General features: G+C 56.3%; 210 protein-coding genes, 1 tRNA gene, 1 pseudogene and 2 riboswitches (1 of these 214 only partly in view). Of the genes and pseudogenes, 106 read left to right on the top strand and 106 right to left on the bottom strand.

From position 1 onward, the window contains the following. Positions 1 to 194: 194 nt before the first annotated feature. From QLQ17_RS17175 to QLQ17_RS13735, 10 genes are all read left to right on the top strand, one after another. Positions 195 to 614, top strand: coding sequence for a GFA family protein (locus QLQ17_RS17175; RefSeq protein ID WP_502867388.1), 420 nt, complete (start codon positions 195 to 197; stop codon positions 612 to 614). Positions 615 to 692: 78 nt separating this feature from the next. Continuing rightward, entirely contained in the window at positions 693 to 1,043 is a 351-nt protein-coding gene (locus QLQ17_RS13695) for a hypothetical protein (RefSeq protein WP_283210172.1), read from the top strand. A 311-nt stretch (positions 1,044 to 1,354) separates the two neighbouring features. Then, positions 1,355 to 2,005, top strand: a complete 651-nt coding sequence (locus tag QLQ17_RS13700) for a Vat family streptogramin A O-acetyltransferase (RefSeq protein WP_283210173.1) — start codon at positions 1,355 to 1,357, stop codon at positions 2,003 to 2,005. Between the two features lie 88 nt (positions 2,006 to 2,093). Continuing rightward, positions 2,094 to 2,804, top strand: coding sequence for an NAD(P)-dependent oxidoreductase (locus QLQ17_RS13705; protein ID WP_283210174.1), 711 nt, complete (start codon positions 2,094 to 2,096; stop codon positions 2,802 to 2,804). 295 nt (positions 2,805 to 3,099) lie between these two features. Continuing rightward, positions 3,100 to 4,923, top strand: a complete 1,824-nt coding sequence (locus tag QLQ17_RS13710; RefSeq protein ID WP_283210175.1) for an acyl-CoA dehydrogenase family protein — start codon at positions 3,100 to 3,102, stop codon at positions 4,921 to 4,923. 16 nt (positions 4,924 to 4,939) lie between these two features. Continuing rightward, positions 4,940 to 5,722: a hypothetical protein gene (locus QLQ17_RS13715; protein ID WP_283210176.1), complete on the top strand. Its 783-nt coding sequence runs from the start codon at positions 4,940 to 4,942 to the stop codon at positions 5,720 to 5,722. Between the two features lie 24 nt (positions 5,723 to 5,746). Next, positions 5,747 to 6,208 carry a methyltransferase family protein gene (locus tag QLQ17_RS13720; RefSeq protein WP_283210177.1) on the top strand — a complete coding sequence of 154 codons (462 nt, stop codon included), beginning with the start codon at positions 5,747 to 5,749 and terminating at the stop codon, positions 6,206 to 6,208. Positions 6,209 to 6,306: 98 nt separating this feature from the next. After that, on the top strand, positions 6,307 to 6,801 hold the full coding sequence (locus tag QLQ17_RS13725) for a gamma-glutamylcyclotransferase family protein (RefSeq protein WP_283210178.1): 495 nt from the start codon (positions 6,307 to 6,309) through the stop codon (positions 6,799 to 6,801). A 60-nt stretch (positions 6,802 to 6,861) separates the two neighbouring features. Further along, positions 6,862 to 7,005 (top strand): DUF3291 domain-containing protein, encoded by a 144-nt coding sequence (locus QLQ17_RS13730; protein ID WP_283210179.1) that lies wholly within the window; start codon positions 6,862 to 6,864, stop codon positions 7,003 to 7,005. A 138-nt stretch (positions 7,006 to 7,143) separates the two neighbouring features. Beyond that, the gene (locus tag QLQ17_RS13735; protein ID WP_283210180.1) at positions 7,144 to 8,505 is read left to right on the top strand and encodes an MBL fold metallo-hydrolase RNA specificity domain-containing protein; all 1,362 of its coding nucleotides are present in this window, start codon (positions 7,144 to 7,146) and stop codon (positions 8,503 to 8,505) included. A gap of 8 nt (positions 8,506 to 8,513) precedes the next feature. On the opposite strand, the gene QLQ17_RS13740 is transcribed toward QLQ17_RS13735, so the two are convergent. Beyond that, on the bottom strand, positions 8,514 to 10,616 hold the full coding sequence (locus QLQ17_RS13740; RefSeq protein ID WP_283210181.1) for a molybdopterin-dependent oxidoreductase: 2,103 nt from the start codon (positions 10,614 to 10,616) through the stop codon (positions 8,514 to 8,516). 215 nt (positions 10,617 to 10,831) lie between these two features. Here QLQ17_RS13740 and QLQ17_RS13745 point away from each other — a divergent pair, with 215 nt between their 5' ends. From QLQ17_RS13745 to QLQ17_RS13765, 5 genes are all read left to right on the top strand, one after another. Then, positions 10,832 to 13,069 carry a methyl-accepting chemotaxis protein gene (locus tag QLQ17_RS13745; RefSeq protein WP_283210182.1) on the top strand — a complete coding sequence of 746 codons (2,238 nt, stop codon included), beginning with the start codon at positions 10,832 to 10,834 and terminating at the stop codon, positions 13,067 to 13,069. A gap of 81 nt (positions 13,070 to 13,150) precedes the next feature. Further along, positions 13,151 to 13,690 carry a manganese efflux pump MntP gene (locus QLQ17_RS13750; RefSeq protein ID WP_283210183.1) on the top strand — a complete coding sequence of 180 codons (540 nt, stop codon included), beginning with the start codon at positions 13,151 to 13,153 and terminating at the stop codon, positions 13,688 to 13,690. Between the two features lie 7 nt (positions 13,691 to 13,697). Continuing rightward, positions 13,698 to 14,375: a DNA-3-methyladenine glycosylase I gene (locus tag QLQ17_RS13755; protein ID WP_283210184.1), complete on the top strand. Its 678-nt coding sequence runs from the start codon at positions 13,698 to 13,700 to the stop codon at positions 14,373 to 14,375. Between the two features lie 167 nt (positions 14,376 to 14,542). Further along, positions 14,543 to 15,409 (top strand): MBL fold metallo-hydrolase, encoded by an 867-nt coding sequence (locus tag QLQ17_RS13760; protein ID WP_283210185.1) that lies wholly within the window; start codon positions 14,543 to 14,545, stop codon positions 15,407 to 15,409. Between the two features lie 22 nt (positions 15,410 to 15,431). Next, positions 15,432 to 17,105: a SulP family inorganic anion transporter gene (locus QLQ17_RS13765; RefSeq protein WP_283210186.1), complete on the top strand. Its 1,674-nt coding sequence runs from the start codon at positions 15,432 to 15,434 to the stop codon at positions 17,103 to 17,105. Here the strand turns inward: QLQ17_RS13765 and QLQ17_RS13770 are convergent. After that, complete coding sequence (locus QLQ17_RS13770; RefSeq protein WP_283210187.1) at positions 17,089 to 18,147, bottom strand: GGDEF domain-containing protein; 1,059 nt, start codon at positions 18,145 to 18,147, stop codon at positions 17,089 to 17,091. The genes QLQ17_RS13765 and QLQ17_RS13770 overlap by 17 nt on opposite strands. A gap of 147 nt (positions 18,148 to 18,294) precedes the next feature. On the opposite strand from QLQ17_RS13770, the gene QLQ17_RS13775 reads away from it, so the two are divergent. Genes QLQ17_RS13775 through QLQ17_RS17140 form a run of 4 tightly spaced genes read left to right on the top strand, consistent with a single transcriptional unit; the run spans position 18,295 to position 26,701 of the window. Further along, a complete protein-coding gene (locus tag QLQ17_RS13775; RefSeq protein WP_283210188.1) occupies positions 18,295 to 19,566 on the top strand; it encodes an efflux RND transporter periplasmic adaptor subunit in 1,272 nt (423 codons plus the stop codon). After that, positions 19,563 to 22,727: an efflux RND transporter permease subunit gene (locus QLQ17_RS13780; protein WP_283210189.1), complete on the top strand. Its 3,165-nt coding sequence runs from the start codon at positions 19,563 to 19,565 to the stop codon at positions 22,725 to 22,727. The genes QLQ17_RS13775 and QLQ17_RS13780 overlap by 4 nt, the downstream gene beginning before the upstream one ends. A 7-nt stretch (positions 22,728 to 22,734) precedes the next feature. Further along, positions 22,735 to 23,412 (top strand): ABC transporter ATP-binding protein, encoded by a 678-nt coding sequence (locus QLQ17_RS13785; protein ID WP_283210190.1) that lies wholly within the window; start codon positions 22,735 to 22,737, stop codon positions 23,410 to 23,412. Positions 23,413 to 23,416: 4 nt separating this feature from the next. Continuing rightward, positions 23,417 to 26,701 (top strand): lipocalin-like domain-containing protein, encoded by a 3,285-nt coding sequence (locus QLQ17_RS17140; RefSeq protein ID WP_349306802.1) that lies wholly within the window; start codon positions 23,417 to 23,419, stop codon positions 26,699 to 26,701. Positions 26,702 to 26,708: 7 nt separating this feature from the next. On the opposite strand, the gene QLQ17_RS13800 is transcribed toward QLQ17_RS17140, so the two are convergent. From QLQ17_RS13800 to QLQ17_RS13835, 8 genes are all read right to left on the bottom strand, one after another. Then, complete coding sequence (locus tag QLQ17_RS13800; RefSeq protein ID WP_283210191.1) at positions 26,709 to 27,434, bottom strand: proteasome-type protease; 726 nt, start codon at positions 27,432 to 27,434, stop codon at positions 26,709 to 26,711. An 86-nt stretch (positions 27,435 to 27,520) separates the two neighbouring features. Beyond that, positions 27,521 to 28,306 (bottom strand): transglutaminase family protein, encoded by a 786-nt coding sequence (locus QLQ17_RS13805; RefSeq protein ID WP_283210192.1) that lies wholly within the window; start codon positions 28,304 to 28,306, stop codon positions 27,521 to 27,523. Next, the gene (locus QLQ17_RS13810) at positions 28,303 to 29,241 is read right to left on the bottom strand and encodes an alpha-E domain-containing protein (protein ID WP_283210193.1); all 939 of its coding nucleotides are present in this window, start codon (positions 29,239 to 29,241) and stop codon (positions 28,303 to 28,305) included. Before QLQ17_RS13810 ends, QLQ17_RS13805 begins: the two co-directional genes overlap by 4 nt. Further along, positions 29,235 to 30,668: a circularly permuted type 2 ATP-grasp protein gene (locus QLQ17_RS13815; protein WP_283210483.1), complete on the bottom strand. Its 1,434-nt coding sequence runs from the start codon at positions 30,666 to 30,668 to the stop codon at positions 29,235 to 29,237. Before QLQ17_RS13815 ends, QLQ17_RS13810 begins: the two co-directional genes overlap by 7 nt. A gap of 197 nt (positions 30,669 to 30,865) precedes the next feature. Further along, positions 30,866 to 32,074 (bottom strand): ammonium transporter, encoded by a 1,209-nt coding sequence (locus QLQ17_RS13820; protein ID WP_283210194.1) that lies wholly within the window; start codon positions 32,072 to 32,074, stop codon positions 30,866 to 30,868. Positions 32,075 to 32,283: 209 nt separating this feature from the next. After that, positions 32,284 to 33,201, bottom strand: a complete 918-nt coding sequence (locus tag QLQ17_RS13825) for a MotB family protein (RefSeq protein WP_283210195.1) — start codon at positions 33,199 to 33,201, stop codon at positions 32,284 to 32,286. Between the two features lie 5 nt (positions 33,202 to 33,206). After that, the gene (locus QLQ17_RS13830; RefSeq protein ID WP_283210196.1) at positions 33,207 to 33,983 is read right to left on the bottom strand and encodes a MotA/TolQ/ExbB proton channel family protein; all 777 of its coding nucleotides are present in this window, start codon (positions 33,981 to 33,983) and stop codon (positions 33,207 to 33,209) included. Then, a complete protein-coding gene (locus QLQ17_RS13835; protein WP_283210197.1) occupies positions 33,965 to 34,387 on the bottom strand; it encodes a YkvA family protein in 423 nt (140 codons plus the stop codon). The genes QLQ17_RS13830 and QLQ17_RS13835 overlap by 19 nt, the downstream gene beginning before the upstream one ends. 59 nt (positions 34,388 to 34,446) lie before the next feature. Between QLQ17_RS13835 and QLQ17_RS13840 the strand changes: the two genes are divergently transcribed. Further along, positions 34,447 to 35,208, top strand: a complete 762-nt coding sequence (locus tag QLQ17_RS13840) for a fructosamine kinase family protein (RefSeq protein ID WP_283210198.1) — start codon at positions 34,447 to 34,449, stop codon at positions 35,206 to 35,208. Here the strand turns inward: QLQ17_RS13840 and QLQ17_RS13845 are convergent. The 5 genes from QLQ17_RS13845 to QLQ17_RS13865 all read right to left on the bottom strand — a co-directional run bounded on the left by QLQ17_RS13845 (position 35,205) and on the right by QLQ17_RS13865 (position 39,895). Further along, positions 35,205 to 35,462 (bottom strand): TIGR03643 family protein, encoded by a 258-nt coding sequence (locus tag QLQ17_RS13845; protein ID WP_283210199.1) that lies wholly within the window; start codon positions 35,460 to 35,462, stop codon positions 35,205 to 35,207. The two genes, QLQ17_RS13840 and QLQ17_RS13845, sit on opposite strands and share 4 nt — an antisense overlap. Positions 35,463 to 35,585: 123 nt before the next feature. Continuing rightward, the gene (locus tag QLQ17_RS13850) at positions 35,586 to 36,227 is read right to left on the bottom strand and encodes a PEP-CTERM sorting domain-containing protein (protein ID WP_283210200.1); all 642 of its coding nucleotides are present in this window, start codon (positions 36,225 to 36,227) and stop codon (positions 35,586 to 35,588) included. A gap of 199 nt (positions 36,228 to 36,426) precedes the next feature. Further along, positions 36,427 to 38,040 carry a phytoene desaturase family protein gene (locus QLQ17_RS13855; RefSeq protein ID WP_283210201.1) on the bottom strand — a complete coding sequence of 538 codons (1,614 nt, stop codon included), beginning with the start codon at positions 38,038 to 38,040 and terminating at the stop codon, positions 36,427 to 36,429. Positions 38,041 to 38,052: 12 nt separating this feature from the next. Beyond that, the gene (locus QLQ17_RS13860) at positions 38,053 to 38,532 is read right to left on the bottom strand and encodes a DUF6231 family protein (protein WP_283210202.1); all 480 of its coding nucleotides are present in this window, start codon (positions 38,530 to 38,532) and stop codon (positions 38,053 to 38,055) included. 40 nt (positions 38,533 to 38,572) lie between these two features. Continuing rightward, a complete protein-coding gene (locus QLQ17_RS13865) occupies positions 38,573 to 39,895 on the bottom strand; it encodes a DASH family cryptochrome (RefSeq protein WP_283210203.1) in 1,323 nt (440 codons plus the stop codon). A 107-nt stretch (positions 39,896 to 40,002) separates the two neighbouring features. Here QLQ17_RS13865 and QLQ17_RS17180 point away from each other — a divergent pair. The 4 genes and pseudogenes from QLQ17_RS17180 to QLQ17_RS13880 all read left to right on the top strand — a co-directional run. After that, positions 40,003 to 40,776, top strand: a pseudogene (locus QLQ17_RS17180) (PAS domain-containing protein); the annotation flags it as partial. Positions 40,777 to 40,866: 90 nt separating this feature from the next. Then, complete coding sequence (locus tag QLQ17_RS17185) at positions 40,867 to 41,304, top strand: methyl-accepting chemotaxis protein (RefSeq protein WP_502867391.1); 438 nt, start codon at positions 40,867 to 40,869, stop codon at positions 41,302 to 41,304. 69 nt (positions 41,305 to 41,373) lie between these two features. After that, a complete protein-coding gene (locus QLQ17_RS13875; protein ID WP_283210205.1) occupies positions 41,374 to 42,483 on the top strand; it encodes an S-(hydroxymethyl)glutathione dehydrogenase/class III alcohol dehydrogenase in 1,110 nt (369 codons plus the stop codon). A gap of 9 nt (positions 42,484 to 42,492) precedes the next feature. Next, entirely contained in the window at positions 42,493 to 42,954 is a 462-nt protein-coding gene (locus QLQ17_RS13880; protein ID WP_283210206.1) for an acyl-CoA thioesterase, read from the top strand. A gap of 1 nt (position 42,955) precedes the next feature. Here the strand turns inward: QLQ17_RS13880 and QLQ17_RS13885 are convergent, their stop codons facing one another. Then, positions 42,956 to 43,657 carry a type 1 glutamine amidotransferase domain-containing protein gene (locus QLQ17_RS13885; protein ID WP_283210207.1) on the bottom strand — a complete coding sequence of 234 codons (702 nt, stop codon included), beginning with the start codon at positions 43,655 to 43,657 and terminating at the stop codon, positions 42,956 to 42,958. Positions 43,658 to 43,769: 112 nt separating this feature from the next. Between QLQ17_RS13885 and QLQ17_RS13890 the strand changes: the two genes are divergently transcribed. Continuing rightward, positions 43,770 to 45,152: a ribonuclease J gene (locus QLQ17_RS13890; protein WP_283210208.1), complete on the top strand. Its 1,383-nt coding sequence runs from the start codon at positions 43,770 to 43,772 to the stop codon at positions 45,150 to 45,152. A gap of 111 nt (positions 45,153 to 45,263) precedes the next feature. Beyond that, a complete protein-coding gene (locus QLQ17_RS13895; RefSeq protein ID WP_283210209.1) occupies positions 45,264 to 45,692 on the top strand; it encodes a hotdog fold thioesterase in 429 nt (142 codons plus the stop codon). On the opposite strand, the gene QLQ17_RS13900 is transcribed toward QLQ17_RS13895, so the two are convergent. Both QLQ17_RS13900 and QLQ17_RS13905 read right to left on the bottom strand, forming a co-directional pair. Further along, on the bottom strand, positions 45,657 to 46,976 hold the full coding sequence (locus tag QLQ17_RS13900) for a cyclic di-GMP phosphodiesterase (RefSeq protein ID WP_283210210.1): 1,320 nt from the start codon (positions 46,974 to 46,976) through the stop codon (positions 45,657 to 45,659). The genes QLQ17_RS13895 and QLQ17_RS13900 overlap by 36 nt on opposite strands. A 242-nt stretch (positions 46,977 to 47,218) precedes the next feature. After that, positions 47,219 to 47,950, bottom strand: a complete 732-nt coding sequence (locus QLQ17_RS13905; protein ID WP_283210211.1) for a sulfite exporter TauE/SafE family protein — start codon at positions 47,948 to 47,950, stop codon at positions 47,219 to 47,221. Between the two features lie 110 nt (positions 47,951 to 48,060). Here QLQ17_RS13905 and rarD point away from each other — a divergent pair, with 110 nt between their 5' ends. Next, complete coding sequence (rarD, locus tag QLQ17_RS13910) at positions 48,061 to 48,975, top strand: EamA family transporter RarD (RefSeq protein WP_283210212.1); 915 nt, start codon at positions 48,061 to 48,063, stop codon at positions 48,973 to 48,975. A gap of 3 nt (positions 48,976 to 48,978) precedes the next feature. On the opposite strand, the gene QLQ17_RS13915 is transcribed toward rarD, so the two are convergent. Further along, positions 48,979 to 49,386: a thiol-disulfide oxidoreductase DCC family protein gene (locus QLQ17_RS13915; protein ID WP_283210213.1), complete on the bottom strand. Its 408-nt coding sequence runs from the start codon at positions 49,384 to 49,386 to the stop codon at positions 48,979 to 48,981. Positions 49,387 to 49,517: 131 nt separating this feature from the next. Between QLQ17_RS13915 and QLQ17_RS13920 the strand changes: the two genes are divergently transcribed. Together QLQ17_RS13920 and QLQ17_RS13925 are read left to right on the top strand one after the other, a co-directional pair. Then, positions 49,518 to 50,531: a TRAP transporter substrate-binding protein gene (locus QLQ17_RS13920; protein ID WP_502867392.1), complete on the top strand. Its 1,014-nt coding sequence runs from the start codon at positions 49,518 to 49,520 to the stop codon at positions 50,529 to 50,531. A 46-nt stretch (positions 50,532 to 50,577) separates the two neighbouring features. Continuing rightward, the gene (locus QLQ17_RS13925; RefSeq protein WP_283210214.1) at positions 50,578 to 52,845 is read left to right on the top strand and encodes a sensor domain-containing diguanylate cyclase; all 2,268 of its coding nucleotides are present in this window, start codon (positions 50,578 to 50,580) and stop codon (positions 52,843 to 52,845) included. 9 nt (positions 52,846 to 52,854) lie between these two features. On the opposite strand, the gene QLQ17_RS13930 is transcribed toward QLQ17_RS13925, so the two are convergent. The 4 genes from QLQ17_RS13930 to QLQ17_RS13945 all read right to left on the bottom strand — a co-directional run bounded on the left by QLQ17_RS13930 (position 52,855) and on the right by QLQ17_RS13945 (position 56,410). Further along, positions 52,855 to 53,295, bottom strand: a complete 441-nt coding sequence (locus QLQ17_RS13930; RefSeq protein ID WP_283210215.1) for a universal stress protein — start codon at positions 53,293 to 53,295, stop codon at positions 52,855 to 52,857. Positions 53,296 to 53,339: 44 nt separating this feature from the next. After that, a complete protein-coding gene (locus QLQ17_RS13935; protein WP_283210216.1) occupies positions 53,340 to 54,626 on the bottom strand; it encodes a TRAP transporter large permease in 1,287 nt (428 codons plus the stop codon). A gap of 32 nt (positions 54,627 to 54,658) precedes the next feature. Further along, positions 54,659 to 55,252, bottom strand: a complete 594-nt coding sequence (locus QLQ17_RS13940) for a TRAP transporter small permease (RefSeq protein WP_283210217.1) — start codon at positions 55,250 to 55,252, stop codon at positions 54,659 to 54,661. Between the two features lie 129 nt (positions 55,253 to 55,381). After that, on the bottom strand, positions 55,382 to 56,410 hold the full coding sequence (locus QLQ17_RS13945) for a TRAP transporter substrate-binding protein (protein ID WP_283210218.1): 1,029 nt from the start codon (positions 56,408 to 56,410) through the stop codon (positions 55,382 to 55,384). Positions 56,411 to 56,604: 194 nt separating this feature from the next. Here QLQ17_RS13945 and recC point away from each other — a divergent pair, with 194 nt between their 5' ends. From recC to recD, 3 genes are read left to right on the top strand one after another with little or no spacing between them, the layout of a single operon-like run. Next, the gene (gene recC, locus QLQ17_RS13950) at positions 56,605 to 60,150 is read left to right on the top strand and encodes an exodeoxyribonuclease V subunit gamma (RefSeq protein WP_283210219.1); all 3,546 of its coding nucleotides are present in this window, start codon (positions 56,605 to 56,607) and stop codon (positions 60,148 to 60,150) included. Beyond that, a complete protein-coding gene (gene recB, locus QLQ17_RS13955) occupies positions 60,147 to 63,884 on the top strand; it encodes an exodeoxyribonuclease V subunit beta (RefSeq protein WP_283210220.1) in 3,738 nt (1,245 codons plus the stop codon). The genes recC and recB overlap by 4 nt, the downstream gene beginning before the upstream one ends. Further along, a complete protein-coding gene (gene recD, locus QLQ17_RS13960) occupies positions 63,881 to 66,103 on the top strand; it encodes an exodeoxyribonuclease V subunit alpha (RefSeq protein WP_283210221.1) in 2,223 nt (740 codons plus the stop codon). Before recB ends, recD begins: the two co-directional genes overlap by 4 nt. On the opposite strand, the gene QLQ17_RS13965 is transcribed toward recD, so the two are convergent. Beyond that, complete coding sequence (locus tag QLQ17_RS13965) at positions 66,100 to 66,624, bottom strand: YqiA/YcfP family alpha/beta fold hydrolase (protein WP_283210222.1); 525 nt, start codon at positions 66,622 to 66,624, stop codon at positions 66,100 to 66,102. The genes recD and QLQ17_RS13965 overlap by 4 nt on opposite strands. A gap of 54 nt (positions 66,625 to 66,678) precedes the next feature. After that, positions 66,679 to 67,686, bottom strand: coding sequence for an LLM class flavin-dependent oxidoreductase (locus tag QLQ17_RS13970; RefSeq protein ID WP_283210223.1), 1,008 nt, complete (start codon positions 67,684 to 67,686; stop codon positions 66,679 to 66,681). 188 nt (positions 67,687 to 67,874) lie between these two features. Here QLQ17_RS13970 and QLQ17_RS13975 point away from each other — a divergent pair, with 188 nt between their 5' ends. After that, positions 67,875 to 68,597, top strand: coding sequence for a substrate-binding periplasmic protein (locus QLQ17_RS13975; RefSeq protein WP_283210224.1), 723 nt, complete (start codon positions 67,875 to 67,877; stop codon positions 68,595 to 68,597). 15 nt (positions 68,598 to 68,612) lie between these two features. On the opposite strand, the gene QLQ17_RS13980 is transcribed toward QLQ17_RS13975, so the two are convergent. Together QLQ17_RS13980 and QLQ17_RS13985 are read right to left on the bottom strand one after the other, a co-directional pair. Continuing rightward, on the bottom strand, positions 68,613 to 70,889 hold the full coding sequence (locus QLQ17_RS13980) for an ATP-dependent DNA helicase (protein ID WP_283210225.1): 2,277 nt from the start codon (positions 70,887 to 70,889) through the stop codon (positions 68,613 to 68,615). Further along, complete coding sequence (locus tag QLQ17_RS13985; protein WP_283210226.1) at positions 70,886 to 72,595, bottom strand: VRR-NUC domain-containing protein; 1,710 nt, start codon at positions 72,593 to 72,595, stop codon at positions 70,886 to 70,888. The genes QLQ17_RS13980 and QLQ17_RS13985 overlap by 4 nt, the downstream gene beginning before the upstream one ends. A 65-nt stretch (positions 72,596 to 72,660) precedes the next feature. On the opposite strand from QLQ17_RS13985, the gene QLQ17_RS13990 reads away from it, so the two are divergent. Beyond that, on the top strand, positions 72,661 to 73,200 hold the full coding sequence (locus QLQ17_RS13990; protein ID WP_502867389.1) for a glutathione peroxidase: 540 nt from the start codon (positions 72,661 to 72,663) through the stop codon (positions 73,198 to 73,200). Here the strand turns inward: QLQ17_RS13990 and QLQ17_RS13995 are convergent. The 3 genes from QLQ17_RS13995 to QLQ17_RS14005 all read right to left on the bottom strand — a co-directional run bounded on the left by QLQ17_RS13995 (position 73,194) and on the right by QLQ17_RS14005 (position 76,055). Next, a complete protein-coding gene (locus tag QLQ17_RS13995; protein ID WP_283210227.1) occupies positions 73,194 to 73,994 on the bottom strand; it encodes a crotonase/enoyl-CoA hydratase family protein in 801 nt (266 codons plus the stop codon). The genes QLQ17_RS13990 and QLQ17_RS13995 overlap by 7 nt on opposite strands. A 17-nt stretch (positions 73,995 to 74,011) precedes the next feature. Continuing rightward, positions 74,012 to 75,070 carry an NAD(P)-dependent alcohol dehydrogenase gene (locus QLQ17_RS14000; RefSeq protein WP_283210228.1) on the bottom strand — a complete coding sequence of 353 codons (1,059 nt, stop codon included), beginning with the start codon at positions 75,068 to 75,070 and terminating at the stop codon, positions 74,012 to 74,014. A gap of 109 nt (positions 75,071 to 75,179) precedes the next feature. Continuing rightward, the gene (locus tag QLQ17_RS14005) at positions 75,180 to 76,055 is read right to left on the bottom strand and encodes an AraC family transcriptional regulator (protein WP_283210229.1); all 876 of its coding nucleotides are present in this window, start codon (positions 76,053 to 76,055) and stop codon (positions 75,180 to 75,182) included. A 136-nt stretch (positions 76,056 to 76,191) separates the two neighbouring features. Here QLQ17_RS14005 and QLQ17_RS14010 point away from each other — a divergent pair, with 136 nt between their 5' ends. The 7 genes from QLQ17_RS14010 to ybiA all read left to right on the top strand — a co-directional run bounded on the left by QLQ17_RS14010 (position 76,192) and on the right by ybiA (position 84,320). Beyond that, positions 76,192 to 77,682, top strand: a complete 1,491-nt coding sequence (locus tag QLQ17_RS14010) for a CoA-acylating methylmalonate-semialdehyde dehydrogenase (protein WP_283210230.1) — start codon at positions 76,192 to 76,194, stop codon at positions 77,680 to 77,682. Positions 77,683 to 77,708: 26 nt separating this feature from the next. After that, complete coding sequence (locus QLQ17_RS14015; protein WP_283210231.1) at positions 77,709 to 78,875, top strand: acyl-CoA dehydrogenase family protein; 1,167 nt, start codon at positions 77,709 to 77,711, stop codon at positions 78,873 to 78,875. A 19-nt stretch (positions 78,876 to 78,894) separates the two neighbouring features. Continuing rightward, the gene (locus QLQ17_RS14020) at positions 78,895 to 79,674 is read left to right on the top strand and encodes an enoyl-CoA hydratase (RefSeq protein ID WP_283210232.1); all 780 of its coding nucleotides are present in this window, start codon (positions 78,895 to 78,897) and stop codon (positions 79,672 to 79,674) included. Between the two features lie 10 nt (positions 79,675 to 79,684). Next, positions 79,685 to 80,767, top strand: a complete 1,083-nt coding sequence (locus QLQ17_RS14025) for an enoyl-CoA hydratase/isomerase family protein (RefSeq protein ID WP_283210233.1) — start codon at positions 79,685 to 79,687, stop codon at positions 80,765 to 80,767. Positions 80,768 to 80,800: 33 nt separating this feature from the next. Beyond that, positions 80,801 to 81,703 (top strand): 3-hydroxyisobutyrate dehydrogenase, encoded by a 903-nt coding sequence (mmsB, locus tag QLQ17_RS14030; RefSeq protein ID WP_283210234.1) that lies wholly within the window; start codon positions 80,801 to 80,803, stop codon positions 81,701 to 81,703. Positions 81,704 to 81,875: 172 nt separating this feature from the next. After that, positions 81,876 to 83,771 (top strand): sensor domain-containing diguanylate cyclase, encoded by a 1,896-nt coding sequence (locus QLQ17_RS14035; protein WP_283210235.1) that lies wholly within the window; start codon positions 81,876 to 81,878, stop codon positions 83,769 to 83,771. Positions 83,772 to 83,849: 78 nt separating this feature from the next. Beyond that, positions 83,850 to 84,320, top strand: coding sequence for a riboflavin biosynthesis intermediates N-glycosidase (ybiA, locus tag QLQ17_RS14040; protein ID WP_283210236.1), 471 nt, complete (start codon positions 83,850 to 83,852; stop codon positions 84,318 to 84,320). Here the strand turns inward: ybiA and QLQ17_RS14045 are convergent. Next, complete coding sequence (locus tag QLQ17_RS14045) at positions 84,317 to 85,165, bottom strand: substrate-binding periplasmic protein (protein ID WP_283210237.1); 849 nt, start codon at positions 85,163 to 85,165, stop codon at positions 84,317 to 84,319. The genes ybiA and QLQ17_RS14045 overlap by 4 nt on opposite strands. Before the next feature lie 96 nt (positions 85,166 to 85,261). Next, positions 85,262 to 85,681: a universal stress protein gene (locus tag QLQ17_RS14050; RefSeq protein WP_283210238.1), complete on the bottom strand. Its 420-nt coding sequence runs from the start codon at positions 85,679 to 85,681 to the stop codon at positions 85,262 to 85,264. Positions 85,682 to 85,921: 240 nt separating this feature from the next. Further along, positions 85,922 to 86,115: riboswitch (cobalamin riboswitch) on the top strand. Positions 86,116 to 86,262: 147 nt separating this feature from the next. Between QLQ17_RS14050 and QLQ17_RS14055 the strand changes: the two genes are divergently transcribed. Beyond that, on the top strand, positions 86,263 to 89,064 hold the full coding sequence (locus QLQ17_RS14055; RefSeq protein WP_283210239.1) for a ribonucleoside-diphosphate reductase subunit alpha: 2,802 nt from the start codon (positions 86,263 to 86,265) through the stop codon (positions 89,062 to 89,064). Between the two features lie 27 nt (positions 89,065 to 89,091). Next, the gene (locus QLQ17_RS14060) at positions 89,092 to 90,153 is read left to right on the top strand and encodes a ribonucleotide-diphosphate reductase subunit beta (protein WP_283210240.1); all 1,062 of its coding nucleotides are present in this window, start codon (positions 89,092 to 89,094) and stop codon (positions 90,151 to 90,153) included. A 39-nt stretch (positions 90,154 to 90,192) separates the two neighbouring features. Here QLQ17_RS14060 and QLQ17_RS14065 read toward each other — a convergent pair whose 3' ends face one another. Continuing rightward, positions 90,193 to 91,719 carry a methyl-accepting chemotaxis protein gene (locus QLQ17_RS14065; protein WP_283210241.1) on the bottom strand — a complete coding sequence of 509 codons (1,527 nt, stop codon included), beginning with the start codon at positions 91,717 to 91,719 and terminating at the stop codon, positions 90,193 to 90,195. A gap of 105 nt (positions 91,720 to 91,824) precedes the next feature. Beyond that, entirely contained in the window at positions 91,825 to 92,559 is a 735-nt protein-coding gene (locus QLQ17_RS14070) for a substrate-binding periplasmic protein (protein ID WP_283210242.1), read from the bottom strand. A gap of 162 nt (positions 92,560 to 92,721) precedes the next feature. Between QLQ17_RS14070 and QLQ17_RS14075 the strand changes: the two genes are divergently transcribed. Together QLQ17_RS14075 and QLQ17_RS14080 are read left to right on the top strand one after the other, a co-directional pair. Then, on the top strand, positions 92,722 to 92,943 hold the full coding sequence (locus QLQ17_RS14075) for a GDCCVxC domain-containing (seleno)protein (protein WP_283210243.1): 222 nt from the start codon (positions 92,722 to 92,724) through the stop codon (positions 92,941 to 92,943). A gap of 440 nt (positions 92,944 to 93,383) precedes the next feature. Further along, entirely contained in the window at positions 93,384 to 94,781 is a 1,398-nt protein-coding gene (locus QLQ17_RS14080) for a fibronectin type III domain-containing protein (RefSeq protein WP_283210244.1), read from the top strand. A gap of 4 nt (positions 94,782 to 94,785) precedes the next feature. Here QLQ17_RS14080 and QLQ17_RS14085 read toward each other — a convergent pair whose 3' ends face one another. After that, complete coding sequence (locus tag QLQ17_RS14085; protein WP_283210245.1) at positions 94,786 to 95,274, bottom strand: MOSC domain-containing protein; 489 nt, start codon at positions 95,272 to 95,274, stop codon at positions 94,786 to 94,788. 138 nt (positions 95,275 to 95,412) lie between these two features. Between QLQ17_RS14085 and QLQ17_RS14090 the strand changes: the two genes are divergently transcribed. Further along, positions 95,413 to 95,967: a nucleoside 2-deoxyribosyltransferase gene (locus QLQ17_RS14090; RefSeq protein ID WP_283210246.1), complete on the top strand. Its 555-nt coding sequence runs from the start codon at positions 95,413 to 95,415 to the stop codon at positions 95,965 to 95,967. Between the two features lie 37 nt (positions 95,968 to 96,004). On the opposite strand, the gene QLQ17_RS14095 is transcribed toward QLQ17_RS14090, so the two are convergent. Continuing rightward, positions 96,005 to 96,166: a PFL_1563 family small protein gene (locus tag QLQ17_RS14095; protein ID WP_283210247.1), complete on the bottom strand. Its 162-nt coding sequence runs from the start codon at positions 96,164 to 96,166 to the stop codon at positions 96,005 to 96,007. A 265-nt stretch (positions 96,167 to 96,431) separates the two neighbouring features. Here QLQ17_RS14095 and QLQ17_RS14100 point away from each other — a divergent pair, with 265 nt between their 5' ends. The 3 genes from QLQ17_RS14100 to QLQ17_RS14110 all read left to right on the top strand — a co-directional run bounded on the left by QLQ17_RS14100 (position 96,432) and on the right by QLQ17_RS14110 (position 97,273). Then, a complete protein-coding gene (locus tag QLQ17_RS14100) occupies positions 96,432 to 96,572 on the top strand; it encodes a hypothetical protein (RefSeq protein WP_283210248.1) in 141 nt (46 codons plus the stop codon). 132 nt (positions 96,573 to 96,704) lie between these two features. Then, entirely contained in the window at positions 96,705 to 96,938 is a 234-nt protein-coding gene (locus QLQ17_RS14105; protein ID WP_283210249.1) for a hypothetical protein, read from the top strand. A 197-nt stretch (positions 96,939 to 97,135) separates the two neighbouring features. Then, a complete protein-coding gene (locus QLQ17_RS14110; RefSeq protein WP_283210250.1) occupies positions 97,136 to 97,273 on the top strand; it encodes a hypothetical protein in 138 nt (45 codons plus the stop codon). A 30-nt stretch (positions 97,274 to 97,303) separates the two neighbouring features. Here QLQ17_RS14110 and QLQ17_RS14115 read toward each other — a convergent pair whose 3' ends face one another. The 10 genes from QLQ17_RS14115 to QLQ17_RS14160 form a co-directional block, all read right to left on the bottom strand. Beyond that, on the bottom strand, positions 97,304 to 97,684 hold the full coding sequence (locus QLQ17_RS14115; protein ID WP_283210251.1) for a cupin domain-containing protein: 381 nt from the start codon (positions 97,682 to 97,684) through the stop codon (positions 97,304 to 97,306). Between the two features lie 5 nt (positions 97,685 to 97,689). Then, positions 97,690 to 98,022 carry a YnfA family protein gene (locus QLQ17_RS14120; RefSeq protein ID WP_283210252.1) on the bottom strand — a complete coding sequence of 111 codons (333 nt, stop codon included), beginning with the start codon at positions 98,020 to 98,022 and terminating at the stop codon, positions 97,690 to 97,692. A 107-nt stretch (positions 98,023 to 98,129) separates the two neighbouring features. Then, entirely contained in the window at positions 98,130 to 99,656 is a 1,527-nt protein-coding gene (locus QLQ17_RS14125; RefSeq protein ID WP_283210253.1) for a P-loop NTPase family protein, read from the bottom strand. A gap of 235 nt (positions 99,657 to 99,891) precedes the next feature. After that, positions 99,892 to 100,791: a hydroxymethylglutaryl-CoA lyase gene (locus QLQ17_RS14130; protein ID WP_283210254.1), complete on the bottom strand. Its 900-nt coding sequence runs from the start codon at positions 100,789 to 100,791 to the stop codon at positions 99,892 to 99,894. Then, positions 100,788 to 102,779, bottom strand: coding sequence for an acetyl/propionyl/methylcrotonyl-CoA carboxylase subunit alpha (locus tag QLQ17_RS14135; protein WP_283210255.1), 1,992 nt, complete (start codon positions 102,777 to 102,779; stop codon positions 100,788 to 100,790). The genes QLQ17_RS14130 and QLQ17_RS14135 overlap by 4 nt, the downstream gene beginning before the upstream one ends. After that, positions 102,779 to 103,588, bottom strand: a complete 810-nt coding sequence (locus tag QLQ17_RS14140; protein ID WP_283210256.1) for an enoyl-CoA hydratase/isomerase family protein — start codon at positions 103,586 to 103,588, stop codon at positions 102,779 to 102,781. Before QLQ17_RS14140 ends, QLQ17_RS14135 begins: the two co-directional genes overlap by 1 nt. 14 nt (positions 103,589 to 103,602) lie before the next feature. Next, positions 103,603 to 105,210 carry a carboxyl transferase domain-containing protein gene (locus QLQ17_RS14145; RefSeq protein ID WP_283210257.1) on the bottom strand — a complete coding sequence of 536 codons (1,608 nt, stop codon included), beginning with the start codon at positions 105,208 to 105,210 and terminating at the stop codon, positions 103,603 to 103,605. 318 nt (positions 105,211 to 105,528) lie between these two features. Beyond that, a complete protein-coding gene (locus QLQ17_RS14150; RefSeq protein WP_283210258.1) occupies positions 105,529 to 106,695 on the bottom strand; it encodes an isovaleryl-CoA dehydrogenase in 1,167 nt (388 codons plus the stop codon). Further along, the gene (locus tag QLQ17_RS14155; RefSeq protein WP_283210259.1) at positions 106,692 to 107,102 is read right to left on the bottom strand and encodes a MerR family transcriptional regulator; all 411 of its coding nucleotides are present in this window, start codon (positions 107,100 to 107,102) and stop codon (positions 106,692 to 106,694) included. The genes QLQ17_RS14150 and QLQ17_RS14155 overlap by 4 nt, the downstream gene beginning before the upstream one ends. 131 nt (positions 107,103 to 107,233) lie before the next feature. Further along, complete coding sequence (locus QLQ17_RS14160) at positions 107,234 to 107,647, bottom strand: DUF4864 domain-containing protein (RefSeq protein ID WP_283210260.1); 414 nt, start codon at positions 107,645 to 107,647, stop codon at positions 107,234 to 107,236. Positions 107,648 to 107,844: 197 nt separating this feature from the next. Between QLQ17_RS14160 and QLQ17_RS14165 the strand changes: the two genes are divergently transcribed. From QLQ17_RS14165 to QLQ17_RS14175, 3 genes are read left to right on the top strand one after another with little or no spacing between them, the layout of a single operon-like run. Continuing rightward, a complete protein-coding gene (locus tag QLQ17_RS14165) occupies positions 107,845 to 108,729 on the top strand; it encodes a chemotaxis protein (RefSeq protein WP_283210261.1) in 885 nt (294 codons plus the stop codon). Then, positions 108,726 to 109,583 (top strand): Nmad3 family putative nucleotide modification protein, encoded by an 858-nt coding sequence (locus QLQ17_RS14170; RefSeq protein WP_283210262.1) that lies wholly within the window; start codon positions 108,726 to 108,728, stop codon positions 109,581 to 109,583. Before QLQ17_RS14165 ends, QLQ17_RS14170 begins: the two co-directional genes overlap by 4 nt. Further along, positions 109,580 to 110,260: an NAD(P)H-binding protein gene (locus QLQ17_RS14175; RefSeq protein WP_283210263.1), complete on the top strand. Its 681-nt coding sequence runs from the start codon at positions 109,580 to 109,582 to the stop codon at positions 110,258 to 110,260. Before QLQ17_RS14170 ends, QLQ17_RS14175 begins: the two co-directional genes overlap by 4 nt. A 24-nt stretch (positions 110,261 to 110,284) precedes the next feature. Here the strand turns inward: QLQ17_RS14175 and QLQ17_RS14180 are convergent, their stop codons facing one another. From QLQ17_RS14180 to QLQ17_RS14200, 5 genes are all read right to left on the bottom strand, one after another. Further along, entirely contained in the window at positions 110,285 to 111,079 is a 795-nt protein-coding gene (locus QLQ17_RS14180) for a CLCA_X family protein (RefSeq protein WP_283210264.1), read from the bottom strand. Positions 111,080 to 111,296: 217 nt separating this feature from the next. Then, on the bottom strand, positions 111,297 to 111,713 hold the full coding sequence (locus QLQ17_RS14185; protein WP_283210265.1) for an acyl-CoA thioesterase: 417 nt from the start codon (positions 111,711 to 111,713) through the stop codon (positions 111,297 to 111,299). 38 nt (positions 111,714 to 111,751) lie between these two features. Beyond that, on the bottom strand, positions 111,752 to 112,882 hold the full coding sequence (locus tag QLQ17_RS14190; RefSeq protein WP_283210266.1) for a zinc-dependent alcohol dehydrogenase family protein: 1,131 nt from the start codon (positions 112,880 to 112,882) through the stop codon (positions 111,752 to 111,754). 116 nt (positions 112,883 to 112,998) lie between these two features. Then, complete coding sequence (eutC, locus tag QLQ17_RS14195) at positions 112,999 to 113,853, bottom strand: ethanolamine ammonia-lyase subunit EutC (protein WP_283210267.1); 855 nt, start codon at positions 113,851 to 113,853, stop codon at positions 112,999 to 113,001. Then, positions 113,846 to 115,192 carry an ethanolamine ammonia-lyase subunit EutB gene (locus tag QLQ17_RS14200; protein WP_502867393.1) on the bottom strand — a complete coding sequence of 449 codons (1,347 nt, stop codon included), beginning with the start codon at positions 115,190 to 115,192 and terminating at the stop codon, positions 113,846 to 113,848. Before QLQ17_RS14200 ends, eutC begins: the two co-directional genes overlap by 8 nt. A 179-nt stretch (positions 115,193 to 115,371) precedes the next feature. On the opposite strand from QLQ17_RS14200, the gene QLQ17_RS14205 reads away from it, so the two are divergent. Continuing rightward, positions 115,372 to 116,925: a methyl-accepting chemotaxis protein gene (locus QLQ17_RS14205; protein WP_283210269.1), complete on the top strand. Its 1,554-nt coding sequence runs from the start codon at positions 115,372 to 115,374 to the stop codon at positions 116,923 to 116,925. A gap of 39 nt (positions 116,926 to 116,964) precedes the next feature. Here the strand turns inward: QLQ17_RS14205 and QLQ17_RS14210 are convergent, their stop codons facing one another. The 3 genes from QLQ17_RS14210 to QLQ17_RS14220 form a co-directional block, all read right to left on the bottom strand. Beyond that, entirely contained in the window at positions 116,965 to 117,711 is a 747-nt protein-coding gene (locus tag QLQ17_RS14210) for an SDR family oxidoreductase (RefSeq protein WP_283210270.1), read from the bottom strand. A gap of 50 nt (positions 117,712 to 117,761) precedes the next feature. Continuing rightward, positions 117,762 to 118,157: a hypothetical protein gene (locus tag QLQ17_RS14215; RefSeq protein WP_283210271.1), complete on the bottom strand. Its 396-nt coding sequence runs from the start codon at positions 118,155 to 118,157 to the stop codon at positions 117,762 to 117,764. An 81-nt stretch (positions 118,158 to 118,238) separates the two neighbouring features. After that, positions 118,239 to 119,792: a methyl-accepting chemotaxis protein gene (locus tag QLQ17_RS14220; protein ID WP_283210272.1), complete on the bottom strand. Its 1,554-nt coding sequence runs from the start codon at positions 119,790 to 119,792 to the stop codon at positions 118,239 to 118,241. A 186-nt stretch (positions 119,793 to 119,978) separates the two neighbouring features. Between QLQ17_RS14220 and QLQ17_RS14225 the strand changes: the two genes are divergently transcribed. Continuing rightward, positions 119,979 to 120,260: a zinc finger domain-containing protein gene (locus QLQ17_RS14225; protein WP_283210273.1), complete on the top strand. Its 282-nt coding sequence runs from the start codon at positions 119,979 to 119,981 to the stop codon at positions 120,258 to 120,260. Positions 120,261 to 120,283: 23 nt separating this feature from the next. On the opposite strand, the gene QLQ17_RS14230 is transcribed toward QLQ17_RS14225, so the two are convergent. The 4 genes from QLQ17_RS14230 to QLQ17_RS14245 form a co-directional block, all read right to left on the bottom strand. Then, positions 120,284 to 122,767, bottom strand: coding sequence for a sensor domain-containing protein (locus QLQ17_RS14230; RefSeq protein WP_283210274.1), 2,484 nt, complete (start codon positions 122,765 to 122,767; stop codon positions 120,284 to 120,286). Between the two features lie 109 nt (positions 122,768 to 122,876). Then, the gene (locus tag QLQ17_RS14235) at positions 122,877 to 126,026 is read right to left on the bottom strand and encodes an efflux RND transporter permease subunit (RefSeq protein WP_283210275.1); all 3,150 of its coding nucleotides are present in this window, start codon (positions 126,024 to 126,026) and stop codon (positions 122,877 to 122,879) included. Then, on the bottom strand, positions 126,019 to 127,236 hold the full coding sequence (locus QLQ17_RS14240; RefSeq protein ID WP_283210276.1) for an efflux RND transporter periplasmic adaptor subunit: 1,218 nt from the start codon (positions 127,234 to 127,236) through the stop codon (positions 126,019 to 126,021). The genes QLQ17_RS14235 and QLQ17_RS14240 overlap by 8 nt, the downstream gene beginning before the upstream one ends. 219 nt (positions 127,237 to 127,455) lie before the next feature. Continuing rightward, entirely contained in the window at positions 127,456 to 128,367 is a 912-nt protein-coding gene (locus QLQ17_RS14245; protein WP_283210277.1) for a LysR family transcriptional regulator, read from the bottom strand. Between the two features lie 103 nt (positions 128,368 to 128,470). On the opposite strand from QLQ17_RS14245, the gene QLQ17_RS14250 reads away from it, so the two are divergent. From QLQ17_RS14250 to QLQ17_RS14260, 3 genes are all read left to right on the top strand, one after another. Further along, positions 128,471 to 130,087: an NADH-quinone oxidoreductase subunit L gene (locus tag QLQ17_RS14250; protein ID WP_283210278.1), complete on the top strand. Its 1,617-nt coding sequence runs from the start codon at positions 128,471 to 128,473 to the stop codon at positions 130,085 to 130,087. Next, the gene (locus QLQ17_RS14255) at positions 130,084 to 132,498 is read left to right on the top strand and encodes a YbcC family protein (protein WP_283210279.1); all 2,415 of its coding nucleotides are present in this window, start codon (positions 130,084 to 130,086) and stop codon (positions 132,496 to 132,498) included. The genes QLQ17_RS14250 and QLQ17_RS14255 overlap by 4 nt, the downstream gene beginning before the upstream one ends. Positions 132,499 to 132,620: 122 nt before the next feature. Continuing rightward, positions 132,621 to 132,719, top strand: a riboswitch (glycine riboswitch). 161 nt (positions 132,720 to 132,880) lie between these two features. Beyond that, on the top strand, positions 132,881 to 134,098 hold the full coding sequence (locus QLQ17_RS14260) for a D-amino acid dehydrogenase (protein ID WP_283210280.1): 1,218 nt from the start codon (positions 132,881 to 132,883) through the stop codon (positions 134,096 to 134,098). A 58-nt stretch (positions 134,099 to 134,156) separates the two neighbouring features. Here QLQ17_RS14260 and QLQ17_RS14265 read toward each other — a convergent pair whose 3' ends face one another. From QLQ17_RS14265 to QLQ17_RS14310, 10 genes are all read right to left on the bottom strand, one after another. After that, complete coding sequence (locus QLQ17_RS14265) at positions 134,157 to 134,588, bottom strand: potassium channel family protein (protein WP_283210486.1); 432 nt, start codon at positions 134,586 to 134,588, stop codon at positions 134,157 to 134,159. A 130-nt stretch (positions 134,589 to 134,718) separates the two neighbouring features. Continuing rightward, complete coding sequence (locus QLQ17_RS14270) at positions 134,719 to 134,988, bottom strand: sulfurtransferase TusA family protein (protein ID WP_283210281.1); 270 nt, start codon at positions 134,986 to 134,988, stop codon at positions 134,719 to 134,721. Beyond that, positions 134,981 to 135,109, bottom strand: coding sequence for a hypothetical protein (locus QLQ17_RS14275; protein ID WP_283210282.1), 129 nt, complete (start codon positions 135,107 to 135,109; stop codon positions 134,981 to 134,983). Before QLQ17_RS14275 ends, QLQ17_RS14270 begins: the two co-directional genes overlap by 8 nt. After that, on the bottom strand, positions 135,106 to 136,287 hold the full coding sequence (locus QLQ17_RS14280; protein ID WP_283210283.1) for a formate dehydrogenase subunit gamma: 1,182 nt from the start codon (positions 136,285 to 136,287) through the stop codon (positions 135,106 to 135,108). Before QLQ17_RS14280 ends, QLQ17_RS14275 begins: the two co-directional genes overlap by 4 nt. An 87-nt stretch (positions 136,288 to 136,374) precedes the next feature. Next, a complete protein-coding gene (gene fdh3B / locus QLQ17_RS14285; RefSeq protein WP_283210284.1) occupies positions 136,375 to 136,983 on the bottom strand; it encodes a formate dehydrogenase FDH3 subunit beta in 609 nt (202 codons plus the stop codon). A 15-nt stretch (positions 136,984 to 136,998) separates the two neighbouring features. Then, positions 136,999 to 139,884 carry a formate dehydrogenase subunit alpha gene (locus QLQ17_RS14290; protein WP_283210285.1) on the bottom strand — a complete coding sequence of 962 codons (2,886 nt, stop codon included), beginning with the start codon at positions 139,882 to 139,884 and terminating at the stop codon, positions 136,999 to 137,001. Between the two features lie 89 nt (positions 139,885 to 139,973). Continuing rightward, complete coding sequence (locus tag QLQ17_RS14295; protein ID WP_283210286.1) at positions 139,974 to 140,162, bottom strand: hypothetical protein; 189 nt, start codon at positions 140,160 to 140,162, stop codon at positions 139,974 to 139,976. Positions 140,163 to 140,202: 40 nt separating this feature from the next. Next, the gene (locus QLQ17_RS14300; protein ID WP_283210287.1) at positions 140,203 to 140,814 is read right to left on the bottom strand and encodes a TorD/DmsD family molecular chaperone; all 612 of its coding nucleotides are present in this window, start codon (positions 140,812 to 140,814) and stop codon (positions 140,203 to 140,205) included. Positions 140,815 to 140,903: 89 nt separating this feature from the next. After that, positions 140,904 to 141,584 (bottom strand): DUF3306 domain-containing protein, encoded by a 681-nt coding sequence (locus QLQ17_RS14305; protein WP_283210288.1) that lies wholly within the window; start codon positions 141,582 to 141,584, stop codon positions 140,904 to 140,906. Then, on the bottom strand, positions 141,584 to 142,159 hold the full coding sequence (locus tag QLQ17_RS14310) for a DUF3305 domain-containing protein (protein WP_283210289.1): 576 nt from the start codon (positions 142,157 to 142,159) through the stop codon (positions 141,584 to 141,586). The genes QLQ17_RS14305 and QLQ17_RS14310 overlap by 1 nt, the downstream gene beginning before the upstream one ends. Positions 142,160 to 142,310: 151 nt before the next feature. Here QLQ17_RS14310 and QLQ17_RS14315 point away from each other — a divergent pair, with 151 nt between their 5' ends. The 4 genes from QLQ17_RS14315 to QLQ17_RS14330 are packed head-to-tail and all read left to right on the top strand — an operon-like array spanning position 142,311 to position 146,327. Next, positions 142,311 to 144,290, top strand: a complete 1,980-nt coding sequence (locus tag QLQ17_RS14315; RefSeq protein WP_283210290.1) for a 4Fe-4S binding protein — start codon at positions 142,311 to 142,313, stop codon at positions 144,288 to 144,290. A 17-nt stretch (positions 144,291 to 144,307) separates the two neighbouring features. Continuing rightward, on the top strand, positions 144,308 to 145,153 hold the full coding sequence (locus tag QLQ17_RS14320; protein ID WP_283210291.1) for an Mrp/NBP35 family ATP-binding protein: 846 nt from the start codon (positions 144,308 to 144,310) through the stop codon (positions 145,151 to 145,153). Beyond that, a complete protein-coding gene (locus tag QLQ17_RS14325; protein ID WP_283210292.1) occupies positions 145,150 to 145,854 on the top strand; it encodes a biotin/lipoate--protein ligase family protein in 705 nt (234 codons plus the stop codon). The genes QLQ17_RS14320 and QLQ17_RS14325 overlap by 4 nt, the downstream gene beginning before the upstream one ends. Beyond that, the gene (locus QLQ17_RS14330) at positions 145,851 to 146,327 is read left to right on the top strand and encodes a DUF6505 family protein (protein ID WP_283210293.1); all 477 of its coding nucleotides are present in this window, start codon (positions 145,851 to 145,853) and stop codon (positions 146,325 to 146,327) included. Before QLQ17_RS14325 ends, QLQ17_RS14330 begins: the two co-directional genes overlap by 4 nt. On the opposite strand, the gene QLQ17_RS14335 is transcribed toward QLQ17_RS14330, so the two are convergent. The 5 genes from QLQ17_RS14335 to QLQ17_RS14355 form a co-directional block, all read right to left on the bottom strand. Continuing rightward, on the bottom strand, positions 146,328 to 147,575 hold the full coding sequence (locus tag QLQ17_RS14335; RefSeq protein WP_283210294.1) for a molybdopterin-binding protein: 1,248 nt from the start codon (positions 147,573 to 147,575) through the stop codon (positions 146,328 to 146,330). Beyond that, entirely contained in the window at positions 147,572 to 148,099 is a 528-nt protein-coding gene (mobB, locus tag QLQ17_RS14340; RefSeq protein WP_283210295.1) for a molybdopterin-guanine dinucleotide biosynthesis protein B, read from the bottom strand. Before mobB ends, QLQ17_RS14335 begins: the two co-directional genes overlap by 4 nt. After that, positions 148,075 to 148,695 (bottom strand): molybdenum cofactor guanylyltransferase MobA, encoded by a 621-nt coding sequence (gene mobA / locus QLQ17_RS14345; protein WP_283210296.1) that lies wholly within the window; start codon positions 148,693 to 148,695, stop codon positions 148,075 to 148,077. The genes mobB and mobA overlap by 25 nt, the downstream gene beginning before the upstream one ends. Continuing rightward, entirely contained in the window at positions 148,655 to 149,524 is an 870-nt protein-coding gene (locus tag QLQ17_RS14350) for a formate dehydrogenase accessory sulfurtransferase FdhD (RefSeq protein ID WP_283210297.1), read from the bottom strand. The genes mobA and QLQ17_RS14350 overlap by 41 nt, the downstream gene beginning before the upstream one ends. A 144-nt stretch (positions 149,525 to 149,668) precedes the next feature. Further along, positions 149,669 to 150,577: a LysR family transcriptional regulator gene (locus QLQ17_RS14355; RefSeq protein WP_283210298.1), complete on the bottom strand. Its 909-nt coding sequence runs from the start codon at positions 150,575 to 150,577 to the stop codon at positions 149,669 to 149,671. 161 nt (positions 150,578 to 150,738) lie between these two features. On the opposite strand from QLQ17_RS14355, the gene QLQ17_RS14360 reads away from it, so the two are divergent. The 6 genes from QLQ17_RS14360 to QLQ17_RS14385 all read left to right on the top strand — a co-directional run bounded on the left by QLQ17_RS14360 (position 150,739) and on the right by QLQ17_RS14385 (position 155,378). Then, positions 150,739 to 151,182 (top strand): DoxX family protein, encoded by a 444-nt coding sequence (locus tag QLQ17_RS14360; RefSeq protein ID WP_283210299.1) that lies wholly within the window; start codon positions 150,739 to 150,741, stop codon positions 151,180 to 151,182. An 8-nt stretch (positions 151,183 to 151,190) separates the two neighbouring features. Continuing rightward, positions 151,191 to 152,027: a DODA-type extradiol aromatic ring-opening family dioxygenase gene (locus QLQ17_RS14365; protein WP_283210300.1), complete on the top strand. Its 837-nt coding sequence runs from the start codon at positions 151,191 to 151,193 to the stop codon at positions 152,025 to 152,027. A 181-nt stretch (positions 152,028 to 152,208) separates the two neighbouring features. Beyond that, positions 152,209 to 153,111 (top strand): sensor domain-containing diguanylate cyclase, encoded by a 903-nt coding sequence (locus QLQ17_RS14370; RefSeq protein WP_283210301.1) that lies wholly within the window; start codon positions 152,209 to 152,211, stop codon positions 153,109 to 153,111. A gap of 102 nt (positions 153,112 to 153,213) precedes the next feature. Then, entirely contained in the window at positions 153,214 to 154,152 is a 939-nt protein-coding gene (locus QLQ17_RS14375; protein ID WP_283210302.1) for a fatty acid desaturase family protein, read from the top strand. After that, positions 154,149 to 154,463, top strand: coding sequence for a non-heme iron oxygenase ferredoxin subunit (locus QLQ17_RS14380; RefSeq protein ID WP_283210303.1), 315 nt, complete (start codon positions 154,149 to 154,151; stop codon positions 154,461 to 154,463). Before QLQ17_RS14375 ends, QLQ17_RS14380 begins: the two co-directional genes overlap by 4 nt. Positions 154,464 to 154,637: 174 nt before the next feature. After that, entirely contained in the window at positions 154,638 to 155,378 is a 741-nt protein-coding gene (locus QLQ17_RS14385; protein ID WP_283210304.1) for a substrate-binding periplasmic protein, read from the top strand. Here the strand turns inward: QLQ17_RS14385 and arsN2 are convergent. Both arsN2 and QLQ17_RS14395 read right to left on the bottom strand, forming a co-directional pair. Further along, positions 155,375 to 155,827: an arsenic resistance N-acetyltransferase ArsN2 gene (gene arsN2, locus QLQ17_RS14390; protein ID WP_283210305.1), complete on the bottom strand. Its 453-nt coding sequence runs from the start codon at positions 155,825 to 155,827 to the stop codon at positions 155,375 to 155,377. The two genes, QLQ17_RS14385 and arsN2, sit on opposite strands and share 4 nt — an antisense overlap. 313 nt (positions 155,828 to 156,140) lie before the next feature. Beyond that, entirely contained in the window at positions 156,141 to 156,353 is a 213-nt protein-coding gene (locus QLQ17_RS14395) for a DUF1127 domain-containing protein (protein ID WP_283210306.1), read from the bottom strand. Positions 156,354 to 156,465: 112 nt separating this feature from the next. On the opposite strand from QLQ17_RS14395, the gene QLQ17_RS14400 reads away from it, so the two are divergent. Beyond that, complete coding sequence (locus QLQ17_RS14400; RefSeq protein WP_283210307.1) at positions 156,466 to 157,347, top strand: LysR substrate-binding domain-containing protein; 882 nt, start codon at positions 156,466 to 156,468, stop codon at positions 157,345 to 157,347. 35 nt (positions 157,348 to 157,382) lie between these two features. Here the strand turns inward: QLQ17_RS14400 and QLQ17_RS14405 are convergent, their stop codons facing one another. The 4 genes from QLQ17_RS14405 to QLQ17_RS14420 form a co-directional block, all read right to left on the bottom strand. Further along, positions 157,383 to 157,784 carry a GFA family protein gene (locus QLQ17_RS14405; protein WP_283210308.1) on the bottom strand — a complete coding sequence of 134 codons (402 nt, stop codon included), beginning with the start codon at positions 157,782 to 157,784 and terminating at the stop codon, positions 157,383 to 157,385. A 246-nt stretch (positions 157,785 to 158,030) separates the two neighbouring features. Then, a complete protein-coding gene (locus QLQ17_RS14410) occupies positions 158,031 to 158,780 on the bottom strand; it encodes an NAD(P)H-dependent oxidoreductase (RefSeq protein WP_283210309.1) in 750 nt (249 codons plus the stop codon). Between the two features lie 116 nt (positions 158,781 to 158,896). Beyond that, a complete protein-coding gene (locus tag QLQ17_RS14415; protein ID WP_283210310.1) occupies positions 158,897 to 159,538 on the bottom strand; it encodes an NAD(P)-dependent oxidoreductase in 642 nt (213 codons plus the stop codon). After that, positions 159,535 to 160,473, bottom strand: coding sequence for a DMT family transporter (locus QLQ17_RS14420; RefSeq protein WP_283210311.1), 939 nt, complete (start codon positions 160,471 to 160,473; stop codon positions 159,535 to 159,537). Before QLQ17_RS14420 ends, QLQ17_RS14415 begins: the two co-directional genes overlap by 4 nt. An 86-nt stretch (positions 160,474 to 160,559) precedes the next feature. Here QLQ17_RS14420 and QLQ17_RS14425 point away from each other — a divergent pair, with 86 nt between their 5' ends. Next, entirely contained in the window at positions 160,560 to 161,048 is a 489-nt protein-coding gene (locus tag QLQ17_RS14425) for a MarR family winged helix-turn-helix transcriptional regulator (RefSeq protein WP_283210312.1), read from the top strand. Here the strand turns inward: QLQ17_RS14425 and QLQ17_RS14430 are convergent. Further along, positions 161,045 to 161,935, bottom strand: coding sequence for a LysR family transcriptional regulator (locus QLQ17_RS14430; RefSeq protein WP_283210313.1), 891 nt, complete (start codon positions 161,933 to 161,935; stop codon positions 161,045 to 161,047). The two genes, QLQ17_RS14425 and QLQ17_RS14430, sit on opposite strands and share 4 nt — an antisense overlap. Before the next feature lie 174 nt (positions 161,936 to 162,109). On the opposite strand from QLQ17_RS14430, the gene QLQ17_RS14435 reads away from it, so the two are divergent. The 9 genes from QLQ17_RS14435 (at position 162,110) to QLQ17_RS14475 (ending at position 168,510) form a co-directional block, all read left to right on the top strand. Further along, positions 162,110 to 162,556, top strand: a complete 447-nt coding sequence (locus QLQ17_RS14435; RefSeq protein ID WP_283210314.1) for a DUF4124 domain-containing protein — start codon at positions 162,110 to 162,112, stop codon at positions 162,554 to 162,556. Positions 162,557 to 162,601: 45 nt separating this feature from the next. After that, positions 162,602 to 162,952 (top strand): GFA family protein, encoded by a 351-nt coding sequence (locus QLQ17_RS14440; protein ID WP_283210315.1) that lies wholly within the window; start codon positions 162,602 to 162,604, stop codon positions 162,950 to 162,952. 127 nt (positions 162,953 to 163,079) lie between these two features. Further along, on the top strand, positions 163,080 to 164,183 hold the full coding sequence (locus QLQ17_RS14445) for an agmatine deiminase family protein (RefSeq protein ID WP_283210316.1): 1,104 nt from the start codon (positions 163,080 to 163,082) through the stop codon (positions 164,181 to 164,183). 77 nt (positions 164,184 to 164,260) lie between these two features. Then, a complete protein-coding gene (locus tag QLQ17_RS14450; RefSeq protein WP_283210317.1) occupies positions 164,261 to 164,797 on the top strand; it encodes a ClbS/DfsB family four-helix bundle protein in 537 nt (178 codons plus the stop codon). A gap of 119 nt (positions 164,798 to 164,916) precedes the next feature. Continuing rightward, positions 164,917 to 165,339: a hypothetical protein gene (locus tag QLQ17_RS14455; RefSeq protein WP_283210318.1), complete on the top strand. Its 423-nt coding sequence runs from the start codon at positions 164,917 to 164,919 to the stop codon at positions 165,337 to 165,339. A gap of 82 nt (positions 165,340 to 165,421) precedes the next feature. Then, complete coding sequence (locus QLQ17_RS14460; protein ID WP_283210319.1) at positions 165,422 to 166,189, top strand: HEAT repeat domain-containing protein; 768 nt, start codon at positions 165,422 to 165,424, stop codon at positions 166,187 to 166,189. Between the two features lie 70 nt (positions 166,190 to 166,259). After that, entirely contained in the window at positions 166,260 to 167,066 is an 807-nt protein-coding gene (locus tag QLQ17_RS14465; protein WP_283210320.1) for a helix-turn-helix domain-containing protein, read from the top strand. A 43-nt stretch (positions 167,067 to 167,109) separates the two neighbouring features. Continuing rightward, positions 167,110 to 167,508 (top strand): VOC family protein, encoded by a 399-nt coding sequence (locus QLQ17_RS14470; protein WP_283210321.1) that lies wholly within the window; start codon positions 167,110 to 167,112, stop codon positions 167,506 to 167,508. A gap of 180 nt (positions 167,509 to 167,688) precedes the next feature. Continuing rightward, complete coding sequence (locus QLQ17_RS14475) at positions 167,689 to 168,510, top strand: hypothetical protein (protein WP_283210322.1); 822 nt, start codon at positions 167,689 to 167,691, stop codon at positions 168,508 to 168,510. 911 nt (positions 168,511 to 169,421) lie between these two features. Here QLQ17_RS14475 and QLQ17_RS14480 read toward each other — a convergent pair. From QLQ17_RS14480 to betA, 6 genes are all read right to left on the bottom strand, one after another. Beyond that, positions 169,422 to 169,498, bottom strand: a tRNA-Arg gene (locus tag QLQ17_RS14480). 103 nt (positions 169,499 to 169,601) lie between these two features. Continuing rightward, positions 169,602 to 170,789, bottom strand: a complete 1,188-nt coding sequence (gene choV, locus QLQ17_RS14485; RefSeq protein WP_283210323.1) for a choline ABC transporter ATP-binding protein — start codon at positions 170,787 to 170,789, stop codon at positions 169,602 to 169,604. Position 170,790: 1 nt separating this feature from the next. After that, complete coding sequence (choW, locus tag QLQ17_RS14490) at positions 170,791 to 171,633, bottom strand: choline ABC transporter permease subunit (RefSeq protein WP_283210324.1); 843 nt, start codon at positions 171,631 to 171,633, stop codon at positions 170,791 to 170,793. 133 nt (positions 171,634 to 171,766) lie between these two features. After that, complete coding sequence (locus tag QLQ17_RS14495) at positions 171,767 to 172,699, bottom strand: choline ABC transporter substrate-binding protein (protein WP_283210325.1); 933 nt, start codon at positions 172,697 to 172,699, stop codon at positions 171,767 to 171,769. Positions 172,700 to 172,788: 89 nt separating this feature from the next. Further along, positions 172,789 to 173,388 (bottom strand): transcriptional regulator BetI, encoded by a 600-nt coding sequence (betI, locus tag QLQ17_RS14500; RefSeq protein ID WP_283210326.1) that lies wholly within the window; start codon positions 173,386 to 173,388, stop codon positions 172,789 to 172,791. A 76-nt stretch (positions 173,389 to 173,464) separates the two neighbouring features. After that, positions 173,465 to 175,162, bottom strand: coding sequence for a choline dehydrogenase (betA, locus tag QLQ17_RS14505; protein ID WP_283210327.1), 1,698 nt, complete (start codon positions 175,160 to 175,162; stop codon positions 173,465 to 173,467). Between the two features lie 187 nt (positions 175,163 to 175,349). Here betA and QLQ17_RS14510 point away from each other — a divergent pair, with 187 nt between their 5' ends. Next, positions 175,350 to 175,706, top strand: coding sequence for a CidA/LrgA family protein (locus QLQ17_RS14510; protein ID WP_283210328.1), 357 nt, complete (start codon positions 175,350 to 175,352; stop codon positions 175,704 to 175,706). Beyond that, on the top strand, positions 175,703 to 176,413 hold the full coding sequence (locus QLQ17_RS14515) for an LrgB family protein (protein WP_283210329.1): 711 nt from the start codon (positions 175,703 to 175,705) through the stop codon (positions 176,411 to 176,413). The genes QLQ17_RS14510 and QLQ17_RS14515 overlap by 4 nt, the downstream gene beginning before the upstream one ends. Here QLQ17_RS14515 and QLQ17_RS14520 read toward each other — a convergent pair. Next, entirely contained in the window at positions 176,387 to 176,944 is a 558-nt protein-coding gene (locus QLQ17_RS14520; RefSeq protein WP_283210330.1) for a YaeQ family protein, read from the bottom strand. The two genes, QLQ17_RS14515 and QLQ17_RS14520, sit on opposite strands and share 27 nt — an antisense overlap. Positions 176,945 to 177,242: 298 nt before the next feature. Between QLQ17_RS14520 and QLQ17_RS14525 the strand changes: the two genes are divergently transcribed. The 10 genes from QLQ17_RS14525 to QLQ17_RS14570 all read left to right on the top strand — a co-directional run bounded on the left by QLQ17_RS14525 (position 177,243) and on the right by QLQ17_RS14570 (position 187,484). Continuing rightward, positions 177,243 to 178,805 carry an ABC transporter substrate-binding protein gene (locus QLQ17_RS14525; RefSeq protein WP_283210331.1) on the top strand — a complete coding sequence of 521 codons (1,563 nt, stop codon included), beginning with the start codon at positions 177,243 to 177,245 and terminating at the stop codon, positions 178,803 to 178,805. 81 nt (positions 178,806 to 178,886) lie between these two features. Next, the gene (locus tag QLQ17_RS14530) at positions 178,887 to 179,936 is read left to right on the top strand and encodes an ABC transporter permease (RefSeq protein WP_283210332.1); all 1,050 of its coding nucleotides are present in this window, start codon (positions 178,887 to 178,889) and stop codon (positions 179,934 to 179,936) included. Next, positions 179,933 to 180,865 carry an ABC transporter permease gene (locus QLQ17_RS14535; protein WP_283210333.1) on the top strand — a complete coding sequence of 311 codons (933 nt, stop codon included), beginning with the start codon at positions 179,933 to 179,935 and terminating at the stop codon, positions 180,863 to 180,865. The genes QLQ17_RS14530 and QLQ17_RS14535 overlap by 4 nt, the downstream gene beginning before the upstream one ends. A 4-nt stretch (positions 180,866 to 180,869) precedes the next feature. After that, on the top strand, positions 180,870 to 181,868 hold the full coding sequence (locus tag QLQ17_RS14540; RefSeq protein WP_283210334.1) for an ABC transporter ATP-binding protein: 999 nt from the start codon (positions 180,870 to 180,872) through the stop codon (positions 181,866 to 181,868). Beyond that, on the top strand, positions 181,865 to 182,875 hold the full coding sequence (locus QLQ17_RS14545; protein WP_283210335.1) for an ABC transporter ATP-binding protein: 1,011 nt from the start codon (positions 181,865 to 181,867) through the stop codon (positions 182,873 to 182,875). Before QLQ17_RS14540 ends, QLQ17_RS14545 begins: the two co-directional genes overlap by 4 nt. Positions 182,876 to 182,983: 108 nt before the next feature. Continuing rightward, positions 182,984 to 183,898, top strand: coding sequence for a LysR family transcriptional regulator (locus tag QLQ17_RS14550; RefSeq protein WP_283210336.1), 915 nt, complete (start codon positions 182,984 to 182,986; stop codon positions 183,896 to 183,898). Then, on the top strand, positions 183,891 to 185,174 hold the full coding sequence (pepQ, locus tag QLQ17_RS14555; protein ID WP_283210337.1) for a Xaa-Pro dipeptidase: 1,284 nt from the start codon (positions 183,891 to 183,893) through the stop codon (positions 185,172 to 185,174). Before QLQ17_RS14550 ends, pepQ begins: the two co-directional genes overlap by 8 nt. An 84-nt stretch (positions 185,175 to 185,258) precedes the next feature. After that, complete coding sequence (locus QLQ17_RS14560) at positions 185,259 to 185,465, top strand: bacterioferritin-associated ferredoxin (protein WP_283210338.1); 207 nt, start codon at positions 185,259 to 185,261, stop codon at positions 185,463 to 185,465. Positions 185,466 to 185,642: 177 nt separating this feature from the next. After that, a complete protein-coding gene (gene bfr, locus QLQ17_RS14565) occupies positions 185,643 to 186,119 on the top strand; it encodes a bacterioferritin (RefSeq protein WP_283210339.1) in 477 nt (158 codons plus the stop codon). 12 nt (positions 186,120 to 186,131) lie between these two features. Continuing rightward, a complete protein-coding gene (locus tag QLQ17_RS14570; protein ID WP_283210487.1) occupies positions 186,132 to 187,484 on the top strand; it encodes a phosphohexomutase domain-containing protein in 1,353 nt (450 codons plus the stop codon). Here the strand turns inward: QLQ17_RS14570 and QLQ17_RS14575 are convergent. Both QLQ17_RS14575 and QLQ17_RS14580 read right to left on the bottom strand, forming a co-directional pair. After that, positions 187,479 to 188,582 carry a phospholipase A gene (locus QLQ17_RS14575; RefSeq protein ID WP_283210340.1) on the bottom strand — a complete coding sequence of 368 codons (1,104 nt, stop codon included), beginning with the start codon at positions 188,580 to 188,582 and terminating at the stop codon, positions 187,479 to 187,481. The two genes, QLQ17_RS14570 and QLQ17_RS14575, sit on opposite strands and share 6 nt — an antisense overlap. Before the next feature lie 13 nt (positions 188,583 to 188,595). Continuing rightward, positions 188,596 to 188,928 carry a hypothetical protein gene (locus QLQ17_RS14580; protein ID WP_283210341.1) on the bottom strand — a complete coding sequence of 111 codons (333 nt, stop codon included), beginning with the start codon at positions 188,926 to 188,928 and terminating at the stop codon, positions 188,596 to 188,598. 165 nt (positions 188,929 to 189,093) lie between these two features. Between QLQ17_RS14580 and QLQ17_RS14585 the strand changes: the two genes are divergently transcribed. Next, the gene (locus QLQ17_RS14585; RefSeq protein ID WP_283210342.1) at positions 189,094 to 189,522 is read left to right on the top strand and encodes a c-type cytochrome; all 429 of its coding nucleotides are present in this window, start codon (positions 189,094 to 189,096) and stop codon (positions 189,520 to 189,522) included. 118 nt (positions 189,523 to 189,640) lie between these two features. On the opposite strand, the gene rep is transcribed toward QLQ17_RS14585, so the two are convergent. Continuing rightward, positions 189,641 to 191,662 (bottom strand): DNA helicase Rep, encoded by a 2,022-nt coding sequence (gene rep, locus QLQ17_RS14590; RefSeq protein WP_283210343.1) that lies wholly within the window; start codon positions 191,660 to 191,662, stop codon positions 189,641 to 189,643. Between the two features lie 138 nt (positions 191,663 to 191,800). Between rep and QLQ17_RS14595 the strand changes: the two genes are divergently transcribed. The 4 genes from QLQ17_RS14595 (at position 191,801) to rmf (ending at position 197,891) form a co-directional block, all read left to right on the top strand. Continuing rightward, positions 191,801 to 193,531 (top strand): GGDEF/EAL domain-containing response regulator, encoded by a 1,731-nt coding sequence (locus QLQ17_RS14595; protein ID WP_283210344.1) that lies wholly within the window; start codon positions 191,801 to 191,803, stop codon positions 193,529 to 193,531. Between the two features lie 63 nt (positions 193,532 to 193,594). Then, positions 193,595 to 195,934 (top strand): Tex family protein, encoded by a 2,340-nt coding sequence (locus QLQ17_RS14600; RefSeq protein ID WP_283210345.1) that lies wholly within the window; start codon positions 193,595 to 193,597, stop codon positions 195,932 to 195,934. A 66-nt stretch (positions 195,935 to 196,000) separates the two neighbouring features. Continuing rightward, the gene (gshA, locus tag QLQ17_RS14605) at positions 196,001 to 197,554 is read left to right on the top strand and encodes a glutamate--cysteine ligase (RefSeq protein ID WP_283210346.1); all 1,554 of its coding nucleotides are present in this window, start codon (positions 196,001 to 196,003) and stop codon (positions 197,552 to 197,554) included. A 124-nt stretch (positions 197,555 to 197,678) separates the two neighbouring features. Continuing rightward, complete coding sequence (rmf, locus tag QLQ17_RS14610; protein ID WP_283210347.1) at positions 197,679 to 197,891, top strand: ribosome modulation factor; 213 nt, start codon at positions 197,679 to 197,681, stop codon at positions 197,889 to 197,891. Positions 197,892 to 197,895: 4 nt separating this feature from the next. Here the strand turns inward: rmf and QLQ17_RS14615 are convergent, their stop codons facing one another. Then, positions 197,896 to 198,366, bottom strand: coding sequence for a flagellar basal body-associated FliL family protein (locus QLQ17_RS14615; RefSeq protein WP_283210348.1), 471 nt, complete (start codon positions 198,364 to 198,366; stop codon positions 197,896 to 197,898). A 121-nt stretch (positions 198,367 to 198,487) separates the two neighbouring features. Here QLQ17_RS14615 and QLQ17_RS14620 point away from each other — a divergent pair, with 121 nt between their 5' ends. Together QLQ17_RS14620 and rsd are read left to right on the top strand one after the other, a co-directional pair. Further along, positions 198,488 to 199,003, top strand: a complete 516-nt coding sequence (locus QLQ17_RS14620; RefSeq protein WP_283210349.1) for a disulfide bond formation protein B — start codon at positions 198,488 to 198,490, stop codon at positions 199,001 to 199,003. Between the two features lie 91 nt (positions 199,004 to 199,094). Beyond that, positions 199,095 to 199,577 carry a sigma D regulator gene (gene rsd, locus QLQ17_RS14625; RefSeq protein ID WP_283210350.1) on the top strand — a complete coding sequence of 161 codons (483 nt, stop codon included), beginning with the start codon at positions 199,095 to 199,097 and terminating at the stop codon, positions 199,575 to 199,577. 86 nt (positions 199,578 to 199,663) lie between these two features. Here rsd and bamJ read toward each other — a convergent pair whose 3' ends face one another. The 3 genes from bamJ to QLQ17_RS14640 form a co-directional block, all read right to left on the bottom strand. Continuing rightward, on the bottom strand, positions 199,664 to 200,374 hold the full coding sequence (bamJ, locus tag QLQ17_RS14630) for a BamJ family beta-barrel-assembly machinery protein (RefSeq protein WP_283210351.1): 711 nt from the start codon (positions 200,372 to 200,374) through the stop codon (positions 199,664 to 199,666). 120 nt (positions 200,375 to 200,494) lie between these two features. Continuing rightward, positions 200,495 to 200,881, bottom strand: coding sequence for a DUF4124 domain-containing protein (locus QLQ17_RS14635; RefSeq protein ID WP_283210352.1), 387 nt, complete (start codon positions 200,879 to 200,881; stop codon positions 200,495 to 200,497). Beyond that, the gene (locus QLQ17_RS14640; protein ID WP_283210353.1) at positions 200,875 to 201,417 is read right to left on the bottom strand and encodes a TIGR02444 family protein; all 543 of its coding nucleotides are present in this window, start codon (positions 201,415 to 201,417) and stop codon (positions 200,875 to 200,877) included. Before QLQ17_RS14640 ends, QLQ17_RS14635 begins: the two co-directional genes overlap by 7 nt. A gap of 95 nt (positions 201,418 to 201,512) precedes the next feature. Between QLQ17_RS14640 and QLQ17_RS14645 the strand changes: the two genes are divergently transcribed. Further along, positions 201,513 to 203,477 (top strand): ATP-binding cassette domain-containing protein, encoded by a 1,965-nt coding sequence (locus tag QLQ17_RS14645; RefSeq protein WP_283210354.1) that lies wholly within the window; start codon positions 201,513 to 201,515, stop codon positions 203,475 to 203,477. Positions 203,478 to 203,497: 20 nt separating this feature from the next. On the opposite strand, the gene ppx is transcribed toward QLQ17_RS14645, so the two are convergent. Continuing rightward, a complete protein-coding gene (gene ppx, locus QLQ17_RS14650; RefSeq protein ID WP_283210355.1) occupies positions 203,498 to 205,033 on the bottom strand; it encodes an exopolyphosphatase in 1,536 nt (511 codons plus the stop codon). Positions 205,034 to 205,330: 297 nt separating this feature from the next. Here ppx and trxA point away from each other — a divergent pair, with 297 nt between their 5' ends. Further along, complete coding sequence (gene trxA / locus QLQ17_RS14655; protein ID WP_007153552.1) at positions 205,331 to 205,657, top strand: thioredoxin TrxA; 327 nt, start codon at positions 205,331 to 205,333, stop codon at positions 205,655 to 205,657. Between the two features lie 67 nt (positions 205,658 to 205,724). On the opposite strand, the gene QLQ17_RS14660 is transcribed toward trxA, so the two are convergent. Genes QLQ17_RS14660 through moaB form a run of 4 tightly spaced genes read right to left on the bottom strand, consistent with a single transcriptional unit; the run spans position 205,725 to position 208,215 of the window. Beyond that, positions 205,725 to 206,177: a molybdenum cofactor biosynthesis protein MoaE gene (locus QLQ17_RS14660; RefSeq protein ID WP_283210356.1), complete on the bottom strand. Its 453-nt coding sequence runs from the start codon at positions 206,175 to 206,177 to the stop codon at positions 205,725 to 205,727. Position 206,178: 1 nt separating this feature from the next. Further along, positions 206,179 to 206,448, bottom strand: a complete 270-nt coding sequence (moaD, locus tag QLQ17_RS14665; protein WP_283210357.1) for a molybdopterin converting factor subunit 1 — start codon at positions 206,446 to 206,448, stop codon at positions 206,179 to 206,181. Between the two features lie 2 nt (positions 206,449 to 206,450). Then, positions 206,451 to 207,665 (bottom strand): molybdopterin molybdotransferase MoeA, encoded by a 1,215-nt coding sequence (locus QLQ17_RS14670; RefSeq protein ID WP_283210358.1) that lies wholly within the window; start codon positions 207,663 to 207,665, stop codon positions 206,451 to 206,453. Beyond that, entirely contained in the window at positions 207,658 to 208,215 is a 558-nt protein-coding gene (gene moaB, locus QLQ17_RS14675) for a molybdenum cofactor biosynthesis protein B (protein WP_283210359.1), read from the bottom strand. Before moaB ends, QLQ17_RS14670 begins: the two co-directional genes overlap by 8 nt. 343 nt (positions 208,216 to 208,558) lie before the next feature. Between moaB and rho the strand changes: the two genes are divergently transcribed. The 3 genes from rho (at position 208,559) to QLQ17_RS14690 (ending at position 212,660) form a co-directional block, all read left to right on the top strand. Continuing rightward, complete coding sequence (rho, locus tag QLQ17_RS14680; protein WP_283210360.1) at positions 208,559 to 209,821, top strand: transcription termination factor Rho; 1,263 nt, start codon at positions 208,559 to 208,561, stop codon at positions 209,819 to 209,821. Between the two features lie 345 nt (positions 209,822 to 210,166). After that, the gene (ubiD, locus tag QLQ17_RS14685; protein WP_283210361.1) at positions 210,167 to 211,654 is read left to right on the top strand and encodes a 4-hydroxy-3-polyprenylbenzoate decarboxylase; all 1,488 of its coding nucleotides are present in this window, start codon (positions 210,167 to 210,169) and stop codon (positions 211,652 to 211,654) included. Position 211,655: 1 nt separating this feature from the next. Next, positions 211,656 to 212,660: a 2Fe-2S iron-sulfur cluster-binding protein gene (locus QLQ17_RS14690; protein WP_283210362.1), complete on the top strand. Its 1,005-nt coding sequence runs from the start codon at positions 211,656 to 211,658 to the stop codon at positions 212,658 to 212,660. Between the two features lie 158 nt (positions 212,661 to 212,818). Here QLQ17_RS14690 and QLQ17_RS14695 read toward each other — a convergent pair whose 3' ends face one another. The 6 genes from QLQ17_RS14695 to QLQ17_RS14720 all read right to left on the bottom strand — a co-directional run bounded on the left by QLQ17_RS14695 (position 212,819) and on the right by QLQ17_RS14720 (position 218,825). Further along, entirely contained in the window at positions 212,819 to 214,057 is a 1,239-nt protein-coding gene (locus tag QLQ17_RS14695) for a heme biosynthesis HemY N-terminal domain-containing protein (protein WP_283210363.1), read from the bottom strand. After that, the gene (locus tag QLQ17_RS14700; protein WP_283210364.1) at positions 214,054 to 215,208 is read right to left on the bottom strand and encodes a uroporphyrinogen-III C-methyltransferase; all 1,155 of its coding nucleotides are present in this window, start codon (positions 215,206 to 215,208) and stop codon (positions 214,054 to 214,056) included. The genes QLQ17_RS14695 and QLQ17_RS14700 overlap by 4 nt, the downstream gene beginning before the upstream one ends. Positions 215,209 to 215,210: 2 nt before the next feature. Next, positions 215,211 to 216,041, bottom strand: a complete 831-nt coding sequence (locus QLQ17_RS14705; protein ID WP_283210365.1) for a uroporphyrinogen-III synthase — start codon at positions 216,039 to 216,041, stop codon at positions 215,211 to 215,213. Then, positions 216,022 to 216,963, bottom strand: a complete 942-nt coding sequence (gene hemC, locus QLQ17_RS14710; protein WP_283210366.1) for a hydroxymethylbilane synthase — start codon at positions 216,961 to 216,963, stop codon at positions 216,022 to 216,024. Before hemC ends, QLQ17_RS14705 begins: the two co-directional genes overlap by 20 nt. 108 nt (positions 216,964 to 217,071) lie before the next feature. After that, a complete protein-coding gene (locus QLQ17_RS14715) occupies positions 217,072 to 217,824 on the bottom strand; it encodes a LytR/AlgR family response regulator transcription factor (protein ID WP_283210367.1) in 753 nt (250 codons plus the stop codon). Between the two features lie 8 nt (positions 217,825 to 217,832). After that, positions 217,833 to 218,825: a sensor histidine kinase gene (locus QLQ17_RS14720; RefSeq protein ID WP_283210488.1), complete on the bottom strand. Its 993-nt coding sequence runs from the start codon at positions 218,823 to 218,825 to the stop codon at positions 217,833 to 217,835. A 167-nt stretch (positions 218,826 to 218,992) separates the two neighbouring features. Here QLQ17_RS14720 and argH point away from each other — a divergent pair, with 167 nt between their 5' ends. After that, positions 218,993 to 220,399, top strand: coding sequence for an argininosuccinate lyase (gene argH / locus QLQ17_RS14725; protein WP_283210368.1), 1,407 nt, complete (start codon positions 218,993 to 218,995; stop codon positions 220,397 to 220,399). A 10-nt stretch (positions 220,400 to 220,409) separates the two neighbouring features. Here argH and QLQ17_RS14730 read toward each other — a convergent pair whose 3' ends face one another. Beyond that, on the bottom strand, positions 220,410 to 222,854 hold the full coding sequence (locus QLQ17_RS14730; RefSeq protein ID WP_283210369.1) for an EAL domain-containing protein: 2,445 nt from the start codon (positions 222,852 to 222,854) through the stop codon (positions 220,410 to 220,412). A gap of 101 nt (positions 222,855 to 222,955) precedes the next feature. Between QLQ17_RS14730 and QLQ17_RS14735 the strand changes: the two genes are divergently transcribed. From QLQ17_RS14735 to lysA, 3 genes are all read left to right on the top strand, one after another. Further along, on the top strand, positions 222,956 to 225,817 hold the full coding sequence (locus QLQ17_RS14735) for a class I adenylate cyclase (protein ID WP_283210370.1): 2,862 nt from the start codon (positions 222,956 to 222,958) through the stop codon (positions 225,815 to 225,817). A 74-nt stretch (positions 225,818 to 225,891) separates the two neighbouring features. Next, positions 225,892 to 226,044 (top strand): LptM family lipoprotein, encoded by a 153-nt coding sequence (locus tag QLQ17_RS14740; protein WP_283210371.1) that lies wholly within the window; start codon positions 225,892 to 225,894, stop codon positions 226,042 to 226,044. Between the two features lie 85 nt (positions 226,045 to 226,129). Continuing rightward, a protein-coding gene (lysA, locus tag QLQ17_RS14745; protein WP_283210372.1) for a diaminopimelate decarboxylase crosses the window boundary here: on the top strand, positions 226,130 to 226,947 show its 5' portion. Its footprint extends 433 nt past the window's final position; 818 of the gene's 1,251 nt are visible here — the first part of the coding sequence; it begins with the start codon at positions 226,130 to 226,132; the stop codon falls past the right edge of the window.

Below are 226,947 nucleotides of genomic sequence, written 5' to 3' on the forward strand. Positions count from 1 at the left end.
TTCAGGCAGGCTCTGAGCTAAACGTAACCATAAGGGGCAAAGTCTGCTTGGTTGGTGATGGAACGCTGCGACTTCCTAACCAATAGTTCCAGTGCGTTCCGGGCCTGAAGGCCCTCCACCGGATAGCCTTGTCGCCGCTTCGCTATGCCAAGGCTGCCGCTGAACAACGGCGTTAAGTGTCAAAGGATTGATCGATGAAAGGTGAATGTCTCTGCGGAACAGTGGAATTCGAGATTGAAGAGGAAATTCGAAACCTCTATCAATGTCACTGTTCGTTGTGCCGCAAAGCTACCGGATCAGCAGCTAACGCCGCCACTTTTGTGCAGGGTAGCGCTTTTCGTTGGGTGTCAGGCGAAAGTGATATCAGGTCTTACAAAAAGCCCAGTGGCTTCCAGAGCGATTTCTGTTCAGTATGCGGCAGTCCGGTTCCTAACAGCCTGAGGGGCAGCGGAATGGTTTGGATTCCTGCCGGTTTACTCGATGAATTGGATGCATCGCGGATTTCTGCTCACCTTCATACAAAGTCCGCTGCCCCTTGGGAGGAAGAGTCTGCCGAGTGCGTTCGGCTGGATGGTGGACCTGACAGCCTGGAATCGCTTTACAAGTTGTTGTAGTTCGTTCCGGCCTACGGCCTCCACCGGACGCCCCTGTCGGGGCGCCGCTAAACAAAAGCGTTATACAAAGAGAACATTATGACTCGAACTATTGCTCTATTTACTGTTTTGATTTTTATCGCAGGGTGTTCAGATGGTAATGGGCCGGAATCTGACCAGCCTGCCAGCTCCAATCAGGTATCTTTGCCCGAAAGCCCAAGTGAACGAGTCAACCTAACAGGTGAAATGTCATTTTGGATGTATGAGGGTGCTGCGGGCTGTTATGGGACCCTGGTTTCACAGGGAAAAGAGATCCAAGTGTGGGTAGACGCTGATACCTGCGGTGACCGTGAGTATGAGGAAAACCAACGTGCGACTCTGGAGCTCACCTTTAATCCCGACAACCAGTATGGGCCAGGGAAAACCTACACAATCACGAGTTTCGAGTAGTGTATAACAAGGCCATTCAGTCTGTTGCGGGCCGATGGCCCTCCACCGGACGCCCTTGTCAGGGCGCCGCTGATGGCTGGCGTTATCCCCAAATCTGAATGTTCGCTTTGCGACCGGTGCATGCGGACTTGAGCTAAATAAAAGCGGACGTTGCTCGTCTACCCACTTCTTCCCGAGTTCTTGGAATTGCCGTTTTCGGCCAAAAGCCTGAACGCAACTATGTTATTCCAGCTGAGCATTTTTTAGACGCGCCAGCGTCGTTGCGGTTTAATAAGAACTTGGACTAATGAGTCGCTTGAGGTCATAGACACATGGTGGGCAGTTTGAAAGGTCCGAGCCCTGAAAACAAAGAGCCCATGAAGGGGTTTCCTCAGGTGGGATATCTGAAGAACTATATCTCCTCGGAAAATATCATCGTTGGTGACTACACCTACTACGATGACCCTGAGGGACCGTCGCGGTTTGAGAGCAACGTTCTTTATCATTTCCCGTTCATCGGCGATAAGCTGCGAATAGGCCGATTTTGCGCCATCGCAAAGGACGTAAAATTCGTAATGAATGGCGCAAACCACAAGATATCTGGCTTCTCTACATACCCCTTTCAGATATTCGGCAACGGCTGGGAAAAGGTCATGCCCAAAGAAGGTGATCTTCCCTATAAAGGTGACACCGAGATTGGAAATGATGTGTGGATTGGCTATGAAGCGACCATTATGCCAGGAGTCAGCGTTGGTAGCGGGGCCATCATAGCGAGTAAATCTGTCGTGACAGCCGATGTCCCTGCCTACAGTGTTGTTGGTGGCAATCCCGCCGAAGTCATTAAATATCGATTTGATGACAGCACCGTTAGCGAGCTTCTGCGAATAGCCTGGTGGGATTGGAGTGCGGAAAAAATTACTGAACATCTCGAGGCAATTGTTGGGTGTGATCTTGTCGCACTCCGAACCGCCAATGATTCGTAAACAAGCATTGAGACAGCAAGCTAACGAATTTGGTGCTTTGTATCATCCTTGCTGCTGAGCTCTTTTTAAATCCAGGGAAGCGTGCGACTTGAAGAAAATATGCATCGTTGGAGCTTCTGGCAAGCTAGGCATATACATGATCCAGCATGCTCTGGAACGGGGCTACGAAGTGGTGGGAGTCTGTCGCCAGAAAAGCGTAGGAAAGCTCGAAGCATTCCGCGATCAGATCACCATTTTTCCTGGCAATACCGATGACCGCGAAGTGATCAGGAAGGCGGTGAGAGGATGTGATGGGGTGCTGACGGTATTAGTGCCATGGGGTGTCAGACAATATTCGTCAGGAACTGCTCAGGCGGTGCTGGATTATGCCGAGCCCGACGCCCGTTTAATTTTTTCATGCGGCTGGCATATCACGCTGGATGGCAAAGACCGATACTCGTGGCAGCTCAAAGCGTTGGTTGCGATTTTCGGCGCGCTCGGAAAGCTTTTCAGATTGGTCGAAATCAGCGATCAGGAGGAGGCTTGCCGACGAATCTTCAACAGTCAAACACGTTGGACAGTGGTGCGAGGGAGTGACCTTGAAGAGGGCCTCAGTCAGGGTCTGCCAGTCTGGAGCCGTCATGTCGGCGACCCTGTATTGGCAAGCAATCTGACGCGCCGGATAGATTTTGCACTGTTCATGGTTGAGGCGCTCACCAATGAAGACCTGGTGCATGAGGCACCGGCCATCGTCGGTTGTCAGACGGACTCCGCTCTTGCTCACGCACCGCCCTCCCTGACATCACCGAATTCAGATTAAGAGAGCCGGTATCGGGGACGAATCAATGCTCGCTTTGCGATCGAGCCGAGCTAAACAAAAGCGGACATTCGCAAACGCCGTTTTAGATCAATAGCGTCACAGGAAAAGCGATTGTTTGCTTCCGCAAAATACCTGTGAAAAGCTCAGTTCCTAAAGTGTCCACCAAAGTGGTGCAATATCACAAGCGGTTAACCAGGCGTTAAAAGCCCAGTGTGGCGCCAGAAAATCCCGACGTTAAACGAGCTTGTAGGGGTTGATTGCCCCGAAACCAAACATTAAGAAAAGGACGATTGTAATGAAGCTGCTCAATCTGACTCAGGATTTCCGCGGGCTGGCGGGAGACATACTCCCCGATAACCTGCGCTTCGGGGAAATATTTGGAAAAGGCGCTCTCAAACAGGTGCCGCCCGACCAGGTTAAGCACATTCCTCTCAATCCCCGTACAGAAACCTACGAGGATCTGGATTCGCGTTCCCGGTCGCTGATCAAAAAGACCATTGATTTCTTCGAGGAGCGCGGCAAGCAGCAACTCAAGGAAGACGATCATAACCGCACCTGGTACCAGGACTTCCTGGATTTCCAGGCCAAGGAAAAACTCTTCGCCACCTTCCTGACCCCCTCTGAATACGGCGCCAGGGATGCGCGCTGGGATACCCATCGCAATTGCGCTCTTAATGAGGTTCTGGGCTTTTATGGCCTTGCCTACTGGTACACCTGGCAGGTGTCGATCCTGGGTCTGGGGCCGATCTGGATCAGCGACAACGAAGCAGTGAAACAGCGTGCGGCGAAGATGCTCAAGGAAGGCGGTATTTTTGCCTTCGGCCTCTCGGAAAAAGAGCATGGCGCCGATATCTACGCCACCGATATGATCCTTTCGCCCCAGGACGACGGCAGCTTCCGCGCCAATGGGGGTAAGTACTACATCGGCAACGGCAATCAGGCGGCACTGGTTTCCGTGTTCGGCCGGCGGGAAGACACCGACGAATACGTGTTCTTCGTGGTTGAGTCCCAGCACGAGAATTACGAGCTGGTGAAGAACGTGGTCAGCTCCCAGAACTACGTTGCTGAATTTCGACTCAATGATTACCCCATCCGCGAGGAGGATATTCTTGCCACGGGGCAGGACGCCTGGGACATGGCGCTCAACACAATTAACATCGGCAAGTTCAACCTCGGTTGGGCCTCCATTGGTATCTCGACCCACGCCTATTACGAGGCCATCAACCATGCGTCGCATCGCTGGTTGTTTGACCATTACGTCACGGATTTTGTGCACATCAAACGGCTCTTCACGGACGCCTATACCCGGCTTACCGCCATGAAGCTGTTTGCCCAGCGTGCGACTGATTATGTGCGGGCGGCCTCCCACGAGGACCGCCGTTACCTGCTTTTCACGCCCATGGTGAAAATGAAGGTGACGACCCAGGGCGAAGAGGTGATCAACGAGCTCTGGGACGTGATTGCCGCCAAAGGCTTTGAGAAAAACATGTACTTTGAGACCGCGGTGAAGGACATCCGTGCCCTGCCCAAGCTGGAGGGGACGGTGCATGTCAACATGGCGCTGATTCTGAAGTTCATGCCCAATTACTTCTTCAACCCGGCCGAGTTCGATGAGGTACCGCCACACACGGAACCGCGGAACGACGATTTCCTCTTTAACCAGGGGGCCACCAAGGGGTTGGGTAAAACCCGGTTCCACGACTATCAGAAGATCTACGACCAGTTTGATCTGCCCAACGTGAATCGCCTACAGAAACAGATCCGGCTGCTAAAGCTGATGCTGATGACGGCTAAGCCCAACGAAGAGCAGCAGAAGGACTTCGATTTCCTGCTTAATCTGGGGGAACTGTTTTCGCTGGTGGTCTATGGGCAGCTGATTCTGGAGAATGCGCAGATTCAGAAGCTGGACAATGCATTGGTCGATCAGATTTTTGATGTGTTCGTTCGTGATTTCTCGAAATATGCCCTGGAGCTGGCCCAGAAGCCGAGTGCGACAGCGCTTCAGCAGCGGATCACCCGCCGGATGATTCAGCGCCCGGCCGTGGACCATGATCGTCAGCAGCATGTGTGGGAAAACTACGCCTATGCGCAGCGGGATCAATACGAGATGAAGGACTGAACCGGACGAATTATATATGGACAATTCCGTCATCAAAGTGGCTGACACATTCTGGAATATTCGCGGGTCGTTCAAGCTCGGGGGGCGTATTGATATCGGAACGCAGGCCTCCCTGGTAAAGCTTGCCAGCGGCAACTTCGTGTTCCTCGACGCCTATGCGTTCGATGCTGGTCAGCAGGAGACGATCAACTCGATTATTGGTGATGCCAGGGTAGAAGCCATTCTCAATGTACATCCCTTCCACACCGTTAATGTCGAGAGAATGCACGAGCTCTACCCCCAGGCGAAACTCTACGGCACGGCCCGGCATTGTAACCGGTTCCCGCATTTACCCTGGGAATCGGAATGCACCGAGCACGATGCCCTTCATGAAAAGTACCGTGATGACCTGCAGTTTTCAGTGCCCCGTGGCGTTGATTTCATTTCCGACAACGAGAACGTGCACTTCTCATCCGTGCTGGTGTTCCATCCTGAATCGGGTGCGATCCACGTGGACGACACTTTTGGGTACACAGAGTTTCCCGGTTGGCTCCCGGGGCTGGGCGCGAAAGGCCTTGTGAGTCTGCATCCCACGCTGTCGCTTGCGCTGGAAAAACGTGCTGGAGCGGCGAGGGAATTCCGGGAATGGGCACAGACCCTGTTTTCCGACTGGGGCGCGGCCACAACGCTGTGTGCCGCGCACTCTGCATTGCTGCGGATGGACGAGGCCGGTGGGCCATCCCTTCAAACACGACTTAAACGGGCGCTGATGGTCAATGAACCCATCCTGCGAGCGCATCAAATGCGGTATGGTAAATAGGTGCCCGACACCAAAGGATTCGATTTGAAGAAGCTAGAACTAAAAATTCCACCTGTTGTTCAAATGGTCATTTTCGCAGGCTTGATGTGGTTATTGGCAGCTCTGTTGCCGACTCTGAGCATCACATTTTCTGCGTCGTCACTCGTGGCACTCATTCTGGCGTTAGCTGGTGCCGTTTTCGCTTTACTTGGCGTTATGGCGTTTCGGTCTGCCGGCACCACCGTCGATCCGAGAGTGCCAGATCAGTCCGCTAGCCTCGTCACCAGTGGCGTCTATCGAATAAGCCGAAACCCGATGTACGTGGGTTTTCTGGTTGTGCTTATCGGTTGGGGTGTTTTCCTCGGTAATATCTCAGGCTTTTTGCTGCTTCCGTTTTTCGTGATGTATATGAACCGGTTTCAAATTGCTCCGGAGGAGCGGTACATGCGAGAAAAGTTTGGGGATGAATACCGTCAGTACGAAACAATGGTTCGCCGATGGGTTTGATGTCGAACAAGTCGCTCAGTGTGTTTCTGCCCTGGCGGGCATACTCCGGAGGGCTTCAAACCGACGCGTGAGCCGAGAGTTAACCGTATGGAGGCCGCGTGAAGTATTTTGCTTACGGATCGAATATGTCACTCCCAAGATTGAAGGAGAGGGTTCCAAGTGCTGAGCGAATCGGTACGTTCACGCTGTTCGAGCATTCTCTTCGTTTTCACAAGGTGAGTGAAAATGACGAATCGGCAAAATGCGATGCGCTGTTCACCAACAACTCTGATGACTATGTCGTTGGCGCATTGTTCGAAATACCGGAAGAAGAGAAAGGAGGGCTCGACAGAGCTGAAGGATTAGGCATCGGCTACGAGGAAAAACGGGTTGTGGTGAATGATGGCCAGGGAAATGCCTTCGAAGCTGTCACATACTATGCAACGATAACAGACCCTTCCTTGCTGCCTTACTCCTGGTATTTACATCACGTCATACAAGGCGCGAAAGAAACAGGAGTGCCGGCTGGCTACCTGGATGCCCTGTCAGCGACAAAAAGCAAGGAAGATCCCAATCAAGAAAGGGACGCAAGAGAGCGTGCAATACACCGGTAGCGAACGCAGGCGCCACGACGTCTTGTCTACTGCGGCTTCACCTTAACTACAAAGCTTCGTGTGCTGCCAGCGGGGCATATTCCGCCAATTGAAGAAGCTGCTCAAACGCTGAACATTCTGCGAGAGCGTGGATCAACCGCCGATGCTTTTACGTTCAAAACGGCATTCCCAGCTCCCATATATGGCCAAGTAAGCGAGAATTAGTGCAAGAGTACTGTCAGCCACATCTGGATAATTCTGGAGTATTCGTCACGTTGAGGAATATTTTTGTTCACTTGAGGTCGAAACCGGCTCAGACCGGATTACACTGTTGTAAAGCCAAATAAAACAATGAGGTCAGGGATGAAGCTGCGTTTCCTGGGTGGCGTGGGCACGGTAACCGGGTCCAAGCATTTGTTGTCGGATGAAGACCACAGGCTGTTGGTAGACTGCGGGATGTACCAGGGCGTCAAGAACCTGAGGCGCCGTAACTGGGCTCATTTTCCAGTGGAACCCAAAACCCTCAACGCGGTCGTTTTGACCCACGCCCATATTGACCATAGCGGGTATCTGCCGGCGCTGGTCAAACAGGGCTTTCGTGGCAAGATCTTCTGCACGAAAGCGACGCACGACCTCTGCAAAGTCTTGCTGCCAGACGCGGGCTACCTCCAGGAAGAGGACGCAAAGTACGCCTTCCGCAAGGGCTTTTCCAAACACGATCATCCAGAACCCCTGTTCACTCAGAAAGACGCCCACGAGGCCCTGAAACAGTTTGAGTCGGTGCACTACCACGAGCGCTTTGAGCCGGTGAAAGGCTTTGAGGTGACTTTCACGCCGGCGGGACACATTCTGGGGTCATCCTGCGTGCACGTTCATCACAAGAGCAGTGATCGTACGGTGGTATTTTCAGGCGACGTGGGGCGTCAGAACGATGTCATCATGCGCGCGCCCGAGCCGATTCAGAAAGCCGATGTGTTGGTGTGCGAATCCACCTATGGGGATCGGCTGCACCCAGAGATCAATCCGGAAGCGGTTCTGGCGGAGGTTATCAGCCAGACGGCCAACCGCGGCGGCATTGTCCTGATGCCAGCGTTCGCAGTCGGGCGAGCTCAAATGCTGTTGTATCTGTTGCATCGTTTGATGGCTGAGGGGTGCATTCCCCGGCTTCCCGTGTTCCTCAACAGTCCCATGGCGATTCGCGCGACCGAGATCTTCCTCAGGCACCAGAAGGAGCACAAGCTGGATCAGGCACAGTGCGAAATGATTGATGCCAATACCGAGTACGTTCGCACGGTGGAAGAGTCCATCGAGCTGAACAGCAAGCGCTTCCCCTGTGTGATTGTGTCGGCCAGCGGCATGGCCAGTGGCGGCCGGGTTCTGCATCACCTCAAGACGCTGTTGCCTAACCCTCGCAACAGCATTGTGTTTGCCGGATTTCAGGCGCCGGGAACGCGGGGGGATGCGTTGGTGAATGGGGCTGAAAGGGTCAAAATCCACGGCGAATACTGGCCAGTGAAAGCCGAGGTACACAACATCAACGCGCTCTCTGCCCATGGCGACTATCAGGAAATTCTGGATTGGCTCGGTCAGGGCCAGCTCAATCCCTCACAGGTTTACATCAGTCATGGCGAACCTCTTGCCAGCGACGTGATGCGTAAGCACATCTACGAGAGGTTCGGCTGGGCCACAGAGGTGCCGGAGCTGTTCGACGAGGTAGAAATTTGAGCGGCCGTTCAGGCCGCTGACACATTCACCCGCGTTCCATTGAACGCTGCATTGCCTGTCAACTCGTCCACCCGCTGAGTGTCTGTCACATCGTTGATGCTGACGCCGGGTTGGGTGCTTGCGACTGACATCGCGGTGTCCGAACGGTTGTGGCCCCAGCCCTGGGGGATGCTCACAACGCCAGAAAACATGTCATCATTGATCTCCACCGGCAGGCAGATCTCGCCAACGGGCGACGACACCTGGGCGATCTGGCCGTCTTCCAGTCCCAGCTCTTTCGCGTCTTCGGCATTCAATTGCACGGTACAGGGGTCTTTGCCTTTGACCAGGCGGTGGGAATTCTGGGTCCAGGTGTTGTGGCTGCGAGGCAGCCGACGGCTGATCATGGCAAATGGGTACGCGCTGCGCTCGGCGCTGTCCAGCAGGCCGGAGTCGTTCAGGCGCTGCAGGTCGTCCAGGTACAGCTGCGGTGCCAGGTGGATGCGGCCATCTTCGGTCTGCAAGCGTTCTTCCAGGCAGGGTTGCAGCGGGCCCAGATCCACACCGTGGGGGTTGGCTTTCAGCGTGTCCAGGCTCATGCCCTGATCGCCGTAGGCGCCGTGCTTCAGGCCGCCGTCGAGCATCATTTCCGGAGTTACGCCGTCGTCGTCCAGCCCGGTCAGGTGCAAAGCAAGGTCCCGCAGGATTTCCCAATCGTGCTTCTGGTTGCCGGTTTTCTCGAACATGGGTTCTGAAAATTTGGCGGTGTTGCGAACGGCAAACGAGTTGAAGAATACATCGTAGTGCGGCACTTCCAGCCCGGTGGTCGAAGGCAGGATGATGTCGGCATGGCGGGTGGTCTCGTTCAGGTAGATGTCCACCGACACCATGAAATCCAGCGACTCGAAAGCATCATCCAGTTTGGCGCCGCCCGGTGCCGAAAGCACCGGGTTGCCGGCAATGGTCAACATCGCACGAATCTGACCGTCGCCGGGCGTGAGTATTTCCTCTGCAAGAGTCGCTACGGGGAATTCACTGTTAAAGAAAGGCAGTTTGCGCACGCGAGACTGGTAGCGTCCATAGGAGCTGCGTTTACCCTTGCGGCCGGCGATCAGATCGAACGCCGGCTGGGGAAACATTGCCCCGCCGCGACGATCGAAGTTGCCAGTCAGGATGTTCAGCACGTTATTCAACCACTGGCAAAGGCCACCGAAGGACTGAGTCGAGGCACCCATACGGCTGTAACAGACCGCGCTTTTGGCGTCCGCCATGTCCCGGGCCAGTTGACGAATAGTGTCGGCATCGATGCCGCAAGCCGCAGAAACGGCGTCCGGCGAATAGGGTCTGACGGCCGCTTTCAGTTGCTCCAGCTCGTCGATGATCGGTTCCAGGTGGCCCAGGTTGACCCGCTTTTCCTCAAACAGGGTGTGAGCCAGAGCCAGCATCAGCAACGCATCGGTTTCCGGCTGAATAAACAAATGCTGATTGGCTTTCTTGGCAGTTTCCGTGCGGCGCGGGTCGACCACCACCACTTTGCCGCCCCGCTCCTGAATGGCTTTCAATCGTTTTCCGACGCCGGGCGCGGTCATCAGGCTGCCGTTCGAGACGATGGGGTTAGCGCCGATGATCAGCATGAAATCGGTGTGGTCGATGTCCGGTACCGGGATTAGCATGCCGGCGCCGAGCATGTAATTGGACGCCACGTGATGCGGAAGCTGATCGGCCGAAGCGGAGCTGAATCGGCTGTTGGTTCCAAGCGCCTTGAAGAAACGGGGCAACATAATGGCGTTGCCGAAGTTATGGGCGTTGGGGTTACCCAGATACACGCCTACGGAATTCTGCCCATGGCTTTGTTGAATACCACGGAAGCGGGTGGCGATTTCTTCCAGTGCGTCATCCCAGCTGATTTCTTTCCAGCCCTCTGCCGTTCGGCGGATGGGCGTTTTAAGGCGATCCTTGTCGTTGTAGAAGTCCTGCAACGCGACCGCTTTGGGGCAGATATGCCCGCGACTGAACGGGTCATCTTTGTCGCCTTTGATCGAGAGTATCTCTTCACCCCGGTGTTTGATTTCCAGGCCACACATGGCCTCGCAGATGTTGCAGGTACGGTAGTGGGTCTTGGTCTCGTTCATAGCAGAAAGCTCGGTCGCCGGTTTTATGATTGTTGGATGATCCGAGTATGGCAGCATTGCCAGGAAATTCAGATTGTCAAAAATGACACAGTCATGGCGATAAGCGCCATCAGTCAAGCCGTGCAAGAACTGGCGCTCATGATTTTGCCTTCCTGGCCGAATTAACTAATGTCATAGATTAATAAACAGTTAGCCTAATTACAGATGAGGTGCCCGTGTCCCTTAAAAAACGTCTGCTACTCACTCTGCTATTGGTCGGTATCGTGCCGGCTCTGGTCATCACGTTTTTCAATACGGGCGTTGCCCGGGATACGCTGACTGATCAGACACTGTCGAAGCTGAGTATTGCGGCGAACAACAAGGAAAATACGGTCAGGGACTATCTGCAAACGGTTCGCAATCAGCTCATGGCCATGGCGGATCATCGAGGGACAGAGGTAGCGGCAGAGACTTTTTCACGGGTATTTAGCAATTTTGCGATGGCGGTGCGAGCGGACCCTCCTGAAATCCGAACAAAGCTGGAGTCGCATTACGAAGAACACTTCCTGCCGAAACTGAAAGCCAACGGGGGCGGCGAAGGGCGAACAGCGGCAGATTATGTCGAGCAATTGAGTGAAGATGCGCTGGCGTTGCAGTTCGAGTACATCCTGAACAACCCTAATCCGGTGGGTGAAAAAGACGAGTTCATGGCCTCGTCGGGTTTTCAGATCTACAACCGGGTGCATGGGGAATGGCACCCGTCATTCAAGGCTTTCCTGGATCGTTTTGGCTATTACGATGTGTTTCTGATCGATCCCGAAACCGGCAATGTGGTGTATTCCGTATACAAGGAAGTCGACTTCGCAACGTCTTTGAAAAATGGCCCTTACGCCGATTCGGGGCTGGCAAAGGCCTACCAGCAGGCCATGTCTGAACAGGAGGGGAGCGAGCCCACCTTTATTGATTTTTCCGAGTATGAACCCTCCTACAACAATCCCGCCGGGTTTGTTGCGACGTCTGTTTACAAAGAGGGGGAACGGATCGGCATTCTGGCCTTTCAGTTCCCCATCGATCGCATGAACGACATCATGCTGGAGCGTGCCGGTCTGGGGGATACCGGTGAAAGCTTTCTGGTTGGCGAAGACGGACTGATGAGATCAGACGCCTTCCTGGATCCTGAAAACCGAAGCGTGGTCGCGTCGTTTCAAGAGCCCGAAACCGGGTCTGTGGAATCTCCGGCCATTGATCAGGCGCTGGCGGGTGAATCTGGTGAAATGGTCGTTGATGATTATCGCGGCCAGCAGACCTTTACAGCTTACCGCCCTATCACCCTGGCCGGTTTGAACTGGGCACTGATTGCAAAGGTGGATCATGATGAAGCACTGGCGCCGGTAGACCAGCTCTGGTGGGCATCGGCCATCGGTATTGCACTGGTCATTCTGGTGGTTGCAGCCGTTGCGATATGGACGGCCTCGCGGATCATGAAGCCATTGGGTAAAGAACCGGTGGAACTTCAGGCGCTGGCGAAAGAGGTCGCCGATGGCAATCTGATGATTGACCAGGCCGATCAGGACAAGGCGACGGGGGTGTATGGCTCGATGCTGACCATGGTCGCGGGCCTGAAAGACCTGATCAATCGCATCGACGAGGCCTCGCAGAGTCAGGCAGGCGCCTCTGAGCAGTTGGCAGGAACCACGGCCCAGACCATGGAAAGAATGAACCAACAGAACGAGCAGACTGAACAGATGGCATCGGCCATTGAAGAAATGTCTGCCGCGATCAATCAGGTGTCCCAGAGCACGTCAGAATCGGCTGCCAGTGCGCGACGGGCGGATGAATCGGTCAATCAGGGGGCGGTTGAGGTTGAAAGTTCCGCCAGCGATACGCAGGAGATGGCAGCGCAGCTCAGAGAAGCCAATGAAGGCATTCAGACACTGCGGCAGGACATGGGGTCGATCACCGGTGTTCTGGATACCATCAAATCCATTGCCGACCAGACCAACCTGCTGGCGTTGAATGCGGCCATCGAGGCGGCCAGGGCGGGCGAACACGGGCGCGGGTTCTCGGTCGTGGCGGACGAGGTCCGCAGCCTGGCGCAGAATACCCAGAATGCGACGGAAGAAATCAGCCAGTCGATTGATACCCTGGTGAATTCGTCAGAGAAAGCGTCGTCTGTGGTCGACCGCTGCAGTGAGCGGGCGAGCAGCATCTCCGATCGTGCAGGCGAAACCGTAGAGCAGCTGCGCAAAGCTGTCGCCGAAGTTGCCAAAGTGACGGAAATGTCGGACCAGATTGCCACCGCCTCCGAACAGCAATCGGCAACCGCGGAAGAGGTCACCCGTAACGTAGCCGCGATCTCGGACATGTCGTCTGAAACCCGTCAGGCGATGGCCAAGATCTCAGACGCCAGTGGAGAGCTGGCGGAACTCTCCCACAAGTTGAAAGACCTGTTGGCCAGATTCACAGTCAGCTAGACCAATTAATCAGTGGTTCCCTCTTTGGCGTGAAGGGCTGGTTGCGGTATCTTCTCGGCACGTTATCAGAGGAGTCGTTGCGTGTTAGAAGTTGCTGTACTGGCGATTGCGTTGAGCATGGACGCGTTTGCTGTGTCTATCGGCCTGGGTTCCAAGAACAACCGGTCGTGTGGATCACTGGCATTGTTGTCCGGCCTGTATTTCGGGGTGTTTCAGGCATTGATGCCGTTGATCGGGTATCTGGGCGGAAAAGGCGTGATCGGCTGGGTAGAGGCCTACGCGCCCTGGATTGCCTTCATACTTCTGGTGCTCATTGGCGGAAAGATGATCTACGAGGGGATGTCTGAAGGGATTGAAGAAGACATCGCTGCCATCACCCACAAAGTGATGCTGCTGCTGGCCATCGCAACCAGTATTGACGCCATGGCCGCCGGTTTTTCACTGACCCTGCTGGACGTGAATCCCCTGTTGGCCTGTGCGCTGATTGGTGTCGTGACTTTCGTATTCAGTGTTATCGGGGTTTATGTGGGCGCACGCAGTGGCACCTGGTTGGAAAGCAAGGCAGAGGTGTTTGGTGGTATCGTGCTGATTCTGATCGGCCTGAAAATCCTGCTTGCCTGAGGACGCCATGGAACTCCCTCCCTTCTCAAAGATCTTCGATTTTGCCTGTCACCACAAAGGCGGGGAGGCCGCTGTTCGAGCTGGCTTGCCGTCTATCGCCGACGCAGGCGAGCTCGAGGCTCTGGGCGACGACCGCTATCTATCAGAGATCACTCGCTGCATTTTCAAGGCGGGTTTTGTGTGGAGGATCATTGAGCGCAAATGGCCGGGTTTCGAGGCCGCGTTCGAGGGTTTTGTGCCCCTGTACTGGCAACAGGTGCCCCCGGAGGTGCTGGAGGATCTGGCTCAGGATGAACGTATCGTTCGCAACATGCAGAAAATTCGCACTGTGCCTGAAAATGCCCGCATGATTGTCGAGGCCTCGAAGCAACATGACGGTTTCGGCCGGTTTCTCGCTCAGTGGCCACACAACGATCAGGCCGGATTGCTGGTCTGGCTCAAGAAGCACGGCGATCGCCTTGGCGGCGCCAGTGCTCAGTATTTCTTGCGCCGGGTCGGTTGGGACGGCTTTATCCTCTCGACGGACGTAGTCACCGCCCTCAAGCGTGAGGGACTGCTGGATGCGACGCCCGGCAGCAAGAAAGCTCTGACGCAGGCGCAGAATGCATTCAACGCCTGGCATCAGGAAACCAGCATGCCCTACAGCCATCTGTCCAGAATCCTGTCATTCACCGTGGGTGACTGACGCCTCACCGAGGCGCTCTCAGCGCACTTCTGCTGCCATTGTCATTCCTTCATCCAAGAAGAGGTAAGGGATTGTGCGACGTTGCCAGCTATGGTGTGTCGGTGTATATTTCTAAATCATATATCGTTATTCCAAAAAGGCTGGATTCAGCCAGCGAGGTGAGAGTGATGATAGCTCCAATCGTTCATCCGTTTTTTGACGAACCCACCAACACGTTCAGTTATGTCGTTCGCGATCCGGATAGCACGTCCTGCGCCATCATTGATTCGGTGCTTGATTTTGACTATTCGGCAGGCCGTACGGACGTGCGTTCGGCGGACGAGATTATTGATTACATCCGTTCCAACAATCTGACCGTCGAGTGGATTCTGGAAACCCACGTCCATGCCGATCATCTGTCCGCCGCACCTTATTTGCATGAAAAACTGGGCGGTAAAACCGGAATTGGCGCAAAAATCGTGGAGGTGCAGGAAATCTTCGGCAAAGCGTTTAACGCCGGCTCCGAGTTTGCCAGAGACGGCAGCCAGTTCGACGCACTGTTTGAAGAAGGTGACACGCTGCACATCGGCGGGCTGGAAGGCCGCGTTTTACATACACCAGGACATACGCCAGCCTGTCTGACCTACGTGTTCGGTGACGCAGCGTTTGTGGGGGACACCCTGTTCATGCCGGATTACGGCACCGCCCGCTGTGATTTTCCCGGCGGCGATGCTCGCACGCTTTATCAGTCGATCCAGAAAGTGCTGTCGCTGCCAGAGGATACCCGTCTGTTTTTATGCCATGACTACAAAGGGCCTGAGCGCGAAGCATTCAGTGCCGAAACCACCGTCGGGGAACAGCGCCGGTCAAACATTCACGTGCGCGACGGTATTACCGAGTCGGAATTCGTGGAGATGCGCGAGAAGCGCGACGCCACATTGGGCATGCCGAGGCTGATTCTGCCGTCAGTTCAGGTCAACATGCGGGCTGGCGAGATGCCGCCGGCTGAGAACAACGGACAGGTGTATCTCAAAGTGCCTTTGAACTTCCTGTGACTATCGGGAGAGGGCGGAACTGATGCGACTGGAGCGGATTTTTCCTGTGCTGGGCTGGCTTCCTGATTACAGGCGGGAAGACGCCGGCCGTGACCTGGTGGCGGCCGCTCTGGTTACCATCATGTTGATTCCGCAGTCCCTCGCTTACGCGCTGTTGGCGGGGCTGCCCCCCGAGGTCGGGCTCTATGCCAGTATTCTGCCGCTGGCACTTTATGCTGTATTTGGTTCCAGCAGCAGTCTGTCGGTGGGACCGGTAGCGATTGTCGCCCTGATGACCGCCGCTGTACTCACCCCGCTCTATGACGTCGGCAGTGATGCCTATGTGACCGGGGCCGTCATTCTGGCCTGCCTTTCCGGTGTGTTCCTGGTTCTGATGGGCGTTCTGCGGTTGGGCTTTCTCGCCAACTTCCTGAGCCATCCTGTGATTTCCGGATTTATCACCGCCTCTGCCGTGGTCATCGTTGCCAGTCAACTTCGGCACTTGCTGGGCATACAGGCTTCCGGGAACAACCTGTATGAAATCGTCGTCTCGCTCTGGAGCAATCTGGGCGGTTTCCGAGCGACACCGTTCGCAGTGGGCCTTGGTGTGCTGCTGTTTTTGATCGGTGCACGTCGGTACCTGCCGGCCATGCTGGGCAAAACAGCACCCATTCTGGCGGTGGCTGTCACCACCTTTCTGGCCTGGTGGCTGGGGCTGGATCAACAGGGGCTGGCGTTGGTTGGCGAGATTCCATCCGGGCTGCCGGCTCTGACCATGCCACCGCTGGCTGCCGATCAATGGCAGCCCCTGTTAGTGGGTGCCCTGCTCATCAGCGTGGTTGGCTTTGTCGAGTCGGTTTCCATTGGGCAGACCCTGGCGGCGCGACGTCGACAGCGGATTGATCCGAATCAGGAGCTGGTCGGCCTGGGTATGGCCAATCTTGGCGCCGGTGTGTCGGCAGGCATGCCAGTCACCGGTGGCTTCTCCAGATCGGTTGTTAACTTCGACGCGGGAGCACGCACGCCGGCGGCAGGATTCTATGCGGCGCTGGGGATTGCACTGGCAACCGTCACCCTCACGCCCCTGATTGCCTATCTGCCAAAGGCCACACTGGCTGCGACCATCATTGTTGCGGTCGCTGCATTGATTGATCTTCCAGCCCTTTCACGCACCTGGCGTTATTCCAGGTCCGACTTTGGCGCTATGTTGGTTACCATTCTGCTGACGCTGTTTCACAACGTCGAATCCGGCATTCTGGCCGGTGTGGGTCTGTCGATTGGGTTGTTCCTTTACCGCACCAGTCAGCCCCACAGTGCTGTCATCGGCCTAGTGCCGGGAACCGAGCATTTCAGAAACGTGCGTCGCCACAAAGTAGAGCTGTGCCCCAGGGTGACCTTTTTGCGAATTGATGAAAGCCTGTATTTCGCCAATGCACGCTTCCTGGAAGACACGGTCATGGAACTGGTGGCCAATCAGGCAGAGATGACCGATCTGGTTCTGGTGTGCCCGGCCGTGAATCAGGTCGATGCGTCAGCGATTGAAAGCCTGGAGGCGATTAACGAGAGACTGAAGAATGCGAATGTTCGGCTACATCTGTCAGATGTGAAGGGCCCTGTGATGGATCAGCTTAACGGCACCGAATTGATAACAAGACTGAATGGCAAGGTGTTTCTGAGCGCCTTTGATGCGTGGTCTGAACTCAAAGAGCCGTGCTGAGACTCGGTTCGTCGGTCTGGTGAAGAACCTGGTTTCGTCCATTGGCTTTGGCCAGATACAGCCGTTTGTCGGCTGCGCGTAGCATGGATCTCAGATTTTCCCCGTCGCTGCCAAGTTCTGCGATGCCGCCGCTGGAAGTAATGTTCAGGGTCTTTCCTTCAAATCTGATCGCCATGGATGCAATGTCGCCCCGGACCTTCTCCGCCACGTCCACAGCCTGAGCGCTTGTGGTGTTGGTCAGCAGCACACTGAACTCTTCGCCACCCATTCGCACGGGAAGGTCACTCGCGCGAAGGCTCTTTTTCAGCCGGTCTGTAATCTGTTGTAGCACCAGGTCTCCGGCCTCGTGGCCAAATTCATCGTTCACGGCTTTGAAGTGGTCGAGGTCAATCACCAGGATCGACAGGGGTGATTCTTCGCGCAGAGCCCGTTTCCGCTCCCGTTCGAACGTTTCCTGAAGCCGGGCGCGGTTGGCCAGGCCGGTCAGTGGATCGGTCTGGGCCAGTTCAAACAGGCGCAGTTCCGAGCGTTCCCGGGTGAGTTCATAAACATGAGAGAACGCCAGAACGCAGATCGCAATCAGTGATGTATTGGCGATGGGCAGTGCTTCCAGCATGGCTGGCTGATCCTGGTGCTTCACCCAGTAGAGAATGCCGACAAGAAACATGACAATGCCGGATAGGAGCAGCCCCTGATGTCGGCCGAGCAGGAGATGTGACAGTATTGGAATGATCAGAACCCATCCGAACACCGAAGTGGTCGAGGTGGGCAGCATCATCGAAAAAAACATGGTAACGCAGAAGAGGATCAGAAAAATCCAGGCCCAATATTCAATTTTGTCTGTGGTTCGAATGACAAAGAGCAGTGAACCGGCAAAAATCACCATGACGATTTCGGCAACGGCCAGCGGCCAGTGGTCTCTGGCGAGATTGAGCGTGGCGAATAACGCGCCGGCGACAATGGTAAGCACTAAAACGGCTTGTAGAACCGCTTTGCGATAGGGCCTTGCCAGGGCGCGTAAGGATTCGCTCCGGGAGTCCATGAATTGTAATCTTCCAGAGTTTTGGTGGCACCCGGCAGAGACATGTGGGTGTGTGGAGTAAATAAGCAAAATATGGTCGCAATTCTGGCGTGCTATTTCACGCTGGATCTGCACTTCCTAGACTAAAGTACGACCTGAGACCTTGTAATGGTAAGACGTTTCCTTCCGTTGATTATTCTCGCCCTTGGTGTTGGCGGCTTTCTGTTGTTAAAGCTTTCCCGGCCCGAGCCTGTCGCCGTTGAAGCCCAGGAGAGGGCTTGGCTGGTAGATACCAAGATCATTGAGCCCCAAACGCACACGCCGATATTGCCGCTTTACGGGCAGTTGGTGGCGCCGGAGCAGATTCGGCTGACCTCGCCACTGTCGGGTCGAATTGGTGAACGGCCCGTTCATGAAGGTCAGGCCGTTGGGAAAGGCGAACTTCTGATCGCCCTCGACAGCGCCGACGTGCAGCCCCAACTGGATAGGGCGCGGGCGGATGTAACGGATCTGGAAGCACAGATCGAGTCTGAAAATATTCGCTTTGCCAACGACAAGCAGGCCCTGGCTAGCGAAAAGGCGATTCTGGACAGTGCTCGTCGAAAATACGAGCGAACTCAATCCCTGGTGAATCGTAATCTGACGTCTCAGGAAAATCTGGATGCGGCGTCAGACGCCCTTTCGCGGGCACGGTTAACGGTCACGTCCCGACAGCGCGCCATCGACGAGCACCCCGCACGTCTGAAAAGCCTGAATGCCCGACTGCAACGGGCGAAGGCGGCGCTGGCAACCACTGAACTGGATGCAGAGCGTGCGGTTATCGAGGCGCCTTTCGACGGTGTGGTCACCGATATACAGGTGGCCCCTGGCGACCGGGTGAATCAGAACGCACCGTTGTTGTCGATCTATCCCAACACGGGGCTGGAATTGCGGGCGACGGTGCCTGATCGTTACCGGGCCGAATTGTTGTCTGCGCTGTCCAGTGGCCAAACCCTGGAAGCGGTGACCGAAGACGGTCGGCATCGGTTTGTACTTGATCGGTTTGCGGGTACCAGTGCGCCATCTGGCACCGAGGCCATCCTGTCTCTGCGCTCCCAGGCAGGGGGCGAAGACCACGGTCTGCGTCCGGGTGGCTTGCTGCCTGTAAGCCTGCAACGGCCCTCCGTACCCTCTTCCGTGGCTGTTCCTTACAGCGCTCTATATGGCAGCAACAGTGTCTACCTGATGTCTGAAGATCGCCGAATGCAGCGAGTCCAGGTTGAGCGGCAGGGCGAAGTGCCCGTGCAGAATGGCGAACGCCACGTGCTGGTGGCAAGCGATGACCTGGCAGCGGGGCGCGCCCTGATTACTACCCACTTGCCCAATGCCATGAGCGGATTGAAGGTTCAGGTGGCCGGTAACGGTGACAGCAAAGACAGCAGCGCCGGAGCCGAAGAATGAGGCGTCGCCGGGGCATCATCGGTTTCTTTGTTCATCATCGGGTCGCCGCCAACCTGGTCATGTTGGTGATGCTGTTGGGCGGTGCGTTGTCCCTGTCCCGCATGAACATTCAATTCTTCCCGACCTTTGCACTGGATGTGGTGAGTGTTCGGGTCGTCTGGAGTGGTGCTTCGGCGGAAGACGTGGAGCAGGGGATTACCAACCCGCTGGAGCAGCGGCTGCGAAGTATTCAGGGTATGAAGAAAATGACGTCCACGTCGGCCCAGGGCGTGTCGTCCATTACCCTGGAATTTGTGGAAGGCAGCAATCCGATTCAGGCCCTGGACGATGTGCGACAGAAGGTGGATGAATTCACCAACCTGCCCGCCGAAGCCGAGGAACCACAGGTCACGAGGGTAGAACGGTACGAACCGGTCGGCCGGCTTATGGTGTTCGGAGATCTTGACCGGTACGAGTTGCGGCAATTGGTTTATCGCTTTGAAGACGAGTTACTGTCACGAGGGATCGACCGGGTGTCCATCTCTGGTCTCCCGGAGCAACAGATCAGCATTGATGTGCCAGTGGAAACGCTGGAAACCCTGGGGCTGTCACTGGAACAGATTGCGAGCCGGGTCGGAGCAATCTCCCGGGATCTGCCGGCCGGCATGATGGCGCAGCAGGATTCCACCCGCGAACTGCGTTCTGTAGAGCAGCGTCGCAATCCGCAGGATTTCGAGAACATTCCGGTTCTTAGCGATCAGCGCACTCAGCTGGCGTTGGGGGATATCGCCAGAATTCGCCAGGAAGCCCGTGACAGTCAGGTGACCATGAGTCAGAACGGTCTCCCTGCGGTGGAGTTGCAGTTGCAGCGGGCCGAAGACGGGAATTCGCTGGAAGCTGCTGAAGTACTGGATCGTTGGTTGAAAGAGACGCGCCCCACGCTGCCGCCTGGTGTTGGTCTGGAAGTGTATGACGAAACCTGGCAGCTCATTGACGACCGTATTTCGTTGCTGATCAAGAACGGCTTCGGTGGCCTGGTGCTGGTCGTGATCCTTTTGTATCTGTTTCTGCCCGGTCGCGTCGCTTTCTGGGTGGCAGTAGGTATACCCACCGCGTTTCTGGCCGCGATGGCGGTGCTGTGGGGCATTGGCGGCTCCATCAACATGATTTCCCTGTTTGCCCTGATTATGGCTTTGGGTGTGATCGTGGATGACGCCATTGTGGTGGGGGAAGATGCAGACGCGCACGCCCGTATGGGCGAGGAGTCCATATATGCGTCGGAGGGCGCTGCCAAACGCATGGTGTGGCCGGTGTTGGCGTCCTCCCTGACCACCGTGGCTGCCTTCATGCCGCTGCTGGTGGTGGGTGGTGTGATCGGGAACATTCTCGGAGATATCCCCCTGGTGATGATCTGCGTGCTGGTGGCGTCGCTGATGGAATGTTTCATTGTGCTGCCCGCGCACCTGCGCCATGCGTTTGTCCCGCGTGGGAAGAAGCGAACGGCGGACGCCCCGGCGCCTGAACGCGGCCCGATTGATCGAATCAGGCAAGGCTTTGAACGGCGTTTTGACCGCTTCCGCGACGGCCGATTCCGAGCCATGTCACGCTACACGCTGGAGCATCGGGGCATTACGCTGGCCAGTGCCCTGGCCCTGGCATTGTTGACGGCTGGCCTGCTGGCGGGCGGCAAGCTGGGGTTCAATTTCTTCCCTACGCCGGAACCGTCGATTCTGTATGCCAATGCCAGCTTCGTGGCGGGCACTAACCAGACGGCCGTGGACGAGTTCCTGGCGGACCTGGAACAGGCATTGAACGAAACCGAAGAGGCCCTGGGCGGCGATCTGGTGCTGAACGCCATGACCAGTCACGGCAGCACTCGGGGCTCCGCTGGCTCCAGCCGCACCGGCAACGAATTGGGTTCCATGCTGGTGGAACTCACGCCATCCGATGGCCGTTCGGTCCGCAATCCGGAATTCATTCGCCAGTGGCGTGACCGGCTCGACCTGCCCGCCGGGCTGGACAATCTTAATATTACCGAGCGCCAGTCCGGCCCACCGGGTCGGGATGTGAACGTGCGTTTGACCGGTGATGACGCCATCGCGTTGAAGAAAGCCGCGGAGTCTCTGGCGCAATCCATAGCCACTCTTCCGGGTGTGCTGGATACCGAAGACGACATGCCCTGGGGGCGCGAACAGCTGATCTATCAGGTCAGTGCCCAGGGTGAGGCTCTGGGCCTGACCACCAACGAGCTGGGCCGGCAGCTGAGGGCGGCATTCGACGGCAGGATCGCCCAGATCTATCAGGACGGCCGCGATGAAGTGGAAGTCAGGGTTCAGCTACCGCAAGCCCAGCGTGAGCGCATGTCAACGCTGTCGCGGTTGTCCATCCGGGTGCCGGATGGGCGTTTTGTCCCCCTGACGCAGGTTATGAATCTGGACCACAGGCAGGGCTTTCAGGCTTTGCGTCATGCCGATGGCGAGCTGGCGGTGGAAGTGACAGCGTCGCTCAACACTCGCATCAGCACCACCGATGAGATCCTGGCCAGCCTAGAGGAAAACGTACTGCCGTCTCTGGTCAAAGAATACAACCTCAATTACAGCTTTGAGGGGCGTTCTGCAGACCAGAGGGAGACCCTGGACGACATGCGTACCGGCCTGATGATCGGGCTTGGCCTGATGTACGTAGTTTTAACCTGGGTGTTCGCATCCTGGAGCCTGCCGTTGATCGTTATGGCCATTATCCCCTTTGCGCTGGTCGGTGCGCTGATCGGCCATTGGCTGATGGGGTTGCAGCTCACCATCCTGTCACTGTTCGGTCTGTTTGGCCTGTCGGGCATCGTGGTGAACAACGCCATCATCCTGGTCGCGTTTTATAACCATCAACGCAGCAAAGGCCTGGGTATTACTGACGCGCTGAACGAGGCGGCGGTTCAGCGAGTGCGAGCGGTATTGCTGACCTCTCTTACGACAATTGGCGGCCTGTTGCCGCTGTTGTTCGAGACGTCTCTACAGGCGCAGTTCCTGATTCCCATGGCGACGTCCATTGCGTTCGGGCTTGGCCTGTCAACGCTGCTGGTACTGGCTGTTATCCCGGCATTACTGTCCTATCTGGAACAGTTCCGTGAATGGCGTGCGCGGCACGAAGGCAACCAGGAGCCACACACCGAAGCGACCCAAGGTTGATTTGACGATGTATGCGAAACATCGGGCGCAGGTATCGGTTGAAGGCCTGTCCAAGCGGTACATCAGCGGTGAGGATCGGGTTCAGGTCCTCGATAACCTGTCGTTTACGGTGCCTGCCTCGGAATCACTGGCCATCGTTGGGCGCTCTGGATCCGGAAAAAGCACGTTGCTTAACCTTCTTTGCGGTCTGGAACATGCCGATACCGGGAAAGTTATTTTGGCGGGCCAGGAGTTCGAGGCAACCCAGCCTACCGAGGTTCTGCGCCCGCGCTGGGCACAGTTGCGTCGGCAAGCCATTGGAGTGGTGTTTCAGGAAGCCAACCTGATGCCTGCCATGACGCTGGCGGAAAACGTTCAGCTTCGCGCCAGCCTGGCAGGTCAATCGTCTGGCGATGACATCCGCTGGCTGGAACTGCTGGGGGTGGGCGCCGAAGCCAACCGTTACCCGGATCAAGTGTCAGGCGGCCAGCGGCAGCGTGCTGCATTGGCCATGGTATTTGCCATGAAGCCTGCATTGATTTTGGCCGACGAACCGACGGGCAGTCTGGATTTGCACACCGCAGACGACGTCGCTGATCGGCTTTTCGAGGTGCAACGCCAGACGGGCTGTACCCTGCTGTTGGCCACCCACGATCCGTCGCTGGCTGGCCGATGCCACCACCAGCTTAATCTCGGCGGCGGCTGATCCCATGATCATCAGAGCCATGACCAGTCACTACCGGCGCCACCCGCTGCAACTGCTGGCGCTGGCATTGATGATTGTTGTGGCCACCATGCTCTGGACCGGGGTATCCGTTCTCACCGGGCAGGCCAGGGACAGTCTGCAAGTCAGTGAAGCGTCGGTGGCGCCCCAGTATTCGGTGGTTCGGGAAGATGGCCAGCCCGTGACGGTCGCCGATTTTGTCACGCTCAGGCGCGCCGGTATCTGCGTTGCACCCTGGCTGGAATCGTCGGATGGGCCTGGTAATGCCTCCGTGATCGGCATTGATGCGCTGGCGATGGCCTGTCTGAGTTCGGCACCGGGCGGCTCCAGACAGCCGATGGAAGGCGAGCCTTTTGTTGATATTGGTCAGGTTGCGGACGGTCAGGGGCGCTTGTCTTTGCTGGCCGATTCGGAAGATCAGGCCCTGCCAGCGGGATATCATTACCGGGAATTTCGTCTTGGCCCTGCCACAGGCGAACTGGCGGACAGCTTTCTGTTGAATCTGGATGCGCTCAGCTTGCTGGTTCTGTTCATTACCGGTTTGCTGGTGCGCAGTGTCTACCACCTTGGCCTTGCCCAGAGACGCAGCAGTTTTACGCTGCTGGAACGGTTTGGTGTCTCGCAAAGGCGGGTTGACCGCCTGCTGATCGTCGAATTGGTCGCCCTGACGCTGGTATGCGTGGTGCCTGGGGTATGGCTGGGCCAGGCGTTGGCGAACCGGCTGGGGCAGGGATTTGGCCAGGCCTTGGCCAGTTTGTTCGACGTGTCCCTGTATGCCGGCGTCAGCGGCCCCGTTGCCTGGCAGGCGATGATGGTCATGGTGGCGCTGGTGCTTGGCGTTTGTCTGCTTGACCGGGTGCTTCCTGTTCGGGCGCTAAAAGCGTCACCATGGCTGTTGATTGCGGTCGCTGTTGCTGGTCTGACGCTCGTTGTTTCGGCGGCCTCACTGGTCTGGGTGTTTGTGGGAACCGCCCTGGTATTTGCCGGGTTAGGCGGCTTGGCTCCGCGGTTGCTCGCCAGTCTTGCCGATCGGGTGGCGAGGCGTCTGCCGCAGAGCCCGCATTCACCTCTTTCTCGTTGGCGTTTTCGGGAGTTGGGGGTGATGTTCCGGAATCTGGCGTTGCCCGTGGTGGCCCTTCAATTTGCCATGGCCACGGTGTTGGCGGTTCAGGCGCTGGTCACCACCTTTGAAAACACCTTCGATACCTGGCTGGAGCAACGGCTGGCGGCAAAGGTCTATGTGGAAGTGCCGGATGGCGCCGAGGGTCAGTTGGGTGCGGCTGCTTTGTCGGACCTGGAGGGCATCGGTGACTGGCACTGGGTGCGCCGAACCCAGGCACAGTTGCCGGGCGCAGACGGCCCCTCATCCGGCGTGACCGCGGACGTTCTGGCCCTGTCGCCCATTACCGATCTGGTGACTGATTGGACCTTGCTGGCCTCGGTTGATCGTCCCTGGGCCGCTCTTGAATCCGGAGCGGTGATGGTTAACGAACAACTGGCACGGCGTCAGCAACTCTCGCTGGGTCAGCGGGTTCAATATGAAGTGGATGGCCGGCCGATGACCGCGAACGTCGCGGCGATTTACGCGGATTACGGCCGTCCGTCGGGGGAGCTTTTGATCCATGGGGATTTTCTGCCGAACGATCTGACTCCGTCTTTTCAGAGTTTCTCCATCAATCCCGGCCAGCCGTCGGTTGAAGGGGTTGCCAATGCCCTGAAGGCCGCCTGGCAGGCAGAGGATTTGACGGTACGAGATAACGACAGCATTCAGGCGCTGGCCAGTCAGGTGTTTCAACAGACCTTTCTGCTGACCCGTGCCATTAGCCTGCTGACGCTGGTGCTTGCCTCTCTGTCGCTGCTGGTGATGGGCTGGGTGTTTTTCGCCACTCGGGCGCGTTATTTCGATTTGCTGGGGGTCTGGGGTGTGTCTGACTCAGCGGTTCGCGGTGAGTTGCGTCGGCTTGCCCTGCTGCTTTGTGCCGGCGTAACCGTCGTTGCCCTGCCGCTGGGTGTCTGGCTGACCTGGGTGCTGGTCAGCCGGATTAATCCGCTGGCGTTTGGCTGGTCGCTGCCGATGGCCATTTACCCGATGTTCTGGGTTGAACTGATGGTGATGATGGCATTGATTGGACTGGCAATTGCCTGGCTCATCGGGCGCAAAATCAGGCCCGCTGCTTCTGTAAACCCGGTGTTGGGGCTGGTTTTCCTGACACTGATGGCGTGTACCGAAGCGCCCGAACCGCAGGGCTTTGCTGGCCTTGCTGAGTCTGTCGGCCAGGACGGCCCCCATGAGTACCTGCAACCCGCCCCGGGAGATACTCTGACGTTTCCAGGTGACCTTGGGCCGCATCCGCAGCATCGCATCGAATGGTGGTACCTGACGGCCAATCTGCGAACGGCCGACGGCCAGCCCCTGGGCGTTCAATGGACACAGTTTCGTCAGGCTCTGAAGCCGCGTCCTGCTAGCGCACCCGCGCCAGCGCCCGAGCAATGGCCTCTGGAGTCTGCATGGATGGCTCACGCCGCCGTGTCGCTCGATGGCGAACACCGTTTTTCCGAGCGCCTGGCCAGGGGGGATGTGGGGCACGCTGGCGCCGTGGCATCACCCTTCGAGGTATGGCTCGATGACTGGTGGTTGAGACAAAAGGAATCATCCGATGATTGGCATCTGACCGTGGACGCCAATGATTGGGCTTACGATCTGCGCCTGGCCAATACCGACAAGCGGGTAACCCATGGTGATGATGGGTTTAGCGCCAAATCCCATGACGGCAAGGGCTCTATGTATTTCAGCCTGACGAATCTTGAGATTACGGGCACGGTCACCCTTGATGGCACTACCTATGAAGTTCAGGGTCAGGGCTGGTTTGATCGGGAGTGGAGCAGCCAGTTTCTGAAAGCCGGTCAGCAGGGCTGGGACTGGTTTGCGCTGCACCTCGAGGGTGGCCACAAACTGATGGCGCTTCGTTTGCGGGAAGATCAAGGTGACTTTCTGTCCGGGACCTGGGTTCGGCCGGATGGTACCGCGACGTCACTCGCACCTGATCAGATCGAATTGGCGGGTCAGCGCTGGCATGAGTCGGAACAGGGGCGTGTGCCCCGAAGTTTCAATCTGACCATCCCCGCCCTGGGCGTCGATCTCAGCATCACGGCGCCCAGGGGCGATTACTGGAACGCCGGGCTTTATCCTTATTGGGAGAGCCCGGTGAGTGTGAGCGGGTCCCACTCCGGCGTGGGTTACATGGAATTGACCGGCTACGGCAGCCAGTAGCGGCGTCTCAGACGATGGATGGTGGCGTCAGGTCGTTGAACAGGCCCTGAATGCCCTGGTGCCATTGGGCGCGCAATTGGTGGAAATACTCGTTGTTCTCGTCGACCTGTTCAATGAAGCAGGGTTTGAGCTGATCATTCCTGTAGATGGCCACGTCCAGCGGCATGCCCACCGACAGGTTGCTCTTCATGGTGGAATCGAAGGAGATCAGAGCGCACTGATAAGCCCGCTCCAGGGGCGTCTCAAAGTTTAAGACCCGGTCGAGTATCGGTTTGCCATACTTGGATTCACCGATTTGGAAATACGGCGTCTCTTTCGTGGCTTCGATGAAGTTGCCCGCGGAATAGATATTAAACAGCCGCGGAGACTCGCCCCGGATTTGTCCACCCAGAATGAGCGAGCAGCTGAAGTCCACGTGCTTGACCTTGCCTTCAGGGTTGTCGCGTCGGATGACTTCCCGCATGGTCTCGCCGATCAGCTCGGCGGCGTCGAACATCGAAGGGACGCTGAGAAGATTCGGCTCCTCGGTTCCGCAGCGTTTCTCCAACAAACTGATCACACTCTGGCTGGTCGCCAGGTTGCCGGCGGTCATTATCACCAGTTCCCGTTCGCCTTCCTGCTCGAACACGTGCATCTTCCGGAAGGTGGAAATCTGGTCAAACCCGGCGTTGGTGCGGGAATCGGATACGAACACCAGGCCATCGGCCATTCGCATCGCCACACAATAAGTCATAGACAGCCATCCTCGATCAATCGAACGGTGTCAGTGTACCCACTTTTTCACAGAAAGCATGGGTATTAAGGATGAATTGTGAATCGTTATTGGCTCTCGCCTGCGCGAGTCACCCACGCCTTGGTGTGGAGACTTTCCGCGCCACCACCCGCACGCATACCCCTGACCGGTGCCGCGTCCAGGTAATCCAGGCCGGTCGCCAGCTTGATGTGGCTTTCGGCCACATTCAGCAGGTTGACCACGTCAAAGGTGTGCCAGTTGTGGCCCAGCCAAACCTCTGCCCAGGCGTGGGTGGCCAGGTGGTCCTCACTGTCCGTATGGATGTATCCGCTGACATACCGGACCGGTACCCCAATGTAACGGCAGCAGGCGATGAAGACGTGGGTGTGATCCTGACACACACCTTTTTTGTCATCAAAGGCCTCTGTCGCCGTATGCGTCACCGTGGTCGCCCCCGGAACGAACTGAATCCGCTCCAGAATCTTGTTCATCATCCGAACCAGGCTGCGTTTGTTGGCCGAGAATTGGTCGGCAAATTTCTTGATCGGCTTACTGGCTTCCGTCAGCGCGGTCGGGCGCAGGAATACCGCCGGCGGAAAGGGAGAATCATCCTTGGTCAGCGGCTTGCCGGTCAGATCGACGATGCCTTCGGCCGTCAGCGTGATTTCCGACACCGGCCGGTCCATGGTCATGACGGTGACCTGGTTGCCGAACCCGTCGGTCATCATGTTGGTGTCACCGGGCGTACGCAGGTTCCACTCCAGGATGCGCTGTTGCGGCGTGTTCCTGGGCGTCAGCCGGATGTACTGAATGCTGGTCTGAGTGGGCTCGTCGTAGGTGTAGGTTGTGTCGTGGCGAATTTTCAGTTTCATACCTGCCACCCCATGTAGTCTTTCTGAATCTGCTCGGCAATGCCCTGAATGCGTTCCAGGAAATCCGTCAGGTATTCGTGTAGCCCGCGCTCGGCAATGTAGTCCCGGTCGCCATAATGGATGTTGGCGAATAGGCTGTTGGCCAGGCGACGGGCCTTACGGGCTTCGCCATTTTCCACCTGTTCCAGCAGAGCCACAATTTCGCGCAGGCAAGCATGTAGTGATCGGGGCACGTCCAGCTCGAGTATCAGCAGTTCCGCCACGTTGATAGGCAGGATGTTGTGGCCGTAAATCTGCTGATAGGCCTCGAAGGCGGCCAGAGAGTGCAGCAGCGCGGTCCATTCAAAGAACGATCGGGTGGCGTGCTCGTCCTGGGACGCGGTCGCCATCCGGTGCCGGATATCTAACACGCGGGCGGTGGTATCGGCCCGCTCGATGAAGGTGCCCAGACGCAGAAAATGAAACGCATCGGTGCGCAGCAGTGTGCCGTAGGCAGCACCACGGAAAATGTGGGACCGCGCCCGCGTCCAGTCGAAAATGCGACTGGCGTTGGACTCGGTGACGCCGGTGGCGCGCAGGTCCTTCATCTCCATCCAAGACAGGTTGATGCTTTCCCACACGTCGGCCGACAGGTTGCCGCGCACCTGGAGTGCGTTGTCCCGGGCACTTTTGATGATGTTGTACACGCTGGCGGGATGGCGTTCATCCAGCAGCATAAAGTCAATCACGTTTTGTGGCGTAATGTCTTTATAAAGACTGGTAAAGGCTTCTTGTGTGCCGGTAACCAGCAGTGGCACGGACAGCTGCTCTTCACGGTCTTCGGGAACGTCAATCAGCGCCATGGTGAGGCTCACGTCCAGTAGACGGGCCTGGGATTCCGCCCTCTCGAGGTAACGGGCCATCCAGAACAGACTTGAGGCAGCGCGGCTCAGCATGGGTCGCCCTCCAGTACCCAGGTGTCTTTGGTGCCACCTCCCTGAGAAGAGTTCACTACCAGTGAGCCTTCTTTCAACGCGACACGGGTCAGGCCACCCGGGACCATCTGGATTTTCTTGCCGCTGAGCACAAACGGCCGTAGGTCCAGGTGCCGGGGTGCGACCCCTTCCTCCACAAAGGTGGGGCAAGTGGACAGGCTGAGTGTCGGCTGCGCAATGTATAGATGGGGTTTGGCTTTCAACAAGTCGGCGAAATGACTCAATTCTTTCTTGGTGGCTTTGGGGCCAATCAGCATGCCGTAGCCGCCGGCGCCTTGAGCTTCTTTCACCACCAGTTCAGAGAGGTGCTCGAGCACGTATTTAAGATCTTTGGGCTTGCGACAGGACCAGGTCGGTACGTTCTTCAGAATAGGCTCCTCGCCCAAGTAGAAACGGATCATGTCCGGTACGAAGGGATAGATGGATTTGTCGTCCGCCACGCCGGTACCCATGGCGTTGGCAAATACGACGTTGCCACTACGGTACGCGGCATATAACCCAGGCACACCCAACATGGATTTGGGGTTGCCGGCCAGTGGGTCAAGGAAATCGTCGTCGATGCGGCGGTAAATCACGTCCACCTGCTGCGGGCCCACGGTCGTCTTCATGTAAACGCGGTTTTTGCGGACAAACAGGTCGGCGCCCTCCACCAGCTCCACGCCCATCTGGCGAGCCAGGAATGCGTGCTCGAAGTAGGCGCTGTTGAAGCGGCCAGGGGTGAGCACGGCCACGGTTGGGTTGGGCTTCAGCGACGCAGCACGCAGGGTTTCGCCCAGCAGCGCGGGGTAGTGGTCAACCGGCGCGACCGGTGCGGAAGCAAACAGCTCCGGGAACAACCGCATCATCATGCGGCGATTCTCCAGCATGTAGGACACGCCACTGGGACAACGAAGATTGTCTTCCAGCACGTAGAAGTCGCCGTCGTTGTGTCGAATCAGATCGATTCCCGCGATGTGGGAATACAGGTTGCGGGGCAATTTCAGGTTTTGCATGCCCGGCTGGTATTGCGGGTTGGCAAACACCTGCTCGGCGCTTAGCACCCCCGCTTTGACGATTTCAAAATTATGATAGATGTCGTGCAGGAACCGGTTGAGCGCCTGAACGCGCTGACGCAGGCCGCTGGACAGGATTTGCCAGTCGGCGGCGGATATCACACGCGGAATCAGGTCAAAGGGAATCAGTCGATCGGCGCCTTGATCCTCACCATACACGTTGAAGGTGATGCCCAGTCGCTGGAAGAGCACGTTAGCTTCGCGCCGCTTTTCTGCAATCAGGTCTTCGTCGGAATCGACCAGCCAGTTTTCAAGCGGCTTGCAATGGGGTCTTACCCGATTATCGGAATCGAAGAGTTCGTCGTACAGGCCCTCGGCGGGCGTCTGGATCAGCATGGTCAAATACATCTCCTGGGGGCGTTGGTAACGCCGTGTCAGATAACCCGAAATACCAGCAAACCATGGGCCAGAAATGCCGTCAGGCGGGCACAGGTCAGGTTTAAGTAAAGGATCGGACAGGAGTTTTGTCAAAACCGCCAGCTAGTGGTGCACACCAGCTGGGGTTGGAAATGCTGTGCGCGAAAACGGTGCGCTTACTCGTTTGCGTTGGCCCCGATGCGATGAACGCTCAGGTCGGCACCGTTGAATTCTTCTTCTTCGGTCAGTCGGATGCCCGAAATGGCTTTCACCACGCCGTACACGATCAGGCCACCAATGAAAGCAACCGCGACGCCGGCGATAGAGCCGATAATCTGGGACATCAGGCTCACGCCGCCCAGACCGCCGAGAGAGGCCTGCCCGAATATGCCACAGGCAATAGCGCCCCAGACGCCACAGACGCCGTGTAGCGGCCAGACGCCCAGGACGTCATCCAGGCGCTCGACCCGATCCTGAGCCCAGTCGAACATGAATACGAAGATGGCCCCGGCAATGCCGCCGGTGATCAGAGCGCCCACCGGGTGCATCAGGTCAGAACCGGCGCACACGGCGACCAGGCCGGCCAGCGGACCGTTGTGAATAAAGCCCGGGTCTTTGCGGCCCACCAGCATGGCCACCAGAACGCCGCCGACCATGGCCATCAGACTGTTCACAGCCACCAGACCGCTGATGCCGTCCATGGTCTGGGCAGACATGACGTTGAAGCCGAACCAGCCGACGGTCAGTATCCAGGCGCCCAGGGCCAGGAACGGAATGCTTGAGGGCGCAAAGGCCACCACTCGGCCGTTACGATAGCGCCCGTTTCGTGCGCCAAGCAGCAGGACGGCAGCCAGTGCAATCCAGCCACCCACTGCGTGCACCACAACGGAACCGGCGAAGTCGTGGAAAGATGCACCAAACTGGTTCTCCAGCCAGCCCTGGAAGCCATAGTTGCCGTTCCAGATCAGACCTTCAAAGAATGGATACACCACACCCACGATCAGCGCCGATGCAATAAGCATGGGATAGAACTTTGCCCGCTCGGCGACGCCACCGGAAACGATGGCCGGAATGGCGGCCGCGAAGGTCATCAGGAAGAAGAATTTCACCAGCTCGTAGCCGTTGCTGGCAGTGAGTTCGCTGGCGGCGGTCATGAAGTGGGCGTCGTAGGCAATGTAGTAGCCCACGAAGAAGTAGGCGACAGCCGAAACACCGAAGTCGGTCATGATTTTGACCAGGGCGTTGACCTGGTTCTTATGGCGCACAGTGCCCACTTCAAGGAAGGCAAAGCCGGCGTGCATAGCCAGCACCATAATGGCACCGATAAGGATAAACAGAGTATTGGCACTTTCTGTCAGCGTATGAACTGCACTGGTGATATCCACGGGATAGTCTCTCCTGGACGATTGAACGATAGCCTGCGAAAGGCTCTATGCATTTAAAGAGGGCGGATGAAGCAAAAGATGTTCCAAAATAATGCATCATGAGCAATGATGGGGCAGGCAGGTGGTGCAGCAGCTGGAGAGATGAAAGCTTAGACTGAAAAAGGCACTATAAAAGTGCGTTTCTTGGCTTAATGATTGATATTGGTGCGTTACCAGATCAGGGAGCCATCCGCATCACTCGACTCAATGCTGGGGTTGAGCATTGACTCCTGACTGGGCCGGATGCCCATCAATTCCCGCAGTCGAATGACCTCTTCTTCAACATCGTTTGCCAGATCCAGAATGATCTCTACCCTGCGGTTTTTGGCGCGATTGGCCGGTGAGCTGTTAGGAACGCGGGGCTCGGTGTCTGCCAGGCCGGTGACGCGAACCCGGTCGGGGTCCATCAGGTCTCGAGCGAGCAATACGTTCGCGACAGCGGCAGCGCGCGCGGCGGACAGGTTCCAGTTGCTGGCAAATCGATTGGTGCGGATGGGTACATCGTCGGTGTGCCCTTCAATGGCTATATCGCCGGGCATATCTCCAAGCACTTCTGCCATGTCCAGCAGCAGCCCCTCGAATTCGTAGGTAATCTCGGCTGAGCCGGACGGGAACGAACCCTTCTCTTCAATTCGAATAATGATGCGGGCCTGATCCTGGGATACGTTGATTCGGCCGTCGGCGACGGCAGGTTCCAGGACCGCAAGTATGCTGTCGACGCGCTCGTCCATCTGTTCCTGAACCGCTTCCGCAACGGCGGTTTCTTCCGGGCTCTTGAGCGTTTCAATGTTTGGTTCTTCTGTGGTCGTGGCCTGTTTGACCTGTTCCAGTGGCGTGGGCTCTGGTGGGGCTGGCGAGAATTTATCAAAGATCGGGCTGGTGCCTTCTGGGATTTCAAGCGCAGGGACCTCTCTTTGCACCCCGAAGGCTTTCGACAGTTCACCGGCAATCTGCTTGAATTTCTGCGCATCAATTTCCGAGAAAGACAGCAGCAACACGAAGAAACACATCAGCAACGACATCAGGTCGGCAAAGGTGACGACCCAAGCGGGAATGCCCGGTTTTTCCTCCTCCGGCAAGTCGTCCATGGCAGTTACCCGGTGGCCCCTTCAGCCTGTCCCTGTTTTGCTCTCTCTTTCGGGGTCAGATAGCTGGACAGCATCTGCTCCACGATGCGCGGATTTGTGCCTTCCTGGATTGCCGTCAGAGCATCAATGTAGAGGCTTTGGAGGCGTGCTTCCTCGGTCATTCGCAACGACAGCTTGTCGGCGATAGGGGTGGCAATCATGGTGGCGATCATGGCGCCATAGAGGGTGGTTAGCAGCGCCACGGCCATGGCAGGCCCAATGGATTTCGGATCTTCCATGTTGGACAGCATCTGCACCAGACCAATCAGTGTACCGATCATGCCCATGGCCGGAGCGACATCGGCCAGTGCGGTAAACACCTTGGCGCCGGAACGGTTGTGGTCGAGCGTCATCAGCTTTTCTTTGTTCAATAGTTGTTTGATGGTCTCGGCATTGTGTCCGTCAACCAGCATCTGGATGCCCTGACCCAGAAATTGTGAAGATACTTCCCGGTTCTCGAGTCCCAGTACGCCTTGTTTGCGGGCGACCTGAGCCACGTCCACCAGCTCTTCAATACTGTCCAGCGTGTCGGGTAATTTAAACTTGAAAGCCCTTACCGCGGTTTTGAATGCCCAGAAGAATTGGGCAAAGCTGAATTTCGAGAGCACAACCAGCAGGCTGCCGCCAACCACGATCAGTAGCGATGCCGGGTTGATAAACACGTCGGGTGAAACGCCAAGGATAACAGCTGAAGCTATAAGGAGGATGGCTCCGAACAAGCCTATCAGGGTTGCGAAATCCAAGTGTCTTCCTCTTGTTCCCTGTGTTCTTTCCAGGCGGCATAACGCAGCAGGTCTGACTCCACCAACTTAAGGCACAGTGCCACCACGCCAGCATCGTCCACCAGGCCAAAACCTAGTATCAGGTCGGGTATCACATCAAGCGGATTCAGCACGTAAATCAGTGCTCCGGCAATGGCAGCGACGCTTTTCCAGGGGATTTCCCGATAATTGCCCTTCCAGTAGTCCTGAAGCATTGAGAACATCAGACTGACATCCGAGCTGAAACGCTTTAGCTTTCCGCTGTTGTGAACTTTTTCTTCAATGGCTTTTTGACGGGCCAAAAGATCACCAACATCCTTCTGATGAACTTTTCCGGCTTCCTGATCGAGCTGTTTTTTTGCCTTCCGTTCGTTAAAAACGGCCATGGATGATTCCTGTGAAGCTTGGTCTTTAGGCTTGTAAGAACTTCTATACTGACGGAATGATGGAATTTATCAAACGTAATGCAACCTCTTTTCGCGACGCGCTGATTCGCGAGGCCGAAGGCCTTCAATTGTTGGCCGCCACGCTGCGTGATGCCGGTGAAACGGGGCCGGGTTGCTTGAAGGTGCCCGAGGTTATCCGATCAACCGAATCAGAACTGGTGATCCCCCAGGTCGTCAGTGCGCCGGCAACGGATCGACACATGAAGGCGCTGGGGGAAGGGCTGGCTCGTATGCACCTGCAGACGAAGCCGGATTACGGGCTGGATCACGACAACATGATTGGCCTTTCACGCCAGTACAACACCCGGATGGACGACTGGGGCCGCTTTTATCTGGATTACCGCCTCAGGCCTCAGTTGGAGATGATTCGAGACGCTCACGTCAGAGAAGAATTTGAAACCACCCTGCAAAAGCATGCCGCGGCCCTGCGTGACTTCCTGAACGAGCATTGTGAGCATCCAAGTGTGTTACACGGCGACCTCTGGGGCGGCAATGCTCTGTTTGACGATGAGGGGCCCTGGTTGATCGATCCGGCGGTGTACTTTGGTGATCGGGAGGCGGATATCGCCATGACCGAATTGTTCGGGGGCTTCTCTCCAACCTTCTATCGGGCTTACGATTCGGTCTACCCGCGAACAAGGCGCTACAGCCTCAAGCGTCCCATCTATAACCTCTACCACACGCTGAATCACTACAACCTGTTTGGTTCATCCTATCTTGGGAGTTGCCGTCGCAATATACAGGCGCTGGAACGCCTCTAGCGTTTGTACTGGGTCGGGCAGTAGCCCCGCAAGACGCTTTCGGGACGCAATGCCCGATGTTTGGTTTTGCGGCCGCTGACCCGTTTTCGCCAAAGGCGGAAACTGGAGGGTTTCAGGGATCGACGCATCACCTTGATGACCTCTTTTTCAGACAGGCCGTAGAGCGATTCGATGGCTTCGAATGGGGTGCGATCTTCCCAGGCCATTTCGATGACTCGGGAGAGGTCTGGTTCGGTCAGTTTGGTTTGGCTCATGGGTTGATATACGGGCGTACACGCAGGCGGATTGTTGTGGCCCCGCCGCTCAGTTGCCCGCCCACAAAAAAAGGGCACCCAGAGGGTGCCCCGATTCAGAGAACGTTCGCCTTTTGAGGTCGATCAGGCTTGCTTGCGGCTGCGGGCCATCAGCAGACCGATCACGCCGAGCGCCATCAGAGCCAATGTGCCTGGCTCGGACACGGTGGCGAAGGCGTGGTTGTCGGTTTCAAAGGCATAGCCGTCGCTTGTCAATTGGACTTCGTCAAAGGTCTGGCTTCCAAAGAAGAAATTAAAGTAACGATTGCTGCTGTAAGAGGTTTGGTTGCCATCGGCTGCGCCCGGAATGTAGGTCGCAATTTCGGTCCCGGTAAACGCATCAACGACCTGATCATTCAGCAGAAATGTCAGGGTGTTGTAGGTGTCGATCGATCCCCAATACAAGCCGAAGTAATTGGCGGTTGTGCCAAGCATCAAAGACGCTGTGCCAGAGCTACCTTCTCTTGGAACTGACAGGTACTTGGTGCCGGTGTCTGCCGGTTGGGCGTACTTACCGCTTTCTGAACCACTGACAATCTGAAAGTTGCCAGTGCAGCTGACATAGGTGCCGCAATTGCCGTCGTTAAAGGTCTCGACACTGGCCCCTGTCACGGTTGTGGTGGTCTGGCCACCGTCTTCGACGGTGACTAGGACAGCCTGGGCGCTGGTGGTAAAGAACAAGGCCAGGGCCGATGCTGAAAGAACGGATTTGATGGAGATTTTCATGGTACTGCCTCAATAATTCTACTGCTAAAGGATTCGTGTCACGACACGCACAAGTGCTGTATGGTTATTCGTCATGTACAGAAAGTAAGCAGGTTCGGTGCCAGTCGGTGAAAATCCTGATTTGATAGGAAGTTACGTTGGCCAAGCGGGCAGCCGTGCTGCCCGAATGTAAAGAAAATCGACAGTCTTCCAGTGAAAATCAACCTACGAAGATTCGTTTGGCCAGGGGAGCGCCCCGCAGTCCGAGAATCGAAAGGGAGGTGATCAGCCCGCCAATCATGGCGCCGACAACGCCACACGTCAGTATGTCCTGACCGGTCAGGTAGAGCCCTGGTACGTCGGTTTTGGGCTTTAACCATTGCTGATCGAAACGTTCGGGAGTGTGGTCCAGACCATAGAGCTCGCCGCGTTCATAGCGGCAGAACCAGGCCGTCGAAAGCGGTGTCGACGTTTCCAGGTAGTCCACCTTGCCCCGCAAATGAGGCAGCTTGCTGTATACCACTTCCATGATGCGTTCAGTGATCTGTTCTTTCAGCGCCTCATAGTCATCACCCCGCTTGCCCCAGGTGGTGTCCTTCCAGGCTTCGAACATTTCCCAGGTGGTGGGGGCAACTACTTCGATCGTAGACGTGCCGGGCCAGCGGTTCTGGTAGTCCGGGTCTTTCGCCGCCGGGAAGGATACATAGACCACTGGAAATTCCGCGTTGGTGTCCTGCAGGAATGCCTCCACGTTGTCATCGTGGTGCGCGCTGGGGTAAATCCAGAAGTTGGTGCGCGGCAGGTCCAGTTCTTCAGGAGTACCTTGCAGGCCCAGATACAGACCGATGTGAGGCATGGACTGTTGTATGTGTTCTCGCTTCTTTTGATAGCCGCATTGTTCGGCAACTTCTTGTGGGAGCAGTTGCTCAAAGGTGTTGATCACCCCAGCGTTGCTGATCACCATCGGTGCCTTGATTTCCTCGCCATCCGCCATGCGAACGCCCACTGCTTTGCCTTTTTGAATCAGGATGTCAGTGACGTCGGCGTAGGTGAACACTTCCCCGCCGGATTGCTGCACCACCGGAATGATGGTTTTGGCGATCTCCGACGCCCCGCCGACCGGGTAATAACCACCATGGATGTAGTGCTTGGCGATCAGTGCGTGAATCATAAAGCTGGACTGTTTCGGAGTGACACCACAGTCGCCCCATTGGCCGGTGATGGCGCCGATCAACTCTTCGTTATCGGTCAGTTCGCGCAGCACTTCATAAGTCGTTTTGTTGAAGCAGTCTGGCAGGGTCAGGTCAAGCCCTTTCCCGACCAGCGGACTGAGTAATGAGGGAGAGAGCTTGCCCAGAGTATAGAACTGCATCCCCCCGGCGACTTTGCCCAACAGATGGATGTACTGATCAATGGCCTCTTCTTCGTCGGGAAATTCGCTGACCAGTGAGTGACGGAAACCGGCTTTGCCTGCCCGCAAATTCACGACTTTGTCGCCCAGGAAAAAGCGGTCGTAGTTCTCGTCCATCGGCGCCCAGTCCAGTTCGCCGTCAGTGATGTAATCAAACAGTCTTCGGCCCAGGGTGTGGGAGCTTCCCATGTCGCCAATGTAGTGAACACCCACGTCCCACTCGTAACCGTTACGGGCGTAGCTGTGGGTATACCCGCCAGCGGTGTAATGCTGCTCAAGTACCAGTACCTTCTTGCCGGCTTTGGACAGGCAGGCGGCCGTGGTCAGGCCGCCAATGCCAGAGCCGATAACGATGGCGTCGTAGGGGCCGTCAAGGCGGTTGGCGCGGTAGCGGCGCCCGATTCGAATGGTGCTTGGTTTCATATCACAGTGTCCTTACCACCACGCCTTGCCCCACATTTCCGGGTTGGCCCAATTCTTTGGGTTGTTCCAGGCGCGTTTATGGTTGTAGTTGTCGATGTTGTAGGTGTAGAGCGTTCGTTCAGTCCCGTTATCGTCCAGTTCGGCCTGACGGCGAAATCCCAGACCAATGAAATCCTTGAAATTCCAACCCTGCTCGGGGCCAACAACGACGGCAATCTGATGAGTCCCGTAATTTCTTAGCTGCCCGAGCAGTATTTCGCCGTCGCTGTGGTCGAGTGCTTCCAGGGTGTGGGTAATCAAGGCCAGGTCCTGGGTTTCCGGCAGCGGGAAGGCGCTGTTGGGCGCGTAGGCGTCCAGAGTGATCACCGATGAGGACTCATGGTGCTGGTGCCAGTGCTGGCCGACGTCGTTGGCAATGTCGCCGCACACCACCAGACTGCGGGGCTGGCAGGTGTCCACAATTCGGGCCAGGGCCTGATGGCTGGTGGTCATGATGCGGGCGTCCTTTGGGCGATGTGTGGGACAGTGAGTATTACACCGGCCAGTCCGCAGCATCAACTGTGTGAAGGCCCACCGGTTGATCAGTCTGGCCGTGCCAGCGGCGAACGAACTCTCCCTCCGGGTCGTACTGCTGAGCCTGTTTTTCCAGATTGAACTGACGCAGGCCTCGCGGGTCGGCGCCAACGCCCGCCAGGTACTGCCAGTTGCCCCAGTTACTGGCGACGTCGTAATCGATCAGCTGTTCCTGAAACCAGGCAGCGCCGTAGCGCCAGTCCAGCTCCAGTTCATTGACGAAACAGCTGGCCACCAATTGACGGGCACGGTTGCTCATGTAACCGGTTTCCCGCAGCTGATTCATCGCCGCATTGACCAACGGGTTTTCGGTGTTGCCCTGGCACCAGGCCATGAAACGGTGGCCATAAAATGTGGCCGGTCGGCGTTTGCGTTGTACCCCGTCCCGGCGGAAGAGGTTGGCACCGTGTTTCAGCGCGTACCAGTAGTAATATTCGCGCCACAGCAATTCGAACCAGAGCCAGTAGGTGGATTTGTTTGCGGTTTCGGTTCGCTCGTATTCCTCGACCGTCTCCGCGACTTCCCGCGCCGACAGACAGCCGTTGGCCAGCCAGGGCGAGAATTTGGACGAGGCGTCCCAGGTGTCCAGCGCATTTCGGGTTTCTTTGTAGGTGGCAATGCCGTGGTTGCCATAGGTGTATTCCTTCAAGCGCGCCAGGCCAGCGTCCTCACCGCCACGAAAATCCAACGGGTGTTTGGGCTCGGGAATGGGTGGGCAGTCACCGCGGTTATCCTCGGCGAAACCGGGAGGTGGGGGCAGCGCGGACAGTGTACGAATGCGGATGGCTTCGGAATGTCGCTGACCGGTTTTCTCCACCTTTTTTCGGAACTGGGAGAAGGTTTCTGGCAGGTCGCCCAGCGCCATCGGCAGGGAGCCCTCGGTGAACAGGCTCAGTGTTTCGAATTGTTGAAACACGGTGTCAGAGAGTTGGTCTTTCAGCGTCTGCCACTGTCCCGCTTCTTCCGTTCCCGGTTGGCGGGATCGAATGACCCGATCGATTCCGTGGCCGCCCACCAGTGATGGAATGACTTTCTCAGGTTCTCCGTAAGCAATGTGCAAACGCTGCCCCATGGGCCTCAGGCTCTTCTCAAGCGCCATCAAGCTTTGCCACAGGAACCGCCAGCGGTGCGCACCCATCGCCCGGCTCTGAAGCGGCCCCGGTTTGAACCAGCGGGGATCTACTACGTAAACACAAAGTAGCAAGTCGGATTTCGAGGCGGCCAGTAGGGCAGCGTTGTCGTGCAGGCGAAGATCTCGGGTAAACCAGTAGAGCGTGTTCACGGAACTACCTCTGGCATATTGTCGTGTTAGACCTAATCGGTGCGACTATATTGTACGTACTGCGACTTCTTTGGTTTTCTTGATCAGTATCGACGAAGAGAACGGCTATGTTTTTGACTCGAAAAAAACAACAATTCATTGAGGATTTGAAAGTTGAGTCAGGGCGCTGCAACGCAGTGCTCGAAGCAATTCAGCAAACCATGCCAACGATCGAATTCTCACCAGATGGTCACATCCTTAAAGTGAACGACCTCTTCCTCGACGCTGTGGGATATCGCCGTGACGAGGTTCTTGGCGCTCATCACAGCATTTTTTGTAAGCCCGATTATGCAGAGACGGCAGAGTACCGGTCTTTCTGGGAGCACCTGCGCCAGGGTCGTTCCCACAATGGACGGTTTCCAAGGCAAACCAAAAAGGGCCAGAAGCTGTGGCTGGAAGCGACCTATTTTCCGGTGCGGGGTGTGGATGGTCAGGTGGAACGGATCGTAAAAATTGCCTCCGACGTGACGGCGGAACACGAGAGGCTGAAAGATCAGGAAGCTGCCTTCGAAGCCATCGATCGGTCGATGGCCGTCATCGAGTTCAAGCCGGATGGAACGATTCTCACAGCCAATCAGAATTTTCTTGATGCCATCGGCTATCGCCTGGAGGAGATTCAGGGCAAGCATCACAGAATGTTTTGTGATGACTCGTTTTACAACGAAAATCCCAATTTTTGGGAGCTTCTTGCCAAGGGTGAACTTACTAGCGGCAAATTTCACCGCGTTCGCGCGGATGGTTCCGATCTCTGGCTGGAAGCAAGCTACAACCCGGTTTTTGACGAGAATGGCCAGGTTGAAAAGGTCATCAAACTGGCCAGCGATATCACTGACCGGACCGAGCAGGAAAATCAGACGCGTGAAGCTGCGGAAATAGCCTCAACCACTGCCAATCAAACGGCAGATATTGCGACCCGTGCCCGTGAGGCTCTGGTGCATTCCCGATCCACTTCCGAGGATATCGAAAAGCGAATTCACGCCGCAAAAGCCAACATCGCAGAGTTAAACGAACGGTCCCAGAACATCGAGAAAATGGTGGATACTATCTCGGGGGTTGCAGACCAGACCAACCTGCTGGCACTGAACGCGGCCATTGAGGCGGCTCGTGCCGGTGAACACGGGCGCGGGTTCGCTGTGGTGGCCGACGAGGTTCGTAAGCTGGCTGGCAACACGGGTGAGGCTACCAAGGAAATCGCCGAGGTGATCAATACGGTACTCGAGCTGTCAGGGGGCGTTGAACGTCGAATTGACGAAGCCCTTGGCAAGGCGGTAGAAGGACGTGAGCAAGTTGCGGAGGCCGAGTCCATCGTATCCGAAATTCAGTCGGGTGCAGACGATGTTCGCGATTCGATTGACCGCATAGAAGGCTGATCAATCAACTTATGACCACACTGAGCCGAAGCAGATCGCTCTCGGCGATTGTAAGAGGAAATCACTGCCATGAAATCCCGTGCCGCCGTTGCATTTGAGCCAAACAAACCGTTAGAGATTGTCGAAGTCGATGTGGAACCGCCCAAAAAAGGCGAAGTGCTGGTGCGCATTGTGGCCACCGGTGTCTGCCATACCGACGCCTATACGCTATCGGGCGCCGACTCAGAGGGCAATTTCCCGGCAATTCTCGGACACGAGGGCGGTGGCATTGTCGAGGCCGTGGGCGAGGGTGTGACGTCGGTGGAAGTCGGCGATCATGTTATTCCGCTCTATACCGCAGAATGCGGCCAGTGCAAATTTTGCACCTCTGGCAAGACCAATTTGTGTGGATCGGTCCGGGAAACCCAGGGCAAAGGCGTGATGCCGGATGGCACCTCCCGGTTCTCCTATCAGGGCAAGCCGATTTATCACTACATGGGCTGCTCGACGTTTTCCGAGTACACCGTGTTGCCAGAAGTGTCCCTGGCCAAGATTCCGAAAGAAGCGCCGCTTGAGAAAGTGTGTCTTCTGGGTTGCGGTGTAACCACCGGTATTGGCGCCGTGCTGAACACCGCGAAGGTAGAAGAAGGCGCGACCGTGGCCATCTTCGGGCTTGGCGGTATCGGTTTGGCCGCCATCATTGGCGCGACCATGGCCAAAGCCAGCCGTATCATTGCTATCGACATCAACCCGGGTAAATTCGACATAGCTCGGCAGCTTGGTGCCACTGACGTGGTGAACCCTAACGATTACGACAAGCCCATTCAGGAAGTGATTATTGAAATGACCGATGGCGGCGTGGACTATTCGTTCGAGTGCATCGGCAACGTCAAGGTTATGCGTTCAGCTCTGGAGTGCTGCCACAAAGGTTGGGGCGAATCCATCATCATTGGCGTGGCTGGTGCTGGCGAAGAAATCAGTACCCGCCCATTCCAGCTGGTCACCGGACGGGTCTGGAAAGGCTCGGCGTTCGGCGGTGTTAAGGGTCGCACCGAGCTACCCGGTTACGTGAAAAAAGCCGAGACAGGAGAGATTCCGCTGGACGTGTTTATCACCCATGAAATGGGGCTTGAGAAGATCAATGAGGCCTTTGACCTGATGCATGAGGGTAAGAGCATTCGTTCAGTGATCCACTATTAAGGGGCCGGCATGAATGATTCGATGCCGTTCCGGTTTCGCTTCCGCGTTCGTTACGCGGAATGCGACGCCCAGAGCGTGGTGTTCAACGCCCGTTATGCAGACTACGTGGATATTTCCGTCAACGAGTACATCCGCACGCTGTTTGGGGATTACCAGCGGTTGCTGGATCAGGATCTGGACATTCAGGTGGTCAGCCTGAATATGAACTATCGGGCGCCTGCCAGGTTTGACGACGTGCTGGAAGCGCGGATATCCGCAGGGCGCCTGGGCAACACCTCGTTCACCCTGCATCTGGATTTTGTCCGCTTTGGTGATGATGTCCAGGTGGCTGAGGCGGACATTGTTTATGTGATGATCCAGCCGTCCGTGATGCAAAAAAAAGCTGTGCCGGCATCTATCCGGGCACAGCTTGAGGAGGGGGCTCCCGGCGTTTTGATTAGCCACGCCGGGGAGCATCAGGGGTCAGCCTGAATTAGTTGCCGTGGGAAGCCTTGGCGTCTTCCAACGCTTGCAGTACGGCTTTGGCGGTGCCTTCTGATGAGGGCGGGTTCTGACCCGTGATCAGTCGACCATCCACCACGATGTGCGGCGTAAAGTCATCTCCGCACGTGTAGGTACCGTTTTTCTCTTTCAGCATGTCTTCCAGCAGGAAGGGCACGATGTTGGTCAACCCAACGGTCTCTTCCTCGCTGTTGCTGAAACCGGTGACGTTGCGACCGCCAACCAGGTTTTGTCCCGGCTTGATCTCGACGTTCTTGAAGACGGCCGGCGCGTGACAGACCGCACCAATAACCTTGTCTTGCTCGTACGCGGTTTTGATCAGTTCGGCGGATTTCTCATCGTTGGCCAGATCCCACAGCGGACCATGGCCGCCCGGATAGAAAATGGCGTCAAAATCAACCATGTTCACATCTGACAGCTTCTTGGTGCTGGCCAATGATTCCTTGGCGTGGGCGTCTTCCTGAAAGCGACGGGTGGTCTCGGTCAGCGCATCTTCGCCTTCACTGTTCGGGTCGACCGGGGGCTGTCCGCCTTTGGGGGAAGCCAGGGTGATGTTGGCGCCGGCATCCTTGAACACGTAGTAGGGCGCGGTGAACTCTTCCAGCCAGAACCCTGTCTTGTGGCCGGTGTCGCCCATCTGGTCATGGGAGGTAAGAACCATCAATATGTTCATGTGCCTGCTCCTTCTGATATCAGTTTGCGTTCTTTAATTAACGCCTGTGATTACTTGTTGGTAGCGTGATTGGATCAATTCAACCTTTGGAATGCTGGGATACGGGAAAACCATGACGCCAGATGAACACGACTTGTGGTTTCTGCCTCTGGGGGGCACCGGAGAGATTGGTATGAATCTGAATCTCTACGGCCATGATGGGCGGTGGCTGATGGTCGATTGTGGTGTCACCTTTCCAAAGCCCGGACGGGTGTCGGCGGATGGAACGGTTCACCATGCTGGAGAACCCCCGGTGCAAATGGCCGACCCGGCCTTCATTGCTGACCGTCGGGAGCAGCTGGCCGGCCTGATCATTACCCATGCTCACGAAGATCATATCGGCGCGGTGCCCTATCTCTGGCCGCTGCTGCAATGTCCGATCTACACCAGCCGGTTTACCGCGGAGATTCTGCGCCGCAAGCTGGCGGAGTTTGAGCTTCTGCATCGGGTGCCTATTCATGTTGTGGATGAGGGAGAACGGCGGGCCATTGGGCCGTTTGAGGTGCAGTGGCTGGCACTGACCCATTCCATTCCTGACCCCAACGCGCTGATGATTCGTACGTCCGTGGGCCATATTTTTCACAGTGGCGACTGGAAACTCGATGACGAACCACTGGTGGGCCACGGCTATTCCCGATCCACGTTTACGGATCTGGCCGAGGAGGGCGTGGCTGCCATGGTGTGCGATTCCACCAATGCGACGGTGGCCGGCCATTCAACCTCGGAGTCGGCTCTTAAAAAGGGGTTGCTTGAGGCCATAAAGCCGGCAAAGGGGCGTGTGATCGTTGCCTGCTTTGGCAGCAACATCGCCCGGTTGCATACGTTGGCGTCTGTGGCCCGGGCAACCGGTCGCTACATGGGGCTGATGGGCCGTTCGTTACTCAATATGAGCAGTGCCGCCAAAGCGGCGGGATTGTGGCATACCGCGGATTCGCTGATTCAGTCGTCTCATTTTGGCTATCTGCCTCGTGAAGAAGTGCTGGCGGTGGCGACAGGCAGCCAGGGGGAGCCACGAACCGCGTTGAGGCGCCTGGCGGCGGGCAATCATCCGGATTTTGAGCTGGAAGCCGGGGACAGGGTCATTTTCAGCGCCCGAGCCATTCCGGGCAACGAAGAAGCCATTGATGCCCTGATAAATCAGCTTGAAACCATGGGCGTTGAGGTGCTGACCGCTGACACTGCGGATCTACCCATTCACGCCTCCGGACACCCGGCTCAAGATGAACTGAGGGCGATGTACCAATGGGTAAAGCCCAAGATAGCGATTCCGGTTCACGGTGAAGATCAGCACATGCGAACCCATGCTGATATTGCCCGGGCCACCGGTGTACCCAAACGGCTGCTGGGCCGCAACGGCGATCTGTTCATGATTCGCCCGGTACCGGGCATGCGGCGTCAGGTGGTGGAAACCGGACGTCTGGGCTGGGAGAAAAAGGAACTGGTTCGGGTTACTTGATTGAATTTTATGGCTTTGTGTATGAATTTCAGTATGGTCGTTCGCAGGCTAACTGGTTACACTCTATGGAATGTACAGTCAGTGAATGGTCGCATCAGGAGGTAGTACCCAATGGCAATCTGGACCCGCGCTCTTCCCACTCTCGAAAACATGGAAAAAGCCAATAAGAACACCGCCGCGGAAGCACTTGGCATCGAGTATGTGGAGGTGGGTGAGGACTACATTGTCGGTCGTATCCCGGTCGACGAACGCACGGTTCAGCCTTTTGGCATCCTGCATGGGGGCGCCTCGGTCCTGTTGGCGGAAAGCCTGGGTAGCATGGCAGCGAATTTCTGCCTGCGAGAGGAAAACCAGATTGCGGTGGGCCTGGACATCAACGCCAATCACATTCGCTCTGTGTCTAAAGGCTGGGTTTACGGCACAGCCATGCCAGTGCATCTGGGCGGTTCAACTCAGGTCTGGGAAATCCGTATGGAGAACGAAGACGGTAAGCTCACCTGTCTATCAAGACTTACCATGGCCGTCATCGATCGGGGCTGATGCGTTGGGTGGCCGGTAGCTCAGCAGCCCCTGATCGATGAAGTCTTTCAGCACGATGTCGTAGGTTCCATCCGGCACCTCGCGGACGATTTTGTAATGCTCGCCGGAGGCGTCTTTCGGTCGTTTGGACAGATCCAGCTGACGGTAAGGGTTGATTGGATGCTTTTCGGCATCGCGCACCATCAATACTTTCGGGGTCAGTTTGCTGATTTCGTTGGTGGCCACCACGATACCAACCTCGCCGTTTTCCATTTCCACAATCGAACCGGGCGGGTAAATCCCGATCATGCGGATGAACTCCACGGCCAGGTCCGGATCGAACTGTGTGCCCTTGTTTTTGTGGATGATCTGCAGTGCCTGCATAGAGGCGCGACCCTTGTCATAGACCCGGGAGCTGGTGATGGCGTCATAGGTATCCACGAGGCCAACCATCTTGGCAAACAAAGGGATCTGGTGGCTCGACAGCCCGCGAGGGTAGCCCGACCCGTCCATGCGCTCGTGATGTGAAAACGCAGCATCCACCGCCGCGTGTTCAAGGGTGGGCAATCCGGCCAACACATCGCGACCATAGGTGGTGTGGTCTTTCATGATAGCGAATTCATCCGGTGTCAGCGCGCCCGGTTTGTTCAGAATCGCGTCGTCGATGCGCATCTTACCAACGTCGTGAAGCATGCCGCACAGCGCCACTTTGCGAATTTCCTCTTCCAGCATACCCATGTGCTTGCCAAACGCGGCACACAAAATGGACACGTTGATGCAATGCTCGGCGGTGTATTCGTCCTTGTTCTTTATTTTGCTCAGGAGCAGCAGCGCGTTGTCGTTGCGCAGGACGCTGTCGACCGTGTCGTCCACTGCCCCGCGTATTTCGTTGATGTCCAGCATGCGCCCGAGCCGGATGCTGGACATGATGTTTTTGGCTGTGGTTTTGGCAGCGTCATAATGGACACGAGCCTTCTCGAGCTCCCTCGAGATGTCCACCTTGTTGATGTAGGTGATGCGCTTTTTCGGAACGGAGTTGGTGTCGTTTTTCTCGCCGGATTTTCCAGCACGGGAGGCGGCCGTATGCTTTTCATGCTGTGGCACTACTTCTACCCGGCCTTCCACGACGACAGTCTCGCATTGTGCCTGCACGGCCCTCAGGTCCGCGTCGTTCTGGATCACGAATCCTTGAAGGAGGAAATCGGTTTCCTCCCATGGCCGGTCGAGACGAACAACGTGCATGCCGATGGCCAACTGGGAAACCGGAACTTCCGTTTCAACAATGTCTTGGCGAAAAGAACTCATCCGTCAGATTCCGACTGGCTAAGGGGGCGTCAGTTACAGCTGCTTATTATGCCGGTAATTCCGAGACCCTGTAGGCTTATAAGGTTGAAACTTTGTCAAACGTTGTAACCAAAAAAGCGACAGTCCACAAGTTAGATTAGCAGCGGCTAGCGTCCCTGCAACATACAGGTTTCGTACTCCAGCCGATCGAATTTGAGGGCGATCAGTGAACTACAAAGGCTCGAGTATGGCCCGCCGGGCGCTCATAAAGACATCAGTCCCCGGGTGAGGGCTGCAACGCCTGCGATTGCAGCAATGCCGAGAATAAACGGTCGAATTCGATCCAGACCCAGCCGGTTCACCAGTCGCCCGGACAGCCAGAATCCAACCAGCACCCCCGGCAGCGTGAGCCCCATGAGGATCAGTTCGTTTCGGCCGAGATAGTCGGAGGCCAACAGGGCGCTAATGCTCAACAGGCTGGCTGCCAGGAAAAACGCCGACATGTTGGCCCTCACCAGAGGGCCTTTCTGATCCTGATAGATCATCGCAATGGGTGGTCCACCCACGGCGGTGATGGTGCCCATGTAGGTAGACGCGACGCCCGCCAGGGTGCTGTTGCGGGCATTCAACTGAGGCCGAAGACCACCGAGGCTCAGGCCGACACCGATCAGGATCAATATACCAAAGGCTAACTCGAATCCTTTGGGCGACATCCAGTAGAGTGTGAGTCCGGCGAAGACAGCCCCGACCACACCGCCGCCGATGGCAAAGCGCACCTGGCGAAATTCCAGGGACTGCCGGTTGCGCACAAGCATCAGGATCACCAGTACCACAGAGTTGAGGATGAGCGGGGCGGGCAACAGCGTCGGGCTGATCAGAAACAGAAGCGGCGCGGCCAGAGTCCCGATGCCGTAGCCAGCAACCCCTTGAAGGCAGGCCCCGGCCATCAGCGCCAGGTTGGCCAGGATCAGTTGTAGCAGGCTCAGGTCAGTCATGTGGCAATCGTCCAGCGTGAAGCAATTATCGGGTCTCGGTGTGTTGATACCACAGGGTGCAGATCAGAAAAACTGTTAATCTGAACGGTTTACATCATAGGAGAAGCCAGATGCAGGTTGAGCCAGGCCCCGCTCGAGGCGTCGTTTACGGACTGTCGGCTTATACCCTTTGGGGACTGTTCCCACTGTATTTTGCGCTGTTTTCGGGGGTGCCCTCCTATGAGGTGCTGATTCATCGGGTGGTGTGGTCCTGCCTGTTTCTGGCAATCGTGATTGCCGTTCTTCAGCGCTGGGCACCGGTTAAAGCCGCGCTGACGCAGCCCAAAAAACTGGGTTTCGTACTCGGTTGTGCTGTGTTCATTGCCCTCAACTGGCTGGTGTACATTTATGCGGTCGAAACCCGCCATGTGCTTCAGGCCAGCCTCGGCTATTTCCTGACACCCCTCGTCAACGTTGCGTTGGGGCTGATCGTATTGCGGGAGCGTATTTCCCGTCTGCAGATAGTCGCTGTGGTGTTGGCGGCGGTGGCAATTCTTTACCAGCTGGTTTTGCTGGGCGTGGTCCCCTGGATATCGCTGCTACTGGCATTCAGTTTCGGCACCTACGGGCTGTTGAGAAAGCAGGTTTCGTTGGACGGTTTGTCCGGTCTGTTCGTTGAAACCTTACTGCTCCTGCCGCTGGGTCTCTTAGCCCTGGCGGCGATGGAAATCACCGGCACCTCCCACTTCACGGATCGACCGCAACTGACTCTGCTGCTGATGTCCAGCGGTATTGTCACGGCGGTGCCACTGCTGTTTTTCGCGGGTGCGGCCCGACGTCTGCGTCTGGCCACTATCGGCTTTCTGATGTACATCAACCCGACTCTGCAGTTTGCCCTGGCGCTGCTGGTGTTCAACGAGCCGCTGAGTGAGGAGAAACTGTTGAGTTTCGCAATGATCTGGGTGGCGCTGGCTCTGTACTCCTGGTCTGCCTGGCAGGGGCGTCGGACGGCTGAAGGCCGCCCGCCGTTGCCTTCTAAAGACTGACTGTCAGGAATCGATGCCGCAGGCCTGGCACGCATATTTGCGTTCGTAGCGACGGTCCGCCCAGGATTCGTACACGCGCGAGGCGATTGGATATATGACGGGCCACAGCAAGGTGGCGAACATAAAACCATAGCGGGTGTGGGACCAGGCACGGACATTGGCTGGAAGGCCGATGACCCATTGGCCATCTCCCGTGAGCAGATGCAGCCGCCGCAGCATGGCCTCTTTGTCGGGGAGCAGGCCTTTCCGGTTTTCCTGAGCGTGAATATCCGCAAAAACAAGATTGCCGGTTTCCAGCTTGCGAAGCATGTTTATTTCCCGCGCACAAAGCGGGCACTGCCCATCATAGAACAGGGTGTCCATGGATACCTCCAGAGGTTTATGACGCAGGTATACGTCTGCGGAAACCATTTCGGATGTATGTCCGGTGAACTAAGATGGTAATCGTTTTTCCAATCAACGATTCAGGCTCGATTATGCTGACAAAAACCACGCTGATCCGACTTTCTGCGGTTCTGGCACTGCTGTTTTCTTTTTCAACAATGGCGCAGGAAACTTACCGCCTGAGGCTGGCGGAAACCTGGGGCCCAAATTCACCGATACTGGGAGACACCACCCGCCATATGGCTGCAATGGCTGAAAAAATGTCGGATGGTCGTCTTCAAATTCGCATCGATTCGTCGAACAAGCACAAAGCCCCTTTCGGAATTTTCGACATGGTGAAAGCCGGGCAATACGACATGGGTCATACCGCCTCTTATTACTATAAAGGGGTGATACCCAACGCCATGTATTTCACCACGGTACCCTTTGGCATGATTGCGCCGGAGCAATACGCCTGGTTCTACTACGGCGGCGGCATGCAGCTGATGGAAAAGGTTTACCGGCCCCATGGTCTGTTGTCCTTTCCCGGCGGCAACACCGGCAATCAAATGGGCGGCTGGTTTACTGAGGAAATAACCAGCCTGGAAGACCTCCAGGGCCTGAAGATGCGCACGCCGGGGTTTGCGGGTGAAGTTATGGCTGAGCTGGGGGTCGCGGTGACCAATATCCCACCAGGTGAGCTTTATACGGCGCTGGAGCGGGGTACCATCGATGCTCTTGAGTGGGTCGGCCCTGCGCTGGATTTCGATATGGGCTTCCATCAGATTGCCAAACACTATTATTCCGGGTGGCAGGAACCGGCCGCGGAAGTTCAGTTCCTGATCAATGAAAAGAGCTGGAACAAGCTGCCCACCGACCTTCAGGAAATCCTTAGGGTGGCTATGCGTACGGCGGCCTATGACATGTATGCCCAGAGCATGCATTTAAGCGGCAAGGCCTGGGCAAAAATGAAGGATGATTACCCGGAAGTCAGTCACGAGACCTTCCCGCCGGAAGTGATCGATGCGCTGCGCGACGCGACGGAAAAATTGTTGGCCGAAGCGGCGGAGAATGATCCCCTGGCCGATGAAATCATCAGCTCGCAAAGGTCTTATCTCAAACAGATACGACAATGGACGGCCATTTCAGACAAGGCCTATCTGAACAGTGTTTCGTCGGAAGCCAAGGACTGAACTATACTTCAAAAAGTGTAAATTTCAGCGGCAGGTGTCTTAACCTATGAACACATGGACTTGCTCATGGACTGGGCGCCTGGCTCTGACGGTGATTATCTGCTTTTGCTATCCATCGCTTTCTCAGGCCAAGACCGATCTGGAAACAGGTTGGGAGTATCGTTGGGGTGATTCACCGTTCACGGATGAAGGGATCCCGGAATGGACGCTTGAGGATGAGCCGGAACAGTGGAACGCCATCGGCTTTCCCTCGAACCCGCCCAACCGGCAAGGCAGGGATCAGGTCTGGTATCGGGTTGCATTGCCAGATGGTCCCTGGCGAGAGCCGGTTCTCTACATCTTCAGTGTGGATCTGATCGTTCAGCTCTGGCTGGATGGCGATAAAATCTATCAGTACGGCCATTTCAACGAGAATGGAAAGGGAAAGTTTGAAGGCTGGCCCTGGCACGCCATTACCTTGCCTGAGGGTTTTCAAGGCAAAGAGGCCTACTTCCGGATCTATTCAGACTACACCGACATTGGCCTTTGGGGTGAAGTGGCCATCATGGAGAGTTCCGCACTGACTCTCTATATTCTGAACAATTCTCTTGAAGCGCTTTTGATTGCCGGTTTCTCGGCGCTGATTGCGGTGTTGTCGATTATTTTTGCGTTGCTTCAGGAGAGCAAAAAGACGTTTGCCAGCCTGGCGCTGTTTGCCATCTTATCTTCCATCCTCCTGATCGCAGAAAGCCAGGCCAGGCAATTGATCTTCAATGCGCCACTGGCCTGGGACTATCTGGCTGCCGGGTCCTACTTCTTGTTGCCTGTGGCGATGGCATTGCTGCTGGAACAGTGGTTTGAAGATCAACGGCCCTGGCTGATCAACCTGATGTGGAAGATCCATCTGGGCTATTTCGTGGTGGCGTTGGTATTGGCAGGCGTCGGTGTGGTGAACCTGTCAACGACCTTCCCGATATTCGATGTTCTGTTGCTGGCCTCCATGACCACCATCACCGTCCTGGTGGTGCGCAGGTTCAGGCACCTGGCCCTGCAGCAGCAGGCCATTCTGCTGGCTTATGGTCTGTTTGGCGCGTTGCTTGTGATCGACATGGCGGTTGCTCATGGGTTTCTTCCCTGGTGGAGAGTGCCGTTGAGCTGGGGCGCCCTGGTGTTTTCCCTGGTCGTGGTCGTTATTTCGCTGTATCACTATGCCAACACCCAGCAGTCTCTCAAGCTGCTTAACCAGTCGCTGGAAGAGAAAGTTAATGAACGAACGGCCCGGGCAGAATCCCTTGCCCGAAGAGAGCAGGCGCGAGTGCGGCTGCTCACATTCGAGAATGAGAAAACCCGGATTCTGAACGATATCATTGCTGCTCTGCAGGACTGCATCAGCGTTCATCAGACGTTTCAGGTGCTGTCCCGAATGTTGCCTGATCTGTGCAGCCCGATGAAAGGTTCTCTCTATCTCAGGACGGAGGATGGCATGGCTTACCGATTGCTGAATCAATGGGGCTATGCCGGCGAGGACCACCCGAGCGAGCGACTGGAAACGCCGCATGGACCGCCGCCGAACACAGACCTGTCCGATCACTTTCTGTCTGAAACGGATTTTGCCAGGGGTAAGCAGCTTTCTGAGGATAATTTGTGCCTTTGGGTGAGTGTGCAATCTGCAACGCGGGGCACGGTGCCACTGGGACTGATTTTTCTGAACGTGCCAGAATCCTTGGTTAATGACGATTCCCAATTTGGCGCGGTCAAATTGTTTCAGTCACTCATCCAGGGCGTCCAGAAGATCGGTATTACGATTTCTGGTATCAGCCTGAGGGAGGAGTTGAAGAAGTACTCGTACGAGGATGCACTGACGGGCTTGAAGAACCGCCGTTATTTCGATCAGTTATTTGAGCATGAAACGGCGGTTGCCCTTCGCAGTGATAAACCACTGGCGCTGTTGATGATGGACATCGATCATTTCAAACGATTCAACGATACCTATGGCCACGAGGCGGGCGATGCGGCGCTAAGATCGGTTTCATCACTGCTTCTCAAGCATTTCCGTGAGAGTGATGTGGTGTGTCGTTATGGCGGGGAGGAGTTTGTTGTGATCATGACTGGCACCACTCTGAAAGCTACCGCTGATAAAGCAGCGGAACTGGTCAGAGCGACTGGCCAGAATCCGGTGGCGCATGGCGATCAGGAATTGCCGGGGGTAACACTGTCGGTGGGCGTGGCGGGGTGGCCGGAGTCTGCAGAAACCCCGATCAGCCTCTTGGGTCAGGCTGACCGGGCACTGTATCGCGCAAAAGAGATGGGTAGGAACAGGGTCGAGATCTACTGATCTGGCACCTTAAACGACCAGCACTGGGCACTTCGCGTTTGATGCGACTCGATGCGACACGCTACCCAGAAACATGCCGTCTTTGTCGCTGTGGGTGCCTTTCGTGCCTATCACAATCAGATCCACGCCCTTCTCCTGGGCGAACTCAATGATCACTTTGGAAGGCTTTCCAGCTTTCACAAACCCCCTTACATCAGTGCCTCCACGCTCTGCCGCCAGCTTTTTCGCGTGCTCCACAACTTCTTTCGCGTAGTCGGAAAGCACTTTGTCTGGAATATCCATTTCAGCCGGCCGTCCAATCGAGAGTGACGCCTCGAAGAGGCTGTGGTGTTTGTACACACACAGCAGCATGATTTCTGCGTCGGTAATTTTCTGCAGCTCAATCGCTTTGCTCAGGGCATCAAATGATGTCATTGAGCCATCCACTGCCACCAGAATTCGCTTGAACATGTCAGTCTCCTTGTTGTTCGTCCATCAGCCGCTGGCCCGCCTGACTAATCTCTGAACGCCAGGTCTCGCAGGAACAGCGCGATGTCCGGGAATGCGATGATCAAGCCGGCCGCCCCTATCAACATGATGATGAACGGCGGCGTGCCGCGGATAACCTCTAGGTAGGGTCGTTTGAAGATCGCGATGGCGGTGAATATGTCACAGCCAAAGGGCGGCGTGGCAGAGCCAATCGCCACCTGCAGGGTAATCAGAACGCCCACCAGGACGGGATCGAGGCCGGTGGCCTCAATAGCTGGCGCGAAGATCGGCGTCAGTACCAGGATCACCACAATGGGGTCCACGAACATACAGGCTATAAAGAAGGCAATGCAGATGGTGACCATCACGCCCACAGGGCCCATGTCACTGATGCCCACCGCCTCCAGAATGGACTGGGGGATCTGGGCAAAAGAGATGATCCATGAGAAGCCGTTGCCGACAGCCACCAGAATGAAAACCACCGCCGTGATCAGACCGGTAGACTTGGCAATGCGATAGATGTCCGGCAGTTTCAGGGAGCGGAATACCAGAAATTCCAGCAGGAAAGCGTAGAGCACGCACACAGCTGCCGCTTCCGTTGGGCTGAAGATGCCGCCGTAGATACCGCCAACGATGATCACCGGGAAGAACAGTGGCCAGAGCGCACCGCGAACCGATCTGGCTCTCTCGCCCCAGGTTGATTTTTCCTCCGTGGGCACGTTGTTCCGGTAGGCGTAGATCAGACAGTAAATAGAGAACATGACCAGAATCATGAGACCGGGGCCGACACCGGCGATGAACAGTTCGGCAATGGAGGTCTCTGAGATAACGCCGTAGATAATCATGCCGATGCTCGGCGGAATCAGGAACGCGATGTCGGACGAGTTGATGATCAGTGCCAGGGTGAAGGGGTCGGAATAACCCGCTTTCAGCATTTTGGGGCGCAGCGGTGACCCTACCGCCACCACGGTCGCCTGCGTGGAACCAGAAACCGCCCCAAACAGGGTGCAGGAGGTCGCGGTACTGATCGCCAGACCACCCTTAACATGGCCGATGAATGCCATCACCATGTTGATCAATCGGTCAGCGGACTGGCCTCGAGTCATGATGTCCGCCGCCAGAATGAACATGGGCACTGCAATCAGTGACGCAGGGCGTATGCCGCCCATCATCTGTTGAATGAACGTTCCCATCTGTCCGAAGCCATCGAACATCATCACGAAGCCAAAAACGGCACCGGTGATCAGCGGCACCATCATCGGGAAGCCCAGCAGAAGCAGCCCGATCATGATCACCATCATTATAGTTGCCATGAATTCTATCCTTTTATTGCAGCTTCAGAGGGTCAGACTTCGGACTCGGTGTCCGCATAGCCGTCTACAACACCGGTGGAGAGATACACATCCTTGCTGGTGAAGTTTTTGACGGCGGTCAAAAAGTACTGGATACCAGTGATCGCAAAACCGACCGGTGCCCAGATATAAATCCACCAGATCTCGAAGCCCAGGGCAGGCAGAATCCGGCCACGGCTGTGCAGGGTCTCAATGTAGCCGTAGGAGTGGTAGCAGAGGAAAAACATCACCACCGAGGTGAACAGCGCGATAAAGATCATCAGCGCCTTGCGGCCTTTGGTCGGTATGGCGTCATAAATGGCCGACATGCGGATATGGCGTCCGTGACGGGCCGCGTATCCGATGCCGGCAAAGGTAATCAGGATAATCAGAATTCGGTTGATCTCGCCCGAGAAAAACAGGCCTTCGCCGAAGACGAAGCGGGCAATCACGTTAACGCAGGTATTAACTGCCATCAGGATTACGCCCATGGCGAGCATAACGGCTTCTATTTTACTGATATAGACATCAATGGTTCCCAGAAACCCGGGTAAGCCGGACTCATAGGTGCCGGTGTCGTCTTCAAAATCCGGGGAATTCTCTGACATGGGAACGCTCCATAGCAGTGTGCTCCCGACCGGTGGAGAGAGCTCCCGATTTATAATTGGGGCTCATCGGCGGGGCGGAGTAAATGCAAAATCCCCGCCGGAGAGGCTCGGCGGGGATTCTTCCTTCGCTTATTTGCTCTCAACTTCTTCCAAATCTTTATGGAACTGGTCCAGCAGGTCTTTGCCACTTTCGCCAGTCATTTCGATGAACTTCTCTTCAACCTGAGGTGCACGCGCCTTGAACTTGGCAATCTGCTCGTCGTTCAGGCGGGTCACGGTCACTTCGTCACTGGCTTTCTGGATCTTGGCCAATGCTTCTTCGGCCAGACCGTCGATGTGAACGATGATCTTCTCGAAGGCGTCGTCCGCGGCAGCCTGTACCAGCTGCTTGTCAGCGTCAGACAGGCCTTCATAGAAGTCCATGTTGGCCATCATGGCAGTGGTGAACCAGCCGTGCTTGGTGAAGACCAGGTTTGGAGATACTTCATACAGGCCACCGGACTCGATCCAGAAAATCGGGTTTTCCTGACCCTGAATCATGTTGGTCTGCAGCGCACCGTAAACCTCGCCCCAAGGCAGCGGCGTTGGCGTGGCGCCGAACGCGTCATAGGTTGCCGACAACAGCGGGTTGGTCATAACCCGGATCTTTTTGTTGTTGAAGTCTTCTGGCTTGGTCACTGGCTCATCAACCGTGACAACCATTTCGCCTTCCGGGTACATCTTCAACAATTTGAGACCGTTTGCCGCGTAAAGCTCGGGGAAGTCTTCGTTGATTGCCTCACTTTCACGGAAAAACTGAATGACCGTGTCCATGTCGGTGGGCATCAGGTAAGGAATGAAGAAAATCTGTGCTTCCGGAATCAGAGAGCCCGTAAAGCCGGGAGACTGGTTAACGAACTGTAGGATGCCCGCTTGAGTCTGCTCCATGATGTCGTCCGACTCACCCAGTTCACCGAAACGGTATATCTGCACGGTGTGGTCAGAGTTTTCCTCGATGTATTCCTTGAAGTCGTATGCGAAGACATCCTGGACGTCGCCTTCGTACTCCTCGTGAGCGTAGCGCCAGTTCGCCGCATTCACTGAATTCGCTGCAGACATGGCAGCGAAAGCGAAGGCCGAAAAACCGGCCAGTTTCTTGAACTTGCTGATGGTGCTCATCGGGTCGTCTCCACTTTTTTGCTTCTGAAATTATTTGTTACATTCATTTAGATTGGCAAAACAATCTGTGTTTCGCAAGAAAATGACTGATGCCGTTGAACTTTAGGTGTTCGACTTTAGTCTGGTGCGCGATCGGCTGTGATACGCTCTGAGCTTCTAGACGTCTGTTTCCGAATCCTCCAGAAAGAGCCGGTATGCCACTGACGCCCATCATTCAGCCTGGCTTTCACGCCATCCACGCCAACCATCTGGAAGATCTGAGGCGGTCCGTTGTGTGGATCTGTCGCCAACAGCCGGTGTCTCCGCTGGCCAGTGAAACCTTTCTGGTGCAAAGCAACGGCATCGCGCAATGGCTCAAGCTGGCGTTGGCGGAAGACCCCGAGGGCGATGCTGATGGCGGCATGGGCATCGCCGCCGGTATGGATTTCCTGTTTCCCTCTCGATTTATCTGGCAAGCCTATCGCGCGGTTCTGCCTGCCGAAGAAGTGCCCGAGCAATCGCCTTTCGATAAATCCCGTCTGGTCTGGCGATTATTCCGATTGTTGCCGACGCTGGTGCACCAACAGGAGGTGTTCGCTCCACTACAGCGTTTTCTGGAGGGGAGCGATCCGGACACCCGTTGCTATCAGCTGGCCGGCCAGATTGCTGACCTGTTTGATCAGTATCAGGTATTCCGCGCCGATTGGCTGACGGGTTGGGAAAACGGTCAGGACTTTATAGAACTGGCCCGTGGCGAAGTGCGACAGCTGGAGGATGATCAGCGTTGGCAGCCGGTTCTCTGGCGGGCCCTGGTGGCAGACGTGGGCGAGCTATCTGCGACCAGCCGGTCCCGTATTCACACCCGGTTTATGGAGCATGGTCAGAAACTGACCGCCAGTGATCGTCCCGCCAATCTGCCTCAGCGCATCGTGGTCTTCGGGGTGTCGTCCCTGCCGCGTCAGACGTTGGAGGCGCTTTCCGTGCTCAGCCGTATCAGCCAGGTCGTACTGTGTGTCCACAATCCTTGCGAGTATTTCTGGGCGGATATCATCAGTGACCGGGACCTGTTGACCGCCAGTCGCCGACGAGGCAAGCAACACAAAGCCCTGGCCAGCCTGACTGACCCAGACCAACTGCATCAGCATGCGAATCCGCTTTTGGCGGCGTGGGGCAAACAGGGCCGTGACTACATTCGCCTGCTGGATGAATTCGATGATCCAGAAACCTATGACGCAAGGGTGACCACGCCCGACGGCCGGATCGATATTTTTACCCCGCATGGCACGGAGAACGCGCCCCGTGTATTACATCAGATCCAGGACGATGTCCGATCCCTGACCTCCAGCCAGGAAATGCAGCGTGAATCGCGGCAACTGGCACCAAACCAGGATCAGTCAATCGCGTTTCATCGCACCCACAGCCCCCAGCGGGAAGTGGAAGTGCTGCACGATCAACTACTGGCCGCTTTCAGCGCAGACGAAAATCTGCGCCCCCGTGACATCATTGTGATGGTCCCGGACATCAACGCCTACGCCCCCCATATTCAGGCGGTGTTCGGGCGTTATTCCTCCGGTGCATCCCGCTATATTCCGTTCACCATTTCCGATCAGCAGCAGCGACATCGTCAGCCGGTGCTGATTGCGCTCGACACCCTGATGTCACTGCCAGATCACCGGTTTGGCGCCAGCGAGATCATCAGTCTGTTGGAAGTACCCGCCGTCAGGCGGCGATTCGACATTGCAGAGGCGGATCTGCCACTGGTTCGCCAGTGGGTCGAGGGCGCCAACGTTCGATGGGGGCTTCACGCCGAACATCGCCGAAGCTTTGACCTGCCTACCGGGCTGTCCCGTAATACCTGGCAATCCGGCTTGCGGCGCATGCTGCTGGGGTATGGCACCGGCCCTGACGAGGCCTGGCAAGGGATCGAACCTTACGGTGAGATTGGCGGTTTGCAGGCCACGCTGGCGGGCAATCTGGTTCGTTTTGTGGAACGCCTCGAGCATCTCTGGGAAGAGCTCGCCAAGCCTTACACGCCAGAGCAGTGGCTGGCGGTATTGCAGGCTATGTTGGAAGGCTTCTTCGCGGAGTTTACCGACGATGAACAGTTGCTGATCAACCGGCTGCGCAGGCAGGCGGAGCAATGGTATGAGGACTGCACCAGCGGCGGGATGGCGGAGAACACGCTGCCGCTGTCCATCGTACGGGAAGAGTTGCTGGAGGGGTTGGAAGAAGGCGGCCTGAACCAGCGTTTTCTGGCGGGCAAGGTGAATTTCGCCACCCTGATGCCCATGCGGGCGATTCCGTTCAAGCGAGTGTGCCTGCTGGGGATGAATGACGGTGATTACCCCCGGTCCCGCCCGCCGGTGGATTTTGACCTGATGGCGCAGGATTCGCGCCCGGGCGACCGTTCCCGTCGGGAAGACGACCGCTATCTGTTCCTGGAAGCCATGCTGTCAGCGCGTGAGCAGTTGTACATCAGTTGGGTTGGCCGCAGCATTCGTGACGATTCCGAACGACCGCCCTCGGTGCTGGTGAGTCAGCTGCGGGATCATCTGGATGCCGTCTGGTCTGTTACCGGTGAGGAGTCCGCGTCTGACGCCCTGACCACCGAACACCCACTGCAACCGTTCAGTCGGGATTATTTCCCCGCAGCGCAGCAACCGCCGGGGCAACGGCGCCTGTTCAGCTATGACGAAGAATGGCTTCAGGCTCATCAAAGCCAGCATGCGGAAGACCATCAGCCCTTGCCCTATCTGCCACCGGCGGTACCGCTGACGTGTCAGGAGCTGGCGGAGTTTTTGAAAAAGCCGGTCGAAACCTTTTACCGGCGTCGCCTGCAACTTCAGTTCATCAGTGTTCAGGCTCAGGATACCGACAATGAAACTTTCAGCCTGGATGGACTGAAACACTGGACATTCGAGCGGGAACTGATTGACCAGGCGGTGGTGAAAGCGGTCGACGAAACGGATCTGGAGCATCGACTGCAGGAGCGGTTAAACCGCATGACTGCCAGGGGCGATCTGGGGATGGGTGCGATGGAATCCGTGGCGGCGCAGCAGCTGTACAGCCGGATGCCGGACCTGTTCGTGCGCTATCAGAAAGCCCTGGCAGACTGGCCGCAGATGTCAGAGTCTGCCTGGTCTGTTACCTGGTCGGTGAAAACCCGCCTAGGGAGTGTCGAACTGGCGGATCGCATTGGCCAGTTACGCACACGCGCTGATGGTGACGTGTGCCGAGTGGTAATTGCCAACAGCAGCCTGCTGGAAAAAAATGGTGGCGGTCGAGCAGTCAAATATTCGGGACTGCTGGATGATTGGGTCATTCACCTCGCTGGTTGCACACAATCCGAGCGATTCCATACGTTGGTGCTGGGCAAGGAAGAAAACCGGCAGATATTGCTGGCACCGGTAGGACGTGAACGGGCGGCGGAATTGCTTGAGCAGATAATGGTTCATTGGATCGAAGGTCAGACCTATCCATTGCCCATCGAGCCGGCCACCGCGTATGGGTATCTGCGCGGACTCAATCCTTCGGGTAAAAAAGAAGGCAGCGAAGCGCTCGGGCTGGAGCGGGCAGAACAGGCGTTTCAATCCACCCTGGCCTATCGCGGTATCTATCTGGGCCGCGCCTATCCGGACTTTGAGAGCCTCCAGCAGGCCGGCGATTTTGCCGGGCTGGTCCGTGTCCTTTACGAACCCCTGTGGCAGTGCGAATACGAAGGCCGAGAGGCAAAAGCGGAACCGGCAGGGAGTGCGTCATGAACGATAACGCCCGCCCTTCTGACGAGCCCCGGGTGCTCGACCCGTTGACCCTGCCACTGCAGGGCAGTCGCCTGATCGAAGCCAGCGCTGGCACGGGTAAAACCTTTACCCTGGCACTGTTGTATGTGCGTCTGGTGCTCGGGCATCGTCTGCCGGGCCAGCCGCTCGAAGAAGGCGTGATGCCACCCCATTTGCTGGTGGTGACGTTTACCGAAGCCGCCACCAAAGAACTACGGGACCGCATCCGTGCTCGCCTGACGGAAGCAGCTGCACTGTTTGGGGAAGAAGCGGCGGATGTGGATGTGAACGCTGACGTAAAAGATCCATTGATCGGCCTGCGCAACGCCTGCCCGAAGCAAGACTGGCCCGCTTGCCAGCGCAAGTTGCTGCTGGCTGCCGAGTGGATGGACGAGGCCGCGGTTTCTACCATCCACGGCTGGTGTAACCGCATGCTCAGCGAACACGCCTTCGACAGTGGCAGCCTGTTCCGTCAGACCCTGGAAACCGATCAGACCGATTTGCTGGACGATGTCGCACGGGATTACTGGCGCACCTTTGTCTACCCTACGCCTCCGGATCTGGTGGGCGCCGTGTTGGACGTCTGGCCAAACCCGGAAAGTCTGCGGCAATCGGTTCGCAATCTGTTGCCCCACGTGGAGGCGTTGCCCGGCCATGCACTGGCGCCGGCGGAGGCTGTTGGCCAGGCCCTCAAGGAAAAAGAGGACATTCTACGGCGTTTGAAAGCGCCCTGGGCCGACTGGTGCGACGAACTGACCGAGTTGTTGGATAACACGACCAAACCCAAGCCAAAACCACTGCACGGTCGCGATAAAAATACGATTCAGAAGGCCGTTGATGCGCTGAGAGCCTGGGCAACGTCCGATGCCAACGAGCCCGAAGGGCTCATGAAAAGCAATCCGCTGAAAGGCTACGAATATTTGCAGGCGGACATCTTTGCCAGCAAATGGACTGGTGAGGACCCGGCCCCTCACCATCCGGCCATGGATGAGATCGACCAGCTGAAACTGGCATTGTCTGACCTGCCGAAGCCGGGCCCGGCCATGTTCAACCACGCTGTACGATGGATGGCCCAGCGACTGACCGCCGAGAAACAGCGGCTGGCTACTATGGGCTTTGATGATCTGCTGACACGACTCGACGAAGCTTTGTCGGGGCCACAGGGCCAGAGACTGGCCACCACCATCGCCCGTCAATTCCCAGTGGCGATGATTGACGAATTCCAGGACACCGACCCGGTTCAGTACCGTATTTTCGACCGGATTTATCAGGTGGCTTCCAACCGCCAGGACACCACTTTGTTGATGATCGGTGACCCCAAACAGGCCATCTACGGATTTCGTGGCGCTGATATCTATACCTACCTGGACGCGCGCAAAGCGGTCAGCGAGCGCACCTACACTCTGGGCACCAACTTTCGATCGTCGAAAGCCATGGTGGACGGGGTGAACCGGGTGTTTGAACACGCCGACAACGCAAACCCGGACGGCGCCTTCCTTTTCCGCAACGAGACAGGCAACCCCCTGCCATTTGTGCCGGTCAAGGCGAAAGGAACGAATCGCCGGTGGTGGATCGATGGCGAGGCCACTCCGCCGCTGACGTTCTGGACGTTGAGCGGTGATAACGACGGTGGTGATGATCAGGGGAAAAAGAGCGTCACGAAAACCGGCGCAAAGGCTGAACTGTCAGCCGCGTGCGCCACTGAAATTGCACGGCTGTTGAATCTGGGTCAGCAGGGTAAGGCCGGCTTCCGGGTGGATGATCAACCTGAATCCCTGGAGCCGCTGCGCCCCGAACACATCGCCATTCTGGTGAACAAGCGGGATGAAGCGGATGCCGTCCGGCAGGCGCTCAGCGATCGGGGCGTTCGCAGCGTTTACCTGTCGGACCGCAATTCGGTGCTGAATTCGCCGGAAGCCACTGAAATGCTGCAATGGCTGCACGCCTGCGCCGAGCCCGGCCATCTGGCCCTGCTGCGGGGAGCAATGGCAACGCCAACCCTGGAGCTATCCCATCAGCAACTCGACCGGCTGCTGAGTGACGAAAACGCGCTGGACCGGGAAATCGACCGTTTCCAGCAGTATCGAGAGCTCTGGCAAACCCAGGGAGTGCTGCCGATGCTGCGCCGGTTCCTGATGGATTTCGACGTGCCCGCCAAACTGTTGACCTATCAGGACGGTGAGCGGGCGCTGACGAACATCCTGCATCTGGCGGAACTGTTGCAGGCCGACAGCCAGCAACTGGACGGCGAGCATGCACTGGTGCATCACTTCACCGAGTTGCTGCAGCAGTCTGATGAGGAAAACGAACATCGCACCATGCGTCTGGAGAGTGATTCGGGCCTGGTGAAAGTGGTCACGGTGCACAAGTCCAAAGGGTTGGAATACCCACTGGTATTTCTTCCGTTTGCTACCGAGCACCGGCAGCAGAAGGCGGACCAGACCTTCTGGAGCTACCACGATGAACGAGGCAACCTGCAAATCTCGCTGACGTCGGACGAACAGGTTCTGGCTCTGGCAGATCGTGAGCGGCTGGGTGAGGACATTCGGAAGCTTTATGTGGCACTCACCCGTGCGCGTCATGCCACCTGGGTGGGCGCCGCCGGCATTAAACACTGGGTCCAGAGCGGCTTGGGGCATCTGATCCGCGAACCGGGGCGGGAATCGGAAAGCGACCTGACACCAATGCTTCAGGCCATGGCCGCAAACACACCCTGCATTGCCATAAGCCCCCTTCCCGACGCAGGTGACCAGCGTTATGTGGGCGAACCAGAGCCGCCACTGGGGCCAGCGTTGGAGCCGAAGCGGGAGGCACGTGAAAACTGGTGGATTGCCAGCTATTCTGCCATTACCTATGGGGCCCTGAGCGGCTTTTCCGGGGACTTTGAGCCTGCCAGCGAAGACGCCGAGCAGGAGAACCTGCGGGACGAAATCGAGTCGGAATTCGAATCACTCACTGCGGCTTCTGCGCCGATTGCCCAACACGGATTCCCGAAAGGCTCCGGCCCTGGCACCTTCCTTCACGACATCCTGGAGTGGTGCGCCACCCGTGGTTTTGACGAGGTCGTGGCTGAACCTGAACAGCTACGTGTGCTGCTGGAACGTCGCTGCCAGCTTCGGCACTGGGACGACTGGGTTGAGGTGCTCCAGGGCTGGATCCTGCGGCTGATCACCATGGACATTCCGTTACCAGATAGCGATCAGACCTGCTCGCTTTCTACACTCAACACGCTTCGACCCGAACTCGAATTCTGGTTTGAAAGCCGGGACGTCAATACTCTAGCCCTTGATCGACGGGTGCAGCGCGGCACCCTCGGCGGCGAATCCCGGCCCCTGGCCCACGAAACCACCTTCAATGGCATGTTAAAAGGCTTTATCGATCTGGTGTTTGAGCACGATGGCCGGTATTACGTGCTGGACTACAAGTCGAACCACCTCGGCGACGAAGACAGTGCCTATGTACCCGAGGCCATGAAGAAGAAAGTTCTGGATGCCCGTTACGATCTGCAGTACGTGATCTACCTGCTGGCGCTGCACCGATTGCTGAAAGCCAGGCTGCCGGACTACGACTACGACACCCATGTGGGCGGTGCGGTTTACCTTTTCCTGCGTGGTTGCGACGCACCGGGCGTGGGTGCCTTCACCGAACGACCGGACAAGGCCCTGATTGAATCCCTGGATCGGCTTTTTTCGGGTAAGCGGGAGGTGTCTGCATGAGCCGAAAAGACGATCGCTACGGCGAAATACCGGACCTGTTTGATGAACCGGAACCCTTGGCTGAAGCGGCGATCTTGCCGCAATTGCCAGCAACAGCACAGGACATGCTGACGCTTCTGGATCGCTGGGTAGAGCTGAACTGGCTGCGGGCGCTGGACCATGCCTTCGCAGCATTTGTGTGTGAGCTGTTGGAAGAAAACGGAGAAAGGCCAGCTCCGGAACTGGCCCTGCTGGCGGCGACGGTGTCTCACCAGGTGGGGCGCGGTCATGTGTGCCTGGATCTTCGTCAGCTGTGTGACGATCCAGAGGCCACCTTAGTGTTGCCGCCGGAAGGTTCGGATGCTTCGGGCGACACTGACCCGCGGCCAGCCGACCTGTTTCGCGGCCGAGAGGTCGAAGCGCTGATGGCGGCGATCAATGGCAGCAGCGCGGTCAGTGATGGCAGTCACACCACGCCCATGGTGATAGTAGACACCCGCCTGTACCTGCGCCGGTTCTGGCGTTATGAACAGAATATTGCCTCGGGTATCGGCAAGCGACTGGCGCCGCAAAATATGGACGACCAGCCTTTGTCTCAGGCTCTGGATGTGCTGTTTGGCGCCTCGGATACAGAGTCTGTGAACTATCAGAAGATGGCCTGTGCAATTGCGGCCCGAAACCGGTTCTGCGTGATCACCGGTGGCCCGGGAACCGGCAAAACCACCACAGTGGTCAAGCTGCTGGCCGCCTTACAATCCGTCTCCTGCGTTCAGTCAGGGCAAGAGGCGCGGCGAGATCCCTACCTAAAAATCCGTCTGTCCGCACCCACCGGCAAGGCGGCTGCACGGCTCAGCGAATCCATTGGTGGGGCGGTAGAGCAGTTGCCGTTGGCAAAGCTTCCGGGCTCACCGGAGGCGTCTTCAATTCCCACGGACGTGACCACTTTGCACCGCCTGTTGGGAAGTCGCCCTGGGTCTCGTCAATTCCGTTACAACGAAGACAATCCGCTGCCGCTGGATATTCTGGTGATCGACGAAGCCTCCATGGTGGATGTGGACCTGATGGCGTCGGTGTTCTCTGCGCTGTCGGATTCCGCTCGCCTGATCCTGTTGGGCGATAAAGATCAGTTGGCTTCGGTGGATGCCGGTGCGGTACTGGGCGAACTGTGTGAACGGGCCGACCAGGGTCACTATCAACCGGATACGCTGGCCTGGCTGGCATCGGTTACGGGGGAGCGGTTGCCTGGCGAGCTCGAAGACGCTCGGGGACGTGCGCTGGATCAGTCGGTGGCCATGCTGCGCAAAAGCTACCGCTTCGATGAACACAGCGGCATCGGTTTGCTGGCCCGCGCGACCAACGAAGGCCGGCTCGACCGGACGTTGATTCAACGATGCCAGGCTGGCGAATTCCCGGATGTTGCCTGGCTTGGTCGGGGTGATCTTATGGCACCGGCCGGCGAGGGGGCGTTTCAGGGTACTCTTCAGGGTAATCTGGCGCCCCTGGCCCGCCACGGAATGTCCGGTAGCCCCGAAAAATTCGCCAATCAGGGCGAAGGCCGATCGGTCCACGGGCGCCCGGTTGCGCCCCCGGTCGGCTACGGTCACTACCTCAGAATCATGGCGGACGAACGCCCAGCCGCCACGGATTCTCATCAGGATCGACCGGTCTGGGATGCGTGGGCAACCAGGGTGCTGGAAGCGTTTGGTCAGTTCCAGCTGTTGTGCGCGCTTCGTAAAGGGCCATTCGGAGTAGAAGGGCTGAACCAGCAAGTGGCGGCAGAGCTTCACAGTGCCGGGTTGATTACCAGAACCGAAGGCTGGTATCCCGGCCGACCGGTGCTGGTCACCGGCAACGACTACAACCTTGGCCTGATGAACGGGGACATTGGAGTAACGTTAAGTGTCCCATGGGATCGCAACGAGTCCGGCGAGCCCGTCAACACGCTGCGGGTTGCGTTTCCCGCCAGCGATGGCATTCGCTGGGTGTCTCCTAGCAGGCTGCAGTCTATGGAAACGGTTTACGCCATGACCGTTCACAAGTCCCAGGGTTCCGAATTTACCCATACCTGTCTGGTCCTCCCGGACCGACTGACTCCGGTGCTGACGAAAGAACTGGTTTACACCGGTATCACTCGTGCCAGGCACTGGTTAAGTCTGGCTGCGCCCAGCGAGGGCGTATTGCGAGAGGCCTCGGCGCGGAGCGTTATCCGCGCGTCTGGTCTGGCGATGCTGTTGAACTAGTCGTTCAGGCCTGTGAGGCAGTCCGTCATGAATTGCCGGAACTCAGCCACCAGTCTCGGCAGGCTGTTTTGCAGGCGATGGCCGTCTGGCAATGCCAGCAGTGGTAAATCCTGATCGCGAGCCAGCTCAATCACCGGCATGGGCAGAACCACATCGTCGTGCCAGCCGTGAATGATCTGGGTGTGCTTTGCCTGAATGATCGGGCTGGATTCCGGATAGGCCTCCATTGCCAGCGCTGGGGCGAGCAAGAAGCAGCCCCGCACGGGTGAAATGGCGCTGGTCTGGGCGCAGACCCAGCCACCCATGCTGGAACCCACCAGAACGGTTCGTGCTGGATCGGCATTCGCTTCCGCCATAGCCGCTTTCATCTGCGCGAGTCGCTCCGCCGGGTCTTTGGTGCTGCGATGGTCGAGCGCTTGTGCGGTGACACCGGTAAAGGCTTCAGCTTCGGATTTTAAGGCCTGTACCTTTGTGCTGTCAGGCCCGCTTTCCAGACCGTGAGAGAGAAAGACGTGGAGCATTTGATCGTGTCCCCTGTTCATTTTACAGATTGGAGATGCTTGTCTGCGGCCAATTCAATGGCTCTGGCGGCTGCGGCAAGCCGCCAGGATATCAAGGGCCCGGCGGCGTTTCTCCGGGTCGTATAGGTCAATCGTGAACATCAGCTCGTCCACTTCAACGCCCGATAACAGCTGTTCGAGCTGTTGTTGAATGCTTGTCGCGCTTCCCAGTAACTGCAATGCCAGAAAATCTTTGACTCCCGCTTGCTCTCCCGCATTCCACAGACCTTTCATCGAGGTTACGGGAGGCCGCATCCAGAGAGGCTGGCCCCGGAACAGCGCCAGAATACGCTGGTAACTGGTGGTGGCAAGGAATTGCGCTTCTTCGTCGGTTTCCGCCGGAATGGCCGGTACAGCTAACATCGCATAGGGCTGTTTCAGCGTTTCAGAAGGCTGAAACTGGCTCCGGTAGACCTGCAGGGCTTCCCGATAGAGTCGTGGGGCAAAGTGCCCTGCGAAGGCGTAGGGCAGTCCACGCTGCGCCGCCAGCTGAGCGCTGAACAGGCTGGAGCCCAATAACCAGATCGGCACCTGAGTGCCTGCGCCGGGAATGGCCTTGATTTGCTGGCCGGGCTGAAGTGGCCCGAGCAGGCGTTGCAGTTTTGCGACATCTTCAGGGAATTGCTCGGCACCCAGGTGTTCTCGTCGGAGGGCACGGCTGGTCACTGGATCGGTGCCCGGAGCCCGGCCAAGACCAAGATCGATGCGCCCGGGATACAGGCTTTCAAGAGTGCCGAATTGCTCTGCAACCACCAGTGGCGGGTGATTGGGCAGCATGATGCCGCCAGAACCTACTCGCAGAGTTTTGGTTGCTCCGGCAATGTGCCCCACCAATACCGACGTGGCGGAACTGCTGATGCCTTCCATGTTGTGGTGCTCGGCCAGCCAGAAACGGTTAAAGCCGAGACGTTCCCCGTGTTGCGCATAGGCCACGCTGTTGGCCAGGGTCTGACCGACGGAATCGCCTTCGCGAACCGAAGCCAGCTCCAGGAGGGAAAAGGGAATAGTAGAAGCGGACTGCATCAAGAACTCCAGGATCAGGGTACCTTTAAGAATAACAAATCCATCAAGCCTTTCCCCGTTCGTACATTGACCGGTAACTGGTATAGACTCTTTGAAGTTCACGTACGTTACGGGATGCGAGACCTGTGAGCCAACAAAGAATAAAACCGTGGTTTTTATGCGGTCTTTTCTGCCTTTTGTTTTTTTCAGTGGCCCGAACGGATGCCCAAACACAGGCGGACAATAGCCTGACAATCGTCTACGACTCGTTTGCGCAATTTATCCATACCAAAGAGGATGAGCCAACTGGCTTATTCGTTGATGTATTGAATGAGGCGCTGGAAGAGCGGATGGGAGTGTCAGTCCAGTTTATCTGGCAGCCCTGGCAACGAGCCCAGTATTCTGTTGAAACAGGACAAGCGGATGGCATGGTGACCGTTGCGACACCAGAGCGTCTGGATTATTCCCGCGCTGTCGATACTCCCATTGCCCATTCCTCAGTGGCCGTCTTTACATCAAAAGGGCATCCCAGAATGCCTGAAATTCGAGAGATTGAGACGGTAGCTGATCTTGAAGGGTTTCAGTTGCTGACCTATCTCGGCGATGGCTGGGCAAAGGAAAAACTCGGGGACATTGACGTGGATTTTGGCGGCAAGGACATCGAAGCCATCTTCAAGAAATTACGTTGGGGGCGTGGCGACCTTTTTTTGCAGTCGCGTGATGTCACCGAGTATTACATCGAAGAGCTGGGCTACGAGGATGCGATCGTCCGCGTGCCAGGTGTCGAGTTCGGTCACATTGAGTTCCATCTTATGATCGGGAAAGCCTCCCCTTTTCTGCCCTTGTTGCCCGAGCTGGATAAAAGGCTACGGGAGATGAGAGAGGACGGTACCAACCACCGATTGCAACAGTCCTATGAGCACGTGTACTGACCGAGGCCAAGCTGGTTAGCCAAATGTTGGCTCCCACCAGCCCGGTAGTAGTTTGCGAACATCCGGCCGGACAAACCGGTCATCGATCAGCCAGATTACCCCTCGATCTGTCGGTGTACGAATTACCCTCCCGGCTGCCTGCGCCACCTTTTGCAGGCCGGGAATCAGGTAGGTGTATGCGTAGCCCTGTTGAAAACGTTGATCCAATCGTTGCCGCAGCACTTCGTGCCAGTGGTCAAACGGCGGCAGGCCAAGCGTCGCCACAAAGGCCCCGATCAGGCGGTCGCCGGGCAGGTCGATGCCCTCGCTGAAAATGCCTCCCAGGACCGCGAAGGCGACGCTCTGATTACCTTCGTTAAAATCCTCCAGAAATGACTGGCGCTCCTCTGCGCTCATCCCGGGACGTTGGGCCCGCTGGGGAATATCGGGTGCCGAGCTGGCCACTGCCGCTCGGACCTTTTCGAGATAATCAAAGCTACTGAAAAAGGCCAGGTAATTACCCGGCCGCTCCCGATATTGCCGGGCAATCAACTCCGCGATGGGTTCGAGCGAGCCTTCCCGATCGGGTTTCCGGGTGCTGATGTCCGGGGTGAAGTGAACGGTCAATTGATCCGCATTGAACGGGCCGGGCAGTGATTTAAAACGGGTCTGCTCTGGCAGCCCTAACAGGTCCCGGTAGTATTCGCCGGGAGAGAGCGTGGCAGAAAACAACAGGGTGCTCTGTGCAGACTCGAACCTCGGTGCCAGGAAATCGGCGGGTATCAGATTCTGGATCGAAAGCTGTGCATCGCCTCGTCTTGGCCGCGCCAGCTCGGCCAATGAGTGGTCACCGAAAACCTCAGCGAGTTTGGTGAAGGCGAGGGATTCGAACAACAATTCCTGCAGGGCCAGATCTGGTGGGTGGTCCACCAGGTAATCGCTAATGGCGGACACCATTCTGGCCAGCGCCATCGTGAGGGTGGCAGGCAGATGGTGCAGGGTGACAGGCGGCTTGCCGTGCTCTTTGCCGCCGTCGGGCGCATCGTTTTTGAGCAAGGATTGCCAGGCACGCGCAACGCCGTTCATGGCCGGTTTTAGTGGTTTGGGTGCTTGTTTTCGGATTCGCAGCAGGCGTTTCTGGCTGAGGGTCACCGAATACATGCCTCGGGCTCTATCGACCAGATTGTGGGCCTCGTCAATTAACAGGCCCGCCTTCCAGTCGTTCTGGCGTGTCAGTGCATGCAGCAACGCGGATTGGTCAAACATCCGGTTTACGTCTGCAATGACCAAATCGCACCAACGCGCCATTTCCTGGGCCAGAAAATAGGGGCAGATCTGGTGGTCGGCGGCGATGCTCGCCAGCGCTTTCTGGTCCAGGATGTCGGGATGTGTGGCCGCCGCCTGGCGCGCATCCGGCAAGCGGTCGAAAAAGCCCTTTGCCAGAGGGCAATCGTCGCCGTGACAAGCTTTGTCCGGGTGTTCGCAGGCGTGATCCTTCGCCACCAACTCCAGAGTTCTTAATTTCAGCGTGCCGGTCTGACTGGTCGCAAGTCGCTCTATCGCTTCCCTGGCTACCTGACGGGTGGTGTTTCGGCTGGTCAGGTAAAACAGTCGGTCCTGATTCGCTGCGGGCATAGCCTTCAGCGAGGGAAACAGCGTGCCCAGGGTTTTACCCAGCCCGGTTGGCGCCTCCAGCAGCAGGTAATGATTGCGGACGGCGTTCTTATAAACGGTTTCTGACAGAGGACGTTGCTGGGGTCGGAATTCAGGAAACGGAAAGTTCAGATCGGTCAATGATTGGTTGCGGGCGTCACGATGGGCCTGTTCCTGTGCTGCCCAATCTGCATAAAGCGCGCAGAGTTTTTCCAGTTCTTGCCAAAGCTCATCGGCGGTGGCGGTCTCAACGATCGCCGTTTCCTTGTCCTTGCCAATGTCGTAGTAGATCAGTGCCAGATCAAGCTCTTTGCGTTTCTCCTGATAACACAGCAATGCCCCGTAAACCCGTAATTGCGCCCGGTGCAGGTTGCGCTGAGCTTCACGTACCCGGGACAGATCCCCGCGATGGGTTTTGATTTCCTCCAGTCGACCGGCAATCGGGTCGTAGCCGTCGACCCGCCCGCTGATCATCAGACTGCCACACTGGCCAGCCAGTGCCATCTCACTCTGATAGCGGGGGCTGCGCCTGGCCTGAACGGTCTGGTGGCCGGTGATGCCCTCTTCGGCGGTGGGGGCCGGCGTGTAGCGAAGGTCCAGATCGCCGGATCGGGCGGCGAACTCGCACAATGTTCGTACGGCAACAGAGTGCAGGGTCACGAAAGGACCTCCGACCAGCGAACGTAGCAGACGGACACCGGCAGGTTGTTTTCAAGGCAATATTCCAGCCAGCGCACCTGGTGGTCTTGCAGTCTGTCACCGGGACCTTTGACTTCGATCATTTCATAACGCTGCTGCGGGTCCGGGTGGTCTGGCTTGAAGCGGATCAGGTCCGGGAAGCCACTGCGATGCTGGCGCAGATCCGCCAACATGCGATGGAACAGTCGCTCCAGGTGTTGGGCCGGCAGGCAGTGCAAGGCCAGTTCCAAAAGGGTTTCGCTGAACACCGGCCACACCACAAAAGGTGAGGCGATTCCGTATTTTTCCTGCCAGGTGTGCCGGATGGCTTGTTTCCAGGTGCCGTCTTGCAGTTGTTCAAGGCATCGATCAAACAGAGCCTTTCGACGACTCAGAAAATCTTCCCGGTAAAGATCCACCGGGCCGATATGAAAAGGGTGAAAAAACGCGCCAGGCACCGGTGCAAAAATTGCCGGCCAGCACAGCAGGCCAAACAGTCCAGTGATCAGTGTGTTCTCCACATAGGCGACGGGCTCGTCGTCGGTGTGCAGGTGTTCCATGACGCGCCATTCGACGGAATGGCCTGAGGGGTTGTCGAGCGTCAGGTGAGTAGTTGGTATCTGCGGTTTGGGTGTGGCGCGTTCCAGCGTTTGGTCGAGCTTTTTGGCCAGCCGTGACATCAGGCGTTTCAGCCCCTGAACTTCGGCATCGTTGCGGGGCGATCCCGCTGCACGGGAGGCAAGATCCCAGGCTTCCCGGAATCTTTTCTGGCGTTCCAGAAGCCGGAGGTAGCGAAGCCGGGCCTCCCGGTGTTGGCTCTCCGAATAGGTTTCCAGGGCCAGCGGGATGTTTTTTTCCCGCTCGGCCTGACGGGCCAGTTCAAACAGCAGCCTGCCTCGTCGGCTTTCCAGCCAGGCATTGTCAGAAGCTTCCGGTATTGCCTGCCAGATGGCTTCCGGCGTTTCACCTTCGTCCAGGCGCTCTCGGCAATGGTGGAGCAGCAGGTATCGGTCCACGTCTTCACGTTTATCGAATGCCCGGGCGTCGGGGGTAAAGGGCACCTTCTCGTATTGATGATGCCCCAGTTCCACCAGCACAAAGTCCGACCATGTCTGGCGCAGATTGCCGAAAAACATCAGACGCAGGCGATCGAACAACGCCATGTGCTGAAGCCGGATCAGGCGGGTTTTGGTGTTGGGTAACCAGGCGCTGACCGGAGCAGCTTCCGGAAACGCCTCGCCCATGGCCTGTTTGAGCTGGGCTTTGGAGGCACTGGCGCTCAGCCCGGTTTCCGCAGCGTATTGCGCAAGTTCCGGCTTGAGCTCTGGCAGGGTGTAAAGACGAAACAGTTCGGCCACGGAAATCGACGGTGAAGCGTCGATCCACTCAGCCTCTTCCAGTACATCCATCAGCTGCGATATGGGATGTACCAGTTCGGGATAGTGAAGCTTCTCTACCCGAAAACCATCGCCGGTGCGCATCACCATTCGGGCGACCAGAGCCCGGGCATCGGCGGGCAGATCCATCAGGTTATCCACCAGGCGGCTTTCTTCGGTTAGCAGCAAGTCACTGTGGTGGTCCCGCACCCATCGAATCACCGTCTCAAAATTGGCGAGGTAGTAAAGCGGGTCATTCAGGTCCGCCGTCTGGGGAACCTGGGTCGTCTGTTCGGTGTGCAGGTCAGGCATTGAAACTGTTTCGAAGTCCGGAGCGTAATAGAATACTAACGATGATGCCCCAGGGAGACGAATCGATGCGAGCTTTGTTCCTGATGGTTTTTGCTTTGCTGCCGTGGACGGCTCAGGCCGCAGAATGTGCCGACTATCTGGATCACGATCTGCGCAAGCTGCATTCTTCGGAGTCGGTGAATTTGTGTGAACTGGCAGGCGGGAAGCCCATGCTGGTGGTCAACACCGCCAGCCATTGCGGCTATACCGCCCAGTTTGAAGGTCTGGAAGCGCTGCACCAACAGTATCGTGATGATGGCCTGGTGGTGGTTGGTTTCGCCAGCGATGATTTCAATCAGGAAGCAGACAGCGAAGCGGAGGCCGCCGGTGTCTGTTTCAAGAATTTTGGCGTCACCTTCACCATGATTGCCCCGTCCTCTGTCACTGGCAGCGGCGCCAACCCGGTTTTCAGTGCGCTCAATGAGCAGAGTGGCGCCCCGGGATGGAACTTCACCAAGTATGTGGTGAACGGCCAGGGTAACGTCGTCGAACGATTCCCCAGCCGGGTGTCACCAAGCGATGACCGTTTGCGCTCCGCACTCGACGAGGTTGTCGGCGGCTACTGATTCGAGTCGTCGAACTTTCCATGGCGTCCGGCGCCCTTCTTGAACCGATCGGCACCGGCAATGGCCTCGGCAAAGACTACCGGATAGCCGGCCGCTCCCTCCGCCACCAGCGCTTCGGATAAGGACAGGTCCCACTGGCCGATGGCTGAAGCCCGGTCGGTCAGCATGCACTGCTGTGGAAAACCGGCGATTGACCTTGCCAGTGCTTCAGCCTCGGATCTGGCGTGGCCATCCGGCACTACCCGGTTGGCCAGACCCATGGTCAACGCTTCGGAGGCGTCTACCGGGCGACCGGTGAGAATCATGTCCATCGCACGACCCTGGCCGACTATTCGGGGCAGTCGAACGGTGCCACCGTCGATCAGCGGCACGCCCCAGCGTCGACAGAACACGCCGAAGACAGCAGACTCTTCCGCCACCCGCATATCGCACATCAACGCCAGCTCCAGACCACCCGCCACAGCATAGCCCGATACGGCTGCAATCACCGGTTTGGTCAGCGCCATTCTTGAGGGGCCCATGGGCCCCGGCGCTGTACCCGTGGGTTCGACGTAGTTGCGACGCTCCGGGTCGCCCACGCTTTCCAGATCAGCACCGGCACAGAAGTTCCCGTCGGCGCCCCACAAAACAGCCACCTTCAGGTCGTCGTTTCGCTCAAACTCTTCGAAGGCGACACGAAGCGCATCGGCAGTGGCACCATCCACGGCGTTTCGTTTGTGGCCACGATTAATAACAATCGTAGCCACCTCGCCCTGAATGTCGGTGTAGACCGCTTCGGCAAACGGGTCTGACATTGGTTACTCCTGGGTCTTTACCCGTTTTTCAGCGTGTTCATGTCGATGACGAAGCGGTATTTCACGTCGCCTTTCTTCATGCGCTCGTACGCTTCGTTGATGTTCTTGATGTCGAGCATTTCGATGTCACAGGAAATATCGTGCTCGGCACAGAAATCCAGCACTTCCTGAGTTTCCGGCATACCGCCGATCAGGGAGCCTGCCAGAACGCGGCGCTTGAAGACCAGAGCGCCAGCTTGCAATGCCGGGTCTTCAATCGGCTCGAGCAGACCCACGATGATGTGTGTGCCATCGACGTTCAGGCAATTCAGATACGGATTCAGGTCGTGTTGTACCGGAATGGTATCGAGCATGAAATCAAACGTCTCGGTAGCCGCTTTCATCTGTTCAGGGTCGGTGGAGATGATCACGTGATCCGCACCCTGCTTCTTGGCTTCGGCCACTTTGCTTTCAGAGCGGGTAAAGATGGTGACTTCCGCGCCCAGGGCTTTGGCAAACTTCACGCCCATGTGGCCCAGGCCCCCCATACCGATAACACCAACTTTATGGCCTGCCTTTACGCCGAAATGGCGTAGGGGAGAATAGGTGGTGATGCCGGCACACAGAATCGGAGCGGCGGCGGCCGGGTCCAGTTTCTCGGGTACTTTCACCACGAAGCGGTCACTGACCACGACTTTGTCGGAATATCCGCCGTAGGTGATGGAACCATCATGACGGTCAACGCCGTTGTAGGTGCCGGTCATGCCTTCCGCGCAGTATTGCTCAAGCCCGGCGTTACACGATGAGCAGGTGCGGCAGGAATCCACCATGCAGCCGACGCCCACGGTGTCGCCCACTTTGAAATCCTTGACCTCTGGGCCGACCGCGGTTACGCGACCAATGATTTCATGGCCGGGGACGACCGGGAACTGCGATACGCCCCAGTCGTTCTGGGCAAAGTGGATATCGGTATGACACACGCCGCAGTAATCGATTTCGATAGAGACATCGTCCGGGCGCGGTTCGCGACGGTCGAAGTCCATCGGTGCGAGTTTCGAATCTGCGGATTGTGCTGCGTAACCTTTTGCGTTGGCCATGCTCATCTTTCCTTCGGTTGTTCGATTGTATTGCGTTCAATAGTTAGTTAACTACGAAATAACTGCGGGTTGGATTCCGTATTGCAACTGTCTGTTGATCGATCTACGACTAATGTCGATGGGTATGGCGATAATCGGTCGGCGACTGGCCCATGATTTTCTTGAACAGGCGCGAAAAATAGTAACTGTCATCATAGCCCAACATCCGGCTGATGTGGGCAAAGGAGTCGCTGGTGGTGTCCATCAGCTGGCAGGCCTGCTCTATCTTGAGATGCAGGAAATGCTGGATTGGCGATACACCGGTGGCGGCGCGATAGCGGGTCGCAAAATGGGCGGCAGACAACCCGGTCAGTTCTGCCAGCTGCTCCAGCGTAATCCGTTCGTAAAGGTGTTCCCGCATAAAATTGTGAATAACATCCAGGTCGAGCTGGCTGGGCTGTTGAGCCTGATTCAGGCTCAGTGGAACGCCTGCCAGTAACTGTCGTAATCGGTTCGCTACGTGCACCAGTCCTGAAGAACGAAAGCCCGTTTGCTGCACGGATAGAAGGCCGTTGAAGTCCACCAGCAGTCGTGGCTGGCGGCCGATATGTTGGATGTATACCCCGTCAGTGAATCCCATGTGTTCCTGAAACTCCCTGGCCAGTGGGCCCGAGTAATGAACCCAATGGATTGTCCATGGGTTGTCAGGCGCTGCGGTGTAGCGATGGCTGGCGCCGGCGGGGATCAGAACCAGATCGCCGCTCTTTACAAGGTACGGCTGGTCCTCAATGTTCAGATAGGCTTCTCCGTCCGTGCACAGGATTAACAGATGATCGTGGTGCTGTTCACGGTGCATATGATGGCCTTCTGCGCGACGGTAGTGGCCGAAGGCCAGCGGGTAAAGATCCCGGGTCAGCGGGTGCTGTGACAGGCCGCGAATCACCGGTGCAGGAATCACGTAACGAATGCTGTCTGGCGGCACAGGCCATTGGGAAGTGCGAGTCATGGTTGCGCTATTTCGACGCTGAATAATCGAAAAATAGTCCAGCATGAGCGAAAGTTAGTCAATCATTCGCACTGAAAAGCCTGTGCTAGCATCAATCTATAACGCCTATTCCAACAACAACGACAGGGAAACTCCCATGAAACAGGTACCTCTCTACCTGGGCGGCGAATTCGTCCAGAGTCAGACAGATCAGTGGATCGACGTCACCGATCCGGCCACCAACGAGGTCATTGCCAAAGCCCCCTGTACCACTGCGGACGAAATGACCCGCGCCATCGAGAGTGCCGCCGAAACCTTCAAATTCTGGAAGGAAACGCCGGTTTCGGAACGCGCACGCGTCATGATGCGTTATCAGGCCTTGCTGAAAGAACATCACGACGAGATTGCCGAAATCCTGTCCAGCGAGACCGGCAAAACCTTCGAGGATGCCAAAGGCGATGTGTGGCGCGGCATCGAAGTCGTAGAACACGCGGCCAATATTCCCTCAATGATGATGGGGGAAACGGTTGAAAACGTGGCACGTGAAATTGACACCTATTCCTTCACCCAGCCGCTGGGTGTCTGCGCTGGTATCACGCCGTTCAACTTCCCGGCAATGATTCCCCTGTGGATGTTTCCTCTGGCGATTGCCTGCGGCAACACCTTCATTCTGAAACCGTCGGAACAGGACCCCCTGACGCCCATGCGGCTGGCGGAGTTGTTTGAACAGGCCGGTGCGCCCAAAGGTGTGCTGCAGGTTGTTCACGGGGCCAAAGAGCAGGTTGACCGCCTGCTGACGGATCCGGCCATCAAAGCCGTGTCTTTTGTCGGTTCAGTGCCTGTTGGCCAGTACATCTACGAAACAGGTACCCGCCACATGAAACGCGTTCAGAGCCTGGCGGGTGCCAAAAACCATCTGGTGGTCCTTCCGGATGCCGACAAGCAACAAGTGATCAATGCATTGGTTGGCGCCTCGGTGGGTGCTGCTGGCCAGCGCTGTATGGCGATATCGGTGGCTGTGTTCGTGGGTGAGTCACAGCAATGGATTCCGGAAGTGAAAGAGGCATTGGCTGCCGCCAGGCCCGGAGCCTGGAATGATGCCGCAGCCAGCTATGGCCCCATCATCAGCCAGAAGGCCAAACAGCGGATCGAACAGTTGATTGATCGTGGCGAGGAACAGGGCGCGAACCTGTTGCTCGATGGCCGTGGTTGCACGGTAGACGGCCTTCCTGACGGCAATTGGGTTGGGCCTACTCTGTTCTCTGGCGTGACCGAAGACATGGATATCTACAAGGAAGAGATCTTTGGCCCGGTGCTGTCGTGCATGGAAGTCGCCAACCTGGAAGAAGCCATCGCTCTGGTGAACCGCAGCCCCTACGGCAACGGCACGTCTCTGTTCACCAGTTCTGGCGGCGCCGCACGCCGCTACCAGCACGAGATAGAAGTGGGTCAGGTCGGCATCAACGTGCCGATTCCGGTGCCGCTGCCCTTTTTCTCCTTCACTGGCTGGAAAGGCTCTTTTTACGGCGACCAGCACACCTATGGCAAACAGGCCGTGCGTTTCTACACCGAAACCAAAACCATCACGGCCCGCTGGTTTAGTAGCGATGCCCAGGCGGAAACCAATTTCTCCATCAAGATGCGCTGAACGTTCACGATGAATAAGGAATGGCCATGAATTTTGACCTGACCGACGACCAGTTGGCCTTTCGCGAGGCGGCACGATCCTTTGCTGAAAAGTCCATGGCGCCACATGCTGCCAAATGGGATGCCGATCATACCTTTCCGGTGGAGGTGATTCGTGAAGGCGCGAAGCTTGGCTTTTGCGGGATCTATTCTCCGGAAGACCAGGGCGGCATGGGTCTGTCCCGGCTGGACACCAGTGTGATCGTGGAAGAGCTGGCGGCCGCTTGCCCATCCACCGCAGCGTTTTTCACCATTCACAATATGGCCACCTGGATGGTGGCAAGCTTTGGCACTGAAGCGGTGAAGAAAAACATCGCGCCCAGCATGACCAGCGGCGAATGGCTCGGCTCCTACTGCCTGACCGAACCCGGTGCGGGTTCAGACGCTGGCAACCTGCGTACCCGAGCTGAAAAAGACGGCGACAGTTATCTGATCAGCGGCAGCAAAGTATTTATTTCAGGCGCAGGCGCGACTCAGATGCTGGTGGTCATGGCCCGGACGGGCGCACCGGACAGTGGCGCCAAGGGTATTAGTGCCTTTGTGGTGCCGGCCGATGCGGAAGGCATTCACTATGGCAAGTGTGAAGAAAAAATGGGGTGGCACAGCCAGCCCACCCGTCAGGTGACCTTTGAGAATGTTCGGGTGCCGGAGGCCAATCGGTTGGGCAACGAAGGTGAAGGATTCCGCATTGCCATGAAAGGCCTGGACGGCGGTCGCCTGAACATTGCGACCTGCTCGCTTGGCGGGGCGCAGGCGGCATTGATTCGGGCGCGGAATTACCTGCATGAACGGCAGCAGTTTGGCCAGCCACTGGCCAGTTTCCAGGCACTGCAGTTCAAGCTGGCGGATATGGCCACGCAGCTGACCGCCGCCCGGCAAATGGTTCGTCTGGGGGCCTTCAAACTGGATAACGCCGACCCGGAAGCCACGCTTCACTGTGCGATGGCCAAGCAGTTCGCGACCGATGCCTGTTTTGAAGTGTGCAATCAGGCGCTGCAATTGCATGGGGGCTATGGCTACATCCGCGAATACCCGCTGGAACGTTATGTTCGGGATTTGCGGGTGCACCAGATCCTTGAAGGCACCAATGAAATCATGCGCCTGATCGTGGCCCGCCGACTGCTGGAAGCCGGCGTGGCCGAAGCGATTCAATAGCCTTTATCCGGAGACGACGATGAGCGACCTGATCAAACTGGACAAACGGGACCATGTGGCGGTGATCACCATTGCCAATCCACCTGCCAATACCTGGACCCTGGACTCACTCAATCATCTGAGCACCCTGGTGGATGACTTGAATGAAGATCCGGACATTTACGCCCTGGTAATGACGGGAGAGGGCGAGAAGTTCTTCTCGGCCGGTGCCGATCTGAAAACCTTTGCTGATGGTGACGTTGGCAACGCGAATGCGATGGCCCAGGCGTTCGGGCGTGCTTTCGACGCGCTCACCCGCTTTCGTGGCGTCTCCATCGCGGCGATCAATGGCTACGCCATGGGGGGCGGCCTGGAATGTGCGTTGGCCTGCGACCTGCGCATAGCCGAAGAACAGGCTCAAATGGCACTGCCCGAGGCGGGCGTGGGTTTGTTGCCCTGTGCGGGTGGGACCCAGAACCTGCCCTGGCTGGTCGGCGAGGGATGGGCCAAGCGCATGATCCTGTGTGGCGAGCGGGTTAAAGCAGACAAGGCACTGGAGATTGGCCTGGTAGAAGAAGTGGTGCCAACCGGTGAGTCTTTCGATAAAGCCATGGCTCTGGCCCACATGAGCGAGAAACAGAGCCCCTCGTCGGTTGCCCGATGTAAAACCTTGATCATGAGTGCCCGGGACGGTCGCAGCCATGCCGATGGCTGGCGCCTGGAGCGGGAACTGTTTGTGGATCTGTTCAGTACAGAAGACCAGCGCGAAGGCGTGAACGCGTTTCTGGAAAAGCGCGCGCCGCAGTGGAAAAACCGGTGAGCTGAAAACGATGTCTGATGAATCTGTGGTGTTTGATGAGATACCGGGACACAACGGTTGGATCCTGGGTGTGGCGCGGCTGAATGCCGCTCCGTCAATGAATGCGTTGTCTCTGGATATGATCCGCCGTCTTCAGTCACAGCTGGAACAGTGGGCGCAGGATGATCAGGTCGCGGCGGTTTGGCTGGAAGGTGAGGGCAATAAGGCCTTTTGTGCCGGTGGCGATATCGTGGCGCTGTACCGGTCGATGACCGAATCCGGTCAGCCGGGTGAATCCAAGAGTGAAGGCCAGCAGTTTTTCGAGGAGGAGTACCAGCTCGATTATCTGATTCATACCTTCCCCAAGCCGATTGTGGTCTGGGGAAATGGCATTGTTATGGGAGGTGGCCTTGGCCTGATGGTGGGCGGCTCGCACCGGGTCGTTACTGAACATTCGAAACTGGCGATGCCGGAAGTGGGCATAGGTCTGTATCCGGATGTGGGTGCCGGCTGGTTCCTGAACCGAATGCCCGGTCGGGTGGGTTTATTCCTGGGCCTCACAGGTGTGCGGATGAACGCCGCCGACGCGCTGTTTGTGGGGCTGGCGGACCGTTTCATTCCCCACGAACAGAGGGCCAGCGTGCAGAGCGCCCTGCTGGTGAAAGATTTGCGACAGGACGCCCATGCTGGCGTCAACCAGGTATTGCGACGATTCGAACGCGGTGGCCAGGCGCAACAAGCTGCGTCGCCGGTGAGAGCGCATTTTGACGTTATCCAGACGATGACTGACGGTGATTCACTGGTCGAGGTGGTAGACAACCTGGCTGCCTACGCAGGCGATGACGACTGGCTGATCAAAGCCGTCAAAACCGTTGCGAAGGCGTCGCCCACCTCGCTTGCCCTGCATTGGCGACATTATCACCGCAGCCCCCGGCTCAGCCTGGCTGAGGTGTTTGATCAGGAGTTGCAGATGTCACGCCGCAGCCTGGTGCTGGGGGAGTTTGCCGAAGGCGTGCGCGCATTGCTGATTGATAAAGACCTGAAACCCCGCTGGCGTTTTCCCGGCCTTGAGCAGGTGGACCCGCAGTGGATCGACGAATTTTTCACCGGCTAGAAAGCCTGGCGAATAACAACAAGGAGAACAGACATGGCGACCATTACCTTTATTGGTCTGGGTAACATGGGTGGCCCCATGGCCAGCAATTTGCTTAAAGCCGGTCATGACCTGACCGTTTTTGATCTGTCCGAATCTGCCGTCAAGGTTCTGGTGGATGAGGGCGCAAAAACGGCCGAGTCGGTGTTGGAAGCGGTCAAGGACGCTCAGGTCGTGATTTCCATGTTGCCCGCGGGTCAGCACGTGGAGACGGTCTACCTTGGCGAAAACGGTCTGCTGGCTCACCTGCCGGCAGGGACGCTGGTGATTGATTCTTCGACCATTTCGCCCGAAACCTCGCGGGGTGTCGCCGACGCCGCGCGCTCCGCAGAAATTGTTTTCTTGGATGCCCCGGTGTCTGGCGGGGTGGCAGGTGCCAAGTCGGGTGCGCTGACCTTTATCTGTGGCGGAGGCCCCGACGCGTTTGAGCGTGCCCAGCCGATTCTGCAGGACATGGGTAAAAACATCTTTCATGCCGGGCCGAGTGGCGCCGGGCAGATCGCCAAAATCTGCAACAACATGCTGCTGGCGATTCAGATGGCGGGCACCAGCGAAGCACTGGCCCTGGGCGTGAAGAATGGTCTCGATCCGGCCGTGCTGTCTGAAATCATGCAGCAGAGCTCGGGCGGTAACTGGGTGCTTAACGGTTACAACCCCTGGCCCGGGGTGATGGAAGGCGTGCCTGCCTCGCGGGATTATGCCGGTGGCTTTCTGGTGAATCTGATGACCAAGGATCTTGGTCTTGCCATGGAAAATGCAACGGCGAACCATTCCCCCGTTCCGATGGGTGCCCTGGCGCGGAATCTTTTCGAATTTCACGCGGCGCGGGGCAATGGTCAGCTGGATTTTTCCAGTATCCAGCGCTTCTATCGACCAGACGATGAGGAGCCAGTCTAGGGTATGTAGCCCTGAGCCACAGAGTTGCAGGGGTTACCTGACAAAGACTATAGTGAAAGTGAGCGGCGTTGTTTAATTTTTGTTCGCTCCTGTATGGCTGGGAAGACTGACTCAGACAAAAGCCAGAAATAGTTTCCGGTCTTTCAATCAAGCGTGTGCGAAGGAGTTGCTCATGCTTTGGTCTGCGCTGGTCAGCCTGGGTGTTGGCTTCCTCTACTATGCTTTTGCGCTGGTTGGCGTGCACCTTCTCAGCCTGCCTTCCGGTATCGTGGTTTTCTGGCCACCTAATGCGGTTTTGCTGGCCGCTTTTCTCACTCTGCCAAAGCGGCTTTGGCCGGGGCTGGGAGTGATAGTGGTGCTGGCAGAGTTGCTGGCCGACTACACCGCCTTTCCGGTTCATGCGGCTTTGTTGTTCGGGTTGGTCAATGTTGCAGAGTGCGCGATTGCGGCCCTGGTGATCCGGCGCTTTAGTGTCAGTGAGCGTGTCCGTCCGGACTGGGGGGAGCCGCGTGAGCTGGCTCTTTTCATTATTATTGCGTTCTTTGTCGCTTCTCCTGTTGTCGCCATGGCGGGCGCCTCCATCTATACCTTCGTTCTTGATGAGTCGACACCTTTCCTGGTCCTGTGGCGGATCTGGTGGTTTGGTGATGCAACCGGTCTGATCGCTCTGACCCCGGCGCTGCATATGCTGATGAATGCAAAGACCTACTTGCCTGATTCCCGATATCGTGCCGCCGGAAACCTGGAGTGGGCGGGGTTGGCGGTAATCACATTGCTTACCTGTTTTGTTGTTTTTTCTGTCGACATCCGTGCCCGTGAAATCCTTACCCTGGCGCCGCTGCTGGTTATGCTGGCGCCCTTCTGGGCAGCCGTGCGCCTGGGCCCGTTGCCCGGCTCCTTGCTGACGGCTACGGTCGTGGTGTACTCGGCAATTGCCTCGGCACAAGGCCATATTCCGTTCTTGCAAGGCTCACCAGAGTCTGCTGCCATGCTGCTCCAGGAAATAATTGTGCTTTTCACCGTTATTGTGCTCTTCGCTGCCGCCTTTGTGACGCAGAATCGGCGAAAAAGCGGAAGTGTGTTGCTCTACAGAAGCGCCGTTGAAGCTACAAGCGAGGGCGTGTTGATTACCAGAGCTGAACAGGATCAGCCGATCATCTACTGTAACAAGAGTTTCTTGAAGATGACCGGCTACAAAGAGGATGAAATTCTGGGAAAAAACTGCCGTTTCCTGAACCGCAATGAGCCGGATCAGCCCGAGCTCAGACAAGTCAAAGAGGCGATCCTGCGCAACAAGCCGGTAAGAGTCATGGTGCGTAATTTCAAGAAGGATGGAACCATGTTTTGGAATAGCCTGGCGATCAACCCTATTCCGGATTGGCGTGGCAGGCCGTCCTATTTCGTGGGAATTCTGAGCGACGTTTCCCGGGAAGTCGAGCAACGGAATCAGTTAAAGACGCTGCTCGACAAGCTCCAGGTTGCAAAAGAAACGTTGGAAGACAAAGTGAACTTGCGGACCCGGGAGCTCTCAGAAGCCAACCGTACCCTGGAACGGCTCGCGCTTACGGATGAGCTGACCGGTGTCTATAATCGCCGCAATCTGATCAGTCGTGGCCATCTGGAGGTATTGCGCTGCTCTCGATCGGGTGGTGCCTTCTCAGTCATGCTGCTCGATATTGACCATTTCAAACGATTCAATGATCGCTATGGTCACGAAGCAGGAGACCTCATCCTGAAAGCCTTTGCCAGGGCGGTTCAAAGCACCATCCGTAAAGTTGACAGTTTTGGCCGCTGGGGTGGAGAGGAGTTCATGGTGCTTGTCTATGACTCTGAGCAGGTAAACCTGTATGCCATGGGCGATAAAATTCGGAAAAGCGTCGCCGAGTGCCGGGTGTCCTATTCGGGCAACGAGCTTCACGTGACTGTTTCGATCGGCATTGCCACCTGGCAGGGCGGCAGTTTCGACCAGACCGTGTCGATGGCAGACAGCGCGATGTATGAGGCAAAGAATGCAGGCCGAAACCGGTTGGTCATTTATGACGACCGGAACAATGCAGTAAGCGAATAAGGCCTATTGCCTATCGCCAGTGATCTGGACCTGGGGTTTGGTTACACTGGCACTTTACGACACATAGCGATAGTAACCATGGCCCTTTTTCCTGAAGACAGCGGCGAAAACGACCTGTTTCTCTCCCGTTCTGACCCTGACAACCGGTTTGGCACCCATGCACCATTGAGCTTCAGGCTGGATGGCAAGACCTGGCCGACGGTAGAGCATTATTTTCAGGGTATGAAGTTCACCGACGATGACCAGCAGGAAAAGGTCCGCAACGCGGAATCACCACAGCAGGCCCGTAAACTGGGCCGAAAGCGCCACCGCAGCCTGCGTAAAGACTGGAAAAAAGTCCGTGAAACCGTGATGACGCGGGCGGTGTATACGCGCTGCCGTACCCATCCCGATCTGGCCGAAGAACTGCTGGCCACTGGAGATCAGAAAATCGTAGAGAACAGCAATTTTGACTACTTTTGGGGCTGCGGCCGCGACCGGAGAGGCGAAAACGCCTACGGACGCGTGCTGATGAAAGTGCGGGCCAAGCTGCGCGAGGAACGAGCCTAGGAGCCGCTCGCACTTGGCAGGGGATCCTCGTTGAGGATAGTTTCGATGACCCCCAGCGCCGCCATGTCGGAAATGGCGTCGTTGAAAGCCTTCAGATGGCGAATGCCCTGGCCATTTTTTGCAAGGCCAATGTGGAAGCCGACCGGTGGAAAAGGCCCCTGGCGCAGGGTGAAGCGCGCCCGAAGGAGTGGGTCCGCTTTCAGCGAATACTCTGCAACCACTTTGTTCACCAAAAATACATCGACTCGGCCCAAATCCAGCTTTCTGAAGTTGCTGAGAATCGTGGGTGACTCTTCGGTGTCCAGCCCGAGCTGTTCACTTGCCCTGGCAAACGCGTCCCCGTAGTTGAAACCGCTGGTCAGCCCGATGGTCATCCCCTGCAGATCCTCGAAGCTCAACCGGTCGGCAACAAACTCGCTGTCTTTGCGATACCACAACAAATTGCTGTCGGAGAGCAGTGCATTGGTCATCGTCAGGAATGCCTCTCGCTCACGGTTGCGAGTCAGCATCATGATGCCATCCACTTCGCCTTGTCGTGCAAAGAACAGACAGCGTCTCCAGGGCAGGATTTTCAAATCCATGGGAATCTGAGTGCGGGCGGAGATTTCCTGTAAAAATCTGACCGCGTATCCACCCAGGGCTTCGCCGCTGGGCCCGCCGTAGCTGAAGGGCGGCCAATGACTGTTGCAGAAGACCAGCGGCCTTTCGTCAGGTTCGTCGTCTGCGAACGCGGAAAGGGATAATCCCGAGATGATCAGGGCGACCAATAGCGCAGATCGGATGCCTCGTTGAATCGACAATGCCATTGCAGACTCATCCCTCAATGGGGCCTTTTGCCCACTCATTTAAGTTTGCGCCGACCAGAGCAAAATGGCCAGATCCAGCAGCAACTTTCTGGCAGGGCTAAAGGGCGAGGCGTATCACCTTCGCGAATAGTAGTCTCACCGCACGACAAATACCGATACGTCGCTGTTTTTCACGATGTTCGCTGCATTGGAATGCAGGATGTGCAACCTGTCTCCTATCCCCGGCTTGTGCGAGGCCATCACCACCAGATCCGCATTCGAGTCGTGAATCATCTTCACCAAGCGGTCGGTGAGTTCCACGGCCGTATCGGTCGCTGAAATGACTTCGATGTCTGTGTCCACGCCGTGGATCTTGCCCTGCTCATCGGCAAACTCCTGCAATTTATCAGCGAGTTCCGATGGGTTGTGGGAGACGCTTGAGGGTGTGGTGTTGGTGACAGACACGTAGAACAACGTAGCACCGTAATGCTTGGCGATATCAATGGCCGTGTCGAGCGCTTTGCTCATCTGATCGGTGTGGGCCAGGTCGACTGGAACAAGTATTTTGCTGTACATGATGTCGCTCCTTATCCAGGTTGAGGAATCATGTGTTCCATACCTTAAGACTGGCAATGAATCCGGCTTTCGTCAAAGATCCCGGCTGGATTCGTATGGGCAAGTATCCTGCTGGCTACCTGGCCTGAAAAAGGGCCGCTCCGCCTTGAGCCGACGAATTACGTTGGTCACCTTGATCACCTGAATATTACTGTATATAGTGATCGTATCCTTGGTTAAGCACCACATATAGTTATTTCGATGAAGTAACAGAGTGGTGTCGGGAAGCTCAAGCTTTCTACGGGAATCCGGTTAGAATCCGGAACTGACGCGCAGCGGTATTGGGGCACGAGCGTGACACGATGACACTGGCAAACGCCGGGAAGTCGTCACGCGAGGCGAGCAGCTTGCTCACACCCCTGAGTCCGAAGACCTGCCAGGGACGTGTGGCTCCACCTTGATGTGAAGGGGAGGCCACTCGACTGCACCTTCGCGACTCAGGGTGAGCAGCAAACGGCATCGCAACCGGCCCCGGTTGCCCTCCCTGCCGTCCTGCGTGCGCGAAGGCAATAACGACAACGCGCATTCAGGAGTTTGCAATCATGGACACCGCTTCGGCCCTCTCGTCTGTTGGGGCACCGCCTCAGTCTTCTTCTCAGCATTCATCACAGCTCTCATCACAGCTTTCATCAAAACTGCGAGTCATCAAACGCAACGGCCAACTGGTCGATTTTGACGCCAGCAAAATCAGTGTGGCGATCACCAAGGCCTTTCTGGCCGTGGAAGGCGAGCAGGCCGCCGGCTCTGCTCGCATCCACGATAGCGTGAAACGGGTTTGCGATCGCGTCGTGTCAGCCTTGAACCGTCGGCTGCAGGCGGGCGGCAACGTACACATCGAAGACATCCAGGACCAGGTAGAGCTGGCCCTGATGCGGGCCGAAGAGCACAAGGTAGCCCGAGCCTATGTGCTGTATCGCGAAGCCCATGCCCAGGAACGCGCCCGCCTGGCTCCGGTTGAGGAACACCCGCATCTGAAAGTCACCCTGACCGATGGTCAGAACACGCCGCTGGATCTGGGCATGATGAAGTATCAGGTAGAGCAGGCCTGCGCCGGGCTGGAAGACGTGGCTCCAGACAGCATCGTCGACGATGCTGTGCGCAACCTTTATGACGGCATCCCGGAAAAAGACGTACTGAATGCCCTGATCATGACCGCACGCGGCCGTATTGAGCAGGAACCGAACTACAGCGAAGTGACCGCGCGCCTGTTGCTGGAGCAACTGCGTCTGGAAGCGGGCCGGGCACTGGATCTGCCGCTGAACCAGCCGCTGGCGGACATCTACCCACAGGCGTTGTCGGCGTTCATCAGCCTTGGTATTGAAAACGACTTGCTGGACTCGCAACTGGGCGCTTTTGATCTGGATCGCCTGGGGGCGGAGCTTAAGCCCGAGCAGGATCTTCAGTTCAGCTTCCTGGGCCTTCAGACCCTGTACGATCGCTATTTTATTCACCTGAACGACACCCGTCTGGAGCTGCCGCAGGTGTTCTTCATGCGCGTCGCCATGGGATTGGCCCTGCGAGAGGACAACCCCAACGAACGCGCCATCGAGTTCTACCGCCTGCTGTCATCGTTCGACTACATGGCGTCCACGCCCACGCTGTTCAACAGTGGCACCCTGCATTCCCAGCTGTCTTCCTGCTATCTGACGACCGTGCCGGACGACCTTGGTGGCATATACGGGGCCATCAAAGATAACGCGCTGCTGTCCAAATGGGCGGGCGGGCTGGGTAATGACTGGACCCCGGTGCGCTCGCTGGGTGCTCACATCAAAGGCACCAATGGCCGCAGTCAGGGAGTGGTTCCCTTCCTGAAGGTGGTTAACGACACCGCGGTGGCGGTGAATCAGGGCGGCAAACGCAAAGGCGCGGTGTGTGCCTATCTGGAAAGCTGGCACCTGGACATTGAAGAGTTCCTGGAGTTGCGCAAGAACACCGGCGATGAGCGCCGCCGCACCCACGACATGAACACCGCCAACTGGGTGCCGGACCTGTTGATTGAGCGGATGCGGGAAGACAAGGACTGGACGCTGTTCTCACCGAGTGACGTGGCAGATCTGCACGACCTTTACGGCAACGAATTCCGCACTCGCTATGAAGAATACGAAGCCATGGCCGAGCGCGGCGAGATCAAGCTGTCCAAAAAAATCTCTGCCAAACAGCTCTGGCGCAAGATGCTGACCGTGCTGTTTGAAACCGGCCATCCGTGGATCACCTTCAAGGACCCCTGCAACCTGCGCTCGCCCCAGCAGCATCGGGGTGTGGTGCATTCGTCCAACCTGTGTACCGAAATCACCCTGAACACCAGCGCCGATGAGATCGCTGTGTGCAACCTGGGGTCGATCAATCTGGCGGCCCATATCCACAACGGCGAACTGGACGTGCAGCGCCTGGAGCAGACGGTGACCACGGCGGTCCGCATGCTGGATAACGTCATCGACATCAACTATTACGCCGTGCCTCAGGCGCGCGATTCCAACGCCCGCCATCGGCCCGTTGGCCTGGGTATCATGGGCTTTCAGGACGCGCTCTATCGCCTGGGCCACGCCTACGCCAGCCCGGAGGCAGTGGAGTTTGCCGATCTGGCCATGGAGCAAGTCAGCTACTTCGCCCTGCGTACGTCCGCCCTGCTCGCCAAAGAGCGTGGTGCTTATGAAAGCTATGAAGGCTCGTTGTGGCACCAGGGCATTCTGCCCATTGATTCCCTGAACAACCTGAAAGCGGCGCGCCGCGACGGTGATCTGAGTGTAAACACCGACACCCGGCTGGATTGGGCGCCGGTGCGAGACCTGATCCGCGAACACGGCATCCGCAACTCCAACGTGATGGCCATTGCCCCGACAGCCACCATCTCCAACATCGTGGGCGTCAGCCAATCCATCGAGCCTGCGTATCAGAACCTCTTCGTCAAATCGAACCTGTCGGGTGAGTTCACGGTGATCAACCCGTCCCTGGTGGCGGACCTGAAAGCCGAGGGCCTGTGGGACAACGTGATGGTCAATGACCTGAAGTATTTCGACGGCTCGGTTCAGCAGATTGACTGCATTCCCGATCGCATAAAGGCCCGCTACGCCACCGCGTTCGAGATGGACGCCCGTTGGCTGGTGGAAGCGGCCGCCCGCCGCCAGAAATGGCTGGACCAGGCCCAGAGCCTGAACCTGTACATGGCCGAGCCGTCGGGCCGCAAGCTGGATGAGCTCTATCAGTTGGCTTGGGAGCGTGGCCTGAAAACCACCTACTACCTGCGTTCGCTGGGCGCCACCGGTGCTGAGAAAGCCACTCCAGTAGCCGCGCCTGCGCCGAAAGTGTGCTCCATCGACGAGCCCGATTGCGAAGCCTGCCAATAACCCACAACGACTTGCGGAGAGATAACCATGCTGAACTGGGACGACGAACCCAAAGTAACCACTCAAGAGGCGGTCGCCACCAGCGGCCCCCAGCCGGTTAACGTGGACGACAAGCGCGTGGTCAACGGCGACACCGACATCAACCAACTGGCGCCGTTCAAGTATCCCTGGGCGTGGGAGTACTTCATGAACGCCAACAAAAACCACTGGACGCCGCTGGACGTGAACATGTCCCAGGACATTCACGACTACCACCATCGCCTGAACGCGGCGGAAAAGCACGTGTACGAAAACGTGCTGGCCTACCTGACCACCGCCGACATCCTGGCCATGCGCAACATCGGGCTGGCGGTGATGGAGAAAATGAGTGCGCCGGAACTGCAGATCTACCAGGCCCGACAGGTCTACGAGGAATCCATGCACACCTGGGCCTACCAGCACTGCATCGAAACCCTCAACCTGGACCAGAGCGAGATCTACAACCGCTACCGGGTGGTGCCGCAGATCAACCGCAAAATCCAGCTAGCCAATCGACGCCTGGACGCGGCCATGCGCCCGGACATCAACCTGCGCAACCGCGACGACCTGCAGGAATTCGTGATGTCTTACCTGTTCTTCGCGGCCATCTTCGAAGGCGCCTGGTTCTATAACGGCTTCAGCCCGATCTTTGCGTTGCAACGCCGGGGCCTGATGCGCGGCACCGGGGAGCAGTTGCAGTACATCCTGCGGGACGAGGCCATGCACTTCTCCTTCGGCCTGAAGGTGTGCAACCAGATCTTCGAGGAAGAAAACATCACCCTGGACCCCAAAGCGTTGCGGGACATGTGGGACGAGGCGGAAGCAGCCGAGAACGACTACGCCAATTACATTTTGCGCGATCCGATTCTGGGCTATTCAGCGGAATACCACCGGGAACAGTTCCGCTTTATCGCCAACCGCCGCGCACGCACAGTGGGCCTGGACGAGCCCTTCCCGGGCGCGAAGAACGTCTCTCCCTGGCTGGACGAACAAGCCACCATGCGCAAGGAGAAGAACTTCTTCGAAACCCGGGTGATCGAATATCAGACCGGCGCGCAGCTGGAGTGGTAAGCGCTGATTAATTAAAGTTCGGTCCGCCTAACAAGGCCATCACCATTTGAAGCCGGAAAGGTGGTGGTTCAACGAACGGGTCTGATCGTTGACGTCTTGGCTGTAGGCGGATGCGTGGTCGACCTGTTCGCTGGCTTGCTGGGCGAGGTCGGACAGGCGATTGATGTTCTCGCTGATTTCCTGGCTGACCTGTGACTGCTCTTCAACGGCCGTGGCGATTTGGGTCGACATGTCATTGATCTGGCTGATCGAATCGAACACTACTTTCAATGAAGACTGCGCTTCCTCGACACTGGAGACGCTGGCCTGGCTGGATTCCCGGCCGGATTCCGACAGGGCAACCCCTCGTTCAGCACTGGTTTTCAAGCGCTCGATCTTTTCACCGATCTCCGCAGTGCTTTCCTGAGTCTTCGCCGCCAGCGAACGAACTTCGTCGGCGACGACAGCGAAGCCGCGGCCTTGCTCGCCGGCCCGGGCGGCTTCAATGGCGGCATTCAGAGCAAGCAGGTTGGTTTGCTCCGCGATGCCGCGAATGACGCTCATGATCTCGGTGATGCTGTCGACGTCTCCCTGGAGTGAGGCCATGGCCTCGGATGTTTCGTCGATCTGACTGGCCAGTGATTGGATCGCGCTAACAGTGTGTTGCATCGCGTCACGACTACTCTCGGCGCTGCTGTACGCATCCTCTGCAGCAGACGATGTGGCCTGGGCATTCTGCGAAACTTCCTGACTGGCCGTGGTGCTTTCGGTGACAGCCGTTGCAATGGAGTCGATCTCGGAAGTCTGGTCGGATACCAGGTCCCGGCTGGCGTTGAAGGACTCTTCGAGTTTGACGACGGATTGTTCGACCTCGGCGGACACCTCTCCGACAGCTTTCATCGACGATTGGAGCTTGTCCATGAACTGATTGAAATAGTCGACCAACTGACCGATTTCGTTGTGTTGGTTCACCGATAGTCGTCTGGTGAGGTCGCCTTCACCCTGGGCGATGTCCCTCATGGCGTCTTTCAGTTTCACAATTGGTTTCTTCACCAGCAGCCGCAGCAGAATGTAGATCAAGACGGCCAATACCAGCCCCAGAGCCAGTGTTCGCGCTACTGACAACTGCACAACACTGCTGAGTTTCTCTTCCAGAAACTCATTGTTCGGTTCCATGTAGACGAATGCGATGGGGTCCTCGCCGGCTTCCTCGAAAAAGAGCGGCATTTCGGTCAAGGAAGAAGTGTCGGGCAAAGATTCGGCTGGTTGGGCGCCCTCGTCGGTCTGACGCAGGCCGTAGCTCAGGCTACCGCTTTCAACCACATAGACCGCGTTGATTACCTGGCTTTCGACCGTGGCACTGAGCACTCGCTGTACTGTTTCGGTCTGGTAATTCCACAGCGCTGGCGGCAGTGATAATTCGATAAAGGTGCCGGTTTCGGCCAACTGAGTTTCCACCGACTGTCGCCACTGATTGGCGTTGGTTCGGTAGTCGATGTAAGAACTGACCACCAGCAACAGCATGATGATCGAGACAGCCCATAAATTGAATCGCAAGGAGAGCGAATGGACGGTTGGCATTTTCATATCAAACCCCGGCACGTTAACCCTTTACAAAAGAGTCGGCTGTTCATCCCTGAACTTGAACCGTTACGCCGGTTATCCAGCCGAAGTAACCGCTGAGCCACGCTTTCACATATGGTCGGCCATGACAGATTCGATATCGATTTTGGTCAGGCCCTCATTGAAAATATCCCGCCATTTCTTTCCTTCGGCATTGTTTTTGAAAGCAATGTAGAGGTCTTTTTCCACCAGGAGCTTGTCGTTCATCTGTACTTTGCCAACAGCTGACTTGACCTTGGGATCGTTCTTGAGAAGGTAGTCGAGGACGTTGCTGTCGATAACAGCCATATCGATTCGACCACCCGCCACTTTCAACACGTTTAGAGAGTCTGAGGTGACGGCCTGAGCGGAGATCTCGCCATCGGCGACCATCTGGTCCAGCTCCGCGGTATTCACATAGCCCTGAACCACACCGATACGATCATCGGTAAGGTCTGCCATGCTGTCCCACTCGACCGGATTGTCGACTGCCTCGACAAAGCCCAGCGGCCCCTGTCCCATGGGGTCGGAAAACAGGAAATCGTCAGATTCATAAAAATACTCGGGGAAATAACCCGCGTACTTGTCATTGTCTGTTGCCAGTGCCACCGCGCGCGACCAGGGGTAGAACTCCACCACTAATTCATGGCCCATGGCTTCCAGGGCAGCCTTGGCCACGGCCACCGAGGCACCCTGGGAAGTCAAATCGGCACCCGAGTAGGGTGGCCATTCTAACGACGTCAGATAGAGCGTGTCGGCTCGAGAGACTGTGGATGCCAACAAAACAACAACCGAGAAAAAACTCAGACGGAGGAACTTCTTCATGCGAATTCAGCCTTAATCTACGGATGATTTTTAAGCGTAGCACAGCTTTTTAGCTTGAAAATCAACTTTACCGGCCGGGCCAAGATTCCCACATTCATTTCTGTGTTGAGTATGGTTCAATGAGGGCTTGGTCAAATTCGCACTTTGCAGGGGAGCAAGATTATGGTCGATCTAGTTTTGGAATCGACGATCAAATGCCCAGGCTGTGGCCACCAAAAGACGGAAACCATGCCCACCGACGCATGCCAGTATTACTACGAGTGTGAGTCCTGTCATGTTTTGCTGAAGCCCAGGCACGGAGACTGCTGTGTTTTTTGTTCTTTCGGCACAGTACCTTGCCCACCAATTCAGCAAGGATCTGGTTGTTGTGCCCCTGCCTCGTAGCCAGTCGTCTTTCTGCCTGCTCCGTTGTATCGACAATCTCCCGTCGCCTATCGCTTGTCGTTAGTTGCGTAAAGAGCTATCTGCCAGTTTTTCACCGTTTAATTTTGTAACCACATCAAATCAACCCTGCTTTCCCAATATGTAATGTATGGCGACATAAAATAATCAAACAGGCCAAGAAACAGCGAGTTGATGACGATGTGCGCACGCCGCTGTACGTAACATTCCGTGGCCCTTCATTTCCCTTCGTAAGTGCCAAATTCCTGACGTTTTTATCCCCGAAAATCCTGAACTTTTCACATTCGACCTTTTCATGACGCTGTACCATGCACTCAAATTCGTCAAAAAATTGGTGCAAAATCATGACATATTGCGGCAAAAAAAAATCGAAGCACGGACTGCTTATCTCTTTGGCGCTGGTCCTGCTTTCGGGCTGCGGTATGGAAACATCTTCTGAAGACAGCAACGCTCAGGTGCAAAACACAGGTTCTGATCAACCTCTCGTTGAGCTTGCGGGCGCGGCCATGAAAGGTGTCATTCAACAGGGCATCGTCACGCCAAATCTGTTGGTGGCCGACAACACCGGTTATTATGGCCCGCATCGTCAGGCGGCTAAAGAAGAAAGAACCGCCAGCGATGGCAGCTATAGCTTTCGTTTGCGCGGGAATGCGGATGACTGGGCGTTGGTAACGCTGACGTCTGACAGCGCCACTCGTATGATCTGCGACGTGGTTCCAGCTTGCCAGCAGGCTGGCGCTCAAGCCGTTGCTTTTGGCCAGCCGATGACGCTCGACGCCAATTTTTCTCTGCGCGGTGCTGGAGATCTGGGGCTGGGTAACGTCAACCTGACCCCTCTCACTCATCTGGCAACCGTGATCGCCGAGCGCGGCCCCACAGGTCTATCTCCGGATGCTTTGGCGAGTGCTTATACCACCGTAGAGGAATGGTTTGGTCTGGCGCCGGGTGCTCTGCGTCTCCCAATTCCGGACCTGACGCGCCTGGACGAGCAGACCAACGTGAGTGCCGACGCATTACAGGTAGCCATTGCCAATGCAGCGTTTCTTGCGCTGGTGAATGACAATGCGCTGTGGAACGACATTTCGGAAGTCGTCGCGGATGCGGCCTCACAGGTGAGTACAACGGGCCAAATCTCGATTCTTGGTGATGGCACCAACGTTGCCCTGGCAGACCTGATTTCGGCCGCTGCGGTTCAGGCATCGGATCTGCAGATGATGGTGGATTCCAGCGTTATCAGTCAGAAACTGGTTGTGGTGGAGTATCGTAACGTTCAGCGCTTTAAAACCCTTGCCGATGTGACCACCGAAGGCGATGGCAGTACGACAGACTCTGGCACAGATACCACTGATACTACTGACACCACAAATACCACAGATACCACTGACACTACTGACAGTACTGATACGACTGATACCACCGACACTACTGATACCACCGACACTACTGATACGACTGACACTACGGATACCACTGACACTACGGATACGACTGACACCACGGATACCACCGACACTACGGGTACCACCGACACCTCGGACCCAACCTCAACTTTGCCGGACAATGCTGCGCTGCTCAGCTGGACGGCCCCGCTGACAAGAGAGGATGGCGATAGCCTGGCACTGAGTGAAATTGCAGGATACGAGGTGGTCTATGGCACCAGCGCGGATACTCTGGATCAAAGCCTGGCGATTGGTGATTCGTCGGTGGACGAACTGATGATCGACGAACTGACTGCCGGCACCTGGTACTTCGCGATTCGTACTCTCGATACCGATGGTCGTCGCAGTGCATTGTCCGAGTTGGTAACTAAGCAGATCTGATGGATCAAACGGCGCGAACGGTATCCCCAACGGAAGCTTCTCCGGCCTCCAGTACCCGCGCCGTAATCCCTCCATGGCCCCGCATGGCATTGTAGCCACCGGGGCCAAGCACCGTTTCCATCTTGCTGCACGGGTGGCAAAGCCCGGTGTACTCCAACAGTGCCGAGCCTACCCGGAATTGCTTGCCTTTGAGGGCTAACAGGTTGATGCCAGACACCACCAGGTTACGCCTTACCAACGCCGGGTCCAGAAATTCCCGGTGCACGCAAGACGCAATAACAGGCAAATGCTCCTGCTGAATCAAGGTTACCTGCCGTTTGCTCTGGGCCTTACCTTTAAAACGGTCGCCCTCAATGCCGGCGCCCGGCGCGATCGAGGCTCGCTCAATGGCTTCCACAGGCTCGCCCCGGGCAGGGCGTATGCCGATCCATTGCAATTCACCAGCCTGGGGAAGTGTGTCCAACAGGGTTTGCAGGCTGGTTTTTTCGGACATGGTTACTCCTGGTGCATCTGAGCTGGCGGCTTTTGCCGACCACAATCTAACAGTAAATCTTGCCGCCATCAGTATAGCGCCAAGAAGCGGGGATTCTCTGGTAATCTGAACCGCCAGACTGATCCCAAGGCCAACGTCATGTCACACCCCAAACGCATTTACCTTGCCGGCCCAGAAGTGTTCTTTCCGGCGGCTGAACATCGCGCCATCGTGGCAGAAAAGAAGAGGCTGCTGGCCGATGCAGGCATGGAGGGGGTGGATCCGCTGGATTCGGAGCTGGAGTTGGATGCCATTCAATCAAAGCGTGAGCAGGGCTTTCAGATATTTCGCGCCAACAAGGCGCTGATGGATACTTGCGATGGACTTATCGCAAACCTGACCCCTTTCCGCGGAGTCAGCGCCGACCCTGGAACGGTGTTTGAAGTTGGCTACATGATTGGCCAGGGCAAATCCGCCATCGGTTTCACGATGGATCGCCGAAGCTATGTTGAACGAGCCGGTGGCGCCTCGGTGGATGAGTGCGGGCATGTCATTGAGGACTTCGACCTGAGCGACAATCTGATGATTGAAGGCGCGCTGGCCGACTGTGGCGGTGAGCTGGTCGTTGCCCGGGGCGGGCAATCCGTGGGCTATTTCGACAGTGAAACGTTTGCTCGTTGTGTGTCGCTGATGGCGGGCCGCAAATTCCAGTGATTGCCGATCAAAGTAGCTTTAGCCCGCCATCTCGCCACTAGCGGGCTTTGGTGGTCAGCTTTTTGGGGCCGTCAGCGGCGCCCTGTCCGCTCCTTCCTTTTCCGACCACTTCAATGGTTCCGCCAGCTTTCAGAAAAGCAGCTGTCTGTTCTTCGATGGCAGATCGAGTCAATGTGGCTTGCGCAGGTTTCTTACTCATACTTTTCTCCTTGTCGACACCTGATAGTAACCCGTATGGGTAAAAATTGTCGGAATGATTTGCTTTCGACTGGCACCGGCACGGATGCTGCATTGATTAAAGTGCTGGTAACGGGGGTGGCCTTTCGGACTTGAGTCTGAATTCCCCGGATCGCGCCGGTAGGACCAAGACAATAACAACGTAACAGTCCCTTTTTATGATGTGTCCTGTGAACAAATTGCAGGGCCTTAAATTGGATAAGTTTCTGTTTTCAGGAGTTATTGTGATGAAAAGCGCACGTTTGCCAGATCGTTCTTTCCCCCCTTCCGCTATTTCTCAGAAGCATGCCTCTGAGGCGGCCGTCATCCTCACACCGTTTCTTCTGTGCATGAGCTTGATTGGCGCACTGCCCTGGATTGCCGGCTGATACGTTCTGTCCTGGAGCAAAGCAACGTTATAGGGCACTTAATTTGTGCAAATAAGTGAGGCGGGTAGCCATTGGCTGCTGGAGGGATCGCTGTGCTTCACGCTTTCTTTTATCTGACATCCGGAGATCAAGATGGAGCGCATCAATTTTACCCAATCTGCCATGTTTCATTTGGCATCCATTAATACCTATCTGAAACGAACCCTGGGTAGCCACTACAAGATCAGTGGCGATTCCGATTTGGAGAAGCTATTGAAAGAAGCTTTTACCAGTGAAGACCCCGAACTGAAACAGCGTTGCACTCGGCTGCTCGATAGTCTCTGGACTGAAGAGCAGGAAAAGCTGAAGCAATTGCTCAAGGCGTGAAAGCGACCCAAGGATGGACAGGGAGGTCCGTCTATGGGGCGCCGTAGGTGGCAGCTTTCATCAGACCTCCGGTTCGATTTTGAAGAAAACCCAAGCAACAGAGCACTTTTTGCAATTCTGTGCGTACCTATTCCCACTTACAGATTCAAGACGCCTTGATCCGTCGCAAATCACCGAGCTTTTAGGGAGTTACAGGAATGAGACACACCAACCAGAGCAATCACAGCAGCCTGGCTGCCGACCCCGCCAAATCACTGCAGCAGGCCTTTGTCGTCACCGCCCCGTTTGTCACCTGTATGGGCGTGATCGCATCCTTGCCGTGGATCGCCGGGTAAAAGCAGCACGGCGCTGACAGCAGGGCTCCGTCATCCCGATGGCTGCGCTTCAAGATCGCAATAGTTTTCCGGGCGAAACCTCGGTGAACACACCGCGAGAAAGACCAGATCTTCTGAAGACACGTTGGCGATCCGCTGCGGGCACTCGGCGGGAATCAGCACCGTATCGCCGGGCTTAACATGTGTCGGCGGCTGGTCGCCGACTTCCACCAGGCCCTCTCCTTCCAGAATCACATACCGCTCCACCGTACCGGTCAGGCTGTGCCAGCGGGTGGTCTGCGCCGGCAACACCCGGGCGCGGGCTATCGACACGTCTGAATCGGCATCGGTGTTCAGCAGTTCGGTGATGTAGCAGTTCTCGCCCAGGTAGAACTCGCTCGACGGATCGTAGTGATAGACGGGGGATTGCATGGGATTCAAGTACCTCGTGGCGCAAACATAATGATCCCCATGCCCACCAACGCCACGGCAGACCCAACCAGATCCCAGGTAGTGGGACGAACACCGTCCACCGCCCACAGCCAGAGAATGGCCATAAAAATATACACGCCCCCATATGCCGCATACACCCGGCCCGCCGCCGTGGGGTGCAGCGACAGCAACCACGCGAATGCAGCCAGGCTTAGCGCACCTGGCACCAACAACCAGATGGTTTTGCCATCCCGAAGCCAGAGGTAGGGGAGGTAGCAACCGACAATTTCGGTCAGGGCGGTGGCGAGGAATAAACCGAGGGTTTTTAGTTCGGGCAAAGGAACTTCTCTTTCAGAAAGGGTTTGTGCGACAGTGCACGGCTATTTGAAAAGCAACGCGCCCTGGAACGCGTTGTCTCTCGTTTGCTATTTAGGTTTTCATCAACCTAAGAATTAGTTATTTCCTCAATTTGAGCCATATAGGTGTTAAGTTTTTTCAGTACGTAATCTGCGATCTTGTAAGGTGAGTCATCATCCGTGTAGTGCATTTCGATGCTTACGGTTTTATCAGGAAAATCAATCCAAATATCGGGATAAACATTGGAGAGCCAGGGGTGCCGGGTCTCTGTGTGGACGTTGAACCCGATAACGTCAGCTATTGCGGCTGCGAGTGGTTTGTTGAGATTTTTGTCAGATCCTCCGGAAGAGGTGATATGCAAATTGAGATCTTTATAGATGGGCTCTGCGATCTCCAGCGCTCTTGCCGCTGGGCCACCTTTCCTCATACCGACCTGATACTTCTCACCCAGAGCTTGTTTAACAATTGGAGAAGAAGACAAAAATTTCCTCGAATTCGTTTTTTTCTGCCAATGTGTTGGGGGAGTATGTTTAGAGATGATATTGGTAACAGCGCTGTTATTCGAGTATGCGTAAACCGATGAAATTAGGGCGTTAGTCGGTAAAAACATAATCCTCGTTTTTATGTAGCCGTATAAAGCAAACTGCAATCTTGTGGCATTCCAGACGGCACTTCTTTGACTGTCAGGAATATATTCATAAAATTTGTCATGTATTGGTGTCCAGGTTTCTTCGACACTTTGACCTTTCCTAGAAAATTGAGATATTACACTTTCCGCGCTTTTGTAGGGAAAGCAAAGCCACACTTCTATCGGTTTCGGGATTTTATGTTTTATTTTTTCAAGATGGCCAGATTGAAGCTCCCAGTTGGACTTAATTAGTTGCAAAAATCTTCGAATTGAACGTTGTGCCTGTGATAGTTTTTCAAATTTCGAAAAAACCTCAGTGAAAACGTCATTAGTTAATCCGAACTCCGAAGGTTCTTTGCCATTATTTATTGTGGTTATTGTCCGTTTAGCGATATCAATGAATTTGTTTTCTTCCGGACCATCAAAGTATAAAATTTCCTTGCCTTCGTAGAATAGCGTAGTCGCAATTTTATTTGCGACATCAATCATAAGTCTTGCATCTTCCTCAAGAGTCACTGGCCATATAATGAGAATTGGGCTTTTTCTAACAAGTCCATTAAGGTTTCTGAAGAATGATTTTATTTGGGTTTCTGGCTGATCTTCAATGCTCTCGAGATAATCGATAACTATGATTGTGGGGCCATTGTCAGCTTCTCTGGATGCACTTTCCGATATTTTCTTTATTTCTAAAAATAAACCGTTCAGACCTTTTTCTGGAACTAGATCTGAAGAGTCAATATTTATAACCGACCTCTTAACAATATGGCTTCGCCATTTTAATGAGTCAATGAAGGTTGACTTTCCTATTCCTGATTTACCTAAAAAGAAAATTACGTTTCCAGATTGCTTTATGCTCGATAGTATAATGCTGATGTCGTTTTCGACGCTGATAACTGGTTGGACAATCTGAGTTAATTTTGGAATCTCATTCTTTAGTTCCTCAGACATTTCTTCGTATGTTATTGGGATCAACATTTCTTCAGTCACTAAAAATCCTTAAAAGCGGCAGTTTTCTGATAACTTTAGGCCTCGATTGAGGAACTATAAAGGTATATAATTTTCCATAACTCGAGGAATCATAAAGATTGACTAAGTGTCAGCCTAGACCACAACAATCCATACTGCACGGAATTAATCACGTATATATGGTTCTTGATCGATCATCGCTAGATGAGGTTTGAATCCTAGGAGGTTCGACTATATTCATAGGAATGGGAGGCTTTTATACTGCAATCGCCTGCCCAACCTTGGACCCATTCTTCCGCCTTAGTTGCTCACTAATCCACTCTCCAGTAGCCACCAGCTTTTGCAGATCCACACCATTCCCAATCCCCAACCCTTCCAACAAATAAACCACATCTTCCGTCGCCACATTGCCAGACGCACCCTTGGCATAGGGACACCCCCCAAGCCCAGACACCGACGCATCAATCACCGCAATGCCTTCTTCCAACACGGCATATAAGTTAGCCAGCGCCTGTCCATAGGTATCGTGGAAATGAGCCGCCAGTTTGCTGATCGGTACGTGATGGGCCACGGCCTCCAGCATGCGTTTGGCTTTCAGGGGCGTGCCCACGCCAATCGTATCGCCCAGCGAGATTTCATAGCAGCCCATGTCGTGCAGGGCTTGGACGACTTTTGCGACTTGTTCAGGCGCAATGTCGCCTTCGTAGGGGCAGCCGAGCACGGTGGACACGTAGCCGCGCACGGGGATGTTGTGTTGTTTGGCGGCGTCCATCACGGGGGCGAAGCGGTGGAGGCTTTCGGCGATGGAGCAGTTGATGTTTTTCTGGCTGAAGGTTTCGGAGGCGGCGCCGAAAACGGCGACTTCGTCCACCCCGGCGGCCAGGGCGTTTTCGAAGCCTTTCAGGTTGGGGGTCAGGGCGGTGTAGCGCACGCCGGGTTTGCGGTGAATGCCCGCCATCACCTCAGCGGCGTCGCCCATTTGTGGCACCCATCTGGGGGACACAAAGCTGGCGGCTTCGATGTGGGTCAGGCCGCAGTCGGCCAGTCGTTCGATCAGGCCGATTTTCAGGTCGGTGGCGATCACCGGGCCGGGTTCGTTTTGCAGGCCGTCCCGGGGGCTCATTTCCGCAATTCGTACTCGGCTGGGAAAGCTCATGCGCTGGCCTCCTCGGTCACGTCGATGGCAATCAGTTCCGCGCCTTCGGCCACCTGGTCGCCTTCGCTGTAGAACACGTCGGTGACCACGCCGTTGGCGGGGGCTTTGATGGCGTGTTCCATTTTCATGGCTTCCATGATCACCAGGGTTTGCCCGGCGGTCACGGTGTCGCCCTTTTTGGCCTGCACGGCAATCACGGCGCCGTTCATGGGCGCTTCCAGGCTGCCTTCGTGGCCTGCGTCTTCCAGCCCGAAGCGTTCCTTGAACACGGTGCAGCGGAAGGTTCGGCCATGGCGGAACAGGGTCAGTTCGTCGCCGTTCAGGTGTCCGTACAGGCTCTGGCGGTGGCCGTTCAGGGTGACGTCCAGCCGGTCGTCGGTGAGGGTGGCCTGCAGGTGGTCCTGCCGGTCGCCGTTGTGAATGCGCAGGCCGTCTTTGTGCACCTGCACCTTCAGTTCATGCACGGTCTCTCCTGTTTTCAGCAGCAGCGGTTCCGCGAACTCACCGTTCAGGCGCCACTGGCGCAGGGTGGCAAACGGGGACCAGGGGTCGGCGCTGTCCCTCGGTGGCTGTCGGTGAGTGATCACATACGCCGCAGCCAAGGCCAGATCTTCCGGGTCGTTCTCTGGCTGTGTGCCGAACAGCAGGTTTTGATGCTGATCGATAAAGCCGGTGGTCAGGTCTGCCTGCCGGAAGGGCTCCGAATCCGCCAGGGCGTGCAGGAAGGTCAGATTGTTCTTTACTCCGGCGATGCGGTAACTCGCCAGTGCCGTGACCAGCCGGTTGATGGCCTGTTCCCGGGTGCTGTCCCACACGATCAGCTTGGCGATCATCGGGTCGTAGTGAATGCTGATGTCGTCGCCTTCCCGAACGCCGGTGTCCACGCGCACGTGGTCGTTTTCAGCAGGCGTGCGCAGGTAGTGCAGGTGTCCGGTGGCGGGCAGGAAGTCGTGGTCCGGGTCTTCCGCGTACACCCGCACTTCCAGCGCGTGGCCGTTGATTGTCAGGTCTTGTTGGGCCATTGGAAGCGGTTCGCCGTGGGCTATGCGTAGCTGCCATTCCACCAGATCCTGCCCGGTGATCATTTCGGTAACCGGGTGTTCCACCTGCAGGCGGGTGTTCATTTCCATGAAGAAGAAGGAGCCGTCTACGTCGTACAGGAATTCCACCGTTCCGGCGCCTACGTAGTCGATGGCCTGGGCGGCGCGCACCGCAGCTTCGCCCATGGCTTTGCGAGTATCCTCGCTCAGGCCCGGCGCTGGCGCTTCTTCAATGACTTTCTGGTGACGGCGCTGCACGGAGCAGTCCCGTTCGGCCAGGTAGATGCCGTTGCCCTGCTGGTCGCAGAACACCTGAATCTCCACATGGCGGGGTCGAGTCAGGTAGCGTTCAATGAGCATGTTCGGGTTGCCGAAGGCGTTTTTGGCTTCCCGTTGTGCGGCGGACAGGGCGTCGTCGAAGTCCTCCGGGCGTTCCACCACCCGCATGCCTTTACCGCCACCGCCGGCGACAGCTTTCAGTAGAATGGGATAGCCGCATTTTTCCGCTTCGGCTTTCAGCAGGTCCGGGGATTGGTCGTCGCCGTGGTAGCCGGGCACCAGCGGTACGCCGGCTTTCTCCATGATCGCCTTGGCGGCGGATTTGGAGCCCATGGCGGCAATGGCGGACGCGGGCGGGCCAATGAACACCAGGCCGTTAGCGTCGCAGGCCTTGGCGAACTCGGTGTTCTCCGACAGGAAGCCGTAGCCGGGGTGAATCGCTTCTGCGCCGGTTTGTTTGGCCACCTCAATGATGGTGTCGATGCGCAGGTAGCTGTCGGAACTGGCGGCGGGGCCGATTCGAACTGCTTCGTCGGCCATTGCCACATGGCGAGCGTTGGCGTCGGCATCGGAATAGACGGCGACGCACTGGATGCCAAGCCGGTGAGCGGTGTGAATCACGCGGCAGGCGATTTCGCCCCGGTTGGCGATCAGGATCTTGCGAAACATCAGGTGTCTTCCTCCGGCACCCACCTGGCAGGGCGCTTGTCCAGAAAAGCTCCGAGGCCTTCCTGGCCCTCGTCGCTGACGCGAATGTCGGCAATGCGCTGAGACGTCATGTCGATGAGTTCTTTGGTGAGTGGTTGCTGACTCACATCAAAGACCAGCTGCTTGGCGGCCTCGATGGCCTTTGGCCCGTTTTGCATGAGCTGGGAGATCAGCTCGTCACACCGGGTTTGCAGGCTGTCTGTGTGGTCGCAAATCTCATGAATCAGTCCCAGTGCCAGGGCTTTCTCGGCGCTGAACACTTCGGCGCTCAGGAAATACCGCCGAGCCTGGCGCTCACCGATGGCCCTGACCACGTAGGGGCTGATGGTGGCCGGAATCAGGCCAAGTTTGACTTCGCTGAGGCAGAATTTGGCGTCTTCTGTGGCGATTACGATGTCGCAGCAGGCGGCCAGCCCAACGGCACCACCGAACGCGGCGCCTTGCACCAGCCCGATCACGGGTTTGGGCAGATGGTTCAGGGTGGACATCAGTTTGGCCAGCTGACGGGCGTCTGCCAGGTTGTCGTCCCGGGTATTTCCGGCCATGCGTCGCATCCAGGCAAGATCGGCGCCGGCGGAGAAATGCTTGCCCTCGGAACGCATAATGACCACGCGGGTGTCGTCGTCTTTGGCCACTTGCTCGAGCGCGTCAATCAGCCTGCGGATGATCAAATCATCGAAGGCATTGCGCTTTTCCGGGTGGTTGAGGATCACCTCGGTCACGCCCTCGGTGCGCTGATTCAGAACCACGGCGGGTGTCTGATCGGTCATGCTTTTCTCCTCGGTTACATCCGGAACACGCCGAAGCGTGTGGGTTTGGCCGGTCGGTTAAGGGTAGCGGACAGGCTGAGAGCGACTACCTCGCGAGTCTGTGCCGGGTCGATTATGCCGTCGTCCCACAGTCGGGCGCTGGCATAGTAAGGGTGACCCTGCTCCTCGTATTTGTCGATGATCGGCTGTTTGAACTCCGCCTCTTCCTCGGCGCTCCAGTCTTCGCCTTTGCGCTCTTTGCCTTCCCGTTTCACGGTGGCCAGTACCCCGGCGGCCTGTTCGCCGCCCATCACGGAGATGCGGGCATTGGGCCACATCCACAGGAAGTCCGGGCTGTAGGCGCGGCCGCACATACCGTAATTGCCCGCGCCAAACGAACCGCCAATCAGCACGGTGATTTTCGGCACATTGGCGCAGGCCACTGCCATCACCATCTTGGCGCCATGCTTGGCGATGCCCTCGGCTTCGTGCCTCTGGCCCACCATGAAGCCCGTGATGTTCTGCAGGAACAGCAATGGGATGTTGCGCTGGCAGCAAAGCTCTACAAAGTGCGCGCCTTTCAGGGCGGATTCGCTGAACAGTATGCCGTTGTTGGCGATGATGCCCACGGGGTAACCGTGGATGTGGGCAAAGCCGGTCACCAGCGTCTGGCCGTAGTAGCGTTTGAACTCGTCGAACTCGGAACCGTCCACCATGCGGGCAATCACGTCCCGTACATCGAAGGGTTTGCGCAGGTCGGTGCCGACAATGCCGTAGATTTCTTCCGGGTCGTAAAGCGGGGCTTTGGGCTCGCGCACTTCCACTGGCGTGGGTTTTTTGCGGTTCAGGTTGCCGATGCAGCGGCGGGCAATGTCCAGGGCGTGAGCGTCATTTTCAGCATAATGGTCGGCCACGCCAGAGGTTTTGCAGTGCACGTCGGCTCCGCCCAGGTCCTCGGCGCTGACCACTTCCCCGGTGGCTGCTTTCACCAATGGCGGTCCGGCCAGGAAGATGGTGCCCTGTTCCTTCACAATGATGGATTCGTCTGCCATGGCGGGCACGTAGGCGCCCCCGGCGGTACACAGGCCCATCACTACCGCAATCTGGGGAATGTCGTCGGCGGACATACGGGCCTGGTTGTAGAAAATGCGGCCAAAGTGCTCTTTGTCCGGAAACACTTCGTCCTGCCGGGGCAGGTTTGCGCCGCCGGAATCCACCAGGTAGATGCAGGGCAGGTGGTTGTTGAGGGCAATTTCCTGGGCGCGCAGGTGTTTCTTTACCGTCAGAGGGTAGTAGCTGCCGCCTTTTACGGTGGCGTCGTTGGCGATGATCATGCATTCAGTGCCGTTGACCCGGCCGATGCCGGCGATGGTGCCGGCGGCTGGTACGTCTTCGTCATAGACGTTGTAAGCGGCGAGTTGCCCGACTTCCAGAAACGCGGCGCCGTCGTCCAGCAGGTAGTCGATGCGTTCGCGCGGGAGCATTTTGCCGCGGGCCACGTGGCGTTCCTGATAACTGGGGCCGCCGCCTTGTTGAATCGTGGCAATCTTGTCGTTCAGGTCCGCGACGGCTTCGGTCATGGCCTGTTTTTTGGCCTGGAACTCGGCTTCTTTGGGGTTCACTTTGCTTTGGAGTACGGTCATATCTAATTCCGTGCATCGGGCCAGCGGGTAAAGCGATTCGAAAACCGCTACGAGCACATCCATGTGCGCTTATCTTCGGCCATCCATGGCCTACGAAATTTTCGAATCGCTTTACCCGCTGCCCCTCGTCTGGCTTTGGTTGCTATCCGCTCAGCGTATTTTATTGGAGGTCATTGCCCAGGTTCGGGCGGTTGGCCGGATGGGTCTTTCGGGAATGTCGGAGGCCATGGATGGCCGGAGATCAAGCGCACACGGACGTGCTTGTAGCGTTTCCCGAAAGACCCATCCGGCCGACCGCCTCCACCCAGGGCAGAGGGCCTAATTGTTCAAGTACAACTCACGGCCGATAAGCATCCGCCGAATTTCGGAAGTCCCGGCGCCGATCTCGTAAAGCTTGGCATCACGCAGCAGGCGCCCCGTGGGGTACTCGTTGATGTAACCATTGCCGCCCAGCAACTGAATGGCATCCAGCGCCAATTTGGTGGCCATTTCGGCGGAATACAGGATCGCCCCGGCGGCGTCTTTGCGGGTCGTTTCGCCGCGGTCGGCGGACATGGCAACCATGTACACGTAGCTCTTGGCGGTGTTCATCCAGGTGTACATATCCGCCACCTTGCCCTGGACCAGCTCGAATTCGCCGATGGCCTGGCCGAACTGTTTGCGTTCGCGGATGTAAGGCACCGTGATGTCCAGCGCCGCCTGCATGATGCCCAGCGGGCCGCCGGATAGCACCAGGCGTTCGTAATCCAGGCCGCTCATCAGCACCTTGGCGCCGTTGCCTTCGCCGCCCAGGATGTTTTCCTTGGGCACTTTGCAGTCTTCGAACACCAGTTCGCAGGTGTTGGAGCCGCGCATGCCGAGCTTGTCCAGCTTCTGGTGGCGGCTGAAGCCCGGGTAATCGCGCTCCACGATAAACGCGGTGACGCCCTTTGAACCGCCGTGGACGTCGGTCTTGGCGTAGATCACATAGGTGCTGGCGTCGGGGCCGTTGGTGATCCACATCTTGTTGCCGTTGAGCACGTAGTGGTCGCCTTCATCGCGGGCCGAAAGTTTCATGGAGATGACGTCGGATCCGGCATTGGGTTCAGACATGGCCAGTGCACCCACATGCTCACCACTGATGAGCTTGGGCAGGTATTTCTGCTTCTGCTCTTCGGTGCCGTTGCGGTAGATCTGATTCACGCACAGGTTGGAGTGGGCGCCGTAGCTCAGGCCGACGGAGGCGGAGGCGCGGCTGATTTCTTCCATCGCGATCACGTGGGCCAGGTAGCCCATGCCCGATCCACCGTATTCTTCGCTGACGGTGATGCCGAGCAGGCCCATATCACCCATTTTCTGCCACAGGTCCATGGGAAACTGATTGGATTCGTCGATTTCAGCGGCGCGCGGAGCGATTTCAGCGGCAGCAAAGCGGTTTACCTGTTCGCGGAGGCTGTCCAGGGTTTCGCCAAGGCCGAAGTTGAGTTCGCTATAGGGAGATTTCATGTCGTTGCCTTTTGTTGTTTGTGGCGTATGTCTGTCAGCGCTTCCTGGCATCGGCTTTCATGGGCGTCCAGTTCCATCTCCATCATTTCGATGTCGTTTTTCTGTTGGGCAAGCTGGGCGCGGCGACGTTCCACGACTTCCAGGGTTTTTAACAGCTGTTTTTCGCTGCCGGTCAGGGTTTCGTCCCAGAGCTCGAACAGTTCGCGGGTTTCGGCGAGGGAAAAGCCCATGCGTTTGCCACGCAGGATGAGCTTCAGACGTGCCCGGTCTTTACTGCTGAAGATGCGGGACTGCCCCTGGCGCATGGGATGCAGCAGGCCTTCGTCTTCGTAGAAGCGAATGCTACGGGTTGTCACGTCGAACTCTTTAGCCAGTTCGCTGATGGTGTACTGCTTTTTGTCAGACATGGTGATCTTCGCCGGTCGCGGTCGTTCCATGACTTACTGTATTAGCAGTTTACGTAAACGTAAAGCAGAGGGCCGAGAATTTTCCCTGCATTAGTTTCGTTTGAGTGGTTCGATAATACGAAAAAGACCGTTCAGATGGTCCCCGGAGCCTCTTTCAGAGCTACGCCGCCAATTCGCCACTCGCTACCGTCCCTCTCCATTCTGTAGATGGCACGCCAGCGTTTTCCTTGTGGCCCTTTAAGACGAACGACCTGAATGTGGAAGTCGGAGTGAGGTATTCGCTCCAGGAATTCGATAGAAGCAGCCTTATAGACCGGCTGGTAGGAGAGCTTCACCATGTTATAAAAGGTGTCGACCGAGCCCGACTGGCGCTTGATGCCATCCGACGCAAATGCCCAGGCGGCATCCTTGTCGTCGTTGGCGAACGCTTCGATCTGAGACAGAATGGTATCCTGAATTGCGTCGTCGGTTTCATCGCCCGCCTCAACTGGTGCCACCAGTACGAGGCTGGCAAGCGACAGGCAAACAAAAGCGATCGCAAGCATTGAAGACACTGAGTTTGAGCGGAGAAATAACACGAGCGTTTTCATGGCCCGACCTCCAAATAATTGTTGTTTAATATTTACGCACTGGTCGACCTCTCGGATTCACACAAATGTGCATTGGCTAGACGATTGCCCGAACAGGTCAAACCAAGGCAGACTTGTAGTTCCCAACAAACACGCACCACAGGATTCACGTGATGGCTGAAGGAAAGAAGCATCCGCAGAAACTGCTGCTGTTCTATCTGAATGATCAGCGCCTTTTCGGGCTGGGCACGCTGAAAATCCGGGAGATCATGCCTTATTCTCCCCTGAGCCGCTTGCCTAAAAGCCACCCGTCAGTGATAGGCACGCTCAATTTCCGAGGGTCCACTGTGCCGGTGATCGATATGGCTTCTGCGGTTGGCTATGCGCCGATGCCGGAGGAGGATCGCCAATCGGCGTCCATCATCGTCACCGATATCCAGCGCCAGGAGATCGGCTTTCTGGTGAAAAGCGTTCGCAAAATTGTCGAAACCGAATGGAAGGATGTGCTGCCACCACCAGCCAGCCTGGGGCATCGTGCATTCATTACCGGGCTGATCCAGATGGAAGAGGGTACGGTTCAGTTGCTGGATGTTGAGCTTCTGCTGGCGAGAGTCTATCCGGAATCGGTGGATCCGGCCGAAGTCTCACTGACAGATCTGCAGCGGGAAACGTTGAAGGGCCTGAACATTCTGCTGGTCGACGATTCCTATGTCGCGCGAAAGCAATTGGCGGATGCCTTGGACAGTAAGGACGTTTCCTATGCGGTAACCACCAATGGCCAGGATGCTCTTGATCATCTTCTGGAGGCCGACGCCAGCGGAAACCCGGTGGATATTCTGGTGAGTGACATCGAAATGCCGGGCCTGGACGGCTATGAACTGACGTTTAATGTGCGGGACAAATCCGGCCTGAAACAGCCTTACATCATTCTTCATACCTCCCTGAACAGTGAGATGAGTGTCAGCTACGCCACCCAGGTGGGGGCCGACGAGGCGCTGACCAAGTTTGACGCCGAGGAATTGCTGCACGCGATTCTGCGAGGTGCGGAGCGTAATTGAAGCTGATTTTGAGCCGCAAAGGGTTTGATTCATCGGCAGGCGGGTGCCCCAGTCCCTGGTTTCCTGACGGGCGGGCCTACGCCTTGCCAATACCCGATCGTCGTTCCCGTATTGCCTATCGGGATGTGACCTTTCGGGGTCAAAACCTTGGTACTCTGATTCGTAATCTTAACGGCGATGCCAGGGCCGGTTTGCGGAAGGCCCACCTGGACCCCGATGTGATCCCAGATTCATTGCCCAGGTCCGAAGGCTGGCGGCCCTGTCTGGGACAATCCGGCAGTGCCCAGGGCCACCTTGAAAAACAGGGGGTTGGGCCGGGCGACCTGTTTCTGTTTTTCGGTCTGTTTCGAGCGGTAGAAAAGCGCCGGGGCGGATGGCGATTCATCAAGGAATCAAGGCCGTTTCATGGTTTGTGGGGTTGGCTGCAGATCGGTTCCGTTCATCGCATCGATGAATTGGCGAAGGGAGATTTGCCCTGGGCTGACTATCATCCCCATTGTCATGGCGAGCCGGACCCCGGTAATACCCTCTATCTCGCCAGTGACAGCCTATCGCATTCAGGCGCGTTGGCTGATTACCCAGGTGCCGGAACATTTCCCGTTATGACGCCCAATCATCGACTGACCGCGCCCAATGCCAGAAATACGACCGATTGGTACCTTCCAAAGTGGTTCTTTCCAACCTCCACGGCCGATGCCATGACGTATCACCAGAATCTCGACCGATGGAAGCCGGCAGACGATGGCTGTTATCTAAAAAGTGCAGCCCGTGGGCAGGAGTTTGTGGTAGACATAACCCACAAGCCGCATGCCCTGGACTGGGTACGGAATCTGCTAGAGGGAGTGGACCAATGAAAGTCATGTTATTAGGCGCTTCGGGCCTGACTGGCGGAATGGTGCTTGAAGAGTTGCTTGCGTCCAGCGTGGTATCTCAGGTTGTGGCACCCTTGCGACGGGAATTGTCGATCAAGAATGAAAAGCTACAACAGGTCGTACTGGATCTCGACCAGTTGGACGCTCAGGAAAGGTTGTTTCAGGTGGATGCCATCCTGTGCTGCCTGGGGTCGACCATCAAGAAAGCGGGTTCGAAGGAGCGATTCCGCGCGATAGATTGCGGCATTCCCCTGAAAGCCGCTGAGCTTGGGCGCAAGCAGGGCGTTGGAGCCTACATTCTGATGTCTGCTGTCGGCGCGTCATCTTCTTCGCCGGTGTTTTATAACCGGGTCAAAGGTGAGCTGGAAGATGGCCTGAAAGCTCTGGAATTTCCGTACCTGTCGATCTATCAGCCGGGCTTGCTGATGACAGAGCGTTCCGAACAGCGAACCGCAGAAAGCCTCGGAATCAAGGCAATGCCAGCTATTAATTGCTTGCTTCAAGGCCCGATGAAGCGGTATCGGGGAATTGAGGCGCAAACAGTGGCCAAAGCTATGGTGACAGAGCTGATCAGCCTGGCCGATCGCCCGCCTAATCAGCCTCCGGAAGTGCATGTGCGTCAGTTTGAGGCAATGACCGCACTTGCCGGCCGGTCATAGGTTTACCACCGAATCCACAGGCTGTTAGGCAACACCTGAGCCCGTGCGAGCTTGCGTCAAAGACCTGTCTGTCGAAGAATCCGATGCTTCCCGGTGCAGAGCCCTTCCTAGCGTGTTGAAGTAGCGTTCAAATACCTGGTTGATTCGGGTGCGCTGATCGCCCTGGGGGTAAAGTCCAGTTTTCGCTTCTTCGGAATGTCGGCTGCCACGCACCAGGAAGCTGCTCATCGGTCGGGCATCTTCCACAAACGCTTCGAAGGCGCGGGCGCACATCTCTTCAGGGCGTGCGTAGTAGAGCACGCCCATCGCCTGATCGGCCTGGCGGGATTTATGGAACAGCTCGCTGGGCTCGGTGCCGCTCGGGTTCAGCATCACGGCTTTGAAACAGTCGGCCAGCAGCCCGTTCAGCGGATGGGATTTGAGCGGCACGCTGTCCAGCCAACCTGTAGACGCGAACAGGCCCTTCGAGGGCTTCTGGAACATGCGGCTGCCCATGTAATGATCGAAGGCGTGAAACCACTCATGTGCGAGGCTGCCAGCGCCCGCGTTTTTGGCCAAAGCAAGCTGTCGAGTGGCTGGAATGTAGTGGGCCGCGACGCCGGGACGGCCCCCGATGCCGTACTGCAGACCCAGAGTCTGGCGCAGGGAAACCAGCGATTCCGGACCGCCGAGCACGTCCATCAGGTCGCACAGGGCCTGGTGAAACTTCAACGCGGCACGGTCTTTCTCCGCTTCGGTAACCCAGCGGCCAATCTCGATGGTCCGAAATTCAAACTGCCGCCGTATGGTTACGAAGCTGGCTTTTTGGGGAGTCGTCATACGCCGTCACCGTGTTCCGCGAGTCCTGCCTGAACAGTGTGGCCAAAAACTGTATAAATGTACAGTTTTTATAAAAATGTCTGGCCCGCCGTTTCTCTCTGAATTGCACTAAAGTGAATACACGCGTCACCTGAATTGAAAACGTCATCATCTCGCGGACATTGCCGTCTATCACATGCCAGTGACTGCCGGCGTCATGGTTCGAATGACCTGATGCTCACACGGCGATGGCGTCCAGCGCCTTGCGGATCGGTTCCGGGATCGGCTGTGAGGTGTTGGACGCCCGCTCCACGAATACATGCACCATCTGGCCGTTGGCCGCCGCTTCCTGAGCACCCTGCTTGAAAATCGCGACTTCGTAAGTCACCGATTTGGTGCCCACTTTCACCACGCGTAAACCCGCTTCAATGGCCTCCGGGTAGGCGATAGGGGCATGGTATTGGCAGTTCGAGTTGACCATGAACCCCACAATGGGCGCGTTGTGAATGTCCAGCCCGCCTTCCTCGATCAGGTAGCGATTGATGGCCGTATCGAAGTAGGAAAAGTAGGTCACGTTGTTCACGTGACCGTAGATGTCGTTGTCCATCCAGCGCGTGGTAATGGGATAAAAGACGCGGAAGTCTGATCGGTTCAACTCGTGGTTCCTTTCATTGCTCTGTTAGATGCCAGCCGTCAGTCAAACAGAATGACCTGCCGGATGGCTTTGCCAGCAGCCAGTTTTTCAAAGCCCTCATTGATGTCGTCGAGCGTCAGCGTGTCGCTGAGTAGCTTGTCCACCGGCAATTTGCCCTGACGGAACAGGCTGACGTAGCGGGCCACGTCCCTCACCGGCACACAGCTGCCCACGTAGCTGCCTTTGAGGGTGCGCTCCTCTGCCACCAGGCTAACCTGCTGGATGGATACTTTGCGTTCGGGATGGGCAAGGCCGCCGGTGACGGTAGTGCCGCCGCGTCGAGTGATTTGATACGCCAGTTCCAGGGCCTTTTCCGAGCCGGCCATTTCTATGGCACAGTCCACGCCACCGTTCGTCAGTGCCTTGACCTTTGCCACAACGTCCTCGCCCCCGGCATTGAGTGCCTCACTGGCTCCCAGGGATCTGGCGGTGGCGAGTTTGCCTTCGTCCAGGTCCAGTGCAATCACCTGGCCGGCGCCAGCCACCAATGCCCCGAGCACACTGTTCAAACCGACCCCGCCCAATCCGATCACAGCCACCGTTTGACCGGGCTTTACGTCCGCAGAATTGATGGCAGCGCCCACGCCCGTCAACACCGCACAGCCGAAGAGCGCGGCGTGGTGAAACGGCAGTTCCGGGTCGACTCTAACCAGCGAATCCCGGGAGACCACCGCATGGTCGGCAAAGGCAGACACGCCCAGATGATGATTGACCGGCGTGCCGTCGGGCCGGTGCAGCCGATGCCCGCCACTGACGAGCGTGCCGGCGTTGTTGGTGGCAGCGGCGGGCTCACACAGCGCTGGCCGACCCTCGGCACAGGGCGCACAGTGACCACAACTGGGCACGAACACGGTGACCACATGATCGCCAGGGCTCAGATCCCGCACGCCATTGCCCACGGCTTTCACAACGCCAGCGGCTTCGTGGCCGAGAGCCATAGGGACTGGCCGCGGGCGATTGCCATCGATCACGGACAGATCCGAATGGCAGAGGCCTGCGGCTTTTATCTGCACCAGAACTTCGTTGTCACTGGGTGGGTCCAGTTCCAGAGTTTCGATGGTGAGTGGATGCGTGTCCTGATAGGGGCGCTCAGCGCCAATGGTTTGAAGCACGGCTGCTCGAATTTTCATAACGGGCGTCTCTGTCCGATCGATCCGGTTGTTGTTTTTGTCTGACCTTCACGTTACCCACTTTACGGATTTAACGGAAGGCTGGGCGACGTCACTCACCCCGGCTATTCAGGCCTTTACGATCCGGGCACAAGAAAATTGGTGTGTTTGGCGCTCGCGTTATGATGGGTATCGAGAGCATCCGCCGTTTCCGTGCGGTCTTTCAGCGCAACGCCGGACGTAGCCATTTGGTCGGCCTCGCTCAACAGATACGCCAGTTTCTGACTCGCCTGATGGAAATCCAGACCTCGTGGCCGGATGTTGGACAGGCAATTGCGTTGCGCGTCGTGTTTCCCGACCTTTGGCTCATACGTGAGGTAGACGCCCAGGCTGTCGGGTGCGCTGAGCCCCGGCCGCTCACCAATAATGACAACCATCACACGGGCGTTCAGGCTTGCCCCGATTTCATCGCCGATGGCAACGCGGCCCTGCTCGACCAGAGCGAGCGGGGCCAGCCGCCAGTGTTTCAATGTCGTGGCATCCCGAAGAACCGGTAACAGTGTTGCCAAAAAGGGCGCCGCATGTTGCTGAACCGCCGTTGGCGACAGACCGTCCACCAGGGCGATGGACAGGTCAGCTGGCTGTCCATCAGCGGAATTCTGCGCCAGATCCGACTGTGACGATGGGCAGAGCTGCCTCCCGAGGTCGGGTCGCTGAAGATAGGTCAGGCGATCTGCTGCACGGCTCTGTAAACAGATCGGTTGGCCCAGGGCCGCGATAGCTGGCTCCTGCCCAAGATCATTAATCAGACGATCAACCTGCAACGGAAAATGAACGGCGTCCCGTGCGCGCGCATGGGCCAGTTGAAACTCTAACAGCTTCGACGTGGGCAGGCTGACACCGGCGCGGCCCAGCCCGATCCGTGCGTCAGTGAACTGGCCGAGCGTTCGCCACGGATTGGCGACCACTGCGGGTTTGTCGTGTTTACTCATGGGAGTTCTCCCGACCAATGCGGCGCAGTGGTTCATGAAAGCCGGGTGGCAAGGCGTTGGCCAGTCGATGCTCGGCGACGTTGTCGAAAATTTGCATGCGCTCCAGCCAGTCGGCGAATTCTGGTGCCGGCAACAGGTTCAGTGCCCGGCGCAGGTAGAGCGCGTCATGAAAAGACGTGGTCTGGTAATTCAGCATGATGTCGTCGGAGCCGGGAATGCCCATGATGAAATTACAGCCCGCCACGCCGAGCAGGGTCAGCAGGTTGTCCATGTCGTTCTGGTCTGCTTCGGCGTGGTTGGTGTAGCAGATGTCGCAACCCATGGGGACGCCCAGCAATTTGCCGCAGAAATGGTCTTCCAGCCCCGCCCGGGTAATCTCCTTGCCGTCAAACAGGTATTCCGGCCCGATAAAGCCGACCACGGTATTTACCAATAACGGATTGAAGTGCCGCGCAACGCCATAGGCTCGGGCCTCGCAGGTTTGCTGATCCAGGCCGTGATGGGCATCGGCGGACAGCGAGCTGCCCTGGCCAGTCTCGAAATACATCACGTTGTTGCCCACGGTGCCCCGATTCAGCGACAGCGCCGCGCTCTGGGCTTCGGCCAGGGTTTTCAAATCAAAACCGAAGCTGCGGTTTGTCGCCTCGGTGCCGCCAATGGATTGAAACACCAGATCGACCGGCGCCCCCTGTTCGATGGCTTCCAGGGTGTTGGTGACGTGGGTCAGCACACAGGACTGGGTGGGGATGTCGTACTCGCGGATGATCGCGTCCACCATGTGCAGCAGCTTCTTGGTTTGCGCCACGTTGTCGGTGGCGGGGTTGATGCCAATGACCGCATCGCCGCTGCCATACAGTAGGCCGTCCAGAATGCTGGACGCGATGCCGGTCAGGTCGTCGGTCGGGTGGTTGGGTTGAAGTCGGGTGGAGAAATGCCCGGGCAGACCAATCGTATTTCGGAAGGCGGTAGTAACTCGGCGTTTGCGGGCCACTAGAATCAGGTCCTGATTGCGCATGAGTTTGCTCACCGCCGCCACCATTTCCGGGGTCAAACCGGGTGAGACGGCTTCGAGCAGCTCCGGTGTGGCCTCGTCGCTCAACAGCCAATTCCGGAAATCGCCGACGGTGAGGTGGGCGATGGGCTGAAACGCCTGGGCGTCGTGGCTGTCCAGAATCAGCCTTGTTACTTCATCGGCCTCATAGGGGATCAGTGCTTCGGATAAAAAGGCTTTGAGGGGCACCTCCGCCAGCCGCATCTGCGCCACTACGCGCTCCTCGGCCGATTCGGCCATTACCCCTGCCAGGCGATCACCGGATCGTGCGGGCGACGCTTTTGCCATCAGTTCGGCCAGTGATAGAAAACGCCAAACGTGACCGTTAAGTAGATAGGAATATCCATGGCCCACGGTAAAGTTCCTCACTAATCGTTTAGATAACGTGGTTTAAGCATGCCGGATTCGTGCCGTCTACTATACTGCCAGTCCGGATCCGTGCTTAAGCGTCATTAAGGATGATAGCCATGCGCAAAAACCTCCCAGTAACAAACACCGAGCGCAAATTTCCCGCCTCACAGAAACTGATTTCAGCGACGGATCTCAAAGGCAAAATCCAGCATTGCAACGATGCCTTTGTTGAAGTCAGCGGATATAGCCGAGACGAGCTCATTGGCCAGCCCCACAACATCGTGCGACATCCAGACATGCCGCCAGAGGCCTACGAGAACATGTGGTCCTATCTGAAAGCGGGTAAGCCCTGGATGGGCATGGTCAAGAATCGATGTAAGAACGGCGACTACTATTGGGTCAGTGCTTACATCACCCCGGTGACGGAAAAAGGCGAGGTGATGGGGTATGAATCGGTGCGTGCCTGCCCAGATCGCACTGATGTGGAGCGCGCCGACAAGCTGTACGCCAAGATTCGGGCAGGAAAGAGTGGCCTTCCGATCTGGAAGCGGATTTCCATGAGCACGGTGTTTCTGGCCCTGGTGTTTGTGGTGACCGGCGCATTGTTCTGGATGGGGCAAAAGGTGTTGTCCGAAGGCGTTTTGTCGCTGGGTGTCATCGGCTATGCGGTGTGGATGCACCTATCGAAGCGCCATTTGCTGAGCTCCATCACCCAGCAGATGGGTAAAACCTTTACCGACAACCTGGCGGCACGGAGCTACACCGACGATGACCTGGTGTTGGGCCGAATCAAAGTAGCGGCGATGGCGCAACAGCGCCATCTGGATACAGTGTTAACGCGACTGGAAGATTCCGCCGGACAGGTCAAAGTGAATGCCATGCAGGGTCTTGAGTTGAATTATGAGACCCAGGAAACCCTTCGTCAGCAGCAGGGCGAAACTGAACAGGTGGCTGCGGCCGTGCATGAAATGTCGCAAACCATTGCCGAGGTGTCTGGCAATGTCCAGGAAACCGCTGGCAAGGCTGACGGCGCACGAGAATTCGCCGATCAGGGATCAACCGTCGTCGCCGAAGCCCGTCAGACCATCGAAAACCTGAAGTCGACTGTTCAAGGCATCAGCGAGTCGGTTCAGGAACTGGCCGCGGAAACCCAGAAAATTGCTGGCGCTGCCAAGATCATCGAAGAAATTGCCGAACAAACCAATCTACTGGCGTTGAATGCGGCGATAGAAGCAGCCAGGGCGGGGGAACATGGGCGGGGGTTTGCGGTGGTTGCCGATGAGGTCCGTAACCTGGCCCGGCGTACTCAGGATTCGACCAAGGAAATCCATGGGATTATTGACACACTGACATCCCGCTCAGAAAGCTCGGTCAATGTCGCCAATCAAGGTAACGATGCGGCCGATCAGGGCCTCGAAAAAATGTTGGAAGTCGAACAGACCCTGTCCCAGATCAATGAATCTGTGGGTGTGATTGCCGAGATGGCGACCCAGATGGCTGCGTCTGTTGAGGAGCAGTCTCAGGTGGCCGAGCAGATCAACCAGCAGGTCGAACAGATATCTACCCTGGCGTCAGACAATCTGGACAAAGGCCAGCAATCCACTGAAAGTTCGCAGAACATGGATCGGATTGCCGGCGAGCTGCACGAACTGGTGGTGCGCTTTAAATAAGCCTGTAAAGAAATAACAGGCTACCGTTAGGCCCTGCGCTTACATGGCTCGTGCAAACAGGCCGAATGGCAGCGCTTTAAGCACATAACTCATGGGCGTCCATGGCCACCAGGGCACGTAAGCTCGGCGTTTTTCAGAATCAATGGCCTTTACCAGAGCTTTGACGCCGGTCTCGAGGTCCACCCGAAACGGCGCGTTTTTTACTCCTCGATTGATGTCCGTCAGGATGTAGCCCGGCATGATGTTGCTGACATTGATGGGTTTGCCTTTCGTGTCCAGCTGCAATCCTTCTGCAAGAGAGGCCACGGCCGCTTTGCTGGCTGCGTAGACGTTCAATGGGCCCCGAAAACCACGAACCCCGCTCAGCGACGACATCAGCACCAGGTGACCGTCGTTCTGCTCTCGAAAGATTTCCATCGCCGCTTCGCTTTGCGCAATGGCGCCAATGACATTGGTTTCCATGGTGTGACGGTTGGCGGCGAAGTGCCCTCTGCCAATGGGTTGAGAGCTACCAATACCGGCGTTCACCACGACCCGGTCCAGGCTGCCCAGTTCGTCCCGGAAACCACGAAACACCTCGAATACCTGATCGTAGTCGCACACATCCAGCTCGCGAACCAGCACGCGAATCCCCGGATACGCTTGCTGCAATTCCCGTTGAAGTGCTTCCAGTTTGTCCGCCCGACGGGCGCAGAGTGCCAGATTGCACCCCTGGGCCGCCCATTCCCGGGCCATACCTTCACCAAGGCCGGAACTCGCACCGGTGATCAGAATGTTCTTTCTCATGAACTCGCCCTAGTCTGCTAATGGACCATTGAGCCTAGCACGATTGGTCGCTATTGAAATTGGGTATAGCAGCGCTGTCGTTGTGAGGCCAGACGTTGCATCTTTTGTGGATCTTGGTCTAATCCATAGCGCTTCATGGTAGAGACAAAGCGGCTGATGTACAGGCATTGATCGAATCTTGGCAACCATTCATGGGGGCCGCGACCGTTCCTTGAACGTTGCTCGCGAGAAGACAGTTGCCATTGATTGTCCGGATCCTTCCTGAACTGGTGCCACTTCGACGCATTCCAGTCCATTGCGCCGCGGGCTTCGGCAAAGATGGTTGGAACAACGGTGGTTACAGGTTCGGCCGCGGGCGTTTTGCTCGCCAATAGATAGATCGCCAGCAAAAGGACGATTACCCCGACTGAATAGAGCGTTTTTTTGAGAGATTGATCGTAAGCCATAGGTTAAGTCCAACATCAATGGGCTCAACATAGGGTACGATCAATCCGTGAATTGGCTCTTCGGGTGACGATAAGTGGCGACTACCGGAGGTGTATGACCAATTCGTGCATTGTTCGGGCAACCTGATTGGATGATTTGATAGTTTCCGCAGATTCAGCGCCTTTTTCCCGGTTCTTTTGCGCCAGGCTGGATATGTTTTCGACCTGTTGATTGATCTGGTCAGAAACCTGAGCCTGTTCTTCCACGGCGGCCGCCATCTGTAATGCCATGTCTGCGATTTCACCAACTGCCGTTGCAATGTCAGACAGTGTCGTTTCCGTTTCGAGCATTTTCTCAAGGCCCCGTTCAGCTGCCTTGGTGCCCTTTTCGGTAACGGCGACCGATTTATCTGAACCTTGTCGCAGAGCATCAACAATGGATTGAATCTCCTGAGTCGAATCCTGGGTTCTGCGGGCCAGGTTACGGACCTCATCGGCAACTACGGCAAACCCCCGGCCATATTCACCGGCCCTGGCGGCTTCAATGGCGGCGTTCAGCGCCAGCAGATTGGTCTGGTCAGCAATCTCCTCGATAATGGCGGCTGCGCTTGCGATGCTTTTGGTTTGTTCAGCCAGCTCTCTCACGGATTTGCGGATATCGTCCACAGTGACTTTCAATTGTTCGATGGATTCTCGCGTGGAAACGACAACCTGTTTCCCGTTTATCGCCATCTCTTTTGACTCGTCCGCCCGATTGGCGGTTGCCTGTACATTGGACGAGACTTCCCCGATGGTCGTGGACATTTCATGAACGGCAGTGGCGACCTGTTCTGTCTCGGCTTCCTGTTGTTGCAGCGCCTGCTCTGATTCGTAGGCGTTTTCCATTCCTTTGTTTGCCTGCAATGAGACCTGGCCCGCAGCGTCTTCCATTCGCGTGAGCACGGTGTCCAGATGCGCCTTTTGCGCGATCACACCGACCTTGATTCGCCCGACGGACAGCGGGTCGTCCGTAAAGGCTTTTGCGGCGAGGGGGTCAGTGAAGGTGTTGCCCAAAAGTTCGTGGAGCTCACGATGCCGTTTATGATCGGAAGCCAATTTCCAACCAGTTGCACCCAATAGCCCGGCAGTGGACAGCCCCATCGCGTAGGCCGAAAAACCGAGGGCGTAAAGTGCAATCGCAAAGGCCGCCAGAGCGACGAATGCCAGGGCGCCAAGGGAATATTTGTCCCGCCAGCGAATGGCACTGCCGCCTTTATTGATCCGCTGGTAAAGTCGTTCCGCCCGATCGACATCGTTTCTGTCGGGGCAAACCCGCACGGACTCGTATCCGATCACTTTGCCAGCCTCGGTGATGGGCGTGACGTAGGCTTTAACCCAATAAAAGTCGCCATTTTTGCAGCGGTTTTTTACCAATCCCATCCAGGGCTGCCCCGATTTGAGGTGGGACCACATGTTTTCGTAGGCGGCGGGCGGCATATCCGGATGGCGGATGACGTTGTGCGGTTGCCCGATCAATTCCTCGCGGGCGAAACCGCTTACATCGACGAACGTTTGATTGCAGTAGCTGATTTTGCCGCGAAGATCTGTCGAGGAAATCAGCTTTTGTCCGGGGGAAAACCGGCGCTCTGTCTGGGTAACAGGTAAGTTTTTTCTCATCTCATTTTACGTTCTAAGTTGGCGATTGATCGGGTTTCTAATGGAAGTCTAGATGCGACTCATTTCAGACGACAAGTCTGACCATTGAATTCGACACGAGCTACATCTGTGATCGGCAGTTGATCGTAAACTTTAGCCATCTCTGATGAAACTCCGTTGTTTAGCAATGCAGTTTGGATACCGATTATGCCGGAAGGCCCTGAAATACGTCGTATGGTGGATGACATAGAGATCGCGATTGGTGGTCAGCGTGCCGAGCAGGTGTTTTTTGCCTTCGATCGGTACAAAGCTTTCGAGTCGGAATTGGCAGAGCGACTGAAACAGGCGGGTTGGACGTTTGGCCAGCGCAGGCACCGCGTTTTTAATCGGGAAGGGCAGGCTTGCCACTTATGCGACTCGCCGATTCAAAAGATCCGGGTAGCCAGTCGTCGGCTTTATTTCTGTCCATGCTGCCAGAACGCGGGCTAACTCACCGGATCTGGGTAGGCAGCTTATTCTGCAAGGCGTTGCAAGCTTTCGATGACCTGCTCTTCCGGCTGGGGGCGACTGAAAAAATAGCCCTGAAAACCACCACAGCCAAGGTTTTTGAGCGCTTGCCATTGTTCGTGCGTTTCAATGCCTTCGGCGACCACGGAAAGCTTGAGACTGTCAGCCAGATTGAGAATAGACCTGACGATGGAAAAGCCCTCTTCATCGTGTAAAAGACTTTCGACGAAGCTCTTGTCTATCTTCAATTCAGAGATGGGGAGTTCTCGTAAATAGGACAGTGACGAGTAACCGGTGCCAAAGTCGTCCATCGAGAAAGTGATGCCCTGATCAATCAGTTGTTTCATTTGCAAGACAGAATGCTGAATGTTTTCCGCCACAACGCTTTCGGTGATTTCGAGCACTAATGCTTCAGGGGGAAGGCCGGTTTCGGCCAGTATCTGTTTTACCCGTTCAGGGAAATCCCTCATGGTCAGCTGACTTTGACTGATATTGACCGACACCGTCATTTCATCAATCTCGTATTTTTCTCGCCACTTGCTCATGCAGTGACAGCTTTGAAGCAGAATCCTGTCGCTTAACACGCCCATCAGGTTCTGGCGCTCAGCAAGCTCGATAAAGGAGCCAGGGGTCATTAAACCATGATAGGGGTGCATCCACCGAGCCAGGGCTTCAAAGCCGGTGATTTGGCCATCCTGATCGACCTTTGGCTGAAACCATGGAATGATCTCCTCGTTCACCCGCAAAGCGGTGTTCAGCTCCACGGTCAGACTCTGTTCCTCCAGAAGCCTTTTTTGCATGGCCCCGTCAAAGAGGCTGTAGCTGTTCTTGCCCTTGTTCTTGGCGTCGTACATGGCAATGTCAGCCATACGCATCAAATCGCTGGCTGTGACCGACGCGTTGTTGAACAGTACGATGCCGATACTGGTGGAAATCGGTCGCGCACTCCCAAGAGCATCGGTCGGCTTTGAGGCCGCCCATAGCAGTTGACGCGCCAAATCCGTCAGTGATTCGATGGCTTTCCTGCGATCTCGCTCGGAGGTAATAAAAACGATCAGGAACTCGTCTCCGCCCAGTCGCGATATCGCGTTTTTGTCCCCGATAATGTCCACAAATCGGTTTGAGACTTCGATTAGCAGGTTGTCCCCCGTTCGATGTCCCAGGGTGTCATTGACGGTTTTGAAATTATCCAGATCGGTCAGCATGACAGCGCCAAAGCAGCCAGATGCCTCACTTTGTTGCAGGCAGTCAGAAATGTATTCCCGAATCAGTCTCCGATTCGGCAAATTTGTCAGTGGGTCGTAGTAAGCGAGTTTCTCGATCGCCTTTTGCTGTTTACGTTGTCTGGATATGTCCCTCACGATGGCGATAAAACGAGGCAGTTCGTCCGTCAGCGTCATGTATTGAAGTGACACTTCCACCGGGATGTCAAAGCCCTTCTTGTGGCGATGAACGGTCTCAAAGTTCAGAGATGGGACGTCCCCACTCACGAGCGGAGCGGTGAGCTCTCTGAACCGCTCTTCCGGATAATTGGGCTGTATTTCGTAAGGATGCATGGTGAGCATTTCTTCGCGGGAATACCCGACATGCTTCGATGCACCCTCATTCACGTAAAAGAATTGAAGTGATTGAGCGTCAATCATGAAAACGCAGTCGAGCGTGTTATCAAGAGTTGCGCGGAATCCCTGTAGCTCGGCCTGACGACTCTCGCTTTCGGTGATGTCGTACATGGCTGCGACCAAGAGCCTTTCAGAGTGGAATTCGGTCTCGGTGACCGCAGCTCGCAGGCTGAGGAGTGAGCCGTCAGCCCGGACACCTTGTATTGCTCGCAGGTTGCCCATGATGGCGCTCGAATGATTCTTACTGGCTGCGTATTCGTGCATATAGCCGTCGTGGATCTGGCCCATTTCCTGTGGCATCAGTTTGGTAATTGGTTGACCAATGAGCTCTTTGTCCTGGTATCCGAACATCTCTTCCAGGGCAGGGTTAACACTTTTAATTGTACCCTTGAGATCGGTGGTTACGACGGCGTCATAGAGCGTGCCAAGGATGGCGCGATGAAACTGTAGGCTATACTCAAGTTCCTCCTGGCTGGCCTTTTCAGCCGAGATATCGCTCTGAATCGCCATAAAGCCCTTGAAGCCTGAGCTCTGCAAAGTGATCGGCTGGTAAAGAGTGCGAACCCAATACGGGTGTCCCTTTTGATGATAATTGATGATCTCGCAGGTGAAGCTTTTGTTCTCAGCGACTTGCTGTCGTATGTATTCGACGGTACGGGGATCGGTCTGTTCGCCTTGCAGGAAATCGCCCGGTTTCTTCCCCAGGACTTCACTTAGACGATAGCCGGTGATGGTTTCGAAGCCCGGATTGATCCAGGTAATCAGGCCCTGTTCATCCGTGACGATGACGCCGTTACTGATCTGGCGAGCAACCTCCGACAGCAAGGCGGCCTGGTCGTCTGTCACTGCAGACGTGTGGCTGAAATCCATGGCTTTATACTCTGACTGAACGAGGATAGTTCAGGTAACCTGGCAGGCTGATTCGCGGTGATTCGCATTTCTCGTTCGGTGCGATAACAGTATAGCTCAGAAATCAGGATCAGGGATTTCTTATAAGGCTACCTTGCGTTCCAGGGAACCAGTGCCTTGTGTCTTCCAGCACAAGGTAAAGACACGGCACCAGGAACAATATCAGCGCTGTGGCGAAGACGATGCCGAAACCCAGGGAGACGGCCATGGGGATCAGGTAGGTGGCCTGTAGGGAGGTCTCGGTGATGATCGGCGTGAGGCCACCGAAGGTGGTGAGCGTGGTCAACAGGATGGGCCGGAAACGGCGAATGCCCGCTTCGTAAATGGCCTGGGCAGGGCCAAGGCGTTCGCGCTGGCGGTTGGCGTAAGACACCATGATCAGCGAGTCGTTCACCACCACGCCAGAGAGGGCGACGATGCCCATGATGCTGACCAGCGACAGTTCCATTCCGAGAATCATGTGGCCAATGATGGCACCCACAGCCCCGAATGGAATGGCCAGCATGACTACCAGCGGCTGCAGATAGCTGCTGAAGGCCACGGCCAGCAGGGCGTAGATCGCGAACATGGCCAACCCAAAACCGCCCCAGAGCGCGGCGGTAGACTCCCGCAGTTCCGCTTGGCTGCCCTGAAAGGTCCACGTCAGCCCCGGGAAATCCGTTCGCAGTTGCGGTAGTAGTTCGGTCTGAATGACCTCCAGAACCTGGCTTGTAGCGGATTTCGGTTCAACATCCGTGCCTACGGTAATGACCCGGCGACCATCGCGCCGGTCGATGGACCGGAAGGATTCGGAGATGGTCAGGTTGGCCACGTCCATCAGAGGCACTTCTTGACTCGCTACGCTCTGGCTCCCGGCGGTCTGACCGCCACTGGTGCGGATGACAAAGTTATCCAGGTAGTGCAGATCCTTGCGCTGGTATTCCGGCAGTCGCACGCGGACTTCGTTCTCATTGATGCCTCGAAGCTGGCGCAGGGCGATACTGCCATAGAAGGCATCCCGCAGCTGGCGACCCACATCGGCGCCGGTCAGGCCGAGGGCACGGCCTTCGTCCGTCAGGCTGATGTCGAACTGCGGCTTGCCGGTGGAGTAATTGTCGTTCACGCCACGGGTCTGGCCGAGCTTTTTCAGTTCCTGCACGAAGCGTTCGCTGGCCCTTGCCAGGGTATCTATGTCGGTGTGGCTGAGGTCCACACTGATGTCGTCGCGCCAGCTGCCGGGGCCCTGCTCGGCTTCAAAGGTAATCTGATCAACGCCTTTAAAATCGCCCAGCTCGTTTTGCCACAGTTCGATGATTTCGTTAACGGTCATGTCCCGCTGATCGCCCGGCAGCAATACCAGTTCTACATCGATGAATTCCTGGCCGCGCACGTTGGTCTTGATGCCTTCCACGTTGCGGGACAGATTGTGTTCCTCAAACAGTCTCTGGGTATCCCGGGTGATGATCATGGCCAGTTCGCCGGCACGTTCTGCCGTGGTGCCAGTGGGTAGCCTAATGCCCGCCTCTATCTCATCCGTGGGCGCCTCCGGCATCATGATCATGCCCATATGGTCACTGATGGCATAGGCGCCGGACACCACCATGATGGTAAGCGCCGTGGTCAGGGTGATGTAACGAAAACGCAGTGCCAGATCCAGCAATGGCCGGTAGCCTTTATCCACCACGGTCTGAAAGCCGCGAGAGAACACTCGCTGGATTCCGTGCATCCAGTGGCCGTAGACCGTCACGCTGCCTTGCCCGCTGTGAGCAAGATGAGCGGGCAAGATGAACAGAGCTTCAATCAGTGAAATGGCCAGCACCAGGATGATCACAATCCCCAGCGGCCACCAGAAATTACCTGTGGCGCCGGGGATGAACAGTAACGGCAGGAAAGCCACGATGTTGGTCAGGATGCTGAAGGTCACCGGGCCGGCAATGTCCTTGGCGCCCTGTATGGCCGCATCCATGAAGTTCATGCCCTGTTCCCGGTATTCGTAAATGTTCTCGCCGACCACGATGGCGTCGTCCACGACGATGCCCAGCACCATCAGAAAGCCGAACATGGAGATCATGTTCACGGTGACGTCCATGGCGGGCAGGAAGAGAACGCTGCCAACGAACGAGATGGTCATGCCCATCATGATCCAGAACGCCAGGCGGTATTCCAGGAACAGGCTAAGGATGACCAGCACAATCACCATGGCCATCACGCCGTTTTCCAGTAGCATGGTCATGCGGTCTTCAAAGTGTTCCGCACGGTTGCTGTCGATGCGCACGCTGACGGCGTCCGGTAAAGTGACTTCCAGCTCTGCCATGACCTTTTCAACCGAGTCGGCAATGTCCAGAGGCGATTGGTCACCGGTGCGGAAGATTTCGATTTCCACTGAGGGCAGGGCGTTAAAGCGGGAATGAAAACCGCCTTCCTCAAAGCCATCGCGCACGGTGGCGATCTCTCCGAGCGTAACGGCAGCACCGGATTCGGCGTTCAGAATCACAATGTTCTCGAAAGCGTCGGCCCACTGTTTGCGATCTTTCAGGCGCAGCAAAATGTCGCCATTGCCGGTGGCCATGGAACCGGCCGCAATGTCTTCGCTGGATTGCCCGATCCTGCTGGCTACTTCGGCCAAGGTGAGGTCGTACTTGCGCAGGATTTCCAGCGGGATTTCCACACTGGTCACGTAGGCGGGCACATCGTCGATCACGGCCTGGGTGATGGCGTTTTCGGCCAGTAGCCGGTTGCGCACTTGCTCACCCAGCTGGCGCAGTGTCCATATGTCGACATCGCCGTAGAGCGTCAGCTCCATGACGTCCCGGGTTGGGGTGATCAGGCGAACACGGGGTTCTTCCGCCTGTTCGGGAAACGTGCGGATGCGATCTACCGCCTGCTCGATGTCTTGCAGTGCCTGCATGCGGTTGGTGCCGGACACCAGCTCCAACTGGATGTTGCCGCTGCCTTCGCGAGCGGTGGAGGTCATTTCCTCGATGCTCTGAATGCCCTGAATGGCTTCTTCTACCGGAAGGAGAATGCCCTGTTCCACTTCCTCTGGTGCCGCGCCTGGATAACTGACTCTGACCTGAACAATGTCCAGCTGGAACTGCGGGAACACCTCTTTCTGAACCTGGGTGGCCATCCATAGGCCCCCGGCCAGCAATAGGATCATGATCAGGTTCGCGGCGATGGAGTTGCGGGCCATCCATTCGATGGGGCCAACCCAGCCCTTTCGACGCCGGGCTTCACTCATCCCTGTCGCCCTCCAGCCGGAGGTCGGCACCGCTGACCACCGAGGCCAGCTGGCTGGTGATCACCTGGTCACCTTCTTCCAGGCCGTCGCTGATATAGGCGTAATTCTCGTCCTGCAGAACAATGGTCACGTCGTGAATGGCCAGTTTGCGGTCTTCCATCACCCAGACCGTGTTGTTGCGGCGGATCAGGGCTCTATCCAGTCGAATCACGTTTTCCAGCGCGCGGCCCTCAATTTCGGCTCGCAGCAACGTACCCAGAATAAGCGGAGGCTGGCCGGCGGACTCGTTCAGAGCAAGGGGGTCATCCACGGTGATCAACACTCTGGCCATGCGGGCATTGCTGTCCAGTTCGCCGACAAGCTGGGTGAGTTTTGCTTGCCGACTTTGGCCGGAAGGCCAGACGGTGTCGTGGTAAAGGTTGACTGCTGCGCCGCTGGTCTCCGGATTGTTGTCGAAACTCAGCCATTGGAGTTTGGTCAGTGGGACCGTCGCTTCTATCCAATACTGGTTGGTGCCCACGAGGCGCCCGAGCGCCTGACCGACATTGACCTGAGAACCAAGGGTAACCTCGCGTGTCAGCACCTGAGCGGGAAAAGGCGCGCGAATGTAGGTGCGTTCAAGAGCCAACTTGGCTTGGCGCACCGCAGCCCTGGCGGCGGCCAGCCGGGCCTCGGCCTGTTTCTGCTGGGGGCGGCGCAGAATCAGGGCTTCGTTGGCCGTCTCGATATTGTCGCCAAATAGCTCCAACTCCCGTTTTGCAACGGCTTGCTGACCCTGTTCCAAATCCAGATCTGCCTGTGCCTGCAGCAATTCGCTCTGTCGTTGTTCCAGCGCTGATTCATAGTCTGCCGGGTCGATTCGCACCAGCAGTTGCCCCTCCTTCACCCGTTGACCGGGATTGAAGGCTTCCGATTGTTCGATCACCTGACCGGACACCCTGGAGCCGAGGTTAACTTCCCGCGCCGGCATAACCTGTCCTAGCACCTCAATGGTGGGTTTGTAGCGACCACGGCTGACACTCTGGACATCCACCAGCATGGCGGTTTCGCGGGCAGCTTCCTTGCGAGTGGCGGTCGGCTCGGTTTTGAAAATCAGCCAGACCAGGCCAGCACCGATCGCCACGATGAAAAGCGACACCAGAAGGGTTTTCAGTACGCTGGCTTTGCCGCGCTCGGGGCGAACGGAGTTCTCGTCCACGGGGTGGCTCATGCCTCGGTATTCTCCCTGTCAAAGAATTGAACACGACCGGCCAGCGCGGTCTCTGAACGTCGCACCTCCGCCTTCGTTGGTGCCTATGGTGTGACTATACGGGAACATAACACTGACAGACTTTGATTGGGCGCCAGGGCTTCAGGTCTGGACGGGTTTTACACGATTTTGACACTCGCTTTTTGATCCGCAGCGCATCACAGGGGGCGATTGGCTCTTTTATGAGGGATCGGTGCTTACCACCGGATTCACCAGTTCCTCGGAAGTCTGAGACAGCAGCGCACTTAAAGTCGGGGATACGAACTGTCGACGAATGCTGATGGCGTAAAAATCTTCATAGACCCCGGGCAGCTCGCCATACTCCTGCAGGGTGCCCGCTTGAAGCTCGTCTCGCACCACAACCGGCGGCAGAATGGCCAGGTGATCTGTGTCGCGGGTCAAAAGTCGCATCATGGCCATGTCGTCGACCTCAACCGCGATCGTGGGCCGTAATCGGTGATATTCGCAAACCTGCTCGAAAGCCTGGCGGATGTTGCTCTTGGTTCCCGGCACAATCAGCGTGTGGTTTCGCAGGAGATCAATGACCTCATCACTTGAGGCAAGCCCCGGCCGTCCAATGATGCTGACGGGTTGCCGGGCAACCATCCGGGAACGCCATGGGGTCTGCTCATTGCCCTGAACGGGCTGGTTGGACAGGACCAGATCCAGCTGATGCGCGGCCAACTGCCGTAGCAATTCTTCCAGGTTTCCGCTGTGCAAGCTCATTTCGAGGTCTTCACGGGTCAGTAATGGCCTCAGGAAGCCTTCCTGGAAGTTGCGGGACAGGGTCGAAACGGCACCAATTCTCACCAATTCCCTATTCGGTCTGACGCCTGAAGCGAACAGCTCTGCCAGTTCTTCTCCCTGTTTGAAAATGTCCTCGGCATAGGAGAAGGCCAGTCGGCCCGCTTCGGACAGTTTGAGGCGTCGACCCTCGCGAACGAAAAGCTGCTGCCCCAGGCTCTCTTCGAGTTTTCGGATCTGCCCGGACAGCGCCGACTGCGAAATATGCAGCGTTTCTGCGGTTCTGGTCAGGTGTCCGGAGCGTGCTACACGCCAGAAGTAGAAAAGATGGTGGTAGTTAAGTTTCATACCTGAAATGTTCTATAAAAGTGAACGATCGGTTCATTATAAACCATTTTTTATATTGAGCAGGGCTGTGCACACTAGCGCCAATGACAGGGAGATGACTCGAATGACTTCATTGGTGGAACTGATCAACGTTGGCTTGCTCGCGGCCTGGCTCACAAGCGTCGTTGGCCTTTTGTTGCTGGCGGCGGTGGCTGGATATAAACAGGGTGCCGCAACTTCAGGGCTCTACTGGCGAATTGCCCAGAACGTACTGCTGGCCGTTCTTTGCCTGTCTGTTGCTGTGGGCATCGGGTTGATTCTGGAGGCCAACCTCCTGTTTACCGCCACATTGCGCGACGCAGGCGGTTTCCTGGGTCTGTATCCGGATGGTCTCGCTGTATGGATGGCGATCATGGTCAGCTTCATCGGCTGGGTCATTCTGCGGTTTGCCGATAGCTATCTGCGCGACGATCCCGGTCGCCAACGGTTCCTCCCCTGGTTATTGGTGATCATTGGTTCCGTCTGCGTGCTGGTATTCACCAACCATTTGATGATCCTGGCTTGTGCGTGGGTTGCTGTCAGTCTGGCACTGCATCATCTACTGACGCTTTATGGTGAAAGGCCTCAGGCTCGTCTGGCGGCTGTTCAGAAATTTATTGTCAGTCGTATCGCGGATGCGCTGGTGCTGGCTGGTGTTGGGCTTCTTTACTCCCATCACGGTACTTTTCTGCTGCCAGAGATCGTTGCGTCGACAGCTTCCGGTGGAGGAACGGGTGAGTATCCATGGTTGGCGTCCATCGCATTTGCGCTGGCTGCCGTACTCAAATGCGCCCAGATTCCATTCCACGGATGGTTGCTACGGGTGATGGAAGCGCCCACGCCGGTGTCCGCCCTGTTGCATGCCGGGGTTATCAATCTGGGTGGTTTTCTCTGGCTGCGGCTCTTCCCGGTGTTTGACGGATTCACCTCTGGTCACCTGGTCTTGCTTGTCGTCGGCGGCAGCACCGCCGTCATCGCGGTGCTGACGATGATGACCCAGTCATCCGTCAAGCACGCGTTGGCCTGGTCGACCTGTGCCCAGATGGGTTTTATGTTGTTTGAAATTGGCATGGGTGCTTACACTCTGGCTCTGCTTCATCTGCTGGCACATTCGCTTTACAAGGCGCACTCCTTTCTTGCATCGGGGCGCACCGTGTCTGTGTCCTCCAAGCCTGGATTCCCGGCCACGGCCCTGCGCTATCGATTGGCAAGGGCCGGGCTTTGCGCTCTTGCCGCGATGGCCATCATCGGGATGGCACCACAGCTGGTTCAGAACAATCCGGTGCTGGCTGCCGTTCTGATTCTGGCGGTGAGTTTCTCGTCCTATGGAATTCCGAGTGGTATCAGTCGGTTGAACGCGACCTACCTGTGCATCTTGGCCGTGGCGCTGATACCCGGATACTGGCTTCTTCACTTTATTGTGGCGCCAGCGATTCCTGCCCATGCACCGGTTGAACTTCCGCTGGTTGCGTACGCAATCGGCTCGGTGATGGTCACAGGTCTGCTTCTGGGAACGGCTGTTACCCAACTGAGTTCTCGCTATGAGATTACCAGGACACTTTGCACGCATTTCCGATCTGGTCTTTACCTCGAGCAGCCATTCGACAGGCTAACCCGGGGGCTTGCCATTGAATCGTTGAGGATGCCGACGTTGTTGCGTCCGGTTCCGAAGAGTCCATCTCACGCTGAGGAACAGTCATGACCGGTTCAACGATTGCCCAAAAGGCTTGTAATACCATGCTTGGCGACTGGAAAGATTCGCTCAGGTCTGCCTGTAAGCATGTGGCACCGATATGGCCGCTGGATCAATTGATTGCGGTGAACCCTTATTGGGGTCTGAAATACCTGCCGGTCCAGTGGGCCGATAGCGTGCTGAAACAGCGGGGTGGCTTTTCTGTTCTGCCTCCCAAGGCTTTTTACGATGAGGCCTGGGCCGAGGGGCGAATTACGTCCGAGGATCTTGCAGCGAGCCTGAAAGAGAGCAGCCTCTCGAGTGACAAAGAGCAGCTTTTGCGTTGGTTGCAGCAGCCTGAGGAAGCGTCGGACGCCAGCGAACGTTCAACCCTCGACTTTTTCGCGCCCACGTCCGGTAATGAGTCTGTTTCCCGTGCAGTGTGCGAACAAGTGGCGCGGATTTGCACTGTCTATTTTGATCGCAGGCAGGCGGGATGGACGACCGCACAGACCGAAAGCAGTCTGTTCGAATTCTGGTTGAAAGAGAGCCGGGCAGAACTGTCGCTGGACGCTCTGACCGGCCTTGCCGGAGCGCGGCAGGTTTTGAAAACGGTGCCACAAGATGCCAGCGATGCGGTAAAGAATGTCGTTGAACGGCTATCCCTCGGCAACACTGAGCTTGAGGCGCTGGCCCATAGCCTGCTTCTGATGATCAATGGGTGGGCTTCCTGGTGCCGTGGTGAGGATTGGCGCTGTGAGCTTGAGGGCCAGGCTTCTGAACGGGTCTGGGAGTTGCTCGCCATTTTGCTGGCTTGGGAAGGCGTCGGTCTTGAGCTTTTTTCGTCCGAGCAGCGCGCCAGTTGGTTGAAAAGACGGTCAACGCGTCAGCGGATTGTTCAACCTGCCAGGCATCTTTGGGTATGGCACAGAGCCTATGAGATCGGCTATCAAAGATCACTTTGGCAGTCGATGCGGGATCGCCCCGTTGAAAGCAACTGCTCTAAAGCCCCATCGTTCCAGGCGGTGTTCTGTATTGATGTCCGGTCTGAGGTTATGCGTCGCCATCTGGAGCGCGCCCAGCCTACTGGCCAGACGCTCGGCTTTGCTGGTTTCTTTGGTTTGCCGATTGAGCATCGGTCACACGGGCCTTCCCAACCGGTTCGCCGCTTACCGGGCCTTCTGGCCGCGTCTTATCGGCTTGTGGATAGCCTCGGAAGCCAGCAGGCGGATCAACTGGCACATAAAGCACTGAATCAGAAAGAGGCCGCCCGTTCTGCGGTTCGCGGCGCGAAGTACAGTGGCCTGTCCACCTTCACGTTGGTTGAAACCACGGGGCTGGCCTGGGCCTGGAAGCTGGTCAGGGATAGCCTGAAACGCCCGGTAGGCAAGCGTCCCCGGATCGCTTCCGAACAGCGGCTGGTTCAGCGTGTAGGGGGCGATCCGGTCACTGACCGCCAGAAAGCCGATCTTGTCGCGAACATGCTCCGTGGTATGTCGTTGACAGCAGGGTTTGCGCCTTTGCTGGTGTTTGTCGGGCACGGTACCCATACCAGCAATAATCCCCACCATGCGGGCCTTGAGTGTGGCGCCTGCGGGGGCCAGAGTGGCGGTGTTAATGCCCGCCTGGCTGCCGAGCTGGTCAATGAACGGGCGGTGCGCGCAGAACTGGCGGAGCAAGGCATCAGAATTCCGGATTTTGTCTGGGCGGTGGGTGCCGAACATTGCACGCTGACGGACGAAGTCACGCTGTTTGATGAGGAAGCGGTGCCTGAAACCCATTTAGTCAGGCTGCACGAGCTCAAGGCGGCCTTTGCCGAGGCGGGAGCGGGCGCTCGCAGAGAACGCGCGGCAGCGCTTGGGCTCAAAGACCTGGACGACGACCGGTTGTTGAAGCAGATGAGGACTCGCGGGGACGATTGGGCCGAGGTAAGGCCCGAATGGGGTTTGACGAACAACGCGGCGATTGTGTTTGCAAAGCGCGAGAAGACCAGAGGCGCGAATCTTGGGGGCCGGGTGTTCCTTCATGACTACGATCCGGACCAGGATCAGAACGGTGAGATTCTGGAAACGTTGATGACGGCCCCCATGGTCGTCGCGAATTGGATCAACATGCAGTATTTCGCCTCAGTCGCTACACCTGACGTCTATGGCGCCGGGAATAAACTCCTGCATTCGGTTGTGGGCGGCAACGTTGGTGTGATTGAAGGCAACTCACCGGATTTAAGAATCGGCTTACCGTTGCAGTCGGTTCATGATGGACAGCGGTGGTTTCATGAGCCGGTCCGCTTGACGGTTTTGATCGACGCCCCTGCCGAAAGAATTGAAGCGGTGCTCGCAAAACATAGAAATGTAGCGGAACTGGTGGAGAACCAGTGGGTATTACTGTGCCGAATGGCTGAATCCGGGGTAGAGCATTATCGCAATGGACAGTGGCACTGACGTGGCTAAAGCAAAGACTGCCACGCGGATATAAAGCGCCTGTTTGGAGGGTGCTGGTTATTTCTTGTTTCGATAAGCCCTAAATTTTGCTATTTTTCCTACTCGATGAGGCTGAAAACCTCGTCGTGCTAGCGGGAGAGATCGGTCAGCGAGTGCGTTGAACCGGCGCCGAAGGAGCAACTGCCCCGGAAACTCTCAGGCAAAAGGACCGCTAGCGCGAAGACTTTCCGAAGAGCTGTCGACGGCTGCGTCAGTCGGCACACCGAAGGAGCAAGCCGCCGGATTCGGCGCGTGAATCTCTCAGGTCCATTGACGGAAGGGGTGCTTTTTACCACAACTGGTAGAAAGGTAACCCTGGGCGCCTATGGAAATGGAGAGTTTAATGAAAAGCATTGCAGTCATTGGTGGCGGAATTACCGGTATTACCACCGCATACACCCTCGCCAAACGTGGTTACGACGTTACCGTTTACGAAAAGCACCGTTACGCGGCGATGGAGACCTCGTTCGCCAATGGCGGACAGTTGTCAGCGTCCAACGCCGAAGTCTGGAACAATTTGCAGACCATCAAAAAAGGCTTCAAATGGATGTTCCGCAGCGACGCTCCGCTGCTGGTTAACCCCAAGCCTTCCTGGCACAAGCTCAGCTGGTTTGCCGAATTCATTGCCGCAATCCCCCAGTACGAGAAGAACACCACCGAAACCGCGCGACTGGCGATTGCCGCTCGCGACTACCTGTTTCAGTGGGCTCAGGACGAAGGCATCGATTTCGACCTGAAGAAACAGGGCATTCTGCACATCTATCGTGACAAAGCCGGCTTTGATCACGCTGCCCATGTGTCCAAACTGCTGGCGGCAGGCGGCCTTGAGCGTCGCCCGGTTACGCCAGAGGAAATGAAATCCATCGAGCCGACCCTGGCGGGCACCTACTACGGCGGCTTTTTTACCGAGAGCGATTCCACCGGTGACATCCACATGTTCACCAACGGTCTGGCCGAAGCAATCGTCCGCCTGGGTGTAAAAACCAATTATGGCCAGACGGTGACTGAACTGAGCGCGGACGAGAAACACGCGTGGGTTACCGCCTATGACGACGAGCAACAGCACCGGGATACTTTCGATGGTGTGGTGATTTGCGCCGGTGTCGGCAGCCGTGAACTGGCGGCCAAGCTGGGCGATCGGGTTAACGTGTACCCGGTTAAAGGTTACTCCATCACCGTTCAACTGGACGACGAGCAATCCCAGAAAGCGGCACCCACCGTCAGCCTGCTGGACGACGCCACCAAGCTGGTGACCAGTCGCCTGGGCGATGGTCGTTTCCGGGTAGCCGGTACTGCCGAGTTCAACGGATTTAACCGCAACATCCGCGACGACCGGATCAAACCGCTGACTCGCTGGGTGGAAGAATGTTTCCCGGGTGTCTGCACTCGTCGGGTTGTACCCTGGGCAGGGCTTCGTCCAATGATGCCCAATATGATGCCACGGGTTGGCACCGGCAAACTGCCGACCGTCTTCTACAACACCGGCCACGGTCACCTGGGCTGGACCCTGTCTGCCATTACGGCTGAAATGCTGGCGGAAACCGTCGATCAGAGATCTTGAGGCGTCGGCTGATCAAGTCTATGCGGCAGGTCTTCCGCCTTTTTGCGGCGATGCGGGCTTAACGACTGGGCCAGTATTTCTGCATTTCCACGAACAGGAAGGAGGCGCTCCAGGTGATGAGAACCAATCCTGTGAGCGCTTCAATGCCGGTCAGGAAACGCAGCACACCGAACGCCTCGATGTCGCCGTAACCCAGTGTCGTGAAGGTGGAGAACGAGAAGTACACGCAGTCCAGAATGCTGCCGTCAAAGTTGCCGGCCAGTTCTCCCCAGCTCGCCGAGTGATTCATCAGATAAAAGGCCACCGCAAAAATCCAGACTTGTAACGTATGGGTTGCAAGGATTCCCAGCACGCCTGTGATCAGGCGAAAGTGATGCCCCTGGTGCATTCTGGAAAGCAGGCCACTCAGGCGAAGGAGAGCCTGATTATGAATAACCACCACGATGATCACGATCAGCGCGTTGATGAGCGTTGCGTTGAAGAGAACCATAGGGTCTGTCGCCGTCACCTGGTCAAATGCTCCGTTTTGAATGTCGGATAGAAGCATAACATCCGTGCATTGGAAGGAGTGGGTGTCGTCACGGGTATGTTCTGGGTTCTTGGCTGGCCCGGCACCGGTCTCAGGCCAGGGAAATGCAGTAGCGAATGACCCCGGCGTTTTCCTCGCGAGTCCATTCGAGTTTGTGCCCGGTCATATCGCAAAGTACTTGAAGGTCTTTACGACCGCTGGGATCGTCTGTGAGGAACTCAACCTGGGTGCCGCTGGGAAGATCCCGGGTTCGTTTTTTTAATCGTAGAATTGGAAGCGGGCATACCAGACCGACGGCGTCGATCTGGTATACCTCTGTTGCGTCCGCTTCCGCTTGCTTGGCAGCTGACTGATCAGTCAAGTCGCACCGTTTCAGGGTTGCTGTATTGTTCCGCAGAAGACCATCCGAACTGATCCAGAACCTGAGGTGCGATGGCGGCAATAATCAGGGCGGCTGCAAATCCTGCAATCATGACTTTCATGATGTCCCTCCTTTGCCTTCTTTTTGCTCCACTTCTTCAACCCACAGATCATGGTGCTGTCGGGCCCACTCCACATCGACCTGACCATTGCCCATGGCGTCGAAAGCGCCTTCCATACCGACCGAGCCGATATAGATGTGGGCGATGATGGCAACCATCATTACGAAGGCCACAATCGAGTGCCAGATGTTGGCGTATTGCATCTCTTCGTGGGGCGTCATCACGGTTGGCAGATTGGTGCCCAACACACTGTTGATGATGCCAAAGGTGTCGGCAAACATCGGCATCTCGAAGGGGAACAGCAGAGATAGCCCCGACAGGGAGACCGACACGCCGAGTATCATCACGGTCCAGAAGATAATCTTCTGGCCTGCGTTGAACTTTTTCGCCGACGGGTGGCTGTCCGAGAAAATACCACCGCCGGCTTTCAGCCATTGCCAATCCAGCTTGTTGGGTATGTTGTGGGCGACCCACATGACAAACGTCATCACCAGACCCAGCATGAAAGCCCAGGCAACGTTGTTGTGAATCCACTTTGAGCCTGCGGCCAATGTGGCGAACGCTTCATCGCCCAACACGGGAATCAGGAAACTGCGCCCCATCAGCGTAATCAGGCCAGTGATGCCAAGGGCAATAAACGAGCCGGCGAGAAGCCAGTGCCCGAATCGCTCGATGGCTTTGAAGCGTTCAATCGTGGTCCCGGCAGGGCCGCCTTCGATCTTGATTCGCCCACGGACAAAGTAAAATATGGTCAATAACACGATGATCCCGAGAATGGCCAGGCCACCGTAGGTGATAACCGGTCCCTCACGCAGCTTGTACCAGGCAATGCCCTCGTCCTGAATCAGGACTTTGTTTGCAGGGCCGGGCGAGGCAACGTAGGGGTCGATTTTGTTGTATCGAATTTCCCGCCAAATGTCGGAATTCGATTGTCCGCCCAGAGTGCCCAAAGGGCCGTCAATCGGCGGCGCCGCGTCTTTGTTCCCGAGGTTTTCAGAGCGAAAGGACTCATCCACTTCGAGCTGTTTCTGACGGCGCAGGATGTCTTCGAGGGTTTGAGCGCCCCCGGTAGCAGATCGGTCAACCTCGGCGCCTTCCTGGGCAGACTGGGCCCAGCCGGGGTTCGCGATCAGTGCCATCATCGCAATGAGGACGGCACCCAACATTTTTATTTTCATGAGAGCACTCCAACGGAAGCTACAAGAAGAAATCGAATCCTTCGATGGAAGCCGGGGCCGTAAAGGCCCCGGATCAATAAGGTCGCGTTAAGCGCCTTTCTTCTCGTAAGCCGTACCCCATCCCCAGGCGCCAGAACCGAAACCGCGGTTCACCACGCGTTGGCGATAGATATCCGCCACTTCGTCGCCGTCGCCAGCCAGAAGGGCTTTGGTTGAGCACATTTCCGCACAGATGGGCAACTTGCCTTCTGCGATACGGTTGCGACCGTATTTCTGGAACTCCACGTCGGATGTGTCTTCTTCCGGGCCGCCTGCACAGAAGGTGCATTTGTCCATTTTGCCGCGGCTGCCAAAGTTACCCGCCTGCGGGAACTGTGGTGCACCAAACGGGCATGCGTAGAAGCAGTAACCACAACCAATACAGAGATCCTTGGAGTGCAGCACAATGCCGTCTTCAGTCTGGTAGAAGCAGTCCACCGGGCAGACGGCCATACAAGGCGCGTCTGAACAGTGCATGCAGGCTACCGAAATTGAGCGCTCTCCGGGTTTGCCATCTTCGAGTGTTATGACCCGACGACGGTTGATGCCCCAGGGAACCTCATGCTCATTTTTACAGGCCGTTACGCAGGCATTACATTCGATGCAGCGTTCGGCGTCGCAAAGGAATTTTGCTCGTGCTTGTCCTTCAAGTGCCATGATCTACACCTCTTGTTATGCCGGCATTATCGAACATAGGGTGGCTTTGGTCTCTTGCATCTGCGTGACCGAGTCATACCCGTATGTTTGAACAACGTTAGTGGATTCACCCAGGACAATCGGATCGGCGCCCTGAGGGTATTTGTTCCTCAATGACTTGCCTTCCAGATGTCCGCCGAAGTGGAACGGCATAAAGGCTACGCCTTCCCCGACACGTTCGGTGATCATTGCTTTTACCTTGATGCGACCGCCTTCAGGCCCTGCAACCCAGACGTCCTTGCCGTCACGGATGTTCAGGTTGTTCGCGTCACGCGGATTCACCTCGATGAACATCTCCTGCTGCAATTCTGCCAGCCAGGGGTTGGAGCGAGTCTCGTCACCACCACCTTCGTATTCGACCAGACGGCCAGAGGTGAGGATGATCGGGAACTCCTTGCTGAAGTCGTCTTTCTGGATCGACTTGTACATCGTCGGTACGCGCCAGAAGGTCTTATCCTCATAGGTTGGATAATCTTCGACGAGATCACGGCGATTGGTGTACAGCGGCTCGCGGTGAATCGGCACTGGGTCCGGGAAGTTCCAGACCACGGCACGCGCTTTGGCGTTACCAAAGGGCGCACATTCGTGCATGATCGCCACACGCTGGATACCGCCTGAAAGGTCGGTCTTCCAGTTGGTGTTCGGGCCGGCAATCGAGTCGATGGTGGCTCGTTCCTCGGCCGTCAGGTCTTTATCCCAGCCCAGATCCATCAGCATCTGCATGGTGAATTCCGGGTAGCCGTCCTTGATCTCGGAGTTCTTCGAGTAGACGCCTTCGGCCAGCAGGTTGTCGCCATCTCGTTCAACGCCGAAGCGAGCACGGAACGTCAGACCACCTTGAGAAACCGGCAACGACATGTCGTAGAGGTTCGGTGTTCCGGGATGGTTCATCTCTGCGGTACCCCAGGAAGGCCACGGCAGGCCGTAGATATCACCGTCACAAGGCCCGCCGTTCGCACGGAGCGTGGTCCTGTCGAAGTGATGCTGGTACTGCATGTGCTTTTTCAGCCGCTCAGGCGACTGGCCGGTGTAGCCGATGGTCCACATGCCACGGTTGAATTCCCGGGTGATGTCCTCGATCAGTGGAATATCACCTTCCACCTTGATGTTACGGAACATGCGGTCAGTGAAGCCGAACTTGTCCGCGAACAGCTTGATGATCTCGTGGTCCACCTTGGAATCGAACAGCGGTTCAACCACTTTCTCACGCCACTGCAGCGAACGGTTTGAGGCTGTTACCGAGCCGTAGGTCTCGAACTGGGTAGTGGTCGGCAGCAGGTAAGCGCCGTCCTTTCGGTCGTGCAGGACTGCCGAAACGGTCGGGAAAGGATCCACAACGACCAGAAGGTCGAGTTTCTCCATGGCTTCCTTCATTTCCAGCATACGGGTTTGTGAGTTGGGCGCGTGGCCCCACAAAACCATGGCGCGAGTGTTGTCGGGTTGCTCAAGGTTTTCCTTGGCTTCCAGCACACCGTCAATCCAGCGAGAGACCGGAATACCCTTCTCGTTCATCATGGCCTTGGACTTGCCGTTCCTGTCGAGGGTGGCGAAGCGTCCTTTGAGCCAGTCCAGATCTTCTTCCCAAACGCGAGCCCAGTGAGCCCAGGAACCTGCGGCAAGGCCGTAGTAGCCAGGCAATGTGTTGGCCAGAACGCCCAGGTCAGTGGCGCCCTGCACGTTGTCGTGACCGCGGAAGATATTGGTGCCGCCACCCGTGGTACCCATGTTGCCCAGAGCAAGCTGCAAGATGCAGTAGGCGCGGGTGTTGTTGTTGCCGTTGGTGTGTTGCGTACCACCCATGCACCAGATGACGGTGCCAGGGCGATTGTTGGCCAGTGTACGCGCCACGCGCTCCAGCTGGGCGCCCGGCGCACCGGTAACCCGCTCAACTTCCTCAGGATTCCAGCGCTTCACCTCTTCGCGGATCTGTTCCATGCCCCACACGCGTGTGCGGATGAACTCTTTATCCTCCCAGCCGTTCTCGAAGATGTGCCAGAGAATGCCCCAGACCAGCGCCACATCAGTGCCCGGGCGGAACCGGACGAACTCATCGGCGTGGGCCGCGGTGCGGGTGAAGCGAGGGTCGCAAACAATCAGCGGTGCGTTGTTTTCTTCCTTCGCCTTCAGGATGTGCAACAGCGACACCGGGTGGGCCTCGGCAGGGTTGCCGCCAATCAGGAAAATCGCCTGTGACTTGTGGATGTCGTTATACGAGTTGGTCATCGCACCGTAGCCCCAGGTGTTGGCTACGCCTGCTACCGTGGTTGAGTGGCAGATACGGGCCTGGTGGTCAACGTTGTTGGTCCCCCAGTAGGCGGCGAATTTCCGGAACAGATAAGCCTGTTCGTTGTTGTGCTTGGCGCTGCCCAGCCAATACACGGAATCGGGACCGCTTTCTTCCCGAATCTGGAGCATCTTGTCGCCGATTTCGTTGATCGCCGTTTCCCAGGAGATCTTCTGCCACTGGCCGTCGACCATTTTCATGGGCGTTTTCAGGCGTCGCTCGCCGTGCGCGTGTTCACGCACAGAAGCCCCTTTGGCGCAGTGGGCACCCAGGTTGAAAGGGCTGTCCCAGCCGGGTTCCTGACCCGTCCAGACGCCATTCTGCACTTCGGCTTCCACGGTACAGCCGACAGAACAGTGGGTGCATACGGATTTCTTGATTTCGACTTTGCCACCCTCGGATGAGGGTGTGGCCGCCTTGACTCGGTTGGATGTCAGGGATAGTGCCGCGAGGCCGCCCACTGTAACACCTGAAGCCGCAAGGAATCCCCGGCGGTCCATGGTTTTAGCAGCGAGGGAGGAAAGCAAAGATCCCGCACGGGAGCCTTTCGCTACCCCGTTGGTTTTCTTCCTTAACATTTTGAACACCTCTCTCTTTTATTATTCTCGTTTTCTTAGAACGGGCGGCTAGACAAGAGCATCACGCAACCTTGAATAGCGGCCAATCCTCAGAAGCGAGCCGATTCCATATATTTGCGCGTGTGCTCCGTTTCACGCAGGCCACTGCTTTTCTTGGGGGCAGGTTGTGCCACCTCGGCTGCGGCGTTTGGTGCTACGGTCATGGCAACGGCAGCCGGGCCGGCCACTGCTGCCAGTCGCAAAAAGCGACGACGGCTTTCACCCTTCGGATTGTCCATAGGACTCCTCCACTTTGTGGTGGGATCGGGTCGACCCCGGTTATTGAATCGCAAATGCTTCGGCTTCAACGGCCATAAAGGCTTTCCCGAGGGAGCCTACGGGCGCGTAGAAGACCGCTGATTGCGCTTTCTCCAAATCGCTGAAAAAAAGTTCTGCCCACTTTTTGATGTGAGCGTCAAAAAACGCTTTCTGAGAAGCTACGTCACTGTCACAGGGAAACTCACCGGTAATGATGCCCGCCATAACTTCGCAGAGCGTTCCGATGTGGTCTTCCGGTTCCTTGACGTCGTCATTGCGCTGGATGCCGCGGGCCATAAGGTCCGTTCGCAATTCGGCGAGAGGCTTCTCGTTAAGAAATCCGGTCAGGTAATAACTGGTGTAGGGCAGGAGTTCACCGCGGCCAAGACCAATGAAAAGATTATGGTATTCGCGCTCTGCGCTCTCAGGGGATGTGCGTGCAGCAAGCGCTGCCAATTGTTTTGAAGCGGTGCCAAGGGACGAATCGTCGCCTTTCAGGGTTGCCAGGCCGGATAGCAATTCAGACGAGGGCGGGGACCCAAGCAAGGCGCCCAGTAACTGGTACATTTGTGCCCGGGCACGATCTTCTTCGGCGATCGATTTCGGGCACTGAACTTCTGCAGTATTGGCCAAAATTCAGTTCCTGATTTTTGTTGTAGTTTATCGACATTATTTATACATATAGTCTAAGCACCGAATTGGATCAATTTGAGCTTCGACTGTTAACTTTCGAACTGCATCCTCGGTCGGAATCGCGGCCGTGTTTCAGTGTCCGCGCCAGGCTCTGAGATCTGCGGTTGCGCCTCGGGCTCCGGCTTCGCGTTGTCGACTGCTACCTCGACTGGCTCTGGCGCTGTTTTTTCCTCTTCAGGCTCCTGCAGTCTCACATCCTGAGCGGCAGTCGCTCCGGGTTCTGCCGCGGACACCCGGACGGTGTTATCGGCTGGCGGCTCAGCCAGGCTGCTTTCCTGACGCTCCCTCTCGCGTTTCTCCAGATCAAGGAAGCCGCCTTTTCCGACCTTATAAGCTGTTTTTACCCCACCAATGGGGATCGAGGCTTTTGAAAAATCTTCATCGTATTCATTGAGTCCGTCTAATACAGAAAAGACAGGATTGGATCGCCACAGTGAACGAAGGGCCTTGCGCCGAAGAAATTCGGGAATTTCCTTGCGAAGAAATCCCGTGATGTCAGTGCCCTGTTCAAGGGTGTCCGGATCGGGGAGGCTGTACTTGGCGAGTATCTCTTTTTCCGGCAACTGCTGGTTCGCTGCCAGTTCCTGTTCAATGGGACTTGTTTCGGGCCTTGCCTCGACGGGTTGTGAGGGGGCCTCTGCAGCTGGCTGGGTACCCTGCTTTGTTTCGGCCTTCTTTCTTGCCCAGCGCTGCAAACGTGATTCGGTCATCAGTGAACTCCCGGTTTCCGATCATTCGTCGGTGGGCGGAAAACATCACTTACCTGCTTTATACGGGGATCGCCCTTTCCGCCCTCAATCCCCTCTATGTCTTGCTTGCGGCGGCGCTTTTTGAATGGCTCTTCGATGTAATGCAAGTCGACAAATTCTTTGATCCAGGCGGCGAGTGACTCGGGAATGGGGACGGCTTCGACAATGTTTTCGCCACTGTCCAGAGCATCCTGTGCTTCGAAGGCGCTGGCGGTAATGGCGCTGACGACCCAGCCAGATGGTGACTGGTTGGTCTCGTCCCGTTCGAGGATTACCCAGACAGACGGTTCTGACAAATTGAGAGACACCAGATAGGACTCTACATCGGCACGGTATAATTCCATGGTTACAGTGCCGGCGTGGAAGTCCACCACGTCGTCTTCACGAACCATTTCTTTCCAGAAGGCTTCCGGTGCGCCGGGGATGATGGCGACGGGTTTGTAGACGTGCTTTGCCCACCGGGTAACGCCCGGCTTTCGACGTACGACCGCACCCACCTGTAATTCTCGTTTCCAGTTTTCTGTGCGACTGCTCATACAGACTCTCTTGTTATTATTTCCTGAAGCTAGCAGGGGTTCGGGAATTATCCAATCATCCAATTGTCCAAGGTCAGACGGCTGTGGCATGCTCGATGATCAGTTACATCCGCTTATACGTATAAGAACAAATAAAAGAGCGATAGTTCCAATGACCGCAAACAAAACGCTACTCCTTTGCTCGTGTGACAGAACCCAATCACTGAACCCCGAAGCCCTTCAGGCCGCTGCAGCAGCCGACCAGGTTTTCTCGGTTGATCAGTTGTGTGTCGGCGAGATGAACAAAGCCGTTGAACATCTTGGCGGTGACTCTGAAGTATTGATTGCCTGTGGTCAGCAAGCGGCCCTGTTCGAAAGACTGGGGGAAGAAATCCAGGCCGAAACCGGGCGTTCTGCTTCGCTGAGCACAATCGATATTCGTGACCGGGCGGGCTGGAGTTCCAGCAATGCCGACCCTCGGCGGTTAAACGCCAAGCAGGCGGCTTTGCTGGCGGCCTCTCGTTTGCCGTCCCCGATGGCGCCCGCGAAAACCATTCAATCTGATGGCGTGTGCTGCATCGTCGGCCCCACCGACCAGGCAATTCGAATGGCCGGACTGGTTCAGGATGAATTGGGTGTCACTTGTGTCGTCAGCGATTCGGGGCCCATTCATTTGCCCTCTGACCAATACGATGTGGCGAAAGGACAGCTGCGCTCTGCCTATGGAGCGTTGGGCAACTTCAAGCTTGAATTTGAGCAGCTTCAAACCCTGAATCCGGCAGGACGGGGAGCGTTGGGCTTCGGCGAGGTGAAAGCCACGGCGCGCAGCGAATGCGACGTGTTTATTGACCTGCGCGGGGGTGCCCCGGCCTTTCCCAGCCATGAAAAACGAAACGGCTATTTCTGGGCTGATCCGGCGAAATCCGGCGAACTGGAACGAATTGCGCTGACCGCCAGAGAGCGCGTGGGCGAATTTGAGAAAACGGTTTATTTTAACCTTGAAGAATCCCTGTGTGCCCATTCTCGGGCCAACAAACCCGGTTGTACCCGATGCCTGGACGTTTGCCCCACTGAGGCGATTTTTTCCTTCGGCGACTCGGTTCAAATTGATTCAGATATCTGCGCCGGTTGTGGATCCTGCGCTGCGGTTTGCCCAACATCCGCGGTGACCATGAATGAAACACCATTCGAAGCCATCACCAAAGCGGTGGACGTGCTCGCCCGAACCTATCGAGAGCACGCGCAGGAATCGCCGCGGCTGGTGTTCCACACGATGGGGGTAGGAGGGGATGCCATTACCGAACTGGCGCGTTTCGGTGACGGACTGGCAGATGACCTGATTCCTCTGGGAATAGAACACGTGGATCGGATCGGCCACGCCGAGATCATGGCTGCGTTTGGTGCCGGTTTCGCGGAGGTGCTGATCCTGGCGGATACTGACACAGATCGGGAGGCACTGGCCTCCGAGGTGGCGCTGAGTCAGGCCATGCTTCACGGTGCCCATCATTCTTCCAGCCGCGTACGGATCATCGGCGTTGACGAACTCAGTGCAGAAGGCGAGAACACTGCGCGTGTCAGTGAGCCAGTGTTGCTGGTGGGTGGACGTCGGGATATCACTCGCGTGACCCTTGCAGCCATGTCTGACACGATCGAAGAGCCGATTCAACTGCCTGCCGGTGCGCCCTACGGTGCGATCGAGATTGATTCCGATAAGTGCACGCTTTGCCTGGCGTGTGTGTCGCTCTGCCCTACGGGTGCTTTGAACGACCACCCCGACCGCCCTGAAGTCCAGTTCACGGAAAACGCTTGTGTTCAGTGCGGCGTGTGCGAAAGTACTTGTCCCGAAACGGCGATTAATCTCGTTCCTCAGCTTAACCTGTCAAAAGAGGCACTGAGCCCCAGAGCGCTGCACGGAGAAGATCCCTTCGAGTGCATCAGTTGTGGCCGGCCTTTTGGTGTGGCAAGTACGATTAACCGCATCGTCGAGAAACTCGAAAACCAGCACTGGATGTACAAAAACTCTGACAATGTTCAGTTGATCAAAATGTGTGATGACTGCCGGGTTAAAGCCCAGTTCCACGGCGACAACTCGCCGATGGCCGCAGGCCAGCGCCCGAAAGTCCGCACCAGCGACGACTATCTGGATAGCTAATAAAAACAGGACACAGCATGGTTGAATACGTTGATGCCGGAAAAGCCAATCTGATTGGCACTGATGCTCCCCGGCCGCAGGATAAGAACCCGCGAGGCATTGATCGGATCATTGCGATTGCGTCTGGCAAAGGGGGTGTGGGCAAATCTACGGTGTCGTCCAACCTGGCCGTTGCGATGGCGTCAAAAGGGCTGAAAGTAGGCCTGCTGGATGCGGATGTTTATGGCCCCAGTCAGCCCCGTATGCTGGGCGTGTCCGGTCGCCCCTCCAGTCCGGACGGCAATACCATTTTGCCCCTTCGTAACCACGGCGTGACGCTGATGTCCCTGGGCCTGATGGCTCAGGATGGCGAGGCGATTGTCTGGCGTGGCCCGATGCTGATGGGCGCGCTGGAACAGATGATGAACCAGGTGGATTGGGGCCGGCTGGACGTTCTGCTGGTCGATCTGCCACCGGGTACCGGTGACGTCCAGATGACGCTCAGCCAGAAATTCTTTGTGGCGGGCGCTGTTGTGGTCTCGACGCCACAGGACATCGCGCTGATGGACGCCCGCAAGGGGATCGACATGTTCAAGACCATGGAGGTGCCACTGTTCGGTATGGTTGAGAATATGGCGTCGTTCGTGTGTGATGGTTGCGGCAAGGAGCATCATCTCTTTGGCCATGGTGGAGCGCGGGCAGAAGCCGAAAAAATCGGAGCCCCTTTCCTTGGTGAGATTCCCCTGGATCTGGAGATTCGTGTGAGCTCTGACGGCGGTGTGCCGATTGTGGTCTCAAAACCGGAAAGCCCCCAGGCTCAGGCTTTCCAGCACATTGCTGACGAAATTATCGCCTCTGAGGTATACGCTAAGGCCATGCAATGATCGAGACACCTTCATTCCCGCCGCTGTTGTCGGGAGAAGTTGTGCCCAACAACATGGACCCGTTTGAAAAGGCTGTCAGTCGCGCCATTGCCGGTGTGGATTCAGGCACCGTGTTTTATTCGGAAGCGGGCGATACCCTCAGGGCGGCACTGGTTCTGGCACCTGAAACGCCGCTGGAGGAAGCCATCCAGGCCGTTTATGTGGCACAGATCGGACTGGCTGAAAGCCTTGGGGCTCTGGCTCCGCCTGAGGTTGCGGTGCATTTTTTGTGGCCGGATCGTATCAAGGTCAATGGTGCTGTGTGCGGCAGGGTGAGATTTGCTGCCGATGTGTCGGACGCAAACGAAGAGCCGAATTGGCTGGTCGTGGGTATCGAGGTGCCTTTTATTCCTCAGGGCGACGACCCGGGTGCCAATCCAAACGAGACCTGCTTGCTGGAAGAAGGTTGCAGCGACATCAGCCCGATGGCGTTGTTGGAAAGCTGGTCCAAACATACGCTGTTGTGGCTGACTTACTTTTTGGACGAGGGTTTTGAGCGTCTGCATAAAGAGTGGCGGCCGCGCTGTGACACCCTGGGCGAACCGGTGAAACAGCCGAAGCCCGGTGTATTTGTTGGCCTGGATGAAAAGGGCCGGATGCTGTTGCGTGACGGCCCAATGACCGAGACCATCAGCCTGATTCAATTTGCGGAGCATGTATGAAACTTGCCAGAACCCTTCGCCTGGATATCTCCGACGACAATGTCTATGAGCGCCCAGCCCCGAGTGGCGAGTGGGCGATTTCGGGCGGCTTCGAGTTCTCCAACTGGACCGAATCAGACCTGAAAGGTAAGGCGAGGCAGGCCTTCACCAATGGTTGGTACAGCATCGAATCTGGCGGGCGTGCGAGCTTTGTGGGCGTTTGTCAGATTACCGAATCGGAACTGGAGCAGCTGCGTAAAACCTTGGCCAATACATTTGTGGATGTGTATGGCGCGCCAGACATTGATGCCGCTTATCCAGTCGCCTGTGAAGAAATCGATCAGATGCGCAGCATGTGCGAGGACTTTGAAGATAACACCTTGCTGATGGTCAGCCGCGAGCTTACCGATCTGGGCGTTGAGGAAACCTATCGTTCCCGGGCGCCGCAGGATGCGTCATTGGAGGCATTCGCTGTGCACGGCAGCGTCGATTGATTAGAGCCCGAAGCTGCCATAGGGGATGAAACGAACCGGGGTGCCCGGCTCAATCTGCTGGGCGTGTTCATCCAGCTCAACCAGACCTTCTGACCAGGCCAGTCCTGTTACCCGTCCAGAACCTTCCGAGCCGAAGACCTCCACCTGACCGTCGCGAACCCTGGCCCGGAGCATTTCACTGCGTCCAGGTTTTTTGTTCTTGGAGAAGTTTGCGGGCATCAGATAGCTCTGCGGTTCGAACCATTCAGCACCGGCTAGAAGTGCCATGGCAGGCGCACCAAACCTCAGCGCGCAAACCCAGGCCGCGACAGGATTTCCCGGCAGGCCAATCACCGGTGTGCTTTGGAACATGGCCAGTGCCAGTGGTCGACCGGGTTTGATCGCAATGCGCCAATTACTCATGTCGCCGTGAGCTTTCAGGGTTTTCGACACGTGATCTTCGTCGCCTGCGGATACACCGCCACTGGTCAGGATCAGGTCGCATTGTTCGGCACCGCGCTCCAGCGCCGCTTTAACATCTTCCGCTCGGTCCAGGGCGTGGCCGAGATCGACCAGCTGATACCCCAATTGAGTGACCAGTGCGCTCAGCATCGGCCGGTTCGCGTCGTAGATCTGCCAGTCAGTGACCTCGGCACCGACTGGTTTTACCTCGTCGCCAGTTGAAAGGACTCCAACTCTCAACGGCTGGTAGGCGTCCACAAATTCGACACCTACGCTGGCCAGTACGGAAATGTGCGTGGGGGTTATCCGTGTGCCGGCAGACAGGATTTTGTCATTACTTTTGATATCCTCGCCCGCCTTCCGGCAATTGGCGCCGGCTTTCAACGTACCGTTCAGATGCAGTTGCCCATCTTTGATCTCGCAGTCTTCATCCAGCACCACCGTATCGGTACCGGCAGGTATTACGGCGCCGGTGAGTATGCGGATGGCGTGGCCTTGGGGAACGCTTCCTGAATAGGGTTCCCCCGCCGCGCTTCGGCCATCGACAAGGGTCAGCGTGCAGGGTACCTCGGTGATGGGGCCGGCAAGCGCATAACCATCAACGGCTGAATTGCTGCTTGGAGGGTGAGCCCGAGGCGCGTAGACATCACTGGCCAATATCCGGCCATTGAGCTGAGGCAGGGGCACACCAGATTCCACTCCTACAACCGGATGCAGGCGGACGCGTAGGCGTTCCAGAGCCTCATCCACTGGTGTCCAGTCAACGCCGGGCGGCAGGGCAAAACAGTCGTTGCGAAGCGGGTTCATACCTCTCCCATGGATGCTTCTTCAAGGCCCAGAACAAAGTCTGCAATAGCGGGCACGTCGTTCACATCGAAAGCGGGGCCGTCGAAGTCAGTCGGGTAATCTGTGGCCACGGCAATGATGCTGGGGTCGTCATGGTGCCTGGGTGCTTTCTCGCACGTCTGCCTGTGTACTTCAATTTTCGCGTGGGGATCGGTTTTGAAGCCTTCCACCACCACCCAGTCACAAGGGCCAAGTCTCGCCAGCAACTCTTTCAGTGTTGGTTCGGCGGCTCCGCGAAGTTCGTGCATGATGGCAAAGCGTTGCCCGCCTGCAAGAAGAACCTCCTGAGCCCCCGCCTCGCGATGCTTGTAACTGTCGGTGCCAGGCTGATCCACGTCCACGGCATGATGTGCGTGTTTGATGGAGTTGACGACCAGCCCCCTGCTGGAAAGCTCGCGGATCAGGGCGCTGGCAAGGGTCGTTTTGCCGCAGTTTTTCCAGCCGACGATACCAATAACGTTCACTTCAGGTGTTGCTCCGCCCACGCCAGATCTTCCGGCGTGTTGATGTTGAAAAAATCGTCCTCGCCAAACAGCACCAGGGATTCACCCTGGGCCTGGGTCCATTGCCGAATCTTCCGTACGCCGTCGTTCAGGGCGGCTCTCAAGTCATCTCTCAATGCCACCTGCCAACGCCCGAAGGTTGGTTGGGGCAATCGACCACGCTCCGGGTCAGGCGTTGCAGCCAGCACCACCGGGGTGTCGCCGCTGGCCAATCGTTGTACCAGGTCCAGAGGAAAGGAGGGCGTGTCTGCTGCGACGCTGATCAGCCACTCATGGCCCTGCTCCGCCGCCCAATCCATTCCAGCCAAAACACCGGCCAGTGGGCCGGGGAAACCGTCAACGGAATCGGGAACAATGGGTAGCCCCAGATCTTCAAACCGGCTCAGATCGCCATTGGCGTTCAGCACAAGAGAGTCTACCTGCGGCGTGATCCGGTCAATGACACGCTGGATCAGCGACTGATCACCCAGCATCAGGCGACCTTTGTCGCCACCACCCATACGCCGCGCCTGACCGCCGGCGAGAATCACCGCGCACTCACTCATGTTGGGCGCCTTTTCTTCGCATTTTCTTGTCATCGTCCGGCACCTGAGACAGGTCCTGATCATACACCAGACGGTGTTGACCGCTCAGGCAGGTAAACTTTTTGCCGCGCATCCGGCCAATCAGTGTCAGCCCCACCTGCCGCGCGATGTCCACGCCCCAGGCGGTAAAGCCGGAACGACTGATCAGCGTGGGGATGCCCATCAGTGACGTTTTGATCACCATCTCCGAGGTCAGGCGGCCGGTGGTATAAAGCACTTTGTCTTCGGACGACACACCGTTCAGGTGCATCCATCCGGCGATCTTGTCCACGGCATTGTGACGCCCGACGTCTTCCATGTAAGCCAGAACCTCTAGCCCCTGGCAGAGGGCCGTGCCGTGAATGGCACCGGTCTCCATGTACAGGCTGGGGGTGTGGTTGATCTGGTAGGACAAATCGTAAAACGTGCTGGTGTGTACCGGGGTGTCGGGCAGTGTCAGGTTTTCGAGGCCTGCCATCATGTCCCCAAACACGGTGCCCACCGCGCAGCCGGAGGTCCGGGTTTTCTTTTCCAGCTTGTCTTCCACGTTGGTGGCCTGGGCGGTGCGAACCACGGCCACCTCCAATTCTTCATCGAAATCGATCCCGGTGACGGTATCACTGTCGCGCAGCATGCCCTGATTCAGCAAAAATCCCAGCGCCAGGTATTCGGGATAATCTCCGATGGTCATCGCAGTGACGATTTCCTGGCTGTTGAGGTAGATAGTCAGCGGGCGCTCTTCAATGACGTTAACCGACTTCGCCTGGCCGTTCTCATCCACGCCTTCTATGGGGCGGGATAGGCGAGGGTCGGTTGGGTCTGGCAGCAATGGTTTGAGAGTCATGTAAACCTGATTATCCTCATGGGCGCTGGTTCACGTGTTGAAAGATGAACAGCGATTCAATTAATAGCATTGATGATGGATGCAAGGCTAGTCGATATTGGTGGGTACGTGCGAATGATGCGTGGGACACCTGCAGCCTGTGCGCTAGTGCTGCAGTTCATCCCAGTGAGGTGTCTTTCCATAAAAGCCATCGATAAAGTCGACGAACACGCGCACTTTGCTGGCCATCAATTGACGATGGGCGTAAACGGCGTAAAGCGCCATGGGTTCTGGTTCATGTTGTTCAAGCAACACCTGAAGTTTTCCCTCCCGAATGGCCGGGCCGCAGAGAAAAGTGGGTTGAAGCGCGATGCCGGCACCGGAAATCGCTGCAGCGATCAGCACATCTCCATTATTGCTGGACATCACCCGCTGTATCCGGCTGCTGCCTGAAAACCACTTTTGCAGCGACGGTATCGCACTCGAATCCATATAGCTGTAATGCAGATAGTGGTGGTTCTGAAGATCCTCCGGATGCTCGGGAGTTCCGTGTCTGGCCAGATAATCGGGTGATGCGCAGAACACCAGTCGGATGGGCGCCACTCGTTTGGCGATCAATGAAGAACTTTTTAACCGGCCAATCCTCAGCGCCACATCGAAGCCTTCTTCAACGATGTCCACCTTTCGATCGTTCAGTTGGAGATCCACTTCCACGCCGGGGTGAGCGTTGCGAAACGCGCTCAACAGCGGCTCCATGTGATGGATGGCAAACGATACCGGTGCACTGATGCGCAAAAGGCCGGAGGCTTCCGGTTGTAGATCTCCGATCTGATGTTCCAGATCGTCCAGGTCGGCCAGAATCTGCTGGGCACTTTGAAAGTAGCGGTGGCCGGCTTCGGTCAGGTTCACGCGACGGGTGGTGCGGTTGAGCAGGCGCACGCCAAGGAGCTGTTCCAATTGGGAAACGTATTTACTGACCAGTTGCGGTGAGGTGGTCAGGCGTTCAGCTGCGCGGGTGAATGAGCCGTCCTGAACGACCTGAAGGAAGGCTCGCATCGCGTCAATTCTGTCCAAGGTCTCTGCTCCCCGTTAGTCGTCACCAATAATCAATGTATTGTTGATAATTAAACAACAAAGGCCATCTTAGTTCCGATCATTGATGATAGTAAAGTGGGTTCATTCGCAGGGCGCTCCGACCCTGCGACAACGGATCAACAAACATTTGAGGTGACACGATGAACTCTACTTTCGCGCAAAAACTTCTACACTCAGATGCCGGCTTTGCGGCATTGATTCTTCGGGTACCGGTAGGCCTGATTCTCGCCGCTCACGGCGCTCAGAAACTGTTCGGCTGGTTTGGAGGTTACGGACTGGAGGGCACCGGGCAGTGGATGGCCAGCATCGGTCTGGAACCGGGCTTTCTGATGGCGCTGGCGGCAGGGTCGGCTGAATTCTTCGGTGGCCTGGCTCTGGCGATGGGTTTACTGAGCCGCCCTGCTGCCATCGTGTCTGCGTTTACCATGTTGGTGGCCATTTTTGCCGTGCATATCGACAATGGCCTGTTCATGTCGAATAACGGATACGAGTACGCTTTGACTCTTTTTGTGGTGAGTCTTGCACTGGCCGTTCAGGGCGGCGGTCGTTTCTCCCTGGATAGAGCACTTTTGTCGAAAGCGTGAGGTGCCGTATGGCTCACAACACGAATGTGGTGTTTCTTTCCCACGGGGGCGGTCCTATGCCCCTGTTGGGAGACCCTGGGCATCAGGCGATGGTAGATGCGCTCAGTGCGATGGCAGAGCGATTAGCGAAACCGTCGGCCATTCTGGTCATCAGTGCCCACTGGGAGGCCGAACGGCCGACGATCACTGCCGGCGCCACACCGCCGCTGATCTACGACTACTATGGGTTTCCGGAAGAGGCTTATCGCATTGAATACCCGTGCCCAGGTCACCCGGCACTGGCGCAGCAGATCCAGAAAGCACTGGGGCAGGCGGGTATTGCATCGGCACTCGACGAGGACCGCGGATTCGACCACGGTCTGTTTGTCCCGCTGGCGCTGATGTATCCAGAGGCTGACATTCCCTGCGTTCAGTTGTCACTTGTGAACACACTCGATGCCGAGACTCATATTGCCCTGGGACGAGCCCTGCAAAGCCTGGATGTGGACAACCTGCTGGTGATTGGATCGGGCTTTTCATTTCACAACATGAAGGCGTTCTTCAGTGCTGATTCTGACGCCGTGGAAACCCAGAATCAGTTATTCGAGGCTTGGCTTCAGCAAACCTGCACAGAGCCATCAATGACCGAAGACGAGCGGGCCCGACGCCTGATGGATTGGGAGAAGGCTCCTGCTGCCCGGTTCTGTCACCCGAGGGAAGAGCACTTGCTACCGTTGCACGTTTGCTATGGCCTGGCTGGCAGGGCGGCGGATTGGAGTCAATCCGTGCGGATCCTGGGACGAGTGTCGAGTCTGTTTTTCTGGGACGTTTACCCGTCTTTGGGGAACAGGGCCGCAAGGAAGTAAGCCCATGCGAGAAGGCCCACCTATGTCTGGATTCCCTTCGATAATCGAAGTAGATTTAATTTGCAGTCGGTTGTAATTGACGGAAATAGGTATTGCACCTTCCTAAAATTGCCAGGACAGGAGAAGGGATGAGGTTAGTCATGGTCCGCCCAGTCGTATGTTCTCACACGAGTTCTGTTGAATGATCCCTAGCGAGCAGATGGGTGCAATCCTGAGCGCGTTGCCGGATCCCGCCTTTATACTGACCCGCAGTGGCAAGTATGTGGCGGTCTTCGGTGGCCGAGACACTCGCTATTACCACGACGGTAGTGGTCTCGTCGGCCAGTACGTTTCCGACGTTGTCAAAGAGGATAAGGCGCGCTGGTTCGTTGAACAGATTGATCGGGCATTGACGTCGCGACAGCTGTTGATCGAAGAATACGATCTGAGTAACAAGGATGTTAAAGGTTTGCCTGATGAGGGGCCAGTCGAGACCATTCGCTTCGAAGGGCGCATCCAGGCGCTTGATTTCCTGGTCGATGACGAACCAGTGGTGCTTTGGGTGGCAAGCAATATCTCCGAGCGACACGCACTGGAAAACCGGCTGCGGGAGTTGAGCGAAACGGATCAGCTCACCGGCCTTTCCAACAGACGGAAACTCGAACGCGATCTTTCCCTGCACTTTGAAACGTTTGTGCGCCATGCAGCTCCTACCTCCATCATCATGTTCGATCTGGACAACCTGAAAATCATTAATGATTTACAGGGCCATCATGCCGGCGACGAAGTGATCAGGGCGGTGGCTGATCTGTGCCGGTTCGAGCTGCGCAAAACCGATACTGTCTGCCGCTTCGGTGGTGATGAATTCGTGATTGCGCTCCCCAATACCGACCAGGAACAGGCGAAAGGGTTTGCCGAGCGACTGCAGGCCCTGTTTCGTTCGGAACTGAGGCGTTTCTCTGCCAGTGGAACGGCCCCGACTGCCAGCATGGGTGTGACCACCATGGAATCTTCCGACCGTTCATTTGAGGATGTCCTTCGCCGTGCTGACGCTGCGCTCTATGCCGGTAAAGCGCAGGGCAAGGATCGGATCGTGTCTGCTTGATACAACGCTGGCGATGTCCGTCGGCCCTTTGCAGTGCAAAAGAGTGAGGTGCTACGGTGAGAAAACTCTTGGCTCCGACAGAAGAATTCGTGGAGTTCAGCGATGGCACATCGTACCGTCACACCTCTGACTCAGGCGCTTGAAGAGGGCAAGCTGACCCGTGACGAGCTCAAATCTCTGATGCAGCGATCCGACGGGCCTGCGTTTCGCCATCTGGCCCTGTGGGTGGTGGTGCTGACAGGTACCACGACGCTGATTACCCTTGCAGGGAACAGCTGGTTGATCTGGCCCGCCATGATGCTGCATGGCATCGTGCTGGTGCATCATTTCTCACTGCAACACGAGTGCGTTCATTACACCGTGTTCCGCACCCGAAAACTGAATAATCTCGTCGGACAACTTTGCGGGTTGATCATCGTGTTACCGCATCGCTTCTTCCGGTACGAACACTGCGACCACCACACCTACACGCAGCTGCCCGGCAAGGATCCTGAATTGATCCCCATGCCAAAAACCTATGGCGAATACCTGTTCTACCTGTCCTCGATTCCCTACTGGCAGGCCAAGTTCAGCGAGCTTGGGCGTCACGCCATGGGGCGGTTGTCGGAAGCGGAAAAACACTTCGTTCCCAGGGAAGAACATGCCGCCGTTTTCAGGGAAGCGCGAGTCATGTTGGCGATCTACGCATTGATCTTTGCGGGCATGGCCATTACCGGTTGGTGGGGGCTGATCTGGTACTGGGTTCTACCGCTGTTTCTGGGTGAGCCAGTGATGCGCTTTATCCGGATGACGGAGCATGTGGGCCGCCCAACCGTTGCGCAGATGAGCGAAAACACCCGCACCAATCTTGTCTCCGCGCCCTGGCGTTTCCTGTGTTGGAACATGAACTACCACGCGGAACACCATTATGTGCCTTTGGTGCCTTACCACACCTTGCCACGTTTGCACGAGAAGCTGGCGGACCACGTCCATGTTGAACCCCGTGGCTATTTGGGTGCGCACCTGGATATGCTACGCCAGATCCGGGAGGCGAGGGCATGACGGACAAACCCTGGCAAGATTTGATCGCGGTCGACGAGCTGGAGAAAGACTGGGTAACGCGAGTTGAGCTCGGTCGTCGCATCATCGCCGTGTATGACACGACGACCGGGTTGTATGCCTCGCTCGCGCTATGCACTCACGGCGGAGCCGATCTGTGCGACGGTTACTTTGACGAACACGTGATCGAGTGCCCGCTGCACCAGGGGGCTTTTGACGTTCGCGACGGCAAGCCCATAGCCGCGCCCGCTACGCGGCCCATGCGGGTGCTCGACGTCCGGGTCCGGGACGGCCAGGTGCAAGTGCGTATTTGAGGGGCGACTCGGTTTCTGTTGCATCGCGAAAGCACGCTCGCCTAAAAATAACCCACCAATGGCTCGGCCCTATCGTGGCGCGTGGCGAGAATTCCAGCCAAACTGTAGGTAACTAACTGGGCAGTGCTGGACAATTGACCGCCTGCCTCTCTGGATCACTCGAACGAGGACCCTATGAGAATAGGCCTACTGATCATTGCAGTATTCTGGTGCCTTCCACTGTCGGCCCAAAGGCTCCAGGTTATGGGGTCGACGGATGGATTTCTTCCATTCTATTACGGTGACAACCTCAACAAAGGCATTCTGGTCGAGGTGATCAATGACTTCGCCGAAGAGGTCGGTATTGCCGCCGAATTTCAGCCCATGGCGCGCAAACGACAGGCCTGGGCCCTGAAGAAGGGCCACGCCAATGCAGTTTTCGCCAACCCGCTTTGGATGCCGTTGCCGGATCGAATGCATGCCGTGGGGCCGGTTCTAACCTGGCGTGACCGTGTGTACGCGCAACCAGGACTAGAACCGGACTCCTTCGATGACCTTCAGGGCAATATCTGTCTTCGCAGATGGTTCGTCTACAGTGATCAGATCGAGAAGCGTCTCGGCACCAACCTGGTCCGTCATGATGGGTACAACGCTCAGCAGATGCTTCGCATGTTTCTGCACAAGCGGTGCGATTACCTTGTCTTGAACGAACTGGAATTCCGGTTTCTGGCAATGCTGGGGGAGGTCCAACCGGATCGTTTCAGCACGGAACTGATAGATGCCGAATGGCAGGTCTATCTTGGTATCCTCAAAAACGAGGCGGCTCTCATAGAGGCGGCGGAAGATTTTTTCGCGACTTACACGGTTGATGTAGAGGTCATGCTACGCAACCTGCCGCCGCCAGACCGGCGTGTCTCGATTAAGCCGGGCGATTAAGTCAGGTCCCTTGGACGACCCTTGATGAAGAGCTTGCGCATGAAGCTGGATGTCGACGGACACAATTCTGAAAATTGAGTCGTTTCTCTGATAACCGCCGGAGCTTGCTGGCGACAAAGGTGTCGATACCCCAGTCGTTCAAAAAATTCAGCCGCCGTGGTCGTCAAAAGATAAAGCGCTTCGATTCCCATGAGTGAAGCATTCAGTTCTGCGTGCTTCACTAGCGCTTGTCCCAATCCGAATTTCCGGACTTCTTCCTGTGTTGCTAAAGAGCGGAGCATTGCCACTGTCTCGCAGATCTGAATGCCGACGCACCCGATCAATTTGCCACGCTGATGGCAGCCGTAGAAATAAATTGAGCCAGGCTGGTTGATGTCTGAGGTTGGTAGAGCAGAGCGATTCAGAAGTTCAACCAGTGCCTGATCGGGTTCAATTGGAATAATCTGCATATCAATTTAGCCAGGATTGCCTGTTGGTGATAGATTCGTGGAGCTACAAGCCTACGTCTTTCCGTATGTGGTCTGAGAGACAGCGCAGCTCCTCTTTTGCTTTGCGTCTGCTTTGGAGCGTTTTCAATTTACCAACGACCAGTGTTTTGATTCGATCTGCACGATTTATTGAGCGAGGTTGATTCCGCGCCTCAGGAGATCGCGCGGATGCGCCCTTGTTGTCATGGTGTTTGTAATCGCCCATAACTTTAGCTCCTTTTCCTGTTAGGCCTCTTCTGGAACTTCGATTCCCACACCGGCAAAGCTGTGGGTCTCACTTTTTCCAGAAAGGCTTTCTGGCTTCCTGTTCGGCATCGATTCTCGATACACCGATGTCTTTCAGCATGAAGTCTGGTAGCCGGGCCAGTTGCCGGCGGGTTCTCCAATTTGCATACCACCGGCTGATCTTTTGAGTCGCCTTGGTTCTGACTGTTGATGTGCTTTGAACGTAACCGGCTGCATGAGCAGTGCAGGCAATGGATGACATCGTGGTTCTCCTTTACTGTAAAGTTCAGGCTTATTGTTCCGCTTGGACTGCACCAGAACAAACGGGTTAAACTGGTTTATACTTAATCTTAGGTTAATCATGGGTGGTAAATATGCAGGTGCTTCCTCCCCTTAGGGCTCTCCAGGCTTTCCGTTACGCGGCCAGAGATCTCAGCTTCAAGGCTGCGGCTGAGGCGCTGAATATTTCCAATGCGGCGGTCAGTTCACATATTCGGGGCCTTGAAGAGTTCCTCGGAATAAAGCTGTTTGTGAGGCTGACTCGAGAGGTAAAACTGACCCCGGAAGGAAGCCGTTTGTCGGGTTTCATCGAAACGGGATTTCAGGAGATTGAAAGGGGTATTGCCTCATTTGCACCGAACTCGGATCCGACCAATTTGAAAGTGTCGACGTTGCCCTCATTTGCGAACCGTTGGTTGATGCCCAGAATCAGCCGGTTCCAGGAAAGATACCCTCAGTTAAAACTCAGCATCATGCCCGGCTTTAGCCTGGTGGACTTTCAGGGTGACGGCGTTGATCTGGCCATCCGTTTTGGCAAAGGAAACTATCCAGGACTGGAGTCCCGTTTCTTTATGGAGGAATCCCTCGTCGTGGTTTGCCACGAATCTCTTGCGGGCAACCACAAGGTCAAACCATCGGACCTTGCCAACATGCCCTGGCTGATTGATGACTCGATTGATATGCAAGGCTCATGGCTGGAGTTTCAAAAGGCCCTTGGAATATCGATTCCCGATAAGGCAATAAAGCTCTCCGTCAATGAGGCGTCTGCTCAGGTGGAGGCGGTCCTTGCAGGGCGCGGCATTTCTCTGATTCGTCACACTCTGGTTGCCGATATGCTGGAAGACGGGCTCTTGATCCAGCCGATCGATTTCTCGATGCCTGCGGAATATCACTATTATCTGGTCGCCCCAGAAGCCAAGTTCAGAACCGAAAAAGTCAGGGCCTTCGTGTCCTGGATTTCCTCCGAGATTTACTGAATTCGTTTTTGCCAAGGCCGCAAGCCACCGCGAGCTCAGTCAAAAGTAAGGTGGCGCGGTAAGTCATCCGTGATCTCGTGCCAGGGCGCCTTGCTTCCAACGAATACGTGGCGCTCGGCTTTGACGCCGGGGTCGGTGTCCAGCGTTCCCAGAGGAAAACCGTATATTCCAGGTTTTGAGTCGAATCGGGTGTAGAGGCTGGAGCCGCAGTTGGAACAGAACCCCTTATGCTCGCCCGGCGACGATTCGTAAAACTTGATGAGCCTGTCGCCTTTCATGATTTTCCAATCAGCCGCATTGATCGTTGCCCGGGTTCTGAAAGCCGCGGCATGCAGTTTTCGGCACATTGAACAATGGCAGTTCAATACATCCCTCAGTTCACCCTGGATTTCGTATTGCACGCCACCACACAGACAGCTGCCTTTGTGTTTCATCATTTCATTCCCTTTCCGAGGTTGTTTTGGTGCAAACGGTCAACCGTTTCTTTGAGTGTGTGTTTACTTCTCCAGGGGCGGGTTTCGCACTCCTCCAGAAAAGCATGCGCCTGAAGAGCAGGATGAAGGCATCGCGGCGAGCGGCCTGGTTGCGCCGTTCGAGTCTTTTTAACTCAGGTAGTGATGTGTAATACATGGCGTGATCCTTTTCGATTCGTGATGATGGAGGCGTTTCATCGTGCGCTGATTCTAAGGGCGCCATCGCATGGGGTGGTTATCCCTGAGCACTCCGTCATGGTCCCAGTCATCCCAACCCGTGAAGGGAATTGCAGGCTCGACTTTGAGGTTGGTAACGCGATCAGACCAGCTCTCCCTCAAGTCTCGAAGGTGTTGTTCAAGCTGATGTTCCGCCTGGTACTGGATGCCGCCGCCCTGAACCCCATAGCTGACCTGGGGTGGTAGCACGTCAAAACCCACGTAATAAAGCGACGAATGAATGGGCCATAGCCATTCCACCATGTTTCCCGCTCGCCCGAACGGCATGAACGCTTTTTCGGGTGAGCCGGTGGTTACGGAACAGATGGCTTTTTTCCCCGCGAAGTGTCCGTTGTTGTAGCGCTTGCTTCCCGAGTAAAGCCCACCGAAAACGAGCACACGATCGAACCAGCCTTTGAGGATGGCCGGCTGCGAGTGCCACCAGAGCGGAAACTGCAGTATCAACAGATCCGCCCAGTCGAGCAGTGCGATTTCCCGTTGAACATCGTCCGGCAGTTGGCCCTGTTCGAAATGAGACTTTTGTTCATCGAGAGGGTAAAAAATGTCCGTTGTTTCACGACGGGGATATTGATGCGCCCCTTCGACAGGGTCGAATCCCTTTCGATACAGATCGTTCAATTCAACGGAGTGTCCCGCTGCCTCGAGCCGTTCCTTCGCGATATCGGCGAGGCCTCCGTTGAAGGATTGTCGTTCTGGATGCGCGAGCGTGATAAGCACGTTCATGTTCCGGTTGGCTCCATCAGGAAAATATAAGAACACTTTATGATGTTCCTTTGGGCACATTAAATAACCAATTTAGTAAATCTACATTGCATATATGAACATGGCCTGTGCAGCTGCTAATAGCCGACGGTGAAAGCTTTGCCCGTGTGAGTCGGACTCTCGGCCTCGTCCAGAATGGCCACGGCAAAATCTTCCATTGAAATTCGAGCATGGCCATTGTGGTCGATTATCAGAGTGTCCAGACCAAGTCGGTAGTTGCCCGTTCTTTCACCGGGTTCCAGCAAGGCGGGAGGTGACAGGTAGGTCCATAATGCCTGATCACGTTGTAAACAGGCCTCGTACTGGCGCTGGCATGCCCTTGCAATGGGTACTGCCGCTTCAGGCAGCAAATCCGGGCTTTGCAGGACCGTTAGCCCACCTTGACCAGGCACTATCAGGCGAGCCGCGCCACCCACCACGATGGATCGGATCCCCAGATTTTCACCGGCTTCGATGACGCGGGTCGTTAACGAAACCAGTTGCTCTTCGCCCCCGTCACCGGGCCGCAATGCGCTGATGAGGAGATCCTGGCCGTCGGTCGTTTTGGCCAGTTGTTGGTCATCTGATACGTCGGCCGGGTGTCCAATGACTGCTTCGGGCAGTGTGGCCAGCTGTGTTTTACTTCGCGATACTGCGGTCACCAGGTGACCACGCTTTACCGCCTCGGCAACGATTCGCCTTCCCACGTCGCCGGTAGCGCCATAGACCGTGATTTTCATGCTGTAGATTCTCCGTGTGATGTTGTCTGGTTCTTGGAACGGGGTTTGCCCGCTATGAGCAGGATGATCCCCAGTGAGATGAACAGGGCACCAGCAGCCAGCCCATTCGGTATTGGCTCACCCTGAAGAAAAACTGCGACGGGAACGCCCACCACGGCGCCAACGGACCCCAACAAGCTGAGAAGAACAGGCCCGCCGGTTGTTTGAAGCAGGAACAAAAAAAGAAACATTGCCGCAAAAACGATCGATTGCACGGCAATCAGAGCGACTTCCAGCAGGGATGTCGGAATGCCGAGTGGTAAGCCGGGTAGAAAACCGGCCATTGCGAGCATGACTGCTGCCGCAATGAGCATTCCCGGCGCCAGTTCGTTCACGGTAAGGCCGCGTGGCCAGCGCAGAGTGCGGTACAGATTGCCGATTGCGAGCAAGATAACCCCAGCAAACACGGGCATTGCCCAAAGACTATTGATATCGGCCTCAGCGAACTTTCCTAACGCCAGTATGGTGGCACCTACCAGCGCGGAGAGAACACCAAGAGCGCGGTCTCGCCGAAACGATTCGATTCGAAAGGCCACGGCACCCGCATAGGTGAGTATGGGGGGTAGGGAGATAAGCAACGCAACAAAACCGGCTCCCACATGGGGGATCGCTGAAAAGAAGAGAAGATTGGAGCCGGCTACTCCTGTGAATGCTGATACCGCGTAGTATTCCAGAGTGCGAGACGATATTGGGGGCAACTGCTTCCTTTTGAAGGCTCGCAGAAACAGCAGCAATGCTGCGCCGAGAATTGACCAGAACAGAAAAGAAAGGGGCGCCAATCCTGATTCCTGAGCCAGCTTCGCCAGGTTAGTGGAAGTGCCCAGCATGGCTCCGCCGGCCAGTAAGTAAAGAAGCGGTGCTACCCATTTTCGGGTTGGTTGCGCCGAAGTGATCATCTCGTTTCCTATCTGTCATGTATCTTGACATCAAGATAAGTTCGGAAAATCTTGACGTCAAGATATATAGGTGTAAGTCTGTATCTATGGATCGAATTGACGACATTTTGAATCAGTGGCGCCAGGAGCGCCCAAACCTTGACGTTAGCGCCATGGGCACGATTGGGCGGATCAAAGTGCTCAATCAGTTATTGGTGCAGAGGATGGAGAGGACCTGGGCAGAATTTGGCCTGAATGGAGCGAGCTTCGACGTATTGGCGACTTTGAGGCGATCAGGGGCGCCTTATGCCTTGTCGCCGGGAGAGCTAATGTCATCGACGATGGTGACTTCGGGAACGATGACGCACCGTGTTGATCTTCTGGTAAAAGCCGGACTGGTTGAGCGTATTCGCAACCCTCAGGACGGTCGAGGTTTTCTGATTTCACTCTCCAGGAAAGGGCTGGATGTGATCGAAGAGGCAGTTGATGCTCATGTGCAAACCCAGACACAGCTGACTTCGGCGCTTGATGATGCCGAGTGTGACCAGCTGGATGAGTTGCTGAGGAAATTATTGGCTGGCCTGGAGTCTCGTTAATTCGAGTTGAGCTTGAGCCTCAGGGCATCGCCCATCACTCGCGTAAACTCGCGGATGCGTTTGACCCGTTTCAGATCTGGATGAGTCAGTATCCAGAGCGGGATTGCCAGGTCTTCAACCGGGTGCGTCAGGCGCACCAGTTCGTTATCGGACTCGCCCAGATAGCAGGGCAGAATCGCGATGCCCGAACCCGCCTTCACCGCGGCCCACATGCCAAGCATGCTGTCGATTCGATACGCGCAGGCGTTGCTCAAACCCTGCTGACTCATCCAACCTTCAAGCTTGCCATTGCCCATGTGAATGTCGGGGCCAACCCAGTCCTCGCCGCGCAGTTCGCTGATTGCAAGGGCAGATTCACTCCATCGATTGCGGCTTCCATAAACGGCCTGCTGAATGACGCCAGCTTTTCTGCCGATCAGCGTTTCAGGGGGGGTTGAGGTGGGGCGCATGGCAATGTCAGCTTCCCGCTTGCTGAGGCTGTGAAGTTGATTCGAAATCACGATTTCCAGCGAAATATCCGGGTAGTCTTTTCGAAACTGCTGAAACAGTGGTGCGAGAACCCCCTTGAACAGGGTGTCTGTGGTTGTCACCCGGACAGACCCTGAAAGCTTGAGATCCTGCCCGGCAAGCCGACGCTCAACGTCTGTAATGTCCTGCTCCATCCTCTGCGCAACGGCAAACAGGTCTTCGCCGGCTGGGCTCGGCGAATAACCGCTGCGTGAGCGCTCAAACAATTCGACGCCCAGGCGCTCTTCCATGCTGTTGAGCCGCCGAAAAACGGTGGCATGACTGATCCCCAGTTTTTTGCCGGCACCCGAAAGCGTGCCCGTTTCTGCAACGGCCGCGACGATTTGCAGGTCATCCCAGCGGATTTGATGTTCATTCATGAAATAATGGACTTCATTATTGGTGAATTTCTGAGCGCGTAAGAACAGATTAGAGTATTTCGAGGTGATTGGTAAAACGGTGGAACCTGGCCCTGAAACTGCCTCTTTTGCGACTTGACTCTCTGCTCTGATCGTTGGGATCCTAACGGCCTTTGATTGAAATGGATTTCGCTAATGAAAATGGTTCGAGTAGTTCTGTTGTTATGTTTGTTACCACTCCCTGTTTTCGGTGGCGTCTACAAGTGGGTAGATGCTGACGGTCGCACTCATTTTGGCGACCGGCCGCCTGAGCAGGTTTCCGCTCAGCCGGTTACTGTTGAACCTCCCCCCATTTCGGAAGACACTGCAGTTAAAGATCGCCAGCAGCGAATGACGAACTTTGTCGAGCAAAGCCAGCAAGAGCGCGTTAGGCGTCAGGCCGCCGCAGCTAAGGCGGCGAAGCATGCGAAGGAACGGGCCAGGAAGTGCCGCAGACTGCAAGCTCGAGTCAAGTTCAACGAAAGCATTTCGTCGTTCTACAGAGTGAATGATCAGGGCGAGCGGGAATACTACTCGGACGCGGAAGCGCAGAGAATTCGGGAACGTTACGAATCCACGGCTGCGCAAGTCTGCGGCGACTGAGCCGGCGCGTTTACAGGGCGTTATTCAAAGTAGAGGAATTCAGTTATGAGTAAAGAGTACAAAGGAAGGTGTCACTGCGGTTCAGTGCAATTTAATGTAGTCGCAGATTTGAATAATTGTTTTAAGTGCAATTGTTCGTTTTGCGTAAGGCGAGCTTCGACACTGGTAAAAGTAGAGGACTCAAAGTTTACGCTTGAAAGTGACGAAAATAATTTAGGTAAGTATGGTTCAAGAGATTTCTCTGACCATTTTTTTTGTAAAAATTGTGGTATCCAATGTTATACCCGTTTTAAAAATGAAAAAGGCACAAGCGTCATTTTAAATGTAGGGTGTTTAGAGGGTGTGGATAGCTATTCTTTAAATCCCGTTACATTTGATGGTGCGAAAAAGTTATAGAAATGAATAACAAATTGCTCAAGCCGGATTTCGACGAAATGTCACCTTATTCGCAAAAACGACAATAAGCTGGCAATTCACCATAACCGTCTGGCAAGGCACTGGGCCTTAAAGTAGAGGCAATTTCATGATCAACCGGCGCGGGTTCATAAAGTCGCTCAGCGTTGTTGCAGCAACCACTCTGTTTGGTGATGCAAAAGAGTCGTTTGCAATGTTGAATAATAAAAGTATGTGGTTCATGCCGGATGAGAGCGATCCTCATCTGCGCACATGGATGGCGTTTGGAGCCAGTCAAAAAATCTGGGGAAAGAGACTCTTGTCAGAGGCTCAGCGTAACTTGGCGACCATTGCACTGAGCATTGCGAAGTATGAACCAGTGTCAATGCTCGTTCGCCAGGCTGACCTGCCATTAGCTCAGCGACTTATGGGCGACAGAGTCGAGCTCATTAGTTGTCGGCTTGATGATTTGTGGATGCGGGATACTGGCCCTGTGTTTGTTGTGACGGAAAATGGCGACAAGGCAGCGATTGACTTCAACTTCAACGGATGGGGGCAGAAGCAGAACTTTGACTATGATGCTGACGTTGCTTCATTCGTCGCTCGCCGAGCGGGTGTCCGCCGCATCGGGACCGACCTGGTGCTTGAGGGCGGAGGGATTGAAGTTGATGGTCACGGCACTGCGATCATTACCGAAAGCTGTATGCTCAATGAAAATCGAAATCCTGGCCTCAGCAAAAGCGAATTCGAGCAGGAGTTGAAGCAGCTGCTTGGTTTGGAAAAGATCATCTGGTTGCCCGGTATTAAGGGTAAAGATATCACCGATGGCCACACTGACTTTTATGCTCGTTTTGCGCGTCCCGGAGTGGTTGTCGCTGCCTATGATCCCGACCCAAGGTCTTTCGATCACGCAGTAACAAAGCGGCACCTGGACATTCTGAGGACGGCTAGTGATGCCAAAGGCCAAAAGCTGGAGGTGATCGTTCTTGAAGCTCCCTCAATAGTTCGGTCGAAATTTGATAACTATGACTTTGCCGCTGGCTATATCAATTTCTACGTCTGTAATGGCGCCGTGATAGCCCCAGAGTTTGGTGATCCCAACGCTGACGCAGCGGCCAAGCGCAAATTGCAAAACCTGTTTCCCGGACGTGACGTCATACAGATTAACATTGATGGAATAGCGGCTGGAGGAGGAGGTATCCACTGCACAACGCAGCAGGAGCCCAGGGTCTGACAAGTCATGGAAGTCTGACGCGAGACACGCGCTGCAATGTTTCCGCGTTTAGCCGTGAAGCTGGAGGATGATAGGTTATGGCGAGACCTGGCGATAAAAAAGAAATGATAGAGGCAGCTAACTCCAATTTTGAGAAACTTTGGAGCTTGATTGAATCAATGCCGGAAGAGTCATTAAATACGGAATTTGACTTTAGTGATGACAAAAAGAAAAAAGAAGCCCACTGGCAACGTGATAAAAATCTGCGAGATGTATTGATACATCTATACGAGTGGCATCAACTTCTTTTGAAATGGGTGAAATCGAACCTGTCCGGTGACCCGGCGGATTTTTTACCTGCCCCTTATACTTGGAAAACCTATGGTGATATGAACATTGAGTTCTGGAAAAAGCACCAGAATACAAGTCTTGAGAGTTCTGAAAGACTGGTCAAATCAAGCCATAAAGAAGTCATTGAGATGGTGCAGACCTTCTCTGATGAAGAGCTTTTTACGAAAAAGTATTTCGACTGGACAGGCACAACATCGCTAGGCAGTTATTGTGTATCTGCTTTATCCAGTCATTATGATTGGGCTATTAAAAAGCTCAAGGCGCATGCTAAAAAGTTTTCCTAGTGGCACGTTGGTTAGTTCAACGTAAATAAATACTTGTCGTGGGGCGAGGCCGGGATCATGTCGTTGCCGTTTAATATGAATTCACGCTAACAGGCTGTTAGCGGGCAAAGGAGAATCTCGTGCTAACCGAAGATCCGCAGAAGGTATGGGAAGACTTCTTTGGTCGCAAAAAATCGCAGTGTCTTCAGGAGGCCGCAGACCTGTGGCGCCAGATGAAGGCAGCCGGAGTAGTAGCCGATACAGTTTTGGCGCTGGACTTTGTTCATTTCGGGCAGTGCCAGCACGACGTCGAAGCGCTTGCCAATCAGCTTTCGGAGAACTATGAAATGGAAGTTGTAGAGTCTGAGAGGGACGGGTATTGGCTTGTTAGGGGCACCACTCGTCCTTATGGCATCGAGATGACAGAAGAGCAACACCGTGGCTGGGTCGAGTTTATGGCCGACGTTGCCGAATCCTATGCATGCGTTTTCTCGACTTGGACCATCGAAGCACCTGCGCTGGGAACAAATTTTCACAGTGAAGGGATCGAAAGTGCCAGTTAACAAGCCCATGTTGCCGGGCTGGTTTTCTGCTGCGCTTCAAACCGGCCAAAAATGTGAGCGTTAGGCGACAAGAGACCAAGTCATGGCCGAAAGAGTCGGAGCAAGAAGTCGTGATGCAATCTGCCCAGAGCTTCTCGAACGGTTGAATTCGGGCGAGGAGGAGTCGGCAACGCTCTCGGAATCACTCGCAATTGATTTCAGCGTCTTGCTTGGGCATGTTGCGCCAGGTATTCCCGCTCGGGATCAGCGCCGAATGACAGAAGCGAGGGGTTTGGGTATAACCAAGCGCATGGACCTCGTTGCAACGATTCTTGCTGACAGCTTTGGTGTTGGCGTTGCAGAGTCCCTGATGAATCATTCCTCGGATACCGTCCGTGGCTGGGCGGCGTTCGTGATTGGTAAAGACCAAAACTCTTCATTGAGTCGAAAGCTACAGGCTATCCAGCCACTCGCGAATGACGCCCACTTCGGGGTAAGAGAGTGGGCTTGGCTGGCACTCCGGCCCACCATATCGGCACAGTTAACTCAATCTCTGGAGGCTCTCGAGTCGTGGGTTAGTAGTCCTTCGGAAAACATTCGCCGATTTGCCATCGAGGCCACGAGGCCAAGAGGTGTATGGTCTAAGCACATAGCCGAGCTGAAGGAGTCACCCTGTCTGGCGCAGGTCTTGTTGGATGGTGTTATGAACGATTCATCAAGGTATGTTCAAGACTCGTGCGGTAACTGGTTAAATGATGCAGCCAAGTCAAATCCTCAATGGGTTGTGAGCTATTGCAAAGCCTGGAAGGACAAAAGCCCATCTGCAGCAACAAGTTACATCACGCGGAAAGGGTTGCGAAATATCGCCTAACAACACGTTGCAGGCATCGCCTCAAACGCCAGTAGCCAGGAAAGCTAATGCTCTGTTTACCGGTACTAAAATGTTTTTAGATTATAACCCGATTCAAGGCAGCGTCGCTGACGACCGCGCCTATAAAACGCGGCAGCCATTGTCGCCGTTAAATCGTTGGGTGCAATCGTATTGGCAGCTCACAGTCCCCAAAGGCCAGTTTCAATACCACAGTGTGCCGGATAACTGCGTTGATTGGATCATTAATCGAGATTGCTTCGACGATAATTTTCTTATTCCGCCCTTTCTTTCTTCTATTCTATTTCATATCGATGGCCCGGCTTCATTTTTTGGTATTCGTTTTCGAGTTCTAGGACATAAAGGTTTGATCTCAGTGCCTTTAGGGGAATGGGGTGAGGCTAGTAGTGTAAAGGCGGAAGACTTGCTACCGGCGGATATCGTTTACTCTGTATTTGAAGCCATTGATAACACAAAGAGTTTTGATAAGCGCTGCGATAACTTGTCGGCAGTAATTCTTTCAGCCATAACGTTCTCCGATGTTGACCCCCGCCTGGCTCGTTACATTCGATATTGTTACGACAATGTCAGCTCTAATCTTGACCTGTCAGACCGTCGGAACTCTGAATTTGGTGTGTCTGCACGTCAGCTTAGACGGTTGGCCAGACAACACGTTGGCTTGCTTCCCAAAGATTTTTTTAAGGTGCTCAGGTTTCAGAGCGTTTTCAAGGCGATGAATGCACCGCAGCACAGCAGGGCCTACCTGGATCAATACTACGACCAGCCTCATTTTGTGCGCGAATTTAAGCGTTTTACCGGAGTCACGCCTACACAATTCAGGAAAATGTCCGTTTTATACAATCACCACTCTTCTGAGTGAAGAATAATGCTATTCATCGAATCAACAGTAAGAGGTGAATAAGATGATTGAAATAGACGCGATGTTTCCTGTGATGGTAACGGCGAATTTAGAAGCGGTGAAAGCATTCTATGAATCCGTGTTCGGTTTTAATGCCGTATTTTACGACGCTGAATTTTACCTGCATTTGGTGTCACCAAGTTCAGGTGTACAACTTGGCTTCTTGATGCCGGAACATTCAAGCCAGCCAGACTTTCTTCGGCCACTGATGTCGCCCGATGGCTATGTGATATCACTAGAAGTTAAAGATGCAGCTCACGCCTATGCTGAAGCCCAGAAAATGGGTTTGCCGATGGCTATGGAGCTCAAAGAAGAAGTATGGGGACAGGTACACTTTATGCTGCAAGACCCGGCAGGCTTTCGAATTGACGTGGTCCAACATTTAGAAGTTTCAGGTAACTAGTCAGAGCAAATTCTGCCAGGTCAAAGCACGCGGACTTCGGTCAGAATTTGCATGCCCAACCGTTCACTGTGTTGCTGAGGAACGCTAACAACAGTGTGGAAGGCAATTCCGTATCAAAGTAATATCGAAGAACGGACGGTCTGACTGTCTAGGGAATCCAAACCACGGCATGGAATGCTTATGTTTTTCAAATCTACTCCAATCCTTTTATTGCTTTCCCTGTTCCTCTTCTCGCATTCGGCTGTGCCAGCCACAAAAGCTCAGAAGATCGAGAAGCTTCTCGATACCTCGGGACTGGAGGAGCAGATACGAGAATTTCCTGGAATGCTAAAAGCTGGTCTCCAAGAGCAATGGCCTGAAGTCTCAGCTGAAGAACAAAAGATCTTCATCGAGAGTGCTGAACAAACCATCTCCTCTGGTCCTCTTCTATCAAGCATGAGGCATGAAATGGATGTTTCTCTCAACGACAGTCAACTGGAGCAGCTTATCGAATGGATGGACTCAGAGCTCGGGAAAAAAGTCACCAAAGCTCGAAACCAAGTGGCCACTGACGGTGGCTCCGATGGTTCGACTGATTTGCTCCCTGGTTGGCTGCAAGACTCGAAGAGACTGAGCCAAGCTGCTGAATTGGATCGGCTGACGGGTCAGTCTGAGACAGGGGCGGAGATAGCTCTTTTGACGGTCAGGGTCATGTTCAAAACAATGGTTGAGTACTACGGTCTGGCCTATTCGGAATATGAAAGTTTTCTAAGAAACGATTACCAGTCGATCAAAAGAGAGATTGTTGAGGAAGCAAAGCCTGCCACCTTGCAAATTCTTGTTTCGGAGTTTGGCAAGCTCACTGAGAAAGAAATAGATCTGTACCTACAGTGGAGTGCAACGCCAGTAGCGCAACAGTTTTTTAAGACACAGAACAGAGCTTTCCTGAATGGCACAGCTGGCATGTTCCAGAACTGGGCGGAGCTGTGGGCGACAGAGCTTTCTCGTTATTACGACGAATGAATGGTTGGCGCTTTGTCAGGTGCGAAAGTCCAACAGAGGGGGTAGAAATATAGGTTCTGATATCGCGGACACACGTTGGACACAATCATAAAAAAAGCCTGCGTTTGCACGCAGGCCTTTGAAATAATGGCCCGCCCGATAGGATTCGAACCTATGACTTTGCCTCCGGAAGGCACGGACGGGGCTAGAAATCAATCGGCTTTTCTCTTCCACCGCAATAGGTCCAGCCATCGCTCAGACGGTTTCTCTTTCTAATGCTGCAGTATCAGCGTGTTTTTGCGGTGTTGGCGTCTCAACAGGAGCTAGTGCATTGGGTGCTGTGACGCCGAAGAGATGGAATAAAGGTGCCGCAGTATTAGACGCAGGTGCCACGATTTTTGATGTTTTTCTAGATAAAGGAATTTGGTTACTGGCATGTCGAATCGGCCTAGCGAGAAAAGCAGTTTTTTGATGGCTCTTTTGATCGGAGCGCTATGTTTGACTGTTATTGGAAGTTTGGTGCTCTGGTTCTTGTCTGAATGCGGCGTCATCAGACAGGAAAGTGCTGTGACTGTTGGGGCATGTTCATTTTTCGTTGTGTTTTCAATTGATATGTTTCGGGCATTAGTTACCGGAGAGATCTTTTTTTGGGGCTATAAGATAGAGGCATTCAAGAATTTCCCGGTTTTTTTGGCCAGATTCGTGTTGTCATGCGTCTTCGCTATAGTTTCTCTCTACGTAGCGATTGTGGGCTTATGAAAAGTTGCGAGCGAAGGTTGTCGATACACCAGCGCTAGGCCTGTTGCTTACCGCAGGGAGAAAAAGTCGGGCGAACCTTGCTCTTTTGACACTTGCCTCTCGCCTACCTCGTTTGCTGATAACCACAGTTCCATAAAAAAGCCCCGCCAAGTGCGGGGCTTTTTTATGGAATATGGCCCGCCCGATAGGATTCGAACCTATGACCTTTGCCTCCGGAGGGCAACGCTCTATCCAGCTGAGCTACGGGCGGTGAAAGCGGCGTATCGCACGCCAATTTCGAGTGCGCAATCTTACGTGTGAAGATGTGGCCTGTCCAGTGTCGGTATGGCGTTGTCTTCAGTCTGAACCGCAGCTTAGCCCGACTCTTCGCCCAAATGTTTACCCAGGAGCGAATGGTAAATCTGGCGATCCGCAACAAACCCCACAATGTGATTCTTGTCCTCCACCAGAACACAGTGGCCCGTGACATAACGAATCTCGACTGCTTCCCTCAGTGTCGTATCGTTGGATACGATTGTCGGCAGTTTTCCAAGCGTCGTAATATCTCTGTCGCTCGACCAGATCTGGGGATGAAAGCTGTCGTCCCGCTGATAGATCACTGAGGCATTGGCGGTTCCAGGGTTTTCGAGCCAGATGTCGTGCGCCTTGCTGATCAGCTTGCGACCCTGATCGTCAGACGCGACAGCATCCAAGGATTGCATCACAGACCTGACGCGCAGCACGCTCAGTGGATTCACGGAGGCGACAAAATTGCGTACATAGTCTGTTGCCGGGTCAAGAACAATCTGCTCAGGGCGGCCCTGCTGCACAATTTCACCGTCTTTCATGATGGCAATCTTGGACCCAAGTTTGAGTGCCTCATCCAGATCATGACTGACAAACACAATCGTCTTGTTGAGCTCGCGCTGCATTTCCAAAAGCTCGTTCTGGAGTTGCTCGCGAATCAGCGGGTCGAGTGCCGAAAACGGCTCGTCCATCAGCAGAATATCCGACTCTGTTGCCAACGCTCGTGCCAGGCCGACCCTCTGGCGCATGCCGCCGGAGAGTTCGTCGGGGCGACGATTAGCCCACTGGGACAAGCCAACCAACTCCAACTGCCTGCGAGTTTTCTTAAGTCGCTCGGCTTTTGACAGGCCCTGCATTTCCAGACCGAAGGCGACGTTCTCTTCCACTGTCAGCCAGGGGAAAAGCGCAAAGTTCTGGAATACCATTGAAATCTTGCGCGTTCGCAGATCTCTCTGTACCGGCTCCGAGGCCGTCGCAAAGTCGATGTACTCATCGCCATCCTTGATGCGCACAGACCCGCTGGTGACTTTGTTGAGTCCGTTCACGCAACGCACCAGGCTGGACTTACCCGAACCTGACAGGCCCATCAGAACGCAGATTTCGCCTTCTTCCACGGTCAGGTTGGCTCGATTCACGCCAACCACAAGCTTTGTTTTCTCCTGAATTTCGGACCGGGTCAGCCCCTGCTCAATCATCGGCAGCGCCCGCTGAGGCTGCTTGCCGAACACAACGTTTACATTGTCAAATTCGATCATCTCAGCCTGCCGTTTTGTCTCTTTGTTTAAAGAAGCGATCCAGCCAGATAGCCAGCAGCACGATGGCCAGGCCAGCCTCAAAACCTTTTGCGATATCCACGGTGTTCAAAGCTCTCACAACCGGAACACCTAAACCATCCGCACCCACCAGTGCTGCAATCACCACCATCGACAGTGACAACATGATGCACTGTGTGATGCCCGCAGCGATGGAGGACATGGCTGCAGGCAACTCGACCTTGAACAGCAGTTGCCGATGGGTACAGCCAAAGGATCTTCCCGCTTCAAGCAACTCCTTGGGGACTTCGGAAATGCCCAGGTATGTCAGTCGAATGGGCGCCGCGATGGCGAAAATCACCGTTGAAATGACGCCCGGCACGACACCCAGCCCAAACAGGGTCAGTGTAGGGATCAAATAGACAAACGGAGGAATCGTTTGCATCAGGTCCAGCACCGGCTGCAGGAACCGGTACATCCAGTTTCGGTGGGCGGTAAAAATACCCAGAGGAACACCGACAGCGATACAGATGACGGTGGCGTATAGCACCAGTGACAAGGTCGCCATGGTGTCTTCCCAATAACCCAGGTTCCAGATCAGCCCAAAGGCAACGATCGTAAAGACGGGCATGCCCCAGCGCCGATGCCAGAGCCACGCTGCCGCGGTGAACGCCAGAATCAGGGCCACTGGATGAATCCAAAGTAGTCCTTCGGTGAGACCATGGATCAGAGTGTCGAGTGTTTCTGAAATTGCATCGAAGACGGCGCCTCCGTGATCAACCAGCAAATCGACGAAATCTTCCATGGCTTCCCCGAAGGGCAGCTTGTGCTCAGTTATCCAGTCCATAAACAGTACCGTTTCTTGGAGCGCCAGGCTGAAGTATAAGTGCAATTTCAGCCTGGGCTGGAAGGAGCGGCTGCCATCAGCAGCCGCAAAGCCAATTCGGGAGAGGCACAAGCCTACTCCCTGGCGATGACCATTACTTTAGGGATTTCTTGACCGCCGGCATTGAGGGTTCACCGTCGATCGTCTTCACGCCGGCCAGCCATTTGCCGAGGACGCTTGGGTTCGCACTCAACCACTGGCGTGCTGCCGCATTGGGGTCCATGCCATCGTTGAGAATCAAACCCATAACCTCGTTCTCCATTTTCAGCGAGAATTCCAGGTTATTAAAGAAAACGCCCAGGTTCGGGCACTCATTGAGGTAGTCCGCGCGAACATTGGTATAAACCGTTGCGCCGCCGTAGTTCGGGCCGAAATAATCGTCGCCGCCGGCGAGATATTCGATGTCAAAGTTGGCGTTCATCGGGTGGGGTGCCCAGCCCAGGAAAACGACCCATTCGTCGCGCTTAATGGCGCGCCCAACCTGTGACAACATGCCGGCTTCGCTGGACGCCACCAGGCGGAAATCACCCAGACCAAAGGCGTCTTTGTCGATCATGTCCTGAATCAGGCGATTGCCATCATTACCCGGCTCGATGCCATAGATTTTTCCATCGAACTTGTCCGCGTACTCGGCAATATCCGAAAAGTTCTTAACACCTGCCTTGTAGGCCTCGGCGGGGACGGCCAGTGTATACTTGGCGCCTTCGAGATTGGCCCGCACACTCTCAACCGAACCATCATCGAGATAAGGCTGGATGTCGCCCTTCATGGTTGGCATCCAGTTGCCAAGAAACACATCAATGTCTTTGTTCTTGAGCGAACGGTAGGTGACCGGAACTGAAAGCACCTTGTTCTCTGGCGCATAGCCCATGCCGCTCAGCACTTCAGACGTAAGCGCTGTCGTTGCGGTGATGTCAGTCCAGCCCACATCTGAAAAGCGGACTACTTTACATTCCTGATTTGGTGCTGCAGCCAACGCGGCTGAGCTCGCCAACGCGCCTATTAAGCCAACAATTAAAGCTCGCATACTCTTTCTCCTCGTTTTATCGATCTTTATGAACGGACTTGGTGTCTTTCTCGGACTCATCAGAATTTCGACTCCGGAAAGACCATGCTTCAAAGCTCTGCCATCTTTGCTCTTTGTATGGTCTGTTCAATATAGGTCTTGCACAGCGCCGCCGCCTTGTCCGAATCCAAACGACCTTCACTGAGCGCCGCCCGGAGCCAGAAACCGTCAATCAACGCAGCGACAGTGTGGGCGGTAGCAGTCACCTGGTCATCCGGCACTATCTGACGCAAGTAATACTTCAGGTTCGAAAACAGGCGGAGCTCGTTGACTCTCTGCAGCCTTGCCAACGCGGGGCTGTACATCGCCTGAGACCAGAATGCGACCCAGGTTTTTGCCGATTTCCCGACCGTCTGCTGACCAGAAAAGTTGACGTCAACAATGGCCATCAGTCGCAAGCATGGATCGTTCGGCATTTTCTTAATGGAGCCAATCAACTCCTGCTGCAGCAGTGAGAGCAGGTGGCGCATCGCCGCCTCCAGCAAACCCTGCTTGCCTCCGAAGTAGTGACTGACAATGCCAACCGATAATCCCGAGACCTGGCTGATCTTGCCGACCGTGGCCGCGTGGAAGCCGTGTTGCTCAATAACTTCCAGGGCGGCGTTGATCAATTCCTGACGCCGTATTGATCCAATTGAGATCCGTCGCATTCGTCCTGACTGTCCTGTCATGAGTCTGTCATGAGGCTTGAATATATATTCAGCCTATTGAACATCTGTTCAATTTTCAAGTCGGGCTTCTCATGGGCTCGCCCATTCGCTGCTTCTCTTCCCACTCGTCAGCCCGGAAAACAGGAATTTGCTCACGCTCCAGCAGGCCCCGTCCCAGTATATGATCGGCCGCTTTTTCGCCGATCATGATCGTGGGCGCATTGAGGTTGCCATTCGTCACCGTGGGCATGATGGAAGAATCGGCCACCCGCAGATTTTCGATTCCGTGAACCCGACACTCGGGATCAACCACGGCCATGGCGTCTTCACCGATTCGGCAAGTGCCTGCCGGGTGATAGGCAGTTTCTGAGGTGCGAGCGACCCATTCATCGATTTCATCGTCTGTCTGGACATCTTTGCCTGGTGACAACTCTTCACCGCGATAGGGGTCGAACGCCGGCTGCGCGAAAATTTCGCGGGTCAGCCGCAGTGAGCGACGCCAGGCGAGTCGATCCTCTTCAGCACTGAGGTAATTGAAAAATAACTCTGGCGCCGCCGCAGGATCTGCCGATGCCAGTGTTACCTCGCCGCGACTGACCGGTTTGTTGTGCCCCAGATGCACCTGAAACCCATGCCCGTCGGCGGCACTGGAGCCGTCGTAAGCAATCGCACCGGCAAGAAAGTGGTATTGGATGTCGGGATATTGCAGCCCCGCACGGCTGCGAATGTAGCCGTTGGACTCAAAGTGATTGGAGGCTCCCAGACCTGTCTTTGTCAGTAGCCAGCGCGCCCCGATGAATGCCTTGCCAAGGGGGCCGAGCCATCCATTCAAGGTGATGTTCTGTGTGCACTCCTGCTGAACCCAGACTTCGAGATGGTCCTGCAAATTCTTGCCAACACCAGGGAGGTCATGAATCACTTCAATCCCGTGTTTCTTCAGTTCATCTGCCGGTCCAATGCCCGATAGCATCAGCAGCTTGGGCGAGTTAAAAGCGCTGGCTGAGAGGATGACTTCTTTTCGCGCCCGAACTCGAAGTGTTTTTCCATTCTGGCGATATTCCACCCCTACGGCTTTTTTGCCCTCCATGATGACGCGGGTTGTCAGTGCATGCGTTTCCAGAGAGAGGTTGGAGCGATTGAGGGCCGGCTTCAGATAAGCCATGGCCGTGGAGCAACGGACACCATCTCTTACGGTCATATCCATACGACAGAAGCCTTCCTGACGATAACCATTGTAATCGTCAGTCTCGCCATACCCGGCCTGTTTGCCCGCTTCTATAAACGCTCGGTACAGGGGGTTTTTCATGTTGTTGCCGTTGCAGGTGGTCAAACTACCGCTGGTTCCTCGATAGTCATTGGCACCGTAGACACAGTCCTCTGCGCGGCGAAAATAGGGCAGAACGTCCTGATAGCCCCAGCCTTTAGCGCCCAGAGATTCCCACTCTGCGAAATCCCCCGCATTGCCACGCACATAGGCCATGCCATTGACGGAGGACGAACCTCCGATGACCTTTCCTCGGGCCTGATGAATGCTGCGCCCCTGAAGACCAGGTTCGGATTTGGTGTGATAGCCCCAGTCGTATTTTTCCATGCCCATCGGGATGGAGAACGCCGTAGGCATTTTGATGAATATCGAATTGTCGTTACCGCCGAATTCCAGTACCAGCACCTGATGCTGTCCGTCTGCCGACAGACGGTCTGCAAGCACTGAACCGGCCGAGCCGGCACCGACAATGACATAGTCAAATTCTCGATCGAAATGCTGTTCTGCCATGGGCACACCTCTTCAACGTCACCAAAAAAAGATTCGGAATTTGAACAAGTGTACAACATTTTGAACGGACGTTCAGTCCAGGCTTCTATCCTCTCTCCACTACACACGCCTGCGGCGTCACTTTGTGGCTTTGTTAGCGTGCTCAATCTACAGTTAGGGCGTTGACGGATTGAGGGCTTTTGTCGAGATGCTTCGCGGTTTTCTGGTGTTGATCGGTTTTTTTCTGGCAGGCGAAACGGCGCGGCTTGGTCTGGGGTTGCCAATCAGTGGTGGCGTCCTGGGCATGCTTGGCCTGGTCACCGTTCTGGTGATGCGGGGGCAGGTATCGGACGGGCTGGCGTCTGCCAGTAAAGCCATCATTTCGGTACTGGTGCTACTGATCATGCCCGGGGTCGTGGGCATTTTTTTCCAGGCCGATGCGTTTGACGGGTATTGGCTGGCCATCCTGTCCGCATTGCTGATCGGGACCGTGCTCAGTGTGCTCAGCACGTTGCTCCTTATGCGATGGCTCACCGGTCCTCGCAAGTATCAGGAGACTCAATGACGGGGCTTGCGGGCGTTCTTTCAGCGTTGGGTGATGATCCGATGCTGGCGGTTGGGTTAACACTGGCGGCTTTTTTGGCAGGGCAGGCGTTGGTTAATCTGATGGGCAAGCCGGCCTGGTTACCAGCCGTCTTTGTTTCGGCTGTTGTTCTGGCGCTTGCAATCGTATCTCTGCCGCTCACCTATGCGGCGTACCGGGAAGGCGCCTTGTGGCTGACCGTTCTGCTCGGCCCGGCCACGGTGGCGCTGGGCGTGCCGTTGTTTCAGCAGATGCATCACATTCGGCAAATGCTGATGCCGATTCTTGTGGCTTTACCAGTCGGCGCGATGCTGGCAGTCATTTATGCACTGGTGATCGCCTGGGCGCTGGGTGCAACGCCCCACATTCTGGCGTCACTGGCGCCGAAATCAGTCACCGCGCCGATTGCCATCGGTATCACCGAAGCCCTGGGGGGCTCGGTGCCGCTATTGATGGGGTCGCTGTTGCTGACCGGCGTCGTTGCCACCATTGCAGTGGATCTTCTGGCTGGTCAGCTGAAGGTGTCGGATGAACGCATCCTTGGCTTCACGCTGGGGCTGAACGGTCATGCAGTAGGCACGGTCAGGGCATTTGAGATCAGTGCTACAGCAGGCGCCTTTGCTTCGCTGGGCATGAGCCTGACCGGCGTGTTCACGGCCTTGCTACTGCCGTTTCTGTTTCCGTTCTAGCAGCGTTTCAGGTGTGATGGTTATGCGGTCCGTTTCATTGCCGATGGCGATCTCGCCATCCTGAACGTTCACCTGCAGAGTCATATTCCGGTCTGCCAGTTTGCCCAGCAACGTCGTGGCTTCCTGGGGCAAATCGACAATGGTCAGATTGTTAAAGCGGGTGACCTTACCCTCCATCTTTTCCCACCACAGCGGGACGGCCCGGCCGCCGTAGGTATAACAGATGACCTGATCGGCGCGGCCACAAGCTTTCCGCAGTCGACTCTCGTCCGGCAGGCCCACTTCAATCCAGAGTTCGATGTCGTCGGTCAGGCTTTTCTGCCACAGTTCGGGCTCGTCGTCCGTACTCAGGCCTTTGGTGAAGGCAAGGGAATCGCTGGCATTGAGAGCAAAGGCAAGCAGGCGGACCATCAGGCGCTCATCGGTTTCCGACGGGTGTCGCGCAAGCGTCAGTTGATGGTCGGCGTAGTAGTGCCGGTCCATGTCAGCAATGTTCAGGGTGACTTTGAAAATGGTTGCTTTGAGGGCCATTGGGCGTCCTTGGGAACTTTAGGTCTGCACGGTTCGAGAGCGACAGTTTAGGCCGGTGCACATGGTAATGCGATCACCCTGCGCACTGGCTATGCGTCTACAGCGTGTAAAGAGCAGGCTCTGGTGGATCTCAATCTGGTGCAGGCATGCTCGAATTAAGAGCATTCGTCATCTGAATAGGTGTCTGTCGTTATTTCGATTGCCGATTTTCGATTGCCCGTCTAGGTTGTTTTCAGCATCTCGCAGCCATTTGCGTCGATGTACATGAAAAATTCAAAAAACTGCGACGGACAACGCGATGAAAAAATTAGTTACAGCATTTGTCGGTTCCCTGGCTCTGGCCACTGCACCCGCAGCCTTTTCAGCGGACGCCACCAAGGAACTGAAAATGGCGTACGACGCCGACCCGGTTACCCTGGATATTCATGAGCAGCTGTCTGGCGGTATTCTGCAGCTCTCTCACATGACCTTTGATCCGCTGGTTCGCTGGACCAAAGATCTGGGCGTTGAGCCCCGCCTGGCCGAAAGCTGGGAACGTCTGGACGACAAAACGGTTCGTTTCAAACTCCGTGAGGGCGTCAAATTTCATTCTGGCAATGAGCTGACCACCAAAGACGTTGAATTCACCTTCAACCGTCTGAAGCAGAGTCAGGATTTCAAGGCGATCTTTAAGCCGTTCAGCGGCATTAACGTGATCGACGACTACACGTTTGAACTGGTTACCAGCGAGCCCTATCCGCTGCTGCTGAACACGGCCACCTACATCTTCCCGCTGGACAGCGAGTTTTACAGCGGCAAGACCGAAGACGGTAAAGACAAGGACGCCATCACCAAGCACGGCAGTTCTTTTGCGTCCACCAACCTGTCCGGCACCGGTCCCTACACCGTCACCGAGCGCAAGCAAGGGGTTCGCGTTGAATTCGAGCGCTTTGACGACTACTGGGACACCGAATCCCCGGGTAACGTCGGCAAGATCGTGATGACCCCGATCAAGGAAAACAACACCCGCGTATCGGCCCTGTTGTCAGGCGGTGTGGATTTCATCGCACCAGTGCCGCCGAATGACCTGGAGCGTATCCGCAACGACAAGGACACGCAGCTGGTCACCATGAGCGGTACCCGCATCATTCTGTTCCACATGAACCAGGAACGTGTCGAGGCCTTCAAGAACCCGAAGGTACGCGAGGCCATTGCCTACGCTGTTAATCAGGAAGGCATTGCCGCAAAGATCATGAAAGGCTTTGCGACCCCTGCCGCGCAGATGTCGCCAGCAGGCTACCAGGGCCACAATGAGTCGCTCACGCTGCGCTTTGATGTGGCTAAGGCGCAGCAGTTGATGAAGGAAGCCGGCTACGAGGATGGCTTTACCATCACGATGATGGCGCCCAACAACCGCTATGTGAACGACGACAAGATTGCTCAGGCAGTGGCAGCGATGCTGGCGCGGATCAATATCAAGGTGGACCTGAAGACACTGCCAAAAGCGCAGTATTGGCCCGAGTACGATAACCGTGCTGCGGACATGATGATGATCGGCTGGCATGCGGACACCGAGGATTCAGCGAACTTCTACGAGTTCCTGACCTTCTGCCCGGACGCCGAGACCGGCTCTGGCCAGTACAACGCAGGCAACTACTGCAACCCGGAAATCGATGCTCTGGTGGACAAGGCCAACGTCGAGACCGACCTGGACAAGCGCGCAGCCATGCTGCAGGAAGTGGAGCAGCGTCTCTATGACGAGGCGGCCTTCATTCCGCTGCACTGGCAGGACCTGGCCTGGGCGTCGAAGAAGAACGTGATGATTGAGCCGGTGCTTAACGTCATGAACTTCCCGTACCTGGGTGACCTGGTCGTCAAGTAAATCGTCAGCACGCAAAGTCAGGCCGGCCCGGAGCTTTGCCGGGCCGGCCTTTTGTTTTCAAGCCAATTCCGGAAATAGTCCATGCTAGCGTTTTTGGTACAGCGGGTGTCGCAGGCACTGCTGGTCATGTTCGTGATCAGTGTGATCGCCTTCGCCATTCAGGATGGGTTGGGAGATCCGCTTCAGGAAATGGTCGGTATGTCCGTGTCCGAGGAGGAGCGGGAGGCCATTCGTGAAGAACTCGGTCTGAACGATTCGATGGTGGTTCAGTACCTGAGATTTGCCGGTAATGCCTTGCAGGGCGACCTGGGCAACTCGTATTTTTTCAGCAAGCCAACGCTGGAAGTCATCGCTGAACACCTGCCAGCCACACTGGAGCTGGTGATCGGTGCCAGCCTTATTATTATTTTTCTGTCTGTGCCCATCGGCGTCTATGCGGCGATCCGGCCCCAGGCATGGCTATCCAAATTCTTTATGGGCGTGAGTACGGTCGGTATTTCTATTCCGGTCTTTCTCACGGCCATTGTGTTAATTCAGTTGTTCTCCATTGGGGTGACGGTCACGCTGTTTCCTGCCGATACGGGCTGGGGCCAGTGGCTGAACGACGCTTTGTCCACCGATGGCGGTATGCCGTCTTACGGTCGCGGCGATGACCTGACTCATTTGTTCGGTACCTGGGAATCCAACTTTTTCACCGCCGGTGGACTGTCCCATCTGATCCTGCCGTCGGTGTCACTGGCGTCGATCATGTTGCCGCTGTTCATTCGACTGATTCGTGCCGAAATGATGGAAGTGCTGCAGAGCGATTACATTCGTTATGCGCGGGCCAAGGGCCTGAGTGCTGGCCGGGTCAACTTCCTGCACGCCCTGAAAAACACCATGCTGCCGGTGATCACCGTCGGCGGTGTGCAGATTGGCATCATGGTTGCCTACACCATTCTGACCGAGACCGTATTCCAGTGGCCCGGTGTCGGGCTGATGTTCCTGGAAGCCATCACTCGCAGCGATATTCCGCTGATCGTGGCCTACCTGATGGTGGTCGGGCTGATTTTCGTCGTCACCAATACCATCGTTGATCTGATCTACGGGCTGGTGAACCCCACTGTGAAACTGACAGGTAAAAAAGCATGACAACGGCAACGGTTTCCCGCTGGGACCGCTTCCGCGAGTCCTTCTTCTGGTACAGCTTCAAACGTGACAAGGTGGCCATTGCCAGCTTCATCGTGCTGCTGTCGATGGTCTTGTCGGCCATCTTTGCCCCCTTGCTGGCGCCGACCGACCCTTACGATCTGGCGCAGATCAATATCATGAACTCGGAGCTGCCACCGGTGGGCATGAACGGTGCGGACGAGGCTTTCCCGCTGGGCACCGATGCGCAGGGCAGGGATATGTTGTCCACCATTCTCTATGGTACCCGTGTGTCGCTGATGATCGGTTTTGGTGCCGTATTGTTGCAGGCTGTGTTGGGCATTCTGTTTGGTCTGCTGGCCGGCTACCTTGGCGGCAAGGTCGACTCCGTCCTGATGCGTATTGCCGATGTGCAGCTTTCCTTTTCCACCCTGATGGTCGCCATTATTGTGGGTGCCGTGTTCAAGGCCAGCTTCGGCAATCTGATGTTTGGCGAGATTGCCATTTACATGCTGATCTTCATCATCGGCGTGGCGGAGTGGCCGCAGATTGCCCGTACTGTGCGGGCCTCGGTTCTGGCAGAGAAGAAAAAAGAATACGTCGATGCTGCCAAGGTGATGGGCTTCGGCACCGGTCGCATCATGTTCCGGCACATTCTGCCCAATACCCTGTCGCCGATCTTTGTCATCGCCACGGTGCAGATTGCCAACGCCATCATTTCCGAGGCGGCGCTGTCGTTTCTTGGTTTGGGTATGCCCGAAACTCAGCCCTCGCTGGGATCGTTGATCAAATCCGGTTTTGACTATATCCAGAGCGGGTCCTGGTGGATTACGTTGATTCCCGGCCTGGTGCTGGTGGTTCTGGTACTGGTGATCAACCTGCTTGGTGACTGGTTGCGGGATGTCATGAACCCACGGCTGTACAAGGGATAACGCCATGGCACTTTTGGAAGTTAAAAACCTGGACGTGCGGTTCGCAGTGCGTGGCGGTGATCTCACTGCGCTGCGAGGCATCAGTTTCGAGCTTGATAAGGGCGAACGTTTAGGGCTGGTCGGTGAGTCCGGTGCCGGTAAATCTGTAGCCGCGTTTTCGATCCTCAATCTGATTGCCCGTCCGGGCTACATTGCAGGCGGGCAGATTCTGTTTGAGGGAAAAGACCTGGCGGCGATGAGCGAGCGGGAGCTCCGCAAGATTCGTGGCAATCGCATCGCGATGATTTTTCAGGACCCGATGATGACCCTGAACCCGGTGCTCACCATTGGCACGCAGATGGTCGAAGCGATTCAGGCCCACCGCAAAACCAACAACAAAGAGGCGCGATCCATTGCCCTTAGCAAGCTCCAGAAGGTTCAGATACCGTCGCCGGAAAAGCGTTTGGATCAGTACCCACACGAGTTGTCTGGTGGTATGCGTCAGCGGGTGATCATCGCCATTGCGTTGTTGCTGGACCCTGAAATCATCATTGCCGACGAGCCCACGACCGCTCTGGATGTGACCATTCAGGCGGAAATCATGGCGCTGCTGCTGGAGCTGTGCGAGCAGGACAACGTGGCGCTGATGTTGATCACCCATGACCTCGGTGTGGTCTCTCAGGTCACTCAGCGCATGCTCGTGATGTATTCCGGCCGCATTATTGAACAGGGCCCGACCCGTGAAATTATTAACGATGCGCAGCATCCCTACACCCAGGGGCTGATCAACGCTCTGCCTCAAATGGGTGAGCCGGGGCAGAAGCTGTTCCAGATTCCCGGTTCCATGCCGTCTTTGAAAAATGTGCCATCGGGCTGTCCGTTCCATCCGCGCTGCAGTTTTGCCACCGACCAGTGCCGGCAGGTCATGCCTGAGTATGTTCGGTCCGGCAATGTGGACGTGGCCTGTTACGAAGTCAGTAATCTTATAGAGCAGGAGAAACGCATGCAGGAGGCCGGATCATGACCTCCCCGTTGATGAGTATTCGCGGCCTGGAAAAGAAGTTTGATCTGTCCGGCAGCCTTCTGGAACAGCTCCAGTTCGAGGGTGGTCGTCTTCGCCGCAAACAGGAAGCCGTCCACGCCCTCAATGGCGTTGATCTGGAAGTCCATAAGGGCGAGGCGCTGTGCGTGGTGGGCGAGTCCGGCTGTGGTAAATCGACCGTTGCTCGCACGGTGATGGGCCTGTTGTCGCCAACGGCGGGGGAGATCCACTACGACGGCGAGCGCATTGACCATCTCAGTGGCAAGCAGGTGCTGCCATACCGCCGCAAAATGCAGATGATCTTTCAGAACCCCTACGCGTCGCTGAATCCCCGTATGACGATCCAGCAAACCCTGGAAGAACCGATCCGGTTCCACCATCCGGATTGGAAAACGGATCGGGTCAAGGCCAAGGTGCAGGATGTGATGCAATCCGTGGGCATTGATGCCGATTGGGGCAGCCGGTTTGGTCATGAATTTTCTGGTGGTCAACGTCAGCGCATTGCCATTGCCCGCGCGCTGGCAGTGGATCCGGAGTTCATCGTGGCAGACGAACCAATCTCCGCTCTGGACGTGTCCATCCAGGCTCAGGTGCTGAACCTGATGATGGAAGCGCAAGAACAGCGGGGCCTGACCTACCTGTTCATCACTCACGACCTGGCGGTGGTGGAGCATTTCGGTACCCGAGTGGCGGTGATGTACCTCGGCCGGGTGTGTGAGCTGGCGGATACCAGAACTCTTTTCTCCAACCCGCGCCATCCCTATACCCAGGCGTTGCTGTCGGCGATTCCGAAACTGGAAGATGACCGACCAAACCATATCCGTTTGCAGGGCGAGGTACCCACACCAGTGAACCTGCCCTCCGGGTGCGTGTTCCATGGCCGCTGTCCCTATGCCAACGAACGGTGCCGAACGGAAGTGCCTGCGTTGATTACCACGGACGGTGGCACTCAGGTGGCCTGTCACGCGGTCGAGGAAAATCGCTTGTGAGTAGGTGGCAATCGAGATCTTCTGGCAGGGAGTTTGTGAGCTAGAATGGTCACTTTGACTGCCCTTGAAGTTGCTGGGCGGTGTGACCTGTGAAGGACTGGAATCTGTATGGAAGTTCGCTGGCTCGAAGACTTCATGGCGTTGGCCAGAACGCGCCATTTCTCGCGTGCGGCTGAATTGCAGCACGTGAGCCAACCTACGTTCAGTCGGCGCATCAAGCTGCTGGAAGAAGCCATGGGTTCAACGTTGATCAATCGGCAAACATTGCCATTATCGCTGACCCCCGCTGGTGACATGTTTCTGGAATTGTGTGAACGGATCACCCGTGATGTGAGAGACGTAAGAGATCGCATTGCGGCTCTGGACGCAGAGGAATCCGCGCGAATCAGTGTGGGGTCGACTCAGGGCCTGTTTTCCCACTTCTACAACAGCTGGGCCAGCGATGCGGGCGTGGCCGAGCGCCTGCAGCTGAACCTGAAAGCCACCAACTGGGTCGGCGAACAGTTTCTCGATGCCCTCGAGGCAGGGGAATGCGATTTCGTGCTGTGTTACTGGCATCAGGATCTTCCCTGGGGAGATCGGCTGGTGTCCGAGAAGTTCGAGTGGCTGGAGCTGGCCCGCGAGACTCTGGTGCCGGTCAGCGTCAGTCAACCGAGTGGCGAGCCTCGTTTCGCGTTGCCGGGCACGCCCGAGCAACCCTTGCCGTTAATTGCCTATCACCCCCGTGGCTTTCTGCAGTCGGCCATCGAAGGCCATGTTGCAAGGCTTTCACAAACGGCTAATTTTCTGCCGCTGAATGAAAATACCCAGTCCGCAGGGGTCAAGGCGTTGATCAAACAAGGGTTTGGAATGGGCTGGCTGCCCAGCCGCATGACCGAAAAAAGCGAGCAGTATGGCAGCCTGGTGCGGGCCGGGGATCCGGTCTGGGATGTGCCGCTGCAAATCAGACTGATCCGGCTGCGGGACTCCCGATCCGACGACCTTTTAACTCTCTGGAATCAACTGGAGCAACACCATGCCTGAGCACGGCCTGCTGAACTTGCAAATTGACCATCTGGATGAGCTTCAGCGCCGATATGAAAGCGCGCTGAACGAGCATGGCTTTGACGGTGTGCTGATTGCGTCCGGCGCGGCGCCCTATCGCTACGGGGATGATCAACGATGGCACTTTCAAGGTTACGGTCCGTTTCTGCACTGGACCGGTCTGACCGGTCGCGAGCACAGTTGGTTGCTGATTCGCACAGGGGAGACCCCAATCCTCTGGCTGCATGAGCCGGTGGATTTCTGGCACGCCACTCTGCCCCGGCCAGAAGAACCCTGGCTCGAACGCATGATCGTCCACACTCTGGCAGAAGCCGAACCGCCTTCTTTGCCCGCCTGCGGCGAACTGGCCGTTCTCGGCGACCCGGCGCAGATCGGCTCCGTGCCCGGCAATCACAATCCGGAGGCGTTAATACAGACCCTGAACGAAACCCGGGTTCGCAAAACCGCTTATGAAGTCGAGTGCCTGGCGGAGGCCAATCGACGGGCGTTAAAGGGCCATGAGGCTGCCCGTAAGGTGTTCCAGGAAGGCGCCAGTGAATTCGAGATCAGCCTGGCCTATCAGCAGGCCACCGGGCAACGGGAGGCGGATGCGCCCTATCACAGCATCATTGGCGTTAATGCCCACGCCGGGACGCTTCATTATCAGTATTACGATACTGCCCGCCCGGACGCCTCCAGAAGCCTTTTGATCGATGCTGGTGTGCGCTATCGCGGTTATTGCTCGGACATCACCCGCACCACCGCGGGTGAGGGCGAGCGCCGGTTTGCAGCTCTGATCCACGGCCTGGACCAGCTCCAGCAGCGCCTCTGCACCATGGTAACGCCGGGTACCGATTACGCAGACATCCACCAAAAAGCCCATCAGGGCGTGGCGGCGCTTTTATCCGCCTCAGGCCTGGTAACAGGTCTGGATGACCAGGTCATGGTGGATGAGGGCATTACCCGGGCTTTCTTTCCTCATGGCGTCGGCCATTTTCTGGGGGTGCAGGTGCATGACGTGTCGGGTAAACCCAAGCCTGCGTCAAAAGATTCACCGAATCTGCGAATGTCTCGCCAGCTGGAGGAGGGCATGGTGGTCACCATCGAACCGGGCCTCTACATCATTCCTTCGTTGCTGGATCCCGTATTGGAAGGGCCGTTGGGGAAACACATTGATACCTCTCTGGTCGCTGAGCTTCGTGGCTGTGGTGGCATACGCATCGAGGACAACGTGGCAGTGACAGTGGATGGTCCTCGCAATCTGACACGCGGGTAACAAAAAAGTGAGCTGGGTGGTTGCAAAACCAAGTGTGAATGACAATAATTATCACTAACTTTCAGCAATCAAAGATGCCTGCTTATGTATGTTTGTCTTTGTCACGGTGTGACCGACCGGGAAATTCGCGAAGCGGCTGACAACGGAATCAGCTCCATGCGTCAGTTGGGTAAAGAGCTTGGCGTGGGCACCCAATGTGGTCGATGTGCCTGCACCGCGCGTGAGATTCTCCGCGAGAGTCGCACACCGGATTATCTGGCCATGGCAGACATGCTGGCTGTACCCGCCTGACCAACCGGGCCAGTCCCGTAAAGGGGGCTGGCAAAGGTTGTTTTTTCTTTCTCTCCTCGCATTCTGTTCTTATTTGCGATTTTTTCTTTCATCGCGAACCGTTATTCTCTTGATACTAAAAGCTGGCAACCCGGCTTTCCGCGAACATGTTAACTCGATCTATAAGGGAGTTTCGTTATGAAAGGCGACAAGAAGGTCATCCAGTTCCTCAATAAGGTCCTCGCAAACGAACTCACGGCAATCAATCAGTATTTTTTGCATTCGCGGATGTACAAGGACTGGGGCATCACCAAGCTGGCGGACAAGGAATATGAAGAGTCCATTGATGAAATGAAGCATGCTGACATGCTGATTGAGCGGATTCTGTTCCTCGAGGGCCTGCCGAACCTGCAGGATCTGAACAAGTTGCTGATTGGCGAAAACGTCGAGGAGATGATCGACTGCGATCTGAAGCTCGAGATGATTGCCCATAAGGATTTGAAAGAAGCAGTGATTTACTGCGAGCAGGTTCAGGATTTCACCAGCCGCGAACTTTTCCGCCACATTCTCGACAGTGAAGAAGAGCACATTGACTGGCTGGAGACTCAGCAGGAAATGATCAGTCAGATGGGTATTCAGAACTATATCCAACTTCAGTCCAGCCCAGCGGAGTAATTGTCAATGACAATGGATCTGTCGTGCTTTAAAGCTTATGACCTGCGCGGGCGCGTGCCCGACCAACTAAACCCGGAACTGGCCGAGCGTATCGGTCGGGCCTACGTCGAAGTGACCGGCGCAAAGCGCGTAATCGTCGGTTACGACATCCGCCTTTCCAGCCCGGAGATTGCCGAGGCGCTGAGTGCCGGGCTGATGGCCGCCGGTGCCGACGTGTTTGATATTGGCCTGGGCGGCACCGAAATGGTGTATTTCGCCACCAGCCATTTCGACATGGACGGCGGCATCATGGTGACGGCCAGCCACAATCCCAAAGATCATAACGGCATGAAGATGGTCGGCCCCCAATCCCGGCCCATCAGCTCGGATAACGGTCTGAATGACATCCGTGATCGGGTCCTGGAGCCTTTCGAGGATGCACCGACGCCGGGTAAATCCGAACCACTTGAGGTCATGACGGCTTACATAAAACACCTGTTGGGCTACATCGACTCGACGTCACTCACCCCGATGACCTTTGTGGTGAACGCCGGAAATGGTGGGGCGGGGCTGGTGATCGACGAAATCGAGCAACACCTGCCGTTTGAGTTTGTCAAAGTGCACCACGAGCCCGACGGGCACTTCCCCAACGGCGTACCCAACCCGATCCTTCAGGAAAACCGGGAATCCACCGCCGAGGCAGTGATCGAACAGTGGGCTGCGATGGGTATCGCCTGGGATGGCGACTACGACCGTTGCTTCTTCTTCGACGAGAACGGCCGCTTTATTGAGGGTTACTACATCGTCGGCCTGCTGGCAGACCAGTTCCTGAGAAAAACCGGAGGCGGTAAAGTCATCCACGACCCACGCCTGACCTGGAACACTCTGGATCTGGTGGAGGCGGCGGGTGGTGAGGCCATCGAAAGCAAAACTGGCCACGCTTTTATCAAGCAGCGCATGCGCGACGAAGACGCGGTTTACGGCGGGGAAATGAGTGCCCATCACTATTTCCGGGATTTCGCCTACTGTGACAGTGGCATGATTCCCTGGCTGCTGATTGCCGAGCGCCTTTGCCAGTCCGGTCAGACTCTGTCCTCACTGATTGATGCCCGCATCGAAGCCTACCCGGCGAGCGGTGAAATTAATCGCACTATCGAGAACCCGGCGAAGGTGATTGGTGCGATCGAAGCGGCCTATGGCAAAGACGCCAAAAGCGTCAGCCACGTGGACGGCGTCAGCATCGAATTTGACGACTGGCGGTTTAACCTGCGGATGTCCAACACCGAGCCGGTGGTTCGACTGAATGTGGAGTCTCGCGGAGATATTCCGTTGATGAAGGCAAAAACCGAAGAGTTGCTGGCCGAAATGGAAAGACTGGCGTCATAGCCAGTCTTTCAACATGATTCCGACGCCAATCCGCTGTACGCGCTGGTTGTAGTCAATCAGGCTCTCGCCATAGCCATTGTAGTAATGGATGTAGCCTTTCATCGTGTCGCCCATCGGGAAGCTGTAACCGAGCTCTACCGACGTCTTGTTGTCCGAGCGCAGATTGTTCATCAGCTTGAGAGACAGCGTGCGGTTTTCGCTCCAGCGGTAGATGGCCAGGTAATTGGCGTGGCCCAGGTAGCGCTCAATATCCGCATTGTCGTCTTCGCTGGCGCTCTCCGGCATTCGATACCAGGGTTGCAGGACAAACAGCCAGCGGCCATAGCTGTAGGCAGCAGAGGCGGTAACACGGTTCCAGCTCCGAGATCGTGGCTCTGACTGACCATTGGATTCGTGATTGAATCCCAGTGTCACGCCATTCAGCTTGCCCGGGCCGAAATCGTAGTTGGTTTCATAACGCACGAAGAGTTCCGGTTCGTAATTCGTCTCCCGGAACGGCGCTGAATCGTCCGTGTTATAAACCTGCCAGAAAGATTTCTGGGTATACCCGAACCAGAGGGTTGTGCGGTCATCCAGCATGCCGGTCAACAATGGCACTTTGAAGCTGATCTGATACTTGGCCTCCTGGTTGTCCAGAGGGTAATCGTACTGCGCGACACCGGTTCTGGGGCTGACAGGCTGGCGGTTGGCATTTTTAAGGTAGCTGAACGGCAGGATGTACATCGGGCGGTGCCCCACAAAGCCCCCCGAAAACGAGAATACGGCCTTTTCCGCAGCAACGTACTGGTCGACCAGTGAAGCCATGACGTCAGAATCTCCGCCTTCTTCGCGGCCCGGCAATGCCGGATTCGTATCAGCAAGGGTCTCCATTCGATTTTCCGATTGGTAAGCCCTGTCCTGCGAGGGCGCAAGCATACGATCGTAACAGGCCAGGCGTTCTACGCCGTTTTCAACGTCAGTGCAGATCTTGAGTTTTGCCGGAGGTTCTTCGGGCGGCGTGGACAATCTCGCTGATTGGCCATGCGCCAGGGTTGCCCCCAGTAATATCAGCAAGGCTGTCGCAGGTCTCAACGGACAGCTGAAAAAGTTGTGATCCATGCGGTGTAAATCCTCAGGCAGACGAAAGGCTCATCCACGTGTTGGCAATGCCGAATGCCCAGACGCCTAGAAGAGTGATGACCAGCAAGGAAAACACAATTTTATGACGAACTCTGCGTTCTGCGGCCGCCGCCACGACCCAACGTAAATACATCAGCCCGATGAAACTGATAAACACCGCCAGGCTTGCAGCGGCGGGAATCAGCAGCCACGCAGGATTCAACGGCTCGCCGGTGTCAGTCCGGCTGGAAAACCAGCCCATGGAAATCAGGAGCACGGCTAAGGCCGAGAATTCCAGAATTAGCAGTGGTTTGCGCCAGCGTTGGACAGGATTCGTTTCTGGCATACGGAGTTCCTTGAAAGCAAATTGCGTCGGGATTGTACGACGTGATGACAGGAATGGTACCTGTATTTTCGGCTCATTTTGCCATTTGGTTTTTTTGCCAGGCTGCAATCGCTATAATGCCCCCAATTCGATTTTTATAACGCCCAATTATTGAGGTGACGTGTGATGATGAAAACAGTTGTGGCAAAAGCCCTGGCGGTTGTTTTGCTTGGCTTCGGCCTGACAGCCGGTGCCGTAATGGCAAGCGTTGAAGATGAAATCCGTTCGCGCATTGCGCCAGTCGGTACCGTATGTGTTCAGGGAGAAGACTGCGGTGAATCTGCAGCTCCGGCGCAGACGGCAAGCTCTGGGCCACGCTCCGGGAGTGAAGTATACAGCTCTGCCTGTGCTGCCTGCCACGATACGGGCGCTGCCGGTGCCCCGAAGAAAGGTGACGCCGGTGCCTGGAGTCCGCGCATAGACAAGGGTCTCGAAACGCTGGTAACACACGCCATCAATGGCTTTAACGCCATGCCGGCGAAGGGCGGTTGCGGCAACTGTTCAGATGAGGAAATCGAGCTGGCTGTGGAGCACCTGGTAGAAGCCTCCCAGTGACGTTGGTTCTCAACAGCACCGAACAGCCCCCGTCTTCGGGGGCTTTTTTATGGGCATGTGTAAACGCTACCGGTTTATCGGGACGTCTGTGAGCGTCCCGGCCGCTGCTAACGTGAGATTAATTGCCCAGGTCCCCTAGCAGCGCGCTCAGCGTGGCCTTGCCTTTTTTCTGGTTGGCTTCCAGATCCAGATCGCCGGTACCTTCCCAGCGCAAGTCATCTTCCGGCAGTTCATCCAGGAACCGGCTGGGAATGGTTTCGAGCTTTTCCCCGTACTGTTTGCGCTGTGCGGCGTAAGTCAGAGTCAGGGTTTCCCGGGCGCGGGTAATGCCCACGTACATCAGGCGGCGTTCTTCTTCGATGTTGCCTTCTTCAATGCTGCTTCGGTGTGGCAGGATTTCTTCTTCCAGCCCCATGATAAACACATGCGGAAATTCCAGGCCCTTGGACGCGTGCAGGGTTAGCAGTTGCACCTTGTCGCTGTCGTCTTCCTCTTCCCGTTGTTCCATCAGGTCGCGCAGTATCAGTCGGCTGATGGCATCTTCGATACCCATTTCATCCGCCGTGCCTTTGCCGTCATCCAACATGCGCTGAACGGACTCCACCAGGTACCAGATGTTTTCCATTCTCCGCTCTGCCTGTTTGGGTGAGCCAGAATGGAGGTGAAGCCATTCTTCGTATTCAATGTCGGTGAACAGCTGCTTGATGACAGGTATCGGGTCCTCGCTGTGCAGGCGTTCACAGGTAGCGTCGACCCAATGGGCGAAGCGTCGCAAACGGTCCAGGCCCTTTTCAGTCACGTGGGTTTCCGCACCCATGTCGCTCAGGGCTCTGAACAGGCTGACATTGCGGGAACGGGCATAGTGGCTCAGCTGCTCCAATGTGCGGGGGCCGATCTCGCGGCGGGGGACATTCACCACGCGTAGAAAGGCGGCGTCGTCATCCGGATTGACCAGCATACGCAGGTAGCCCATGGCGTCCTTGATTTCGTTCTTGGAGAAAAACGACTGTCCGCCGGAGATCCGATAGGGTATCTGATAGGCCTGCAGCTTCACTTCCAGCAGGCGGGCCTGATGGTTGCCACGGTAGAGCACGGCGAAATCCAGAAATCTGAGGCCTTTTTTCAGTTTTTGGTCGAGGATTTCGGTGGCTATGCGTTCCGCCTCTGCATCTTCATTGCGACAACGCACGATGCGCAATTCGTCACCCGTGGTGTGGTCGCTCCACAAGGCTTTTTCGAACACGTGGGGGTTGTTGGCAATCACTGTGTTGGCGCAGCGCAGAATGCGAACCGTTGAACGGTAGTTTTGCTCAAGTTTGACGATCTTCAGGCTGGGGAAATCTTCCTTTAGTTGCGCCAGGTTCTCTGGCCGAGCGCCACGCCAGGCATAGATAGACTGGTCGTCGTCACCCACCACCGTAAAAGCGGCGCGCTCGGCTACAAGCAGTTTGACCATCTCGTACTGGCACAGGTTGGTGTCCTGATACTCATCCACCAGCATGTACCGGATTTTCCGGCGCCATTTCGCCAACACTTCTGGTTGACTCTGAAAAAGCTTCACCGGCAGCAGAATCAGGTCGTCAAAATCCACCGCATTGTAGGCTTTCAGGTAGTCTGCGTAGTGTCGGTAAATAATGGCAATGCGTTGTTCCCTTTCATCAGCCGCTTTGCTCAGGGCCTGATGAGGGTCGCGCATGGCGTTCTTCCAGGACGAGATGGTCATCTGTACGTCAGATAGCTCATCACCGGCATCGGCACTCGCTTCTCGCATCATCAGGTCCTGAAGCAGGGCCTTGGCATCGTCGGCGTCGAATATCGAGAAGCCGGGGTGGTAGCCCAGATGCTCATATTCCTCTCGTATGATATTGAGGCCGAGATTATGGAACGTGGACACGATTAACCCGCGAGTGAGCTTGCGATCCACCAGCCGGCCCACGCGTTCTTTCATCTCTCGTGCGGCCTTGTTGGTAAAGGTGACCGCGGCAATGTGCCGCCCGGGAATGCCAAGTTGCTCAATAAGATAGGCGATCTTACGGGTGATTACGCTGGTTTTACCGCTGCCGGCACCGGCCAGGACAAGCATGGGCCCATCTGCATAACGTACGGCTTCACTTTGTCGGGGGTTAAGTTGATTTACCATGAAGGCGCCAGCCGGGGAAAAGGAACAAATTTCGCGCTTCCGATTCTACACCACACAGCGCTGCTGTACCTTCCTGATCTATAGGCTATCCTTATGTGAACGGAAATGGCGGCTTTTGATGAACAGGACGTTTTGTTGATGACTGTGGTACCCACAGAGGCCAACGTCAGCCAGGTAAGAATCCTGGTGCTGACTACAGAACACGCTGATTTGCTATGGCTCGGTGCGCTTTTGGCCGGAGATCTGGAGATGCAGGCGGATCTTACCTGGTGTCCGGACCTCGTGGATTGCGACGATCTTGTCCGCAATACCTCTTATGACCTGATTATCTGGGACTGCATTTTTCACAGTGGATCAGAATCCTCTTTTCTGCAGTACCTCACGGTGTCCAGTGGCGAAAAGCCCATCCTCGCCATCAGTGCTGAGCCCCACGCAGATCGCGGGGTTGAGCTATGCCGGCTTGGCGCTTCCGATTACCTTAGCCGCAGCAACCTTGATCGTTGGGGGCTGCGTCGAGCGGTTCGCTGTCTATGGTATCGGCAGCAGTTGTCGGAATCGGCCCATGGCCAATTGGGTCGTGATGTTGCGACGGGCTTCATCAATCGGGACCTGTTCTTCGATCGCTTGCAGAATGCGCTGATTCGTGCCAAGAGTGCGTCTCAGCGTCTCGCGCTTCTGCATATCAATCTCGATGATTTCCGCAGTTTTAATGAGTCGTTCGGTTACCGGCAGAGTGATCTGTTGATGATGCGTCTGGCTGAGAGGCTCAGATCAGAGCTTCGCCGGGCAGATTCGTTGATGCGTATTGGTGGTGATGAGTTCGCCATCATCATTGAAAGAGTGGACGACGCCCTGGATGTTGCCCACGTGATCCGCAAGCTGGTTACCGCTATTGGTGAGCCAGTCAATGTTGGCGGTCAGTCGATTGTGGTCAGCGCCAGCCTTGGTGTTGCAACCTACCCGGAAGCGGGAGACAGCCCCGAGAACCTGCTCCGTCGGGCGAACCGGGCCATGTTTGAAGCCAAGCGGGATCCCGGAACCAGCTATCGTTACTATGATCGGGAACTTCACATTACTGCTGGTCATCAGCTTCGGCTGGAGGCGGACCTGCGCAATGCCCTCCGGGGTAATGAGCTGGAACTGTATTATCAGCCCAGAATTGACCTGGCGACCGAAGAAGTTCGCGGGGTGGAATGTCTGTTGCGCTGGAACCACCCCGAGCGGGGTCTGGTCGGGCCGGATGAGTTTATCCCGGCGGCAGAGCATAGCGGCCTGATCGTTCCGATTGGTTACTGGGTCATCGAGCAGGCCTGCAAGCGGTTGCAGGAATCCGGCGAGCTTGGCCATCCGGGGCTGGTGTTTGCGGTGAACCTGTCGTTCCGCCAGTTCCACGACCGCAAGATGACCGAAACCATCTTCCGCATCATCTTCAATGCCAATATCGACACCAGTCTGCTGGAGCTCGAGCTTACCGAGAGCGCCATGATGCACGACCCGGAATACGCGCAGCGCTGCCTGCGTGAGCTGAATCAGCTGGGCATCAGTTTTGCGCTGGATGATTTCGGGACCGGGTTCTCGTCCCTCAGCAACCTGCAACATCTGCCCATTTCGCTGGTGAAAATCGACAAGTCGTTTGTTCAGGATCTGGGTCGCTCGGCGGACGCCGAGCACATCATCAAGGCCATTATCAGCCTGTCTCACAGTTTGCAGATCAGTGTGGTGGCAGAGGGCGTTGAGACAGAGGGGCAACTGGAGTTCCTGCGCCAGCAGCATTGCGATGAAATCCAGGGTTACTACTATGCGCGTCCGATGCCCTGGGAACGCCTTGTCGAATTCCTGAACAACCGCGACAAGGCCGCTTGCCTGTGACAAAAAGCCACTGTACCTTTGCGCTCTGAACCAATGCATCTGAAGGGTAGAATGACGAGCGCGATGAACAGTATTACCAGCCGCATTGCCGAAGAACTGGGCGTAAGAGAAGACCAGGTAAAAGCCACCGTTGGACTTTTGGATGAGGGCGCAACGGTTCCGTTCATCGCCCGCTACCGGAAAGAGGTCACCGGTTCGCTGGACGACAGCCAACTGCGAACTCTGGAAGATCGCCTGCGGTATCTGAGGGATATGGAAGATCGCCGCGCCACGATTCTCAAGAGCATTGAAGAGCAGGGCAAGCTGACCGACGAGCTTCGAGCCAGCATTGAGACAGCCGACACCAAGAATCGCCTTGAAGACCTCTATCTGCCCTACAAGCCCAAACGTCGTACCAAAGCCCAGATTGCCCGTGAGGCAGGCCTGGAGCCGCTGGCGGACACGTTGTATGACGACCCCACCCAGGACCCGGAAAACACAGCTGAGAGCTATCTGAACACCGAGGCCGGTATCACCGACGCCAAAGCGGCGCTGGATGGTGCCAGGGCGATCCTGATGGAGCGTTTTGCAGAAGACGCAGAGCTGCTGGGTGATCTTCGCGATTTCATCTGGCAACAGGGTCAGCTCAAGGTCACGGTGATTGAAGGCAAGGAGAACGAGGGCGCCAAATTCCGGGATTATTTCGACCACGTTGAACCGCTGAAGAAAGTGCCCTCACATAGGGCGCTGGCCATACTACGCGGTCGAAATGAAGGAATCCTGACTTACACGCTGGTTGTCGGTGATGCGGAAGAAGATCGTCGCCAACCGCATCCGTCAGAACAGCGCATCGCCGCCCGCTGGCAGATACGTGATCAGGGCCGGGCAGCAGATCGCTGGCTGTCAGAGGTGGTTCGCTGGACCTGGCGGGTGAAACTGTCGACCCAGATAGAAACTGATCTGATGGCCCAGGTCCGGGAATCGGCGGAAAATGAAGCCATCAACGTATTTGCCGCCAACCTTAAAGATCTGTTGCTGCTGGCGCCCGCCGGCCCGAGACCGACGCTTGGTCTGGATCCCGGTCTGCGCACAGGGGTCAAAGTCGCCGTGATTGATGGTACCGGCCAGGTGGTCGGACATGGCGGTATTTTTCCCCACGCGCCACGCAATCAATGGGATCAATCCATCGAGCAGCTGGCCAAATGGTGTCGAGACTACAAGATCGAACTGATTGCCATCGGCAACGGGACGGCGTCCCGCGAGACCGAAAAACTCGTCGCAGATCTGTGCAAGCGATACCCGGATCTCAAGCTTGCGCGAATCGTGGTGAGTGAATCCGGTGCGTCGGTGTACTCGGCGTCCGAATTTGCGTCTCGCGAATTGCCGGATCTGGACGTGACCATTCGCGGTGCTGTGTCCATTGCCCGCCGATTGCAGGACCCTCTGGCCGAGCTGGTAAAAATAGAGCCCAAGTCCATTGGTGTCGGGCAGTACCAGCACGATGTGTCCCAGGTGCAATTGTCCCGCAGTCTTGATGCGGTAGTCGAAGACTGTGTAAACGGTGTGGGCGTTGATCTGAACACCGCGTCGGTGCCCCTGCTGTCCCGCGTGGCGGGGCTGAATCAGAGCATTGCCTCTAATATTGTCGATTTTCGCAATCAGAACGGAATGTTCGAGAGCCGCAAGCAGTTGTTGAAGGTGGCCCGTCTGGGCGATCGAACCTTTGAACAGGCGGCGGGCTTCCTGCGTATCGCCAGCAGCAACAATCCGCTGGATCGCTCCTCGGTGCATCCGGAAGCCTACGGCGTTGTCGAAGCCATTGCGGCTAAGAACAACCGAAAAGTGGAGGGCATCATTGGCGATGCGGCCTTCCTTAGATCATTGAATGCCCAGGATTACGTCACCGACAAGTTCGGCCTGCCGACCATAAAGGACATTCTCGCAGAGCTTGAAAAACCCGGGCGCGACCCCAGACCTGAATTCAAGTTCGCCAGCTTCGAAGAAGGCATTGAAACACTGAGCGATCTCAAGCCCGGTATGGTGCTGGAGGGTTCTGTCACCAACGTTACCAACTTTGGTGCTTTTGTGGATATTGGCGTTCACCAGGATGGCCTGGTGCATATTTCTGCCTTGTCGAATACCTTCGTAAAGGACCCCCGTGAAGTGGTCAAAGCAGGGGACATCGTGAAGGTGAAGGTCATGGAAGTGGATATCCCCAGAAAGCGGATCGGTCTTTCCATGCGCATGGATGATCAGCCGGGTGGGAAGAACGACAAACATGCTCCGGCCGGAAAGCCCAAAGCGGCATTCGCTGGCAAGTCGTCCGGTGGCGGTGGCCAGCGCGCTGGCAAGCAGGATCAGCAGGGTGCAATGGCGGGAGCGTTGGCGCAGGCGTTGGCGTCGGCCCGTAAAGACGGCCGCTGACGGCCAGTACCACAAACGATACTGATGGGGCCGGGCAGTCCGGCTCTGTCATCGCAGGAGTGACCCATGGGGGAATCCCGCCATCAACTGTTTCGCCAGTTCTCGGCCAGTGAATGGACCGGTTTCAGAAAGGGCGTCGAGAAAGAAGGCCTGCGGGTCGATCGTAATGGGTTCATCGCTCAGACACCCCATCCGAAGGCCTTGGGCTCAGCTCTGACCCATCCCAGAATAACCACCGATTATTCGGAAGCGCTTCTGGAGCTGATAACGCCGGTGTTTGATAACACGTCAGACATGCTTGCTTCCCTTCGCGATATCCATGCTTTCGTGCAAATGAATTTGGGCGACGAACTCTTCTGGCCATCCAGCATGCCCTGCGAGCTGGACGGCGATGCCAGCATCCCGATCGCCGAATACGGCACGGCGAACATCGGCCGGCTCAAGCACGTGTATCGCCAGGGTCTCGCGGTTCGCTATGGGCGGATGATGCAGAGCATTGCCGGCGCCCACTACAATCTTTCTCTGCCGGATGAATTCTGGCAGCTCTGGCACGAGCGCCTGGGCAGCCAGCAGAGCCTGAAAGACTTCAAGTCTGATCAGTACTTCTGGTTGATCCGCAATTTCCGCCGTCGCAGCTGGTTGCTGATGCTTTTGTTCGGTGCGTCGCCGGCTCTGGATGCCAGCTTTGTGAAAGACGTTCGTCATGAACTGGCCAGGTTCAGTGATGACACCTGGTACGGTCGCACGGCGACGTCTTTGCGCATGGGGGATCTGGGGTATCACAACAATGCCCAGTCGTCGCTCAATATTTGCTTCAATGAGCTGGATACCTACACCCAGACACTCGCACGAGCCATTCACACACCCTGGCCAGAATACGAAGCCATTGGGACGCGGCGCGGCGACCAGTTTATTCAGATCAATACCAGCGTCCTGCAGATTGAAAACGAGTATTACAGTGCCGTGCGGCCAAAACGAACCACGCAGCGGAACGAAAAGCCCATCCAGGCTCTGGAATCCCGGGGGGTGGAGTACATCGAAGTGCGCTGCCTCGACCTGGACCCGTTTTCAGCGGCGGGCGTCAACGAAAGCCAGATCGATTTCCTCGATCTGTTCCTGATGGATTGCTTGCTGTCAGACAGCCCACGTATTGACGATGCCGAATGCGATCGCCTGGATGATAATTACCAGGATGTGGTTGCCTGGGGCAGGGATCCCTCGCTCACGCTATGCCGACGGAGCGAGCGGGTCGGTGTCGGGTTAGCGGCCAGCGCCCTGATGGACGACCTTGAGCCACTTGCCGAGCAGTTGGATAGTCTTTGCGGATCAGATACCTATCGACGCGCCTTAAAAACGCAGCGTGACAAACTGACCAACCCGACCCTGGTGCCGTCGGCCCGAGTGTTGTCGGACATGGAAACTGCCGGGTTGGGGCACCGCGAGTGGGGGTTGTCTGTAGCGGCGCAACACCAGCAGGCTCTGCGTAAGGAAGGGCTGTCCCAGCACATGATGGCAAGCTTTAAGGCCATGAGCGAGGACTCTCTGAAGGAACAGGCAGAGATGGAGAAGGCTGATAATCAGCCGTTTGACGAGTTCCTGGCAAAGTATCTTGAGAGCTAGCGCCTATTAGTGGAAGTGCTCCACAGAATGAGAAAAAAGCGTTTGTCACGCTTTGTGGCCGCTGTTAGTTTTTGTAAAAAGCTGTTCACGGTTTGTTGCAGCAACCAACGGTGGAGGACAGAACATGGCCAGGGACCTCAAGCTAGGATGGGACGTCGAGGCTCTGAACAAGGCCTACCGTCAGGGGTACATGGCCGCCAACATGGGTATGCCGCGCGATCGCTGTCCTTACCGTGGCGAGGTGGTTGTTGCTGCCTGGGAAGCGGGTTGGGAAGATGCAGATCTGGTCGCCCGGCAAACCCGCCCCGACGACGATTTTCTGTCCAACATCGCCTGATCGGCTAACGCTGAACGACGAACTCGGTAAACAGCACGTCGGTGACCTGCTCGTCGGTCTGTTGCTCCTCAAGCACCTGATTGATTCGTTTCTTTGCCTCTTCCCTCAGTGCCTTCTGTCCGTTGCTGCTCGTCATCGCGTCTACATCGGTTTGCTCACCAAACAGCATTACCAGTTCATGGCGAAGCCTTGGCATATGGGTTTCGATCGCAGGGCGTGTGCTAGGGCTGGATGCACGCAGTGTGATGGCGGCTTTCAGGTAGATCAGTGATTCGTCCGGTGTGCCAACGTGGGTCACGAAAGGTGGGTCCATGGCAATGTAGTCAGTGACCGCCTTATTTTCCGATTCTTCTGTTTGCTCTTCGGCCTGCTCTTCGTTTTGCTGTTCCTCATCTTCTTCCTGAGCATGGCCAGTTTGTGACAATGGCATAAGCAGAGCGAGAATCAGCAGAAAGCGCTTCAGGTTGAGAGTCATAGGCTTGAAGTTCGTTTTGGTTTGCGGTTAAGTGACTGAGCTTCGGATAAAAGCCACGCTATCCGGAGAATAGCAGGCTCTTTCGCCACTTGCAGCCCGTATCCTGTCCAGAGGGGGTCCTTTGAGTTCCAGACTGATATTTTTCCTGATTTTCTTGCTGTGTGCCGGCCTGCTGGGTGTGGCTTTCTACATGGAATACGTGATGGGGCTGGAGCCCTGCCCATTGTGTTGGCTACAACGGTTCGGGTTTATGGCGGTAGGACTGGTTGCGCTTGTTGCCGCCCTGCACGGACCCGCCTCGTTTGGCATCAGAATCTACGGCTTTTTGATGGTGTTGGGTGCGGGCGCGGGTCTCGGGGTGGCGGGCCGTCAGCTTTGGCTGCAGAGTCTTCCTGCGGATCAGGTGCCGGCATGCGGTCCGTCTGTGGACTATCTGCTGGAAGTGTTGCCGCTGATGGAAGTGTTGACCACGGCTCTGAAAGGCACCGGTGATTGTGCCGAAGTGACCTGGCGGTTTCTGGGATTGAGTATCCCCGGCTGGACATCGGTGTTTTTTGTGCTGGTTATCCTGGTAGGCCTGGTGCTGATGTTCCGTTCACCCAAAAAACCGCCAGGCCCGGACTGGATCAGCCGATGAAACGGTTGCGGCCGGTCACGGCCTTGGGGTAACTTGAACTCATTCAAAACAATAAGAAGCAAAATCGAAATCGTTAATTGGAGAAGGCGTCATGTTGGAAAATTGCCAGAATGCCAAGGAGCGTTGGGGTGGAGTAAGTGATCTGATCGATCGTTGGCTGAAAGAAAGGCAAGAATTGCTGGTTCATTACTGTGACTTGTCAGGCACTACTGATTTTTCCCAGACAGAGACGCTGCAGCAGAAGTTTGTCCGTTTATGTGAAGTGCTGGTGGACTATGTATCTGCTGGCCATTTCGAAATTTATGAGCAGCTGATTCAGGAAGCGCGAGAATTTAACGACGGTGGCATTGAACTGGCCTCGAAAGTGTATCCGCGCATTGAAAAAACGACTGAAACGGCCCTGAATTTCAACGATCAGTTGAACGGCCAGTCGCTTTCAGAAGATAAAATTCGCGATTTGTTTGAGCAGTTGTCAGAGCTGGGTGAGACTCTGGAAACCCGGTTCGAGATGGAAGATTTCCTGATCGAGCATCTGCATAATGCCCACGCAGAGAAGGTGATGTCGTCGGCCTGAACGGGGCGGGTTGTCAACACGTCAAGATTCAAAAAAGGCCCTGCGGCGTTCTGCTCGCAGGGCCGTTTTTATGGGCTGACCGATGATCAGGACTCTGGATTGACTTCCAGAAGCTCGACGTCAAAAATCAGCGTTTCGTTGGGGCCAATGCGCTGGTTTCCGCCTGGGCCGTAGGCCAGATCCGCAGGAATGTAGAGCTTGGCTCGGCTGCCTTCCGGCATCAACTGAAGGCCCTCTGTCCAGCCAGGAATCACCTGACTGAGGCCAAAGGTTACCGGCTCGCCGCGTTCACGAGAGCTGTCGAATACTTCACCGGAAATCAGTTCGCCGGTGTAGTGAACCTTTACCCTGTCATCAGCACTGGGCATGTCGCCCTCGCCTTCCTCAATAATCTCGTACTGCAGGCCGGATTCTGTGGTCTGAATGCCTTCCCGCTCTGCGTTTTCGGCCAGGAATGTCTGACCGGCTTCCAGGTTTTTCTGGGCCAGTTCTTCCTGTTGCGAAGCTGCCTTTTCCTGCATCTCTTTCTGATAGGACATCAGCGCAGCCTGAATCTCTTCGCGGGACATGCGGGTCTGCTCATCATCACCCGCGTGGCCATGCTGGATACCCTGTAGGAATTGTTCCATCTGCAGGTCCGGCAGATCGTTGCTCATGCGTTCGCCCATGACCAGACCCATGCCATAGCTTACCTTCTGGTCGTTGGTTTCAAGCTTGGGGTCGGGTGGCGTTTCCTGGGAAGAGGAGCAGCCTGCCAGTGCGCCGGCAACCGTGAGTGCAATCAACGTTTTCTTCATATTTGGCTTCCTTCGATCTAGTGCAGTTGGCTTTTGTGAAACCCAAGACCGTAACGGGTTACGGCCGCAGATGCCACTGAACATGTGTTAAGGATTGAACTGAGCGGATCAGCGGCAAGATCAACTGCCGCTGTTTGCCGGATCGACGCCCATCGAGAAAGGGGCATTGTAGGGAGATTGCCAGTCTGAAGCGGCATCGGGACTACTGCTGGGGCGAGTGGTCTCGTCGGCCCTCTCAATAGCCAGCGCGTTCCACTGTCCGCTATCGGGAGGAGCATCGGCATAGTGCCAGCCTCCGTCACTGTCCTGCCATTTGAAGACAATTTCCGGGCCTTCGGTGGGGATCGGAGACGGAACCAGGCCCTCAAAGGCCGGAATGTCAGGCTGAGTCTCGTTTGTGCCCTGTTTGGACATGGGTTCGGATGGGTCACCGATTCCGAAGAATATCAGCAGCAGCAATACGCCCAGTGCCGGAAAGGCAAGACGTATGAGCCATTTCATCAGCATGGCGCACACTCCCCGGATATGGCGTTGTGCAATTCGTCAGCCAGCGTCTCCAGCAACGTGCCGGTCTTGGTGTCCATTGTTTTCTCCGGTGAGGCCGACTGAAGGTTTCTCAGCGCCAATGACTTTGCCGTGCCGTTTTTAAACTGATGCGATGACGTCTGTTGACTGCCGCTGCTTTCGATCTCTCGGTAGGCAAGGGCAAGCTCTACCTTTTCCGCTTCAAGTTCGCTGCTGGCGACCTGATGTCTGGTGGATTCTGTGACCGGATTTCCTTTCGGGATAGCCTTGCGAACCTGTCGAAGGCGCTGTGTCACCTCTGAACGCCATGTCAAAATCCGAGGATCTGTCAGCCCATCAAACGGTCGGTCTTCAGAGGCCAACCATAATGCGCACAAAAGATCGGTTACGCTCCACTGGTGTGCCTGCAATTCAAGGCAAGCGTCCAAAACCCCGCTCCGGGACCAGAATTTGCCTGCAAAGCGCCAGAGAGGCGTGTCCAGCATAACATCCTCAGGTATCGCTATATTACTGGCCACGCTGACACCTTCCACTATTGCACGAATCTACGATTCCACCATTATCAGAAGCCGGAATCGATACGTTTAAAACGATTCCCTGATACCATTACGTCATGCTAACGATAACCGATCTCAGTTTACAACGGGGCGGCGTCTGGTTGCTAGAATCGGTGAACCTGACGATCCAGCCCGGCCAGCGCGTGGCCATTGTGGGGGCCAACGGTGCTGGCAAATCCAGCTTGTTTCAGCTCCTGTTGGGCCAGCTTGCGCCAGAACAGGGCAATGCCAGTCTGCCCGGTGGCTGTCGAATTGCGCATATGGCCCAGGAAGTTGCCGCGTCTGGCCGCAGCGCTCGGGATTTTGTTCTGGATGGGGATATCGATCTGCGTCGCCTGGAAGCCGATCTGGCAGCAGCGGAAGCGCGGAACGACGATCACGAAGTCGCCAGGATTCACGGTGAACTGGATGTCCATGAGGCCTGGTCCGCTCCCCGGCGGGCAGAAACTCTGTTGCGAGGCCTTGGGTTTACTGATGCAGACGCTGATCGACCGGTGTCGGCGTTTTCCGGTGGTTGGCGGATTCGGCTGAACCTGGCTCAGGCACTGATGCGCCCTTCCGACCTGCTGTTGTTGGACGAGCCCACTAACCACCTGGATCTGGATGCCTGCCTGTGGCTGGAGAACTGGCTTCGCCGCTATGAAGGCACGCTGTTGTTCATCTCCCACGATCGGGATTTCATGGATCGTGTGGCAACCCATCTGGTGCACTTTGAGCAGCGTCGGCTGGACCTTTACACTGGAAACTACTCTGCCTTTGAGTCCCAGCGCAGCGAGCGCCTCGCCCAGCAACAGGCAGGTTATGAACGACAACAGGCCAGAATTGCAGAAATACAAAGCTTCATCGACCGTTTTCGAGCCAAGGCCACCAAGGCCAAGCAGGCGCAGAGCCGGGTTAAAGCGCTGGAACGGATGGAGAAAATTGCGCCCGCCCATGTGGACTCGCCCTTCAGCTTCGAATTCCCCGTGGCTGACAAAGTATCCAGCCCGCTGCTGACCATTCGAAATGGCGTAGCTGGTTACGGAGACAGCGTGATTCTCCGCGATATCAAATTGTCGCTGCTACCCGGTACCCGGGTCGGGCTGTTGGGGCCGAACGGCGCTGGCAAGTCTACCTTGATGGATGCCTTGCTTGACCAGAGCACCCTGCTTGAGGGGCAGCGTACCAGTGGCGAGCACCTGGCCATTGGCTACTTTGCTCAGCACCAGCTCGAATCCCTGGATCTGGATGCCAGCCCGTTTCTGCATCTGCAGCGCTTATCGCCGAAGGCTTCGGAGCAGAGCATCCGGAATTTTCTGGGCGGTTTTGATTTTCATGGGGACGAAGCGCTTTCGGCCATCCGGTCGTTCTCAGGTGGTGAAAAAGCCCGCGTCGCACTGGCGGTCATCGCCTGGCAAAAGCCCAACCTGTTGCTGCTGGACGAGCCCACCAACCACCTGGACCTGGAAATGCGTCAGGCACTGACCATGGCGCTGCAGAACTTTGACGGAGCCATCGTGGTGGTTTCCCACGACCGCCATCTGCTTCGCAACACCGTGGATGATTTCTGGCTCGTGAGTGATGGCCGGGTGACGGAATACAAAGGCGATCTGGACGATTACGAACGATGGTTGGCGGACCGCCGAAAGGACGACGCTGAGCCTCCTCGCCGCGATGAGCCATCGTCTGGTCAGGCAGCCAGTGCGGGGACGTCGCCAGCGCCGGTCGGTGAAACCGCGGATGACCGGAAAGCCCGAAAGAGGGCTGAAGCCGCGCTGCGTCAGAAGTTAAGCCCTTACCGAAAACAACAGGCGACACTGGAGCGAGAAATGGAAAAGCTGCAGTCGCAGTTGAGTGATCTGGAACAGGTGTTGTCTGACCCGGATCTGTATGCTGAGCAGGGCGGGGAGCGTCTGAAAACCTTGCTGTCGGACCAGGGGAAGGCCAAATCGCGGTTGGAAGAGGTTGAGGCTCAGTGGCTGGAAATCAGCGAGACTGTGGAGGAGCTTGAATCCGAATTGTCTGATACGGCTTCCGCTTGAGCGGGCCATAGGTCAGGCAGTTACAGGCCGACCGTCAACTCGAAGTCCTGTTTAGACAGATAGTCCCGCTCGTTCTCAAGATCCGCGAGGGTCAGCGGACGCTTGTCCAGCCAGCCTTCTGGAAACGAGACCGTCAGTCCGTTCTTGCGAGGCGTGAGCTTCAGGGACGGAGGTTGCTCATGATTTCTGGGATGTTGAATCAGTACCGCCAGGCGCACCAGCATACACAGATACTTCAGGCGGGGTAGGTCGTCGGAATCCAGGCCTTCAAAAATGGCGTTTGAGAACTTCCGCCGGTGCCCGCGCACCAACGTGGCCAGCTCTCGTTGAAACTGCTGACTGAAACCGGGCAGGTCAGAATATCGAAGCAGGTAGGCGCCGTGCTTGTGGTATTGGCTGTGAGAAATGGTCAGTCCGATTTCATGAAGGCGGCAGCCCCACCGCAAGACTTCCTCGTCCGCCGGGGTGTTAATGCTCCAGGTGTCAGCGACTTGTTTCCAGGCGGCGATTGCCGTTTGCTCAACGGCACTGCCGTGGCGCTGGTCCACATGATAGCGTTCCTGCAGGGCCTGGATGGTTCGCTCCCGCACGTCTTCATGCTGGATGCGTCCGGCGATGTCGTACAGCAGGCCTTCGCGCAGAGCTCCGTCCGCAAAGGTCATGTCTGAAATCTTCAGGGAATTGAACGCCCCCATCAGAATGGCAAATCCGGCAGGAAAGATGCTCTGACGATCCTGGCGTACGCCCAGATCGCCGAGCTTGTCTGTTTTGCCCATGCTCACTAACCGCTTTCGGAGTTCCTGCATGGCGTCCATGGTGATGGTGCCATTGGTCAGCTTAAGGCTGGACAGAACACTGGAAATGGCCTTGATCGAACCGGATGATCCCACTGCGCTCTGCCATCCCCTTGTCACGTAATGCTGACGGATGTTGAGCAGTTCCTGCTCGGCGTGGGTGATGGCTTTGTCCATTTGCTTGCGGGAAATTTTGCCATCCGGAAAATAGCGGTTCCGAAAGGAGACGCAGCCCATGTGGAGGCTTTCCATGTCCTGAGGTTCGAAGCGTTGGCCGATGATGAACTCGGTGCTGCCACCTCCGATGTCAATGACCAGCCGGCGACCAATGTCGTCGGACAGGGTGTGGGATACCCCGAGATAGATCAGGCGCGCTTCCTCTCGGCCGGCGATAATCTCTACCGGGTAGCCCAGAACTTTCTCGGCCCTCGCCATAAAATGGCGAGCATTGCGTGCCACTCGGAGGGCATTGGTACCGACCACCTGAACGGCTTCTGGCGGCATGCCGGACAAACGTTGGGCAAAGCGGCCAAGACAGGCCAGTGCGCGCTCAATGGCCTCCTCAGTCAACCAGTTCTTGCTGTCCAGTCCTGCCCCAAGTTGAACCTTTTCCCCCATTTTTTCGAGGGTGCGGATTTCACCGTGGACCAGGCGGGCAACCACCATATGGAAACTGTTGGAGCCCATGTCGATGGCTGCGAGTAGTTCCGGCGCATCAGAGGAGTTGGCGAGTGTGGAGTTGGCCGTAGAGGGAGCCGTCACTTGTCTTGAATTCCTTCTGCCGGGCCCAAAGTAGAACGGTGATTCAATCGTTGCGTTCTTCGGTACTATAAGCGAAATGATCTGTAACGCAATGACCGAAAACGACGAATGTCAGTGAAATCCGAGGGGGTAACCGGCTCCCATTTGCTTCACATTTGCCAGAGCATTCGCGTAAAGTAATAAACATTAGATCGTGTTCAACGATGGCTTGCCATCGGCAACGCCAGTCTTGAAACTGACTCAACTGCGCTGTTCGAACGGCTTGATAGCCATCAGCGCACTAACCGGGAAGAGAACATGAGCGGAAATATTGTAAACGTAACCGACGCGTCCTTTGAGCAGGACGTACTTCAGTCAGACGTACCTGTGCTGGTTGATTACTGGGCAGAGTGGTGCGGTCCCTGCAAGATGATTGCACCGGTTCTTGAGGAAATGGCGGAAGAGTACGAAGGCAAGTTGAAAGTCTGCAAACTCAACATTGATGAGAATGAGCAGACGCCGCCCAAGTTCAACATTCGGGGTATTCCGACCCTGATGCTGTTCAAGAACGGCAATGTGGACGCGACAAAAGTTGGCGCCCTGTCCAAGTCACAGCTGGCCGCTTTCCTGGACAGCAATCTCTGATTGTTGGCCCGCAGACAAAGACCGCCCCTGGGTTGATGCTCACGGGCGGTTTTTTATTGGCTTCTTGCTAGTTCTGATCCCAACCCTGGCTACGTTCCAGGTCAGAAGTTTTCTGTTCCACCCACTGCGCGCCTTGCTCGGTGATTTCTTTCTTCCAGAAGGGTGCGGTTGTCTTCAGGGCATCCATGATGAATTCACAGGCTGCAAAGGCATCCCCGCGGTGAGCGCTGGCAACACCCACAAATACGATCTGTTCCTGCAATGCCAGAGAGCCCACACGGTGAATGACACGCGCTGCCCGAATGTCCCATCGTTCAGACGCCTGATCCATCAATTGCTGAATGACCCCCTCGGTCATGCCAGGATAATGCTCGAGAAATAGCCCCGTGACGCCGGTCTGGTCACCGCTGGCGCGGACCAGACCGGTGAAGGTTGCAACAGCGCCGGTGTCTGAGCCGCTGTTACGCAAAGCCTGATATTCGGCGGCCGGGTCGAAGTCGTCAGTCTGAATGGAAATCACATCAGCCTCCCGTCACTGGCGGGAAGAAGGCTACTTCATCGCCGGCACCGACGGCGGTACTTTCTTTGGCCATAGTCTGGTTTACCGCAATCATCACCGGCTGGCTGCCTTTCAGCTGGGTCCAAGCACCGCCGCGGCTGGCCAGCTGCTCAAGAATCCTACCTGCGGTAAGATCCGCTTCGGTGGGCAGCGTCAGCTCTTCGACGCCCAACTCCTCGCGAAGCCGCGCAAAGAATCGGACGGTCAGTGGTTTGGCCTCTGGTTCAGTCATTGTTACCTCAACAGCTCTTCAAACGAAAAATAGGTGACCGTGTCGCCTTCCTCAACGGTTGAGTTTTCTGGCACTACGGCCAACCCGTCAGCCCAGCAGGTCGCGCTTAAAACCCCGGAATTCTGGTTAGGATAGGCTTCAAGAACCGGCTCTGCACCGTTTTGACCGCGCCGCACCCGCAGAAATTCCCGCCGAACCGACGGTCGACCAACCCGAAAACCTGCCGCTATCCGATCACCGGTGTACCTGAGCTTCTGTTGTCCTTCAAGACGACGAATGACCGGCATGCCGACCATCAGGAACGTGACCAGAACCGAAGCGGGGTTGCCGGGCAGGCCCAGCATGAGTGTGCCATCAATGTGGCCGAAGGCCAGCGGTTTGCCGGGTTTGATGGCCAGGCGCCAGAGCGCCAGCGATCCCTTATCTTCCATCACGGCGCGCACATGATCTTCTTCGCCCACGGACACGCCACCGGTGGTGATGATCAGATCTGCGTGTCTGGCGGCATCTTCCAGTGCCTGTCGAGTCGTTTCGCGCTTGTCCTTGAGCGTGTCGCTTTTTACAAGCTCGCAACCGGCTTCGGTCAGCAGGCCTGCCAGCATGAACCGATTGGTATTGTAGATTTGCCCAGGCCCCAAAGACTGGCCCGGTTCCACCAGTTCATCGCCGGTACTGAACACAGCCACTCTGATTTTTGGGGTGACCTCAACCTGGGCCAGGCCTATCGACGCCAACAGGCCCATTTCCTGGGGCCGTATGCGGGTGCCAGCCGCCAGAGCGAGATCGCCGCGCAATAGATCTTGCCCCCTGCGGCGAATGTTCTGGCCTTCGGTGACCTCGGCAGTAACCACCAGCTGTCCGTCCTGCAGTTCGGTGTTTTCCTGCATTACCACAGAGTCGGCGCCGGAAGGGATTTCGGAGCCGGTAAAGATCCGAGCGGCTGTTCCAGGTTCCAGAGCCGAAGGCGCTGCACCTGCCGGGATGCGGTTGGAAATCGGCAGAGCCTTTCCGGCGGCCAGGTCGGCGGACCGAACTGCGTAACCATCCACGGCACTGTTGTCAGCCGGTGGCACGTCGGCAGGAACTCGATAATCCCTGGCCAGGACCCGGCCCAGAGTAGTCATCAGGTCGACCGTTTCAGAGGTGTCAGGCTCTGGAACCCGATCCAGTAATTGTTTCAGCGCTTCTTCCAGCGAGGTCAGTGGTGCATCAGCCATGATCGCCTACCTTCTGGTGCAGGCGTTCGACCGGTTTGTGTGGTTTACGCAGCACGAGGCCCGCAAAATTGCAGGGCTGGTGGCGGCTGTCCAACTGTTCGAGAAGAATGCCTTCCCAGCCGGTGCGGCAAGCGCCCGTGGATCCCGGCAGGCAGAAAATAACGGTGTGATTGGATAAGCCGCCAAACGCTCGGGATTGAATCGTGGACGAGCCGACATCGTCGACCGATAGGCGCCGGAACTCCTGGCCAAATCCCTCAATGGATTTGTCGAACAGCGGGATCACTGCTTCAGGCGTGCTGTCTCGTTCACTGAAGCCGGTGCCGCCCGTGATCAGCACTACATGCACCTCAGGCTCTGCCACCCATCCGGCAACCAGAGCACGAATCAGATAAATATCGTCCGGCAGGATGCGACGGGCGACAATCCGGTGCCCGGCCGCCAGCGACTGGTCTTCCAGGTATTGCCCGGAGGTATCCTGATCCGGCCCCCGGCTGTCTGAAACGGTGAGTAGTGCGATATTCAGTGGCTTCAGAGTTGCGCCGCCCATGCTTGGCTCCGTTGGTTTGTTGATTGTTTAACGTCGAGTATATCAGGGGGGCACAGGGTTAGGTGTGCTGGTTTTTTGGGCAAATTTGCCGCTGATTGAGTCGGTGTGTTGGAAAAGTGCACAACTTCTCTTGACATTGATGCTGAAGGTAGCTGATGATCGCTGTTGCCCGGCGACGGTTGTTCTTCCTGCTCTCTGGCCTCGATTATTTTCCGGAATCCATCTTCACCGGTTGCTCCATTTGGCCAGCACCTAGTTCAAGCGTGTACCCGATCAATCCGTTCAGGGGCATTCCTATCATTCCAATGATCGTTTACTTCCATTCCTGACAATCTAATAACCTATGAATCTTACTGAACTCAAGCAGAAATCCGTGCCCGAATTGCTCGATATCGCGCAAGAAATGGGCCTCGATAACCTGGCTCGTTCGCGCAAGCAGGATGTCATTTTCACCATCCTGAAAAGGCACGCCAAAAGCGGTGAAGACATCTACGGCGATGGCGTTCTGGAGATCCTGCAGGACGGCTTCGGCTTTTTGCGTTCTGCCGATGCCTCCTATCTCGCCGGTCCGGACGATATCTACGTGTCGCCTAGCCAGATCCGGCGTTTCAACCTTCGCACCGGTGATACGGTAGCGGGTAAAATCCGGCCGCCCAAAGATGGCGAGCGGTATTTTGCGCTCCTGAAGGTTAACGAGATCAATTTCGACAAACCGGATAATGCTCGCAGCAAGATTCTGTTTGAAAACCTGACCCCGCTGTTTCCGGAAGAGCGGCTGATGCTCGAAGCGGGTAACGGCAGCACGGAAGACCTTTCGTCTCGTGTTCTGGACCTGGTCGCGCCAATTGGTAAAGGCCAGCGTGGCCTGATCGTGTCGCCACCCAAAGCGGGTAAGACGCTGCTGATGCAGGGCATTGCCCAGTCCATCACGCGAAACAACCCGGAATGTCACGTGATGGTGCTGCTCATCGACGAGCGCCCGGAAGAAGTGACTGAGATGCAGCGTACCGTTCGTGGTGAGGTCATCGCTTCCACCTTCGACGAGCCTCCGGCCCGTCACGTTCAGGTGGCTGAGATGGTGATCGAGAAGGCCAAGCGTCTGGTTGAGCACAAAAAAGACGTAGTCATCCTGCTGGACTCCATCACCCGTCTGGCACGCGCTTACAACACTGTGATTCCGTCCTCGGGCAAGGTACTCACCGGTGGTGTGGATGCCCATGCACTTGAGAAGCCAAAGCGGTTCTTTGGTGCGGCCCGTAACGTGGAAGAGGGCGGAAGCCTGACAATTCTGGCGACGGCCCTGGTTAATACCGGTTCCAAGATGGACGAGGTTATCTACGAAGAGTTCAAGGGTACCGGTAACATGGAGATCCATCTGGATCGCAAGATTGCGGAGAAGCGGACTTATCCCGCGATCAATATCCGCAGCTCTGGCACCCGCCGCGAGGATTTGCTGATGAGCGAAGCGGATATCCAGCGAGTCTGGATTCTGCGTAAGCTCTTGCACTCCATGGAAGATGACACCGCAGCGATCGAATTCCTGCTGGATAAGCTTCGTGAGACCAAGACCAACGACGAGTTCTTCCAGTCGATGAAGCGCCGCTGAGGTTTTGCGTGTAGTGCTGGCCTTCTTGGCGCTTGATGCCAGCGGGGGTCGCACTGCCGGGGATCGACTCCCCAGACACGCTACAAGCACGTCCCTGTGCGCTCGGCTTCGGCCATCCCTGGCCGAAGACGGTCTGGGGAGCCGATCCCCGGCAGCGCTGATCTGACTTTTTCCGCGCGCGTAGGTTTAACTCGTGATTGAAGAACGGGGTGGCGGACGCTTTTCCCAGACCCTCATTTGCCAAGGATGGCAAATGGGAGCCCCCACGGATGGGTTCACGGCGTGTCTGGGAAAAGCGTCCGTCATCCCGTTCTAGCACCAAGCCAGACCAAGCCGGAGTCAGAGATGAAATACAACGACCTGCGCGACTTCATGGACCAGTTGGAGAAACTGGGCGAGCTGAAGCGAATCAGCGTTGAAGTCGATCCCTATCTGGAAATGACCGAGATCTGCGACCGCACGTTGCGCGCAGGCGGTCCCGCGTTGTTGTTCGAGAATCCGAAGGGCCATGATATGCCGGTGCTGGCGAATCTGTTTGGCACGCCCAAACGGGTGGCGCTGGGCATGGGCCACGAGAGCGTGACGGCGCTTCGCGACATCGGCAAGTTGCTGGCTTTTCTGAAAGAACCTGACCCCCCCAAAGGTTTTAAAGACGCGATAGAGAAGTTCCCAATCTTTCGGAAGGTCATGAAGATGAGCCCGAAAGTGTTGCGTTCTGCGCCGTGCCAGGAAGTGGTGTATGAAAAAGACGAGGTGAACCTTCACCGGATTCCGATTCAGCACTGCTGGCCGGGGGATGCCGGGCCACTGGTCACCTGGCCGTTGGTGATCACCCGTGGGCCGAACAAAGAACGTCAAAATCTGGGGATCTATCGCCAGCAGTTGATCGGCCGCAATCGACTGATTATGCGTTGGCTCAGTCATCGTGGTGGGGCGCTGGATTTTCAGGAGTTTCAGAAACAGAATCCGGGCGAACCCTACCCGGTTGCGGTGGCACTGGGCGCGGATCCGGCGACGATTCTGGGTGCGGTGACGCCAGTTCCAGATGCGCTGTCTGAGTATGCGTTTGCTGGCTTGCTTCGCGGAAGTCGTACTGAGCTGGTGCAGTGTGCTCTGAGTGATCTGCAGGTGCCGGCGAGTGCCGAGATTGTGCTTGAGGGCTTTATCTATCCGGACGACACTGCTCCGGAAGGCCCGTTTGGCGACCACACCGGCTATTACAACGAAGTGGATCATTTTCCGGTGTTCACTGTTGAAAGGATGACCCATCGCAAACATCCGATCTACCACAGCACTTATACGGGGCGTCCGCCCGATGAGCCGGCGATTCTGGGGGTGGCGCTGAACGAGGTGTTTATCCCGATCCTGCAAAAGCAGTTTCCAGAGATCGTGGATTTCTATCTGCCCCCGGAAGGCTGCTCCTATCGCATGGCAGTGGTGACCATGAAGAAACAATACCCCGGCCATGCCAAGCGTGTGATGATGGGTGTATGGTCTTTTCTGCGACAGTTCATGTATACCAAGTTCGTGATAGTGACCGATGACGACGTCGACGCCCGCAACTGGGAAGACGTGATCTGGGCTATGACCACGCGCATGGACCCTACCCGGGACACCACGCTGGTCGATAACACCCCGATCGACTACCTGGACTTCGCTTCGCCGGTATCCGGTCTGGGGTCAAAAATGGGTATGGATGCCACCAGCAAGTGGCCGGGCGAGACCGATCGTGAGTGGGGTACGGCCATTTCGATGACCGACGACGTCAAGCAACGAGTGGACGAGCTCTGGGACAAGCTGGGGCTTGAACTTCCCGGGCGCCGCCCCGAGTGATATGAGCAGCGGTAAGCCGCGTATTACTCTTTGGCCGGCGGCGCTGTCGTTTAAAGCAGACGCGAATCAAAACCTGCTGGATGCAGCCGAGCGGTCCGGCATCGCCGTTCCGGCGGCCTGTCGCAACGGGGTGTGCGAATTGTGCGAGGCTCGCCTGATCAGCGGCGGAGCCCTGAACACCCGCAATCAACAACTCATTCCGGTCACCGGGCGTTTGATGATGTGTCGAACCCTCGCGTTCAGTGACCTAGAACTGGAGACAACGGCCGTTATGGCATCTGGAAACAACCCGCCCCGCGAGTTTCAGGCACAGGTGGTGGACGTACGGTCTATCAGCCACGACGTTTATCGGGTCGAGCTGAAACTGCCTCGCCGCCGTGAACTGTCGTTCCATGCCGGGCAATACCTGTCCGTGAACCTGCCGGACGCCGATCCATGCTATTTCTCCATCGCCAGCAGCCCTAACGCCGAGCTGATTGAGTTACACATTCAGGCCACCCCGGAGTGGGTCTCTGCCCAGAAAGTCATCGACGCCCTGACCTCCGGCGGCGAAGTGACGGTGGAACTGCCTAACGGCCGCGCCTGCCTGGCCTCTGCCCCGGACAAACCCTTGCTCCTGGTCGCCGCCGGCACCGGCTTTGCCCAGATGAAGAGCCTGGTGGATTACCTGCGTGAAACCGACTACGCCCAGCCGGCCAAGCTTTATTGGGGCGTGCGCCGAAAGGAAGATCTGTATCTGAATTCCCTGGCCAAGGAATGGGAAGGAGAGTGGGCGCCGTTCTCGTATCAGCCCGTGGTGGGTGACGACGAAGACAACGACTGGGCCGGTCACCACGATCAACTGGTCAACACCGTTCTGGCCTCAGGGGCTGACTGGAAAAACGTCGAAGTCCACGCTAGCGGCTCACCTACCATGGTGTACACCCTGATGGACGCCCTGATCGAGGCGGGTCTGCCCCAGAAAGCGTTCTTCTCAGACGTTCTGGAATACGCCCCAAGAACCTGATTTATACCTAGACACGTTCTCCAGCCTAGAGGGTAGTGTCCCAAGAGCCAGATCGGCGTGGAGCAGGTAGGTCTTTTCTGAAGGAAGAAAGGTGTCTGAGCGAAGCGAGTTCTTTTTCCGAAAGAAAAGACCTACCTGCTTCGCGCCAGACTCCGTAACTAGGCTTTAGGCATCGGCAAATCAGGCAACCCGCTGTCCTTCACGAGCCCCTGCATCAACAACCGAACGCTGTTCTCCCCCTCACCCATGTGAGCATTCAAACGGCTAAGCTCCGCCATCGTCTCCCGACTGCGACGCAACTTCAGGCTGGTTTCAAAATATTCACGAGCCTTGCCCCACAATTCATTGCGCAGACTAAGCCGCCCAAGGGCCAGCAACAGCTCGGCATTATTCGGCCGGTCCTTCAGCCACTGCTCGGCAATCAGCAACTGCTCCTCCGGTTTCGGACCTCTCAGTCGACCGAACAGATTGATCAGCTCATCACTCCAGTGATTGCGAAGTACCTTGCGCAACAGTGTTTCGGCCTGTTCTTCATCACCCAGTTCTGCCAACAGACGGGCATACTCACGAATGGTATGTTCATCGCGGCGTAGAAAGCCCGGAAGCTCATCCCAGAGGCGGGTGAGTGGTTCGAGACTGGCCGACCCGCTTTCTGCCTTGCGACGGCAATCGGCGGCGGCACGCTGCAGAAGGTTTTGCCACACCAGGCGCTCCAGCTCACCCTGTTCGTCTGCATCCATCAGATTACGCTTGCGGATTTCAGGCAACAGCCTGGATAGCTCCCGCCAGTCTTCCAGTTTTACGTAGGCGTTTTTCAGCAACTTCAGAACGAACGGGTGATGAGGCGCCTGCTTGCGGAGCCTTAGCAGGGTGGCTAGAGCTTGTTCCAGGCGATTGCCAGCCAGTTGGAGCTGAGCCTGGGTGATGCCGACCGCCATATCCGAGCCCGGTGTGCTCTCGAAAGCCCGCCGAAGCAGATCATCGACGGATTCATGATCGCCAGCCTCAAACGCGGCCTGTGCCGCCGCTAGATAATTGATCAGTGGTGTGTCTGCATGGTCCGCCGATGACACCAGTAACTTGCGCGCCCGGGGCCAGTTGCCTTCTGCCAGCGCCAGCAGGCCCTGAGTCGTGCGGCGACGTGCACGACGCTCGTTGCCTTTTTTGAGCCATCCGGAGACCATGCCAGAACCGTGTCTGACGCGGCGGAACAGATTGATGCCGAACACCAGAACGGCGACCAGCAGAATCAGCAGCCCGAGCCCAATCCAGAAGTTGGTTTCGATCAGCGTGTTGCCGAGGCTGATACGAATGTAGCCCAGATCGTATTGCAGACCGAGCGCCAACCCCGCGCCGATCAGAAGTGCAATCAGAACAATCAGCAGAAGACGAATCATGCGCCGTCTCCCTCAGTTTGCGAGGCGTTTTCCCCTCGAGAAGACCCTTCGGTGTCAGAGGCGCTCTCATTGTTATCGCCGCCCGTGTTAAGCCGGCCGGACAACCTTGCTTTCAGTAATTGCAGCGAGCCACTGATATCCGGAAGCTCGGGATCGATGTTGCGGCCCGATAGCTCCTGCAGGGTGTCAGAGAGTGCAATGATTTTCGGGTTACTGCTGTCGTACCAGGTATCAATCGCATTACTGGCCTTGGTCAGTGCCCGTGTATACAGCGCCTGATTGCCGCGCAGCACCGCCAGTCCAGCTTCCTCCAGCATGAGTTGCAGATTCAGGCGGGCGTAGGCACTTTGTTCGGGAGAAAGCAGGGGTTTGACGGGCTCATCGAGGCGTCGCACAACGACCACCTGCGCCAACGTCGATTTGACTCCGCTCCAGGCTTCGCCCCACCAGGTGCTGGCGGCATCACCCCCGATATCGACTTTGCTCTGCGCCAGGGTGCTGGCAAGACGGTCGCTGGCCAAAGCGTCATCGGTCAACTGATGGATGCTGTCGATGGCGGCTTCAAGAGTCAGATACAGGCCAGTGCGGTCAACGTCAGTCAGGCCTTTGAGCGTCATCAGTTCCTTCGAAAGCTGCTCTCGTACGGGGTAGACGCCGATGTCATCGGATTCTCTCAGCACTTCGTCGGCAGATTCCAGCGCCGACATGGCGCCGCGAATGTCTTTTTCGATCATCAGCCTCTGATTGGCGATGCGCAGCAGGTATTCTGCTTCCGCGAGAAGCCAGTCAGTGCGGGTGCGGTTGCCCGCTTCCAGCAGTTCCCGGGCATTGTGGTCAATCTGTCTCTGTTGGGTGGCGATCAGGTCCCGCTGCTTGGCCAGTTTGTCTTCCAGCGCCTGTATACGCTGACTGCGCTGGTCGCCGGTGCGGCCATACTGTTGCTCCAGCTGCCGGGTATCCTCCTGCAGCGTGGAAATTGTCTGTTGCATGGCCTGGGTGTTATGCCACTGCTGCCAGCTCCACAGCCCCAGCGCGGTAACAGCGGCAAAGGCCAGCACAACCAGTATCCACAGTGGCCAGAGCCGCGGACGGGTGGGTTTGTTTTGTTCAATGGTGGCGGGCAGTTGGGCTTTTGATTCGGTCACGGGCATCCTTACTTGGTCTTTCCGGAGCTTACGTCAAGGCTGGCCAGTTGCTCGGCTACGGCCGCCACAATGTCATCGTCTGCAAGGCTTCCAGGTACGCACGTATGCCGGAAACCGGCTTCATGTGCCTGATTGGCAATCCTTTCAACAGGGACCACCACTAAACTTTTTTCAAGAGTATGGCCGGTATTGTTACCGAGTAAAATGAGATTATTCAATGTTTCTCCCGACAGCGTGACGACTGCCTCAGGGCCAAAACCGGTGATGGCCTGTTGCAGTGTGGCATCGTCATGTTCCGGGGCATATCGCCGGTAGAGTGGTAACAGGGTTACCCTGGCGCCGCGTTCCTGCAAGGTGTCTGGTAGTAGTTCGCGACCCTGTTCGCCTCTGACGATCAATACCTTTTGGTGCTCAAGGGCAGCCAGTTCGGGCAGCTCGAGCAAGGCCTCGCTGGTGTGGCCGCCGGTTGGTTGACGTGTGTCGAGGCCGTAGGCCGACAGAACGCTCGCGGTGCCAGCGCCAACCCCGTACCAGAGAATGCCGGTCGGCGTCTGTGGCCACCAGGTGTCCAGCCAATCGATCAGCAGGGCAGCCGCGTAGGGGCTGACAGCGATCACGTGTTCGAACTCGTCGATGTTCAGAATCTGCGTGCGAATCACCGGGTCGTCGGTAATGGGCTCGCGTTCCAGCATGGGCAGGACCTGCACTTCAGCACCGGCCAGTCGGAACGCGCCGGCCAGTCGCTCGGCTTCCGGGCGCGGCCGGCAGATCAGGATCCGACGGCCTGCCAGAGAGCGGTTATCTGAGGGTGAACTGGCTTCAGGTGGGGGTGTGACCATAGATCTCGGCCAGTACTTTATCGGCGCCCATGGCCAGCAGGTCTTCGGCCAGTTCGCGGCCCAGCTTTTCACCGTCCTTTCGCGGCGCACGACCTTCAACCCGGAAAACCTGGGTGCCGTCTGTCGCGCCGACCAGGCCCCGTAGCCACAACATGTCGTTGTCTTCCAGCAGGGCGTAAGCGGCGATAGGCACCTGACACCCACCTTCCAGGCGACGGTTAAGTGCGCGCTCTGCTTTCACCCTATCCGAGCTGTCTACGTGGTCCAGGGGTTCCAGCATGGCAATCAGTTCGTCGTCGTTCAGCCGACATTCAATTCCCAGTGCACCCTGACCTACCGCAGGCAGGGAAATGCTGTCTGGCAGGCAGTAGCGAATGCGGTCATGGAAGCCCAGGCGCTTGAGGCCTGAACTTGCCAGCACGATGGCCTGGTAATCGCCGTTATCAAGTTTAGCCAGGCGGGTATTGACGTTGCCCCTCAGGGTACGAATGACCAGGTCTGGCCGATAGGCGCGCAACTGGGCTTCCCGGCGCAGGCTGGCGGTGCCGACAATGGCGCCCTGGGGCAGCTCGTCAACGCTGTTGTAGTCATTGCTGACAAACGCATCGGTCGGGTCTTCACGCTCGCAGATCGCGACCAGTCCCAGACCTTCAGGAAACTCCATGGGAACGTCTTTCATGGAATGCACTGCCAGGTCGGCGCGGCCGTCCAGCATGGCTTCTTCCAGCTCTTTGACGAACAGGCCTTTGCCACCAATCTTGGACAGCGGGACGTCCAGAATCTTGTCGCCCTGGGTTTTGATCTTGACCAGCTCTACGGTCACGTTGTTGTGCAGGCGCTCCAGCTCGGATTTGATGAATTCTGCCTGCCATAGCGCGAGTGCGCTGCTGCGGGTTGCGATACGTAAGGTTCGGTTTGCCATGTTGCCTGTTGCCGCGGACTGAGAAATGTATGCCAAGGGTACTCTTTGTCAGGCGATTTGTGGAGCCGGTCGGTGCCTGTTGTGGTGATATTGCGGCTACGTCAGCGGCTAGCTGCTCTGCTCTTCCAGCCACTGCTTTACCTGGGCGGTGTGTCTTCGGCTGACGGGCAACTGGCCTTTGCCGTTGGTCAGGTCGACGGCGTGCTGGCCATCGCGGTTGCGGATAAGGCCCTGGATGTAACGGGTGCCGACCAGCGTCTGGCGGTGAATCCGGAGTAGGTGCTGGGGGTAGGTATTTTCGAGCTCTTTGAGGGTGAAGTCGGTCACCGTTTCGCCCCGTGAGTGATGAATGGTGACGTATTTATGATCGGCTTCGCAGTGGGTGATAGCACTGAGGTCGATCAGCTCCGTGCCGCGATGAGTTTTGACCGCCAACTGTTCATCGCCAGCCTCGTCCCGCTGGCTGAGGCTTTGCATCTGTAGTCTGTTCACTCTGTCAGCACGGTTCAATGCGTCGGCAAGTGCTTCCTTGCGCACGGGCTTGAGCAGATAAGCGACAGCGTGTACCTCAAACGCCTGAATGGCGTAATGGTCATAGGCGGTACAGAAAATCAGCGCGGGAGGCGTGTCGAGCTGCGCAATGCGTTCGGCCGCCTCCATGCCATCCATGCCCGGCATGCGAATATCCAGAAGCAGCAGATCCGGATTGAGTTCTGCGATCTTTGTAAGCACGTCTTCGCCATCGGCGGCCTGACCACATACGTGGTAGCCAGGCAGTGCATCCACCAGTCGGCCGATGCGTTCCCTGGCCAGTGGTTCGTCATCTGCGATGAGAACGCTGCGGCTGTGCTTTTCCGGCATGGGTTCAATCACCTTTTGCTGGCGGGTGGTTCGTTGGCTCCTGCCTTCTGCCAGGGCAGGCGCATGGTGACAGTATAGATATCATTCTGGTGGCTGTGTTTCAGTACCGCTGGTTCGCCGAACAGGGCGGCCAGCCGCGATTGAATATTCCCCAGCGCCATGCGGTTGCCTTCGTGAGTGCGCTGGTCTTCTGCGGGGCGCGGATTCTGTACCATTAGATAGACCGAATCGCCCTTGCGGTAAGCCTCAATTTTGACCGTGCCCCCTTCGGGGCGTGGCTGAATGCCGTGGTAGATGGCGTTTTCAACCAGTGGTTGCAGGGTCAGCGGGGGAATGGCCTGTTGCTGCAGGCCATCGGCTATTTGCCAGTCCAGGGTCAGGCGGTCTCCGAGGCGAAGCTGCTCAATGGCCAGGTAGCGACGGCATAGATCCAGTTCATCATCGAGTGGAATCAACCGGTCGCCGGTACGAAGGCTGGCACGGAACAGTTCGGATAAATCCAGTACCGCGTCCTCTGCCCGTTCGGGATTGATGGTGATCAGGCTGGCGATGGTGTTCATGCTGTTGAATAGAAAGTGAGGGTGAATGCGTGCCTGCAGTGCCGTAAGACGGGCGTGCATTTCCGCTTCCTGTTGTTGTTGCCACTGAAACTGAAGGTAGAAATACCGCAGAACCATCAGTGTGATGAGCAGCGCCAGCAACATGTTTTTGGCCACGTCCCGCCAGGCATCGGCGGAGGTGTTCTGGTGAAGAACACCGCCGGCGAACAGGCTGAATGCCAGCACGTCCAGAAGCACAATCAGCACGATGATACTGGTGGCCATGGGGACGGATTGCCGGGCCAGCCAGTTGCGCAGCACGCAGATGGCGGCGGCGCTGGTCAGCACCGTCCACTGGATAAACAGCGACAGTAACCCGAAGTAGTGCCATTCGATCCAGCCCTGAGTCGCCTGAACAACGGCCAACACCAGCGACAGCAGCTCGCCGGTGACCACCAGCATGAAAACTGCACGCACCCGGCAAAGATCCGGAATGTAAAAATCGGTGCCGCCTACCCCCGGTAGAGGAACCGCGCGTTCTCTGGCCTGCCGCACAGTGATATAATCCCGCCTCATTTCATTTACGTTCCCGCAGAATAATGCCGGGCTGTCAGCAGGAAAGATAGACCATGACCGATCAGAGCATGACCGATCAAAACACCAGCGCCGAAAAACCCTGGGGCGGTCGATTTACGGAGCCCACCGACGCCTTTGTGGAACGGTTCACGGCTTCCGTCGGCTTTGACCAGCGTTTGTACCACCACGACATTACCGGTTCCATTGCCCATGCCACCATGCTGGCAGAAGTGGGTGTGCTCACTGAAGAAGAGCGCGATGCCATCATCGAAGGCCTGAAAGGCGTGAAGGCGGACATTGAGGCAGGCCAGTTTGACTGGTCGGTCACTCTGGAAGACGTTCACATGAACATCGAGGCCAAGCTGACAGAGCGCATCGGCATCACCGGAAAGAAGCTTCACACCGGGCGCAGCCGGAATGATCAGGTTGCTACGGACATTCGCCTGTACCTGCGGGACGAAATCGATGCCATTACCGAAGAGCTGAACCGGTTGCAGAATGGCTTGCTAGACCTGGCCGAGCGCGAGGCAGCGACCATCATGCCTGGCTTTACCCATCTGCAGACGGCCCAGCCGGTTACCTTTGGTCACCACTTGCTGGCCTGGTACGAAATGCTGGTGCGGGATGCCGAACGCCTTCAGGACTGCCGCAAACGGGTTAATGTCATGCCACTGGGTGCGGCGGCACTGGCCGGTACCACCTATCCGATTGATCGGAGCATTACGGCACGGCTGCTGGGTTTTGACCGGCCCAGTGAGAACTCTCTGGATTCGGTCAGTGATCGGGATTTTGCCATCGAATTCTGCAGCTTCGCGGCCCTGTTGATGACCCATCTGTCCCGCTTCAGTGAAGAGCTGGTGCTTTGGACCTCGGCCCAGTTTGATTTTATCGACCTGCCGGATCGTTTCTGTACAGGCTCTTCCATCATGCCTCAGAAGAAGAATCCGGACGTGCCGGAATTGGTGCGTGGCAAAACCGGCCGGGTGAACGGTCATCTGATCAGCCTGCTTACCCTGATGAAAAGCCAGCCGCTGGCCTACAACAAGGACAACCAGGAAGACAAGGAGCCGCTGTTCGACACTGTCGATACCGTTAAGGGCTGTCTGAAAGCCTATGCCGATATGGTGCCTGCCATTGAAGCCAAGGCAGATAACATGCGCGTGGCGGCCAAGCAGGGTTTCTCAACCGCAACGGATCTGGCGGATTACCTGGTGAAGAAAGGCGTGGCGTTCCGCGACGCCCACGAGATTGTCGGTAAAGCCGTGGCCTTTGGCGTATCTGAGGGCAGGGACCTGTCCGAGATGACCACGGCAGAGCTGGCCGGATTCTCGGATGTGATCGGTGAGGACGTATTCGATGTGCTCACTCTGGACGGATCGGTACAGGCCCGCAATCATCTGGGGGGAACTGCCCCGGATCAGGTCCGCGCAGCTGTTGCACGGGCACGTTCGAGTCGGTAGCTGATACCCGTCAGCCGCCGATTCTGCCCGTAGTCAGCGTGACCTCTGCCGGCTTCAGCTCGTCCAGCGGGCGGGGCCGGCAAAGCCGGAAGCCCTGGCCGTAGTGAACCCCCAGAGTTCTGACCTTCCTGAGCGCGTCGTCGTCTTCGATGAAGGTTGCAACAGTCGCTTTGCCGGCTGCCTCTGCAATCTTGTGCAGCGCTTCCACCATCACCTGCTGGACGGGGTCGTCGTTCAGATGTTCCATGATGTTGTGGTCCAGCTTGATAATGTCCACTGGCAGGCGCGCCGCCAGCCGATAGCTTTCAACCGAGGCCCCTGCGCCGTCCAGTGCCACCTTGCAACCGACTTCGTGCAGGGTGTCGCAAAGCACGGCAACTTCGTCGGGGTATTGGGTGGCGTGTGACTCGCGGATCTCCAGGCAGAAAATCTCAGGCGCGAACGGTAGGTTCTTCAGGGCATTGGCCATGAAGTCTCCGAACTTGTCGTCGAGGACGGTCGCAAGCGAAAGATTGAAGCCGCAATATTTCAGCCTTGGTTCCAGTAATTTATGTCGACCAAGCCAAGCCAAGGTTTGTTGGATGACTTGCCGATCCAGCTTTTTGGACAGATCAAAGCGCTCGGCAATCGGCAGGAACTGGTTTGGTTGCAGTATTTCGTCATCTTCTGTCTGTCCCGGAACACGCACCAGAATTTCAATATGATCACCCCAGGTAGCGCTGGCGACGGGTTTCAACGTCTGGTATTCCAGAATCAATTTGTTTTCGTCCAGTGCGTGCTGGATGCGTGCCAGCAGCTTGTTGCTGGTGCCTTCGTCAATGTCGTGAGACAGGGCCTGCGCTGCGTGAATCCGGTTCCGGCCTGAGGTTTTTGCCGTGTGGCACAGGTCTGCAGCCTGGGTCAGCAGTTGCTCAGGATCTGCAGGCGCGTGGCTGCCCATGAACAGAAGGCCGCCGCTAGCGGTGGTCTGAAGCTGCTTGTCCTGCCAATTGAAGACGAAGCCACGGATCAAGTCGAGAATCTCATCAGCAATAGCGCGGGCTCTGGGTTCGGGGCAGTTCTCAATCAACAGGGCGAAGGTGTTGCCAGACAATCGGGCCAATGCGTCCCGTTGACGTACCTTGATACCAAGGTTGCTGGCCAGTTCCCGCAGGTAGCGATCGCCCACGCCCTGGCCTGCGGATTCGTTGAAACTTTCAAATTCGTCCAGGTCCAGAAATAGCAGGCTGTCGGCGCCATCGCGGCGGGCCTTCTGTTTCGAGGAGCGCTTCAGTATCTGCAGGAACGTCTTGCGGTTGATCAGTCCCGTGACCGGATCGTGCTTGAGTTGGCTGTCGCCGGCGGCAGAATGCTGATGTCGACTGCTGATATCCCGGGCAACCTGAACCGCACCAGTGACTTCGCCATGGGAATCCATCAGGCGCTGGTAGTGAATCTCATAGAGCGGTAGTCGTTCTTCCCGGTCTGCCAGAGGGAGCTCGACAACGAAGCTTTCACGTTCGAATGCACGCTGCCAGAGTCGCTCGCTAAGCCTGCGCTCATTGGGGAAATCTTCCATCAGGGCTGATAGGTTGTCGCCCGGTTTTGGCATTTGTCGGTAGATTTGCTGAAATTTTTTGCTGAAGGCCGTATTGAAACGCAGGAAGTTGAGGTTTCTGTCCACGGCAAGAATGAGGTCCTCCGTGGCGTTCATGGTGGCGTCCAGCAAAAGATCGGATTGCTCCCGATCCAGGACCCGGTGGTACTCGTGGGTCTGGTCGACCATCGTGCCACCCACTCGTTGAATGCGCTCTCCGGTTTTCAGTGCGCGACCTGTAAGTTTGACCTGCCGTACGTTCTGGCGTGCAGTCGACAGAGCAACTGGAATGCTGAATGGCTGTCCTGTGCGGATGCAGCGTCGTATGAGTGCCCGAATCCTGCTCTGGCTTTCCTGAGAGTAGAACATCGCCTGTTCAGGGGTGATTGAGCTGCCCGGTCGAAGCTCCAGGAGGTGGTACATGCCGTCGGTCCAGATGACCTCGTTGCTGGCAATGTCCAGCTCCCAGACTCCAAAGCTCGCCGAATTCTCTGCGAGGCGCATCAGACGAGGATCAATCGGCGCTTGATTGCGCTGGGTGATGCGGGCGCTGGCGGCCTGGTCCGAATCATTGACCTGAACGCTGAGCCCCAGGCTGGCTGTGAAGAAAAATCCCTCTTTGTGGCGGAAAGTGATCAGCACAGGTTCGCCATTTTCAAGCTTCTGCCGATGGGTCGGTACGAACGGGTCGTCCTGCCGTGCCGCCAGTATGGTATTGACCTTTCTGCCTTCCAGTTCGCGGCTGTCATAGCCAAGCACCCTGTCACAATGGTTGTCCGCCGAGACGATCTCGCCGTTGTCATCAATTCTGATCAGGGTACGGCGTTCGCTCTGGGGAGAGTTCTCGGAAGGATTGCGACGGATGAAAAATTCTTTCACAGAAGGGATTCCTCAGCGCTTTTCTTTTTATGTCGGTTTTGCCACGATTCGTTCATCATACTCATAATAATAAATGAAAGAACCATTCTCCCGGAGCCAAAGTGACCGCTCAAACTGCCCGGATTGCCCTGGATTTTGACGAAGGGATCGATCGAAAGACGCTTCGACGGTTGCGGGAGCGTTTTATGGGCGTTAACCGGCAGCGCTGGGAGCGGGCGCGATCTGCGCTGACCTATCGCCAGCAGATGGTGCTGGAAATCCTGCCGCTTGTCTTTCACTTGAATCATCCGTCGCTGCCTGGTTACACCGATGGCGGTTGCCCCTATGGCCTGAGTCACTACAAGCCATCGGATGAAGTAAAGAATGCCGCCCGCCGGCTCGCACGCACCTTTTCGATGAAAGACGAAGGGCGCCGCCGGCCGGACCTGGAATCCATGTTTCTGATGGGTAGCCCCGGCACCCTTGGCCATTCGGTTGCCAGCGATCTGGATATCTGGCTGTGCCACCGGCCGGATTTGCCTGCCAAGGGCGTCACCTGCCTTGAGCGAAAAGCTAAAAAATTGAGTGAGTGGGCGCTTAGTCTCGGTGTTGAGCTTTACGTTTTCGTGTTTTCCGCCGACGACTTCCGTGAGGGGCGACAGCGTGCTCAGGTCACAGGTGAGAACTGTGGCAGTGCTCAGCATTATCTGCTGCTGGATGAGTTTTACCGAACCGGTATTCACCTCGGCGGGCGCTATCCCCTCTGGTGGCTGGTGCCGCCGGAAGATGAAGGACGATATGACGAGCGGGCACGCCAGCTCATTGATTGTCGATTTATCAAGGCGGATGAATACATCGATTTCGGCGCGGTTCCGTCAATCCCGCGAGAGGAATTTCTCGGGGCCGGAGTCTGGCAACTTTACAAGGGGATAGATGCCCCCTGGAAATCGATACTCAAGCTGCTTTTGATCGAATGTTATGCCCGCGCCGAGGATCGGCCTTTATTGTCGAAGGTGTTCAAACAGGCGGTGTTTTCGGGGATAACTGACGCCAATCGTCTGGATCCTTACCTGCTGCTTTACGAGCGCCTCGAACAGTGGCTGATCGAGAATAACGCGGAAGATCGACTCGGCCTGGTGCGCCAGAGTCTGTATCTGAAGTCCGGGCTGCCACTCACCCGAATTAACCCGGCCAGCGCTGGATGGCGCGCTGAGTTGCTGAGCTCGTTGGTTGGTCAGTGGAGTTGGGCAAAAGCGGATATGGAATCCCTGGATAATCGTCGCCGTTGGCGGGCCGAGGATGTGATGTCCCTGCGTCGGCAAGTGGTGTCAGAGCTGACTCATAGCTATCGGTTGTTGTCGCGCTTGGCTCGAGAGCATGGAAGTCAGGCGGCGATCAGCAATAACGACATGAATCTGCTTGGGCGCAAACTGTACGCTGCGTTTCAGCGAAAGGCCGGCAAGATCGAATTGATCAACCCTGGCCTGGCTCCCTCGCTGGCGGAAGAAAACCTGTCTTTTCATCATCAGTCGGAGCAGGGGGAAGGTTCCACCCTGGAAGGCTGGATGCTCTACCGGGATCTCGAAGATCCATCGGATGCGATGTGGAAGCCGGTGATACGGCGATCCGGCAATCTGACAGAATTGATGGTGTGGTGCTTCTGCAATGGCCTGCTGACCCGCACCACCCGTCTCAATGTCCGGGGTGGCACCAGCAGCGCGACCGTCGGGGAGCTTCGCGATATGGTGGACGCTCTGGCAGATTGCCTGACCATTCCGATCGAACCCGTGCCGCGGGAGGCACTGTCGCGGGGTGTTCGCCCGTTGCGCCATCTATTGTTCGTTAATGTTGGGGTCGACCCTCAGGCCCACCTTACTGAGCGGGGGCTGCACAAGCTCAGCGCCCGGCATGATTCCCTGGGATTCAGTGGTGGCCAGGAAAATCTGGTTGTGACCATAGACCAGGTCACCTGCAACAGCTGGCACGAGGTCAGTCTCCAGCATTACGCATCGGGTGACACACTGGTGCAGTGCCTGAAGAACATTCTGGCGTCGGTGGCGGCTTCGCCAGACCAGTTGCCGGACATCCAGGTCCACTGTCATAGCACCGGTCATGGCGCTGCGATTGCCCGCCGCGTTCAGGAATTATTCAATGACGTACTGCGCTCTTTCTTCGTTGGCGATGCAGGACCGCATCCTCTGAGATATGTGATCCGCATGGATCGCAGGTACTTCCTGCTCAGCTTCAATGGGGCTGAGCCCGGCTTTATTGCTCTGGAAAGCAAAGCCGAACTGATGGACGTCCTCGCGCGGCCTCAGGAGCGCTATCTGCCCGTGGTGTTTGATCCTTACGCCATGGGGGACGACCCACTCCTGCGGACGGTTTGTCATGCCACCGAGCCGGACAACGTGCAGATTTTCTATCGGCTGTCGGGCGACACCGCCTTTCTGTGGGCCGTTGATGAGCTGGGCGGCGTGTTCTCCTGGCAGCAGCCTTACAGCTCACGTCGCTATTTGTTGGTGCCCTTGCTGCGATTCCTGGAAAACCTGCTGGAGCGCAAACAATTAAGACAGCTCGACGTGTTTACTGAACCCACCGGTATCAAGTGTTATGAGCTGTCCCAGAGGGACGGCCAGTGGCGTGCCGAGGCACGCCCGGATGCCAGTCAGCAGGGGGTGTCTCTTTCCGGTCTGGAAGTGCAGGCCGTAGGGGTGCAGGAGGGGGATGTCCGCATCCGTTTTGATATTTTCTGCGCCGATGAGGAGTTTACGGTTCAGGAATACGGTGACCAGTTGATACCGGCTGTGGCCCACTATATCCGTTCGCTGCGGGGTGGCAAGGAGACTTATCCGGTTTATTTGACCGATGTACACTTGCCTCACGATCTGGATCCTCAGGTTTATCAGCAGGATATCCAGACCATTCAGTATCTGTATTACCGTGCCGCACTTGAAGAATCCCTGAATCGCTATCTCAAAGACTGAGTGTTTTCCCTTCTCGCCGGGCGGCCCCCGGCTCAGGTATACTGCGCCCATCAAGATAAACAGGGGCTACAGGCATGAAGGCCGGGCTGACAATGGTATTACTCCTGACGTTGATGGGCACGCTCGCCGGGACTCTGTCTGGTTGTGGCCAGAAGGGACCGCTGTATCGGGAGGTGCCCTCTGAGGCCGACACCGATGAAACCGAGCGCAAGCGGGAAGAAGGCTGATGATTGTTGGGCCAGCCAGTTGATCATTGCCGAATGAATAGCCTGAGCAAGTAGCCAGATTGAATAGAACTGTATAGAGAGCTCCATGGATCATTTTAATTACCGCGATGGCGAACTTTACGCCGAAGACGTCCCCGTTGCGGATATTGCCGCCCGGTTCGGGACCCCGGCGTACGTCTATTCCCGTGCCACCCTTGAGCGGCACTATCGTGCCTACGACGAGGCTCTGGCAGGGCGTCCACATCTCGTGTGTTACGCGGTGAAAGCCAATAGCAACCTTGCGGTCCTTAATGTGCTGGCGCGGCTGGGTGCAGGATTCGATATTGTCTCCGCGGGCGAGTTGGAGCGCGTTATCCGTGCCGGTGGCGACCCTGCCAAAGTGGTGTTTTCCGGGGTTGGTAAGCAGCGCTGGGAGATGAAGCGGGCGCTTGAGGTTGGTGTGCGCTGCTTTAACGTTGAATCGGATACCGAGCTGGACCGGCTGAATGAAGTGGCTGGCGAGCTGGGCGTTAAAGCGCCGATATCTCTTCGCGTCAATCCAGATGTAGATGCCGGGACGCATCCTTACATCTCCACTGGGCTGAAGGAAAACAAGTTCGGTATTGATATTGCCGAAGCGCCCGCCGTTTACGAGCGCGCTGCCGGCATGGCCAATTTGGACATTCAGGGGGTGGATTGCCACATTGGCTCACAGCTCACCTCGGTGTCGCCCTTCCTGGATGCGCTCGATCGAGTGCTGGCACTGATCGACTCCCTGGCTGAAAAGCAGATTGTGATTCGCCACCTGGATATGGGCGGCGGTCTGGGCGTGACCTACGAAGACGAGCATCCTCCGCAGCCGTCTGATTATGTGACAGCTCTGGCAGAGCGACTGGGTAACCGTCAGCTGGAGCTCATCATGGA

It is taken from the genome of Marinobacter sp. CHS3-4 (assembly GCF_030053415.1).
Classification (GTDB): Bacteria; Pseudomonadota; Gammaproteobacteria; order Pseudomonadales; family Oleiphilaceae; genus Marinobacter.

What these genes read in the sequence shown, in the direction of transcription:
- QLQ17_RS17175 (WP_502867388.1), top strand. Translation starts at nt 195, where the DNA reads ATGAAAGGTGAATGTCTCTGCGGAACAGTGGAATTCGAGATTGAAGAG.
- QLQ17_RS13695 (WP_283210172.1), top strand. Translation starts at nt 693, where the DNA reads ATGACTCGAACTATTGCTCTATTTACTGTTTTGATTTTTATCGCAGGG.
- QLQ17_RS13700 (WP_283210173.1), top strand. Translation starts at nt 1,355, where the DNA reads ATGGTGGGCAGTTTGAAAGGTCCGAGCCCTGAAAACAAAGAGCCCATG.
- QLQ17_RS13710 (WP_283210175.1), top strand. Translation starts at nt 3,100, where the DNA reads ATGAAGCTGCTCAATCTGACTCAGGATTTCCGCGGGCTGGCGGGAGAC.
- QLQ17_RS13715 (WP_283210176.1), top strand. Translation starts at nt 4,940, where the DNA reads ATGGACAATTCCGTCATCAAAGTGGCTGACACATTCTGGAATATTCGC.
- QLQ17_RS13735 (WP_283210180.1), top strand. Translation starts at nt 7,144, where the DNA reads ATGAAGCTGCGTTTCCTGGGTGGCGTGGGCACGGTAACCGGGTCCAAG.
- QLQ17_RS13740 (WP_283210181.1), bottom strand. Translation starts at nt 10,616, where the DNA reads ATGAACGAGACCAAGACCCACTACCGTACCTGCAACATCTGCGAGGCC.
- QLQ17_RS13755 (WP_283210184.1), top strand. Translation starts at nt 13,698, where the DNA reads ATGGAACTCCCTCCCTTCTCAAAGATCTTCGATTTTGCCTGTCACCAC.
- QLQ17_RS13760 (WP_283210185.1), top strand. Translation starts at nt 14,543, where the DNA reads ATGATAGCTCCAATCGTTCATCCGTTTTTTGACGAACCCACCAACACG.
- QLQ17_RS13765 (WP_283210186.1), top strand. Translation starts at nt 15,432, where the DNA reads ATGCGACTGGAGCGGATTTTTCCTGTGCTGGGCTGGCTTCCTGATTAC.
- QLQ17_RS13770 (WP_283210187.1), bottom strand. Translation starts at nt 18,147, where the DNA reads ATGGACTCCCGGAGCGAATCCTTACGCGCCCTGGCAAGGCCCTATCGC.
- QLQ17_RS13775 (WP_283210188.1), top strand. Translation starts at nt 18,295, where the DNA reads ATGGTAAGACGTTTCCTTCCGTTGATTATTCTCGCCCTTGGTGTTGGC.
- QLQ17_RS13780 (WP_283210189.1), top strand. Translation starts at nt 19,563, where the DNA reads ATGAGGCGTCGCCGGGGCATCATCGGTTTCTTTGTTCATCATCGGGTC.
- QLQ17_RS13785 (WP_283210190.1), top strand. Translation starts at nt 22,735, where the DNA reads ATGTATGCGAAACATCGGGCGCAGGTATCGGTTGAAGGCCTGTCCAAG.
- QLQ17_RS17140 (WP_349306802.1), top strand. Translation starts at nt 23,417, where the DNA reads ATGATCATCAGAGCCATGACCAGTCACTACCGGCGCCACCCGCTGCAA.
- QLQ17_RS13800 (WP_283210191.1), bottom strand. Translation starts at nt 27,434, where the DNA reads ATGACTTATTGTGTGGCGATGCGAATGGCCGATGGCCTGGTGTTCGTA.
- QLQ17_RS13805 (WP_283210192.1), bottom strand. Translation starts at nt 28,306, where the DNA reads ATGAAACTGAAAATTCGCCACGACACAACCTACACCTACGACGAGCCC.
- QLQ17_RS13810 (WP_283210193.1), bottom strand. Translation starts at nt 29,241, where the DNA reads ATGCTGAGCCGCGCTGCCTCAAGTCTGTTCTGGATGGCCCGTTACCTC.
- QLQ17_RS13815 (WP_283210483.1), bottom strand. Translation starts at nt 30,668, where the DNA reads ATGCTGATCCAGACGCCCGCCGAGGGCCTGTACGACGAACTCTTCGAT.
- QLQ17_RS13825 (WP_283210195.1), bottom strand. Translation starts at nt 33,201, where the DNA reads ATGGACGACTTGCCGGAGGAGGAAAAACCGGGCATTCCCGCTTGGGTC.
- QLQ17_RS13835 (WP_283210197.1), bottom strand. Translation starts at nt 34,387, where the DNA reads ATGGCCGTTTTTAACGAACGGAAGGCAAAAAAACAGCTCGATCAGGAA.
- QLQ17_RS13840 (WP_283210198.1), top strand. Translation starts at nt 34,447, where the DNA reads ATGGAATTTATCAAACGTAATGCAACCTCTTTTCGCGACGCGCTGATT.
- QLQ17_RS13845 (WP_283210199.1), bottom strand. Translation starts at nt 35,462, where the DNA reads ATGAGCCAAACCAAACTGACCGAACCAGACCTCTCCCGAGTCATCGAA.
- QLQ17_RS13850 (WP_283210200.1), bottom strand. Translation starts at nt 36,227, where the DNA reads ATGAAAATCTCCATCAAATCCGTTCTTTCAGCATCGGCCCTGGCCTTG.
- QLQ17_RS13855 (WP_283210201.1), bottom strand. Translation starts at nt 38,040, where the DNA reads ATGAAACCAAGCACCATTCGAATCGGGCGCCGCTACCGCGCCAACCGC.
- QLQ17_RS13860 (WP_283210202.1), bottom strand. Translation starts at nt 38,532, where the DNA reads ATGACCACCAGCCATCAGGCCCTGGCCCGAATTGTGGACACCTGCCAG.
- QLQ17_RS13875 (WP_283210205.1), top strand. Translation starts at nt 41,374, where the DNA reads ATGAAATCCCGTGCCGCCGTTGCATTTGAGCCAAACAAACCGTTAGAG.
- QLQ17_RS13880 (WP_283210206.1), top strand. Translation starts at nt 42,493, where the DNA reads ATGAATGATTCGATGCCGTTCCGGTTTCGCTTCCGCGTTCGTTACGCG.
- QLQ17_RS13885 (WP_283210207.1), bottom strand. Translation starts at nt 43,657, where the DNA reads ATGAACATATTGATGGTTCTTACCTCCCATGACCAGATGGGCGACACC.
- QLQ17_RS13890 (WP_283210208.1), top strand. Translation starts at nt 43,770, where the DNA reads ATGACGCCAGATGAACACGACTTGTGGTTTCTGCCTCTGGGGGGCACC.
- QLQ17_RS13895 (WP_283210209.1), top strand. Translation starts at nt 45,264, where the DNA reads ATGGCAATCTGGACCCGCGCTCTTCCCACTCTCGAAAACATGGAAAAA.
- QLQ17_RS13900 (WP_283210210.1), bottom strand. Translation starts at nt 46,976, where the DNA reads ATGAGTTCTTTTCGCCAAGACATTGTTGAAACGGAAGTTCCGGTTTCC.
- QLQ17_RS13905 (WP_283210211.1), bottom strand. Translation starts at nt 47,950, where the DNA reads ATGACTGACCTGAGCCTGCTACAACTGATCCTGGCCAACCTGGCGCTG.
- rarD (WP_283210212.1), top strand. Translation starts at nt 48,061, where the DNA reads ATGCAGGTTGAGCCAGGCCCCGCTCGAGGCGTCGTTTACGGACTGTCG.
- QLQ17_RS13915 (WP_283210213.1), bottom strand. Translation starts at nt 49,386, where the DNA reads ATGGTTTCCGCAGACGTATACCTGCGTCATAAACCTCTGGAGGTATCC.
- QLQ17_RS13920 (WP_502867392.1), top strand. Translation starts at nt 49,518, where the DNA reads ATGGCGCAGGAAACTTACCGCCTGAGGCTGGCGGAAACCTGGGGCCCA.
- QLQ17_RS13925 (WP_283210214.1), top strand. Translation starts at nt 50,578, where the DNA reads ATGAACACATGGACTTGCTCATGGACTGGGCGCCTGGCTCTGACGGTG.
- QLQ17_RS13930 (WP_283210215.1), bottom strand. Translation starts at nt 53,295, where the DNA reads ATGTTCAAGCGAATTCTGGTGGCAGTGGATGGCTCAATGACATCATTT.
- QLQ17_RS13935 (WP_283210216.1), bottom strand. Translation starts at nt 54,626, where the DNA reads ATGGCAACTATAATGATGGTGATCATGATCGGGCTGCTTCTGCTGGGC.
- QLQ17_RS13940 (WP_283210217.1), bottom strand. Translation starts at nt 55,252, where the DNA reads ATGTCAGAGAATTCCCCGGATTTTGAAGACGACACCGGCACCTATGAG.
- QLQ17_RS13945 (WP_283210218.1), bottom strand. Translation starts at nt 56,410, where the DNA reads ATGAGCACCATCAGCAAGTTCAAGAAACTGGCCGGTTTTTCGGCCTTC.
- recC (WP_283210219.1), top strand. Translation starts at nt 56,605, where the DNA reads ATGCCACTGACGCCCATCATTCAGCCTGGCTTTCACGCCATCCACGCC.
- recB (WP_283210220.1), top strand. Translation starts at nt 60,147, where the DNA reads ATGAACGATAACGCCCGCCCTTCTGACGAGCCCCGGGTGCTCGACCCG.
- recD (WP_283210221.1), top strand. Translation starts at nt 63,881, where the DNA reads ATGAGCCGAAAAGACGATCGCTACGGCGAAATACCGGACCTGTTTGAT.
- QLQ17_RS13965 (WP_283210222.1), bottom strand. Translation starts at nt 66,624, where the DNA reads ATGCTCCACGTCTTTCTCTCTCACGGTCTGGAAAGCGGGCCTGACAGC.
- QLQ17_RS13970 (WP_283210223.1), bottom strand. Translation starts at nt 67,686, where the DNA reads ATGCAGTCCGCTTCTACTATTCCCTTTTCCCTCCTGGAGCTGGCTTCG.
- QLQ17_RS13985 (WP_283210226.1), bottom strand. Translation starts at nt 72,595, where the DNA reads ATGCCTGACCTGCACACCGAACAGACGACCCAGGTTCCCCAGACGGCG.
- QLQ17_RS13990 (WP_502867389.1), top strand. Translation starts at nt 72,661, where the DNA reads ATGCGAGCTTTGTTCCTGATGGTTTTTGCTTTGCTGCCGTGGACGGCT.
- QLQ17_RS13995 (WP_283210227.1), bottom strand. Translation starts at nt 73,994, where the DNA reads ATGTCAGACCCGTTTGCCGAAGCGGTCTACACCGACATTCAGGGCGAG.
- QLQ17_RS14000 (WP_283210228.1), bottom strand. Translation starts at nt 75,070, where the DNA reads ATGGCCAACGCAAAAGGTTACGCAGCACAATCCGCAGATTCGAAACTC.
- QLQ17_RS14005 (WP_283210229.1), bottom strand. Translation starts at nt 76,055, where the DNA reads ATGACTCGCACTTCCCAATGGCCTGTGCCGCCAGACAGCATTCGTTAC.
- QLQ17_RS14010 (WP_283210230.1), top strand. Translation starts at nt 76,192, where the DNA reads ATGAAACAGGTACCTCTCTACCTGGGCGGCGAATTCGTCCAGAGTCAG.
- QLQ17_RS14015 (WP_283210231.1), top strand. Translation starts at nt 77,709, where the DNA reads ATGAATTTTGACCTGACCGACGACCAGTTGGCCTTTCGCGAGGCGGCA.
- QLQ17_RS14020 (WP_283210232.1), top strand. Translation starts at nt 78,895, where the DNA reads ATGAGCGACCTGATCAAACTGGACAAACGGGACCATGTGGCGGTGATC.
- QLQ17_RS14025 (WP_283210233.1), top strand. Translation starts at nt 79,685, where the DNA reads ATGTCTGATGAATCTGTGGTGTTTGATGAGATACCGGGACACAACGGT.
- mmsB (WP_283210234.1), top strand. Translation starts at nt 80,801, where the DNA reads ATGGCGACCATTACCTTTATTGGTCTGGGTAACATGGGTGGCCCCATG.
- QLQ17_RS14035 (WP_283210235.1), top strand. Translation starts at nt 81,876, where the DNA reads ATGCTTTGGTCTGCGCTGGTCAGCCTGGGTGTTGGCTTCCTCTACTAT.
- ybiA (WP_283210236.1), top strand. Translation starts at nt 83,850, where the DNA reads ATGGCCCTTTTTCCTGAAGACAGCGGCGAAAACGACCTGTTTCTCTCC.
- QLQ17_RS14045 (WP_283210237.1), bottom strand. Translation starts at nt 85,165, where the DNA reads ATGAGTGGGCAAAAGGCCCCATTGAGGGATGAGTCTGCAATGGCATTG.
- QLQ17_RS14050 (WP_283210238.1), bottom strand. Translation starts at nt 85,681, where the DNA reads ATGTACAGCAAAATACTTGTTCCAGTCGACCTGGCCCACACCGATCAG.
- QLQ17_RS14055 (WP_283210239.1), top strand. Translation starts at nt 86,263, where the DNA reads ATGGACACCGCTTCGGCCCTCTCGTCTGTTGGGGCACCGCCTCAGTCT.
- QLQ17_RS14060 (WP_283210240.1), top strand. Translation starts at nt 89,092, where the DNA reads ATGCTGAACTGGGACGACGAACCCAAAGTAACCACTCAAGAGGCGGTC.
- QLQ17_RS14065 (WP_283210241.1), bottom strand. Translation starts at nt 91,719, where the DNA reads ATGAAAATGCCAACCGTCCATTCGCTCTCCTTGCGATTCAATTTATGG.
- QLQ17_RS14070 (WP_283210242.1), bottom strand. Translation starts at nt 92,559, where the DNA reads ATGAAGAAGTTCCTCCGTCTGAGTTTTTTCTCGGTTGTTGTTTTGTTG.
- QLQ17_RS14075 (WP_283210243.1), top strand. Translation starts at nt 92,722, where the DNA reads ATGGTCGATCTAGTTTTGGAATCGACGATCAAATGCCCAGGCTGTGGC.
- QLQ17_RS14080 (WP_283210244.1), top strand. Translation starts at nt 93,384, where the DNA reads ATGGAAACATCTTCTGAAGACAGCAACGCTCAGGTGCAAAACACAGGT.
- QLQ17_RS14085 (WP_283210245.1), bottom strand. Translation starts at nt 95,274, where the DNA reads ATGTCCGAAAAAACCAGCCTGCAAACCCTGTTGGACACACTTCCCCAG.
- QLQ17_RS14090 (WP_283210246.1), top strand. Translation starts at nt 95,413, where the DNA reads ATGTCACACCCCAAACGCATTTACCTTGCCGGCCCAGAAGTGTTCTTT.
- QLQ17_RS14095 (WP_283210247.1), bottom strand. Translation starts at nt 96,166, where the DNA reads ATGAGTAAGAAACCTGCGCAAGCCACATTGACTCGATCTGCCATCGAA.
- QLQ17_RS14100 (WP_283210248.1), top strand. Translation starts at nt 96,432, where the DNA reads ATGAAAAGCGCACGTTTGCCAGATCGTTCTTTCCCCCCTTCCGCTATT.
- QLQ17_RS14105 (WP_283210249.1), top strand. Translation starts at nt 96,705, where the DNA reads ATGGAGCGCATCAATTTTACCCAATCTGCCATGTTTCATTTGGCATCC.
- QLQ17_RS14110 (WP_283210250.1), top strand. Translation starts at nt 97,136, where the DNA reads ATGAGACACACCAACCAGAGCAATCACAGCAGCCTGGCTGCCGACCCC.
- QLQ17_RS14115 (WP_283210251.1), bottom strand. Translation starts at nt 97,684, where the DNA reads ATGCAATCCCCCGTCTATCACTACGATCCGTCGAGCGAGTTCTACCTG.
- QLQ17_RS14130 (WP_283210254.1), bottom strand. Translation starts at nt 100,791, where the DNA reads ATGAGCTTTCCCAGCCGAGTACGAATTGCGGAAATGAGCCCCCGGGAC.
- QLQ17_RS14135 (WP_283210255.1), bottom strand. Translation starts at nt 102,779, where the DNA reads ATGTTTCGCAAGATCCTGATCGCCAACCGGGGCGAAATCGCCTGCCGC.
- QLQ17_RS14140 (WP_283210256.1), bottom strand. Translation starts at nt 103,588, where the DNA reads ATGACCGATCAGACACCCGCCGTGGTTCTGAATCAGCGCACCGAGGGC.
- QLQ17_RS14145 (WP_283210257.1), bottom strand. Translation starts at nt 105,210, where the DNA reads ATGACCGTACTCCAAAGCAAAGTGAACCCCAAAGAAGCCGAGTTCCAG.
- QLQ17_RS14150 (WP_283210258.1), bottom strand. Translation starts at nt 106,695, where the DNA reads ATGAAATCTCCCTATAGCGAACTCAACTTCGGCCTTGGCGAAACCCTG.
- QLQ17_RS14155 (WP_283210259.1), bottom strand. Translation starts at nt 107,102, where the DNA reads ATGTCTGACAAAAAGCAGTACACCATCAGCGAACTGGCTAAAGAGTTC.
- QLQ17_RS14160 (WP_283210260.1), bottom strand. Translation starts at nt 107,647, where the DNA reads ATGCTTGCGATCGCTTTTGTTTGCCTGTCGCTTGCCAGCCTCGTACTG.
- QLQ17_RS14165 (WP_283210261.1), top strand. Translation starts at nt 107,845, where the DNA reads ATGGCTGAAGGAAAGAAGCATCCGCAGAAACTGCTGCTGTTCTATCTG.
- QLQ17_RS14175 (WP_283210263.1), top strand. Translation starts at nt 109,580, where the DNA reads ATGAAAGTCATGTTATTAGGCGCTTCGGGCCTGACTGGCGGAATGGTG.
- QLQ17_RS14180 (WP_283210264.1), bottom strand. Translation starts at nt 111,079, where the DNA reads ATGACGACTCCCCAAAAAGCCAGCTTCGTAACCATACGGCGGCAGTTT.
- QLQ17_RS14190 (WP_283210266.1), bottom strand. Translation starts at nt 112,882, where the DNA reads ATGAAAATTCGAGCAGCCGTGCTTCAAACCATTGGCGCTGAGCGCCCC.
- eutC (WP_283210267.1), bottom strand. Translation starts at nt 113,853, where the DNA reads ATGAGTAAACACGACAAACCCGCAGTGGTCGCCAATCCGTGGCGAACG.
- QLQ17_RS14200 (WP_502867393.1), bottom strand. Translation starts at nt 115,192, where the DNA reads ATGGCAAAAGCGTCGCCCGCACGATCCGGTGATCGCCTGGCAGGGGTA.
- QLQ17_RS14205 (WP_283210269.1), top strand. Translation starts at nt 115,372, where the DNA reads ATGCGCAAAAACCTCCCAGTAACAAACACCGAGCGCAAATTTCCCGCC.
- QLQ17_RS14210 (WP_283210270.1), bottom strand. Translation starts at nt 117,711, where the DNA reads ATGAGAAAGAACATTCTGATCACCGGTGCGAGTTCCGGCCTTGGTGAA.
- QLQ17_RS14215 (WP_283210271.1), bottom strand. Translation starts at nt 118,157, where the DNA reads ATGGCTTACGATCAATCTCTCAAAAAAACGCTCTATTCAGTCGGGGTA.
- QLQ17_RS14220 (WP_283210272.1), bottom strand. Translation starts at nt 119,792, where the DNA reads ATGAGAAAAAACTTACCTGTTACCCAGACAGAGCGCCGGTTTTCCCCC.
- QLQ17_RS14225 (WP_283210273.1), top strand. Translation starts at nt 119,979, where the DNA reads ATGCCGGAAGGCCCTGAAATACGTCGTATGGTGGATGACATAGAGATC.
- QLQ17_RS14230 (WP_283210274.1), bottom strand. Translation starts at nt 122,767, where the DNA reads ATGGATTTCAGCCACACGTCTGCAGTGACAGACGACCAGGCCGCCTTG.
- QLQ17_RS14235 (WP_283210275.1), bottom strand. Translation starts at nt 126,026, where the DNA reads ATGAGTGAAGCCCGGCGTCGAAAGGGCTGGGTTGGCCCCATCGAATGG.
- QLQ17_RS14240 (WP_283210276.1), bottom strand. Translation starts at nt 127,236, where the DNA reads ATGAGCCACCCCGTGGACGAGAACTCCGTTCGCCCCGAGCGCGGCAAA.
- QLQ17_RS14245 (WP_283210277.1), bottom strand. Translation starts at nt 128,367, where the DNA reads ATGAAACTTAACTACCACCATCTTTTCTACTTCTGGCGTGTAGCACGC.
- QLQ17_RS14250 (WP_283210278.1), top strand. Translation starts at nt 128,471, where the DNA reads ATGACTTCATTGGTGGAACTGATCAACGTTGGCTTGCTCGCGGCCTGG.
- QLQ17_RS14255 (WP_283210279.1), top strand. Translation starts at nt 130,084, where the DNA reads ATGACCGGTTCAACGATTGCCCAAAAGGCTTGTAATACCATGCTTGGC.
- QLQ17_RS14260 (WP_283210280.1), top strand. Translation starts at nt 132,881, where the DNA reads ATGAAAAGCATTGCAGTCATTGGTGGCGGAATTACCGGTATTACCACC.
- QLQ17_RS14265 (WP_283210486.1), bottom strand. Translation starts at nt 134,588, where the DNA reads ATGGTTCTCTTCAACGCAACGCTCATCAACGCGCTGATCGTGATCATC.
- QLQ17_RS14275 (WP_283210282.1), bottom strand. Translation starts at nt 135,109, where the DNA reads ATGAAAGTCATGATTGCAGGATTTGCAGCCGCCCTGATTATTGCCGCC.
- QLQ17_RS14280 (WP_283210283.1), bottom strand. Translation starts at nt 136,287, where the DNA reads ATGAAAATAAAAATGTTGGGTGCCGTCCTCATTGCGATGATGGCACTG.
- fdh3B (WP_283210284.1), bottom strand. Translation starts at nt 136,983, where the DNA reads ATGGCACTTGAAGGACAAGCACGAGCAAAATTCCTTTGCGACGCCGAA.
- QLQ17_RS14290 (WP_283210285.1), bottom strand. Translation starts at nt 139,884, where the DNA reads ATGTTAAGGAAGAAAACCAACGGGGTAGCGAAAGGCTCCCGTGCGGGA.
- QLQ17_RS14295 (WP_283210286.1), bottom strand. Translation starts at nt 140,162, where the DNA reads ATGGACAATCCGAAGGGTGAAAGCCGTCGTCGCTTTTTGCGACTGGCA.
- QLQ17_RS14305 (WP_283210288.1), bottom strand. Translation starts at nt 141,584, where the DNA reads ATGACCGAATCACGTTTGCAGCGCTGGGCAAGAAAGAAGGCCGAAACA.
- QLQ17_RS14310 (WP_283210289.1), bottom strand. Translation starts at nt 142,159, where the DNA reads ATGAGCAGTCGCACAGAAAACTGGAAACGAGAATTACAGGTGGGTGCG.
- QLQ17_RS14315 (WP_283210290.1), top strand. Translation starts at nt 142,311, where the DNA reads ATGACCGCAAACAAAACGCTACTCCTTTGCTCGTGTGACAGAACCCAA.
- QLQ17_RS14320 (WP_283210291.1), top strand. Translation starts at nt 144,308, where the DNA reads ATGGTTGAATACGTTGATGCCGGAAAAGCCAATCTGATTGGCACTGAT.
- QLQ17_RS14325 (WP_283210292.1), top strand. Translation starts at nt 145,150, where the DNA reads ATGATCGAGACACCTTCATTCCCGCCGCTGTTGTCGGGAGAAGTTGTG.
- QLQ17_RS14330 (WP_283210293.1), top strand. Translation starts at nt 145,851, where the DNA reads ATGAAACTTGCCAGAACCCTTCGCCTGGATATCTCCGACGACAATGTC.
- QLQ17_RS14335 (WP_283210294.1), bottom strand. Translation starts at nt 147,575, where the DNA reads ATGAACCCGCTTCGCAACGACTGTTTTGCCCTGCCGCCCGGCGTTGAC.
- mobA (WP_283210296.1), bottom strand. Translation starts at nt 148,695, where the DNA reads ATGACAAGAAAATGCGAAGAAAAGGCGCCCAACATGAGTGAGTGCGCG.
- QLQ17_RS14350 (WP_283210297.1), bottom strand. Translation starts at nt 149,524, where the DNA reads ATGACTCTCAAACCATTGCTGCCAGACCCAACCGACCCTCGCCTATCC.
- QLQ17_RS14360 (WP_283210299.1), top strand. Translation starts at nt 150,739, where the DNA reads ATGAACTCTACTTTCGCGCAAAAACTTCTACACTCAGATGCCGGCTTT.
- QLQ17_RS14365 (WP_283210300.1), top strand. Translation starts at nt 151,191, where the DNA reads ATGGCTCACAACACGAATGTGGTGTTTCTTTCCCACGGGGGCGGTCCT.
- QLQ17_RS14370 (WP_283210301.1), top strand. Translation starts at nt 152,209, where the DNA reads ATGATCCCTAGCGAGCAGATGGGTGCAATCCTGAGCGCGTTGCCGGAT.
- QLQ17_RS14375 (WP_283210302.1), top strand. Translation starts at nt 153,214, where the DNA reads ATGGCACATCGTACCGTCACACCTCTGACTCAGGCGCTTGAAGAGGGC.
- QLQ17_RS14380 (WP_283210303.1), top strand. Translation starts at nt 154,149, where the DNA reads ATGACGGACAAACCCTGGCAAGATTTGATCGCGGTCGACGAGCTGGAG.
- QLQ17_RS14385 (WP_283210304.1), top strand. Translation starts at nt 154,638, where the DNA reads ATGAGAATAGGCCTACTGATCATTGCAGTATTCTGGTGCCTTCCACTG.
- arsN2 (WP_283210305.1), bottom strand. Translation starts at nt 155,827, where the DNA reads ATGCAGATTATTCCAATTGAACCCGATCAGGCACTGGTTGAACTTCTG.
- QLQ17_RS14395 (WP_283210306.1), bottom strand. Translation starts at nt 156,353, where the DNA reads ATGTCATCCATTGCCTGCACTGCTCATGCAGCCGGTTACGTTCAAAGC.
- QLQ17_RS14400 (WP_283210307.1), top strand. Translation starts at nt 156,466, where the DNA reads ATGCAGGTGCTTCCTCCCCTTAGGGCTCTCCAGGCTTTCCGTTACGCG.
- QLQ17_RS14405 (WP_283210308.1), bottom strand. Translation starts at nt 157,784, where the DNA reads ATGATGAAACACAAAGGCAGCTGTCTGTGTGGTGGCGTGCAATACGAA.
- QLQ17_RS14410 (WP_283210309.1), bottom strand. Translation starts at nt 158,780, where the DNA reads ATGAACGTGCTTATCACGCTCGCGCATCCAGAACGACAATCCTTCAAC.
- QLQ17_RS14415 (WP_283210310.1), bottom strand. Translation starts at nt 159,538, where the DNA reads ATGAAAATCACGGTCTATGGCGCTACCGGCGACGTGGGAAGGCGAATC.
- QLQ17_RS14420 (WP_283210311.1), bottom strand. Translation starts at nt 160,473, where the DNA reads ATGATCACTTCGGCGCAACCAACCCGAAAATGGGTAGCACCGCTTCTT.
- QLQ17_RS14425 (WP_283210312.1), top strand. Translation starts at nt 160,560, where the DNA reads ATGGATCGAATTGACGACATTTTGAATCAGTGGCGCCAGGAGCGCCCA.
- QLQ17_RS14430 (WP_283210313.1), bottom strand. Translation starts at nt 161,935, where the DNA reads ATGAATGAACATCAAATCCGCTGGGATGACCTGCAAATCGTCGCGGCC.
- QLQ17_RS14435 (WP_283210314.1), top strand. Translation starts at nt 162,110, where the DNA reads ATGAAAATGGTTCGAGTAGTTCTGTTGTTATGTTTGTTACCACTCCCT.
- QLQ17_RS14440 (WP_283210315.1), top strand. Translation starts at nt 162,602, where the DNA reads ATGAGTAAAGAGTACAAAGGAAGGTGTCACTGCGGTTCAGTGCAATTT.
- QLQ17_RS14445 (WP_283210316.1), top strand. Translation starts at nt 163,080, where the DNA reads ATGATCAACCGGCGCGGGTTCATAAAGTCGCTCAGCGTTGTTGCAGCA.
- QLQ17_RS14450 (WP_283210317.1), top strand. Translation starts at nt 164,261, where the DNA reads ATGGCGAGACCTGGCGATAAAAAAGAAATGATAGAGGCAGCTAACTCC.
- QLQ17_RS14460 (WP_283210319.1), top strand. Translation starts at nt 165,422, where the DNA reads ATGGCCGAAAGAGTCGGAGCAAGAAGTCGTGATGCAATCTGCCCAGAG.
- QLQ17_RS14465 (WP_283210320.1), top strand. Translation starts at nt 166,260, where the DNA reads ATGTTTTTAGATTATAACCCGATTCAAGGCAGCGTCGCTGACGACCGC.
- QLQ17_RS14470 (WP_283210321.1), top strand. Translation starts at nt 167,110, where the DNA reads ATGATTGAAATAGACGCGATGTTTCCTGTGATGGTAACGGCGAATTTA.
- QLQ17_RS14475 (WP_283210322.1), top strand. Translation starts at nt 167,689, where the DNA reads ATGTTTTTCAAATCTACTCCAATCCTTTTATTGCTTTCCCTGTTCCTC.
- choV (WP_283210323.1), bottom strand. Translation starts at nt 170,789, where the DNA reads ATGATCGAATTTGACAATGTAAACGTTGTGTTCGGCAAGCAGCCTCAG.
- choW (WP_283210324.1), bottom strand. Translation starts at nt 171,633, where the DNA reads ATGGACTGGATAACTGAGCACAAGCTGCCCTTCGGGGAAGCCATGGAA.
- QLQ17_RS14495 (WP_283210325.1), bottom strand. Translation starts at nt 172,699, where the DNA reads ATGCGAGCTTTAATTGTTGGCTTAATAGGCGCGTTGGCGAGCTCAGCC.
- betI (WP_283210326.1), bottom strand. Translation starts at nt 173,388, where the DNA reads ATGCGACGGATCTCAATTGGATCAATACGGCGTCAGGAATTGATCAAC.
- betA (WP_283210327.1), bottom strand. Translation starts at nt 175,162, where the DNA reads ATGGCAGAACAGCATTTCGATCGAGAATTTGACTATGTCATTGTCGGT.
- QLQ17_RS14510 (WP_283210328.1), top strand. Translation starts at nt 175,350, where the DNA reads ATGCTTCGCGGTTTTCTGGTGTTGATCGGTTTTTTTCTGGCAGGCGAA.
- QLQ17_RS14515 (WP_283210329.1), top strand. Translation starts at nt 175,703, where the DNA reads ATGACGGGGCTTGCGGGCGTTCTTTCAGCGTTGGGTGATGATCCGATG.
- QLQ17_RS14520 (WP_283210330.1), bottom strand. Translation starts at nt 176,944, where the DNA reads ATGGCCCTCAAAGCAACCATTTTCAAAGTCACCCTGAACATTGCTGAC.
- QLQ17_RS14525 (WP_283210331.1), top strand. Translation starts at nt 177,243, where the DNA reads ATGAAAAAATTAGTTACAGCATTTGTCGGTTCCCTGGCTCTGGCCACT.
- QLQ17_RS14530 (WP_283210332.1), top strand. Translation starts at nt 178,887, where the DNA reads ATGCTAGCGTTTTTGGTACAGCGGGTGTCGCAGGCACTGCTGGTCATG.
- QLQ17_RS14535 (WP_283210333.1), top strand. Translation starts at nt 179,933, where the DNA reads ATGACAACGGCAACGGTTTCCCGCTGGGACCGCTTCCGCGAGTCCTTC.
- QLQ17_RS14540 (WP_283210334.1), top strand. Translation starts at nt 180,870, where the DNA reads ATGGCACTTTTGGAAGTTAAAAACCTGGACGTGCGGTTCGCAGTGCGT.
- QLQ17_RS14545 (WP_283210335.1), top strand. Translation starts at nt 181,865, where the DNA reads ATGACCTCCCCGTTGATGAGTATTCGCGGCCTGGAAAAGAAGTTTGAT.
- QLQ17_RS14550 (WP_283210336.1), top strand. Translation starts at nt 182,984, where the DNA reads ATGGAAGTTCGCTGGCTCGAAGACTTCATGGCGTTGGCCAGAACGCGC.
- pepQ (WP_283210337.1), top strand. Translation starts at nt 183,891, where the DNA reads ATGCCTGAGCACGGCCTGCTGAACTTGCAAATTGACCATCTGGATGAG.
- QLQ17_RS14560 (WP_283210338.1), top strand. Translation starts at nt 185,259, where the DNA reads ATGTATGTTTGTCTTTGTCACGGTGTGACCGACCGGGAAATTCGCGAA.
- bfr (WP_283210339.1), top strand. Translation starts at nt 185,643, where the DNA reads ATGAAAGGCGACAAGAAGGTCATCCAGTTCCTCAATAAGGTCCTCGCA.
- QLQ17_RS14570 (WP_283210487.1), top strand. Translation starts at nt 186,132, where the DNA reads ATGGATCTGTCGTGCTTTAAAGCTTATGACCTGCGCGGGCGCGTGCCC.
- QLQ17_RS14575 (WP_283210340.1), bottom strand. Translation starts at nt 188,582, where the DNA reads ATGGATCACAACTTTTTCAGCTGTCCGTTGAGACCTGCGACAGCCTTG.
- QLQ17_RS14580 (WP_283210341.1), bottom strand. Translation starts at nt 188,928, where the DNA reads ATGCCAGAAACGAATCCTGTCCAACGCTGGCGCAAACCACTGCTAATT.
- QLQ17_RS14585 (WP_283210342.1), top strand. Translation starts at nt 189,094, where the DNA reads ATGATGAAAACAGTTGTGGCAAAAGCCCTGGCGGTTGTTTTGCTTGGC.
- rep (WP_283210343.1), bottom strand. Translation starts at nt 191,662, where the DNA reads ATGGTAAATCAACTTAACCCCCGACAAAGTGAAGCCGTACGTTATGCA.
- QLQ17_RS14595 (WP_283210344.1), top strand. Translation starts at nt 191,801, where the DNA reads ATGACTGTGGTACCCACAGAGGCCAACGTCAGCCAGGTAAGAATCCTG.
- QLQ17_RS14600 (WP_283210345.1), top strand. Translation starts at nt 193,595, where the DNA reads ATGAACAGTATTACCAGCCGCATTGCCGAAGAACTGGGCGTAAGAGAA.
- gshA (WP_283210346.1), top strand. Translation starts at nt 196,001, where the DNA reads ATGGGGGAATCCCGCCATCAACTGTTTCGCCAGTTCTCGGCCAGTGAA.
- rmf (WP_283210347.1), top strand. Translation starts at nt 197,679, where the DNA reads ATGGCCAGGGACCTCAAGCTAGGATGGGACGTCGAGGCTCTGAACAAG.
- QLQ17_RS14615 (WP_283210348.1), bottom strand. Translation starts at nt 198,366, where the DNA reads ATGACTCTCAACCTGAAGCGCTTTCTGCTGATTCTCGCTCTGCTTATG.
- rsd (WP_283210350.1), top strand. Translation starts at nt 199,095, where the DNA reads ATGTTGGAAAATTGCCAGAATGCCAAGGAGCGTTGGGGTGGAGTAAGT.
- bamJ (WP_283210351.1), bottom strand. Translation starts at nt 200,374, where the DNA reads ATGAAGAAAACGTTGATTGCACTCACGGTTGCCGGCGCACTGGCAGGC.
- QLQ17_RS14635 (WP_283210352.1), bottom strand. Translation starts at nt 200,881, where the DNA reads ATGCTGATGAAATGGCTCATACGTCTTGCCTTTCCGGCACTGGGCGTA.
- QLQ17_RS14645 (WP_283210354.1), top strand. Translation starts at nt 201,513, where the DNA reads ATGCTAACGATAACCGATCTCAGTTTACAACGGGGCGGCGTCTGGTTG.
- trxA (WP_007153552.1), top strand. Translation starts at nt 205,331, where the DNA reads ATGAGCGGAAATATTGTAAACGTAACCGACGCGTCCTTTGAGCAGGAC.
- moaD (WP_283210357.1), bottom strand. Translation starts at nt 206,448, where the DNA reads ATGACTGAACCAGAGGCCAAACCACTGACCGTCCGATTCTTTGCGCGG.
- QLQ17_RS14670 (WP_283210358.1), bottom strand. Translation starts at nt 207,665, where the DNA reads ATGGCTGATGCACCACTGACCTCGCTGGAAGAAGCGCTGAAACAATTA.
- moaB (WP_283210359.1), bottom strand. Translation starts at nt 208,215, where the DNA reads ATGGGCGGCGCAACTCTGAAGCCACTGAATATCGCACTACTCACCGTT.
- rho (WP_283210360.1), top strand. Translation starts at nt 208,559, where the DNA reads ATGAATCTTACTGAACTCAAGCAGAAATCCGTGCCCGAATTGCTCGAT.
- ubiD (WP_283210361.1), top strand. Translation starts at nt 210,167, where the DNA reads ATGAAATACAACGACCTGCGCGACTTCATGGACCAGTTGGAGAAACTG.
- QLQ17_RS14690 (WP_283210362.1), top strand. Translation starts at nt 211,656, where the DNA reads ATGAGCAGCGGTAAGCCGCGTATTACTCTTTGGCCGGCGGCGCTGTCG.
- QLQ17_RS14695 (WP_283210363.1), bottom strand. Translation starts at nt 214,057, where the DNA reads ATGATTCGTCTTCTGCTGATTGTTCTGATTGCACTTCTGATCGGCGCG.
- QLQ17_RS14700 (WP_283210364.1), bottom strand. Translation starts at nt 215,208, where the DNA reads ATGCCCGTGACCGAATCAAAAGCCCAACTGCCCGCCACCATTGAACAA.
- QLQ17_RS14705 (WP_283210365.1), bottom strand. Translation starts at nt 216,041, where the DNA reads ATGGTCACACCCCCACCTGAAGCCAGTTCACCCTCAGATAACCGCTCT.
- hemC (WP_283210366.1), bottom strand. Translation starts at nt 216,963, where the DNA reads ATGGCAAACCGAACCTTACGTATCGCAACCCGCAGCAGCGCACTCGCG.
- QLQ17_RS14715 (WP_283210367.1), bottom strand. Translation starts at nt 217,824, where the DNA reads ATGCCGGAAAAGCACAGCCGCAGCGTTCTCATCGCAGATGACGAACCA.
- QLQ17_RS14720 (WP_283210488.1), bottom strand. Translation starts at nt 218,825, where the DNA reads ATGCTGGTGGTCACCGGCGAGCTGCTGTCGCTGGTGTTGGCCGTTGTT.
- argH (WP_283210368.1), top strand. Translation starts at nt 218,993, where the DNA reads ATGACCGATCAGAGCATGACCGATCAAAACACCAGCGCCGAAAAACCC.
- QLQ17_RS14740 (WP_283210371.1), top strand. Translation starts at nt 225,892, where the DNA reads ATGAAGGCCGGGCTGACAATGGTATTACTCCTGACGTTGATGGGCACG.